The organism is Micrococcaceae bacterium Sec5.8 (assembly GCA_039636775.1).
Taxonomy (GTDB): Bacteria; Actinomycetota; Actinomycetes; order Actinomycetales; family Micrococcaceae; genus Arthrobacter.
Map to the genome: position 1 here is coordinate 2,763,271 of CP143429.1, position 230,686 is coordinate 2,993,956.

Below are 230,686 nucleotides of genomic sequence, written 5' to 3' on the forward strand. Positions count from 1 at the left end.
TCCTTGCCGGCGACCATGAGCTGGGCGCCCTGCAACAGCGGCAGCGTTGACAGGTCCTTGGCGACGGCCGTCTGGGCCTCACCGAGGACCTTTTCGCGCTCACCCTTGTCAACGGTGGTCAGCTGCTTGCTGATCAGGTCCGTGACGGCGGGGTTTTCGTAGTGGTTCTTCAGGAAGTTGCCGGGGACGAAGAACGGCGTGAGGTAGTTGTCAGCGTCGGAGTAGTCCGGGAACCAGCCGAGCTGGTACACGGGGTACGCATCAGCCGTGCGGTCCTTGGAGTAGGTGACCCATTCGGTGGACTGCAGCTCAACTTTGAACAGGCCAGACTTTTCGAGCTGCTCCTTGATCATGGCGTATTCGTCACCCGAGGACTTGCCGTAGTGGTCCGGGTTGTACTGGAGCTTGATGGTGACCGGAGCACTCACGCCGGCGTCGGCGAAGGCCTTCTTGGCTTTATCGACGCTGGGCTTGCCGCTGCCGTCACCGTACATTTCCTTGAGCGGCTGGATGGCCCCGACGAAGCCGTCCGGAACAACAGAGTAGGCCGGCAGGTAGGTCCCCTTGTAGACCTGGCTGGCGATCGCGTCGCGGTCGACGACGTCGGCCATGGCCTGCCGCACGGCGAGGGCCTTGGCGGGATCGGCATCGGCGGCCTTGGCACCGAACGGCATGGTGTCGAAGTTGAACACGATGTAGCGCAGTTCACCACCCGGTCCCTTGTAGACCTTGACCTTGGAGTCCTTTTCGAGGTCGGCGGCGTCGGTGGCCGTCAGGCTGCGGCCGGCGACGTCGATGTTGCCCTGCTGGACATCCAGCTTGAGGTTGTTCGAATCGGCGTAGTACTTGATCGTGGCGCCGCCGTTGGCCGGCTTGCCAAGCAGGCCCTGGTAGTCCGGGTTGACCTTGAGGCCCACGAGTTCGTTCTTCTTATAGCTTTCGATCGTGTAGGGACCGGCGAAGGGCTTGCCCTTGACGATCTCATCGTCCGTCAACAACTTGTCCGCCGGAAAGACTTCTTCGTCAATGATCGGACCGGCATTGGCTGCAAGGACGCCCGGGAAGACCTGGTCGTTGCCGGCCTTGAGCGTGAACACCACGGTGGAGTCGTCCTTGACCGTCACCGAATCGAGGTTGCCCAGCAGCGAGGCGGGACCGTTGTCGTCAGCGATCTTGACGACGCGGTCGATGGAGAACTTCACATCGGAGGACGTCAGGGCGTGGCCGTTGGCGAACTTCAGGCCGGGCTTGAGCTTGACCGTGTACTCGGTGGGGCTCGTGAAGGATGCCGACTCGGCGATGTCCGGCGTGGAGTCGGCGGTGCCGGGCTTCGAGTTGAGCAGGAACGGGTAGATCTGGTTCATCACCATGAAGGAGCCGGCATCGTAAGAGCCGGCCGGGTCGAGGGTGACGACCTTGTCGGTGGTGCCATACGTCACGGTGCCTCCGCCGGCGGCGCTGCCGGTGGACGTACCGCCGCCGGAAGGGCCGGTGCAGGCGGTTAGTGCGAAGGCGGATACCCCGGCGAGCGCGATGGCGCTCTGCAGGGCCTTTTTGTTCATTGCCATCTGTGGACTTTCTGTTCGATGCGTACTGGGGCGCTGCCCGGAACTGATGTTGGTCATGACGCGGGGCAGAGCACTGTCCTGATGCCTTGATTCAACCAGACCACCATCAGGTAAATCGTTACATCTTGTGAGATGAGACACAAAATTTATCCGATTGGGCCACGCCTGTCATTTTCTTCGCTGCCCAAGGGCGGGGCCGGCCGGTTCCGGCCGACAAAAAAGCCGCACACCCGAGGTGTGCGGCTCCTGGGCCCGGCCGTCCGACGGCCGTCCGTCCGCTGGCCGGCCGCCCGCTGGCAGGCCGCCCGCTAAAGGACCGCCCGCTGCAGCGACCGGGCGGCGTCGATGGTGGCCTGTCCCAGGACCCGGCTGCCCTGGTAGAGCACCACAGTTTGCCCGGGGGCCACGCCGCGCAGCGGTTCCGTCAGGGTGACAACGAGGTCGCCGTGGTCCATGTGCGCCGTTGCGGGCACAGGGTCGCCATGGGCGCGGACCTGGGCGTAGCAGTCGAATTGCCCGCCGGTGGCAATCTCCGCGATGGGCAGCCCGGCCCAGGACACTTTGATGCCCCGGATCTCGTCGATGGCCAACAGCGCCTCGGGCCCGACGACCACTTTGTTCTCCTTGGGCCGGATCTCCAGCACAAAGCGCGGCTTGCCGTCGGCGGCCGGGGTTCCCAGCTTCAGGCCGCGGCGCTGGCCGACGGTGAAGGCGTTGGCGCCCGGGTGCTCGCCGACCTTGGCGCCGGATTCATCCACGATGTCGCCGGTCGTCATGTCGATTTTCTCGGCCAGCCAGCCGGCGGTGTCGCCGTCGGGGATGAAGCAGATGTCGTGGCTGTCGGGCTTGTTGGCCACGGACAGGCCGCGGCGCTCGGCCTCGGCGCGGACCTCGGCCTTGGAGGGCGTGTCCGCGAGCGGGAACATGGAGTGCCTGAGTTGCTCGTGCGTGAGGACACCGAGCACGTAGCTCTGGTCCTTGGCCCAGTCAGCGGCCCGGTGCAGCTCCGGGTTGCCCTGGGCGTCGGTGATCACCTTGGCGTAGTGGCCGGTGCACACGGCGTCGAACCCCAAGGCGATCGCCTTCTCCAACAGCGCGGCGAACTTAATCCGCTCATTGCAGCGCATGCAGGGGTTGGGGGTACGGCCTGCAGCGTACTCGTCGATGAAGTCCTGGACGACGTCTTCCTTGAAACGCTCGGAGAAGTCCCACACGTAGTAAGGGATACCGAGCACGTCGCAGGCCCGCCAGGCATCGCGGGAATCCTCGATGGTGCAGCAGCCGCGGCTGCCGGTGCGCAGGGTGCCCGGCATCCGCGATAGGGCAAGGTGGACGCCGACGACGTCGTGCCCGGCCTCGACGGCGCGGGCTGCGGCAACGGCGGAATCGACGCCGCCGCTCATGGCTGCAAGAACTCGCATACTGGCTTTCTGTGGGGGCTGGTGAATGCCGGCGTCGGATAGCACAACGCCCTGCTGGTCCATTCTATCGCCACGCCGTTTTCTGCCCAAAAAACGTCCGGGGCGCATCGCTGCAGCCCGGGCCGTCCGTTAGCCAGGACCGGCGGACCGGCGGGCCACGGTGCCGGCGGTCTGGATGCTGGATTCGTGCCCCGCCATGCCGGCCTGGCGCGCGCGGGAGTAGGCGCCGGGCAGGGCAGCGAGCAACGCGTCGACGTCGGCCCCGGTGGAGGAATGGCCCAGGCTGAAGCGCTGGGCTCCCCGGGCCGTGTCCTCATCCAGCCCCATGGCCAGCAATACGTGGGAGGGCCGGGGCACGCCCGCGGTGCAGGCGGACCCGGTGGAAGATTCGACGCCGGCCAGATCCAGCAGAAACAGCAGCGAGTCACCTTCGCAGCCCGGAAAAGTGAAATGCACATTGCCCGGGAGCCGCCTGCTACCGGGAGCCCCGCGCAGAACGGCGTCGGGCACGGCCGTCCGGACGCCGTCGATCAGCCGGTCCCGGAGCGCCGCGATGCGGCCCGCTTCGACCCGGAGCGAGGCAGTGACGGCTTCGGCTGCCGCGGCGAAGGCCGCAATCGACGCGGTGTCGAGCGTTCCGGAGCGGACGTCGCGCTCCTGCCCTCCGCCGTGCTGGACCGGAGTCAGCTTCACGGCGCGTCCCAGCAGCAGCGCCCCGACGCCGACCGGGCCGCCGATCTTGTGCCCGGACACCGACATGGCAGCGAGGCCACTGGCACGGAAGTCCACGGGCACGGAGCCGAAGGCCTGGACGGCGTCGGAATGGACCGGAACCCCGGCCCCGTGGGCCAGCCGCACGATCTCGGCCATGGGCTGGATGCTGCCGACCTCGTTGTTGGCCCACATCACCGTGACGAGAGCGATCGACGCAGGGTCCCGCGCAAGCTCCTCGGCCAGCACGGAAAGCTCAACGATGCCGTCCGCGTCCACGGGCAGCCAGGTCACCTCGGCTCCTTCATGGCGCTCGAGCCACTCGACGGTGTCGAGCACGGCGTGGTGCTCGACGGCGGTGCACAGAATGCGGGTACGGGCCGGGTTCTCAGCGCGCCGGGCCCAGTAGAGGCCCTTAACGGCGAGGTTGTCGGCCTCCGTTCCACCCGAGGTGAAGATCACTTCCGAGGGGTGCGCGCCGGCCGCAGCCGCCAGCACCTCGCGGGCGTCCTCCACGGCACGCCGGGCGCGGCGGCCCGATCCGTGCAGCGAGGACGGGTTGCCGGTCCGGGCCAGTTCGCGGGTCAGCGCGGCCAGGGCCTCCGGTGCAAGGGTGGTGGTGGCGGCATGATCAAGGTAGACGGACACAAGGCAATTCTACCTGCGGGTCCCGGCCGGCACGGGTGTACATTCGAGCGGTGAAAGCGTCCCTGTACCTTGTCCTTGCCGCCCTGTTCTGGTCCGGGAATTTCATTGTCGGCAAGGCTGCGGTGGAATCGATGACGCCACTGGACCTGACATTCTGGCGATGGACGCTCGCCGCCGTCCCGTTGCTGCTCCTGGCCCACGTCGTGGAGAAACCGGACTGGCACGCGGTCCTGCGCCGCTGGCCGGCGCTCCTGCTGCTGAGCGCACTGGGCATGAGCGGATACACCCTGCTGCTGTACGGCGCACTCGGCCAGACCTCCGCCGTGAACGCGGCCCTGATCACGTCAGCCAATCCGGCGCTGATCGTGGTGCTGGCGATCGTCCTCCTCGGCGAGCGGACGACACGCCTGGGCTGGTCCGGCATCTGCCTCGGCCTGCTCGGCGTATTGCTGGTCCTCACGCGGGGCGAGCTGCAGCGGGTGTTCAGTTTTTCTCTCAATGGTGGCGAAGTGCTGATGATCGGCGCGGCCGTCGTCTGGGCCTTCTACACAATCATCGCCCGCCGGCTGGATGTCCCTGCCATCTCGGCGACTGCCGTCCAGGTGGCGATTGCGGCCGTAATGCTGGCCCCGTTCGCCCTCGCCGCACAGGTGCGGCTTCCGCAAACGCAGGCGGAGGCCTGGTCACTGGCCTACATCGTGGTCTTCCCGTCCCTGGGCGCCTATTTGTTGTGGAACATTGCCCTGAAGACCACCCCGCCGGGTACCGCGGGGAACTACCTGAACCTGATCGTGGTCTTCACGGCCGTCATCACCGTGGCGCTGGGAACGCCGCTCACCCTGGTCCAGGTGGCGGGCGGCATCATGGTCGTCGTGGGCGTCCTGCTGACCGGCATCAAGGCGAAGGATCACGCACGGCGGCGCGTTGCCTGATCCGGGAGTTGCCCCCGCGGGCTAGGCCAGGACGCGAACAGCATCGGGAACCACCTCGATGGTCAGCGGCAACGGGCCGAGCCGCTCACCATCGGCGTATGCCACCACGTTCGCCGCCGACAGCACCACCTTTCGCACCCGCCGGATCTGAACCGCCGGATGCCCCAGATGACCGCCGGAGAAGACCCGTGGAAAGACCTTCAGCAAGCCGGCGCGCGACAGCGGGCTGACAATGAAGAGGTCCAGACAGCCGTCGTCGAGCAGGGCGTTGGGGGTAATCCTCATGCCGCCGCCGATCGATTGACCGTTGGCGACCGAGATCAGCATTGCGCCTTGCTGCCAGCGCTCGCCGTCCGCCGTCACCGTGTAGTTGATCGGCCGGAACGAGACAAGCTCCCGGAGCAGGGCCAGGTGGTAGCGGGCTTTCCCCCGGGGCCACCGCCAGGCGTTGGCCCGTTCGTTGACTGCCGCGTCGAACCCGGCGGAGACCACTCCGGCGAACCAGCAGGACCGGCCTTCGGATGTCGCCCGTCCTGCGTCGATCAGCCGGCCGCCGGACGCCAGCGCCTCGAGCACCCTGGCGCAGGCCGCGGGTACGTCGTGGGCGGGCAGGCCGAGCGCTCTCGCCATGTCGTTTCCCGTGCCGGTCGGAACGATCCCCAGGGGAATTGCGCCGAAGGGCGCGCCCCTTCCCGCGAGCGCGTTGACGCCAAGGTGGACCATGCCGTCGCCACCTACGACGACGAGCGCGTCCACCCCCGAGACGAGCGCCTGGTCCACGGACAGCGCGAGCGCGGCATAACTGTCCGCGGAAAGGACCAGCACCTCCGCCCCGGCATCCCGGAAGCACTTGGCCGCCTCGCCGCCGGCGTGGAGCCCGCGGCTGAAGGAAGCCCGTGGGTTGACGGCGACAGCGATGACCATGCGCGAAATTATGCCAGCCGCAGGGAACCTTCCGTCCCCTTGCGCTCGTTCTTGTCCTTGCCGGTTAAACTGGCCAGGCCGGACGTCCAGGATGGGCTGGCACCATCGACGCAAAGGATTTTGCTTGACGCAGGGCAACAGCTCGCATTACCAGGTGCTCCGCATCCCCGTGACGGCGACGGATAAGGAAATCAAAGTGGCCTACCGCCGGGCCGCACGCACGGCCCACCCTGATCACGGCGGTGACCCCGCCGCGTTCCGGCGCGTCACGCTCGCGTACGAGACGCTGATCGATGCCAGAAGCCGGGCTGAGTACGACCGGTCCTACGGCGGCGGACGCGGCGCCTTCGCAGGCCCGTCCCCCGATGAGGGGGCGCACTTTGATGCTCCCGCCGCCCGGAGCCGCGCCTCAGCGAATGTCCGGCGGCCCAATACCCCCCGCAACACGGCGGCGGACGCTGCCGTGTTCGTGCCGCCGTTCGAGCAATACGCGGGGACCAACGAGGTGCCGCTGATCCCGGAAAGCCTCGCCCGGCAGCAGGTTCACGGGCTGCCGCGCAAGCGGGGAATTTTCGGAGCGGAGGCCAGGATCCAGCGGGAGATGCGGACGGTGCAGCTCATCAGCCGGCAGATCCTTCCTGCGATCCCGGCCGCGCGCCTAGTCAACGGATTGCAGTCCCCCGCGGACAACAGCCACATCGACCACGTCGTCCTCTCGGGCTACCGCATGGCCATTCTCGGTTCGATGCTGCTGCCGCCCGGTGCCTATGCGTGGAACGGCGCCGCCCTCACCCACGGCGGCCGGTCCATCGCCCCGCCCCAGCTGTCCCATGTGGTGCGCCGGATGCAGGATATCTTTCCGGAACTCAATGTGACCGGCTGGACCGTCGTCCACAGCACTGACGGCAACCTGCACGAACCGGTCATCGACCGGCACCGCCGCTCCGAAGCGCAGGAGACCGTGCAGGTGGTCAACGCCGCAGGGCTGGTACGGGGACTCAAACAGTTCCTGAGTTCAGGTCCGGCCCCCAACACCGTCATTGTTCCGGTGCTGGCCCGTCTGCTGCGCGGAATGCACTAGCGGGCTCGCTAGGATGGGTGGGTGTTCCGCATCCTCTTCCATGCCCCCGAAATCCCCGGTAATACGGGCAACGCCATCCGCCTGGCTGCCATCACCGGAGCCGAACTGCACCTGGTCGAGCCCTTGGGCTTTGATTTCTCCGACGCGAAGCTGCGCCGTGCCGGCCTGGACTACCACGACCTCGCCGTCGTGACCGTCCACCCGGACATGGACGCTGCCTGGGCTGCTCTCGCACCGGAACGCGTCTTCGCGTTCACGTCCGACGGCGAAACCTCCTACACCGATATCAGCTACCGTCCCGGGGACGTGCTGATGTTCGGCTGCGAGTCCGTCGGCCTCCCGGAAGAACTCAAGCACGACCGGCATGTTACGTCCCGCGTCAGGCTGCCGATGCTTCCCGCGCTGCGTTCCTTAAACCTCGCGAACGCAGCCTCCATCGCGGTCTACGAAGCCTGGCGACAGAACGGATTCGCCGGAGCCCGGCGGTAACCGCCGCGTCCGCCGTAACTTTTGCGGCGCCCGGCCCATCCGGCTGCCCGGCGGTCCCGAATTACTTCTGAAGCGCCTTCCAATCAGCGGGTGCACGGGAACGCGAAAGGAGCCGCAGGTGAGGACATCCTTGCTAGTGGACCGGTCCCACCACCGGCGTGCCGGAGCTGTTCCTGCCCCGTCAAGTGCCTGTCTTGACCCACGGCGGGCGGCGGGCACCCTATGCTTGAAGGTGATGGAAACTCCCAACGCCCCGAACCCCGAGGCTGCCGCTCCCCCAGGCACGCCAGCCGACGTGAACCGCCGGCTTGCCGCGCTGCTGGGGCAGGTTGCGCGCGGTGACCAGGCAGCCTTCGCCGAGTTCTACGATCTCACGTCCCGGCGCGTCTTCGGCATGGCCCGGCGGGTGTTGATCGACGTCGAACTGAGCGAGGACACCACCCAGGAGGTCTTCCTCCAGGTCTGGCAGAATGCCGCCAAGTTCAATCCCGAGGCCGGCAGCCCGCTGGCGTGGCTCATGACCATCGCGCACCGCAGGGCCGTGGACAAAGTTAGAAGCTCCCAGTCGTCGACCGACAGGGAGGCAAAGTACGGCGCCAGCAGCCAGGACATCGACCACGACTCCGTCTCCGACGAGGTGGGCAGCCGGCTCGAGGCCGAGGCCGTGGTCCGGTGCCTGCAGACGCTGACCGATACACAGCAGGAATCCGTGCGGCTCGCTTACTACGGTGGCCTCACCTACCGGGAAGTCGCGGAGAGGCTCAATGCTGCGGTTCCCACCATCAAATCCCGAATCCGTGACGGACTGATCCGTCTCAAGACCTGTCTGGGGGTGAGTTGAGATGACCGACATTAATGCGCAGAACAACGGCCGCGTGCCCGGCGGCTTTGCAGCCGACATTGCCACCGACCTTGCGTCGGGGCGGGCTGCCGACCTCTCTGAGGTGTATGCCCTGAATGCCGTGGACGACGCCGAGCGCGCGGCCATCGAGGCTCACATCGCCGTCGCCCCGCCGGCTGAACGGGACGCGTTCGATGAGCGCGTCCGGCAGACCCGGGAAACGCTGGCCACCAGCTTCACAGTGGAGGAAGAACCGCCGGCCGGCCTGCTGGACCGTATTCTGGCAGCCCTACCCGCCCAGGACGTGTCCGCCGCGCCGTATGGGCAACCGCGGCCCGGCATGCCGGCCGCTCCGCCGGTGGTGGCCCGGCCCGTCAGGGAGCCATCCGAACTTTCCGCCAGCGACGAACTCGGGGCGGCCCGGAGACGCCGCGAGGAGCGTCGCCGTCCGCAGGGAATGCGCAACTGGCTGGTGGGGGTGGCTGCTGCAGCTGCCATCGCGGTCGGTGGAGTCGGTGTCGGCGCCTATGTGGCGAACCAGAATGATCCGTTGAACCAGGTACTGCAGGCCAACGATATCCGCCGGGCCACGGTCGACGTCATCGGCGGCGGTACGGCCACCGTGTCCGTGTCAAGCTCGAAGGACGCGATCGTCGTAAAGATGAACGATGTCCCGGCGCCGCCGGCCGGCAAGGTCTACCAGATGTGGCTCATCCCCAAGGATGGCTCGGCGCCCGTCTCCCAAGGCCTGATGGACGCGGAGGCGTTGTCCAAGCCGGCTGTCGTCAAGGGCATCAGCACCGCAGCGGCGCTCGGGATCACGGTGGAACCGGCCGGTGGCTCCGAATCGCCGACCATGCCGACAGTGGCGGCTGCACCGCTGAACGCCTAGTTCCGGTAGATCGTCCAATAACGCCGCGCAGGCCTTGTCCTCCTCTGGAGTTCAAGGCCTGCGCGGCTTCTGGCGTTTGAGGCCCGGTCCGGGCGCCGGCCGGATCCGGCTAGATGATGACCGAGAGCAGCATGATGAACCCGAAGCCCACCAGGGAAATCAGGGTCTCCATCACGGACCAGGTCTTGAAAGTCTGGCCGACGGTGAGTCCGAACAGCTCTTTCACCAGCCAGAACCCGGCGTCGTTGACATGCGAGAGGAACAGCGAGCCCGCGCCGATGGCGAGGGCCAGCAGCGCGGCGTGGGTCGGCGTGAGCGAGCTTGCCAGGGGCGCTACGATTCCCGCCGCCGTCACGGTGGCCACGGTGGCGGAGCCGGTGGCAAGGCGCAGTGCGACCGCCACGATGAAGCCCAGCAGGAGCACGGACATGTTGGTGCCCTCAGCCCACTTCTTGACCGAGTTACCCACGCCGGCGCCGATCAGGGTCTGTTTGAAACCTCCGCCGGCACCTACGATCAGCATGATCCCGGCGATGGGGGCCAGGCTGGCGCCGATCTTGCTGGTGATCTTGTTGCCTGTGAACCCCACCGCATACCCAAACGTGAAGATGGCCAGCAGCACGGCCAGAGTCATGGCGACCAGGGGCTGGCCGACAAAATCGAAGAACGTCCGGATCCACGGTGCAGTGGCGGCCTCGGGCCACATGATGTCGCCGACGGCTTTGAGGAGCATGAGCACCACCGGGAAAATGATGGTCAGCAGCGTCACGAGGAAGCTCGGCGGGCGTTTGACGCCGTCCATGTCCGCTCCGTGCTGTGTGTCAATGCCGCCGGCGACAGCAGGCGCCCCCACAGGAACCCACGTGGCAGCTAACCGGGAGAACAACGGCCCGCAGATGATAACCGTGGGGACGGCGACCAGAAGGCCCAAAGCCAATGTGGTCCCGAGTTCGGCCTTGACGGCGCTGATCGCGATCAAAGGTCCCGGGTGCGGGGGCACGAGTCCGTGCAGGACGGAAAGGCCGGCCAGGGCGGGAATGGCGATCCGCATCAGCGGCATTTTGGAGCGCTGCGTGACCAGGACGATGACCGGCAGCAACAGGACGAGCCCGATTTCGAAGAACATCGGGAGGCCGATGATGACTGCGACGAGCGTGATCGCCCAGACCGTCCGTCTAGCGGCCCGTTTGCCCGTGGCCACCCCTGTGACCTCGTTCCCTGTGGCCTTGGCCAAGAGAGTGTCCACCACCCGGTTCGCGCCGCCGGAGTCCGCCAGCAGCTTGCCAAGCATGGCTCCGAGCGCTATCAGCAGCCCGACTTCCTTCAGGACTCCGCCCACCCCCTCTTCGAAGTTCTTGATGACCAGGCCCGGGTCCACGCCGGCGGCAAGGCCCACGAATGCCGACCCGAGAATGAGCGCGAGGAAAGGGTGGAGCTTGAACTTGGTGATCAGCACCACGATGAGTGCGATGCCCACGGCAGTGACCGCGAGAAGACGTGTGTCGAGGCCGGACCAGGCTTCGATGGCAGCCGGAAACTGCAGGATGGAGAGGGAGTTCACAAGGTGTTCCTAGCTGGAATGTCGGTGCTGGACGTGGCGACGGACTACGGCGTCGCGGCATCGCTGGCGGCGAGGTGCAGCCGGTCGATGATCTCCTGCGCTTCGTCCGCAGGCGCCAGGCTGACGCTGAGGTTGATGAAGTTTTCCTCCCCGGTCGGCGCTTCGAGCGCCTCGAACTGGGACTCGAGCAGGGCCGGGGGCATGAAATGCCCGTGCCGGGCCGCAAGCCGGTCCGAGATCCGCTCCTTGCTGCCATCGAGGAACACGAACACCACGCCCTCCCCGCGCAGGACGTCCCGGTAGCGCTTCTTGAGCGCCGAACAGGTGACGACGCCGGGGGTTCCGGATGCGGTGTGCTGCCGGATCCAGCCGGCGATACTCTCCAACCACGGCCAGCGGTCCTCGTCGGTCAACGGCTGCCCGGCATGCATCTTTGCCACATTGGACGCGGGATGCAGGTCATCGCCTTCGGCAAAGTCCCAGCCCAGACGGCTGGCCAACAGACCGGCGACCGTCGATTTACCCGACCCGGAGACGCCCATGATGACCAGTACGGGGTGCTGCGCAGTCTTCGCCATTAAAGCCTGCCTTCCTCAATTAAATATGATTTAAACAGAGGCCAGCTTATGGGAGAGGGCGGCAGGGGGCAACACTAGAACCCGGCGATGGTGCCGGGGCCGTTGACAGCTACGACATGAAAGGCCTCGGCGCTCCGGCCCGATGGCAGGTTGGCCCGCTCCGCGGTGCGGAGCATCAGTCCCCGAACGGTGCGGTCCATGGCCTCAAGATCAGGATGCTGGCTGACATGGACATGGATCGCGGCGAGCTTGGCCTCTACGTGGTCGGTGACATCCATGACGTGGTTGTCCCGCTCATCCGGCCCCGCGAAGAGCCACAACCACGGCAGCTTGTAGGCCTCCAGCCCGGCCTCGGCGAGCTCCGGATAAGCGAACGGATTCTCCAGCGCCGGATAGACCGCACGGGTCACGGCCTCCCCCACCGCCAAGTGGTCCGGATGGCTCTTTTGGATCCGCGCCCAGTTCCGTTCCGGGTGCATGGAAAGCACGACGTCGGGCCGCAGCATGCGGATCAGCCGCACGACGTCGCGAATCACGCTGTGTGAGGCCTCGAGGTATCCGTCGCGCTCATGCAGGTAGTGGATGTCCGTCACCCCGACGAGGGCGGCGGCGCGGCGTTGTTCCTCAATCCGGAGCCGGGCAATCTCGTCCCGCTGGCCGGGGTCGAACCCTCCCGCGTCACCGTCGGTCATGATGCAGTAGCTGACCTGCACCCCTGCAGCGGTCCAGGCGGCGATTGTGCCGGCGGCGCCGAAATCGAGGTCGTCAGGATGGGCAGCAAAACAAAGCACCCGTTCGATCCGGTGGTGGGCCGGATCGAACGGGCTTTGTGCCAGGGCGGCGGAGGAGTTCAAGAGCTCAGCCCCGGCGCTTCTTGATTTCTTCGGTGGCCTGCGGAAGAACCTGGAACAGGTCCCCCACGATGCCGAAGTCGGCGATCTCGAAAATGGGTGACTCCGCGTCCTTGTTCACGGCGACGATCACTTTGGCGGTCTGCATGCCGGCCTTTTGCTGGATGGCCCCGGATATTCCCGCAGAGATATACAGCTGCGGTGAAACGGTCTTGCCGGTTTGGCCGACCTGCGCGTCGTGGCCGATCCAGCCGGCGTCAGTTGCGGCACGGGAGGCGCCGATCGCTGCGCCCAGGGCATCGGCGAGGTCTTCGAGGGGGCCGAAATTGCCGTCGACGCCCCGGCCGCCAGCCACGATGATCCGCGCCTCCGCGAGGTCAGGGCGGCCGCTGGCGGGCTTCTCATTGCGGGCCGTGATCCTGGCTGACGCCGCAGCGGCGGTGTCCGGCACCCGGACGGTGGAGGTGACCGGGGCCGTGCCGGTAACCGCGGGTTCCGGGGTGACGCTGTTGGCCTTAACTGTCAGGACAGTGACCGGCGTCGTGGCCTTGGCAGCGGTGGTGTACGAACCTGCCAGCACGGATTTGTGCGCCGTGCCGTCCGGGTCCACTGCGACGACGTCGGTGATGACCCCGGCACCGAGTTTAATGCCGAGCCTGGCAGCGACTTCGCGGGCTTCTGCCGAGTTCTCGGTCAGGACGATGGTGGCATCGGCCGTCTGCACGGCTGCTGCCAGGTAGGAGGCCTTCGGGCCGACGAGGTAGTCATTCAGGTCCGCAGCGGAGGGCCGGTACAGGGATTGAACCCCGTAGGCGCCCAGGGCCGCTGCGACGTCGTCGTGCAGTTCACCGTTCAGCGCGACCGCCGGTTCGCCCAAAGACCGGGCAATGGTGAGCAGTTCCAGACTGGACTTCTTGAGGACCTGGCCCGGGTTGTCAATGAATACGAGTACTTTTGCCATGGTGTGCGATCCCCTTAAAGCATCTTCTGGGCGGCCAGGAAGTCAACCAGCTTGATGCCGGCGTCCCCCTCGTCGGTGATGATGGTTCCGGCGGTGCGCGCCGGGCGCGCCTCAGCGGATTCGACGGCGGTCCAGGAGCCGGATGGCCCAACTTGCGACGGGTCAACGCCGATGTCGGCGAGGCCCAGGGTGGTGATCGTTTTCTTCTTGGCCGCCATGATGCCCTTGAAATTCGGGTACCGGGGGTCATTGATCTGGTCCGTGACCGAGACGAGTGCAGGCAGCGTCGCTTCGACGGTCTCCGCGTGGGCATCGCCGTCGCGCCGGGCGGTGAGCCGGGTGCCATCGAGTTCCAGGGACGAGGCGAAGGTGACCTGCGGCAGGTCCAACCGTTCCGCCAGCTGGGCCGGCACCAGCGAAGTTTCGCCGTCGGTGGAGGCCATGCCGGTGAGGACAAGGTCCACCGGTGTTTCCGCGCCGAGGTGGCGGACGGCTGCGGCCAGCGCCAGTGAGGTGGCTGCGGCGTCGGAGCCGGCGAGCGCCTGGTCCATGAGGTGGACGCCCTCGGTGGCGCCGATCTGCAGGGACTTCTTCACGGCGTTGACCGCGCCGGCCGGGCCCATGCTCAGGGCGATGACCTTGTGGCCGGCCGCTTCCCCGCCGCGGGCCTCGATCAGCTGCAGGGCCGCCTCGAGGGCGTATTCGTCGAGTTCGGACAGGATGCTTTCGGTGCGGTCCGTTGTGTTCGCCTCGCCGGTGAGGTGCCGGTCGAACTGGGCGTCCGGGACGTGTTTGACCAGCACAATGATCTTCAATGTCTCTTCCACTGTGTTTACAGCAGCCTTCCATGCGGGTGGACAGCCAGCCGGGTGGGGTCGTGGCCGCGAAGCGCCCGGCGTGCCGGGTTGCTCCTAGCTAACCATATCGGGGAGCGCAGGCGCGGGCAGGTTGCGCAGCACGGCAAGGGCCGGGCGGCACCTGGTGGCGCTGCCCGGCCCGAGGGACGTGCCGGCTTTCTTTTGCTGGTCCTGCCGCTTTAACTACTGATCTGTTTCTGCTGCTCTGTTTTTACTGATCTGCCGCTGTGCCGAGGGTAACGTCGAGCTGCTGTTGCTTGCCTCCGCGGAGCACTGTCACCTTCACTGCAGCACCGGCAGCCTGTTCGCGGACTGCCGCAGTCAGCTGGTTCGGATCGCTGATGGTGAGGTCCTGGAACTTCGTTACGACATCGCCGACCTTGATGCCCGCCTTGTCGGCGGCAGAGCCGGCCTCTACGGTGGCCACTTCTGCACCGACGGAGAAGCCGGAAGCCGACGCGCTTGCCGACTTCTGCTTGACGCTGACGCCGAACTGCCCGTGCGTCGCCTTGCCGGTGTTGATGATCTCCTGCGCCACGCGCTTGGCGTGGTTGATCGGGATGCTGAACCCGACACCGATGTTTCCGCTGCTCGCGGAGTCGCCGCCGGCCGAAGCAATCGCCACGTTGACGCCGATGATCTCGCCCTTGGTGTTGACCAGGGCGCCACCGGAGTTGCCCGGGTTGATGGCGGCGTCGGTCTGGATCACGTTGATCGAAATGCTTCCCTGGTTGGCGGTGCTCTGACCCTGCCCGCCGTCCGGCGGGGCAAACTGGAAGCCCTGGCCGCCGCCCTGGGAGTTGTCCGCCCCATCCTTCGGCGCGGCCGAGGAAGCCACGCTGATGGTGCGGTTGAGCGTCGAGACGATACCGTCGGTCACCGTCCCGGTGAGGCCGAGGGGAGAACCGATGGCGACAGCAGTGTCGCCGACGTTCAGCTTGCCCGAGTCGCCCAGAACGGCCGGAACCAGACCCGTAGCGCCCTGGATTTTGACGACGGCGAGATCGGACAGCGGATCCGTGCCCACGATCTTCGCGTTGTAGACCTTTCCGTCACTCAGCCGGACCTCGATGGCGGCGTTGGCCGCCGTGCCGTCGAGGGTCACCACGTGGGTGTTCGTGAGCACGTTGCCGTCAGTGTCCAGGATGATGCCGGAGCCGGTGCCGCCCTCACTGCCGCTCGTGGCCTTGATGGTGACCACGCTTGGGCTGGCCTTCATGGCGGCCGCGGTGATCGCGTTCACGTCGTCCCTGTTATTGACAATGACAGGGCCTGCCTGGCTGTTGCTGCTGGTTCCCACCGATGCAGGTGACCGGTCGCCCAGCAGCTCGGAGGTCCCGGCGACCACGCCGCCACCAACGAGTCCGGCGGCCAGGATGCTGGCCACAAGAGTGGGAACGCCGAAGGCGGCTTTGCGTCTGGGAGCGTGCGCGGGATTGGACGCATAGGGGGAACCGGGCTGGTTGCCGCCGTAGCTGCCTTGGTGCTGCTGTCCGTATGCGCCTTGGCTGTGCTGGGGGTAGGTCGGCGGGGCGCCAAACTGCTGGGTCTCCGCCGGGCGGCCGTAGGACGGCTGGTGCTGCGGGTACACCGGGTGCGGGGAATTCCCGGCCCGGTCCAGCCGGAGTGTCGGGTTCTCGTGCGCTGAGTCCGGCGAGGGCACAGCCTGCGGGTGCGCCGGGGCACCCTCGTTCGGTGTGGCCGGGTCCCGGTTCTCTGGTGAGGTGCCCTGCTCTGGGTTCTCAGTCATAAGACTTCCTTTCATCCTCGTCTGCATTAACTATGGACGATCACACTGATACTAGAGCGCACGTTTGCTGGGAGGTTGCTGGAGGTTTGGCATCACCTTTGGGGGCGCCACCGCAACCGCCTCAGCGCTTTTCGCTGGTGGCATATTCCCGCCGGTAGACGGTGTATTTGGTGCACCATAGAATCAACGGGAATTGCCACAGCGACCTGCGGCTTTACATCTGCGTGGGGGCGCTGGCGCATTCTGTGACGACCGGTTCGGCCTGAACTGGTCGCAGAAGTGCTGAAGGGTTGCACATGCGGTCTACGTATAAACGTCTCCTCGCGGTTCTGGGCGTCGCCGGACTTCTGGCACTCCCTGCCGCTCCGGCCCTCGCTGAAGATCCGGTGGCTCTCGACCCCGTCACGAAGGTTGTCGATTCCGCCGGAGTGCTGGGCGGCCAGCGCGGTGACGTGGAGCAGGCCATCAAGCAGCTGGGCTCCGACCACGCCATGACCTACCACGTCGTGTACGTCAAGAAATTCGAGAACCCCACGGACCGCGTTGCCTGGGCCAATGCTGTTGCGGAAAAAGCAAGCCTCGGCGCGAATGCCATGCTGCTGACGGTAGCCACGGACACCCGGCAGTACCAGCTGAGCAAGCCATCCAACAGCAAGATCACCAACGCCCAGCGCGACACTATCGTCTCCAGCGCCATTGATCCGAACCTCCGCAACGGGGACTATGCGAAGGCCGCCATCGACAGCGCGGCAGCCATCGGTGACGCCGCCGGCGGAGGCAAGGGCACCGTGCCGTCAGAGGGCGGCGCCGGCAACGCCGTCCTCGTTGGCGTCGGAGTCGTCGCGGCCGGCGGCGCGGGCGCGTACCTGTTCCTGCGCAACCGCAGGAGGAAGGCAGCCGCGGGAACCGGCAGGGAAAATGGTCCGCAGGGCGCGGAGCTGGATCCGCTCGCGGGCCTCACCGTCGAGGAACTGCGCCGCAAGAGCGGCTCACTGCTGATCGAGGCCGACGACGCCATCAAGTCCAGTGAGCAGGAGCTCGGCTTCGCGCAGGCGCAGTACGGCGATACTGCCGTCGGGAACTTCACCAAGGCCCTGCAGGACGCCAAAGGCCACATGTCGGAATCCTTCAAACTGCAGCAACAGCTCGATGACCACATCCCGGATACCGAAGAGCAGCAACGCTCCTGGCTCGGTGAGATCATCCGCCGTTCCGAGGCGGCCCTTACCTCCCTCCGGGAGCAGAAAGCGGACTTCGATTCGCTCCGCGAGCTGGAAAAGAACGCCCCGCAGGCGTTGGCTGCGGTCCGCGCCGGAGCTGCCGAGGCGCAAGCCAGGATCGCCAGCGCCGAGCAGTCGCTCTCGGAGTTGCGCGCCAAGTACGCCGAGAGCGCTCTCGTGCAAGTGGGCGACAACATCAACCAGGCCAAGGAGCGTCTTGATTTTGTGCAAAACGCCTCGGACGCGGCCCAGGACAAGCTCAGCGCCGGCGAGGCAAGCCTGGCCGCCGTCGCCGTGCGGGCCGCGGAAGAGAGCCTGCACCAGACCAACGTGCTGATCAGTGCCATCACCAAGGTGGCCGGAAACCTGGACGAGGCGCGAAACGGACTGGAGTCCGCCGTCGTCGACACCTCCCAGGACCTGGCACAGGCCCGGGCGATTATCCAGTCCGGGGCGCACCCGGAACTCGCCGGACCGGTTGCCGCGGTGGAGGCCGCACTGGCGCGGGTCAAAGCCGAAATCCAGGCAGGAAAAATTGACCCGATCGCCACCTTGGAGCGGGTCGGGACGGCGCACCAGTCATTGGACGGGGCCCTGTCCGGGATCCGTGACCAGCAGGAGCAGGCGCGCCGCGCGCAGGCGTCCCTGCAGCAGACCATCATGTCGGCACAGGCTCAGATCAGTGCCACCTCGGACTACATCACCGCCCGCCGCGGCGGCGTGGGGACCGAGGCCAGGACCCGGCTGGCGGAATCCCAGCGGAACCTGGACTACGCATTGTCCATTTCCCGCAACGACCCTGTTACTGCCCTGCAGTACGCGCAACAGGCCCACACCCTTGCGGCCCAGGCAGCGCAGCTGGCCCAGTCCGATGTCGATCACTTCGGCGGCTACGCCAACCAGGGCTACGGCCGCGGGGGAATGTTTGGAGGCGGCGGCGGCGGGGGCCTTGGCGGTGCCATCCTCGGCGGCATCCTGATTAATTCCATCCTCAACGGCGGTGGTGGAGGCGGCTGGGGCGGCGGCGGGGACTCCGGCGGCGGCTTCGGCGGCGGAGGGGACGCCGGCGGCGGCTGGGGCGGGGACGGCGGCGGCGGCGGCGACTTCTGACCGGGAGTCCGGCCACCTACCGGGCCCGACAGGGAGGGCCCTACAGACTAGGCGCCGCGGGATACTTTCCCGGCCGGCGGATAGAAGCGGTACATTTCACTGTTCACCGAAATTCAGTGGAAACCACTGAGCAGGACGAAAGGTAACACCATGAAGCAGTCCATTTTCGGCCGCATGGCGCAGCTGGCGAAGGCCAACATCAATTCCCTGCTGGATCAGGCAGAGGACCCGCAGAAGATGCTGGACCAGATGGTCCGGGACTACACCAACAACATCGCCGAGGCGGAGTCCGCCGTCGCGCAGACCATCGGCAATCTGCGGATGCTGCAGGATGACTACAACGAGGACATCAAGAACGCCCAGGACTGGGGCAAGAAAGCCCTGGCTGCGTCCCGCAAAGCCGATGAATACCGCTCCAAAGGCGACTCCGCCGACGCTGAGAAGTTCGACAACCTGGCCAAAGTAGCGCTCCAGCGCCAGATGTCCGCGGAGAACGAGGCCAAGTCCGCTGAGCCGAGCATCGCCTCCCAGACCGAGGTCGTGGACAAGCTCAAGCATGGCCTGGACCAGATGAAGGGTAAGCTCAACGAGCTCACCAGCAAGCGCAACGAGCTGGTGGCCCGCTCCAAGACGGCTGCGGCGCAGAGCCAGGTGCACGACGCCCTGAAGAGCATCGATTTCATGGACCCGACATCCGAGGTGGGCCGCTTCGAGGAAAAAATCCGCCGCGAGGAGGCCAAGGTCCGCGGCCAGCAGGAACTTTCAGCCTCAAGCCTTGACGCCCAGTTCAACTCACTGGAGGACCTTGGCGAACAGACCGAGATCGAGGCCAGGCTTGCCGCGCTGAAGTCCGGCGGCGCCCCTGCCGCCATTGGCGCCGGTGAGGGCCGGACCGCCGGCTCCACGGTCGACGAAGCGGACTTCGACAAGCTGTAACCGCCCCCGGCGGGTGTCCGCCGCGAGCTTGATCCGCCCAGGCCGGGTCTGCCGACCGTCTTCTGACAGTCGGCAGACCCGGCTTTCGTCGCGCCAAACAGCGGGGCTGCCGGGAGGCTGCCCGGCTCCCGTGTACCGTTGGTCCATGTCTTCGGGAACTCCTTCTTCGACCCTTGTCTGGCTCCGCGACGACCTGAGGCTGGACGATAACCCGGCCCTGACCGAGGCGGCCTCCCTGGGTCAGCCGCTGACCGTGGTGTATGTCCTGGATGAGTCCTCCCCCGGCATCAGGCCCTTGGGCGGCGCCACGAAATGGTGGCTGCACCACTCCCTGGCCGCACTGTCCGCCGGGCTTGAGGCCGCAGGCTCCCGTCTGGTGCTGCGCCGCGGCGCAGCCGCGGGCGTCATCCGGGCCCTTGCCCAGGAAACCGGTGCATCAACGCTGCTCTGGAACCGCCGCTACGGGCACCCGGAACGCGAGGTAGACGCCGGCGTCAAGGCATGGGCCGCCGAGGAAGGCCTCAACGCTGCCAGCTTCCAGGCGAACCTGATGTTTGAGCCGTGGACGGTCCGGACCGGCGCCGGCGGGCCGTACAAGGTCTTCACGCCTTTCTGGCGGGCCTGCATGGAGGCTCCGGAGCCCCGCCTCCCGCTGGACGCCCCGGAGCGCCTCCCTGCCCCGGCCGTGGACGAGGCAGGAAACCTTCCGGCCAGCGACCCGCTCGGGCGCTGGGGTCTGCTCCCGCACAGTCCGGACTGGAGCGCCGGCCTCGCCCGTACGTGGCAGCCCGGTGAAGCCGGTGCCTGGCAGCGGCTTGAGGACTTCCTCGACGGCCCCGTCAAGGAGTACGGCACCGGCCGGAATATCCCCGGGGTCGAGGGCACCAGCCGGCTCTCCGCCCACCTGCGGTTCGGCGAAATCAGCCCGTTCCGGGTCTGGCACGCGCTGCGGGACCACTTTGGGCCCGCGGCGCCGGCCGACGTCGGAATCTTCCGCGCCGAACTGGGCTGGCGGGAGTTCTGCTGGCAACTGCTGTACGAGAACCCGCACCTGGCGACCCGGAATTACCGGCCCGAATTTGACCGTTTTGCCTGGCGGGCGCCGTCCGACGTTGAACTGGCCGCCTGGCAGCAAGGCAGGACCGGATATCCGCTGGTCGACGCCGGAATGCGCCAGCTCTGGCAAACCGGCTGGATGCACAATCGCGTCCGGATGGCGGCTGCAAGTTTTTTGGTCAAGAACCTGCTGGCCGACTGGCGGCTTGGCGAGGCCTGGTTCTGGGACACCCTCGTGGACGCCGACGCAGCAAGTAATCCGGCGAACTGGCAGTGGGTGGCAGGATCCGGAGCCGACGCGTCACCGTACTTCCGGATCTTCAACCCGGTCACCCAAAGCAAAAAGTTCGACGGCGGCGCCCGCTACCTGCGCGAATACCTGCCCGAGCTGTCCGGGCTGGACGAGAAGACCATCCACGAACCCTGGAAAGCCGGCCTCTTGTCCACCGATTACCCTGAGCCGATTGTCGGGCTGCCGGAATCCCGCGCCAGGGCGCTGGAGACCTACCAGCGGCTCAAGGACGGATAAGGAAACGTAAGAAAAGGAAAGGCCCGGATCGTCAGATCCAGGCCTTTCCTTTTCTTCTTCAGTTGCGGGGACAGGATTTGAACCTGTGACCTCTGGGTTATGAGCCCAGCGAGCTACCGAACTGCTCCACCCCGCGTCGCAAGATCAACACTACCGTACTTTTCGCGCCACCCGGACCAGCCCGCGCCCGGGTGGAGTCACGAACGCCAGCGGCCGCCCTGACTCCACCCGGGCGCGGTTAAACGAAAAGGTCCGGAACACTTGGAAGTGTTCCGGACCTTTTCCTCAGTTGCGGGGACAGGATTTGAACCTGTGACCTCTGGGTTATGAGCCCAGCGAGCTACCGAACTGCTCCACCCCGCGTCGCAAGATCAACTCTACCTGCCGGCGGACATGAGGCCAAATTGGAGACCCGTGATGTGCGTCTCCCTGGCTCCGGCCGGGACAGGTCGCTGTCCGGGGGCATCTGCCGCCTGAGCGCGAAAAGGCCGGGTTCGCGCTCCGAAGAAGCGCAAACCCGGCCCGGGACCGGTTCAGCTGGCCTGCGTCAGCCGCTGGGGGTCGGTGCCGGTGTGGCGGCCGGCTGGGTGGCCCCCGGGGTCGGCGTCGCCGATGGGGCGGGGACCGGCGTTGCGATCTTTGCCTCGGCGTCGATGGCCCGCTGGAGGGCCGCGGAGAGCTTCTTTTGCTGGTCACCGTAGGCCGCAAAGTCACCCTTGGCGAGGGCATCCTGGCCGGCCCGGATCGCGGCGTTTGCCTCATCCAGTGCTGCCTTCAGCTCCGCCTTGGCGTCCGTGGTGCCCGGGGCTGGCGTGGTGCCGCCCGGCGCCGTCGTGTCCGGGGTCTGCCCATTGTTGGCAGAATCGCCCGCGCTGGCTCCGGACTCGCCGCCGAACAACTGGTTCAGGGCTTCATCCAGGGTCGGGGCGAAGCCGATCTTGTCACCAAATGCCACCAGCACGCGCTGCAGCGTGGGATAGGACGTCTCCCCCGTGGACCGCAAATAGACGGGCTGGACATACACCATGCCGCCGCCCACCGGCAGGGTCAGCAGGTTGCCGTTGAGCACCGCCGACGCACCCTGGCGCAGCAGGTTCAGCGCCTGCGAGACGGTCGGGTCCGAGTTGAACTTGTTCTGGGCCTGGCCGGGGCCGGGCACATTCGCTTCCGGCGGGATCTGCAGCAGCCGCAGCTGGCCGTAGCTCTCGGCCTTCACGCCCTTCTGGTTGCCGGCGTCGGAGTCGGCGGCCAGGAAGCCGTACAGCACGTTACGGGCCGCCCCGTTGACCACCTGCGGGATAAAGGACGAGGTCAGTTGGAAGGCCGGCTTGTCCTGGTCCGGCATCTTCAGGGACATGTAGTAGGGCGGCTGCTTAACATCATCCTGAACCGTTGGATCGTTCGGGACGCTCCAGGCATCGTTGTTCGTGTAGAAATTGTCCGCCTGGGTGACGTGGTAGCGGCCCAGCAGTTCCCGCTGGACCTTGAAAAGGTCCTCCGGGTAGCGCACGTGGCTCATGAGCGCCCCGGACATCTCCGAGTACGGCTTCAGCGACGTGGGGAAAATGTTTTGCCACGCCTTCAGGACCGGATCCTGGTCGTCCCAGGCGTAGAGCGTGACTTTACCGTCGTAGGCATCCACGGTGGCTTTGACCGAGTTGCGGATGTAATTAACGGAGGTATTCGGCAAAGAGGCTGTCCGCCCGGAGGTCGTCTGGGAATCCGTGGTGGCCGCCGAGAGCTGCTCCTGCTGGGAGTAGGGGTAGTACTGGCTGGTGGTGTAGCCATCCACGATCCACTTCACCCGCCCGTCCACGACGGCCGGGTAGGCGTTGCCGTCCACCGTGAGGTACGGGGCAACTTTCTCGACGCGATCGCGGGGATTGCGGTCGTAGAGGATCTGGGACTCGGCGTTCACACCGTCGGAGAGCAGCATGTCCGAGGATTGGAACTTGATCGCGTAGAGGACTTTGTTGAAGAAGCTGCCCACATTCGGGCCGCCGTCGCCCGTGAAGGTGTACTGCGTTTCGCCGTCGCCCTCTTTGGCGGCGGGCCGGTCCTGCTCGCGGTGCTGCGCACCCTCGGGTGCACCGACGATGGAGTAGTCAGGCGAGTTCTCACCGAAGTAGACCCTCGGCTGATAGGTCGAATCATCGCCGAGCACGCCGGTGGACGGGATTCCGGACTGCAGGAAGTCGGGCTTGCCGTCCACAGTGAATTTGTTGCCCTTCGCAGCGACAATGCCGTAGCCGTGGGTGTAGACGACGTGCCGGTTCAGCCACGACTGCTGATTGGCGCTCAGCCCGTCCGGATTGAGTTCGCGGACCGCAATGACGGTGTCCTGGATCTTGCCATCCACCTCGTAGCGGTCCACGTTCAGTGCGCTTGGGAACTGGTAGTACGGCCGGTACTGCTCGAGCTGGGAGAACGCATCCGAGATCAGGTTTGGATCCAGCAGCCGGATGTTGGCTGTGGTCTGCGCGTCGGGGGCCAGTGCGCCACTGGTGGCGTTGGTGGTGGCGTTGTACCGGGTTTCCTGGATCTTATCCAGGCCGTACGCGGAGCGGGTCAGGCTGATGTTGCGCTCGATGTACTTCTTTTCCAACGTCTGCTCCGAGGGGCGGACCTGGAACTGCTGGATGACCCACGGGTAGACCCCGCCGGCCAGGATGGCGGTGATGACCAGCATGGCGGTGCCGATGACGGGCAGCCGCCACTTCCCGATCACGGCAGCGACGATGAACAGCACAGCGACGAGGGCTGCGGCGACGGCCAGGATGGATTTGGTGGGAATGACAGCGTTGACGTCCGTGTAGAGCGCCCCGGCCCAACGCCCGCCGCTGTTCTGCACGGAGGAGTACCGGTCGAGCCAGAAATTGACGCCGAGCAGGAGAAGGAACGCCGCGCCGGAGACGGCGAGGTGGATCTGCGCTGCCCGGCTTGTGAAGATGCCGCGTTCCATGATCCGGACGCTGCCATAGAGATAATGCGTCAGGACGCCGGCGATACCGGCGACGATGACGACGCTGATCAGGAATCCCGTGACAAAGCCCAGGAACGGCAGGGTCATCAGGTAGAAGCTGATGTCGAGGCCGAACTGCGGATCGGTCTGACCGAAAGGCTCCTGGTGCAGGAACAGGAGCACCTTCTGCCACTGGCTGGCCGCGGCGCTTCCGGCGAACAGCCCGAAGAGGACGGGCAGGCCGATCATGACGACGCGGCGGATCGGTTCAAGCTGCATCTGGTAGCGGTTCAGGTTATCCCGGATCTCCGAGTCCGGCGCGTACACCGGACGGGACCGGTACGCGATGCGGATGGCGAAGAAGACGGCGCCGAACATGAGCGCGAACCCGGCCAGGAAGATGGCGATGCGTGACAGGTTTTCGGTCAGGAAAACTTCAAAAAAGCCCAGCTGCTGGTACCAAAGGACGTCCGTCCAGACATTGGCGAAGAAGATGAAGCCGACGACGATTATGGCCACAACAATCAACGTCGGCGTCAGGGCGCCTCTTCGTTGTTGTGGTCTTCCGGGTGGGACGGTGCTGGCGGGACGGGACAAACGTGGTACCTCATAGCTGGTCGTCAGTTACTGGGTTTTTAGTTATGGGTGCGGCGGTCCGATTTTGCAACCTGGGTTGCTGAATCATAGCCGCCACCGGCGCTGCCCCGGCAGGGCGAATGCCGTCATAAAGTGCCACGAGTGGCAGTGGATCTTAGTTCCGCGGCCAGTCTAGTCGGTGGAACAAACCGGAAGCCCTGATGTGTCGGCCCCGGACGCCGCGAGCTCCACCGCCTTCCGCGCGTCGGTGAGGGTTTCGACCTTGACCACCTGCAGTCCGTCCGGGATGTGACCGACGACGTCATCGCAGTTGGCGGCCGGAGCCAGGAACAAGGTGGCACCGCCGGACCGTGCACCGTGCATCTTCTGGCCGATGCCGCCAATCGGTCCCACGGCACCGTCCGGGGTGATCGTCCCGGTGCCGGCGACGTGTTTGCCGCCGGTCAGGTCGCCCGGAGTGACGGTATCCACGATGCCCAGTGCGAACATCATTCCGGCGCTGGGACCGCCCACCTTGTCCAAGGAGATTTTCACGTCGAAGGGAAAATTGAACTTGTACTGCAGCATGACCCCCAGGATGAACCGGCCGGCCGGAGTCTTGGAGGGCGTGATGCTGACGGGAACGTCGCTGCCGTCGCGGTCGACGACGAGATCCACCGGGGCGCCGCTGCCGGCCGCCAGTTCGGCCTGCACGACGCTCAACGCGGTCGCCGGCTTGCCATTGATGGACACGAGCACATCGTTTTCCTGGAGCCTGCCGGCGGAGGCGGAGCCCTCCGGGATGGCCGCGATCTGCATTTTTTGCTCGAACGGGATGCTTAGTTCGGTGAGCGCTGACGCGACGGCATTCTCCTGTGAGGTGGTCATGGCGACGGCGCTTTCCTGCTGGGACTGCTCCTTCGTTACGCCGGTGGGAAAGATGAGTTCCTCGGGGTAGACGGCCTTGGCGCCGCTAAGCCAGGCAGAGAACGCCTCGAAGACTGTCACGGGCCCATTGGGACCGCCGTCGACGTAGACCGTGGTCAAGTCCAGGTTGCCCTTGGCCGGAAAGGACTCATGGCCCGTGACGCTGATGACCGGCGTGCCGTTGTCCTTGCCCAGGGTATTGAACGTGGGACCGGGCGACTCCACAACATAGGGCACAGGAAGGGACAAAGCGGTGACGCCCAGTCCCAGCGCGAGCAGCCCGGAGACGAGCATCGCCGAAGCCCGCTTGTCCTGTCTGCGGTCCTGGCCTGATCCGGCGGTGAAGGCCCGACGGCGGCGCGGCTGGCCGGCAGACTGCCCGCTGGCGGGGTGCTCACCCTGAGTTATCGTCAATGAAGGACCTCTCCGTGCCGGCGCTCCGGGAACCTGTGGACCCCCAAACAGCGCACCGCGTCCGCGGCTTGCGCTGCGGTTTCCGTCTGCCAATATTCCAGCTTCTAACACTACGCGCTCGGCTGCAGCGGTGGCTCTTTGCCGACAGCGAACGTCGCGGGGTTTCAGCAGACAGCCCGTTGGCTGCGGGGTACCGTGAACGGAAGAAGCAGCCACACCGATCGATCGGCGGGATCATGACCTCCAACCCACTCAATCCGTCCAACGGCGACGAGGAACCGAAGGATCCGTTGGCAGAAATGCTCAAGAATCTGATGGGCGGCCAGGGCATGGGGAACATCGACCCTACGGAGTTGGCCAAGGCCGCCGGTTTACCGGAGGATCCCAACCTGCTCGCCCAGATGTTCGCTCAGGTCCAGGCCATGATGAGTGCATCCTCGGACGGGCCCGTCAACTGGCAGCTGGCGCACGAGAACGCCCGGCGGGTGGCCGCGAGCAGTTCCGACCCGTCCGTCACGGCACAGCAGACACGCGAGGTCGATGAGGCGTTGCGTCTCGCCGAACTGTGGTTGGACCAAGTCACCGGCCTGCCGGCCACCGGACTTATCGGCCGTGCCTGGTCACGGGCCGAGTGGGTCGAAGAGACACTCGGCACTTGGAAGCGGCTTACCGAGCCGGTCGCCAACAGCGTCGCCAATGCCCTCTCCACCGCCATGACGGAGCAGATGCCGGAGGAAATGAAATCCATGATGGGCGGCGCATCTTCCATGCTGCAGAACATGGGCGGGGCGATTTTCGGCATGCAGCTGGGCCAGGCCATTGGCGCGCTCTCGGCCGAGGTAGTCAGCTCAACGGACATCGGCGTTCCGCTCGCCGACCTTGAAATGGCGCTGCTGCCCTCCAACGTCGCGAAATTCGGTGAAGGCCTCAGTCTCCCGGAGAACGACATCAGGTTGTTCCTGGCTGTCCGGGAGGCAGCCCACGCGCGGTTGTTCGTTCAAGTCCCCTGGTTGCGGGGGCACCTCCTCGGCGCCATCGAAGCGTATGCCCGGGGCATCCACATCGACACCTCAAAGATCGAAGAGCTTGCCCGGGAGCTGGATCCGGGCAACCCGGAGGGCATCCAGGAAGCGTTGTCGCAGGGCGTGTTTATGCCGCAGCGGACCCCCGCGCAGGATCAGGCACTGGAAAAGTTGGAGACCGCCCTTGCCCTCGTGGAAGGGTGGGTCGATGAACTCAGCTGGGCCGCCACCGAGAAGCTGCTGCCGTCGGCTGCTGCTCTGCGCGAAACGGTTCGGCGCCGCCGCGCCACCGGAGGACCGGCCGAACACGCGTTTTCATCCCTCGTTGGTTTGGAACTGCGTCCCCGCCGGCTCCGGGAAGCGGCCGCTCTATGGGCCTTACTCAAGGACGAACGTGGAATCGACGGCCGTGATGCGATCTGGCAGCACCCCGATCTGCTGCCCACCGCCGAAGATCTGGAAGATCCCAAGGGCTTCAGCGAACGCAGGAAGCTCGCGGAAGCCAGCGACACCGAGGTCGACGACGCGCTGCAGAAGCTGCTTAGCGGCGGTTTTGACGAACCCGACAATTCCGGCGCAGCCGACGACGGATCCGGGGAGCAGAACGGGCCTGCCGAGCCCGATAAGCCCGGAACCGACGACGCACCCGGTGAGGACGACAAGCCCCAGTCCTAGCCGCGGGGCACCGGAACCCCCGGCGGGAACGACGTTCCCGCCGGGGGTTCCTTCAACTGAGCGACGGCAGAGGCGGCGTCAGCTGACGGCGGCCGCGCCGTCGTCCACGTCGTCTTCCTCGCTGCCGGAGGCCAGCCCCCGGGACGTGGCAAACGAGACGCCTTCCAGGAAGGCCTTGGCCCGGCCGGTTTCGGGGTAAGCCTCAAGCAGCCGCCAGAAGGCCGCGTTGTGACTGGCGACGAGCAGGTGGGCCAGCTCGTGCAACAGCACGTAATCGATGACCCACTGCGGCATCGGCCGGAGGTTGTCTGAGAGCCGGATGGTCCCGGTCGACGGCGTCGCGGATCCCCAGCGTGAGTTCTGGTTGCCCACCCAGCGGACCGAGGACGGTACGGCCCGGCCGCCGAGGTACCGATCTGAAAGAGCCGTGGCGTGAGCGGCCAGGCCGGCATCACTGCGGGGTCTCTGCGATCCGGTCCCCCGGGTTCTGCGCTCCCCTTGGAGCCGGAGCTTCTCCAGCATCCGGTGCACCCACTCGCGCTCCTGGGCGCGGCTAAAGGAGGCCGGGATGGCGACCACGGCGGTGCCGTCCTCCCAAAATGCGGCAACGGTCCGGCGGCGGCGGGCGGAGCGCCGCACCTCCACGGGCGCACCGTCGGCTGTGGTCAGCGGTGTGGCCGCCGGCGCTGTGGGGTTGCCCGCATGACCGCCGGGCCGTGTGGATCCGCCACCGGCCATCAGAGCGTGGTGCTTTCAACCAGCACTGCCAGCACTGCCTCGCCGTACTTCTCCAATTTGGACGGGCCCACCCCGGGGAGGGTGGCGAGCTGTTCGAGGGAGTCCGGCCGCGCTTCAGCAATGGCGGTCAAGGTGGCGTCGGTGAACACGACGAACGCCGGAACATCAGCCTCCAGCGCGACGTCCTTGCGCCACTGCCGGAGCGCGTCGAAAGTTTGTTCCTCGTAGCTGGGCGGGCACTGGTTGCACCGGCCCACCTTGCGTTCGGCGCCGGAGGTGAGCATGGTTCCGCAAACCCTGCACGTGGCCGGAACGGCCGCCTTGCGCCGCGGGGCTGCGCCTTTGCCGCGGACCGCGGAGCTGGCCACCGAGTCGGGCCGCAGCCCGTCGAGGAACCGCGAGGGCTTCCGGTTGGCTCGCCCGCCCGGGGTCCGTGCACTGGACCAGGACAGGAACAGGTGTTCCCGGGCCCGGGTGATGCCGACGTACAACAAGCGGCGTTCCTCGTCCACGGATTCCGGGCTGTCGGCGAAGGAGATCGGCATGAGCCCCTCGCTCAGTCCGACGAGGAACACGGCGTTCCATTCGAGGCCCTTGGCAGCGTGCAGGGAGGCCAGGGTGACGCCCTGGACGGTCGGGGCGTGCTGGGCAAGCGAGCGTTCCTGCAGCTCGTTGACGAAGTCTGAGAGGGTGAACTGCCCTCCCCTGCTGATCACCAGTTCGTCGGCCAGTGCGACGAGCGCCGCGAGTGATTCCCAACGTTCCCGCAATGCGCCGCCGCTGTGCGGGGCGGCGTCCGTGTAACCGAGCGAGGCGACGATGTCCCGGACCAGCTGGCCCAACGGCTCGGGGCTGGCGGTTTCGGCGACGGCCCGCGTGGCAGCCCGCAATTGCAGGATGGCATCGCGGACTTCCTTCCGGGCAAAGAAGCGCTCCCCGCCGCGCAGCTGGTAGCCGATCCCGGCGGAGGCCAGGGCCTGCTCATAGGCCTCGGACTGGCCGTTGGTGCGGAACAGCACGGCAACCTGGCTGGCCGGGGTGCCGGCGTCGAGCAGCTCGCGCACCTTGACGGCCACGGTGGCGGCCTCGGCCTCGTCATCGGAGCATTCCGTGAATTGCGGCACCGGTCCGGGCGGGCGTTGCGCCACGAGTTGAAGCGGCGTGGCCCAGGCAGCGTCGGCGACGGGACCACCGCTGCGCCTGCCGGCAAGCAGCCCGTTGGCCAGCCCCACCACCTGCGGAGTGGAACGGTAGTCGCGAATCAGTTTGACCACGGTGGCCTCAGGGTAGTGGGCTTTGAAGCCGAGGAGGTGCTTGGGCGATGCGCCGGTGAAGGAGTAGATCGTCTGGCTGGCATCACCGACGACGCAGAGTTCGTCGCGGCCCCCCAGCCACAGTTCCAGCAACCGCTGCTGCAGCGGCGAAACGTCCTGGTACTCGTCGACGACGAAGTGGCGGTACTGCTCGCGGACGGTGGCGGCGACCTTGGGGTCTTCCTGCAGGATGCCCACGGTGATCAGCAGGACGTCCTCGAAGTCGATGACGTTCCGGTCAGTCTTGACGTCCTCGTAGGACTGGAACACCCGGGCGACGGCGGTCAGGTCGAAGCCGCCCGGGGCGCCGCGGCCCTGCGCCTTCTCCAAGTAGTTGGCGGGCGTCAGCATGGAAACCTTGGCCCATTCGATCTCGGAGGCAAGATCGCGGATCGAGGCGCGGTCGGTGCTGAGGCGCAACCGCCGGGCGGCCTCCGCAATCATCTGGGCCTTGTGGTCGAGCAGATTGGGCAGGACGCCGCCGACAGCCTGTGGCCAGAAGAACTGGAGCTGGCGGAGAGCGGCAGCGTGGAAGGTGCGGGCTTGGACGTTGCCGACGCCCAGGTCGCGGAGGCGGCTGCGCATTTCGGCGGCCGCCCGGGAGGTAAAGGTGACGGCCAGAAGCCGCTGCGGGCTGTAGACACCGGAGTGCACCCCGTAGGCGATGCGGTGCGTGATGGCGCGGGTCTTGCCGGTACCGGCGCCCGCCAGCACGCACATCGGCCCCTGCAGGGTACTGGCAACTTCGCGCTGTTCTGCGTCGAGTCCGCCGAGGATGCGCTCTTCGAGGGAGCGGGTGTCCGGCGCCGGCACATCGGCCGGCTGGCCGTCGTCAGACTGGCCGTCGTCAGGCTGGCCGGCCGGGGAAGCGCTGGACTGGAAAAGATCTGTGTTCACTGTTGCTGCTCAGTCGTTCGAGGGTGTGCGGTGGATGCGCCGCGGTTCAGGATGCGCGGTGCGGCTGGTGCCGGGTGGCGTCACGGGAGCCTCATACGTCGCCCACCCGGTCGTGGATGATGCCCCCGTACCAGTGTTCGATGAGGGCGCGGGCGATGGACAGCCTGCTGGAGATGACGATCTCGCCGCTGAGGACCGCCTCCTGCAATTCGCTCCGGCTGAACCAGCGCGCCCGGGTGACTTCGACGCCGTCGGGCGTGGCTGTGGAATCAGCGGTGGTGGCTGTAAATCCCAACATGAGGGAGGCTGGGAAGGGCCACGGTTGGGAACCGAGATACTGGCACGCGGTGACCTTGACGCCGACTTCCTCGCCGATTTCTCGGACCACTGCCTGTTCCAGCGTCTCCCCCGGTTCAACGAAACCGGCGAGGGTCGAATAGTTCCGGGCCTCGAGCGGCCCGCCGCCGCCGAGCAGCAACCGGTCGTCCGGGCCCACGACCGTAACAATGATGGCGGGATCGGTGCGCGGGTAATGCTCCGAACCGTCCGCGGGGCACCGGCGCACCCAGCCGCCCGCCTCCGGCACGGTGGCGCTGCCGCAGCGCGGGCAGTGGGTGTGGGTGGCATGCCAGTTGGCGATGGCGCTGGCCTCGACAAAGAGAGCGGTGTCCGTGGGGTTCAAGGCCGCGGCGACATCACGGAACCCCGCCCACTGCGCCCCTTCGGGGATGCCGGCCACATGGGCTTCAAATTCCTCGGCCCGGACCTCGAACTGCTGCGGCAGGAGGAAGAGCACCAGTTGCGTGCCTGCCGGAAGGTCCGCGCCGGGCAGGGCTGAGCCGAGGTAAATCACGTGGTCCGGGGCGTAGGCTGTGCCCTGCAGGTGCTTAGCGAGCTCGGCCGCGTCGAGCAGGACCAGGTTGCTCCCGTTGATGAGGGCCTGCCGGCCGGACAACACCATGGCCCGCGCGCTGCCGGAGCCCAGGAGTTCCGCCAGCATTCCGGGCTTGACCCGTGCGGCGGAGCCACGGTCAATCAGCGCGGACCGCACCGGAAGGACAGTGTCCTCCAAAAGGCCCGCGGCGGGGCCGGCCTGCGGTGTGGCGGGCCCGACCCCGCGGGGCCGGTTCCCGGCGGGCCCGTTCTGTGGTGCTGTGCTGTTTGATGCTGTGTCGTTTGAGGCTGTGCTGTTTGATGCTGTGCTCTTTGACGCTGTGCTCTTTGACGCTGTGCTCTTTGGTGCTTCAGACTCCGCAAGACTCATGTTCCCACCGTACTGACTCCGGCTGACAAATGACATTCTGGCCGGGCGTATGTGGGCATTGGCACGGGCACCACCTCGGGCGCCACACCAGCAGGGCAGCCGCGTCCCATGCCGGTAATTATTCCCGATCTTTCAGACTCGCCGTGGTGCATCGCCGTCTTGGGCGCCGCTCAACCTACCGTGGAACAGTGAGAAGAAGAAACCCCATCGAACTGGCAGCTGTGGCAACCGCGGCGGTCCCCGGACTAACCCCGACCGCCGTCAGCTCAGCGCCCGACGATCCGGCAGACTTCGACTCGGCTCTCCTGTTGGATTCCGAAGGAAAGCGATGGCGCGTCCGCTCGCCCCGCCACGCCGAAGCGAGCGCCAGGTTGGAAACAGAATTCCTCGTACTGCGCGCCTTCGTGCCCGGCATCCGGGCCGAGCTTCCGTTCCTGATGCCCACCGTGGCCGGAACCGTCCGGCAGGGCCCGTTGACCACCTTCGTGTACTCCCACTTGGCCGGATCCACCCGGTCCGTCGAGGAACTCGGTGCGGCGTCGCCGGCCGTGTCACGCGAAATTGGCGCGGCCATGGCCGCCATCCATGACTTGCCCCACTCTCTGGTCAGCAACGCGGACCTGCCGAGCTACACCCCCAATGAGTTCCGCCAACGGCGTCTGAACGAGTTGGATCAGGCCGCGACCACCGGCAAAATTCCGCCGCTCCTTCTCCGGCGTTGGGAACATGCCCTGGAAGATGTCTCCTTGTGGCGCTTCAATCCATGCGTCGTCCATGGGGACCTGCACGAGGACAATCTGCTGGTCGACGGCGACCGGGTGACCGCCGTTACCGGCTGGACCGATCTTCGGATCGGCGACCCGGCTGATGACATGGCGTGGCTGGTCGCATCCAACAACCAGGAGTTCGTCGACAACGTGCTGGCGCATTACACCTCGTCCCGGCGCGACGTGCCCGACGCGCACCTGCTCCGACGCGCGGCGCTCTCGGCTGAATTCGCCCTGGCCCAGTACCTGGTGAAGGGAATCGCCACAGGGGACCACAACATGATCAGCGAGGCAGAGGCGATGCTCTCCACACTGGCCGAGGACGTTGCAGAATACGGCGGGCAGCCGATCAGCATTGAACCTCTCCCTCAGCCCGTCCCCCCGTCAACGCCGGCCTCAGGCTCTGCCGCCGGCCCGCCAGCTCAGCCTGCCGGGCAGGCCTCAGGACCGGACCACCCTGTTGCGGCCGTGAGCAAGGTGGCGCTTTTGGCGCCGGACACAGTGACGGGGCTTGCCGCTGTTCCCTCCAGCGCCGCAATGCCCGCCGTCCAGGTAGCACCGATTCCGCTTGAAGCGTCGGACGAAGGCCGGTCTGACGAAGGCCGGGCAGATGGCGACGTAGCAAGGGAGGGCGGAGCCACCGGAGGTGACTCAACGGCTTCCGGCGACACCGCCGCTGACGATGTAGTGACCGACTCCCCGGGTACAGGCAGCGCCAAGGTTTCCAATGTCTCCGTGACGGCCATCCCCGACGGCGAAGCGGACCGCGAGCCAGGGGCGCCTTCTCCGGCCAATGACACCTCCACGACTTCGCTCCCGGTGGTCCCGCCGAAGTCTCGCTAGCCGGTTCCCAGGGCAGCCGCGACAATCTGTTCCAGCCGAGCCGCGGAGCCCAGATCATGCGGCCGGACCACGGCGTCGTCGGCCACGTAATAGAACGCTGCCCTCACCTGATCCAACGGGACGTCCCTTAGCCGCGCCCAGGCGAGCCGGTACACAGCCAGTTGGACGGCTTTCGTCTTCAGCTGGCCGGCGGACGGCCTCCGGCCTGTCTTCCAGTCCACCAGGTCCCAGCCGCCGTCGGCGTCACGAAACACGGCGTCGATCCGGCCGCGGACCACCACGTCACCGATCCGGGTCTCCACCGGCACCTCTACGTAGGCCGGGGCCCGGTTTGCCCACTCGGACTGGCGGAACGTCTCCACCATGCTGTCCAGACCGTACGCTGCGTCGATGTAATCATCCGAGCCTGCCGCCTCACCGAGATCCAGCATGCCGGCAGCACCGAAGTATTCCTCCACCCAGGCGTGGAAGGCGGTGCCTTTGCGGGCAGACATTCCCGGCTCGCGTGGGACGGGACGGCGCAGCCGTGCAACGACGGAACCGGCGTCGTCCTCCAGATCCACCAGGGTGGACGCAGAAATGTGGCTTGGCAGGTGCACATCCTGCCCGGCGGTCCGGCGGGATCTGCGCTCCAGCAAGGTGGCGGCCTCGTTCATCCAGCCGCCGGCGGGGCCGCGTAAAACCCGGCGCTTTTCCTGCCCTGCCTTGCCGGCACCGAAGGCGGCGGCAGCAGGGAGCAATTCCGGGTCGAGGGAGCGAAGCACCCGCGCAGCGGCGGACTCCATGGCCGCCCGTCGGCCGGGGACCAGACGCAGTCTGGCTCCCGAGCGGGGATCGGTGGGACCCTCGAGCGGATCATACGGCCATCCCGCGACGGACAGCTCCAAGGTCAGCGGGCTCTCCTGCGGCAGAGAGTCCTCGCTGACGGACAGCGGGTGGATTTCGGCGGTACCGTGCGCGACGAGCACCTCCAGTTCAGCCAGGAAGGGCGACATGTCCGCCATTCCCGCGCGGGAGCCCACCCAGGCAGCGCTGGAAACCCAGAGAACGTGTTTGGCCCGGGTGTAGGCCACGTAAGCGAGCCGCCGTTCCTCGGCCTCACCGTGAACCTGGACTGCGGACTTGAACTCTTTCTCGGCGTCGAGCCAGCCTTTCTGGTCCGGATGTTCCAGGGCCCATTGCGGGAGGTCCGCGCGGTCCCCGCGCAGTGGCCAGGGCAGAGCAGCGCTGCCGCTGCTCCACCGCGAATCCCGGCTGCTGGGGAAGGCTCCGGCGTTCAACCCGGGCACGAACACGACGTCCCACTCCAGGCCCTTGGAGGCGTGCACCGTCAGGAGCTGTACCGCTTCGTGATTCACGTCCGGCGCCGCGGCTTCCAGGCCGTTTTCCTCGGCGGCTGCGGCCTCCAGCCAGGCCAGGAAGGCGAGGACGTCGACTCGTTGCGAGGTGTGCAGGAACCCGGCAGCAGCATCCTGGAATGCGTCCAGGTTGCGGCGGGCCTGATGAATGCTGGTCCCCGGCCGTGCCGCCACTTCGATGTCCAGGAGCATGCCCCGCTCCACTTCCCCGAGCAGGGTTGTCAGGTCATCGCCCATGTAGCCGCGGAGTTGCCGAAGCTCGAAGGCCAGCCGGCCGAGCCGATCGAGCCCCTCCGTGCTGAGCTGGCGGCCGTTCGCGGAGATCCAGCCTTCCCGCGGCAACCAGTCCAGGGCTTCGACCAGGCTGGCGGCGTCGGTGAGGTCGCCCTCGATCACCGCCGCCTCCGCGCCGTCGTCGTCGGCGTCGGTTTCGGGGCGGCCGCGGCGCCGGGCGAGGAAGCTTGACCAGTCCCGCAGGGCCATCAGGTCCGCGGGGCCGATCCGCCAGCGCGCCCCGGCAAGCAGGCGCATCAGCGAATCAGAGCGGCCCGGATCTGCCAGGACCCTCAGGGTTGCAACGAGGTCAACGATCTCAGGGGTGTCCAGCAAACCGCCGAGGCCGACGATCTCATAAGGGATGCCCCGCACCTCGAATTCGCGGCGGATGCATTCCATTTGCGCCCGCCGGCGGCACAGCACCGCTATCGCGGGAGGCTCCGGCTCGGCGGCCGAGCCGCTGAAATCGGTGACCCGGAACTTCAGGACGTCAGCCGCGATGGCCGCGGCCTCGTCCTCGTCGGTGCCAAAGCGGCCCATGACTACCCGGCCCTGCACTGCGGCCGGGCTCGGCTGCAACGGCGGGACCTCGACGCTTCCGGCTATATCCCGCGCGCCGGCCGGCCCGGTGTGGGCAGCAGCCCTGCTGAGCGGCTCCGACATGACGTTGGCGGCGGAAAGAATGTTCCGGCCGTTGCGCCAGGCAGTGGTGAGGTACGACGTCGGTGCGACGGCGAAGCGAGCGGGGCGGTGCGCAACGCCGTCGTCATCCGTGCCGCCCGTTCCGGCAGTAACAACGTCTGTTCCCTCGGCACCGGCGTCATCATCGTTCCCAAGCCGCACCGGGAACTCGCGGACGAAGTGAAAGAGCTGGCCGGCAGAGGCACCGCGGAAGCCATAGATGGACTGGTTGGGATCCCCCACCGCGGTGACCGCGTGGCCGTCACCGAACAGCCGGGAGAAGAGGACGAGCTGGGCATGGGAGGTGTCCTGGAATTCGTCGAGTAACACCACCTTGTACCGCTGGCGTTCGGTTTCCGCGGCGACTGGGACCTCGTTGGCGACGCGGGCGGCGAGGGCTACGAGGTCGCCGAAGTCCAGTGCGCCCCGGGCGCGCTTGGCGTCTGCGTAGCGGCCCACCATCTCCGCGACGCTTGCCCGCGTGCGCAACAGGCCGCTCAGCTCGCCGACGGCCTGGCTGGGATTCTTTTTGGCAGTGGCGAGGTAGGGCAGCGCCTCGAACTCGGCGACCCGCTCCAGCAGCCAGCCGCGGACTGCGGCGGGATCCTGGAGGTGCTCCGCGCACTCGCCGGCCAGCTGGATGACGGCCTTGACCAGTGTCGATTTGGCGGAGCGGAAATGCTCATACTCGCCGTCGAAGGCCTCCACGACCTCGCTCGCCAGCTGGAAGGACTGGGCGCCGCCGAGCAGGACGACGTCGCGTTCGACGCCGAGCCGGAGGCCGTAGTCGGACACGATTCCACTGGCATAGGAATGGTAAGTGGAGACTTTGGGTTCGAGCGCGTCGGAACTAAGCTGCCCGGCGGGAAACATCTGATTCTGGGTGTCGGCTCCGGCGATGCGTTGCAGCGCGGCCAGCTTGGCGCGGATCCGGGTGGCAAGCTCACCGGCTGCCTTCCGGGTGAAGGTCACGCCGAGGACTTCCTCGGGACGGACCCAACCGTTGGCGACAAGCCACACCACACGGTCGGCCATCGTGGCGGTCTTGCCTGAGCCGGCGCCGGCGATGACAAGCCGGGGTTCCAGCGGCGAGGAAATGATGTGCGACTGTTCTGCGGTAGGGCTGTTCTTCTCGCCCAGTAGAGCGGACAGCTCCTCAGGTGTGAACCTGGGGGCCGGAAGGGCTGCGGGACGTGTTGTTCCGGGGCTCATTCTGTTACCTGCTTTCCCCGCAGGCACAGCGGGCAGACTTCGGGTAGGCGGCAGCCGTGGCCGCCGTGGCCTCCCTTGGACGGATCGTGGCGGGCCTCGAAGGTGCTCCCGGACATGACATGTGCTGCGCCGCCCACCATGTCCAGGGCCCAGTTTTCCGCGGGGTCCAGCGGCGGCTGGGCCTGGATGCCGGGACTCTTGGTGGTGGTGCCGAGCTGGGCGAGGACAGCCCCGCCGGGCAGGGGCGGCGGGCCGTCGTCGGGTCCGGCGAAACCCCCGGCCAGCACGGCGGCCTGGTAGGCCCCCAGCTGCGGGTGCCGATCGAGGTCGGCCTTGCCGGGCTGCCGCTTGCCGGTCTTGAGGTCCACCACGACGAGCCGGCCCTCGGCGTCGATCTCCAACCGGTCCACCTGGCCCCGCAGCACCGCTTGGCGGGCCGGCCAGGATTCACCGTCGGCGCCGGTGTCCGCGCTGGTCTTTCCGCTTGGAGCCGCTAGGTCCGGGAGCTTGACTTCGAAATCGACCTCGACGCCGACCAGCGACCGGCCTTCGCTGCGCATGACCAGCACATACTGGGCGAGTTTGCGGACCATTGTTTCGGCGCGCTGGAAGTCCAGCTTGCCTTCCCAGTTGTCTTTCATACCGAGCGCCGGCCAGCGGCGGATGAGTTCCGCGACGTATTCGCCGCCGGAGGCATCGGGGAGGTCCTGGGCGATGGCGTGGACCAGGGTACCCAAGCTCCGGGCAAAGTCGGTGGCGGCTTCTCCGCCGGCGGCCTGGACAAACCAGTCCAGCGGCGACTTCTGCACGGTTTCCACCTTTGACGGCGAGACGTAAACGGTGCCGCCGGGCGGAACCACCGGTTCGTCTGTGGACAGCGGTGCCAGGCCCCACCAGCTTCCGGGATGCGCGCCGGGCACGGGCGGTTCTGCCGCAGCCAGGGCGCCGAGTACGGTGCTGGCTTCGAGTGCCTCGGGGGTGCCGGCGTCCAGCTGGGCGTACTGGCGCAGTTCGGCGACGAGAGCACGCAGGGTGAGCGGGCGCTCCACCGGTGTGAAGCCGCGCCGGTCCTGGTTCGGGCCCAGCGGCGCCACGTAATCCAGGAACGATGACGGCTGGTCGTCCTCGGAGGACACGGCGGTACAGATCAGCACCTGCTTGGCCCGTGACACTGCGGTGGAGAAGCTGCGCAACTCGTCGTAACGGATTTCGCGCAGCCTGCTGAGCGGGTCCAGTTGCAGCGCGTACTCCACGCCGTACTCCACGGCGTCCGCAAACAGCGTGCTGCCGAGCAGCTCGCCGCGGAGCCTGGTATTGGGCCACACGCCTTCCTGCAGGCCGGGAACGATGACGACGGGCCACTCCCTGCCGGCGGCGCTGGCAGGGGTCATGAGTTCGACAGCGTCCTCCAGCTGGGCCCGTGCGGCGAGGGTGTCCATGGGAAGTTCCTGGCTGAGAAGGTACTCAAGGAACTGTTCGGGTCCGGAGCCGGGCAACTGGTCGACGTAGCGCTCGGCAGTATGAAAGAGGGCCATCATGGCGTCCAGGTCCCGGTCCGCCCGGGCACCCGAGGGTCCTCCTGCCAGCGCCGCCTCGGTCCAGCGCGAGGCCAGTCCGGTGGACTTCCAGAGCGCCCACAGCACCGTTTCGGCGTTGCCACCCGGTGCCTGGGCAGCATCCCGGCCCGACTGGATCATGCGGGCAATCCGGCGCGCGGAATGCCCTTCGATGCCGAGAGTGGCCAGGGCCCCCGGTTCCAGCAGCGCCTCGACGAGGAGCACGTCACTGGTGCGGCCGCCCCCGCCGAGGAGCTCCTCCCGGCGCAGCGACTGGCGCAGACGCCGCAGCTCTATGGCGGTTGCCCCGCCGATCCGCGAGGTCAGCAGCGCCACCGCCGCCTCCGGGCCCAGCACCGCCGGGTCCAGAGCCACGGCGTAGGCATCCAGCAGGGGCCGGACGGCGACCTCGTCACGGACGGCGGATTCGGCCACGGGGATCCGGACCGGGATGCCCTGCCCGGCAAGGTAACGCTGCAGCTGGCTGAGCTGGCCGCCGTTGCGCACGATCACGGCGATATCCCCGAGTTCGCGGCCGTCCTGCAGCTGGGCTTCCAGGATCCGTTGCGCCACGTAGCGCAACTCGTGCACCGCCGAGGGCAACAGGTGCGCTTCGACGGATCCATCGACGGTGCGCGCGGGTTGCTTCCCTCCCAGGAACTGGTCCCTTTCCTGCGACTGGTCCCTTTCCTGCGACTGGTCCCTTTCCTGCGGCTGCTCCAGCCTGCGCGCGGCCTGGCCGCCAGCGCGGCTGGAGATCCGGCTCGCGACGGCGAGCCACGCCTCCGCGACCGCGGGCGCGTGGCGGTGGGCGGTCCGGAGTGGCCGCTCGAGGACGCCGCCCCCGGCGGGGGCAAGCAACCGCGGAAGCTCCGCGACGAGGTCCGGGCGGGCGCCACGGAACCCCTGGACCACGGTATCCGGCGATGACGTGATCAGCGCCTCCTTGCCCGCGGCGATGTCCGCGAGCAGTTCAAAGACTGCCGGGTTGGCCTCCTGCATGTCATCGACCAGGATCAGCTGGAGCCTGTCGCGTTCAGCAGCGAGGAAGTCCGGCTCGTCCTGGAAGATCTGCCGGGCTGCGGTGATGATGCCGGCTGGGTCGAAGGATTCCGGCATCCGCAGGTCCAGCACATCGCGGTACTCCGCGTACAGCGCGGCGGCCGCGACCCAGTCCGGCCGGCGGCAGCGCCGTGCAAGGACCACGAGGTCCTCGGCCGTCCGTCCGGACTCGATGATCCGGTCGAAGAGCTGGCGGACTTCCTGCCGGAACCCCCGGGTCTGCAGGGCAGCGCCCAGGTCTTCCGGCCAGGGCAGCTCGAGTCCGGGCTGGGCGTGGCCTTCGAGGAGTTCCTTGATGATGAGGTCTTGTTCCGGACCCGACAACAGCTTCGGCGGGCGCGGCAACGGCAGGATCCCCTCCGCCTTGGCGCGCCGGATCACGTCGAAGGCGTACGACGCCCACGTGCGTGCCGGCGTCGTACTTAGACTGCGGTCCAGCCGCGCGGTAAAGCGGTCCCGGAGCGAGTCGGCGGCAAGCCGGTTCGGGGCGAGGATGAGCATGCGTTCGGGATCGAGCCCGTCCCGCTGTGCACGCCGGACGGCGGCCTCAACCAGCACTGTGGACTTGCCGGTTCCCGGCGCACCGGGGATAAGGACCGGGCCCGAGCCGTGCGGGACGTCGACGGCGGCGAGCTGGTCCGCGGTCAGCACGGGAACCGCGTTGTGCAGTTCGCGGGGCGGAAGGAGGCGGAGGCTGGTTGTGGGCGGGCGGGATTCGGTGTTCCTGCTCGGAACGTTCTTGTCCGGAAAGTTCTTGCCCTGAGTGTTCTTGCTCGAAGTGCTCTTGCCAGGAGTGTTCTTGCCAAGAGTGTTTTTGCTCGGAATGTTCTTGCTCGGAATACTCACACAGTCATTTCATCATCGGGGACCGACAGTTTTCGGGAGGTGCGTTCGAGCCGTTCGGCGACCGCGTCAATCCGGTCGAAATCACCGTCCGTCGGTGCCCACCGGGCGGTCATCAGATCCACGCGCCACCGCCCGTCACCGTGGTCAAGGTACCCGGCGTAGTTCCCCAGCAGCGGGGTGCCCTCCAGGATGTACCGGGTGAGGGCCTCACGTTCGTGGCCGGGCGGCGCGGCGCCGCTCGCCTTCAGGACCCGCCACCAGGAAACTGCACTGCCGTGGTGGCTCATTACGGAACCGACCTGCCGGGCACCGCCGGTACCGAGAAGTTCTGCGACGTCACCGTATGCCACTGCCGCGCCTGCGGGGACCAGCGCGACCACGTCCAGCACCGCCTCCACATACGCCAACTTCATGGCTCAAGCCTACCGGCCGGGTGGCGACACAAACTTGTCTGTGGCAGCAGGTAGCGTTGCAGCATGAGCACTTGGAATTCCCTCCCCCGCGCAGCCTTCGACCTCGAAACTACCGGCCGGAACTCCCGCGCCGCGCGGATTGTTACGGCATCCATCACCGTGGTGGACTCCGACGGCGGCATCATCCAGGAGCACGAGTGGCTCGCCGATCCGGGGGTTGAGATCCCCACCGAGGCCAGTGACATCCATGGCGTCACCACGGAACGGGCCCGCAGCGAAGGCCGCCCCGCCGCCGACGTGACGCGGGAGGTTGCCGCGGTGCTCCAGGAGCTTTTCGACACCGGCGTTCCGGTGATCGCCTTCAACGCGAGCTACGACTTCACCGTGCTCGCCGCCGAGTCGGCCCGCTACGGCGTGCCACAGCTGACGCGTTTCCCCGTCCTTGATCCATACATCATGAACAAGCAAGTGGACCGGTACCGCAAGGGCAAGCGCACCCTGACCGCTCTTTGCGAGGAATACGGGGTGGACCTGAACAATGCCCACACCTCGGCCGCCGATGCCCTGGCCACCCTGCGCATGCTCGATGCCATGGCCGGGAAGTTTCCCAAGCTCCGGATGCCGGCCACCCATTTGCACCAGTTGCAGATCGAGTGGGCCTCTGCCCAGGCAACCGACTTCCAGACGTACCTGCGCAAGACCAAGCCTGCCGCCGTGATCGAGGGCGACTGGCCGGTGCTGCCACCCGAGGATGCCAGCCGCGGAGATTTCTGAGACCTGTCTTAATACGACACGTTTCGTCGCGGGACGCCGTAAATAGACCCTCCTGGTCCCCATCTCCAGCGATTGCGATGGACGTCACATGCCTGGAGGCCGGTCGTGGCAGCAATGACGCGCGCGATTCGTTCCGCCGGACCAGGGTTAGGCGCCTCAGCTGGCGGGTGAGCCAGCGTGTACGGCGACGAAAATTCTCTGCAGGCGCTTTTTAGCCTGCGGAAATTCGAGTTGAATCGGGTCCGGGGTCAGATGCCACAATTATATTTCGCGGCTTACCTGCCCCCTGGGGTTTTCAAGCCCGGCCGGAGCGAGATGCATCGTCTCTCCGCGGCCCCTTTACCTTTCGACGAAAGTGATTCGCGTGATGAAATCCAAAGCCAAGAAGTGGCTGACTACTTTTCCTGTGGCGATTGCAGTAGCCGTCTCCCTGGCAGCCTGCGGCGGCGGATCCGGCCAGCCGTCAGCGTCACCCACCGATGCCCTCGCCGGCAGCGACCAGACCTCGCTGGACAAGTACACCACCAAGGACGTCACCGCGCTGGACAAGGTCGAGAAGTCCAAGCTGGGCCTCATCAGCGAGGGCACTCTTACCGTCGGAACGCTGTCCGACGCCCCGCCGAACATCTTCATTGATTCCTCCGGCAAGTTCACCGGCTACGACAATGAACTGTTGAGGGCCATCGCGGACAAGCTGGATCTCAAGGTCGAGTTCAAATCCACCGGCTTCGCTTCCCTGCTCTCACAGGTCCAGAACAAGCAGTTCGACCTCGGCTCCTCCTCGATCTCCACAACAGACGCACGCCGCAAGACCGTGGGATTCACCAATGGTTACGACTTCGGCTACATGGCGGTTGTTGCCAAAAAGGACGACAAAATCAAGGGGTTCAATGACCTGACAAAGGACACCCGGATCGCCGTCGTCCAGGGGACTGTGCAGGACGACTATGTCACCAACACGCTGCAGATCGAGCCTGTCCGTTTTGAGGACTACAACACCGCCTACGCCAACTTGAAAAACGGCCAGGTGGACGCCTGGGTGGCTCCTTCACAGCAGGCTACCGGCCAGGTCAAGGAAGGCGACGGAACCGTCATCGCCGAGTCCGTGGTCAACACCCAGAACTTCACCGCCTACGCCGTGAACTCGGAGAACCAGCCGCTCATCGATGCCCTTAACTCAGGCCTCGACGCTGTCATTGCCGATGGAACGTGGTCCAAGTTGACCAAGGAGTGGTACCCGGACCGCGAGACCCCGGCCACGTGGTCCCCTGGTTCCAAGGCTGTCACCGTCCCGAAGTCCTAGTCCATGGATGCAATCGATCAACTCCTGAAGACCTTCTTTGACTGGGAGGCTATGGCATCGGTCATCCCGAAAATGGTGACTGTGGGCCTGCCCAACACCCTCCTTCTGGCGGTTTCCTCGGGCGTGCTCGGGTGCATCCTGGGCATGATCCTGGCCGTCATGGGCACATCCCGGATCACCGCCCTCCGCTGGCTCTCCCGGATTTACACGGACATCTTCCGGGGCGTCCCCGCGATTGTGGTCATCCTGCTCATTGGAATCGGGCTCGGACCTCTGGTCCGGTTGACCACCGGATCCACCAACCCGTTTCCGCTCGCCATTTTCGCCTTGACGCTCATGGCAGCGGCTTACATTGGCGAGATTTTCCGCTCAGGCATTCAGAGCGTGGAAAAGGGACAAATGGAGGCATCCCGGGCACTGGGATTCAGCTACGGATCCTCGATGCGCCTTGTGGTGATTCCGCAGGGGATCCGCCGCGTGCTCCCGGCCCTGGTCAACCAGTTCATCTCGTTGATCAAGGACTCGTCCCTGGTCTACCTGTTGGGCCTGCTGGCCAGCCAGCGCGAGATCTTCCGCATCGGCAACGATGCCGCAGCCAACACCGGGAATCTCTCGCCGTTGATCGCCGCGGCCTTCATGTACCTGATTCTGACCGTTCCGCTCACCCACCTGGTCAATTACATCGATAACCGCCTGCGCACGGGCCGTCCGGAGAAAAAGCAGCCGGACGACGCCGCAGCCCTGATCGGGAAGGGAGCACAGCCATGAGTGAATTCGCCTCAGGTTCGCTGACCGGCAAGAACCTGCACCTGTCCTTCGGCTCCAACCATGTCCTCCGCGGCATCGACCTTCAGGTTGAAAAGGGCACCACCGCTTCGGTGATCGGTCCGTCCGGCTCCGGCAAGTCAACGCTCCTCCGGGTGATGAACCGCCTGATCGAACCGGATCAGGGTGACATCCTGCTGGATGGACGGTCAGTACTCCAGGACAACCCGGATGAATTGCGCCAGCGCATCGGCATGGTGTTCCAGCAGTTCAACCTGTTTCCGCACAAGACCGTGGTGGACAACGTCTCGCTGGCACTGCGCAAGCTCCGCGGCATGTCCAAGGAGCAGGCCCGCGAGGAGGCAGTTGCCCAGCTTGACCTCGTGGGGCTCAAGCACAAGGCGGATGCCCGCCCCGCGAATCTCTCCGGAGGTCAGCAGCAGCGGGTGGCGATAGCGCGGGCTCTGGCCATGAAACCCGAAGTGATGTTCTTCGACGAGGCCACCTCGGCTCTCGACCCGGAGCTCGTCAAGGGCGTGCTGGCGTTGATGGCCGACCTCGCCAAGGGCGGCATGACCATGGTCGTGGTCACGCACGAGATGGGCTTCTCCCGGAACGTCTCGGACACCGTGACATTCATGGATGCCGGTGTTGTCGTGGAGTCCGGTCCGCCGGAACAGCTCTTCACCGATCCGCGCACGGAACGGCTCCAGGGATTCCTTTCGGACGTCCTCTAGGCCGCTGGCACGCAGCCTTAACCACTTTGGGCACCCGCCGCGGCGGGTGCCCAAAGTGGTTCAACGACAACGCCGGAACGGCGACGGCTTCAAGAGCGGAGTGTTGCAGCGCCGGGTTACGCCGTTGCGGCGGCCGCAGCCCTGGCGGCGGCCGGCAGGGCGTCGAAGATCCTGTTCATCGCAGCGTCGTCGTGCGCGGCGGAGAGGAACCAGGCCTCGAAGACTGACGGCGGCAGGTACACCCCCGAGTCGAGCATGGAGTGGAAGAAGGGCGCGTAGCGGAATACTTCCTGGCCCTGGGCGTCGTCGTAGTTGTGCACGCCCCTGGCGGAGGTGCCGAACGCCATGGAGAACAGGTTCCCGGCACGCTGGATCGAATGGTCCACCCCGGCCGCGTCCAGCGCCCCTGACAGGGCGGTGGAGAGCTCCAGGGAGCGGGCATCGACGAAGGAGTAGACCTCGGCGGTGGCGTGGGTCAGGGTTGCGACGCCGGCAGCCATCGCTACGGGATTGCCGGACAGCGTCCCGGCCTGGTAGACCGGCCCCAGCGGAGCGAGGTAGTCCATGACCTCGGCGCGCCCGGCGAGGGCCGCCGTCGGCATCCCGCCGCCAATGACCTTGCCGAACGTCAGCAGGTCCGGGGTCCAGGGCTCCGCGGCATCGGCTGCGCCGCCGGTGAGTCCCCAGTAGCCCGCGTATCCCGTCCGGAAGCCGGTGAGGACTTCATCGAGGATCAGCAGGGCACCGTGCTCCCGGGTGATGCGTGACAACCCGGCGTTGAAGCCCTCGCCCGGTGTGACGACGCCCATGTTGGCCGGCGCCGCCTCGGTAATGACGGCGGCGATGTTGTCCCCGTGTTTTGCGAAGGCTGCCTCCACAGCGGCGAGATCATTGTAGGGCAGCACCAGAGTTTCAGCGGCGGTGGCGGCGGTGACCCCGGCGGAGCCCGGCAGCGCGAGGGTGGCCAGGCCGGAGCCCGCAGCGGCGAGCAGCCCGTCGAGGTGGCCGTGGTAGCAGCCGGCAAACTTGATGATGAGGTTCCGGCCGGTGAAGCCACGGGCCAGCCGGACGGCGGTCATGGTCGCCTCGGTGCCGGTGGAGACCATGCGGACGCGTTCGGCGGCCGGAACGCGTTCCTGGACAATCGCGGCGAGGTTGGCCTCGTCCGGCGTCGACGCGCCGAAGGACAGCCCGCGGTCAACGGCGGCGTGCACGGCGGAGAGTACGGCCGGATGGGCATGGCCCAGCAACGCCGGGCCCCAGGAGCAGACCAGGTCCACATACTCCGCGCCGTCGGCATCGGTCAGATAGGGGCCTGCGGCGGAGACCATGAACCGCGGGGTCCCGCCGACGGAGCCGAACGCACGGACCGGCGAGTTCACGCCGCCCGGCATGAGCTGGCGGGCGCGGTCGAAGAGTTCCTCGTTGCGAGGGTGGCTGGAAGTCATGGATCCTATTCTTTCAGTTCTGCGGAGCGCCGGCGGCCAGCAGGGCAGCCACCCGGGGGGCCACCTCCGTGCCGAACAGCTCAATGGAGCGCATCATCGCTGTGTGCGGCAGGGTGCCGTTGCTGTACTTGAGGTCGAACCGGTCTACGCCGAGGTTGCTTTTCAGCAGGGCGATCTTCGCGGCGACGGTCTCCGGGGACCCCACGTACAGGGCACCCTCCGGGGTGCACATGGCGTCAAACTCGGCCCGGTTGCCCGGGCCCCACCCGCGTTCGGCGCCGATCTGGTTGCGCTGGCCCAGCCAGTGCGGGAAGAATTCTTCCCGGGCTTCCTCGTCCGTGGCAGCAACGTGGCCCGGCGAATGAGTGGCGATCTGCTGCATCGGGTGGCCGTATTTCGCCATCGCATCGCGGTAGAGGTTGGCCAACGGCGCGAAGGACCTCGGCTGTCCGCCGATGATGGCGAAGATGATCGGATAACCGTACTCGGCGCAGCGCAGCACCGATTCGGGTGTTCCGCCGACGCCGATCCAGGCGGGCAGCAGGTGGTGTTCGAGCGGCGGGTAGGCGCTGAGGCCGCTGATGGGCGGCCGGGTCCGGCCTTCCCAGTGAATGGGCTCCTGGGCCCGGGCCTTGTCGAAGAGCTCAAGCTTCTCCTCGAACAGGACCTCGTAGTCGGCCAGGTTGAGTCCGAACAGCGGGAAGGACTCCACGAAGGAGCCCCGGCCCAGCATGATCTCGGCCCGGCCGTTGGAGATGGCGTCAACGGTGGAAAAGCGCTGGAAGACGCGGATAGGGTCATCGGAGCTCAGGACCGTCACGGCTGAGCCGAGCCGGATGTTTTTGGTCCGGGCGGCCGCGGCGGCGAGAAACACCTCGGGAGCGGAGACCGCGAAGTCGCGACGGTGGTGCTCCCCCACCCCGAAGGCATGCAGACCCACCTGATCGGCGAGTTCAGCCTGTTCCAGCAGTTGGCGCAGCACCTGGGCGTGTGGAACCGGGTGCCCGTCGGGGAAGACCCCGACGTCGCCGAAGGTGTTAAGGCCCAGCAGGACGCGATCCGGACCCGCGGGGGCGGTGGGGTTCGTTCCGGAGGCTGGATCCGGCGTCGTCATCGAGTGCATCAGGACTCCCGCAGCCAGCCGGCGAGTTCGCTGGCCCAGTATGTGAGGACCATGTTGGCTCCGGCCCGCTTGATGCCCAGCACCGATTCGGTGATCGCGGCCTGCCGGTCGATCCAGCCGTTCGCCGCAGCGGCCTCGATCATGGAGTACTCACCGGAGATCTGATAAGCGGCCACCGGTACGGGACTCATGGCAGCGACGTCGGCCAGAATATCGAGGTAGCTCATGGCCGGCTTGACCATGACCATGTCGGCGCCTTCGGCGAGGTCCAGTTCGACTTCCAGGAGCGCTTCGCGGCGGTTCGCAGCGTCCATCTGGTAGGTGCGGCGGTCGCCGGTGAGCTGCGAATCGACGGCCTCGCGGAAGGGGCCGTAGAACGCCGAGGCGTATTTCGCGGCATAGGCGACCACGGCGGTGGTGGCGTGGCCGGCGTCCTCAAGGGCCTGACGGATCACTGCTATTTGGCCGTCCATCATTCCGGACGGGCCGAGGACGTGGGCACCGGCCTCGGCCTGGGCCACGGCCATCCGGCCGTAGATTTCCAGGGTGGCGTCGTTGTCCACGTAGCCGTGGGCGTCCAGGACCCCGCAGTGCCCGTGGTCGGTGAATTCATCGAGGCAGACGTCGCTCATGATGACCAGTTCGTCGCCCACCTCGGCCCGGACGTCGCGGATCGCTTTGTTCAGGACGCCGTCGGGGTCCAGCGAGGCGGTGCCGGTGGCGTCGCGGACCGCCGGGATTCCGAAGAGCATGATGCCGCCGACGCCGAGCTCCACGGCCTCGCGGGCGGCCCGCTTGAGGCTGTCGGTGGTGTGTTGCTGCACGCCGGGCATCGAGGCGATGGGGTTCGGCTCGGTCAGGCCTTCACGGATGAAGGCGGGAAGGATCAATTCCGAGGCGGAGAGTCGGTATTCGGCCGTCAGCTGGCGCATGGCCGGGGTGGTGCGAAGCCGGCGGGGACGGTGGGTGGGAAAGCTCATGGGGTGTCCTTTGCAGGGGGCTCGTTGACTGGCTGATGATGGGGTGACGGCTGGCGTGCCAGGGACCGCACGACGGCGGCCACCAGCCCGGAAGCGGTTGGCTTCTCCGCGACGGCCGCCACTGTGAGGCCAAGGAACTCCGCTTCGGCGGCGGTGGACCGTCCGATGGCGACGAACCGGCAGCCGCCCAGCGGGGCCAGATCCTCGTGGATGCGCCGGGCGGCACTTGGGGAGGCAGCGACGACGGCATCGAGCCGGCCGGCGCTGATTTCAGCTCTCGCCTGCGCCGGGGTGAGGACGACGGCGTCATTTTCCGGGTCCGCCCCGGACGGCAGCTGTGCTGGCAGGGCGGCGGCGAGGCTGCGGCTGGCGTCCGCCGGATAGTCCACGGTGCGGTACGCCGTCACGGCCTGGACGAAGGCGCCTTGTGCCTGAAGCCCGCGGCGGAGCCGGGGGTCCGCGATATCGGCCTGCGGCAGAAGAACGCTGCCCTGGTGCGGGGGCCAGATATCGATCAGTCCGGCGCCGGACTGCTGCCTGGTGGGCGCCAGGTCGACGGCAATGCCCCGGGATTCGAGGAAACGGCGGGTGGCCGGCCCGATGGTGGCGACCAGAAGGCTGCCGGGGAGCCAACTGCTCAGCGTGCTTCCCCGGTCGGCGGCCTTGACCTCGAGCGCCTGGACCGCGGTGACGCTGCTGACCACCAACCAGTTATAGGCACCGGCGCCGAGGGCGTCAAAGGCGACATCCAGTGAGTGCTGGTCGCTGGCGAGCTCGAAGTCGATCAACGGCAACAGCAGCGGCTCGGCGCCGGCGCCGCGCAGCGCGGAGACGAGCTCGGCAGCGCGATCCGGGCTGCGGGCCACGAGGACCTTGGCGCCCGCCGGCGCCCTCATGTCCGCGCCAAGGTGGCACGGCGCCGTTCCACGGCTCCATGCCTTTCCAGGAAGGATCGGGATCCCTGGCTCAGGACGCGGCCAGGTCTGCGATGTCGGCTGCGCCGCGGGCCAGCAGGACTTCGGCGAGCTCAATGCCGAGCAGGGTTGCCCCGACCTCGGTGAGTCCGTCCGTGGATTTCTCGTCCCGGACAGTGGCCGTTCCGTCGACGGCGCAGACCACTGCTTCGAGGTGCAACAAGTTGCCCTTTCGTTGGGCGTAGGCGCCCACAGGTGCGGCGCAGCCGGCTTCCAGCCGGGCCAGCAGCGCCCGCTCTGCGGTGACTGCCAGCCGGGTATCGGGGTCATCCAGGGCGGCGAGGGCCTGTGCCAGCACGCCTTGCGATCCTTCGGTGGAGCCCGCCTTGCGCGGCGCGTCGGCGTAGCGGCATTCGATGGCGAGGGAGCCCTGCCCGGCCGCTGGCAGCATGACCTCGGTCCCAAGGAATTCGCTGACAGCGTCGAGCCGGCCGATCCGCTGCAATCCGGCGGCGGCGAGCACTACGGCGTCGAGGTCGCAGCTTTTTCCGTTGACGACGGCGTCAGTGCTGTTCCCGGGCAGGCCGGGGACCCGCCCGAGCCGGGTGTCCACGTTGCCGCGGATATCGCGGATGTCCAGGTCCGGACGGGCTGCCCTGAGCTGGGCGGCGCGCCGCGGCGAGCCGGTGCCGACAGTGGCTCCAGCGGGCAGGTCCGCGAGCTTGAGTCCGTCGCGGGCGCACACCACGTCACGGACGTCTACCCGCTTGGGGGTAGCCGCAAGTGTCAGCCCGAGTGCCGCCCCGGTAGGGAGGTCCTTGAGCGAGTGCACGGCGACGTCGCATTTATCCTGCAGCAGGGCATCGCGAAGGGCGGCGACGAAGACGCCGGTGCCGCCCATCTGGGACAAGGATCCGGTGAGGACGTCGCCGTCGGTCCGGATGTGGACCAGCTCCACCGGGAAGCCGCCGACGGCGGTCAGCTGGTCCGCGGTCTGCCGGGTCTGGGTCAGGGCCAGCTTGCTGGCCCTGGTTCCGATCCGGACGGTCATGGGGTGTCCTGGTCCCCCGCCGGAGCGGTTGCGCCGGCGGGGGCCGGCGGGTACGGGTCGTGGCCGGTGCCGACGGTGGTGTCGGCGGCGGAGATGGCCGGCTTCTGCCCGCGGAAATTCGCGCAGCAGCCGGGACGGCACACGTCGTACCAGGGTCCGAGCTTGGTCAGGTGCGGTCGGTCGGCGATGTTGTTGGCCTTCGTGCGTTCACTGATCAGGTCCACGATCCCGCCGACGAACTTGCGGTGCGTTCCGGGGGTGGGGACCCGGGTTGCGGCCAAGCCGAGCTTTCCGCAGGTTTCCAGCGCCTCGGTGTCGAGATCCCAGAGGACCTCCATGTGGTCGCTGACGAAGCCCAGCGGAACGATCACGATTCCCTTGACGCCCTTGCCGGCGAGTTCTTCGATGGCGTCGTTGATGTCGGGCTCGAGCCACGGCACGTGCGGTGCCCCGGAGCGGGACTGGTAGACCAGTGACCAGGGGGCGGTGTCGCCTGTCTCCGCCTCCACCCGGCGGATGACCTCGGTGCCCGTGGCCAGGTGCTGGGCCACGTAGGCGGAGTCTTCCTCGAACTGGCGCGGCTCGCCCTCGGAGTTTCCGGAGGCGGCCGCATCGCGGGTGGGAATGGAGTGCGTGGCGAAGAGAATGTGCACCTGCGCGTCGGGGGTCCCCGCCTCGGCCAGCTGGCGCCGGACGTCGGCGAGGCCGGCGGCGGTTCCTTCGATAAACGGTTCGACAAAGCCGGGGTGGTCAAAGTATTGGCGGACCTTGTCGACTTCGAGCCGTCCGTCCAGGCCGGTCTCCGTCAGCGCCATGCCGATGTCCTCGCGGTACTGGCGGCAGCTGGAGTAGCAGGAGTAGGCGCTGGTGGTGACCATCAGCACCTTGCGGTGCCCGGCGTCGTAGATCTCCTGCAGGGTCTGCGGGATGTACGGATCCCAGTTGCGGTTGCCCCAGAAGATCGGCAGGTCGATGCCCCGAGCCGAGAACTCGGCCTCCATCGCGGCCTTGAGCTCCCGGTTCTGGGCGTTGATCGGGCTGATGCCGCCGTTGGCGCGGTAATGGTGCGAGACCTCTTCGAGCCGTTCATCCGGGATGCCGCGGCCGCGGGTGACATTGCGCAGGAACGGAAGGACGTCATCCTGACCTTCCGGGCCGCCGAAGGAGGCCAGGAGGACGGCGTCGTAGTCCTTGGGGGCCATCCGGCCCGCCTCGGTGACGTCGTTGACGGTTGTGAGGGCGTCTTGGGGATTCAGCGGGCTCATGAGAGGACCTCGGCAATCTCGGCGGCGTTGACCCGGCGGCCGGTGTAGAACGGGACTTCTTCGCGGACGTGGTGGCGGGCTTCGGTGGCCCGCAGGTGGCGCATCAGGTCCACGAGGTTCACGAGCTCTGGGGCTTCCAGGCCGAGGATCCATTCCCAGTCACCGAGGGCGAAGGAGGACACGGTGTTGGCGATGACCTGCGGGAAGTCCCGGCCCAGCAGGCCGTGGTCCCGGAGCATTGCGCCACGTTCGGCGTCGGGGAGCAGGTACCACTCGTAAGAACGGACAAACGGGTAGACGCAGAGCCACTCTGCCGGTTCCACGCCGCGGGAGAAAGCGGGAGTGTGGCTCTTGGCGAACTCGGCCTCCCGGTGCACGCCCATGGCGGACCACGCGATATCGGTGCCGGTGAACAGTTTGCTGCGGCGAATGTCCCGGACGGCCCGCTGGAGGGCTTCGGGCTCGGAACCGTGCAGCCAGACCATGATGTCCGCGTCGGCCCGCATCCCCGAGACGTCGTAGCTGCCGCGGTGGACTACGCCGGCTTCCGCCAGGCGGGCGGTGAGCGCCTCGAATTCCCCGGCAGCCTCGCTGCTGCGGAGAACGTCGGAGGTCCGCTTGAAAACCGTCCAGAGCGTGAAGAACTGCTCGCCTGATTCTTCGCTGGCTGATGCAGTTTTAGTGACAGTTTCGGCAGAAGTGTGGCTCATGGATACCAGTCTGCCCCCTTGCTCCTGCTAAGTCGAAATCACGCACTTCTACAACCCGTAGAAGTGCCCGATTTCACATTCGACCCGGTGTGAGCCGCTGGAATTGCGCTGCCCGGCAGGTACCGTCCGGGCAGCCGGCGCCCTTCAGGTGATCAGGCGCCGGACCTGGTTCGGCGTATCAGCGACGATCGCGGCCAGGCCGTTGCCGGACAGCCATCCACCCACCACGGCCAGCGCGCCGTCCGCCGCGCAGATACGGCGAACCTCGGCGACCCGGCGCCTGTGCCCCAGCGAGGCGAAGGGCAGGGCGCCGCCCCAGCGCACCACATCCCAGTCGATGACGTCCGCATCGGTGAGCGGAACGGACAGCAGCTCGGAGGCGTCCTGCAGCGCGGCCAGGAACAGTTCTGCCTCGGAGCGGGGCTCGGGCCGGGCCGTGGCTCCGTGCCGGGCATCCCCGCGTCCATAGGAGAGCCGGACGACGTGGGTTCCGGGACCGGTCTGGTCCAGCAACCACTGCCACTTGGCGGTCGCATGGGTGAGGGCTTTAGCCTGGATCCCCAGGCTCTGCGGTGCGACCAGGACACCGGTGCCGCGCGGCCGGGCGTCGAGCCGGGGCAGATCCACCACGAGGGTGACGAGGCTGACGTCGGGTCCGGCCTCGGGGCTGAGGCCGGCAAGTTCCGGCAGGGCGCCGGACAGTAGTCCGACGGCCGCCGGACCGTCCACGGCGACAACCAGCAGCCCGGCGTCGCGCGCTGTATCTCCGGAGGTGACCCGCCAGCCTTCGGCGGTCCGCTCCACCGAGTCGGCCTTGGTGCCGTTGAGCAGCGTCACTCCCCCGCGCCGGGCCTCGGTCAGCAGGGCGGTGATGAGGGTGTGCATCCCGCCGCGCAGCCCGGCGACGGCCGATCCAGCCTTTTGCAGTGCCGGTGGTGCGGCGCCCTCTCCCCCGGCGCCCCCGGCCCGAGCACCGCGCCGTTGCGCAGCGACGGCGGCGGCGAGGGAGCCATGTTCCTTGATACCGGCGCGCAGGCCCGGTGCCACCATGTCGACGTCGAGGACGTCCGGATCCGCGGAGTGAACCCCGCCGACGACGGGGGCCACCAGCCGTTCCAGTACTCTGCGACCCATCCGGGTGCGGACCAGAGCAGACACGCTCGTGGCCTCTGCCTTGGTGCCGATATTGGCCGGCAGGAGCCTATCGAGCGATGCCCGGAGCGATCCGGAAAGGCCGAGGGTGCGGCGGACTTCCGGATCCCAGGGGTTCGCCGGAATGCCGAGAACTCCGGTGCGGGGCAGTTCGCGTGGGCCCTCGGGCAGCTGGACCCAGGCCCCGCCCGGCTGCGGTGCGACGATCTGCGAGGACAGACCCAACTCGGCGGCGAGGTCTGCGACGGCGGAGGAACGGGTCGCGAAGGACTCGGCACCGCTGTCGAGGGTCAGGCCGGCCACAACGTGGCTGCCGACGCAGCCGCCCCAGGCTTCGGAGGCCTCCAGCACCGTGGTGCGGATGCCGGCTCTGGCCAGTGCCCGGGCCGCGAGCAGGCCGGAGATGCCACCACCCACTACCACCGCGGTCTGCGGTGCGTTCTCCGCAGCGCCGCCGCGGGGTGCCTCCATGCGCCTACTCCGGGGAAATCGAGTGGATGAGTTCGACGACGCGCGTGAGCACGGCCGGATCCGTTTCCGGCGGCACGCCGTGACCCAGGTTCAGCACGTGGCCGGGCGCCGAGGCGCCCGCCGCGATCACAGCCCGGACATGGGCTTCCAGCACCTCCCAGGGTGCGGACAAGAGGGCCGGGTCGATGTTGCCCTGCAGCGGCACCGTGCCGCCCAGCCGGCGGTTGGCTTCATCGAGCGGCAGCCGGTAGTCCACCCCGACAACATCGACACCGACGTCGCGCATGGCAACAAGCAGTTCCGAGGTCCCGGTGCCGAAGTGGATCAGCGGCGCGCCGAGGTTCCGGACGTGGTCCAGGGCACGCGCGGAGGCTGGGGCGACGAAATTCCTGTAGTCGGCCAGGCCCAGAGAACCGGCCCAGGAGTCGAACAGCTGGCCGGCGGAGGCTCCCGCTTCCAGTTGCGCGCGCAGGAACATCCCTGAGGCGTCCGCTGCCCAGTTTGCCAGGGCCGTCCAGGTTTCCGGGTCGGCGTGCATCATGGTGCGCGGTCCGAGGTGGTCGCGGGAGGGCTTTCCCTCCACCATGTACGCCGCGAGCGTGAACGGTGCGCCGGCAAAGCCGATCAGCGGGGTCTTGCCCAGCTGGGCCACGGTGAGCCGGACGGCTTCGCGGATGGGCTCAAGGGATTCCCAGGTCAGCTGTGGCAGGGCGGCAACGTCGGCTGCCGTGCGGACAGGCTTCTCCAGCACGGGCCCCACGCCTGGAACGATGTCGACGCCGACCCCCGCCAACTTGAGCGGTATCACGATGTCGGAAAAGAAGATGGCAGCGTCAACGTCGTGGCGGCGCACCGGCTGGAGGGTGATCTCGGACGCCAGCTCGGGGCGCAGGCAGGAATCCAGCATCGCGACGCCCTCGCGTACCTTGAGGTACTCGGGGAGCGAACGGCCGGCCTGGCGCATGAACCACACCGGACGGCGGGAGGGCTTGCCGCCGCGGTAGGCGGTGATGAGCGGCGAATCCGCGGTGCGCCCGTCCATCAACGGGTGCCCTGCGTCGAGGCCGGAGAGATCAGGAGTTGCCGCAGCGCGAGGAGTCATGCCTTTGATTGTGCCGAAAAATGGGCCTAAAAGATAACGCCGGACACCTGCGCACCCACCTACCGGGCAGGTGGTGAGCGGAATCACAGCCGGGCGTGTCCGGTTCCACTGGGAAAATTTGTTCTACGCGGGCACGAAAAAGCTATGCTGGACCTGCTGTGGTTCTATTTTCTCTGGTGGCGACCCACGCCGACATCGACCTCGAGACCGTTGCTCAATTGAGCACCGGTGCTTCAGAGCTCGCCACATCCGCCCTTGCCGGTTCACCGGCCGTGACGGGTGCCATTGTGCTTTCCACCTGCAACCGCTTCGAGATTTACGGTGAGGCCGCACGCCCGGACGACGTCGAAGACGCCCGCGCGGCCCTCATCGGCCAGCTCAGCGGCTCCACCGGCCTCAACGAACAGCTCGTCGGCCGGTCGTTCAGCACCCACACAGGCGCAGACGTCACCCGGCATCTCTTCTCTGTCAGCTCCGGTCTTGACTCTGCGGTCGTTGGTGAGCGCGAAATCGCCGGTCAGGTGCGCCGCGCCCTCATCACTGCCCAGCACGAAGGCACCGCAAGTTCGGGCCTCGTCCGGCTGTTCCAGGCGGCGTCGAAGACCGCCAAGGACGTGGGAGCACAGACCGCCCTGGGTGCCCGGGGCTTGTCAGTGGTCTCCGTTGCCTTGGACCTCGCCACCGAGCTCTCCGAGGTTCCGGACTGGTCCACGAAGAAAGTCGTGGTGTTCGGCACCGGGGCCTACGCCGGAGCCACCATGTCGCTGCTGCGTGAGCGGGGCTGCACGGACGTGTCGGTTTACTCCTCCTCCGGCCGGGCTGCCGGTTTCGTCAGTACCCGCGGCGGGACCGCGCTCGATGGGGAAAGTCTCCCGGCCGCGGTCGCGGCCGCCGACGTCCTGATTGGCTGCAGTGGTGCCGACACCCGCGTCGAGGCCGCGGAGTTGGCCCTGGTGAGGGCGGATTCGCAGCAGCCGTTGATCGCCATCGATCTGGCTCTCACTCACGATTTTGATCCTGCCATCGGCGGGCTCGAGGGCGTGGAACTGCTGACGCTCGAATCCGTTCGGCTGGCCGCCCCGCAGGAACAGGCCGAGTCGCTGGCCCAGGCCAGCACGATTGTGGCTGGTGCGGCCAGCACGTTCGAGCAGGAGCGTGAGGCCCGTTCGGTGGACTCCGCCATCGTCGCGCTCCGCCGGCACACCATGAACGTCCTCGACGCGGAGATGGAAAAGGTCCGGGCCCGCCACGGCTGCACCGCCGCAGCGGAAGAAGTCGAATTCGCGCTCCGCCGGATGGTCAAGCAACTTCTCCACGTTCCCACGGTCCGGGCCCGCGAACTCGCAAGTAACGGCCAGCAGGAAGACTACGTTGCCGCCCTCGAGGCGCTCTACGGCATCACGGTGGAACAGCCCTCGGCGCCGGCCGCCGCGGCTGAGTGCCCGGTTGACCATCAGACGCTGGGTGGCGCGCGGGAGACCGCTTAAGCAGGCCGATTCGCTGGGTCCGAGCCACGTCCGGTCCGGGAATTGTCCAGCCTTGGCTGACGCCACAGGCATGGCTGGGACTTAGTGCACGGTTAGACACATGACGCGCCGTTGACCGCCTGCCGTCCTCGGTTCCCTGCCGGTAGTGGCACCTCTCTCAACAAGTGAAACACTTCCGCGCGTGGCCCACACACCGCTTTACTTACTGCTCTCTTGCGGTGGGATCAGGATTGTCGGTGCCCCGGTTTAGTCTGAAGGTGTGAAGAGCGGGGAAGCTTTGAGTAGGGAGTGCGTGGAGGCGGTGGGTGCCGTTGCCGGCTCTGTTGCGGCGCTTGCCGCGATCTTCGGGGCGGACCTGCCCGGTGGCGGGCCGGGTTCCGCGGACCTGCCCGGTGGCGGGCCGGGTTCCGCGGACCTGCCCGGTGGGGGGCCGGGCTCCGCGGAGCCGGGCGGGGCGGGTGGGGATCTGTTGCGGGACGTCGCGGATGCGTGTCTGGAGGGGTTGGCTGAGGTGGCGCGGTTGGAGGCCCGGGCCGCGGCGGTGAAGGTCCGGTTGACCGGTGAGTATGTCCGGGCCGCGGAGGCACTGGCCCCGCCGGCGGTCTCGCCGCAGCAGCGCACCGCGTGGGAGATGGCGGTCGTGGCGGAGGTCGCGTGTGTGTTGACGGTCAGCGAACGTGCTGCCGGGGCTTTGATCTGCGAGTCCCGGGCACTGTGCTCGGGGTTGCCGTTGACGCTGGCGGCGTTGCAGGCCGGGGAGTTGTCCTGGCAGCACGCCCGGGTCATGGTCGGGGAGAGCACCGGCCTGGACCGGGGAGCGACGGCCGGGCTGGAAGCGCATTTTTTGGATCCCGCGGCGCCGAACCCGGCCCGGGGCTGCCCGGCCGGGGAGCTTGTCCCGGGCCGGTTCCGGGCCAAAGCCCGGACCTGGCGTGAACGCCACCACCCGGTCAGTATCGAGGCCCGGCACGCGAGCTGCGTCGGGGACCGGCGGGTGGAGTTCGTCCCGGACCGGGATGGCATGGCCTGGTTCTCGGCCTACCTCCCGGCCGTGACCGCGTCCGCGGCCTGGGACCGGGCCACCACCGCCGCGCGCGCCCTTCAGGGCCCGGCCGAGACCAGGACCTTGACCCAGCTCCGCGCTGACATCACCGCGGCCTGGCTGCTGACGGGCGGGACAGATCGAACGGATGCCACGGGTGGAACGGATGGAACGGGTGGGACGGGGACAGGGGGTGTGCCGTCGCCCCGGGCGCAGGTCCTGATCACCGTCCCGGTGCTCTCACTGCTCGGTCTTACCGGGGAACCGGCGGTGTTGGACGGGTACGGGCCGGTTCCGCCCTCGGTGGCCCGCCGCCTGATCGCCGACGGGTCCGGGTCCTTTTACCGGGTCCTGACCGATCCCCGCGACGGGGCGCCGTTGGAGATCGGCCGGAGCAGTTACCGGCTCACCACCTCCCAGCGGCAGTGGCTTCGCCTCCGGGACGGCAAGTGCCCCTTTCCAGGGTGTAACAATGCTTCCCTGGACAACGAAGCGGACCACCTGTTGGCCTGGGCCGACGGCGGCACCACCGGGATCACGAACCTCGGCCAGCCCTGCCGCAAACACCACCGCCTCAAACACACCTCAGCCTGGACACCCACCGGGGCCAGCAAAAACCACCCGCCCGGATGGACCTCACCGGCAGGCCGGCACTACCCCAGCGAATCCCAGGACTGGGAACCACCACCCTGGCCAGCCATCCTCGCAGCACTGACCCAGCCCCCGGACCGGGGCTCCCCGGCGGAGAAGACCCCGGACCGGCAAGCGAACCCGGAGCCACCGAAGGCCGACCCGGGGCCGCCACTGGACAACGGCCAGGGCCGGACACCGCCACCAGACGAGGAACAGGACACGGACGCGGACTGGAACCCGCCACCAGACGAGGAACAGGACACGGACGTGGACTGGAACCCGCCACCAGACCAGGAACACGACACGGACGTGGACTGGGACCCGCCACCAGACGAGAGACAGGGCTGGGACCTGGACGCGGAGCTGGACTCGGGACTGCCGCCGGACCCCGGCCCGGACCCCGACCAGGAACTCCCCGTCGACCCTCTACCCGCAAAGTACCAACCCGCGGCCTGAAGCAGCTTTCCGGCCCTGGACCCGGAAAGCTAGCTGCCGAACGCGTCGATGCCCGTCAGCTCCGCCGAAAGCGTCCACAGCCGGGCGGCATCGGTGCGATCCACGGCGTGGGCGTCCACACCCCGGACCCTGGCCTCGGGCGAGCCCACGACGGTGGGCTCCGCGATGTCGCAGTCCTCGCAGTAGACGCCGCCCAGGCCATGGAGGGCCGGTGACGTGGCGGCCCAGACGGACGTCGCTGCGCCCTGGGCGGGGGTTTTGAAACGCGCGTCGACATTGCCCGCCTCGTCCATCCAGCCGGAGGCGATCATCTCTTCCCTGGGCAGGTGGCGCTGGAGTTCCGTCATGATTCCGCCCGGGTGAACCGCGAAGGCACGGACCCCGGAATTCCTGCCGAGCGCATCCAGCTGCACGGCAAACAGAGAATTGGCTGTCTTGGCTTGCCCGTAGGCCTGCCACTTGTCGTAGCCGCTCTCGAAGTTGACGTCGTTGAAACGGATCGGCGAGAGCTTGTGCCCGGTGGATGACAGTGCCACGACCCGGGCTCCGGACCCGGCAGCCAACGCAGGCCAGAGCAGATTGGCAAGGGCAAAGTGCCCCAGGTGGTTGGTGGCGAACTGCGACTCCCAGCCGGGGCCGACGCGCTGCTCCGGGCTGGCCATAATCGCAGCGTTGTTGATGAGGAGATCCAGGCCGCCGCTCGCGCCCAGCAGGTCCGAGGCCAGGAAGCCGGCGGCAAAAGCTTTCACGCTGTCCTGGTCGGCCAGGTCCATCGCGGCCACACTGACGTCGCCGCCGGGGGCACCCGGCGCCAGACCGGCCGCTGCCAGGACTTCGCGGGCATGATCCGGCCGCCTGGCCGGCACCACTATGGCAGCACCCGCTGACGCTAGCGCCCGGACCGTTTCCAGGCCCAGGCCGGAATAGCCGCCGGTGACGAATGCGGTCTTACCGTGCAGGTCGATTCCGGCTATAACGTCTGCCGCGGTAGAGTCCCGCCCGAAGCCGGAGCCGATCTTGTGCTGCGGAGTCATCTTCTTCTCATCGCTCATGTGGGTGGCCTTTCCAGAGGGTAAATATCGGGCGAGTGGGTCAGTAGACCGGTTTTTCCGGCTCTACGTCACGCACCCAAGCAAGGATTCCGCCGTCGAGGTGGCTGACGCGCTCGTAGCCGGCGGCACGTGCGGCCGCGAGGACTGCCGCGGACCTGGTTCCGGCCTTGCAGTGGAACACAATATCCATGTCCTGGGGCAACTCCTGCCAGGCTTCTCCGGCCAGAATCCGGCCTTGCGGAATGAGCACCGCCCCTTCGATCCGGACAATCTCGTGTTCCCCGGTTTCCCGGACGTCCACTAGCTCGAAATCCCTGAGCCCGGCGGTGCGGGAGGCCAGCATCGTTGCCAGTTGCGGCGCCGTCACCGTGTGCTCCTTGCCCGCTTCGGCGGCAGGGGTGATGCCGCAAAAGGCCTCATAATCTGTTAGCTCCGTGACGCGCACGGCCTCGGGGTCGCGGGAAACCCGGATTTCCCGCCAGGTCCCGCCGAGGGCGTCGAAGAGAGCCACCCGGCCCAGCAGTGAGCGACCGACGCCGGTAATCAGCTTGACGGCCTCGGTCACCATGAGGGAGCCGACGGCCGCGCAAAGCATCCCGAATACGCCGCCTTCACCGCAGGACGGCACGGAACCCGCGGGCGGCGCTTCCGGGTAGAGGTCCCGGTAGGTGGGGCCGTACTGTTCCCAAAACACGCTGACCTGCCCGTCGAAGCGGAAGATCGAACCCCAGATGTAGGGCTTGCCGAGGATCGCCGCGGCGTCGTTGACGAGGTAGCGGGTGGCGAAGTTGTCGGCACCGTCGAGGATGAGGTCGTAGCCGGCAAAGAGTTCCAAGGCGTTGGAGGCATCCAGCCGGACGTTGTGCAACCGGACGTCCACGAGCGGATTAAGGGCGGCGATGGCGTCCCGGGCTGATTCAGTCTTGAGTCGTCCCACGTCAGAGACGCCGTGGAGTACCTGTCGCTGAAGGTTGCTCAGGTCCACGGTGTCGTCATCGACGATGCCCAGGGTGCCCACGCCGGCGGCCGCCAGATACAGCAGGGCGGGCGAGCCGAGCCCCCCGGCACCGATGACGAGGACTTTGGCGTTTTTCAGGCGGCGTTGCCCGATCGAGCCGATCTCCGGAATGATGAGGTGCCGGGAGTAGCGTTGCACCTCATCCGGGCTCAGGGCGTCGGCCGGTTCCACCAGGGGCCCGGGCATTCCGGACGCCGGGTCCGGGGTTGCTGGGGCTGCGTCGGGGGTGAACTTGGAAGCCATACTTCAATCTATGCCCGAAGATGCCGCCAGGTCATATTACCGGCACGTAAAGTGGACGTAACTGCAAGCGAAAGAAGGCCGACAGTGGTTCATCAGGCACCGGTTGAGCGGGGTCGCGCCGGAAAGTCACCGGACGCACCGGCGCGCAGCGGGCAACGTTCGGCGCGGCTTCCCCGTGATGAACGCCGGGCCCAGCTGCTGGCGGCAGCCCAGGAGGTTTTCGTTGCCAACGGCTACCACGGCGCAGCGATGGACGAAATTGCCGAGACCGCCCATGTCAGCAAGCCCGTCCTGTACCAGCACTTCCCGTCCAAACGTGATCTGTACATGGCCCTGCTGGACAGCCAGCTGAGCAAACTGATCGGGCTGTTGCTCGGTGCCCTGAACTCCACGACGGATAACGACGAACGCGTACAGGCCGTCATGCGCGCCTACTTCCGTTTCATCGCCAGTGATGATCAGGCCCACCGCCTCGTCTTTGAGTCGGACCTTGTCAACGATGCCGACGTCAGCGCCCGGTTGGAAGCCTTTAACAAGACCTTCGCAGACGCCGTCGCCCGCGTCATCGCCGAGGACACCAAGTTACCTGAACTGGAATCCCAACTGCTGGGCCGCGGGCTTGCCGGAATGGCGCAGGTCAGTGCCCGGTATTGGCTGGAAACGGACGGCAATCTGGACCTCGATGTAGCCAGTGACCTGATCTACCGTTTAGCTTGGCGCGGAATCTCCCGCTTCCCCAAGGAAACCTAGACTACAAATAGACATAACACCCGAAGAACCTTGATTGGCTGGGAGGCCTTGCTGTGGAAGTAAAGATCGGCATTCAGAACATCGGCCGCGAAATTGTCCTGGAATCGTCCCAGGAGGCTGACGCCGTAGCCAAGGTCGTGGGCGAGGCCATAGCGAACGGTACCGAGCTGCGGCTGACAGATGAGAAGGGCCGCCAGATTATTATTCCCGCGAACGTGCTGGGTTATGTAGAAATCGGCGCCGAGGAAGTGCGCCGGGTCGGTTTCGGCGCGCTCTAGGTTTCGGCGCTCTCCGCTACGCCCTCAATCTCCGTCCGCAGCCGTCCCGGCTGCGCAGACGGAGAGCCCCCGATTCGTGAGGAGTCAGAACATGCTTTCCCTGATTGTGGTTGCCCTGGCGACCGTGGCGGCAGGCTTCGTGGTCTGGGCCAACGACAAACGGCACGCCAAGTACGGCATGTCGGTGCCCGCCGGAGTGGCGCTGGCGGTCGGGATGCTGGGCTGGATTATTTTCATGGCCGCAGGGTTTGGTTACCAGCCGGGGCTGACCTGGATCCCGTGGGTGCTGCCCATTGTCGTCGGCACGGCCGCGGCCGTCGCCACCGTGCTGTACCTGGGAAAAACCCGCACCAGCCGGGACACGGCCAGGCTGACAGCCATCCTGCGCGCTTAGCCGCCAGCCCGGCGCCGTGACCTGCGCATCGTGACCACCACCCGGACGGGTGCGTGGTCACGGGCGTTTAACCCCCTGTTATTGCGAACGGGATTCGCTCACGGGGACGGCGTGCCGGCACCCGGGGTCCGGGGTGATCCGCGGTGTCCGTGCCGGCCGGAAAGCGGCAGGTTCCCGTCCGCGGGGCCCTGCGGACACGAACTAGGCTGGGAGCATGAGCCCGGACGCCGCCCACACCATTGCGCGCCTCTACCTTTGCACCGATGCCCGCCGGGGCCGAGGCGACTTCGCTGACTTCGTGGACGCGGCATTTGCCGGTGGCGTGGATATCATTCAGCTGCGCGATAAATCGCTGCATGCGGCCGAGGAGCTGGAGTTGCTGGAGGTCCTGCACCAGGCGGCGCACCGGCACGGCCGGCTCTGGGCCGTCAACGACCGGGCGGACCTTGCTTCGTTGTCGAGGGCTCCCGTGTTCCACATCGGGCAGAAGGATCTCACCCTCCAGGCGGCACGGGACTTCCTCGGTAAGTCCACTGTGATTGGCCGGTCCACTCACAGCCCGGTCCAAGTGGACGAGGCCATTGCCGCCGCCCCCGGCCGTAAAGGGCTGGACTACTTCTGCGTCGGGCCCGTGTGGGAAACCCCCACGAAGCCAGGGAGCGCCGCCGTCGGACTCGAACTGGTCCGGTACGCGGAGCAGGCTATCCGTCGGGCCGAAATTTCCGTCGGCGGCAAAGCCACGGGAAAGGTCGCGGGTGTCGTGCCCTGGTTCGCGATCGGGGGCATCAATGCCGGCAATGTGGAGCGGGTGGTCGAAGCCGGCGCCCGCAGAATCGTGGTGGTCCGCGCCATTACCGAGGCCAACGACCCCACTGAGGCCGCCAGGACACTGCTGGCCGCCCTTGAGGCACCGGAGGGATAGGCCGGGCTGTCCGCTCAGCCGGCCAAACCGAGCTGAAGCATCCGGCGGGAGTGGTTTGCCGCGAGTTCCCGCATCAGCTCGCGGACCAGTTCCTTGGATTGCTCGCCGTCCGCACCGATCAGTCCGCCGATGAAGGCGTGCTCGAAACTGACGCGCTGCGCCTGGGTCAGCGCCTCGCCCAGGAGGCGCCTGGCCCAGAGGGCCAGCCGCGACGCCAACCGGGGGTCATCGGCGAGGGCGGAGCGCAGACGCTCCCGGAGCACGCCGGTAGCCTCCGCGTCGATCTGGATCTGCTCGACCAGGGCGCGGGTCTCGGCGTCGACGTAACGGGAAATGGCGCGGTAGAAATCGGCGGAGACAGTGTCGATCACGTACGCCTTCATGAGGGATTCGTACCAGTCCGCCGGCCGGGTGCGTTCGTGAAAGTGGTCCACGGACGGCTGGAACGGCACCATGGCGGCTTCTGCGTCCAGGCCCATGTCGTCGAGTTTGGCGCTGACAAGTTCGTAGTGCTGGAACTCGATCACGGCGATCCGGCCCAGCACCGCACGGTCATGCAGGGTGGGTGAATACCGGGCGTCAGAAGAGAGCCGTTCGAAGGCCGAGAGTTCGCCGTAGGCCATCACCCCGAGCAGGTCCCTCAGGAAGGTGTTGTAACGGGCAGGATCAGCCAGGGATGTGCTCATGATCCAAGACTAATGGCGCAATTGAAGCTAATCTGTTCTTCGTGTCCCATCATCGTCTGACCCCGAATGTCCACCAGCAGAAGAACCGACTCGCCGAGGCGCTTAACGCGCTGCGCACCACGCTGGAACTGCCGGGCCCCTTTCCCGAGGACGCTCTCCGGGAGGCCAAAGAGGCGGTCGCCGGCCACGAACTTCCCGATCTTGACCTCACCCACATCGAGTTCGTGACGATTGATCCCGCATCGTCCACCGACTTGGACCAGGCACTCTTCATTGATCGTTCCGCATCTGGGTATCGAGTTTTCTACGCCATCGCGGATGTGCCCTCCTTTGTCATCCCCGGCGGGGCGCTCGACGCCGAGACCCGCCGCCGCGGCCAGACCTTCTACACTCCGGACGGCCGGATTCCGTTGCACCCGGAGGTCATCAGCGAAGAGGCCGGCAGTCTCTTGGCCGGGCAGCTGTGTGCGGCGTTTGTCTGGGAATTCGAGTTGGACGCCGCCGCGGAAGTGTGCTCGGTGCTGGTGCGCCGCGCCGCCGTCCGCAGCCGCGCCAAGCTGAGCTACGCCGGGGTGCAGGCCGAACTCGACGCCGGAACCGCAGCACCCGTGCTTCAGCTCCTCAAGGAAGTCGGGATCAAACGGGTGGAGCTGGAACGGCTCCGCGGCGGCGCCAGCCTGAACATGCCGGAGCAGGAAATCGAACAATTGCCCGACGGCGGCTACCGGATTGTGGCTGCCCCGCCGTTGCCGGTGGAGGACTGGAACGCCCAAATCTCGCTGATGACGGGGATGGCGGCCGCGGAAATCATGCTCCAGGGGAAAGTCGGCATCTTGCGCACCATGCCCGCACCGGATGAAGCCTCCCTGGCGCATTTCCACCGCCAGACCCGCGCCCTGGGCAAACCCTGGGACGGCGAAACGAGCTACGGCGACTACCTTCGCACCCTCGACCCGACAGATCCCCAGCAACTGGCGATCGTGCATTCAGCCGGCATGCTCTTCCGCGGCGCGGGCTACACCCCCTTTGATGGGACCCTGCCCGGGGCGGAGATCCAGGCCGCCATCGGCGCCGCCTACGCCCACTCCACCGCGCCGCTGCGCCGCCTGGTGGACCGCTTTGTCCTGGTGATCTGCGAGGCCCTCAGTAACGGCACGTCCGTTCCCGCCTGGGCACGCGAAGCCCTGCCGTCCCTTCCCTCGATCATGGCAGCATCCGACCAGCTGGCAGCCCGGCTAGAACGACTCTCCCTCGACACCGTCGAGGCGGCGCTGTTGGTCAACCACGTCGGCCAAGAGTTCGACGCTGTCGTGATTTCCGGTTCCAAGCCTGCCAGGAATGGCAGGAATGGGAACGGGAAGAACGCGAATGGCAAAAACGGCAATGGAATTGTCGGCACGAAACCGGGCAACGGCAACGGTCCCTCCGGCATTGTGCAGATCGCGGAGCCCGCGGTGACAGCCCGTTGCCCTGGCGAGCTGGAACCCGGAACCCAGGTCCGGGTCCGGATTATCTCCTCCGACATCGCCACCCGCGAGGTGCGCCTTGAGCTGGTGGACTGAGCACCGGACACAGACTCCGCGCTTGGCCTTGGGGTGTCCGTCGAGGTTCCGGGCCGTGTGCGGCTAGACTGGAGAGGTAGATATGGATGCCCGGTCGTTGATTTCCTTGATTTTCGAATTCAACAAGCCCGCCCCTACGCGATCTTGAGACAGACCCGCTGGTCACCAGTGCCAGCAATTGATAGCCCGCGATCGGCTTCCACTGGAATTGCCTGCGCGCCTGAGCGTGCTCCGGAACGGCCCCCGGCCTGTCCCGTTGAGCAAGCAGCGCAGCCCAAATGAATAAGGAAACTCCCCTAGTGAGTGAATTGCACACGCACCAGCTTCTGACCGACGAATCCGGAACGGAAACGATCGAGCCCGAAGAAACCATTATCTCGGACGAGAAGCCGCACGAGATCGCGGAGAAGACGTTCGCCGACTACAACGTCCGCGCCGACATCGTTGAGGCCCTGTCCGACGCCGGCATCACCCACCCCTTCCCGATCCAGGCCATGACCCTGCCGGTCGCCCTGGCAGGCCACGACATCATCGGCCAGGCTAAGACGGGCACAGGCAAAACGCTCGGCTTCGGCATCCCGGCGCTGCAGCGCGTCGTCGGGCCCGATGACGCAGGCTATGACAGGCTCCCCGCCCCGGGCGCCCCGCAGGCCCTGGTGATTGTGCCGACCCGCGAGTTGGCTGTCCAGGTCGCCAACGACCTTCAGAACGCCGCCAGCAAGCGCAACGCCCGGATCACCACCATTTACGGCGGCCGTGCCTACGAGCCGCAGGTCGAGTCGCTGCAGAAGGGCGTTGAGGTTGTTGTTGGCACCCCGGGCCGCCTCATCGACCTCTACAAGCAAAAGCACCTCGTCCTGAAGAACGTCAAGATGGTTATCCTCGACGAAGCCGACGAGATGCTGGACCTCGGTTTCCTGCCTGACGTCGAAACCCTCATCGCGGGCACCCCCGACGTCCGCCAGACAATGCTGTTCTCCGCCACCATGCCCGGCCCGGTCGTCGCCATGGCACGGCGGTACATGACCAAGCCCACCCACATCCGTGCCGCGGACCCGGACGACGAGGGACTGACCAAGCGCGACATCCGGCAGCTGATCTACCGTGCCCACAGCATGGACAAAATCGAGGTAGTGGCCCGGATCCTGCAGGCACGAGGCCGCGGCCGCACCATCATTTTCACCAAGACCAAGCGAACCGCCGCCAAAGTGGCCGAGGAACTGGTGGACCGCGGCTTTGCCGCCGCCGCCATCCACGGCGACCTCGGCCAGGGCGCCCGCGAGCAGGCCCTCCGCGCCTTCCGCAACAACAAGGTCGATGTCCTCGTCGCCACCGACGTGGCCGCGCGCGGCATCGACGTCGATGACGTCACGCACGTCATCAACTACCAGTGCGTTGAAGACGAGAAGATTTACCTGCACCGGGTGGGGCGCACCGGACGCGCCGGCAACAAGGGCACGGCCGTGACCTTCGTGGACTGGGACGACATGCCCCGCTGGGGCCTGATCAACAAGGCCCTGGGTTTGAGCGTTCCTGAGCCGGTGGAAACGTACTCCTCCTCGCCTCACCTGTTCGAGGAGCTCGACATCCCCGCCGGCACCAAGGGCCGGCTGCCCCGCGATAAGCGGATACTGGCCGGCGTTGACGCCGAACTCCTCGAGGACCTGGGCGAGACCGGCAAGAAGAACACCGCACGCAGCGGGCAGACCAGTGGTGGTCGTGATAGCGGCCGCAGCGGCGCACGCGACGCCGGCACCTCGGGCGGTCCCCGTGGCGGCAGCCGCGACGGCGGCCGGAGCACCGGCGGCGGCCGGGACGGCAGCCGCGATTCCCGTCGAAGCGGCGGTGCCAGCGCCGGCAGCAAGGACGCGGGACGCTCGGGCGAGCGCCGCCGTCGTCCCGCCGAGGCTGACGCCACCACGGGCCCCGCAGCCGAGGCGCCGGCCAAGGCCGCAGCCAGCGCGCCCACCGAGGTGGACCGTGCCACCCGCGCACGCCGCCGGACCCGCACCCGCCGCCATAACGGCGAAGTGGTGGCCGGCGAGGCGCAGGCCGGGGCTCCGGCCAGCAGCACCGAGGCCTAAACCTTTTTATGACTGACACCGTCTGGGCGCCGGACGGCAGCAATCTGGTGGTGCACGCGGACAACGCGGTGTACCTTCCAACGCTGCCGGACGGCGCCTTCACACTCATTTACGTGGATCCGCCGTTCAACACGGGCAGGGTTCAGAAGCGCCAGGAAACTAAGATGGTGCTCAATGCCGGTGGCGCGGGCGACCGCGTCGGGTTCAAAGGCCGTTCCTACGACACCATCAAGGGCGCCCTGCACAAGTACGACGACGCGTTCAGTGACTACTGGACGTTCTTGGAACCGCGGCTGCTGGAGGCATGGCGGCTCCTGGCGGATGACGGCACCTTGTACCTGCACCTGGACTACCGTGAGGTCCACTACGCGAAGGTTATGCTGGACGCCATCTTCGGCCGCGAGTGTTTCCTGAACGAGATCATCTGGGCCTACGACTACGGTGCCCGGGCAAAATACCGCTGGCCTACCAAACACGACAACATCCTCGTCTACGTCAAGAACCCTGCGAAATACCACTTCGACAGCGCTGAAGTGGACCGGGAGCCCTACATGGCGCCGGGACTCGTCACCCCCGCCAAGCGGGAGCTCGGCAAGCTGCCCACCGACGTCTGGTGGCACACGATCGTGTCCCCCACGGGCAAGGAGAAGACCGGCTACCCGACGCAGAAGCCCGAGGGGCTGATCCGACGTGTGGTCGCGGCCTCCAGCCGCCCCGGTGACTGGTGCCTGGACTTCTTCGCCGGCTCCGGCACCCTCGGCGCCGTGGCCGCGAAGCTCGACCGCAGGTTCGTCTGCGTGGACCAGAACCAGCCGGCCATTGATGTGATGGCCAAGCGGCTCGCCCCGCACGCCAGCTTCAGCGCCTTCCCGGGCACCTGACCCCGGTTGCGCTATCACTCCGAGTGCCTATTCCGGCCCGCTGGGAACCAAAACTGATAGCGAATCGGGCGGGGTGGTGACCTGCCCGCTCAGCGCACCACGGAGGACCCGGTTCCCATCTCCTCGATTCGGGCCAGGACGTCCGGCGCGGTGAGGTTCTCCCCCAGCAGGTTCGGTTTCCCGGCGCCGTGGTAATCGGAGCAACCGGTAACCAGCAGCCCGTGCCGGTCCGCGAGTTTGCGCAAGAAGGCCCTGCCCTCCTCCGGATTGTCCCGATGGTCGATTTCCAGTCCCGCCAGCCCGGCGTCGATCATCTCCCGGTAGGTCCGTTCCCCCACGATCCGGCCGCGGGATGACGCCACCGGGTGCGCGAACACCGGAACCCCGCCGGCGTCGCGGACCAACTCCACGGCGAGCGCGGGATCCGGCGCATAGTGCTGCACCCAGTAGCGGGAGTGCGAGGTCAGGATCGAGTCAAAGGCCTCGCCGCGGTCCGCGACCACACCCGCGGCGACGAGGGCATCGGCAATGTGCGGCCTGCCGAGGGTGGCTCCCGGCGCTACGTGGTGGATGACGTCGTCCCAGCTCAGCGGATAGTCCTCGGCGAGCAGGCTGACCATCCGCTCGGCCCGGGTGAAGCGGGCATCCTTGGCCTTGGTGATTTCCTCCAGCAGCCCGGGGTGCGCCGGGTCGTGCAGGTAGCAGAGGAGGTGGACGCTGATGCCCTCCGTCGTCCGGCAGGAAATTTCCATCCCGGGAACCAGAGCAATGCCGTGCCCGCGGGCAGCGAGGGAAGCTTCGGCCCAGCCGTCAGTTGAGTCATGGTCGGTCAGCGCGACGACGTCGAGGCCCGCATCCGCGGCGGAGGCCATCACCGCCCCGGGCGCTTGGGTACCGTCGGAAACATTCGAGTGGGCATGCAGGTCTATCCTCACCCCACCAGCCTAGTAGATCGCCGCCAGGCCGGCCGGGCGCCCGGACCGCGGCCGTCAGTGCTTTGCAGGCCACCACCCTAGGTCAGCGTGCGTTTGCGGACACCGCCGACCGCACCTGGTCAAACCGGTCCACCAGGGCCTGTTTTTCGGTACTCGTGTACTGGTGATGCTCGATGCTCTCGCGCAGCTCCGCCAGTCGGGACTGCAGGGCGTGGTGCTGGGCGCCGAGGTGGTCGCACCAGTTGACCTCTTCGAACAGCGTCAAAAGGCGTAAGCCGACTTCCACGTCCTGCATGCCGTAGTGGCGGATCTGCGACACGGCGGTGCCGAGGAAATGGTCAAAGCCGGGTCGAGCGACGATGGCCCGGACCCGGCCATCCGCATCCTGGACCACGTGGTCGCAGAGCTCCCGTTCCATCAGCATGCACAGCAGGCTGGACAGGTGGCCAATGACATGCACGGCCGTCGTGGGGTCGTTGGTGCCCGGTGAAAGTGCCCGGGCTCCGACGTCCGCCAATTGCCGGAATCCAAAAACCGGATCCTGATCATTCGTCCGTTCAAAGCCCACCGTCACGACGTCGGCCAGCTGCCGGGTGAGGTCCTCAAGCTCTGCGGACGTGAACGGCTCCCGTGCGGCGCCAGCCCAGGCCGTGGCGAACGGAACACCGGCTATCAGGGAGTCCCCCGCCCACACATCGATCCGGACCACGGCGCCACGTTCCCGGGCCGCCGCGGCCAGCCCCGCTTCGTCGACCATATTCAGGAAGCCCGACGACGGGGCCAGGATCCGTTGGCCGCCCGACGCGGTGGGCTCGCCAGGAGCAGCGGGACGGCCCGGAGCGGCGGCTGCGCCCGCGGGCGGTGTCGGGTTTGTTGGAAGTACGCGCTCGATCGTGGCGGCGGTTTCAGAATGGACGTTCCGCATCATCGTCTCTACGCGGATTTCGCGGGTGAGGTGGGCTAAAAAGAGGACGAGGCCGATGACGCTGGCGATGGCCAGGAGGAACGCGACGGTGACCGCGATATCAGGTACGAATTCGGTCCCGCCCGCCGTGCCACTCCGGACACTGCGCAGGACGGTGAGAGAGTAGGCGAAAGTCCCGAGGAAAAGTGCCAGGGTCCGGTGAACGAAGCTGTCACTGGTGAAGGTGCGGAGCAGCCGGGGGGAAAACTGGCTGCTGGCCAGCTGCAGGGTAACAACGGTAAGGGAGAAGGTCAGCGACGTGACGGTGATCAGCGACCCGGAGATGGCTTCCAAAACGGACCGGGCGGCCTCCGCCCCGCCGCTGAAGAGGTAAACCTGCAGAACTTCCGGCAGGCGGTCCTCGACCACAGCGTCCAGGGCCGGCAGCCCGACACCAAACGCTACGGCCAATGCCACGGCGAAGACCGGGATCGGCCACAGACGCGAACTGAATGCGGCCCGGATGGCGTGCGCTCTCACCTGCACCGGCCGGCCCGGAGTCCAGTGGCGGCGCCAGCAGCGTTAGTGGCGACCCGCCGGTGTGCGGCCAGCTTCGGTGCCGGAGATACCGCCGGAACAACCGACGGCTTCCTGGATTCATCAGCCATGACGTCGAGTCTAACGGCGGCCGAGGGAACGGCTGCCCGGGCGTCCACGCCTGCCCTGCTTCGCTCCGCAGGGTCACCGCGTTGACGCCGCCACCCCGCCGGCCTGTTGGCCTCAGCCGCTGCGCTGGTGAGACGATGGATGCGTGAACGATGCAGATAACACCCAAGTCTCCGCTTCCCAACCCCTCGACGAGCGCGTCAACAACCGCTCACAGCGGCCCAGCTCCGATGCTTTTAAGGCATTTATGGCCAGCAACTGGGCCCCGGCCCGCGAACAGGTCCCGGACCGCGACGCCGTCGCCGGCCATGCCGCTGCCCGCCGCCGCGCCGTCTCAGAGCAGTTCAAGGGCGAACGCCTGGTCATTCCCGCCGGTCCGCTGAAGGTCCGGTCCAACGACTGCGACTACCGCTTCCGGCCGCACTCCGGCTTCGCCCATCTCACCGGCCTCGGCCTGGACCACGAGCCCGACGCCGTGCTTATCCTGGAACCCGTCGAAGCCGGCAAGGGCGATGACGGCGGCCACCACCACGCGACGCTGTATTTCCGTCCGCTGGCCGGCCGCGACACCGAACAGTTCTACGCTGACTCCCGGTCCGGCGAATTCTGGATCGGCGCCCGCCCCACCCTGGCCGAGTTCAAAGCCCGCCTCGGACTGGACACTGCCGACATCAGCGAACTCGAACTTGGCATCACCAAGAACGTCGGCGCCCCCGAAATTGGCGGGATCTCCATCCGGCTGGTGCGGAAGGTGGACGAGAACATCGACGCCCTGGTCGACACCGCCCGCTACAACACGGCCAAGGACCCCGAGAACCTGGACCTCGGCGTCCTCGATGCCTTGGATGAGAAGCTAACGGAAGCCCTCTCTGAACTGCGGCTGCTCAAGGACGAGTGGGAAGTCGAGCAGATGAAAATCGCCGTCGCCGCCACCGTGCAGGGTTTCACCGAGGTGGTGAAGTCACTTCCGCGGGCTTTGACGCACCAGCGTGGCGAGCGCGTCGTCGAAGGGGCGTTCTTCGCCCGGGCCAGGGAAGAAGGTAATGAGCTCGGCTACGACACCATCGCAGCCTCCGGCAACAATGCCACCGTGCTGCACTGGACCCGGAACACCGGGAAAGTCACTGCCGGCGAGCTTCTGCTGCTCGACGCCGGTGTTGAGGCGGATTCGCTCTACACCGCGGACATCACGCGCACCCTGCCGTCCAACGGCACTTTCTCCGAGGTCCAGCGCAAGGTCTACGAGGCCGTCCTCGATGCCGCCGACGCAGGCTTCGCTGCCGCCCAGCCCGGGACCAAGTTCCGCGACATCCACACCGCGGCCACCACGGTGCTGGCGGAACGCCTCGCTGAATGGGGCCTGCTGCCGGTCTCCGTTGAAGAGGCCATCAGCGCAGAGGGCCAGCAGCACCGCCGCTGGATGCCGCACGGCACCAGCCACCACCTTGGCCTCGACGTGCACGACTGCGCCCAGGCCAAGCGCGAGCTGTACCTGGACGGCGTCCTCACCCCGGGGATGGTCTTCACGATCGAACCCGGACTCTATTTCAAGGACGAGGACCTCGGCATTCCGGCGGAGTACCGCGGAATCGGTGTCCGCATCGAGGACGACATCCTCATGACCGCCGACGGCCCGGTCAACCTCAGCGCCGCCCTGCCCCGCAAGGCGGCCGACGTCGAGTCCTGGATGGCGGGCATTTACCAGGAAGCGGAAGGCCACACGGCGTAGTTCCAGCACGGCACAGTTCCAGCACGGCGTAGTTCCAGCTGCCCAGCCCCGCCGCTGCATTGGGTAATTGCGGCGTTGAAGCTGGCACGAAGAAGGCCTCCGCCCGGATCATCTCCGGGTGGAGGCCTTCATTGTCTGTCAGCTAGTGCTGCTCGCCGCCTTGACCGGGTTCCTGCTTGGGGGCATCGGTGACGCGGACCCCGTATTGGGGGCGGCCGTCCGGCAGGTCCGGGTAGGCGAAGCCGGCCGGTTTGGCGGGCTCCTCCGTGGTCTGTGCAGCGTCTGCAGAGCCCACCGGCTGCTGAGCGGACGTGGGCTGCTGTGCAGCGGGCTGTGGTGCTTCAGGGCGCTGACCGCCGGCGTGCCGCCCGGCCTCATGCTGCCCGGCTTCGGGAGTCCGCTGGCCATACGGGTCTGTCCAGCCCGCAGGCCGCTGGGGTTCGCTGCCCTGTTGGCCCGGCTGGTACGGCGGGTGCTGGCCCTGCTGGTAGGGCTGGTGCTGGTTGGGCTGGTGCTGGTTGTCGCGCTGGGGGTACCCGGCGGACACCGAGGCGTCCTGCTGCGTCATGGGCAGTTGGTGCAGCAGCCGCCGCGCCTCATTCGCCGCTTCAAAGGAAACCACGACGTCGTAGTTGGTCGCCACGACCTGGCTCGTGGACGTGAAGTCCCGTTTACCCCGCTGCATGGCGTAGGTGACGATGCCGAACAGCATGAAGAACGCCGCACCCATGAGCACCGACGTCAGAATCGAAAAAGCGCCGTCGGTCGTGGAGAAAAAGGACAGCATGATGCCCACGAACAGGCCGAACCACATGCCGCTCAGCGCCCCGGAGAGTGCCACCCGGGGGTAGGTCAGCCTGCCGGTGACCCGCTCGACCATCTTCAGCTCATTGCCGACTATGGAGACCATCTGTACCGGGAACTGCTGGTCCGCCAGGTAATCCACCGCCTTCTGGGCATCCAGGTAGGAGTTGTAGGACCCAACAGTGTCCCCTTTGGGAACAGTGCGGGCCGCGTCCGGGCCGTTGGGGGCGCCAGCCCTGGGAGCACCAAAAATGTTTGACATACGCCTATTCTTACCTATCCGGCTGGGCACCGGCTGTAAATTCAGCTAAAAGAGAGCGGACTCGGTAGCCTGTACAAGTGAGCACAAATCTTTCGCGGGTGTTTGTTGCGCGCCTCCTCGGACTCGACGTCTTTGACCCACTGGGCGATCGACTCGGGAGGCTGCGCGACGTCGTCGTGCTCTCGCGCGGCACCCGGGGCGCACCGCACGTCGTGGGCATCGTCGTCGAAGTCCCCGGGAAAAAGCGGGTCTTCGTGCCGATGACCCGCATCACCTCGATCGACCAGACCCAGATCATCTGCACCGGGCTGGTGAACCTGCGGCGTTTTGAACAGCGCGGCGCCGAAACCCTTGTCGTGGCCGAAATGTTCGACCGCCGGGTGACGCTCGCCGACGGCAGCGGGGACGCCACCATCGAGGACATCGCGATGGACAAGCACCGCTCCGGCGATTGGTTTGTCAGCAAGCTCTTCGTCCGCCGCGGCCATTCCCTCTCGCCGTTGAGCAGGCTGCGCCGGAATGAGACCATGATCATCGACTGGGCTGACGCGCAACAGGGCGCCCGCACCGAGCCCCAGGCCGCCACCCAGTTCGTCGCCACCCATGAGGACCTCAAACCGGCCGACTTCGCCGAGGCCCTGCAGGAAATGAGCGACAAACGCCGCTTCGAAGTCGCCAGCGAGCTCCAGGACGAACGGCTGGCCGACGTCCTGCAGGAAATGCCCGAAGGCGACCAGGTGGAAATCCTCTCCGCCCTCGACGTCAACCGTGCCGCGGACGTACTGGAGGAGATGGACCCCGACGACGCCGCCGACCTCCTCGCCGAGCTCCCCAGCGCCCAGGCCGAAGAGCTGCTCCAGCTGATGGAACCCGAGGGCGCCGAGGACGTCCGCCGGCTGCTCGAATATGATGAGGACACCGCGGGTGGCCTGATGACCCCGGTTCCGGTCATCCTGCCCCCGGAAGCCACCGTCGCCGAAGCCCTTGCCCACGTCCGACGCGAGGAGCTGTCCCCCGCCCTCGCCTCGTCGATCTTCATCGCCCGGCCCCCGCTCGAGACGCCCACGGGCCGGTTCCTGGGTGTTGTGCACATTCAGCAATTGTTACGCTTCCCGCCGCCCGAGCCGCTCGGAAACCTGGTGGACAAGACCCTGGAGCCGGTCTCGGACCTGGCCCACATCAGCGAGGTGGCCCGCACGTTGGCCACCTACAACCTCAACTCGCTCCCCGTCGTCAACAGCGACGGTCGGCTTGTGGGGGCGGTGACTGTTGACGATGTGTTGGATCATCTGCTGCCCGATGACTGGCGCGCCCATGAGGACGATGTCCCGATAAGGAAGCTTGGAGGCCGCATTGGCTGATAACAGCGCAGCACGCAACGCCCAAAGCCGGCCGGGCAGCAAACCGGACAAGGGAAGCCTCGACACTCCTTTGAGCGGCCGCCAGCGGATCCTCCCGAAATTCTCTCCGAACCCGGACGCCTTCGGCCAGACCACCGAAGGCTTCGCACGCTTCATGGGCACACCCCAGTTCCTCGTCTACATGACGGTCTTCGTGGTCATCTGGCTGGCCTGGAACACCTGGGCGCCGGAGGCCTGGCAGTTTGATTCCCTGGCCCTCGGCTTCACCCTCCTGACCCTGATGCTCTCGCTCCAGGCTTCCTACGCCGCGCCGTTGCTGCTGCTTGCCCAAAACCGGCAGGACGACCGTGACCGCGTTTCCCTTCAGCAGGACCGCCAGCGCGCGGAACGCAACCTCTCGGACACCGAGTACCTGACCCGGGAATTGGCGTCGCTGCGGATCGCACTGCGGGAAGTCGCCACCCGCGACTACGTCCGCGCCGAGCTGCGGAGCCTGCTGGAGGACATGCTCGAGGCGCAGGAGGAACTGCGCACCCACGATGCCTCCGCCGGAGTCCACGAATCTCCGCGGGACAAAGTCAAGGAAAAGCTGAAGGAACGCCGCGACAAGCAGCGCAGCCCCCGGACGCAGCAAGGTCCCCGGGTCAAATCCGACAGTAGCCCGAAGGCGGCCCGGAAGGACCGCACGGCACCCGGGCAGCCGCCGGCCACCGAGGCGGATACCGCCGGCACCGCCGCACATTCCACCTCCCCAGAGAACTGAGCCGTCCCCGCATGAACGCCCCCCCGGTGAACGCCGCCCCGGACAATGCCCGCCCTGACAATGCCCGCCCTGACATTTCAACCGACGGCACCCTGAGCACCGGTATCCCGGGCGCGGGAACGCCGCCGGCGTCACCGCTCGCGGAGGCAGTGCACGCCGCCCTCGCGACCGTGATCGATCCCGAGCTCCGCCGTCCCATCACGGAGCTCGGCATGGTGGACACCGTTGAGATTTCCGACGGCGGCGAAGTACAGGTTGCGGTACTTTTGACCATCGCAGGCTGCCCGTTGCGCGGGACCATCACCGCGGACTGCGAAACCGCGCTGTCAGCGGTGCCGGGGGTCACCGGCGTCGCGGTTGACCTGAAGGTCATGACGCAGGAACAGCGCGACGCGCTTAAGGACCGGCTCCGCGGCGCAGGCGCGCAGCGCGGAATACCGTTCAACGATCCTGGCTCACTGACCAAGGTGTACGCGGTGGCCAGCGGCAAAGGCGGCGTCGGAAAATCCTCCGTGACGGTGAACCTTGCCTGTGCACTGGCCGCGCAAGGCCTGCGCGTGGGCATCGTGGACGCAGACGTCTACGGCTTCTCCGTCCCGGCACTGATGGGTATCACCCAGGCGCCCACCCGGGTGGATGACATGATCCTGCCGCCGGTGGCCTACGGGGTCAAAGTCATTTCAATCGGCATGTTCGTCACCGGCAACCAGCCGGTCGCCTGGCGGGGACCCATGTTGCACCGGGCCCTGGAGCAGTTCCTCACCGACGTTTACTTCGGCGATCTGGACGCCCTGTTCCTGGACCTGCCGCCCGGAACAGGCGACATCGCCATTTCCGTGGCCCAATTACTGCCGCAAGCGCAGATCCTTGTGGTCACCACGCCCCAGACGGCGGCAGCGGATGTGGCGGAGCGGGCCGGAGCGATTGCCACCCAGACCGGCCAGGGCGTCGCCGGGGTCGTCGAAAATATGTCGTACCTGGAACTGCCTGACGGCAACCGGATGGAGCTGTTTGGCAGCGGCGGCGGCGCGGTGCTGGCCGAGCGGCTGACGGCGACGGTAGGTACGCACGTTCCGCTGCTGGGACAGATCCCGCTGGACATCCTGCTGCGGGAGGGCGGCGACGCCGGAGTTCCCTTGGTGCTGGGCCGGCCAGACACCCCGGCGGCCGCGGCGCTGCTGCAGATCGCCGGGAGACTCTCGACGGTCCCGCGCGGGCTGGCCGGAAAATCCCTGGGACTGCAGCCCCGCTAGGTGGCTTCCGAGTCGAAGGGCGCCGGCTCACCCGCGGGAAGGCGCTCCGCCGCCCGGACGGGCCGGCGCTCCGAGGCGGCCGCTGAGGCCGCCGCTACGGTGGCGACGGCGTCCGGTGCGCCGGCGCTGACAGGCTTGGTGTCATCCTCCAGCAGCGCTTCCTTGATAATGCGGCGGGGATCGTACTGACGGGGATCATACTTTTTCCAGTCGACGTCATCGATGTCGATGCCGACTTCATCCTTGATCTGCTCCCGCGCCCCGGAGGCCATCCGACGGACTTCCTTGACAATATTGGCAAGTTTTTGGGTGTATTCGGGCAGCCTACTGGGACCGATCACCAGAAGGCCGATGATCAGCAGAAGTAAGAACTCCGGTCCATTGATTCCAAGCACTGTAGGAAGATTACCCTCTCAATCGGAACGGGGACGATTCGGCGAAGACACACAGTGGCGTGCCGCGCCGGATCGGGCTGTCACGGGGCCAGCATCTCCACAATCCGGCCCAGGCCGCGCTCCAACCGGGCAGTGAGGTCGGGCGCGGTTCCGGGACCGGCCCCGACGCGGTCGGATCCTGCGGTGCCGCCGGCGGCGTCCTCCGGTCCGGGTCCGGCGTTCCCCGCCGTCCCCGGCGCCGCGGTTCGCGCCCGGACCAGGGCCGCGACGCCGTCGTCGGCCTGCTCCGGGGGCAGGTCCGAGATGTACGTGAAGGTGGTTCCGTCCGTTTGATAGATGGCGGCAAAGGGAGCCGCCGCATGCACCCACAAACTCCCGGGCGCCGGCACCGGGACGCCGTTCCCCGCCGTTACCGGGGCGGAGCTGAAGCCATCTGCAGGTGCCGGATGGCCGGTGAGGACATTAAGGGGTGCCGTTTGGCCGCTGTTCTGTTCAGGGGGATGGTTCGGTTTCGTGCCGCCGTGCTGTTCGAACACGGTGGCGAAGTGCTGTCCGTCGGTGAGTCGCAGTTCCAGGAGATCGCCGCCGGCCATCGCCCGGCTGCGTGCCCAGACCAGATGGTAGCCGAGTTCTCGGAGTTCAGGGCACGTCCAACCCGCCGAGCGCAGTGCAATGAGTTGTTTCCCGGTGAGGGAGCCCGAAGGGGTGAAGTCCGGTTCACCCGTGAGGCTCCATCCGGCCGGTGCGCCCGGCCCTGCCTCGACGGCGTCCGCCGGGGAATCCGGGGGGTCTCCTTGCAGGAGGGCGGAGTCCACTGCGCCGGCCGCCGCCGGGGCCGGGACCGGGGTGGCCCCCATCAGGTAGGCCGATCCCCCGAGCAGAGCCGCGGCGGCAGCCGCGCCGGCAGCCGTGAACACGGAAGCGCGAAGGGCCGGCGAAAGGACGCGCGGCGCGGCTCGTGAGGTAGTGCCCGATTGCGGTGCCCCGGCCAGCTCCCCCGGTCGTCCCGATGCTCCGGCACGGGCCAGTTCCTCGGTACGGGCCAGTAGTCGCGCGGTCAGGTCTTCGCTGGCCGCAGGAACGTCTGCCCTGCGCAGCCGCTCCAGGTATTGGCGTTCCCGGCGTTGCTGAAGCAGGCATTCACCACACGAATCAAGGTGCCGGCCGCGCCGCTTATGCAGGGCGCGCAGCAGTCGTTTCAGCAGACGCATCGCCTGGTTCAGAGGAGTCCGGCGATGCGCGGCATCTTCAGGCGCGGCTTGATTGAGGACTTGGCGGACTGTGGCGGCCGCGGGTCCCGGTGGGCAAGCTTCTCCCGCAGCATCGTCCGGCCGCGGTGGATCCGGGAGCGGACGGTTCCGAGCTTAATGCCCAGGGCTACAGCGACCTCGTCATAGGAAAGTCCTTCAAGGTCGCATAACACGACGGCGGCACGGAAGTCCGGCGGAAGCTCCTCGAGGGCGGCCTGCACATCGATATCAAGGTTGTTGAATTCGAAGCTTTGCTCCGGTCCGGGTTCGCGCCCCGGGAGGCGGGATTCGGCGTCCTCGGCCAGTGCATCGAAGCGGATGCGGCTCTTGCGCCGCGCCTGGTCCAGGAACAAGTTGGTGGTGATCCGGTGCAACCACCCATCCAGCGTGCCTGGCTTGAAGTTCTCCAATGACCGGAACACCCGGACGAAAACTTCCTGGGTGAGGTCCTCGGCGTCGAATTTGTTGCCGGTCAGGCGGTATGCAAGGCGGTACACCTTGGCGGAATGATTGGAGACCACTTCTTCCCAGGTGGGCCGCACCCATTCGGATTCCGCCTCGGGCCGGGACTCTTCAGTTGTAGGGACAGCTGCCACTATCGACATTGTCCGCTCCCCTCGTGGATGATGCTTACGCCGTGGACGGTGCTTGCGGCTGCAAGCGCCTGCACTTTGAATTCGGCGCCGATCACCACGCGGATGATTGGATAACCATCATTTCAAAAGAATCTGGGAATTTCCTGACGCCGGCAGCCCTTCCGCCGACGGCTGAAACGGCGGCATCCGGCGGCAGTTCCCAGTAACTGCCCGGGAGGGGCGGTGCACTGTGACGGCCACCGCGGGGGCGCCTGACTTCAGGGCAGTACCTGACACAGTACGCTGGAGGGAATCATCCCCCTTTGCCGCCCAGAAAGCGATATCCATGAGCGCCGATAAGTCCACGAGCTGGTCCTACGCAGAAGATCTGCCTGCCGAGGATGAGGTCATGCTGCACGCGCGCGAACGGTCCTTCGAGCTCGGCGTCAACCCGGTCGGCCCGGGCGTCGGTGCCGTCCTGACCGTCCTGGCTGCCGCGTCCAAAGCACAGACGGCAGTCGAAATCGGCACGGGCGCGGGCGTGTCGGGTGTCTGCATCCTGCGCGGCCTGGGCCCGCAGGCCGTGCTGACCACCATCGACGTCGACGTCGAGCACCTCAGGGCCGCCCGCGAGGCGTTCCAGGAGGCCGGCAGCCCGGCCAACCGGACCCGGACGATCTCCGGGCGCGCACGCGACGTCCTGCCCCGGCTGACGGACGGCGCCTACGACCTTGTCTTCATCGACGCCGACAAGCCGAACTACCCCGGCTATGTGGAGCAGGCCATCCGGTTGCTCAAGTCCGGCGGCCTGCTCATCGTCAACGACGCGCTGGACAAGGACCGCGTTGCCAATCCTGCCGCGCGGGAGGCGACCACTGTGATCCTCCGCCAGGTGGGCAGGTCCATCCGTGATGACGACCGGCTCTCGTCGGCCATGCTGCCGACCGGCGACGGGCTGCTGGTCGCCGTCAAGAAGTAGCGGAGCGGGAAGCCGGCGTCCGGCAGCTCCCCAGCAAGGGTTCCGGCCCACCCCGGAACGACGACAGCGGGCGGGGCCCGCAGCCATTCGGCCACGGACCCCGCCCGCTGTGAAAACGTTCGGTGAAGCTACTCGGTAACGCCGACGAGGCATTCCTTCAAGTTGGTCGCTTCAGCGGAGTTAAGTTCGACCACGAGCCGGCCGCCGCCTTCGAGCGGCACTCGCATGATCAAACTTCGTCCTTCTTTGGTAACTTCCATCGGGCCGTCGCCGGTGCGTGGTTTCATAGCCGCCATAAGGAATATCCCCTCCATTAGTCCAGTGACTTAGCAGCCCGGCCGGGCTGCGTCCGCTTAGTCAATCAAGCTGCCCGGCGGCCGTGATGGAGTGCCATCAGGGCCATGTACTCAGTTTGCTTCTTGTCCTTGCTTGCCACCTATTATCGCGTAACAACGCGGCTGTAGCTAATCGTTGGACTTTCCGACGCGCCGCGCCGCGCTGGGGCGGCAGGCACTAAAGGTGTCGCGCGTCACGGCGGATAGTCGCCTCCGCCGGGCAGCGGGGCCCATGCCCACAGCCACACGATCCAGACAATCTGCAGCAGCAGGAACATAATGACCACGGTGCCGCGGTACGCCCGGGACCGCGAAACGAGGGCAGCGCTGAGGGCCAGCGGAAACAGCGGGAGCAGCATCCGGAACGTGCTGGTCTGAGGGTGCAGGAAAACCAGCAGATAGCCCAGATAACAAACACACCAGAGCCGGAGTTCCGTTCCCAGCCCCCGCACCGGCCGGCTCAGCATGGTTGCCGCGAAGAGCGCCACAAAAACGAAGGGTGCCAGCACTCCCAGGACCGGTCCGAAGAGCTGGATGCCGGCGTCGAACCAGGGTTTGAACGGCACCAGGTCCTCGCCCCGCCAGACGGTTTCCGTCTTGGTGTACGCGCGGATGTCTCCAGTCACGGCCCAGGCGATCGCAGGCCAGAGCAAGGCACTGGTTCCGCTCACTGCAGTGAGCCCGCCGAGCCACCAAAGCTGGGTCCTGCTGTGCGGCACATCCCCTGTCTGCCCCGCCGCTTCGGCGCTGGCGGGTCCCAGCCGGGCGGCGTCCGCCCGCGCCGCGGCATGGTGCTTCCGCAGCCGGAAGAGAAAGAGCAGCCCGAGCATTGCCGCGAACGGCACGCCGGTAGGCCGGGACAGGCACATCAGCACAACCGCGGGCATGGCCCACAGATAGCGGCGCTGCATTACCAGCAGCAGGGCAGCGGCGAGCAGCAGCAGGTTCAGCGACTCCGCGTAGGGCACCTGGAGTACCGGCGAGATGGGAAAAGTGGAAACAAACAGTGTTCCCCAAAGCGCGGTACGGTGTCCGGCTCTGAGGCGGAACAGCCGATAGATGACCAGTGCCGCCGCCAGGCCGCTCAGCATGGCAATGAGGGTCAGCGCGAACGCCGGGGGCACGCCGGTCAGAGCGGCCGCCGCCCGGCCCAGCAGAGGAAAGAGGGCGTAGAACGCCCAGGCATTCTCCTGGACATTTCCGGCACCGTCGGTGGGAAGAACGTCCGGGTAACCGTTCTGAAGGACCTCGCCGTACCAGCGGGCATCCCAGATATTGATGAAGGACCAGTAGTCCGGCCTGGCGGGAAACCAGGGGCTCAGGCCCTGGTGCAGGGCCGCGGCCATGAAGATGCAGGCACTGATGAAACGGGCGGCGGCATAGAGTCCCGCGACCTGCACCCACCAGGGCCAGCGCGTTACCCGGATACCCGCCGGTGCCGGGGCCCTGGCGGGTGCACTGCTCACGGAGCCTGCTCCGGTTTTCGCTCACGGCGGTCCAGTTCGGCTGCAAGGTCCGCGATCTTCCTGTCTTTGACAGTGATCTGTTCCCTCAACTCGTCCAGCACCTGGTCCACCTGGTCCATCCGGTAGCCGCGCAAGCCCACAGCAAAGCGCAGCCGGTCGACGTCGGAAGCTACCGCCTCTGCGGGCAGCAGCACCGGCGGAAGGTTGGCAACCGGCTGGTCGAACCCGTCATTGAGGGTCTCGAGTGCTTCGTCGTCCCTTCCGCGGCGTCCGCGGAAGATTCTTGACGCCCTGCCGGTGCCGAGAAGGAAAGCGGCGCCAGCCAGCGCGATCGCGAGGAAAACCAGGAAGAAACTCACTCCCCCATCGTGCCAGACGACGGGGGGTCCTGAGCGTGGCGCTCAGGCGCGCTTTCCGCCCGCGTCCCCGGCGCCGTTCCCGTTGCCGTTGCCGTTGCCGTTTCCGGTCCCGTTGGGGTTCCTGTGCCGGGCGGCACCTTCAACCACCAGCTCGACGGCGAGCGCCGGGTCGTCCACCACCTGCAGCAGGTCCAGGTCCTCCTCGGACATCATTCCCTCCGACACCAGCGTCCCTTGGATCCACTCCAGCATCGGGCTCCAGAACGCCGTGCCAATCAGGACAATGGGGAAGGAAGTCACCTTCCGGGTCTGGACGAGGACCATCGCTTCAAAGAGTTCGTCGAGAGTCCCGAGTCCGCCCGGCAGCACAATGAAACCCTGGGCGTACTTCACGAACATGGTCTTGCGGGCGAAAAAGTAGCGGAAATTGATGCCCAGATCCACCCATTGGTTCATCCCCTGCTCGAAGGGCAGCTCGATGCCGAGGCCCACGGACACGCCGTTGCCCTGCACGGCCCCCTTGTTGGCCGCTTCCATCGAACCGGGCCCTCCGCCGGTGATCACCGCCAGACCGGCTTCGGCCAGTTTGCGCCCCACCTCAACAGCGAGTTCATAGTTCTGGCTGCCCGGCCGGGTCCGGGCGGAGCCGAATACGCTGACCGCCGGGCCCAGGTCGGCGAGGGCGCCGAAGCCTTCCACGAATTCGCTCTGAATCCTGAGGACCCGCCACGGGTCGGTGTGGACGAACTGGCCGGGTCCTTTGGTGTCCAGCAGGGTCCGGTCGGACATTGTGACTTTGGCGGCCTTGCGCCGCAGCTCCAACGGACCCTTGTGCCGGATCGCCGGGGCTGGCGGCGTCTCGCGGGACTCGACGGCCGCGCGCCCGGCAGCCTTGCCGCCCGCCGGTCCGGTTGCCTGCCCGGCTGGTGTTCCGGCTGAATTTCCGGCGGCGGCCGGATCGCTGTTGTGCTGCGGTTCGGTACTCATGCCCACAGGGTAGCGCGGATGCCTGCCCGCACCGCTCCGGGCGCGGCACCGGCGCGGTGACACGCAGCAAATGCCCGCGCAGCGCCAAAGAGTACCCGAGTCTGCCTCCAGGACCCTGACCGGCAGGTATCTCTTGAATCACGATCTCCAGGAACTCAGAGTGATTGCCGTCATAAGACGCCGATGTTCGCTAGATTCTTCTTATGACTACTCAAGTGCCCGGCGATGCCCTCGTCTCCCTGGATGCCGTGAACAAGCATTACGGCCAGTTGCACGTCCTCAAGGACATCAACCTGCATGTTCGCAAGGGTGAGGTCGTTGTCGTCATCGGACCTTCGGGTTCCGGCAAGTCGACGCTGTGCCGCGCCATCAACCGTCTTGAGACCATCGACGACGGCGTCATCAAGATTGACGGAAAAGAACTGCCCGAAGAGGGCAAGGAACTCGCCAAGTTGCGGGCTGACGTCGGCATGGTGTTTCAGTCGTTCAACCTTTTTGCCCACAAGACGATTCTTGAAAACGTCACCTTGGGGCCCATCAAGGTCAAAGGCATGTCCAAAGCCGAAGCGGACAAGGACGCCATGGCTCTCCTGGAGCGCGTCGGCGTCGGGCACCAGGCACCGAAACTGCCTGCCCAGCTCTCCGGCGGCCAGCAGCAGCGCGTCGCGATCGCCCGTGCTCTGGCCATGAAGCCGAAGGTGATGCTCTTCGATGAGCCCACCTCCGCCCTGGACCCGGAGATGATCAACGAAGTCCTCGACGTCATGATCCAGTTGGCCAAGGAAGGCATGACCATGATCGTGGTCACCCACGAAATGGGCTTCGCCCGGAAGGCTGCGGACCGCGTGGTCTTCATGGCCGACGGCCAGATCGTCGAGGACGCCACCCCTGAAGAGTTCTTCACCAACCCTAAGAGCAGCCGGGCAAAGGACTTCCTTTCCAAGCTGCTGACCCACTGATCCCTGACGAGATCGCATCCTGGCCGCCGCACGGCGGCCGACCAATGAAAGGAATGTCCTCATGACATTTTTGACCCGACGGAAGTCCCTTCTGGTGGCCGCGTCCGCAGCCCTGGCTCTCAGCCTCAGCGCCTGCGGCGGCAGCTCCTCCACCACCAGCCCGCCCGTGGCCGAGAAGCCCAGCTTCGCTGCCGACACCACCATGGCCAAGCTTTCCTCAGCCGGCAAGATCGTCATCGGCACCAAGTTTGACCAGCCGCTCTTCGGCCAGAAAGGCCTCGACGGCAAGCCGGTCGGCTTCGACGTCGAAATGGGCAAGTTGATCGCCGGCAAGCTTGGCATCCCCGCGGACAAGATCGAATGGAAAGAAACGGTTTCCGCAAACCGCGAGCAGTTCCTGAAGAACGGCGACGTCGACATCATCGTGGCGACGTACACGATCAATGACAAGCGCAAAACCGAAGTCGACTTCGCTGGCCCGTATTACGAGGCCGGTCAGGCGCTCATGGTGAACAAGGACAACACCTCCATCACCAAGCCGGAGGACGTCAAGGGTAAGAACGTCTGCTCCGTCACCGGGTCCACCCCGGCCGGGACGATCGTGGAGAAGTACGGAGCAGTCCTGGTTCCGGCCGCGACCTACTCCGCCTGCCTCGAGCCGCTGCGCAACAAGCAGGTTGAAGCGATCACCACCGACAACGTCATCCTCGCCGGCTTCGTGAACAAGGAACCGGACGCCTTCAAGCTGGCCTCGGACCAGACGTTCACCAAGGAGCCTTACGGCATCGGTCTGAAGAAGGACGACACCGTCTTCCGCAACTGGATCAATGACCAGCTGGAAGCCTTCGCCAAGGACGGGTCTTATAAGAAGGCCTGGGAAGCCACCGCCGGCGCCGTCATCAAGACCGCGCCCGAACTTCCCGCGATCAACCGCTACTAGCCCGGGGGGGGGGGTGGGGGGGGGCGCCCCCCCCCGGCCCCCCCCGGCAACCGCCACTCCTGTCTCCCGCTCCACTTCCCTCAAGGCAGCCTAAGGAACCTATGGACGTCATCATTGAAAACCTCCCAGCATATTGGGACGGTTTTCTCAGAACCCTCTTCCTGTCCGTGGTCTCGGGGATCATCGCACTGATTTTCGGCACCCTGCTCGCGGCAGCCCGCGTCTCGCCCATCGCGGCCCTGCGCGGCTTCAGCATGACGTACGTGGAAATTGTCCGGAACACCCCGTTGACCATCGCGTTCTTCTTCGCCGCAGTGGTCCTGCCGCGGCTGGGAGTGACGTTCCAGCAGTTCGAAATCGCCGCCATCATCGCCTTGAGCGCCTACACCTCGGCGTTCATCGCCGAGGCGGTCCGCTCCGGTGTGAACAGCGTGCCGGTGGGGCAGGCAGAGGCTGCCCGCAGCATCGGCATGAAGTTCAGCCAGGTACTGTCCCTGATCATCCTGCCGCAGGCCCTGCGGACCGTCATCCCGCCGATGATCAACATCCTGATCGCCCTGGTCAAGAACTCCTCGGTGGCTGGCGCCTTCTACGTCCTGGAACTCTTCGGCACCGGCCGCCAGCTTGCCAACGCCAACGGCGACGCTGTCCTGTGGGTCCTGGTCGGCGTCGCGATCTTCTACCTGCTGATAACCGTCCCGCTTGGCTACGTGGCCAACCTGGTTGAACGAAAGGTGGCGATCTCCCGATGAGCTCAGTCTTATACGACGTCCCCGGCCCCAAGGCCCGCCGTGTCTCCCTGATCGGCTCCATTGTCGGCGCCGTAGCGATCGCCGGCCTGGTGTGGTGGGCCATCACCGTCCTGGCCCAGCAGGGCATCTTCGAGGCGGAACGCTGGGCCGTGTTCCAGATTCCCGATGTCTGGGCGCTGATCGGGAACGGTATCCTCGCCACCCTCTCCGCGGCGGCCGTTGCCGCCGTGATCGCTTTCCCGCTGGGCCTGGCGCTCTGCCTGATGCGGATTTCCGACGTCACCTGGATCCGCATCCCCACCCGCATCGTGCTGGAATTCCTGCGCGGCATGCCCGTGGTCCTGATGATGTTCTTCGTCCTGCTGGTGTTTGCGACGGGCTCGTTCACCGCCGTCGTCGCCGGACTGGTGCTGTACAACTCGGCCATCTTCGCCGAAATCATCCGCGCCGGCATCCAGTCCCTGCCGAAGGGCCAGCGTGAGGCCGGCCTTGCCATCGGCCTCACCAGCTTCGCGTCCCGGCGCAGCATCGAACTGCCCCAAGCCATCCGGCGCATGCTGCCCTCGCTCGTGGCGCAGCTTGTGGTGCTGCTGAAGGACACCTCGCTGGGCTACATCGTCTCCTACGAGGAACTGCTGCGTAAAGTGCAGATCATGGCCGACTTCCTCGGCCCGGCCTACCTGTTTCCGGTGTTCTTTGTGGCGGCCGCAATCTACATTGCCATCAACTTCTCCGTGTCCCGCCTCGCTATCTGGATCGAGAAGCGCGGCTCCAAGAAGGCGGCCGGCGGCGTGGTCCACGTGCCCGTCGCCGGGATCCCCGACAAGTAGCCCCGGCAAGGAGCCACTACGAGATAGTCGGCGAGATAGCCGGCGCCGGGCCGGCGGCGCCGCACACCTTCGGCCGAAACACGAAAGGTCCGGAACCCTGCGTGGGGTTCCGGACCTTTTGTGCTGTTCGGTGTATTGCCATCCCTGGTGCCGGGACGTGTCCTGCGGGTTGCGGCCCGCACCCTATGGCATGAGCCAGCACCGCAATGCCCGCAGGCATTCGCGGACCGCGTCGGCGTCCACGTGTTCGTTGTCCTTGTGCGCCAGCAGTGCATCGCCTGGGCCGAAGTTCACCGCCGGGATCCCCAGTTCGCTAAAGCGTGCGACGTCGGTCCAGCCGTACTTGGGTTTCGGCACCCCGCCGACGGCGGCTACAAAGGACGCTGCGGCGGGGTGGTTGAGTCCGGGCCGAGCGCCGGCGGCGCTGTCCGTGCGGACGACGTCGAAACCCTCCAGCAACTCCCGGACGTGCTGCTCCGCCTCGTCCGGGGATTTGTCCGGGGCGAACCGGTAGTTGATTTCCACGACGCAGCGGTCCGGAATGACGTTGCCGGCGGTCCCGCCGTGAATCTTCACGGCATTCAGGCTTTCCCGGTACTCCAGGCCGTCCACATTAACGGTCCGGGGTGCGTAGGCGGCCAGCCGGGCCAGGACCGGTGCGGCGGCGTGGATGGCGTTGTTGCCCATCCATGCCCGGGCGGAGTGTGCGGCCTCGCCCACGGTGGTTGCTTCGAACCGGATGGTGCCGTTGCATCCGCCCTCCACCGTGCCGTCCGTAGGCTCGAGGAGGATGGCGAAGTCCCCGCCCAGCAGATGTCCGTGGTTGCGCACCAGCCGGCCGAGGCCGCTTTTAACAGCCTCGACTTCCTCATGGTCGTAGAAGACGAAGGTGACGTCCTTATCCGGCTGCGCGCCGCCGTCGAACAGTTCTGCGGCCAATGCCAGCTGAACGGCGACGCCGCCCTTCATGTCCGTGGCGCCCCGCCCGTACAGGATGCCCTCCCCCGGCGCACCCGAGGACCAGTAGGAGGGGACCGTCCCGAGGGAGCCGTCGGTGGTTGGCAGCGGGACAGTGTCCAGGTGCCCGGCGAGGATGACCCGCTCGGAGCGGCCGAGGTTGGTGCGGGCAATGATCGAGTCGCCGTCGCGGAGCAGCTCCAGCTGCGGGATGGAACGGAGGGCATGTTCCACGGCGTCGGCCAGCCGGTGTTCCTCCCCCGAGACGCTGAAGATATCGATGATGTCCGCGGTCAGCAGCGCCACGTCCTGGCGCAGGTTCAGGCGGGCGGGTGCAGTATTCTCAGTCACCGTTCCACTGTATATGCCCGCCGTGTCCTCCCCGCCGGCGCCCGGTTGAGGCCGGTGCGCGCCGTCGAGTCCGCCCCACTGCACGCTACTTGGGCTGCCACGGGTTTCGGCCGCCGAGCCCGCCGTCTATAGACTTGGGGCATGACTGAAACCGCTTCTTCCGCTGTGCCCGCTGACGCCCGCTCCGCTTACGGTTACGGCGTTGCCACGATCGCCACCGGCAACGGTGAAGCCACCGTCCTTGACGTCTGGTTCCCGGCGCCCGCACTCGGAACAGCGACCGGGAGCCTCCGTGACGTCGCCCACGCAGACCAGTCGCTGCTCGACATTGCCGCAACCGGCGCCGACGCGGACCGCGGCACCGAACAGAAGGTCGTCTTCGTCCAGATTCACTTGGACGAGGCTCCAGCAGACACTGCCGATGCCTACCTGCGCCTGCACCTGCTCTCCCACCGTCTGGTGCAGCCGAACACCATCAACCTGGACGGCATCTTTGCCAAGCTCCCCAATGTGGTGTGGACCAACTTCGGACCCGCCGCCGTTGAGGGCTTCGAACTGACCCGGGCCAGGCTGCGCAAGCGCGGCGCCGTCACGGTCTACGGGATCGACAAGTTCCCGCGCATGGTGGACTACGTCATTCCTTCGGGTGTGCGCATCGCGGACGCGGACCGTGTCCGGCTCGGCGCGCACCTGGCTGAGGGCACCACGGTGATGCACGAGGGCTTCGTCAACTTCAACGCCGGCACCCTGGGCAGCTCCATGGTCGAAGGGCGCATCTCCGCCGGGGTGGTTGCCGGAGACGGGTCCGACGTCGGCGGCGGCGCCTCAATCATGGGAACCCTCTCCGGCGGGGGCAAGGAAAAGATCTCCCTGGGCGAACGCGTGCTGCTCGGCGCCAACTCCGGGGTGGGCATCAGCATCGGGGACGACTCCGTTGTTGAAGCCGGCCTGTACGTCACGGCCGGTACCCGGGTCCGGGTGGCCGGCGCCAAGGATGCCGACGGTGAGGACACCAGCCGGATCGTCAAGGCCGTGGAGCTCTCCGGCGTGCCCAACCTGCTCTTCCGCCGCAACTCCTCCACCGGTGAGGTGGAGGTCCTCCCCCGCAAGGGACAGACCGTGGAACTCAACGAGGCCCTCCACGCCAACTAAGGTGGAAGGGCGCAATGTCAATCGTTAGCAGCATGTACCGGTCCGGAATGGGCCTGAGGGAGTAGTTTCGTGGCACGCAGGGGCAGCTGGCGCCGACGGATGGTGCTGCTGTTGACCCTGGCACTGGTGGTCGGCGGGGTGTACACGGCCGTGGCGTTCGTTCAGCGTTCGGAAGTGCTTGTCACTGAGCGCTGCACAGCCGAGGGCGGCGGAACGGACGATCTTGCCCCCGACCAGGCGGCAAATGCCGGCCTCATCTCCGCCGTCGCCGTCCGGCGGGGGCTCCCGGCCCGGGCCGCCAGCATCGCCCTGGCCACCGCCATGCAGGAGTCCAAGATCCGGAACATCGGCCACGGAGACCAGGCTGGCCCGGACTCCCGCGGCCTTTTCCAGCAACGACCTTCGCAGGGCTGGGGCACCTCGGCCCAGGTGATGGACCCCTACCATGCGGCCAACGCTTTCTACGATGCCCTGGTCAAGGTCCCCAACTACCAGACGCTCGACATCACAGTCGCTGCGCAGCGGGTACAGCGTTCGGCCTACCCGAATGCCTACGCCCAGCACGAGGAAATGGCCCGGTCCTTTGCCTCCTCGCTGACCGGCCAGACCCCCGCCGGCGTGGATTGTGCGCTGCGCGAGCCTGACGCCGCGGGAGATCCCGCCGCCGTGCAGGAACGGGTGACCAGCGACTTTGGTGCGGTACCCGCAGCCACGGAAGGTCGCAGCCTGGTGCTGGACGCCGACGGAACCCGGGCGTGGGCCCTCGCGCAGTGGGCGGTGGCCAACGCCAAGGCCCTCTCCATCACGGAGGTCCAGGTGGAAGGGCGGAGCTGGACGCGGCAGGAGCGCAACGGCTGGCAGTCCGCCCAGGTGCCGGCGGGACAGATCAGGATCACGGTCGCCGAAGGGCCTGCACGGTAGGCAGTTCCGCCCCGATCCCCGGCGTGGTGTATCCCGCCGGTCTCAGACCAGCAGGTCCACCACCGGCTGCACGTAGCTGCGGAACAGTTCCGGCCGGGACAGCAGCTCGCAGCTCATGATGATCTTATCGGGCTCCAGGTACCAGGCCCGCGGCTCGGCGAGGGGCAGCTCGATGATGGTCAAGCTGAAATCATTGGTGGCCCGGCCCACCTCCAGCAACCGGTCGTCGACCATGTCCTGCAGCAGCTGCACCCCACCGGCGGCTTCGCGTTCCGCCTCGAGCGCCAGGTACTCGCCGCGGCGCTCTCTCGCCCAGGACAGCGCAGCACCGAAATGCGCCTGCAGCACGCGCCGCAGGGCGGGCGAGTTGGCGAAAGCCTGGAAGCCGGGCGGCCCAAGTTCCGGCGACATCTCCGGGTGTGCCCGGAGAAGTTGCTCCCACCACGCCTCCCATTCCGTTCGAAGGGCGGCCAGCCCGCCCACCTCGCCGATGAGGTGGGAGTGGTCAGCGGGCCGGATCTTGGGCGCTGCGTGGCTCAGTGCCGGATGCCCTGCGCTGTCCAGCCCGGCGGCGTCGCGAACGTAAAGTGCAATGAGCAGAGGACCCGAAGTGTCCATGGTGATCCGCCAGCCCGGCCCGCCTGTGTGGTGCATCCAATTGCCTCCTTGGCAAGACATACGCCTTCAGTGTATTCCTGAAGATCACGCACGTTAATGGGTCCCGGCGTAGCTTCCCAGCCCGGACAGGTGGGATTCCAGCACGTCGCTGCACATCTGCGCTGTCATCCATTCAGGCTGCAGAAGGGCGTGCAGGGCGAGCCCGTCCAGCGTGGCGAGCAGCCGCTCCGCCTCCGTGACCAGACGCTGCTGGTCCATGGCCACATCGTCGGCATCGGAGGACAGGTCCAGCACGAGCCGGCCGACAATTGCGGCCACGGCACGGTGGCTCCGGTCGGCCACCGGAAGAAGGAACGGCTTGGTCCGGGCCGCACTCTTGAACGCCATCCAAACGCAGGAATCGACGGCACGTTCCTCATCCAGGGGGAGGAACTCACCCAACAGGGTTAAAACTCCGGCGTGATGCTCCGCGGTTCCCGGCTGCTCCGCCGCGAGCCGTTCATCGGCGACCGTGAGTCTGCCGACCACCCGGTCCACAACCACCCCGAACGCGTGGGCCAGGAGTTCATCGCTGCTGGCGAAGTAGTGCCGGACGGATCCAACGGCGAGTTCCGCCTCGTCCGCGACTTCGCGCAGCGACGCCCTTTCAAGTCCGTCCGCTGCGATGATCCGGAAGACCGCCTCGACCACTTCCTGGCGCCGGAGGGCGGCGTCGACAAATTTGGGCATTCATCTTTTTTAGCACGGATGTGCCCGCGGGACGCCGGGCCGCACCGGCGGCCCGCCGCCCGGAACGCAAAACGACGCCGGCCACTCACCCTGCAGGGGTGAGCAGCCGGCGTCGTACTGAACGTTCGTACCCTACACGGAGGGGTAGTTGCGCTCCGGCTCACCGATGTACAGCTGGCGGGGGCGGCCGATCTTGGTGTTGGGGTCGCTGATCATTTCCCGCCACTGGGCGATCCAGCCCGGAAGCCGTCCAATGGCAAAGAGCACGGTGAACATCTTCTCGGGGAAGCCCATGGCTTTGTAAATCAGGCCGGTGTAGAAGTCCACGTTCGGGTAGAGCTTGCGCTGGATGAAGTAGTCATCATTCAGGGCCTTCTCTTCCAGACGGAGGGCGATTTCCAGCAGTTCGTCGTTGCCGCCAAGCTTGGTGAGGATCTCATGGGCCGTGGCCTTGACGATCTTGGCGCGCGGGTCGTAGTTCTTGTACACGCGGTGCCCGAAGCCCATGAGCCGGACGCCGTCCTCCTTGTTCTTGACCTTCTCCATGTAGTCCTCGGGCTTGGTGCCGTCGGCCTGGATCTGGCGAAGCATCTTCAGCACGGCCTCATTGGCGCCGCCGTGGGCCGGTCCGAACAGGGCGTTGATACCGGCGGAGACGGAGGCGAAGAGGTTCGCGTTGGAGGAACCGACCAGCCGGACGGTGGACGTCGAGCAGTTCTGTTCGTGGTCGGCGTGCAAGATGAGAAGCAGGTCCAACGCCTTGGCGACGACCGGGTCCACCTCGTACTGCTCGGCCGGCAGGCCGAAACTCAGGCGGAGGAAGTTCTCAACCAGGTTGTGTGAGTTGTCCGGGTACAGCATGGGCTGGCCGATGCTCTTCTTCAGGGCGTACGCGGCAATGACCGGCATCTTGGCCAGCAGACGGTAGGTGGAGACCTCCACCTGTTCGGCGTTGAAGGGGTCCAGCGAATCCTGGTAGAACGTGGACAGCGCGGACACGGCCGAGGACAGGACCGGCATCGGGTGCGCGTCCCGCGGGAAACCGCTGAAGAAACCCTTCAGTTCCTCGTGCAGCAGGGTATGGTGCCGGATCCGCTGGTCGAAAGCTTCCAGCTCGGTGGCGGTGGGGAGGTTGCCGTAGATCAGCAGGAACGATACTTCCAGGAAGCTGGAGTGTTTGGCGAGCTGCTCGATCGGGTACCCGCGGTACCGCAGGATTCCGGCGTCGCCATCGATGTAGGTAATGGCCGAGGTGGTGGCCGCGGTGTTCATGAAGCCGGGGTCAAAAGCAACGGCGCCGGTCTGCTTCAGCAGCTTGGAAACGTCATAGCCTTCGTTTCCTTCTACAACCTGGATGCGCGGAAGTTCTAGCTCGCCGCCGGCATGGCGCAGGGTTGCGCTGGTGGTCTCAGTCATGGAGTCTCCTCTGAGGCGTCGAGGCCTCTGTAGAAAGCTGGTCCAACTTCTGGTGAAGCCGCCCACGGAACCTGTATTAACCACGGATTCCTACGGCTGCGCTGCCTTCTTGTGGAAAGCCACCATTGATAGTCAGTTAAAAACTACCGCCAGATTCCGGGTGGCACTAATCCGAGGCCGCCCGGACGTGCGTATATTGCGCCGGATGTGGTACGGGTCACGGGTTTGTTACCGCCCGGTAATGAGCCGGGCGGCTGCCGCGTCAATCCGTTCATCGCTGGCTGTCAGCGCCATGCGGATAAATCCCTGGCCCGCGTCCCCGTAGAACACGCCCGGTCCCACCACGATTCCGCGGTCCGCGAGCCGGCCAACGGTGTCCCAGGTGGGCTCGCCCGCTGTCGCCCACAGGTAGAGCCCGGCCCGTGATTCGTGGATAGCCAGTCCGAACCGCTCCAGTGCAGGGACGAGCCGCTCCCGGCGGCCGCGGTAGAGGTCCTTCTGCGCCTGCACGTGGGCGTCCTCGCCCAGAGCTACGCGCATGGCCTCCTGAACCGGGTAGGGGACGATCATGCCCGCGTGCTTGCGGCTGTTGACCAGGTTCGCCACGAGAACGGGGTCGCCGGCTACGAAGGCGGCACGGTATCCGGCCAGGTTGGACTGTTTGCTGAGCGAGTACACGGCCAGCAGGCCCTCGTGGGAGCCCTCCGCGACCTGCGGGTCCAGGATGCTGGGCACCGGAGCACCGCCGCGCTGAACGTCCCACTCCCCCCAGCCGAGCTCGGCGTAGCATTCATCCGAGGCTACGACGGCGCCGAGGGCGCGGGCCTGCCGGACCATTCCGCGGAGCGAATCGGCGTCCCGGACGCTGCCGGTAGGGTTCGCCGGGGAGTTAACCCACACCAGCCGGACACGGGCCCGGGTGGCGGCGTCGAGTTCTTCAAGGTTGTCCGCGGCGACGTGCTCGGCGCCGGCAAAGGTCGCACCGATGTCGTAGGTGGGGTAGGCCACCGTGGGGCGGACGACGACGTCGCCCGGCTTGAGTCCCAGCAGGAACGGGAGCCAGGCCACGAGTTCCTTGGAGCCGACGGTGGGCATGATGTCCTGCGGATCCAGCCCGGGGACGCCACGGCGGCGCTCAAACCACGCCGCGATCGCTTCCCGGAGCCCGGCCGTGCCGTGGACCGTGGGGTAGCCCGGGGCGTTCGAGGCGGCCCGCAGGGCCTCCTGGACAACGGCGGGGGTGGCGTCCACCGGGGTTCCGATCGAGAGGTTCGCCATGCCCCCGGGATGCTCCGCGGCCCGCGCCAGGTACGGGGCCAGGGCCTCCCAGGGATAGTCGGGCAGGCTGAGGCCGAAGCTGCGCTGCGCTGGTGACACCGGCGCCCGCCTTAGCTCTCTTGGTTCTGCGGCGGCAGGGCGGCGATCATTGGGTGGTCCGTGTGCGTGTTGCCGACCTTCGCGGCCCCGCCCGGGGAGCCGAGGTCATCGAAGAATTCGACGTTGGCCTTGTAGTAATCGGCCCATTCCTCCGGGGTGTCGTCCTCGTAGTAGATGGCTTCGACGGGGCAGACCGGCTCGCAGGCTCCGCAGTCAACACACTCGTCGGGGTGGATGTACAGGGAGCGTTCACCTTCGTAAATGCAATCGACGGGGCACTCTTCAATACATGCCTTGTCTTTGACATCTACACACGGCTGCGCGATTACGTACGTCACGTCCCTGGCCTCTCCACGTTGGTTCCGGCGATGGCCGGATAACTGCTCCCGGCGTGAGCGCCGGACTGCTGACTTCTGAGCCTATTATCTCCCAGCCCGTTCCCGCGAACCTAGCCGGGCGTCACACGGGCCGACCTCCTGAATCTAGCGGACTTAGGATGAACTGGTGAGTTCCTCGAATCCTTCACCGCAAGAGTTCCTGACTGCCGCCGATCCCGGCACCCGGGTGGTGGTCCGGTACCGGATCGAAGGCGGGTTCACGGACGCCCTGGGCGAGCTCGTGATGCGCACCGTCGGCTCCTGCACCATCAGGACCCGGCGGTCCGACGTCGAGGTTCCCCTGCACCTGGTGGTGGCGGCCAAACAGGTTCCACCCGCCCCAGCCCGCCGCTCCCCCACCGGACATGCCCATCCCTGACCCGCCCATCTCGACGGATCCGCCGGACATGCCCATCCCCGGCCCACCCGAGGGGACATGTTCCTCCCCTGCATCGAGCGATGGACATATTGCCTTTATATCCATCCGTCGCGGCCCCCGCTGAGCATGCCCGTTCCCAACCCGCCCGAGGGGACATGTTCCTCCCCTGCATCGAGCGATGGACATATTGCCTTTGTATCCATCCGTCGCGGACCCCGCTGAGCATGCCCATCCCCCTCGGCCGAGGATCGCGGGACATGCCCACTCCTAACCCTGGATGCTGAGCCTGCTCTTCCGGAGGGCGCCATCGAGGGACCAACGGCGGATGCCGGCCGCACGGGCCCGCGACGATCCGGCCGCTTCCCATGGCTCGGCAGGGGAAGTGTGTGCCAGCCTCGAAGTGATCCCGTCACCGGGCGGCGACGGGCGGCGGATAAGGGGCACGGCGTGGGACGCATCTGCATCGACCTGTTCACCACGCTTGACGGCGTCGCGCAGGCACCCGGCGGGCAAGACGAGGACCCTGACAACAATTTCGCATTTCGCGCCTGGCAGGCGCCTTTCTTGGACTAAGCAGTCGGCGACCAGATCAGCGCAGGGATGGCGGGGATGGACGCGCTGCTACTGGGGTGCCGGACCTACGATATCTTTGCCGCATACTGGCCGCACCAGGACCGGGGCATCGCGAAGCTGTTCAACCGCCTTCCGAGACACGTGGCCTCGCACCAGGCGCCCACCCTTGAGTGGGCCGGATCCACCCTGCTCGGTGCCGACGTCGTTGGCGCCGTACGCAACCTCCGGGACCGGCACGCGAGCATCCACGTCAACGGCAGTCTCAACTTCGTGCAGACCCTCTTCGCGGATCGGCTTTTAGACCGGCTTACCCTTTTTGGGTGTAGCCGATCCTCCTCGGCCGTGGAAAGAAGGTCTTCGCCGACGGAATGGTTCAACGAACCTCAGAGTCATCGGACCGGTGATCTCCTCGCCCAGGGGCGCCGCGCTGCAACGCTACGAGCTCACCGAAGGCACACCCGGCGTCGGCGCGACGACCACCGACGGCCAGAATGCCTGAATGCTGTTCCGGCGATCGTTGTAGCCAGCGCGGCTTTCTCGGCACTCAGGCCGGCCCTCATGCTGCCGCGGGAAGCCTGTCCAACGCATCCCGCACCATGGCGATGAACTCCTGCGGCCGGTACTTGAGCAGCGGATAGCTCACTACCAGGGTGGGCAACCCCAGCCTGGTAGTGACATTCCATCGACGCCGGTCCTCTTCGAAACTCGCCCGGTCCATATGGAAGCCGGCTCCATCGGCTTCAACCCCGAGCCGGCCGTCCACCATGAGATCCAAATGGCCCATGCCCGGGATGTTCACTTGCGACTCGACATGGAAGCCTGCCCGCCGCAGCTGGAATCGGGCGATGCACTCGATCACTGACTGGGACTGCGGGACGATGGACGCAACAATCCTCCGCTCCCGCGCGTCGTTCCGCCCTGAAAACCGCTGCCGGAGCGCCGACAGCGGCAGGCTTTTGAGGACTACAGCGGACTCGGCTATAACGAGCCCGTCCAGCTCTGGCTGACAGCGAAGGCTTTGAACCACCGTATCCAATAGCGTCGGCGGCGCCGCAGCACGGTGACAGACGTAGCCCGGATAGCTTCGGCTGTGGGTCAGTGCGACGTGCGGTTGCTCGGGCGGCTCCAGCACCCAAAGACCGGCAAACGAGGCCGCGCTGACACAAGCCGGTTCAGCCGGTAGAGATCTGATGGCCACGAGTCGGGAGTCGGCGCCGGGTGCCGCGTAGACACCACGGGCCACTCGGGTGACGGCTCCGCTGGACATGGCGGCTGTGAGCTGGAAGCTGGAAACTCCGGCGGCCGCGAAGTGCTTGGCGCGGGCCACGCCGTCGTAGTTCGCCAGCACCATCGTGATCTTTGACATGCACCTATGGTGCCGCTGCGGAACAAAAGCCGAACAGGACCGGGGCCCGCTATGTGGACAAGCGGGCAGTTCCTTGTCCCAGTGCGCGGCCTGGACGTGCCCATCGGTCAGCGTGGCGCATGCCCACTCCTGTGTGCAGCCAGTGGACATGATGCCATTATGCCCCGCCGTGGACACGACGAATGGGCATGTCCCACCGGCGCGGACACGACGAATGAGCATGTCCGCCGGCAGGAATGAAAGACGGGCATGTCCGCTGGCGCGAGGAAGAGATGGGCATGTCCCACCGGCGCGGACACGACGAATGAGCATGTCCGCCGGCAGGGATGAAAGACGGGCATGTCCGCCGGCGCGAGGAAGGGATGGGCATGTCCGCCGGCGAGCAGGGGCGGATGTGGGGGGCTACGCCGGTGCTGTCCGGTAGCGCCGGCACCAGACCAGTGTCGCCATGGTGACTGCGGCGATGCCATAGATCCACAGACTTCCGGCCAGATCGCCGATAATCAGCCGTTTGCCGGGTGCCATCGCAGACCACCAGCCGGCCAGTACGTAGCAGACCACGCCGCAGGCCGCCGTAGGGACCACGGAACGGAACGCGGCTCCGAGCCACACCTCGACGGCACCCAGCAGTACCAGCGCCGCGCCGGCACCCCAGGGGACGTCGACACCGGCGAGGAGGATGCTGTGCCGGTGCAGGGCGGTCCCTGCGAGGGCAGCAAAAAGAGCTGCCGGTACGGCGGCGGCAAGACCGCCTGCCGTTCCGGCAGCTCTCTTATTCACAAAGGGTCCTTCGCTTTAGAGCAAACGCAGGATTAGACCTTGGCGCGGGCGCGGTTGGACTTGGCGCGCTGGTTGACGTCCAGGATGAGCTTCCGGATACGGATGGAGTCCGGAGTGACCTCGACGCACTCGTCTTCGCGGGCGAATTCGAGTGACTCTTCGAGGGTCAGGTCGCGCGGGGGCGTCAGGTTCTCGAAGGTGTCGGAGGAAGCGGCACGCATGTTGGTGAGCTTCTTTTCCTTAGTGATGTTCACGTCCATGTCGTCGGCGCGGGAGTTCTCGCCGACGATCATGCCCTCATAGACCTCTGAGGTGGGGCGGACGAAGAAGGAGCCGCGCTCCTGCAGGTTGATCATGGCGAACGGCGTCACAACACCGGCACGGTCCGCGATCATCGAGCCGTTGGTGCGGTACTCGATCGGGCCGGCCCAGGGCTCGTAGCCCTCGGAGATGGAGGCCGCGATGCCGGCGCCGCGGGTATCCGTGAGGAACTTCGTGCGGAAACCGATCAGGCCACGGGCCGGAACGATGAACTCCATGCGGCACCAGCCGGTGCCGTGGTTGGCCATGTTGGTCATACGGCCCTTGCGGGCTGCCATGAGCTGGGTGACGGCGCCGAGGTACTCTTCGGGAACGTCGATGGTCATGTGTTCCATCGGCTCGTGGACCTTGCCGTCGACGGTCCTGGTAACAACCTGCGGCTTGCCCACGGTCAGCTCGAAGCCTTCGCGGCGCATCTGCTCAACCAGGATGGCCAAGGCGAGCTCGCCACGGCCCTGGACTTCCCAGGCATCGGGGCGCTCGGTGGGGAGCACCTTGATGGAGACGTTGCCGATCAGTTCCTTGTCGAGACGGTCCTTGACCTGGCGGGCGGTGACCTTCGCACCCTTGACCCGGCCGGCCAGCGGCGAGGTGTTGATACCGATGGTCATGGAGATGGCGGGATCGTCCACGGTGATCAGTGGCAGCGGCTGCGGGTTGTCGACGTCGGTCAGGGTCTCACCGATGGTGATTTCCTCGATGCCGGCGACGGCGACGATTTCACCCGGGCCGGCGGAGTCGGTCGGGACACGGTCCAGGGCCTTGGTGGCCAGCAGTTCCGTGATCTTGACGTTCTTCATTTCGCCGTTGGCACGTGCCCAGGCGACGGTCTGGCCCTTGCGCAGGGTGCCGTTGTAGATGCGCAGCAGTGCCAGCCGGCCCAGGAACGGGGAGGCGTCCAGGTTCGTCACGTGCGCCTGGAGGACACCGTTGGGGTTGTAGGTCGGTGCCGGGATGTGCTCGATGATGGCCTGGAAGAGCGGCTCGAGGTCCTCGTTTTCCGGGGCGGAGCCGTCGGCAGGCTGTTCCAGGGACGCACGGCCAACCTTCGCTGCGGCGTAAACGACCGGGACGTTGAGGATTTTGTCGAGGTCCAGGTCAGGAACTTCGTCGGCGAGGTCTGAGGCCAGGCCGAGGAGCAGGTCCATGGACTCGTGGACTACTTCTTCGATCCGCGCGTCGGGACGGTCGGTCTTGTTGACCAGGAGGATCACCGGCAGGTGCGCGGCGAGGGCCTTGCGGAGGACGAAGCGGGTCTGGGGCAGCGGGCCCTCAGAAGCATCAACGAGGAGGACGACGCCGTCAACCATCGACAGGCCGCGCTCCACCTCGCCACCAAAGTCGGCGTGGCCGGGGGTGTCGATGACGTTGATGGTGATGGTCTCGCCCTTGGAGGACGGTCCGTTGTAAGCCACCGTGGTGTTTTTGGCCAGGATGGTGATGCCCTTTTCACGCTCAAGGTCACCGGAGTCCATGACCCGGTCCTCGAGGTGGTTGTGGGCGGCAAAAGAGTTGGTCTGCTTGAGCATGGCGTCGACCAGGGTGGTCTTGCCGTGGTCAACGTGGGCCACGATCGCGACGTTGCGCAGGTCACTGCGCGATGCAGTGGCTACCGCGGTGTTGGTGGTGGTTTCAGACATGCGTTATTGCTCGATTCAGTGGTGAAGTCAGCTGTTGTATCGCGACATTTCCAACCGGAACGCACGACGGATACGCCCCTTTGGCACAGGGCACCTTCTTCCATTCTAAACGCTTGGGCATTTATTGGCCTAAATCCGTTATCCCCGCAGATCAGGCCGGTCAGTAAGGACGGGAAATTGGCACGGCGCCTGTGAGTAAAGTCACTGGATTTTATCGGCCTGATGCCCCATGATTGCTGAGACAGCAGCAGCCAGCACGGAGACATCACTTGCGAAACGCCTCGGCCCTGTTCCGCTTGGTCGCACCGATGATCGCCGTAGGCATCCTTGCTGCGGGTTGCGGGCAGACACCATCCGCCCCCACGCCCGACGCCGGCGCAAGCCAGCGTGGCGGCGTCCCCGCCGCCGTGGCGTCCCGCGCTCCCGGCGAGCCCGTGGCCTTAGGATCCAATGGAAAAGCCAAGTTTTTCCCCTTGCCTGGCCCGGCCGGCGCACCGGCGGGCCCCCTCACCCCGCCGCTCCTCCCCGCGAATCTGCCCGCGAATCTGCCCGTCAATCTCCCCGCGGGCAGCATCTACCGGAACCCCGCCAGTGGCCGCGACGAGGTGGTCGTGGCGGACATCGCCAGGACAGCCGTGCTGATCGGCGATTCCCAGTCCGAGCCCGTGACGTCCTGGCCCCGGACGGCACTGGCCAGCCTGGGTTACACGGTCCATTTCTGCGGCCTGGGCGGCACGGGCTATGTTGCAGCCAACGGCAAGACCGGCAACTACATCGACGCCCTCGAGCGCGGCGACTGGCTGCTCCCTTACGGTTCGCCGCCCCTCGTGGTACTCGAGGGCGGCGGCAATGACGCCGCCCGGGGCGCAACGGACCAGCAAATCTCGGCCAATGCCGAGCGGCTGATCGCCGGTGTCCGGGGGCGCTACCCCGAGGCGCGGCTGGCCATGGTGGGGACGCTCGCCCGCGGCGCCGCCAATGGCGGCGGACGCCGCACCCAGGTCGACGCGCTGCTCGGCACGGTGGCAGCCCGGCACTCCATTCCTTTTGTCAGCGTCGGGGACTGGCTGACCCGCTACAACCTCACCAAGTCGATGGCCGACGGCGTCCACATGAATGCCGACGGGCACGCCGCCCTGGCCGTCCTGCTGGCCCAGCGGCTGGCGGAATTTACGCTGCAGGCACCGCCCCCCGGACTCGTTGCGGCCCTGACGAGGCGCTGAGACGAGCCCCGGAGACGAGCGGCTGCCCCCGCCGGGCGCCGCAGCCTTCCACGCTCGTCAACGACACGGGAGCCGGTGTCCGCCCTGGGGCGGACACCGGCTCCCGTGTCGTTCAGCTCAACTCATCGAGCGGAGTTCAGGCAGTTCAGGCGACTTCCGGGGGCAGCATCAGGCGTGCACCGGGGATCGCGTTGAGCAGAGCCTTTGTGTAGTCCTGCCGGGGCGCGTCGAAGACGTCGTCGGTGGATCCCGTTTCCACCAGCTTGCCCTTTTCCATGACGCAGACGTGGTCCGCGATCTGCCGCACCACGGCGAGGTCGTGGGTGATGAACAGGTAGGTCAGGCCCAGCCGGGACTGCAGTTCGGCGAGCAGGTTCAGCACCTGCGCCTGGACCAGGACGTCGAGTGCAGAGACGGCCTCATCGCAGATGATCACCTCGGGGTCCAGGGCGAGGGCACGGGCGATTGCGACCCGCTGACGCTGCCCGCCGGAGAGTTCGTTCGGGTAGCGCTGCATGGTGGACTGCGGCAGGGCCACCTGGTCCAGCAGTTCACGAACCTTCTTCTCGCGGCTGGCCTTGTCCCCAATTTTGTGGGTCCGCAACGGCTCCTCGATGGTCCGGAAGATGTTGTACATCGGATCCAAAGACCCGTAAGGGTCCTGGAAGATCGGCTGTACCCGGCGGCGGAAGGCGAAGATCTCCTTGCTGTTGAGCGTGGAGGTGTCGACGCCGTCGAAGATGATCTTCCCGGACGTGGGGGTCAAGAGGTTCAGCACCATTTGCGCCACGGTGGACTTTCCGGAGCCGGACTCGCCCACGATTGCCGTCGTGGTTCCGCGCTTGACGCCGAAGGAGACGTCGTCGACGGCGGTGAAGTCCATTGACTTGCCAAAGCCCGAGCGCAGCTTAAAGACCTTGCTCAGGTTTTGGATCTGCAATACGTCCTCGGTCATGGCCGGTTCCACCACCACGGCCTCGGCGGGGGCCAGCAGGTCATCTGTCTCGACGCCCAGTTCCTTGGCGACCGTGATGCGCCGGGAAGCCAGCGACGGCGCCGAGGCAACCAGGCGCTGAGTGTAGGGGTGCTGCGGGTTCTGCAGGAGCTCCAGGGACGGCCCGGATTCCACGACCTGACCGCGGTACATCACCACCACCTTGTCCGCCCGCTCGGCGGCCAGGCCAAGGTCGTGGGTGATGAGCAGCACCGCGGTGCCAAGTTCGGTGGTCATCTTGTCCAGATGATCGAGGATCTGCCGCTGGACCGTGACGTCCAGGGCCGACGTCGGCTCATCAGCAATCAGCAGACGCGGCTGGCAGGAAAGCCCGATGGCGATCAGGGCACGCTGGCGCATGCCGCCGGAGAACTCGTGCGGGTACTGCTTGGCCCGCCGCGCAGCGTCCGGCAGGCCCGCCTGCGACAGGACGGTTGCGACGTCGTCCTGGCTGTCAGGAAGTCCGTTGGCCTTCAACGTCTCGCGGACCTGCTGCCCGATCTTCCACACGGGGTTCAGGTTCGACATGGGGTCCTGCGGGACCATGCCGATGCTGTTTCCGCGGAGTTCAATCATCCGCTTTTCACCGGCGTTGGAGATATCTTCGCCGTCGAACAGGATCTGGCCGGCCGAGACGCGGCCGTTGGTCGGCAGCAGGCCGATGGCGGCCAGGGCAGTGGTCGACTTGCCCGACCCGGACTCGCCGACAATGGCGACCGTCTCACCCGGCATGATGGTGAGGTGCGCGTTCCGCACTGCCTGGACGTCGCCGTTGCCGGTGGCAAAGGTGATCGCCAGGTCCTTGATTTCAAGCAGCGGCCGGTCCGCGGAGATGCCCGCTTCCTGGATTTCTACAGAGGCGTTCAAGGTCTCCCCTTTCATCGCTTGCGCGCTTTGGGATCGAGGGCGTCACGCAGGGCATCGCCCAGCATGATGAAGCTCAGGACGGTGATGGACAGCGCGATGGCCGGGTAAAGCAGCGGCATCGGGTTGGACCGGAGCGAAGCTTGCGCCGCCTGGATGTCGTTTCCCCAGGACATGACGCTGGGCGGCAGCCCGATGCCGAGGAAGGACAGCGTGGATTCGGCCACAATGAAGGTGCCGAGCGAAATCGTGGCGACGACGATGATCGGGGCCAGCGAGTTCGGCATGACGTGGCGCATGAGGGCGCCGAACTTCGAGACACCCAGCGACCGGGCCGCCACGACGAAGTCGGCGTTGCGGACTTCGATCACGGCGCCGCGGGTGATGCGGGCGATCTGCGGCCAGCCGAAGGTGACCAGGATCAGCACCAGGGTCCAGACCGTGCGGTTGGTGCGGAACATCGGCAGCTGCATGAGCACAATGGCACCAAGGATCAGCGGGAGGGCGAAGAAGATGTCATTGATGCGGGCCAGCACAGCGTCCACCCAGCCGCCGTAGTAACCGGCCACGGCCCCCATGATGCCGCCGATCAGCAGGACGCCGATGGTGGTGAAGAGACCCACGGTCACGGAGGACCGTGTACCGAAGATGACGCGCGCGTAGACGTCGCAGCCCTGCTGGGTGAAGCCCAGCGGGTGGCCGTCGGCCGGTCCTGCGTCCGAGTTCGCCAGCTGGCAGGCCTCCGACGTCGGATCGATTCCGGAGAACAGGCCCGGGAAGAGCGAAACGGCCACCACGACCAGGATCAGGACCGCCGAGATCAGGAACAGCGGCTGCTTGCGCAGGTTCTTCCACGCCTCGCCCCAAAGACTCAGCGGCGCTTTGTCCTCCTTGACCCGGTCGGTTGCCTGCAGCGGCGTCTCGGCGAGGTCTGCAACGAAATGCTCTTTGTGGCGCACCGCAGGAGCGGCGGCGCTGTAATTTGCGTTGTTCACATCAGGAGTCATAGCGGATCCTCGGGTCAAGCCAGGCGTACAGCAGGTCAACGAGCAGGTTGGAGAGGCAGTAGATCAACACCAGGACGGTCACGATCGAGACCACCGTCGGTCCTTCCCCTGACAGGACGGCCCGGTAGAGCCGGTTGCCGACACCCGGAATGTTGAAGATGCCTTCCGTGACAATCGCGCCGCCCATCAGGGCGCCAAGGTCGGCGCCGAGGAACGTGATGACCGGAATCAGGGAGTTGCGCAGGATATGCACCCGGACCACTTTGAACCGGGACAAGCCCTTGGCCGAGGCAGTGCGGACGTAATCGGCGCTCATGTTCTCGAGCACGCTGGTCCGGGTCAGCCGGAGGACGTAGGCGAAGGAGCCCAGTCCCAGGACGATTGCCGGCAGGATCAGGTCCTGGACAGTCGCGGCTGAGCTGACCGTGGGTTTCGCCCACGCCAGCTGGACGCCGATGAAGTACTGCAGCAGGAACCCGAGAACGAAGATCGGGATGCCGATGACGATCAGCGAGGCCACGAGAACAGTCGCGTCGAACAACTTGCCCTTGCGCAGGCCGGCGATGAGGCCAAAAATAATGCCGAAGAAGGCTTCAAAAATGAGGGCCATGACGGCCAGCCGCGCCGTCACGGGGAACACTTCGCCAAGGACCGCTGCGATGGGGCGGCCGGAGAAGTCCAGGCCGAGGTCGAAGGTAAAGATGCTCTTGAGGTAGAGCAGGTATTGGATCCAGAACGGCTGGTCCAGGTGGTACTGGGCGCGGAGCTGCGACGCCACGGCCTCGTTGACCGGCTTGTCGCCGAAGAGAGCCACGATGGGGTCGCCGGGGAGGCTGAAGACCAGGAAATAGACCAGCAGTGTCGCGCCGAGGAAGACGGGGATCAGCTGCAGGAAACGCTTGAGGATATAGGTCGCCATCAGCGCACCACACCCCCGCGAGCATGCATCCTGTCCAAAGATGCGGTGGAGTTGTTCATCAAAGAACCTTTTCACTATAGATGCGGGCCGACGCCGGGTTACTCACGGTGGGCGGCCCGCGAAAAGTTCGCCCGGAAAGCCGGGCCATCAAGAAATGCTGGAAACACGACGACGGCGGAGACCCCAGTCTGGGCAGCCCCCGCCGTCGTTGTGTTGTTACTTGCCGGTGATGTTGTAGTACAGCGGAACGCCGTCCCAGCCGTAGTCAACGTTGGAGACCTTGTCGCTCCAGCCGCCCTGGGCAACCTGGTACCACAGGGGGATGGCCGGAAGGTCCGTCAGCAGGATCTCCTGGGCCTTGTTCATGGCCTTGTTGCCTTCGGCGACCGAGGAGGCGGCGAGGCCGTCGGAGACGGACTTGTCGAACGTCGGGTTGGCGTAGTCAGCGTCGTTCGAGCCGGCACCGGTCTTGTAGATCGGTCCCAGGAAGTTGTACAGCGACGGGTAGTCAGCCTGCCAGCCGGCGCGGATGGCACCGGTCAGCGTCTTGGCGGTTGCGTCGTTGCGGGCTTCCTTGAAGGTGGCGTACGGCTTGCCTTCAACCTTGATGCCGAGGGTGTTCTTGAGCTGGTTCACGACAGCTTCGACCCATGCCTTGTGTCCGCCCTTGTCGGCGTTGTAGGCGATGGTGAAGGTCTTCTCCGCGTCCCACTTCTGGATCGCGTCTGCCTTCGCCCAGGTTTCCTTGGCCTTGGCGGCATCGAACTTCAGGTTCTCCGAACCCGGGATCGAGTCGCTGTAACCGTCCAGGACGGGGGCGGTGAATTCCTTGGCGGGCTGGCGCGCGCCGCTGAAGATCACCTTGGTGATCTCGTCGCGGTTGATGGCCATCGAGAGGGCCTGGCGGCGGAGCTTGCCGGCTTCGCCGCTCCACTCCGGCAGGTATTCCGGGATCGCGATCGTCTGGTTGCCGGCGTACGGCTTGTTGATGGTGCGCTCACCCAGGTCGGACTTGAAGTTCTTCAAGGCGCTCGTGGGGATGGTCTGCAGGATGTCCAGGTTGTTGGAGAGCAGGTCCTGGTACGCGGCGTCGTCGTTCTGGAAGATCTTGAACGTCACGCCGGCGTTCTTGGCCTTGCGCGGGCCGTTGTATTCCGGGTTCGGAACGAGCTGGATCTGCACGTTGTGCTGCCAGCCGCCGTCAGCCAGCTTGTAGGGGCCGTTGCCGACCGGCTTTTCGCCGAAACCCTTGGGGTCCGCGAGGGCGCCGGACGGGACCGGAACGAACGCCGTGTAGCCGAGGCGCAGCGGCCAGTCGGATTCGGGCTGCTTCAGTTCGACAGTGAAGGTCTGATCGTCGACGACCTTCAGGCCGGACATGGTTTCAACGGTCGAGCCTTCCGCGCTCGCTTCGTCGTAACCCTTGATGCTTTCAAAGAACGCGCCGCTGAGCTGGGCGTTCTTTGCAGCAGCGCCGAAGTTCCAGGAATCAACGAACGATTTCGCCGTGATGGCCTCGCCATTCGTAAACTTTTGGTCCTTCTTGATCTTGATCGTAAAGTTCTGGCCGTCCTTGCCCTCAATGGACTCGGCGAGTTCGTTAACGGGCTTGCCGCTGGGGTCATAGCTGACCAGGCCCGCGAAGATCATGTCGATGACCTTGCCGCCACCGACCTCGTTCGTGTCAGCCGGCATCAGCGGACGCTGGGGCTCGGAACCGTCGGCGAGGATCACCTTGCTGGTGTCGCCGCCGGTGCTGCCGCTACCGGACGTGGTGCCGCCACCGGCGCCGCATCCGGTCAGGGCGAGAGCGGCGATGGCCACCATGCCCAGTGCTTTGGAAGTGCGCGAAAAACGCATTCCGCCTCCTATGAGTTGTGGGAGTTCGAGAGGGAAGACTTATGCCTTCCCGCAGGCAGGCACAGGGGTATCCCCTGTGACGTGGCCTACATATAGAAGTAGCCTAACCCGTTGAAGTCCAAATGCTGGAACTCTGTTGCCAAACCGTGACCCGACAAAAGCGTGACCCCTACCGTCACGTGCAATGTATTTCAAGTCACACCGTACTGGCTGGTATTATTTGCCGGCGGGCCGGCTGCGTTAGCCGCGGTTAACTCTCCCCGGCCGCCAGCAATTGCGCCCGCAATTCGCGGCGTTCCCGCTGTTTTTCCGGATCCGGAAGCGGCACCGCAGCCAGCAGCCGCTGGGTGTACGGCTCCTGCGGATTGCGCAGAATCTGGTCCCGGGTGCCCTGTTCCACGATGCGTCCGCGCTGCATCACGCAGATCCGGTCCGCCAGCACGTCCACCACGGCAAGATCATGGGTGACAAAGAGGCAGGCGAAGCCGAGCTCCCTTTGCAGGTTCTGGAACAGGTCGAGCACCTTGGCCTGAACTGACACGTCCAGGGCGGAGGTTGGTTCATCGGCGACCATGAGCTTGGGCTTCAGGGCCAGGGCCCGGGCGATGCCCACACGCTGCTTCTGGCCGCCGGAAAGTTCGTGCGGGTAGCGGTTGCGGTACTCCCGCGGGAGCTCCACCTGATCCAGCAGTGCCTCGATCCGCTTCTGCAGATCCGCCCCCTTCGCCACCTTCGCCAGGAACATCGGCTCGCCGATGCTTTCACCGATGGGCAGCCGGGGGTTCAGCGAGGACGAGGGGTCCTGGAACACCATGCCTACATGGCGGCGCATCTCATGCAACTGCCGGCCGTTGCTCTTGGCGGCGGAGATGTCCTGCCCCACCACCTTCATGGTGCCGGCCGCCACCGGCAGAAGGCCGACGGCGGCACGGCCGATCGTCGTCTTGCCCGAACCGGACTCCCCCACCAGCCCGACAACCTGGCCCGGATAAATCACGAGGTTGGCGTCTTCCACGGCGCGGAAGGCAGGCACCCGGCCCTGCTTGGGGTATTCGATGGCCACCCCCGTCAGCTCCAGGACGGGAACGCCCTCCGGCGTCGCAGCCCCGGCAGCCGCAAGCGCTCGAGCGTTGTCCTGCTCGCGGCGGAGCAATTCCTCTTCCGGAATGGAAACGATTTCAGCGTGCGTGGCAGCGGCAAGGGCAGCTGTGACGTCGACGTCCGCTACGGAATCCGTACCGCCCTGGCCCAGATGGGGGACGGCCGCGAGCAGGGCCCGGGTGTATTCGTGCTGCGGGTTGTGGAAGATCTCCGCGGCAGTGCCGCTTTCGACGATCACACCGCGGCGCATGACGGCGATCCGGTCTGCGAGGTCCGCCACAACACCCATGTCGTGGGTGATCAACACGATGGCGCTGTCCAGCTTGTTCCGCAGGTTCCGCATGAGATCCAGGATTTCGGCCTGGACGGTGACATCGAGAGCCGTGGTGGGCTCGTCGGCGATGAGCAACTTCGGGTCGCACGAAAGCGACTGCGCGATCATGGCGCGCTGCCGCTGGCCGCCGGAGAGCTGGTGCGGGTAGGACCTGAACGCTTTTTCCGGGTCCGGCAGTTCCACCAGTTCGAGCATGCGCAGGGCACGCAGCTTCGCTTCCGCGGGCGAGACTTCACTGTGGAGGCGGACGGTCTCCACGATCTGGGCGCCGACCGTATACACGGGGTTCAGGGCCGTCATCGGCTCCTGAAATATCACCGCGACGTCCTTGCCGCGGACGGCCCGGATGTTGGCCTCGTTGACGCCGAGCAATTCCTTGCCGCCGAGTCTCACGCTTCCGCTCACGCGGCTGTTACTGGGCAACAGGCCCAGCAAAGCCATGGAGCTGGCGCTCTTGCCTGAGCCCGACTCGCCCACGATGGCGAGCACCTCGCCGGCGTGCACCTCATAGTTCAAGCCGATCGCGGCGGGAACCCACTTCCGGTCCACGCCAAAGTCGACGCTGAGATTGCGGACCTCAAGGACAGGCTCCCCCTTGCCGGCCGGGGGCGGAACAACCGGGTCGAGGGCAATGAAGTCAGTCATGATGGGGCTTTCCTTCCACCCGGGCCGCCGGTGCTCCGGAAATTAGTGCTGCGGCTCGGAATACTGAAATATGGGGGGCATGGGTTCTGCGCCGCACACCGGTCACGTCGAAGTCTTCAAGGCCGGAACGAATAAATGGATCGCAGCACTGTCCTGGGCTGTGGCCTGCCTCGGCGTCGTTGCCACGGCCGTGACGGCCGGTCCCGCCGCACTCGCCGGCGCTGCCCCGCTGCTGCTGATCGCGTTCCTCGGCTGGCAGCTGTTCTGGATGCCCTCCGTCGTGGTCCACGACGGAGGGGTCACGCTGGAGAACCCGTTCCGGTCGGTGCTGGTTCCGTGGGCGGCATTGGTCCAGGTCGATACCCGGTTTGCCCTCACCCTGGTCACGGCCGGGAAGAGCTACACCTCGTGGGCCGCGCCGGCGCCGGGAATCTGGGGCGGCCGCAATGCCCGCCCGGGAGACCTGCGCGGCCTTCCGGCCACCAGTTACGGCCCCGGAAAATCTGTCCGCCCGGGCGATTTGAAGTCCACCGATTCGGGGCAGGCTGCCCTGTTGGTCCGCGCCCGCTGGGAGGATCTGGCGGAAAGTGGCCAACTTGCCGTTGGCGACGCCGCCACCACAGCCGTGCAGGTAACCTACCGCTGGGTGGCGGCCGGCGCCGTCGTGCTGCTTCTGGCCGCCAGCTGCTGGACCGTCACGGCCGGGTAGCGCCGGCGCTGCGGCAGTGGGGACCTGAGCGGAACAGGGGGCCGGCATTCAGTGCTCCGTCGTTGCGCGGGGGGCCGACCCGGCGGGACTTTCCGCGGGTGGCGTCCCCGGGTCCGCGGCCTTCTTGGCGTTGAACTTTTTCTGCCGCGGGTCAAAGGCATCGCGCAGGCCGTCGCCGATGAAGTTGATGCTCAGGCAGATCAGGACGATGAACAGGCCGGGGAACCAGAACAGCCACGGCCTGGTGGCAAAAGCTTCCTGGTTTTGCGAGATGAGCAGCCCAAGGGAGGTGTCCGGCGATTTGACGCCGACGCCGAGGTAGCTCAGGGCGGTTTCCAGCAGGATGGCCGCCGACATCGTCAACGTGACGTTGACGATCAGGACGCCGACGGCGTTCGGCAGAATGTGCTTGAAGATGATCCGCGCGTTGCTGGCACCTGAAATCCGCGCCGCGTCGACGAACTCCCGCTCGCGCAAGGTCAGGAACTCACCGCGGACCAGCCGGGCCAAGCCGACCCAACTCACCAGCCCCAGGAAGACTCCGAGCACCAGGATCCCGTTGGAGTTCGCGAAGGACGCAAACATGCTGCCTTCGTCCCGGCGTCCGGCGATCTGGGCAACCACGGCGGCCAGCAGCAGGACGGGGATGATGATGATGACATCGGTGATCCGCATCAGCACCGCTTCCACCCATCCGCGAAAGTAGCCGGACAACCCGCCGATGACAGCGCCCAGGATCCCTGCGATGGAACCGATCAGGATCATGATGACGATGGACTGCTGCGCCCCGCGCATGGTCATCGCAAACAGGTCGCGGCCGATCCGGTCCTGGCCGAAGGGATGCTCCCCCCAGGCGGGAGGCACCAGACCCGCGGTCGGCGCCCCGTCGCCCACCAGCGGGGACACGTCCAGGTGGTTGTACTTCCACCAGCCGGGGACACCTGCCACACCGACGGAAGTGAACGCCAGGATGAAGATCAGCGCGAACACGGCCAGGCCCACCAGCGCGCCGGTGTGGCCGAAGAAGCGTTTCCGGACAATCTGCCCCTGGCTGAGCCCTGATGCCCCGGGCTCCGACGGCGTCTCTCCCCGGCCGTGCAGGGCCTGTTGCGCCAGGATTTCCTCCTCTTGGGTTGGCTGGCTCATGCTTTTATCCTTACGCGCGGATCGAGGGCGGAGTACGCCAGGTCCGCTATCAAGTTGAAGACCATGGCGGTGACGGCGACGCAGAGGAAGACGCCCATGACCGGGTTCGGGTCGATGTGGGTGATGCCGTCCAGAAACAGGAAGCCCATTCCCCGGACGGAGAACACACTCTCGGTAATGACGGCGCCGCCGATCAGGGCGCCGATGTCGAAGGCCACAATGGTGGCGATCGGTATCAGCGCGTTGCGGAAGGCATGGCCCATGATGACCGAGCGTTCAGACAGACCCTTGGCCCGGGCCGTGCGGATGTAATCCATATTCATGATTTCGAGCATCGACGACCGGGTGAACCGCGTGTAGCTGGCCAGCGAGACGAGGATCAGCGCCACCGTCGGCAGAATCAGGTGGGTGAAGGTGTCAATGCTGAGTATCCAGAAGTCACCCTCAATATTCGGCGTTCCGGCGCCGATGGTAGCAATCGGACGCCCCCGGACGCGGCTGTTGCTGAAGTAGGAGGGCCAGGCTTGCATAAAGCGGTCCATCACCACCAGGCCGCCCACGAGGAACGCTGTGATGCCCGCCGCCCGCATCGACTGTCCGCGGTCGTATCCGCCCATGAAGTATCCGACGGCGGTGCCGACCAGGACGGTGGCGAGAGCCAGAAGGGCGATCATCAGCGCTGTTGCCTGGTCGAGCAGCGGTTGCACAGCGAAGTAGGAGATGACGCCCAGGCCCACCACGAGCAGTGCTGCCCGCAGGGCCCTGCGGTTCCGCAGGCCGGCGACCAGCACCGTAACGGCGACGGCGATTCCGGCACCGGCGATCGCAATCACGACAGGCCCCAGGCCTGGTGTCTTGAACCACGCGGTGGCGGAAAAGTAGATCAGGATGAGCGTCACGGCGGCGAACACAGTGCCGCCCGTGAGGAGCCGCCGCCGCAGGTCCCCTCCCACGGCGACGCCGACGAGCAGCCCGGCGGCAGCGCCGACACCCAGGGCTGTGGGAAGGGGTATTTCGGGGTTCCGCAAGAAGTCGTTGAAGCCGATGGCACCGTATTCCTTCAGGAGCACCGCGACCCAGAAGATCGGCAGGGAGAAGAACAAGAAGGCCATGAAGGTAACGCCGTAGTCGAGTGCGCTGTACTGCCGGAGGGCTGTGATGATGCCCAGCGTGATGCCGATGAGGATGGCCAGGATCGTCGCTCCGGTAACGAGGGTCAGTGTCTGGACGAGGGCTATTCCCAGCGCCTCGGTGATGGGTTGCCCTGAGACGCTCTTGCCAAGGTCGCAGGTCCCGGCGAAGGGAACGAGGCACTGGGCGGCGCCGGCAAGCCATTTGAAGTATCGTGCGGGGGCGGGAGTGTCGAGGTCCAGCAGCTCCGTGCGGGCGTTCATCAGCTGCTGTTTGTTGGGGGCGTTGCTGGCCCGCAGATCGGCCAGCGGGTCACCCGAGGACGCTGTCAACAGATAGACGAGAAAGGACGCTCCCAGAAGAATCAGGGCGGCCGTGACGAGCCGCCTGACAATGTAGGTCACCATTTTGTATAAGCCTCAGGATCCAGGTCCGGGTCGGTCCGGGCCAATCGCAGAATCGCGCCGCTCCGCCGTCGTGCAGATAGCGGTGGAGCCGGCTGGGTACCGGCGGGTAGTCAGAGGGCGCCGGGGCCGTGAAACTCGGCCCCGGCGCCCCGCTAGGCGATGCGCTCGCTCAACGTCGGATTACTTCCGGGACCAGTCCCAGACATTCCACCAGACGCCGGTCTGGTTCGGCATTGACGTCACTCCGGTGATCTGGTCAGAGGATGCCTTGACATCCGGTGACTGGAACAGCGGGACGCCGTAGGCGGAACCCCAGATGTCGGCGTCGATCTTGGTCTGGAGCTCATCCTGCTTGGCCTTGTCGGTAGTGACGATCAGCTCATCCATTGCCTTGTCTGCCTCCGCATCGGAGAAGCCGTTGTAGTTCGATCCACCGCCGGTCTTGAAGATCTGGGGAGTACCCGAGACCCCGACACCGGAGTTGATCCAGCCGAAAATGGTCGCATCATAGGATCCGTCGCCGAGGCTTGAACTCCAGTCCGCTTTGCCCAGTCCGCCGTCGACGATCTTGAAGCCGGCCTTGGTGGCGGACTCACGGATCAGCGAGTACGCATCGACCCGGTTGGGATTGTCCTTGTTGTACATGATGCGGATCTCCGGGGTGGCACCGTTGAGGAGCTTCTTTGCCCCGTCGATGTCAACTTCCTGGTACAGCGAGGATCCGTTCTTCGCCGCAGAGTCAGCGTACGCAGCCTGGGCCGGTACGAAGATCTGGGAATCGAGGGGCTTCGCCTCGGGATCGATCTTCTTAATGATCTTGTCCACGATGTCCTTGCGCGGAACCGTCTTCAGGAAAGCCTCCCGGACGTTCTTCTCGGCCAGCGGACCGGAGAAGTTCAAGTCCAGGTGATCGTAGGAGAGCTGGTTGCCCAGGAGCAGGTTGACGCCGCTGAGCGCCTTAAGCTGTTCCACGGTATCCGCCGACGCCTGCGGGTTGATGATGTCCACTTCGCCGTTCTTGAGGGCCTGGACCTGCGCGGGGGCCGCACCGATGGTCCGGACCACGATCTCGTCCAGCTTTGGGGCCGGGCCCCAGTTGTAGTCCTTGTTGCGCACCAGAGTGACGGACTGCTCCGGCACCACGGACTTGATGATGTACGGACCGTTGGAGAGGTACATGCTCGGATCGCTGGGCAGTGTCTTCGACTCAAACCCGGTGCTCCAGAAATCAGCGACGGCCTTCAGGCCCTCGTTGACGGGCGCCGGTGAGGTGCTGTCGCCGCGCTTGATTCCCTTGAGCAGATCCACCAGCGCCTGTGCGTCGTTCAGGCCGGCCTGCTTCGCCACCACGTGGGCGGGGATGTCAACGCCACCGTTTCCGGGGAAGCTGTAGGCCAGTTCCCAATCAGCGAACGGCTTGGAATACTTCAGCGTCAGGCTCCGGCCATCGGCACCCAGCTCGGGGAAGTCGGTCAGATTCAGGCCCGAGGTGTCTGCGGCGGTCTTGAAGTAGGTGGTGCCGGTCTTGGCCTCCGCGTCGGCGTCATCGTAATATCCGGAGCCTGACGCCCAGGAAAGCAGCAGGTCAGCAGCGCTTACCTGCGTCCCGTCCGACCATTTGACGCCTTCGTTGACTGTGTACTTGACCGTCAGCGGATCGTCGGAGAGTTTCTCATACTTGCCGAACTTTTCGTTCCTGACGATGTTTAGTTTGTCGTCGATGTAGATGAAGCTTGAGTGGGTGGCGTAACCGACGTGCCCGTTTACGTCCGAGTTGCCATCTGCCGTCCCGGGATTGAAGCTGCTGAAACCGTTCGTTTCAGCGACGGCGACGGAGCCGCCCTCCTGGCCGCCGGCAGCTGCAGTGGTGGTGGTTGACCCGCCGCTGGTGCCCGCACAGGCGCTGAGGGCCAGGGCAGCTGCTGCTGCCACGCCCACTGCTTTGGAAATACGACCGAATCGCATTCCGCCTCCTAGTTTTCTTTGGTGTGATTTGGACCGGGACCGTAGGCGCCGGCAGACGTACACACTCCCCCGGCGGCAGTGTGGGCTGTCTCACATGGGATGAGCGTAAACCCGAAGATCAGGAGTACATAAGAAAAGTTGACCGGCCGTTATGTTCGTTACCGAGCTGCAACATTCGACAGCGGACCACCGCCTGAATTCCGCGGCGGGGACTGAGGATTCAGCTGCTCTGCACCGCTAACCCTGGCACGAGAAAAGCCCCGTCGTTCAAACCGGAGCTTCTCGAGTTAATCCTGCATTACTTGATGAATTCACCTACCTGCCACATGGTGAAGCGGGACTCCCCACGTCACCATCCCGGAACATTCACGCGCTACGGGTCCCTCCGCGTTTCGGCGGCGTTCCGAGCAGCGACGTTTCGAAACCGCCGTCGAGAAGCGCCTCAGCGTGGCGTCGGTGTTCGTCCCGCGTGGCCGGGGCCATGTTTTCAAGCTGGGAGATGACCATTCGCATGCGGGGGTTTGCTCCCAGGACCGCGCGGTGATCCTCGATGAACGTCCAGTACAAGCCATCCCACGACGGCATCCACTCACCCGTTGGAAGGTCGGACATCTTCCGCAGGTAATTGCTGCCCGACACGTAGGGTTTGGTGGTGATCTCCTCCCCCGCAGCGAACTGGCTCATCGCGTAGACGTTGGGGACCATCACCCAGTCGTACGCGTCGATGAACAGCTCCATGAACCATTCGTATACCCGGTCGGGGTGGATCCGCAGCAAGGACATAGCGTTGCCGAGCACCATCAGCCGCTCGATGTGGTGAGCATACCCGGTGGCGAGCACACGCGAGATGACCATGTCCACGGGCGCTAAACCGGTGGTGGCGTCCCACCAGCCGTCCCCCAGGGCGTTCTGGTGGTCGAGCCGGTTGGAGGTACGCATGTGGCGGCCCTCTGTTCGGTAGGTGGCTCGCATGTATTCCCGCCAGCCGATCACCTGCCGGACAAACCCCTCGACGGAAGCGAGCGGGGTGTTGTGATCTGCACCATTGAGTACCGTCCGCAAAACCTCCCGCGGGTCAAGGAGCCCGATATTCAGCGAGGCGGTCAGCAGGCTGTGGGCGATGAAGGGATGCGCAGTGGAGATCGCGTCCTCGTAGGGCCCAAACTCGTGCAGGCGTTCGCGGACGAACTCCTGCAAATGCTGACGGGCTTCGTCGCCGCTCGTCGGCCAGGCGAAGAGGTGGGGGTCACCCGGTGCGTCCGGGAACTCTGCACTGACCCATGCGATGGCGAGGTCGACCTCGTCCGGCACCTCATGCCGTTCCCCGTCTGCGTCCCCCATCAGCGCCTCGATATCGAAGGTCCCCTCACGCTGGAGGACGGGATGGCGTGCGAACCGGCCGACCACGCGGGGAGTGTGCCCACGAGGAAGCTTCTTGCGGTTTTCGGTATCGAAGGACCACTTGCCGCCCAGGGGTTCCCCGTCGTCGATAAGGATATTCAGCCGGCGGCGTTGCCACACGTAGAAATCCTGCATGCGGGAGTCATTGTGCGAAAACCAGTTGTCGATCTGCTCACGGTCTGTGAGGAAGTTCGGTGTCTCCAGCACATCTTCCCGGCGCATCTGATAGCCGCCGCCGGCGAGCGCCGCGAATAGATCCCGTTCGAGCCAGTCATCCACCACGTCATACCAGGTCACCTGCGCAGGGCCGCGCTTGCGGACGAACTCCGCGAGCTGGTCGTGGGAGCTATTGCCGGCAGCGCTTCTGAGGACTTCTACCTCGTACCCGTGCTCGCCGAGGCGTCGGGCGAAGCGGGCCATCGAGGCGCGGTGCAGGACCAGCTTGTGGGAATGGAACGCGTACTGGCGAAAGAGCAGATCATGTTCGATGAGCACGAACACGGTGTCGCCGGCCGCTTCGAGATGCTGATCGAAGAGCTGATGCGGCAGGACGAGGCGCACACGCGGGCCGGAACTCATACCCTAACGATAGAGGGGACGCCCTGGGCACCACGCCGTCACACGTTGGAGCGGAACTCCACCACGGTCCGTAGGCGAATAAGCGCGCCGTCCGCGGGCGCCACTTAGCTTCGTTGTTTCGACCATGGGTGAGCATCTGGTGTTCTGGACGAAATCGGGGACGGTGCAACAGCGTTGCGCGGCGATGTCCACAATCGACCTGAACTCTGCTGACAACACGATCTACTCAAGCACTGTGGCTGATGCCCACGCGGCATGCAACGAACGTCTGACGCTTCAGGTCGGTTCCGAGCTCGAGCATGGTGGCTTCGAGGCCCAGGCCGTCAGAAATGAACCCACTTCGGAATCCATTTGACTCCTTAGCGCTCAGTTGCATCATCTCGGCCGAGCTTAGAAGGCGGTGCTGGGCAGATCCTTCTCGCCATCGACGATCGCGGTGATGATCCGCGCTGCAACCAAATCTGGATCCAGCGCCGCTCCGAATCGCGGCGCTGACCCGGCGATCGGATGCTCGGACAGCGCGGTGCCAGTGTGGCCCGGGCGGGCGTCCACGAGTCGGATGCCCGCGCGACGATACTCGCGCGCCGCTGCGACAACGAAGGCCGCGAGCCCAGCTTTCGACGCCGAGTATGCTGCCAGACCGGCGACGGGTGTCTCAGCGACAACGCCGCTCAGAGTTACCACGAAGGGCTCCCGTCCGTCCTGTGCCGAGGCCGCGAGGTAGGGCTGGCTCTGGGTAATGAGATGGATCGCACTGGTCGTGTTTACAGCGAACAGTTCGTCCACCGTGGCAGGTTCAAGGTCTGATGCGGCGCCGAAGGCGACGACCCCGGACGCAACCACTAGCCCGTCGAGACGTCCGTGTTGCACATTCGTGGCATCCAGCACCTCCCGGATCACAGAGGGTGCGCACAGATCGTGCCCAGCAGACTTTGACGACCGGACAACGATGGCGCCCTTACTCTCCAGCTGAGCGGCGATCCGCGAGCCGAGCCCGCCGGTGGCGCCGACCACCAGAACAACCGCACCTTGAAGAGTCGTCATGGGTAGATCCTAAATCACGTGCGGCAGGTAGCCCAGCGCGAATCGGTTTGCTGGGGGTTGGACGTCTGCGGTATTCCCCATACAACGAGGCAGGCTTCAGTGGCTATCGGTTACTGGCTTCTGGCACTGCCATCCCTGGATCCATCCGGTGGGGGCCGGCAGCGGACGGTCGAACATCGAACGTGGGCCTGCCCCGGGCTGTAGCCAAACTTCGTCAAGTAGTCGATGGCTTGGAGGCATGCCCGCTGATACGAGAGGTGTGAGTCAAGGTAGCGCTGTTCAGCGTTACCGGGGTGCCGGAGAATGACTGAACTGTCGCTCGACGTTGCCGGCATGAAGATGGGAGCGCACCCCAAAATAAATAGGACGAGGCGCTCAGTAGTGATAGCGCGTCTGGAGGATCACGAGGTCGTCACCTTCGACGAGGTAGACCAGGCGATGCTCGTCGGTAATGCGCCGCGACCATCATGAAAAATCGAGGCTAGAGGTGGCTGGTGGGATACCGCTCTCCTCAACGCCATGGGTGCCGCAGCGCGTCTTTGTAGCGGTGGTGTGCTCGATGCGGCTCACGCGTAACCAGCGCATTTCGTTGCGGAGTTGGCACCAACCAATCAGATACCAGTGGCCGTTCGTTGAGGCGAAGATTACTGGTTCGACGGCCCTGGTGGTCTTATTGCCATCCTCTGCGGTGTAGCGGATGCGAACCCCTTGTTGCTCAGATATCGCTTCCTCAAGGGCCGATCTGACGGCCCGTGTTCCACGCTGATCCGTGCTGACCCAGATGCGGCGTGCTAGTTCATCGACCTTTACCCGGGTCCGAGGATCAAGTACGTCCATGATCCTCCTGACGGCGACCGAGGCAAGATCAGCGTAAGGCGCATCAGGGGCGGCTGATATCGTGTGCATATGGCCGACATTCGGGGACTCGACGCCCTTCTGACTGCACTAAACGCCGGTGAGACAATTCCTGGAAGATCGCCGCACCATGAAGCTATGCACGCGGTGAGCCAACAGTCGTTGCGCATCACCGCCGAGCTCAACGGGCGCTACCACTCCCCCGGCGAGGTGCGGGCGCTGATAAGTGAGTTGACCGGGCGCGAGGTCCCCGAGTCCTTCCAGCTCTTCCCGCCGTTTAGCGCTGACTTCGGCAAGAACATCCATTTCGGCTCGGATGTATTCGTGAACAGCGGCTGCCGGTTTCAGGACCAGGGCGGTATCGAAATCGGCGATGGGTCCCTCATCGGTCACAATGCCGTGATCACGACATTGAACCACGACATGCTGCCGAGCCGACGAGCCGACATGCACCCGGCTCGCGTAGTGATCGGCTTGGGCGTGTGGTTCGGGGCCAACGTGACGGTGTTGCCCGGCGTGACGATTGGAGATGGGGCAATAGTCGGCGCAGGTGCAGTCGTCACCAAAGACGTGCCGGCGGGGGCAGTGGTCGTAGGTGTGCCGGCGAAGCAGGTGGGCACGGTTCCGGAAGGGTAACTCCCTGGCCTGGAGAAACTCTTCTGCAGGTTCAGCCAAACCTGGCAGTGAATCCCTTAGCATCGCCCGAGGCGAAGCGCGGTGTCAGCGGTCAGGCCCCTCGTCGCCCATTAGCTCATTCCATATGGTTGTTGCACTGCACTGAAATATTAAAAACGCTAAACATTGAACCTAAATTCCACCGCATTCAGCAGTCGAACAACGTCACGGGCGCCTTTCGTGCGTCTCAGAACGGGATGTCGAGGATGACGGCTTCACTGGACGGGGCGCCTAAATGGGTCGGGCCACCACCAACGATGCCGCGACCGGCGCTCAGCCCTGCGGCGGGCCGCGTCGAGATAGTCCTTGAGCGCCGGATTAAAGACCGACTGAGGCAGATTCAGCGTCGCACGGCTCAACTGGCATCCTGCCAGCAGATCGCTGATCGCCCCCGGGATCATCCGCATCCCCTGAGTACCTTTCACGGACCGCCTGAGCCGTCCGCCCTGCTCCGTGAGCCGCATCCCCCAGGATGAGTCGACCTCAGCAAGGCCGGAACCGACCAGGATTGCTATTGCCGTCTCTACCCGTTCCCTTGAAGGGACGTCGGCCTGCAGCATGTCCCACCCCGGCAGCAGCGTACTGAGCGTCGAGGAGCGCTTCGCATCACGTAGCAAGGTCATGAGCGTCGCAGCGTCAGACATTTCCATGCGGTTCATGCCGTTTAGGCTAGCGCACTCCGAGCAACCCCTCCTCGGGAGCGATCTCCATCTCGGAAGAACGCTACGTTCCCCAACACTCTGGCCGAGGCTTCCCGGGAGGTACCGGATCTGACCTACACGTTAGAGCGGAACTCCACCACGTTCCGTCGCTGAGTAACCTCTGCTGCGCCGGGTAATTTTCGACCGCTTCTTCGCTTTCGACCTTTAGCCGACCGGCCGTCTGCTCGTCACGCTTCTTCCGTTTGAACAGCCCTGCGACGCTCCCTCCGACCGAGCCCGCCGTACCGGCAAGTGCGCCTCCGACGCCCTGGACTTGGTCAGCGCCGTCGGCTCATCCGGGATCCCTTCCCCGTCGATGTCCACGCTGCGGAAGGGATGCGTTACCGCGCCCGCCTACGTTTGCCGCGCCGCGTCAGGCGTGGGAGGCGACCACGTAGGGGCTGTCCTGCTATGCGGTGCCATTCGCAAAATCAGTGAGTTTTTTAAGAAGTTCTTCGTATTCACCGCTGAGGGCGTCGTCGACTGATCCGTCCTCAGCATAGACATATTGGTCAGTGAGGCCGCCGCTGGTTCCCATGAAAGTCATAGAAAAGCACTTCCGGGCATTGTCCACCGTCCGGGCAGACGAATCAGATTGAAGTTGCAACGCGAGATCTTCATAATTCTGGGCAATTTTGGCTTGCTTTATAAGCCTCAAAAGACCCGCAAACCTGCGCATATCGAGCATCAGAGCATCTATGTCGGTAGCCACGTCCAATTCAATCTCCATTCATACATAATCTCTCCGGAATTCTTAGCATCTGGAATATAGAGTTGGTGCGTTCCGCCTGGGTAAATTCTGCCGTCCACCTCAGTCTGCGGTGCGGTCATCCCTTCGTACACAGCAGTTCCAGGTGGGAACCTCGCCGCGTAGGCGCTATCGATCGGACTCTTAAAGCCCCCAGGCCACTCAGGCAAAACAGCCTTGTCGTTTCTCACTTGATCGACACCTGTCGGCGCGTCCTCGGACCACCAGCGACCCCACGGTGTTCCAGCTTCTCCCCCCGGTACAGAATTGTCTCCTCGCGCAGGCATCTAGAAGTGTAAGCACCGTCTGTAAAGTTTGCCGCCGGATTACCACGCATTCCTTCCAGCGTCGGGGGCAGGTCTCCGAGCTTCGCGGTTGCCGAGGGCGGGAGATCTACCTGACTGGCGGGACCTCCGATGGGCATGGCCCCTGTCCCGCCACCGAGGGCGGTGGCCCGGAAGAACCCCGTCGGAGTGTGGGGACCCGGCCCGGTGAGGTACCCGCCGGCTCCGCTGATGGCACCTTCAACCCCGTTCTCCACGGCCATGCGGACCACAGGGTTGCTGACGAGCTTGCCCGCTGCCATTCCCACACCGCCGCCGACCATGCCCAGACCGCCGGAGACCGCAGCTTGGCCCCAGTTGACTTCACCGGTCGTTGCTTTCTGGATGACGACATCGGCGCCGAAGCTCCGGCTCGGCGCCGACAACGAGTCCGGCGGGCCCAGCGCCAGTCATCCCACCGGTGCTTCCGCCGGGTGCGGGATCGGAGATCGTCGCGGCACCGAGGACAGCCCATGGGTCGCTCTGATCGGTGGGGCGGGCGGCCCGCCACCCCGACGCCATCCAGGCGTCCCCGATCCCGGTCACACCACCGGGCAGGGACAGCACCTGCCGACCAGCGATGACCGTGGTCCCCGCATCCGCGGTGCTGTCACTGGATGGGGTGATGCCGATGAGGGTGGGGACGGGGTTCGCGGTGTCCCACCACAGGAGGGCGCCGTCGGTGCCGGCGAGTTCGCCGAGGGCATCGACCCATACCGCGTGCCGGGACATGACCTCCCCGTCGGGAGTCCGCTCACACGTACCCGTCAGGTGGCCGGTGAGTCCCCACGCGTACTCGGTCCAGAACCCGTCCGCCGTGACGAGCCGGGCGGTGTCAACCCGTCACGGACGAACTCCACCCGTCATTAGGCAAATGATGCCCAAATACAGTCTGGCCTTATTTCCGTGCTCGAGATCATTCTCAGTAAGTGAACCACTAGATTTGTTCGCCACTTCTCGGGAACTCTTATCTTCGCTCAATGCGGCAACCACCCCTGTTCTTTTCCAACGGCGTTGGCCAGTTCAGTCAACGTCTCTGCGTAGCTTGGAGGGAGATCAGGTTCCAGGACAGTCACCTCCCACACCCGAGTAGAGCGACCCGCTTCAAACGCTGGGTTCGGCGACGACGAAGCCAACTAGTACGCCTTGCCACCACGCGGTCTAGCCACACCAAGCTGTGGGGCTTGGGAGTCTCGCACCAACAGGATTCGGGGGCTCGCGAGCAAAGTAACTGTTCGACGTTCTTCTGTCGCGGCTTTTATACGCTATTCAAATCGGAAACGACCGTCCCCCACGGGTACCAAACCCACCCCGACTGGCTATTATTGAAGAGCTTCTGGGCGCGGCTGATGCAATCGTAGGCATCTTGACGTGCGTCGTCCTTCCCAGGAACAAGTTCCCTGAGTAATTCCTTCGTACCCAGTCTTTTTTCCTGCATCCCGGGTTTTATAAATTCGTATGTCCACCGGTTCGTCAGTCCGAAAATGCCAACTTTTTCATACTCGACAGCCCTTAAAAAGATCTTAGGATAAGACATTTTGTTCCTTTAAGTCCCAGGCGGGCTGGTGGTCTCTTGTGTATAGCTGATATCCTGAAACGCGACGTAATTCCATGTTGTAATACGCACTAGAATCTAGGGGGTCGAGAAAGTCGGGCCGACGACTTTCGACCGGGGCTCCGATGTCTACCAAATTTTTGCCCTGCATCATTTGATAATCGATCCACTTTTTATTCGCCCAAATATGTATACCGTCTCGCACTTCGGGGGAAAAGTGCGCATCCGTAAAGTCGTAGCCTGGTGCACCTTTATAATATCCCATTCCATGCGCATCAGCGTAAGGCGTCACACGGTATTTCATGACTCTGCCCATGGCCATCGTTCCAGCGTCGGGACGGGCGGTGACTGCCCCCATCACCTTCTGCCCAATCTTATGACCGGCGGCGCCACCGATACCGCCGGTGGCCGCTCCGAACACCGTTCCCTGCGCGGTCGCCGCGAGAGCACCGGATGCGGTGTGGGGGCCCGGGCTCGTGTAGTAGCCGTAGGTACCTTCAACACCGCCGCTGATGCCCCCGGAACCTGCCCCGGTTGCGACAACGCTCTTCATCCCTGTAAGGCCGGCGCGAGATGCCAATGCTGCAGTGCCGAATCCGCCAAACCCCCCGAGGACAGCGCTGAACCCGACCTGCAACGGGTCCACCTCGCCGGTTGTGGCCTTCTGGATAATCATGTCGGCACCGGCACCGACGAGCATCATTCCTACTGGTCCTCCGACGCCGGTGGCGATCATGACTCCGCCGGCGATGACCATGGCGCCTCCGGCCAGGTACTCCCAGTTGTTGCCGAGCCAGTCCCCGGCGGCAGCCATGGCCCCACCGGCAGAGCCGTCGTAGGCCTTGAGGTCTTCGTCGGTGAGGGGTCGGAGTCCCGTGGGGTCGGTGGTGTTGAGCGGGTTATTGCCCGCGTAGGCGTAGGGGTTGCCGTCCCAGCCCGCGCCCATGACCGGGGCCAGCGGGTCCGTGGAGAGGAAGCCCCGTGTCTGGGGGTCGTAGGCGCGGGCGCCCAGCCATTCCAGGCCGGCGATGCCCACACCGCCGTGACCGGTCAGGCCGACACCCGCCGGGAATCCTCCGACCAGTCCGGCACCGGCGATTGCGCCAGTCATTACACCGGGGTTCCCTCCGGATGCGGGGTCGGAGATGATGGGGGCCCCGAGGACCGCCCACGGGTCCGCCTGATCAGTGGGGCGTGCTGCCCGCCATCCCGACGCCGTCCAGGCGTCGCCGATGCCGGTGACGCCACCTGGCAGGTACAGGATCTGCCCACCACCTGCGCCACTGGTGACGCAGGTGAGGGTGGGGATGGCGCTGGCGGTGTCCCACCAGAGCCGGGCGCCGTCGATGCCGGCGAGCTCGCCGAGGGCGTCGACCCACAACTCGTGCCGTGAGACCTCCTCCCCGTCGGGGGCGCGGTCACACGTGCCCGTGAGGTGCCCGGTCGGCCCCCACGCGTATTCGGTCCAGGACCCGTCCACGCCGATGAGACGGGTCCGCCTGCCCAGCCCGTCGTGGACGAACTCCACCCTCGACCCCTCCGGGCCGGTAATGGCGAGGAGTTGACCTGCGGCGTCGTAGTCGAACATCCGCGACCCGGCCGGGGTGGCCTCGCGGACCAGGCGCCCACCGGCGTCGAACTCCCACTCCGAGATCGCTGCACCCATTGCCGAATCCGCCTGCGGTGTGGGTCTTTCCGCGCCACCAGTTGCGGTGGTGATCGGGGTCGCTACGGCAGAGATCATCTGCCCGGCACGGTCGTATCCATAGCGGGTGACGGTTCCGGCGCGGGTCAGGGCGGTGATCCGGCCGTCGTCGTCCCGACCGATCAACGTCACGTCCGTGCTGTTTGAATCGCCAATGCCGCCGGCGCGGATGGAAGAACTGGTGCGGGTGTGTTCGGCGAAGTTCCCGTCCCGGTAGGTCCAGGCCTGGGCGAGGTCCCCGGCGGTGACGCCGGTCAGCCGCCCTGACGCATCATGGGTGAACACCGCCTCCCCGAGCAGGGGGTTGGTGACGGTGGTGAGCCGTCCGGCCGGGTCGCGGGTGTAGGTCGTGGTCGTGCCCTGGGCGTCGGTGAACGCGGTCCGGTGCCCGTCCGCGTCATACGCCCACGACAATCCCTGGTCTCCCCGGGTGCGAGAGGTCAGCTGCCCGCGCCGGTTGAACGCGAGTTCGTGCTCGACGACCAGCCCGTCGGCGTCCCTGCCCGCCCCGGTGTTCCCGGTGTGATCGGCGATGATTACCCGACGGTTCGTGGGGTCGCGGTCGATGGCGGCCACCAGGCGTCCGTCGACGCTGGTGGTGGCTTCCTGGCCGGCGTCGTCGTAGGTCCAGGTGGTGGTGTGCCCGTCCGGGTCGGTCTGGGAGAGTTGCCGGCCCGCCGGGTCATAGGTCGCGGTCGTGACCCGATCCAACGGATCCGTCACCGAATGGACCTGGTCGGTGGCCGTGTAGGTGCGCGTGGTGACCCCGCCGAGGGGGTCGGTGATCCGGGTCAGGCGTCCCCGGGCGTCGTAGTCGAACCGGGTCCGCCCGCCCACCCCGTTGATGGTGGCGACGAGTTCTCCGGCGGTGTTGTAGGTGAACCGGCGGGTCCCGTACCAGGTGTCCTGCGAAAAGGTGAGCCGCCCGCACTTGTCGTACCCGTACCGGGCGGTCCCCTGGCCGGGCGTGCGGCGCAGGACCAACCTGCCACATGCATCGTAGGTGAAGGTCTCGACCTCGCCGGTAGGCAGGGTCCTGGACGTGACGCGCTGGTCGGCGTCGTAAGCGAGCGCGGTGACCGCGCCAAGCGGGTCGGTGGTTCGCCAGGGGCGCCCGCACGCGTCGTACTCGTACCGGGTCACCGCCCCCGCAGGGGACGTGATCGAGGTGATCTTCCCCGCCACATCCCTGCCCAGGACGGTCAGTCCGCCCTCGCCGTCGAGGAGTTCCACAGGGTTCCCGGCCGGATCGTAGGTGATCAGCTCCGCCGCCCCGTCCGCGCGCGTCACCTTCGTGGGGCGTCCGTATGCGTCGAACGCGTAAGTTGCGGTGGCGAACGCGTCCGTCATCGTCGCCGTCCCCGCCGCTCGGTCCGTGGTGGCATCGGTGCGGACCCCGGTCGGATCCACGACCGCGGTCAGCGCCCCCACCCGGTCGTACTCACGCACCCAGTCGTGCCCGGCCGGGTCTGTGATCCCGACCAGCCGGGACAGGGAGTCATGGGAGAAACCCCACCGGGCGCCGTCGGGCAGCACCGCCGTGCTCACGTTGCCGAGCTCGTCCACCACCCGCTCGATGGTCCGACCGAGCGGATCGGTGGTGCGGACCAGGTCCCCCGTCGGCCCGTACTCCAGCACGGTCCGTCCCCCGTCCGGGGCGATCGACGCCGTCATCCGGCCGGCGGCGTCGTGGTCGAACGCCCACACCGCCCCGTCCGGGTCCTGACGGCGGACCAAAAGACCCGCCGTGTCGTAGACGAACCGCGTCTGCGCCCCCGACGGACTGATCGCCAGGACCGGGCGGCCCGCCCCATCCCGGACGATCCGGGCAACATCTCCGACCGCGCTGCGGGTGGCGACCAGGTCCCCGTACCCGTCGTACTCGAACCCGACCGATACCTCGACCGGGTCCGTCACCCGCACCAGGAGTCCATCCTCCCAGTCCAGCACGGTCCGCCCGCCCAGGGCGTCGTGCACCACGCAGGGATCCCGGGTGATGTCGTCGGCGTACTCGTAGGTGACCACGGAACCGGTGGCGGTGACCAGGGTGGTCAGGCGGTCGTGCTCGTCCCACCCATAGGTCAGGTCCGCGCCCTCCGGGGTCACTGTCCGGGTCCTGCGCCCGCGCTCGTCGTAGGCGTGGACGGTGACCGCGCCGTCGCGCTCGGCCAGGGAGACCAGGTTCCCATGCGCGTCGTAGGCCATCGACTGGCGCCGGTCCTCGGAGTCCAGGACACCGACGAGGCGGCCCTTCGCGTCCGCGACCCAGGAGTTGGAGCGGGTGCCGTCCTCGTCCGAAACGACCGTCACCCGGCCCGGCAGATACGCGAACCGGACCCGGCGCCCGTGCTGGGTGAGCTGCAGGGTCACCCGGCCCAGCCCGTCGTAGGTGTTCTCCGCCTCCAAAACCCCGGCGGCGGAGACCACCGCGTCGACCAGACCCGCCTCGTTCCACCGATACGACCGCGTCCCGGTCTCCGTCGTGACGCTGACGAGCTGGCCCGCGTCGTCGTACCCGTACTCCACCCGCCGACCGTCCGAGGACCGCACCACGGCAACGAGCCCGTCCGTGTACTCGATCTCCAGGAACCGCCCCCGCCCATGCGACAACCGGCCGATCAACGGCGCCGTAATGGCGTCGTCGACCGGTGCTTCCCGGTGGACGAACACAGTGCGGCCGGAGCCGGACCCGGCGCCCAGCCAAACCCCGGCGGCGCTGAACGCCCACCAGCCGCCCTGGTTGTTCCGGACCACCAGGAGTTCAGAGGAACCCGCAGGTAGGGAATCCAGGTCCATTAGGTCCGCGGTCGTCGCGGGTTCCCGGGCCAGCCAGTAATTCTCCCCCACGGCCCGGCCCCAAGCGTCCCCGGCCCGCGGGAAGTCCATGGCCCGGCCGTCGGCCAGCACCCACCGGGCGCCCTCGTCCGAGACCACCACCTGCTGGTCCAGGATCGAGGACCAGCCCGGACCGAACGCCCCCGGCCTCTCCAGGCCCGAGCCCAGCGAGTTGTACATCCGCGACAACACCAGGTTCGATGCCAGGCCCGCGAAGCCGAGATCCGTTTCGGGTTCGATGAAGTTACCGGTCGCGGTGTTCACCGGATCATTCGCGTACCCTGTTGTCGGTACCGCCCCATAGGCGGTCGGCGGGTCGATCGACAGGGCCGACCGGGACGCGCTCACCCCGGCCGCCGCCAGCGCCTCACCCAGGCCCGCGTCCGACACGGTCGAAACAGCGCCCTCGCCGCCAGCCGCGGCGAACGCCTCGGCGATCGTGACCGCCCACGCCGCGTCCTGCTCATTCGCCGCCAGAAAAGTCCGATACGCACTGAGCACACCCGAGGCCTCCAGGGACCCCCACGAGCAACTCGTCGCGAAGGACGACAGCTGGCCCGCCAACGCGCCCGGCGCCGACGCCAACCCCTCATCCAACCCGCGGGAGTTGGTGGCGAAGGCCCGCAGGTTTTCCGGTCGCGCGGAGGACGTCCCGCCCCCGTACCCGCCCCCGGGCCCCGGGGTCTGGCGGGATCCCGTGGACGCCGACGCAGGTGCGTACGACGGCGCCTTCCCCGGGTCCATGTTCGGCCGGTCCCCCTCACCGAAGACCGAATCCCAGCCCTTCTCGAACGCGTTACGGTCATTGTGCCCGCGCACCCACTCGTTGTTCGCCCGGCGCCGGTCGTCCTCCTCATGAGCGGCGTCGATCATCTGCCCCACATAGCCGGCCACCGTCCGCAGCGCCTGCGCCAGCGCTGTCGCGTCACTGGCCGCGGTGCCGGCATTGGCCTGGAAGATCTCCGAGAAACGCCCCTTGAAATCCTCGCGGGCCGCGGACACATACGAGGCCCGCGTCCCGGACTGGTTCTCCAACCGTGACGCCGCGGACTCGAAACCCCGCTGCACCGACCCTGCCACCCCGTAACTGAACCGCCCACCATGGGAGCCATCCGACTCCGGCAACAACGGCATCTCAACGAAATCGGCCACAACCAACGCCCCCCAAGGAACAAGAACAACAGCGAGAAAACAACAGGAAAAAACTATCGACCGCGCTGGCACGCACCCGCGCGGAAAAACCGAAGACCAACGACGAAAAGAGACCTGCAGCGACCAGGGCCGGCGCGAAGGAATCAGCGACCGCCAGAACAACCCAAAAAAACCCGGTCCAGGAGAACCCAGCGCCGGGGAAACCACCGTTCCGTGACGGCCGGGTGACCGCGTACCTCAGACGAGTGGCGCGATCACCCGGACCTCACAGCAGCAAGAACCTACTCAGGCGCCGCCGCCGGCGGAGAAGATGTCCTGGGAGATCTTCTGCAGCTGCGTCCGCAGCTCCTCCAGCTCCTGCTTGGCCTTGTCCAGGGCGGCCTTCGTCTCCGGCCACGTCGACCCACGGAACTGCGTAGCCAGCGGCCCGTCCCAGATATTCGGGTCCGACAGGATCTTCCCCTGCGCATCCAGCGCCGAGATTTGATCCGTGAAACCACCATTGATGATCGACTGCACCTGCCCGATAGCGGCCTTCGCCTGCTCGGTCGACAACACACGCGACATAGAAATTCCCCCTGAAGATACAACCGCTTTAGTGCCGGGCCAGAATCACCAGCAACATGACGATCATGACCCTACCAAAACCACCCATGGAATCTACGCAAGCAAGAACCCATTGCCGCCGGAACCGACGACGCCCTCACTAGGGACACTGACTGCCGACCCGGATCCGACCGCAGCGAGGCTCCGCCCCGCAGCAGAAATAGGTACTGATGCCAACGCATGACGCAGACCGGCCACGACGACAGGGTCACCAGGAAATCGTCCCACCATCGGGAGGGTCGCCATCCCAGGGGCTACTGATTCTTCACAAGACTGCCAAGGCCGAGGCAAGGGTGTCTACTAAGTATCTGAAATAATTTGATGGGATTAATTGTGCAGTGATAAATTCGCCGAGTCAGCGATTTATTTATACATTGAATCTAAATTCAACCACGTCGCCGTCGGCCATGACATATTCCTTGCCTTCGATCCGTACCTTGCCCCGGGACTTGGCCTCCGCCATGGACCCAGCATCGATGAGGTCGTCGAACGACACCACTTCGGCCTTGATGAAACCACGCTGGAAATCGGAGTGGATCACGCCGGCCGCCTGCGGGGCCGTGTCGCCCTGGTGGATGGTCCAGGCACGGGTTTCCTTGGGTCCTGCTGTCAGATAGGTCTGCAGTCCCAGAGTGTGGAAGCCCACGCGGGCCAGCTGGTCAAGGCCGGACTCGTCCTGGCCGTTCATTTCCAGCATCTCGCGGGCTTCTCCCTCGTCGAGCTCCACGAGGTCGGATTCGAGCTTGGCATCGAGGAAGATGGCGTCGGCCGGGGTCACAATGGCCCGGAGTTCTTCCTGCTTTTCCGGGCTGCCCAAAATGCCTTCATCCGCATTGAAGACGTAAATGAACGGTTTGGCGGTCAGAAGGCTGAGCTCCTTCAGGTGCTCCATCTCCAGCTTGTCGCTCTTGACCGAGGCGAAGATCGTATCACCGCGTTCCAGGACGGTCTGCGCCGCCTTGATGGCAGCGAGCTCGGCGGCTTCGCGTTTCTTGATCTTCACTTCTTTTTCGATCCGCGGAATGGCGTTTTCGATGGTCTGAAGATCGGCCAGGATCAATTCGGTGTTGATTGTTTCCATGTCCGAGCGGGGATCCACCTTGCCGTCGACGTGGATGACGTCAGGGTCATCGAACACGCGGACTACTTGGACAATGGCCTCGGCCTCACGGATGTTGGCGAGGAACTTGTTGCCCAGGCCTTCACCCTCCGAGGCACCCTTGACGATGCCGGCGATGTCGACGAAGGACACTGGCGCGGGCAGCAGTCGCTGGGACCCGAAGATCTCAGCCAGCTTGGCCAAGCGCGGGTCCGGCAGGCTGACCACGCCGACGTTCGGCTCGATCGTCGCGAACGGGTAGTTCGCTGCGAGCACCTGGTTGCGGGTCAGTGCGTTGAAAAGAGTTGATTTGCCGACGTTGGGCAGTCCGACGATGCCAATAGTTAGAGCCACGAGTACTGATTCTACCCGCTGCGGCGCAGGAGCCGGGCCCCTGGGCAGCCCGTTGCAGGGCGGCAGCCGGAAACTGTCACCGGGGCATGCCAAAGTGAAGGCATGGACGCTTTTGCACTGATTCTCTCCCTCCTCATGCTTCTTATCGGCGCAGTCGCCGGCGCCGCGGCGGTCTACCTGCTGCTGCGGCACCGCACACACGCGCTCGAGCAGGACTTCGACGCCGTATCGGGACGGCTTTCCGAGGTGAGTGCGCAGTTCGCTGCAGCCGACGCCGAACGGCGGCTGCTGACGGCGCAGAACCGTGAGCTCGGCGAGTCCCGGAACCAGGACGGCAGCGTGCTCCGGGCTTTGGCGCCGGTGGCGGAGAAGCTGTCAGCTGTGCAGCAGCAGGTGTCGCTGTTGGAACGCGACCGTCTGGAGCAGTACGGCCAGCTGGCCCAGCAACTGCAGGAGGCCCGGCTGTCTGACGAACAGCTGCTGCGCTCGACGCATGCCCTCGAGTCAGCCCTGCGCTCCAACAGCGCCCGCGGCCAGTGGGGCGAGGTGCAGTTGCGCCGGGTAGTGGAAGCGGCCGGGATGCTGCGTCACGTGGACTTCCACGAGCAGGTGCACAGCGGGCCGCAACACGGGGCCGCCACGGAGACCTCGGTCCGGCCTGACCTCGTGGTGCAGCTGCCCGGCCAGAAGCAGCTGGTGGTCGATGCGAAGGTGCCCCTTTCGTCCTATCTGGCGGCGCAGGAGCTGGGGGCTTCCACCTCCGGGCAGCAGCATGCGCAGCTCCTGGGCGGCCAGCAGGCCCACCTGCTGGCGCATGCGAAGGCCCTCAAAGCCCACGTGGATGCGCTGAGCGGCAAAAAGTACTGGGACATTCCCGGGAACTCCCCCGAGCTAGTGGTCTGTTTCCTGCCGGCCGAGTCGATCCTGGCCGCGGCGCTCTCGGCCGACCCGGCCCTGCTGGATTACGCCCTGTCCAGGAATGTGGTGCTGGCTTCGCCTTCCACTCTTCTGGCCGTTCTGAAGTCGGTCGCCTTCACCTGGCGCCAAGACGTCCTGACGGACAGCGCACGGGAACTCTTCGAACTCGCGCGTCAGCTGTATGAGCGGATGGGAACACTCGGCGAGAACGTCACCAAACTTGGATCGTCGCTGAAAACGTCCGTGGACCGCTATAACTCGATGGTGGGAACCCTGGAGGCACGGGTACTGCCCACGGCACGGAAGCTTAACGCCCTGGATGCGGCCGGGCTGGCCACCCCTCCAGCGGTCGAGGTGACACCGCGGTCTGTCGCCGCCCCGGAACTCCAGCCCGGAAGCACGGCAGGGGAAGACCGGGAGTCTGCAGCCTAGGAGGTGCGCGCGGCGCGGGCGCCGCGGCCTCCCAGGGCGCGGGTGACATCGCCTGCCTGCTTCAGGGTGGCGCGGAGTTCCTTCGGCAGAGAGAAGAGCAGATCCTCCTCGGCAGTGACGACTTCCTCGACGGATCCGTAGCCGTAGTCGGCCAACAGGCGCAGGACGTCCTTCACGAGGACCTCCGGCACCGACGCCCCTGAGGTCACACCGACGGTGGCCACGCCCTCGAACCACGATTCGTCCACTTCATTGGCAAAATCCACCCGGTAGGAGGCCTTGGCACCATATTCGAGGGCCACTTCCACCAGCCGCACGGAGTTTGATGAGTTGGCCGATCCGACCACAATGACGAGCTCCGCCTGCGGTGAAATCTTCTTGATGGCCACCTGCCGGTTGGTGGTCGCGTAGCAGATGTCATCGCTGGGCGGATCCTGCAGGGTGGGAAACCGATCCTTTAGCAGCCTGACGGTTTCCATGGTTTCATCCACGCTGAGCGTGGTTTGGGACAGCCAAATGACTTTTTCCGGGTCCCGCACAGTGACCTTGTCCACCTCGTGCGGGCCGTTAATGATCTGGATGTGTTCGGGGGCCTCCCCGGCGGTTCCTTCGACTTCCTCGTGGCCGTCATGGCCGATGAGCAAGATGTCGAAGTCGTCTTTCGCGAAGCGCACAGCCTCTTTATGCACCTTGGTCACCAGGGGGCAGGTGGCGTCAATGGTCCGCAGCCCGCGGTCCTCGGCGGACTGCACGACGGCAGGCGAGACGCCATGGGCCGAGAAGATCACCAGCGCACCCTCGGGGACCTCGTCAGTTTCGTCCACGAAGATCGCGCCCTTTTCCTCGAGGGAGCTGACCACATGCACGTTATGGACGATCTGTTTGCGCACGTACACCGGCGGGCCGTAGTGCTCAAGTGCTTTCTCCACCGCGATGACCGCGCGGTCGACGCCGGCGCAGTAGCCGCGGGGGGCTGCGAGCAGCACCCTTTTAGGGCCGTCGACGGGAGCTGCCGCCAAAACTTCCTCCGGCGTGCGCCGCCGGCGCGGAACGGTTGGCATCGGAATCGAAACAGCGGTGGAGGTCATGCCCCCAATGCTACCGGTGTTGGCTGGGCTGCTGCTGGACGCGGCGGCCGGCAACGGTGCGCAGCACGAGTCCGGCTGCCAGCAGGACGCCGCCCGCCACGGCGGCCGTCACGATCCACTGCCCGAGGCTTGAGGCTGCCGCTGAGACGAACTCGGTTTTGAAGATCTCTGCGACGTCGTTTCCGCTGCTGGTTCCCAGCACGGCGGTTGCGGCGGCGTCAGCGGACAGTTTCCAGGCCCCGGCCAGCAGGAGCGTACCCAGGCCGATGCCGGCGAGGACCGTCCCCCGCCGCCGGGCCGCCACAAACGCCAGGGCGAAGGCGATGAGTGCACCGATGGCCAGCGCAGAGCCCAGCGGTGCAAAGGCGGCCACCCGGTCGAGGACCTGCCGGTGCTCGGGCTGCCCAATGGTGATCAGCAGTTGGTCCGATGCTTCCAGCGGCAAAGTTGTAGCCTCCGCCACCTGCTTCGCCACCAGGGCGACCAGGGGTGCCAGGTCCAGGGTCAGGGTGGAGGCGGTGTCGGTCCCGGCAGGTTCGGCAGCGGGGTCAGCGACATTGAGGCGGTGGCTTTTGCGCAGCGTTTCGGTCCACGCGTCAGGGTACCCGGGCATGTCTGTCAGGGACCGGGCTGCGCTTTCCAGGACGGGCGTGACCAGGCCGTCGAGCGCTTCCGGGATCCGGTCAGCGCCGAGGGTGCCGACGGCGGCGGCGGCCAGCCGCTGCTGAAACACCGGGTCTTTGCCCAGCGGCGCGGTGAATGCCACGAAACCGTCCTCCTGGACGATGTTTCGGTCTACCCATAGTGCGGGCATTGCGATGGCCGACAGGAGAAGCCCAACAAGGACCGCTACGGCCGATACGAAAGTGCGCACAAGAGTCCTAGCAGGTAGACGGTTAGTGCCATCCTACGGTGGTCCCCGCGAATCGATAAAGACGCGGATCGATAGAGACCGGGGCGGGGAACCGGGAACGTGGCAGCCCGGCGAGCCGTAAAGTCGGGGCCGGATGGTACAGCTATGGATAGAGTTGAAAGCGACAAGTTCGAGCTGCCTGCCGGTCGCCCTCCCCTGCGCGTCATCGCCGGGGAGGGGGCCCGCCGCCAGCACCGCCCGGCAAAGGACACCACCCATATGCACACGGCCATCTCCGCCCCGGTGTCCCGCCATGTCTGAGGACGTCGCGGCGGCCACCACTCTTCCCGCAACCGCCGCGGAAACCAGCCCGGACAATCCCTGGCCGCTGCAACTGCTGTCCCAAAAACTCAAGGTGCACATCGACCGTGCACCGTCGGCATGGGTCGAGGGCCAGGTCATCGAACTGAACCGGCGGGGCACCAACGCCTACCTGACGTTGCGCGACGTCGACGCGGAGATCTCCCTTCCAGCCTCCGTCTGGACCAAGGTGCTGGACCGGCAGGAGATTCCGTTGGAACGCGGCTCCCGCGTGGTGGCGCTGCTCAAGACCGAATTCTGGCTGAAGACAGGCCGATTGAACATGTCCGTGAAGGACATCCGGCCGGTGGGCCTCGGGGACCTCCTCGCCAGAATCGAGCGGCTGCGGCACGCCCTGGCCGCGGAGGGCCTGTTCTCCGAGGCCCGCAAGAAACCCTTGCCGTTGCTGCCGCACCGGATCGGCCTCATCACCGGCCGCGACTCGGACGCCAAAAAGGATGTGCTCCGCAACGCTGCCCTGCGCTGGCCCGCCGTCGAGTTTGAAATCCGGGAGGTGGCCGTCCAGGGCAACACCGCCGTGGCACAGGTTGTTGCTGCGCTGCGCGAACTGGACGCCCACCCGGTGGTGGATGTGATCGTTATCGCCCGCGGTGGCGGAGCCCTCGAGGACTTGCTGCCGTTCAGCAGCGAGGAACTCATCCGGGCGGTGTCGGCCGCTGCCACTCCGGTGGTCAGTGCCATCGGTCACGAGGCGGACAGGCCCATCCTTGACGACGTCGCGGATCTGCGCGCCTCCACCCCGACCGACGCCGCAAAACGGATCGTTCCGGACGTCGTCGAAGAGCTGGCCCGTGTGCGCCAGGCCCGGGATCAACTCCGGCGTGGCGCCACCCGGCTGGTGGAGCGCGAGGGGGACCGCCTGGCCGCGCTGCGCTCCCGCCCCGTGCTGGCCTCCCCCGAGGTCATGGTCAGCACCCGGCACGACGACGTCGAACGGCTCAAGGGCCGGTCCCGGGCCGCGGTCACCACCGCCGTCGTCCGCGCGACCGACCAATTGGCCCATTTGAAGGCCCAGGTCCGTGCACTTTCGCCGCAGAAGACCCTTGACCGGGGGTACGCGGTGGTCCAGCTGGCCGACGGCACCGCGGCTCCCGGCACCCGCCGGGACGTGGTGCGGCGCCCGGACCAGGCCCCGCCGGGCACGCCCCTGGCGGTCCGCGTTGCCGGCGGCCGGTTTAACGCCGAATCGACCGGTGGCCTGGAACCCTCCGACAAATAATTGAGAATTCCACCCGACCGGTCTTCCCCCGGGACACAGCAAGGAGCACCACGCCATGGCAGCAGAAACCACGCCCAACGCCGACATTGAGGAACTCAACTACGAGGACGCACGCGAACAGCTCGTCGGCGTCGTCAGCAAACTCGAGGCCGGCGGGGCCAGCCTCGAAGAGTCGCTGGCACTGTGGGAACGCGGGGAGGAGCTGGCCAAGCGCTGCGAAGACTGGCTGGAGGGAGCCCGCAAGCGCTTGTCCGCGGCGCGGGGGCAGGCCACGCCGGAGGGGTGATCGGCGCCGGGCCGTCAGGAACGCTCGACCAGTTCCCGCTCCATCGCCACGTCGAGGTCCGGAACCGGCCACTCCAGCTTGAGCCCTTCCAGCGCATCGAGAAGGAGCTGCTGGACCGCGATCCGGGCGTACCACTTCTTGTTGGCCGGGACCACGTGCCATGGCGCGGCGTCGGTGCCGGTCTTCTCGAAGGCCTTCTGGTAGGCAGCCATGTAGTCGCCCCAGAATGCGCGTTCCTTGAGGTCGTTGCTGCTGTATTTCCACAATTTTGCCGGCTCGTCCAGCCGTGCGAGCAGTCGTTCTTTCTGCTCGTCCCGGCTGATGTGGAGCATGACTTTGACGATTTTGGTGCCGGCGGCCGTTTGCCTGGCCTCAAATTCGTTGATTGCCGTGTACCGGCGTTCAAGTTCTTTCGGGTCGGCCCAGCGGTGGACACGGTGAATCAGGACGTCCTCGTAGTGGGACCGGTCGAAGACGCCGACCATGCCGGCAGCCGGCACTTCCTTCTCGATTCGCCAGAGGAAGTCGTAGGACTTCTCTTCCGGGGTGGGTGCCTTGAACGATTTCATCTGGACGCCGTGCGGGTTCATGGCGCCCATGACGTGCGTGACAATCCCGCCTTTGCCGGCGGTGTCCATGGCCTGCAGGATCAGCAGAATGCGTTTGGTGCCGCCGAAACGGGATTCGGCGAAAAGCTGCTCCTGCAGCTCGGCGAGGTTGTCGTCCAGGTCGGCGAGGAGAACCTCGCCGTCGTTCTTGTCCCCCGGGTAACCCGGGGTGGAATCCGGGTCCACGGCCAACAAGTCAAAGCCCTTTCCCACCTTCAGGATCTCGGCGGGGTGCTTCTTGAATCTCACGACGTCTGCCATTGCAGGCCTCTTTCCGGTTCGGGCAGCCTCCGTGCGGTCCGCCGGACGGGTGCCCGCGCCGCGCTGCTGAGCTCAGGCTAGTTCCCCTTGTACCGGCTCAGGAAGTCCGCCATGCGGTTGATTGCTTCTTCGAGGTCCTTCACCAAAGGCAGGGTGACCATCCGGAAGTGGTCCGGGCGGACCCAGTTGAACGCCCGTCCATGGGAAACCAGGATTTTCTGTTCGCGCAGCAGGTCCAGGACAAACTTTTCGTCGTCGCGGATGCGGTACACCTCGGGGTCCAGTTTGGGGAAGAGGTACATCGCTCCTCTTGCCTGCTGGGTGCTGACCCCGGGAATGGCGTTGAGCATGTCGTAGGCCTTGTTCCGCTGCTCGAGCAGGCGTCCCCCCGGGAGGATCAGGTCGTTAATGCTTTGGTACCCGCCGAGCGCCGTCTGGATGGCGTGCTGCGCCGGAACATTTGCGCACAGGCGCATGTTCGCCAGCAGGCTGATGCCCTCGAGATAGTCTGCGGCGTCCTTCTTCGGCCCGGATATCGCCATCCACCCAGCCCGGTAGCCGCAGACACGGTAGGCCTTGGACAGCCCGCTGAATGTCAGGCACAGGACGTCGTCGCCCGTCAGGCTCGCCATGTTCACGTGCACCGCGTCCTCGTAGAGGATCTTCTCGTAAATCTCGTCGGCGAACAGAACCAGTCCGTGCTTTTCGGCCAATGCCACGATCTTCTTGAGGGTCTCTTCCGGGTACACCGCGCCGGTGGGGTTGTTCGGGTTGATCACCACGATGCCCTTGGTGCGGGGCGTGATCTTGGCTTCCAGGTCCTCGAGGTCCGGTTGCCAGCCGGATTCTTCGTCGCACAAGTAGTGCACGGGGCGCCCGCTTGCCAGGGCAACGGAGGCGGTCCACAGCGGGTAGTCGGGCGTGGGAATCAGGACCTCGTCGCCGTCGTCCAGCAGCGCCATCAGCGACATGGTGATCAGCTCGCTGACGCCGTTACCCAGATAAATGTCATCGACGTGGATGTTCTGGATTCCACGGGTCTGGTAGTACTGCGAGACGGCCGTCCGGGCCGAGAAGATGCCGCGGGAGTCGCTGTACCCCTGGGCGTGCGGCAGATGGCGGATCATGTCCACAAGAATCGCGTCCGGCGCTTCAAACCCGAAAGGGGCCGGGTTCCCGATGTTCAGTTTGAGGATGCGGTGACCCTCTGCCTCCATTTGCTGGGCGGCCTGAAGAATCGGTCCACGGATGTCGTAGAGGACATTATGAAGCTTGGTGGACTGCTTGAATTCTGCCATTCATCAAATATGCCATATGGATTATGTTCTGCCGCTGAGACCCGACTCACAGGGGTGATCCGATGTCATAGGCACAACGAACGACGGCGGCTGCCGGACTCCGGTGGAATGCCAGGAGCCGGCCGCCGCCGTCATTGGTCACAAAGAACCGGTGGGTACTGTTACTTGACGATTCCCTTGTCCTTCAGCCAGGCCGCCGCAGCGTCTTTGGGATTCTGTTTCTGGCTGCCGCTGACTGCCCGGTTGAGGTTGATCAGATCCTCGGTGGTGAGGATCTTGGAGACGGCGTTCAGGGCTTCCTTCGCCTTGTCCGTCATCTTGGCCTTGTTGTACAGCGGGAGGACCTGCTGGGCGATGAAGTTGTTCTTCGGGTCCTCCAGCACGACGAGGTCGTTGTCCGCGATGGACGGAGTGGTGGTGTAAATGTCGGCCACCTGGACCTGGTCCGAGAGGAGCGCTTTGAGCGTGACAGCACCGCCACCGTCGCTGAACGGTTCCAGCTTCTTGGGTACACAGTTGTAGTTCTTTTCCAGGCCGGGCAGGCCGTAGGCGCGCTCCGCAAAGGTCGCCGGGGCGCCCACCACGATCTCGCTGCAGACCTTGGCAAGGTCCTCGAGCGACTTCAGCTGGTACTTCTCCGCTGTGGCTTTAGTGACCACCATGGCATCTTTGTCCTCGGCCTTGGCGGCATCCAGCACAGCAAGCCCCTCGGGCAGCTTGCCCGGCAGGGCCTTGTAGATGTCCTCCGCCGAGACCTCCGTGGCGTCCTTGCTGACGTGCAGCAGCAAGTTGCCGCTGTAGTCGGGAATGATGTCCACGGAGCCGTCCTGGACTGCCTTGAAGTAGACCTCGCGGGAACCAATGTTCGGCTTGGTGCTAGCCGTGACACCGGCCCCGTTCAGGGCACCGGCATAGACTTCGGCGATGATCTGGCTTTCGGGGAAGTCTGCGGATCCGATGACGAGGGCTGAGCCGGAACCGGACGTGGAGCCGCCCGAGGCCGGCGCCGTTGAGAGCGGGTCGGACGAGCCGCCGCAGGCGGACAATGCCATGGCCAGGCCTACACCGGCGGCCAGGCCGCCGAATGCGCGCCTGCCGAGTGCTTGAGGGCGGGATTCCTTCATGACGTACCTCCTTGAACAACAGTCCCCGCGGGAATGGGGTCTGTGAGATCGACCGCAGCCTGCTGGCTCCGGTTTGGCTGGGTAGAGGCCCCCCGGGAACGGAAGAGCCTCTGGATAATGACCAGGACCAAGTCAACTGCGATCGCCAGTGCGGCGATGAGCAGGGACCCGCCCAGCATCTGGGGGAAGTCAGACAGCACGAGCCCGTCGAACAGGTACCTGCCGAGGCCGCCCAGATTGATGTACGCCACCACGGAGACCGTGGCGATCGCCTGGAGCACACCGGTCCGGAAACCGCCATACATGACGGGCAGCGCGTTGGGGAACTCGGCGCGGAAGAGCACCTGGAGTTCGGTCATGCCCATGGCCCGGGCGGCGTCGACGAGGTTCCGGTCCACGCTGGAGATGCCGGCGTAGGTGCCGGCCAGCAGCGGCGGGACGGTCAGGATCACCAGGGCCCAGATCGGCGGCATGAGCCCAATGCCGGCCAGGAGGACGAAGAGCGTCAGCAGGCCAAGGGTCGGCAGTGCCCGCAGGGCACCTGCAAGGGCCACGACGGCCACCCGGCCGCGGCCGGTGTGTCCCACGAACAGGCCGATGGGAACGGCGATGGCGGTGGCGATCAGCATGACGAGACCGGTATAGAGAAGGTGCTCGGCGATCCGCTCGGGGATTCCGGTGCTGCCGGACCAGTGCTCCGGATCGCCCAACCAGGCGAAGGTGTCGGTGACGACGTTGCTCATGCGTTGCCCCCTCCGGTCTTGGGCTGCGCAAGCCTCGCCGCGGCGGCAGCTGTTCCTTGCGAGCCGCGGCCGTCGGTATCAGCGTCGGTGCCTGCGCCGGCACCACTGGCTGTCCCCGGTCCGGTGCCGCGGGCGGCCGTGGCGCGGGTCCAGGGCGTGAGCACCCGCTCCAGGAGCACCAGTACGGCGTCCATGAGGAGGGCGAGGATGAGGATGGCGATGATGCCCACCATCACTTCGGTGACGAAGTCGCGCTGCAGGCCCGAGGTGAACAGCATTCCCAGGTTGCCGATGCCGAGCAGGGCCGCGACACTGACCAACGAGATGTTGCTGACGGACACCACCCGCAGCCCGGCGAAAAGCACCGGCAGTGAGAGCGGAAGATCAATCTGCAGGAAGCGGGCGAAAGGCTTGAATCCCATGGCAACGGCGGCTTGGCGGAGGTCTTCATCCACAGAATCAAAGGCATCGAGGGTTGCCCGCACCAGGAGGGCGACGGCGTAGATGGTCAGGGCAACCACCACGTTGGCGGGGTCGAGGATCCGGGTTCCCAGGACGGTCGGCAGGATGATGAAGAGTGCCAGGGACGGGATGGTGTAGAGCAGCGAGGACGCTGTCAGGACTATCGAGCGGAGGCCGCGGTTCTGCCGGGCGAACTGGGCCAGGGGTATGGCGATCAGCACCCCGAACACCATCGGCAGGATGGCCAGGATGAGGTGTTGGCCGGCGAGGCTGAAGACCCGCGCGCTGTTGGCCAGAAACCATTCCATCTAAACGCCCTGGCGGACGTGGCGGTCCGATGCGATGACGGCGAGGACTTCCTCGGCGGTGATAACACCCGCCACCTGGCCGTCGGCGTCCACGGCCACGCCCAGGCCCGATGGCGACGACAGGGCCGCATCGAGGGCCCGGCGGAGCGTGTCGCCCTTACGGAACAGGGATCCGCCGGGAACCGTCCCGGAGTCATCACCCGGACCGGACCAGCCGAGCGGACGCAGGGCGTCATCGACCACAAGCTGCCATTCACCGGAGACGTTGCCGCCCTGCTGGAGTTCGCCGGGGGTGATGGTCCGGGCCGGGTGCACCGTGACGCCGTCGGACGCACTGAACGCGAGGTGCCGGAAACCGCGGTCCCGGCCCACGAAGGATGCCACGAAGTCGCTGGCCGGGGCCCGCAGGATTTCTTCGGGGGTGGCGTACTGCGCCAGCCGCCCGCCGACGCCGAACACCGCCACCTTGTCCCCGAGCACCGTGGCCTCATCGATGTCATGGGTGACAAAGACGATGGTCTTGGCGAGGTCCCGCTGGAGCCGGAGGAGCTCTTGTTGGAGTTCATCACGGACCACGGGATCCACGGCACTGAAGGGTTCGTCCATGAGCAGCACAGGCGGATCCGCGGCGAGCGCCCGGGCCACCCCGACCCGCTGCTGTTGGCCGCCGGACAGCTGCGCGGGATACCGTTTCCCCAGCGCGGAGGCCAGTCCGACGACGTCGAGCAGTTCCTGCGCCCGCTTCCGCGCATCGGCTTTGGACACCCCGTTGAGCCGCGGCACCGTGGCAATGTTGTCCAGAACGGAGCGGTGCGGCATCAGTCCGGAGGATTGCATGACGTAGCCCATGGAACGCCGCAATTTCGCGGCGGGCACCGAGGTGACGTCCTGGCCGTCCACGGTGATGGCCCCGGACGTCGGCTCGACCATGCGGTTGATCATCCGCAGGGAGGTGGTCTTGCCACACCCGGAGGGGCCGACGAAAACCGTGATGGCCCCTTTGTCGATGGACATGGTGAGGTCGTCGACGGCGGCCTGGCCGCCCTGGTACTGCTTGGTGACGTTCTGGAACTCGATCATGGCTTCAGCCATTTCCGGGCTTACCTATTCTGTTGGCGGCAACATCGGACGGTCCAGCCAACTGATCATATGCATCCTGATTTTTGGCTGTAAAGCGGGTAGGACCCAGCGTAGCCAGCGCCGACGACAAAGTCAGTGACATAGTCATCGGCGCCGCGGCTGACTTAGTCATTCGTAGGAAGGACGGTTTTGGATGGGTGCTGCACGGGAATTTTTCCTTTCAGCACCCATCCGACCCCTGCGGCGATGCCCAGCATGCACCGCCGGGTCATATTGCACCCCTTTCATCGGCAGGGGCGCGCCGCCAATGCCGCCGCGTTGGGACGTCGCACGGGTCAGCGGGTCCGGCGTGTGCCGCCGCCCTTCGCGCCTTTCCGTTCAGCCTTATGGTGGCTGTCCCTTTCTGCCGCCCGCTGGCTCTTTCCGGCGGCAGAAATTTGTTGCTGCCACTGCCGGGCATGGGCGCGGCTGGCGGCAGCGTCGTGCCGGCGGGCCACGGCGGCGAGCTCACGCTGGAGCTTAAGGTAGCTGGACCATCGCCGGTCATCGAGGGATCCAGCCGAGAGGGCGGCCTGCACGGCGCAACCGGGTTCGCTGCCGTGGGCGCAGTTCGAGAACCGGCACCGCCCAAGGAGATCCTCCAGATCACCAAACATCTCCGCCATCCCCCCGTCGGCGTCGAAGAGCCCGAAGCCGCGCACCCCCGGGGTGTCCATCAGGACGGCTCCGCCGGGTAGTGCCACCAGTTCGCGTGAGGTGGTGGTGTGCTTGCCCTTGCCGTCGCCGGACCGGACTGCTCCGGTTTCCTGGACCTCGAGGCCGGCGAGGGCGTTAATGAGGGTGGATTTGCCGGCCCCCGAGGGGCCCAGCAGCACCAGGGTGCCGGCGGCCGGAACGTGCCCCAGCAGCTCGACGAGGCCGTCGCGCTGCTCCGCGGAGGTGGTGACTACCCCCACCCCCGCGGCCTGCAGGATGACCTTGCCGACGACGTCGTCCGCGGCGCCTGCCAGGTCCGCTTTCGTGATGATGACCAGCGGCGTGGCTCCCGACTCCCACGCCGCGACGAGTGTGCGTTCGAGGCGGTTGTGGGTCAGCGGCCGGTCCACGGGCACGACGATGCCGACGACATCGATGTTGGCGCCGAGTACTTGGACCTCCGATGAAGCCTCGAACGCGCGTTTGCGGCTCAGCTGCGAATGCCGCGGCAGAATCCCCGTCACGGCAGGCTCCCCGGCGGCGTTGGAACCCAGCCAGACCCAGTCTCCGGTGACGGGCACCTCCCCGGAGGCAGGGTAGGGCACATGGAGGGTGGCGTCCGGGCCGGCAACGAGGACCAGGTTGCGGTCCACACGGACCACCCGGCCCGCGCCGGTGCCGCCCGGATCAGGGTGCGCCGCGAACCGCGCGGCCACGGCGGGGGTATAGCCGTAGGCTGTGGGACCCGCGGGAAGGTTTTGAGTGCCGGGGTGGGGGGCACCCTCGGCGCCCGGATATGCAGATGTAGGAATCAACGAAAACCCTTTGATGGGCCCCGGTACACGTGCCGGGCTGCGGGTTCTCTGGAACCTCGCAGCGGGACGGCTTAGTGGGTGCTGCTGGCCGGGGCAGGAATAATGGATGCTTGAGTGGCGGTGCGCAAGGCGCACAGGACTGTTGCAGTCATCGTTTCCACCTCCCCGTTTTTCGTTGCCGGCCGTACCGTCGGTTGTGTTGCCGGTCCCAGAATAGCCGGGCTCCCCCGGCCTGGCTAGCAAACCGTCAGGAAAGTTTGCCGTTACGTGGCCGCTCCCGGTGCAGCCTTAGCGCGGCGTCGACGAGCGAAACCTTGTTCAGCCCGGCCACGTCGGCCAGCGGGATCCAGGCCGCGTGGGTGGTGCTGCCGTCCACTTCATGCCGCAACTCCCCGCCCGTGATGGTCCCCTCGTAGACCAGACGGAGGGACTGGAAATCCCGTTCACCGCCGTCGATCCGGATTTCCGCCGGCCAGTGCCCGACGTCGATCCCCAGCATCGCGCCGACCTCCGCCGTATACCCGGTCTCCTCATAAACCTCCCGGATGCAGCCGTCCACCGGGTGCTCGGCGAGGTCAAGCCCGCCGCCTGGCAGGGTCCAGCCCTCCTTCCCGCCCTGCTTCCAGTACGCCAGGAGGATGGCGCCGTCGCGGACGATGACCGCGTAGGCAGCGGGGCGGGTGTCGAAGTTCAGGCTCATGGCTCCAGCGTACTGGCCGCGGACCGGCTTGATGGCCGCCGGCTTTAGCGGCCGCCTGCCCGGGTCAGTCCTGCTCGGCCACGAGTTGGAGAACCCCGAAGACCGGGTCCTGCTCCAGAACGCGGACGTCGGTGATTCCCGCGGCCGCCAGTGCGGTGCGGAAGGCTTCCTGCAGGCGGGGAACGTTCATGCCCAGGCCGCTGCCCAGAATCACCGGCCCGTCGATGCCGAGCTGCCGGACTGTCTGCTCCGCCAGGGCTGCCAGGTCCCGCCCGGCCTGGTCCACGAGCTCCTGGCTGGCGCCGTGGCCGGCGGAGGCCGCGTCGACCACGAGCCGCGCCCGCTCAGCCCAGTACCGCCGCCCGGTCTTCGGCGAATGGAACAACGCGATCAGCTTGTTGGGGTCATCGACACCGCAGGAAGCCAGCAAGGCCGAGGTGAGTTCGTCCGGTTCCAACCCCTGGTTCATCCGGCGCAGGCTGTGGCGGACCGCTTCGCGGCCCAGCCAGTACCCGCTGCCTTCATCGCCCAGCAGGTAACCCCAGCCGCCGGCACGGGCCTCCCCGCCCAGGCTGTTCCTGCCCCACGCTGCCGATCCCGTTCCGCCGATGACAGCGACGCCGGTGCTGGCGCCACCGGCAGCCAGCAGGAGCCGCGAGTCGTGGACCACGGTGATCCGGGCGCCTGGAACGTGCGGCGCGATTAGCGCGGCCAGTGCTGCGGCGTCCTCTGCTGTGTCGATGCCTCCGGCGCCCGCGTAGACCCGCGAGATCTTTCCGCCGCCGATCCGGGCGAAGAGCTCTGCGAGGTTCCGGGCCGCGTCCTCGCGGCTGACGTTCTGGACGTTGGAGCTGCCGACGGATTCGTCGGCCACAGCGTGGCCGTCTTCGAAGCGGACGCCGCGCGTCTTGGTTCCGCCGATGTCGAGGCCGATGACCGGCCCGGCGGGGGGTGCGGGCGGGGAAACGGGGTCCGCCGCCGGAATGTCAGAATGAGTCACCGGACCAGCCTACTGAATTCCCACCAGGAGCGAGCCATGTCGCATGAACTCTTCGGCACCCGCATCATCGCCGCGCCCATGGCCGGCGGCACGTCCACTCCGGCCTTCGTCCGGGCCGTGTCGGACGCCGGCGGCCTGGGCTTCCTCGCCGCCGGCTACAAGAGCGTGGAGGCCATGGCGGCGGAAATCCGGGGCGTCCGCGCTTCCGGGGCGCGTTTTGGCGTGAACGTCTTTGTTCCCGATCCCGCCCAGCTGCCGCCGCCGGCCGCCACGGTGGCGCGGCTGGAGACCTACCGGAGGCAGCTGAGCAGGGATGCCCTGCGGCTGCAGGTGGAGGTCCCGCCGCTGCGCCTCGACGACGACGACCAGTGGCCGGGCAAGATGACGGCCCTGCTGGCTGACCCGGTGGAACTGGTCAGTTTTACCTTCGGCCTGCCAGGCGCCGATGGCGTGCGTGCGCTGCAGCGGGCTGGTTCGGCAGTGCTGGCCACGGTGACGACGGTAGCCGAGGCGCTGGCGGCCGCCGGGCAGGGAGTGGATGCGCTGGTGGTCCAGCATGACAGCGCAGGCGGCCACAGCGCGGCCTTCCTGCCGACCACAACGGGGCACGGCAGCAGTTCCGGGTCCGGCCACGGTCCGGGCCACGAGGTCAGCCGGCCGCTCTCGACGGCGGAGCTGGTCGCGGCGGTGCGGTCCGCCGTCGGGCTCCCGCTGGTGGCTGCCGGTGGAGTGATGGACCGGGCCGGGGTGGAAGAGGTGCTGGCCGCAGGCGCCCAGGCAGCCCAGCTGGGCACCGCGTTCCTGCGCACTTCCGAGAGTGGGGCCCGGCAGCTGCACAAGGATGCCCTCGCCAGTCCACGCTTCACCCGGACGGCCCTGACCCCGGCCTTCACCGGGCGCCAGGCCCGTGCGCTGGCCAACGCGTTTGTCCGGGACCATCCCGACGCGCCGGAGTCGTACCCCGCCGTGCATCACCTCACCGCCCCGCTGCGCGCAGCCGCGGCCGCTGCCGGGGACGCGGAGCGGCTGAACCTCTGGGCCGGAACGGGCTGGCAGCGGGCGCGGGCCGGATCCGTCGCGGAAGTCCTGGCGGAACTGCTGGACTGAGAGCCCGATACGCGGCGGTTTCACGTGCCCGAGCGGCCGCGGACAAACCCGGCAAGCAGGTCCGGGCCCTCGCTGAGCACCAGCTCCCGGAACAGCCGCACGGGGGGCGGTTCGGCGTCGACTCCCCCACGCCGTTCCCGCCAGGCCAGGCCGATCTCCCGGAACGCCAGGGCTGAATCCAGGGCGAGTTCCACCCACCCAAGGTCCCCGGAGTCCCCGGGCGTGTGGCGGCCGGGAGCCGAACCGCCGGGCGGAAGGATGCTCACGCCGAGTCCTGCCGAGACGAGTCCCCGGGCCGTGTGCGAATCCTGGCTTTCGAAGGCAATGCGGGGCCGGAAGCCTGCTTCCCGGAACAAGGCGTCGGTCAGCGAGCGCATGCCGTAGCCGGAGCCCATGGCTACGAACGGCTCGTGCCGGATCTGCGTAAGGCTGGCCCGGCGGTGCTTGGCGAGCGGATGCCGGTGGTGGACCACCAGCCGCAGCGGCTCCCGGTACAGGGCCGCTGCGCAGATCAAACGGCTTGGCGCCGCCACAGGTGCTGTCAGGGCCAGGTCCGCGTCCCCGGCGGCGAGTTCTGCGAGGCAGCCGTCCCGGGCACCCTGGCTGAGGTGGAAGGCCGGCTGGGGATGCCGGCGGCGGAACGCGCTGATCAGCAGCGGCAGCATGGCCTCACCGAACGTGTGCTGAAAGGACACGGAGATCCGGCCCCGCACCACCTCGGATTCGTGCCGGACCAGGTCCAGCCCGGACTGGAATTCCGCCAGGGCGGCTTCGACGTGCGGCAGGAGCGTCTTGGCCGCCGGCGTCAGGCGTACGCCGCGGCCGTCGCGAAGGAGCAGTTCCGTTCCGAGGATGCTGCTGGCTCTGGCGATTCCCCGGCTGACCGTCGATTGGGGCAGCCCCAGCACCGCGGCAGTTTCGGTGATGTGCTGGGTTCGTCCGAGCTCGGCCAGGAGGGGCAGCAGCGGCAGCAACTGGACGAGCTGCTTATGCTCCGCCTCCATGGCCCCGTCCTCCGTATCGTTCCATATTTGCCATCAATCCTATGAGAATCATGCATTGGAAGCATGTCTGATGGAAGCCTACTCTGGGGGAATGACCCGGCCCCCGCAACGCCAGCTCCGCGCCCCCGCCTGGACCGGCGCAGATCCTGCCGCCGAACACGGCACGGCCCGGAAAGCGGCTGTCTGGCCCGGGCACACCAAGGGCTCTGCTGCCTACCGGAAGATTCTCGCCGGCCTGGCGTTTGCCGGCGTCGCCACCTTCGCCCAGTTGTATGCCACCCAGGCTGTCCTGCCGATGATGGCGGCCGAACTGCAGGTGAGCGCGGCGGAGGCGGCCCTGACCATTTCGCTGGCCACCGTGGGCCTTGCCGCGACGGTGCTTCCGTGGTCCTTCCTGGCTGACCGCATCGGCCGTGTCCGGGCCATGATGTGGGGCATCTCGGCCGCGACGGCCCTGGGCTTGCTGGTGCCGCTCGCCGCGAGCTTCCCAATGCTGCTGGGCCTGCGGATGCTTGAGGGCATGGCCCTGGGCGGCATTCCGGCCATTGCCATCGCTTACCTCAACGAGGAGGTCAACAAGGCCCATGCCGCGCTGGCGGCCGGAACCTACGTCGCCGGCACTACCCTGGGCGGACTTGCAGGCCGGCTGGTGGCCGGCTTTGTGGGCGAGCTCTGGGGGTGGCGGGCCGCGACCCTGGCCGTCTCGGTTCTGGCCGCGGCAGCAGCCGTCCTGTTCCTGTTCCTGGTTCCTCCGGCCAGGGGCTTCACGGCGGCGGCGGCCAGCGGGTTCCGCGGCGCGCTCCGGACGCTGGCGGGCCACAGCCGGAACCCCCGGTTGCTGGCCCTCTATATCCAGGCGTTCCTGCTGATGGGCGGCTTCGTGGCGGTGTACAACTACCTGGGCTTCCGGCTCGCTGGGAAACCCTTCAACCTGCCGGCCACCGCGATTAGCCTGATCTTCCTGGCATACCTCTCCGGAACGGTCACCTCGCGCTGGGCCGGCGGCCTGACGGCACGGTTCGGGCGGCGGACGGTGTCGATTGCAGGAACACTGCTGATGGTGGCCGGGCTGGCGCTGACGCTGACCCACTTGCTGGTGCTCATCCTGCTGGGCCTGCTGCTGTTCACCGGCGGTTTTTTCGCGGCGCACAGCATCGGCGCCGGCTGGACCGGCGGAATCGCAACGTCCGGCAGGGCGCAGGCGGCCTCGCTCTACAATCTCGCGTACTACCTCGGTTCCAGCGTCATTGGCTGGGCCGGCGGACTGGTGTTCCAGTCGCTGGGCTGGACGGCTCTGGCCCTGAGCGTGATCGGGCTTGCGGGAACGACGGCGGTGATCACCGCCGTCGTTCATCCGCCCCGGACGGTGGCTCCCGCGGCTGCCAGTGGCGCAAGGCCCCGTTAGCGGGTGGTCTCGATGGCTTGGACGAGGTCGGCGACGATGTCGGCCGGGTCTTCCAGGCCCACCGAGACCCGCAGCAGGCCGGCGTGGGGTTTGGCGCCGGCAGCCACCGGCCGGTGGGTCAGCCCCGCCGGGTGCTGGATCAGGGTGTCGATGCCGCCGAGGGAGACCGCATGCGTGATCATGCCGACGGCCCCGGGAGTCCGCCCGGCATGTTCTGCGCTGCCCAGTTCGAAGGCGATGAGGGAGCCGGGACCGGCCATCTGGGTTCCGACCAGCCCGTGCGGATCGCATTCCGGCAGTCCCGGGTAAAAGACGCGCCGCACCAGTCCGTGCCCGGCCAGGGCGGAAGCCACCTTTTGGGCGCTGGCTTGCTGGGCGCGCACCCGGACCGGCAGAGTGGCCAAGCCGCGGTGGAGCAGGTAGGCCGGCCAGGGGGTGAGGATGCCGCCGGTGACAGCCCGGATCCGGCGCAGCCGTGTGGTCCACTCGGGGGCTGCAGCCACCACTCCGCCCATGGCGTCCCCGTGTCCGCCGAGGAACTTGGTGGCACTGTGCAGCACCATGGCGGCGCCGTGCCGGAACGGCTGCTGCAGGATTGGGCTGGCGAAGGTGTTGTCCACCAGGAGCGGCACGCCGTCCGCCGCCGCAGCAACGCCGGCAATGTCGACCAGCTCCAGGCTCGGGTTGGCCGGTGTCTCAAGAATTACCAGTCCGGTGTCGGGCCGGAGCGCAGCATGGACGCCCGCCGGCGTGGTGAACGTGACCTCGTTGCCGAGCAACCCCGCGGCCAGCAGATAATCACTTCCGCCGTAGAGCGGCCGCACCGCCACGACATGCTTCTTTCCGGTGGAAACGACGGCGAGCAGCACCGCGCTGAGCGCGGCCATACCCGTGGCGAATGCCACCGCCTCGGGGGTGTCCTCGAGGACGGCGACGCCCTCCTCGAAGCGGGCAACGGTCGGGTTCCAGAGCCGCTGGTAGACGGTGCTCTGGCCCTCCTCGTGGGAGCCGCCGGTGGCAAGGTGTTCGTAGGCGAGGCCGCCGTCGTGCACGGAGGGAAGCGGGGCCGTGGTGGAGAGATCGATGGGCACCGCGTGGACGCCCAGATCTGTGAGGCCGGTCCGGCCGGCATGGACTGCCAACGAATCCTGTGAAAGCACCGTTACTCCTTATGAATATTCACCGTTGAATACCGCAAGTATTTGGCAATAATTCGGAGTTTCGAAGGGCCGGCGAATGCATTTGCCGAAATGGCCCGTTTAGGATGAACAGAGAACAACTCTAGGAGGACCCATGGGTAGCAGTGCGAAGAATCTTCGGCCGGTCGTAGGCGGCGAACCGCTGGACGCCATCGACGAGCGCCTGCTGGCCGCCCTCGTCGACGATGCCCGGATTTCCAACAAACAGCTGGCCGAGCTGGTTGGCATCGCGCCGTCCACTGCCCTGATGCGCACCAGGGCGCTCTCCGAGCGGGGAATCATCGAGGGATTCGAGGCGAAGCTGAGCCTCTCCGCGATCGGCCGTTCGGTGCAGGCCCTGATCGCTGTCCGGCTGCGCGCCCATGACCGCGAACAGATCGACCGCTTCACGGCCCGGGTCCCGAAGCTCCCGGCCGTACTTTCAACCTTCCACACCTCGGGTTCGGTGGACTACCTGCTGCACATCGCCGTGGCCACCACCGAGGACCTCCGGGACTGGGTGCTGGACAACCTGGCCACCGACCCCGTGGTGGGCCACACCGAAACCACCCTCGTGTTCGACCACATTCAGGGCAACCTGGGCCTGTTGCCGGATTAGCCGCGGCGAAGGGCCCCGCGCAGGGTGACTCCTGCGAGAGTGACTGCCGCGATCGAACACAGCACAACGAAGCCAGCCACCGCTGCCTGCAGCCCCACGACGCCGGCGGCGAGGCCCAGCCCGATGACGGGGAACGCACTGCCGAGGTATGTGATGACGTAGACGGTGCTGATGATCTGGGCATGGCGTGAGGCCTCAACTTTCCCGGCAACATCGTTAAAGACCGTCCGGAAGGACACGCCCTGCCCCACCCCGGCCGTGATGCTTGCGAGGATCAGCAGCCACGGGCTGCTCCAGGCGGCGGCCGCTGCAATCAGCAGCACAGATACGGCGAGCATGCCCAGTCCCACCGGCACTACAAAGCGTCCCCGCACGGCGAGAAGCTGGCTCAGTGCGGAGGATCCAAGAGTGAGTCCGGCCAGCAGGCCGATGAGCGGCCGCGAGTCGGCGTGAACAATCTGGGCGAAGTAGCCAGGCGCCAGGGACAGGCAGAAGCCAAAGACGGCAAAACTGAGGAAACCCACCGAGGACGCCAGCCAGAAGGCGCCGCGCGCCTCGCGGGATACCGAAGGCCTGCGGGGCGCGAGCACGCTCAGCGGCTGCGGGCCCGCGACCGAAGTGATGGCTGGACGGGCCTTGAGCAGGTACAGCGGGATTAACAGCGCCGCCAGAACCAGCGAATGAAGGTAGTAGGGCGTTGAGGTGGGACCGGGCAGCAGCGAGAGCACTCCCCCGATCGCCGGACCCGCCGCAACGCCGCCTGCCGACGCCAGCAGCGTGAACCTTGACGCCCACTCGGGACGGCTCGGCAGCAACTCCCGCAGGGCGGCCGAACTGGCTCCGGTGGCAAGCGCCACGGCCACCCCCTGCAGGGCCCGCCCTGCGCACAGCGCGAACAGGCTGTCCGCCGTGGCAAAAACCGCACCGCCGGCGAGACCCACGAGCACCGCGAGCACCAGGGCTGCCCGGCGGCCGATATGGTCGGACCAGTGGCCGGCCAGGATCAGGGTGGCCACTAGCGCCAGGACGTAGGCGGAAAAAGCAACCGTGACATCGAGCGCGGTGATGCCGAGCTTGGCCTGCAGCAACGGATAGATCGGGGTGGCCAGGTTCGCGCCGACCAGCAGCGTAAAAATAACGACGCCGGCCATCACCAGCCGTGCCGTGGTGGAGGCATCCCAACCCCAGCGTGATGCTGCAGCGGGGCGCATGCGAAGCTCGTTGAAAACCGTCATAGCCCTGACCTTGGAAAGAAGCGGCCGGCGGGTTCCATGGAACAAGGGACCGCCAGCCCGAGATGATGTGCACCTCAAGAATGCGTCATGGCTGACCGTCCCAACTGTTTTTCATGCCAAAATTGATCAAAACAGTCAAGCGATCAACGCCAGCATGAACCGGAGTGACGATTTGAACAGCCTGGACCCCACTGATCTGAAGATCCTGCTGGAATTGATCCGGGATCCCCGGATCCAGATCGGCGACCTCAGCGAAACCCTCGGCATCGCGCGCAACACGGCTCAGTCCCGTGTGCGCCGCATGCAGCGGTCCGGCCTGCTGCACGAGGGCGGCCGCGAGATCGATCTGGAGGCGGTGGGTTACGACGTCGTCGCCTTCGTTACCATCGAGGTCACGCACCGGGAGCTGGACGGCGTGGTGGGTGCGTTGCGCCTGATCGCGCAGGTCCTGGAAGTCCACGAAATCTCCGGCCGCGGCGACGTCTGGTGCCGGGTGGTGGCCACCGACACCCACAACCTGCAGGTAGCCCTGCGCTCCATCCTCCGGATCAAGGGAGTCATCCGGACCGAAACGGTCCTTGCCCTGCATACCCACATCCAGTACCGCACCGAGCCGCTGATCAGCCGGCTGGCGCAGGGCAGCTCGCTGCCGCCCGCAGCTCCGCGGGCACAAAACACGGCATAATTACGCAGTGACTATTATCGATAACGCCGTCTATGTGGACGGCGTCCGCAGCGCCGAGCCGCAGAGCCTCGAGCAGACTTTCGACAACCTGAGCCGCAACGGCGGGATGGCGTGGATCGGCCTGTACCGGCCCACTGCCGAGGAAATGGCCGCCGTCGCGGCTGAGTTTGGGCTGCACCGGCTGGCCGTTGAGGATGCGATTTCGGCCCATCAGCGTCCCAAGCTGGAACGCTACGACGACAACCTCTTCACCGTGTTGCGGCCGGCGCGGTATCTGGACGCGACCGAGACGGTCGAGTTCGGCGAGCTGCACGTGTTCACCGGCAGGAACTTCGTGGTGACCGTCCGGCATGCCGAAACCGGCGGAGTGGCGGAGGTGCGGCGAAAGCTGGAGCAACGCCCGGAGCTGCTGGCCCACGGCCCGGAGGCGGTGCTTTACGCCTTGATGGACCAGGTGGTGGATGACTATGTACCCGTGGTGGCGGGGCTGGAGAACGACATCGACGAGATCGAGGACCAGCTGTTTGCCGGCGACTCCGCCGTCTCCCGGCGGATCTACGAGCTGGCCCGGGAGGTCATCCAGTTCCAGCGGGCCATCCATCCCCTGCCTGCCATGATGCAGCTGTTGCGGCGCGGGTTCGAAAAGTATGATGTCAAAACCGAACTCCAGCACAACCTCCGCGACGTCGAAGACCACGTGGAGCGGCTGGTCTCGCGGGCTGATTCCTTCCGGGACCTTCTGCAAAACGCCCTCACCCTTGACGGCACTCTGACGGCCAACCGGATGAACGAGGCGAGCGCAGAGCAGAACGAGCAGGTCAAGAAAATCTCGTCCTGGGCGGCCATCTTCTTCGCCCCGTCCATTGTGGCCGGAATCTACGGAATGAACTTTGACCAGATGCCCGAGCTGCACTGGACGTTCGGCTACCCCATGGCGATCGGGCTGATGGTGGCCACCGCAACCCTGATGTACGGCATCTTCAAGAAGAAGGGCTGGCTCTGACCGGCGGCCCCGGCCCGGCGGAACTGGACCTGGACTCTCAGCGGCGGTGCCGCGCCAGCCCGACGAGCCGGCTGAACGCGAGGATGAATATGGCCTCGATCAGCACCATGAGTCCGAGCAGCAGCCACTGGCGTTGGCCGATGAAGACGACGGCTCCGACCACCACCAGGACGGTCCCCAGGCACAGGGCGTAGACGGCAAAGCCGAGGGCGACTTTTGCGCTGCGGACTCCCGTCCGGAACCCGAAGCCCACGGGCTCACCACCGGGGTAGCCCTCCACCCGGTCCTGTCCTGCCGGTTTGAGCCGGTCGAACTCATCCCAGGGGTCGTGATCGTGCTCCTGTGCGGCCATAGGTCCATTATCCCGCACAGGCCTGATCGCCCTTAGGCGACGCGGACGTCGATTTGTCCGGGGACGGCACCGTCGGCACCGAACACCAGGAGGCGGTTGGCGATTTTTTCGCTGAAGAACCGGTCGTGGCTGACCACCACGACCGCTCCGGGGAAATGCACCAGTGCCCGTTCCATGACCTGGGTACTGGACATGTCCAGGTGGTTGGTCGGTTCGTCCAGCAGCAGCACCGAGGCGCCGGACAGGAGGCACTGTGCCATGGCGACACGGGCTTTCTGGCCGCCGGAGAGGTTTCCGATTTTCTGTTTGAGGTCGGCCTCGGAGAACTGGAACATCGCCAGGAACCGGTTGACCGATTTTTTCGTGGCGCTGAAGGCCAGGCTCTCAGGCAGCGCGTTGACCGCGTGGGAGACGGTGTCGGCGTCGTCGAGGTCATCAAGCATCTGGTTGTAGGAGACAAAGCCCGGCCCCTTGGCCCAGGTCACCTGCCCGGCGTCGGGTTGCTCTTCGCCGGTCAGGACCCGCAGCAGGGTGGACTTGCCGCTGCCGTTGGACCCAAGGACCACGATCCGGTTTCCCTTGCGGATCTCAAAGCTCAGGTCATCGAACAGTGTCTTATCCCCGTAGGACTTCCCCAGCCCGTCCACCCGGCAGAGGATGTCCTTGACGTGCAGCCCGCCGTAGATCTCAGTGACAATCTGATCCACCGGCCGCGGTGTGCGGGACTTTTTGATCTTGGCGAGCTGGCTTCCGAGCCCGCGGCTGGCCGCTTTCGCGGCCTCCCGGCGGTCGGCAATTCCTTCGGCTTCAAAGGCGAGCAGTTCGGACTCATGCACGAACTGCTGCTCAAGGGTTTTGAGGCGGAATTGCTTTTGGACGACGTATTCGCCGAAGTTGCCCGGGTATTCGTGCAGGTGGAAGTTCTCCACCTCGAGGATCCGCGTGACGACGGCGTCGAGGAATTTCCGGTCGTGCGAGACGATGATGGCTGCGCCTTTGAAGTCCCGGAACCAGCTTTCCAGCCATTCGACGCCGGCGACGTCCAGGAAGTTGGTGGGCTCGTCGAGGAGAAGCACGTCGGGGCCTTCGAGCAGGATCTTGGCCAGGGCGGCACGGTTGCGCCAACCGCCGGACAACTCATCAATCGCGCACCGGCGGTGTCCTTCGTCGAAGCCCAGGGTGGTGAGAACGGTGTCGATGCGGCGCGGGTAGTCCCAGCCGTCGAGCCGTTCCATGTCCTCGAACAACTCGGCCTGCCGGCTGATGAGACGGTCGAGTTCGGCGTCGGCGGGACCGGCTGCAATGGATACGTCGATGGCGGCCAGTTCGGCTTCCACCGCCTTGATCCCGGAGAACAGGGCATCGAGCACCTCGAGGATTGTGGCGTCCCCGTTAAGTTCGGAGAACTGCGAGAAATAGCCCACCTTGGTGCCCTGCTCCACTGTGACCACGCCGGTATCCGGCTGTACCTGGTCGAGGACCAGTTTGAGGATGGTGGTCTTGCCGGAGCCGTTCTTGCCGATCAGACCCACCCGGTCCCCGGCCTCGAGGCGGAAGAACGCTTCCCGCAGAATCTGGGTATTGTCGTAGCGCACGCTGACATCTTGCAGCCGGATCAGGCTCATGGGTAGTTCTCTTTCGGGGAAGGGTTCGTAAACGGCTGATGGCGCGGCGGGACGGCTGCTAACGGACGGCGAGCCGCCACAGCGAGGTGACCTCCGCCGAGCGGGCGGCGAACAAGCGGTCGGTGGGGTCGGACGCCTTGGCGTGGGTGGGCCGGGTGTCTAAACGCTCTACCACCTGCAGCCCGGCCGCCTCGATGGCGTCCAGCAGCGCGCTCCGGGACCGCAGGCCCAGGTGTTCGGCCAGGTCCGACAGGACGAGCCAGCCTTCCCCGCCCGGCTCCAAATGGCGGGGAAGTTCTTTCAGGAAACGCAACAGCATGCGGCTGCCGGGGTCGTAGACGGCATTGTCCAGGGAGGAGTGCGGTGTGGCCGGAATCCACGGCGGGTTGCACACGATCAGCGGCGCACGGCCGGGCGGGAACATATCGCCCAGGACCGCCTCGGCACGGGCCTCCACGCCGAGGTTCCGGAAGTTCTCCGCGGCGCAGGCAATCGCGCGGGGTTCATTGTCCGTCGCCAGTACGCGGCGGACGCCGCGGCGGGCGAGCACGGCTGCCAGCACCCCGGTGCCGGTTCCGACGTCGAACGCCAACGAATCGGAGGGAAGCGGTGCGGTGCCTACCAGATCCACATACTCGCTGCGGGTCGGGAAAAACGTGCCGTAGTGCGGATGGATGCGGCCCTGCAGGGCATCAACGTAGACCCCGTTCCGGCGCCACTCGTGGGCACCGATCGCCCCGACGAGCTCATGGAGCGAGACCACCGAGGGTTCGCTGATGCCCCCGTAGGCCTCTTCGGCAGCGGCCCGGATGTCCGGAGAGCGCCGAAGCGGCACCACCGGGCCCGGGTGAAGCGGAATCAACAGCAGCCCCAGGATGCGTGCCCGGTGCGAGCGGGACTGGCGGTGGCGGTAGAACTCGTCGGCCGGAGTCTCGGCGGACTTCTTTTTCCCGGAAGCCAGCCGCCGGTCCAAGGCGTTAAGGATTTGCCGCGCGTTGTGGAAGTCTCCATGCCACAGCATGGCGGTGCCCTGGGACGCCATCCGGTTCGCCTGGTCAGCCGTCAGGGAGTCGGTCACCACCTCAACGCGTGCGGGCGCGGGCCTGCCGTTGGCTGAACGCCAGCGCGCCGTCCGGACCTGGCCGGCGTCGGTCCAGCTCACGAGGGCGGGGTCATTCACTGCTGGCGCCGGCAGGGGCACGCAGGCCGGCGTCGGGGATGATTGAGGGCGGCCTGGCAGGGCGGTTGCGATAAGTATTCCCATCCCAGCGTCCGGGGGCGGATCGGAGACTGTACCTCTCAGGATACAGGGCAGCCTCTGCCCGCAGCGCTGCGCCCGGACCCTCCACGCGGCGCCCGCCCAGAACCCTGCAGGCAGGGCCGGCGCCGGCAGACCGGTCACGGGGCCATGCGGCTCCGGACGATTTCGCTGACGGCTTTCCCGTCAAAGCGTCCGGCGACCTTGGCGGTCACCGGCTTCATCACGGCGCCCAACTGGCGCATGGTCAGTGCGGTGCCATCGGCGGTGAGGGAGCCCACGACCTCGTCCACGATCGCCTCCACTTCGGCTGCGGTGAGTGCCTTCGGCAGGTAGGCCTCGATGATTTCCGCCTCGGCGATTTCCGCGGCCGCCCGGCCGGACTCCCCTGCCTCGGTGTAGATCCGGGCCGTGTCGCGGCGCTTGGCGGCTTCCTTCTGCAGAAGCGACGTCACCTGGGCATCGTCCAGCACGATCGGGGTCTTGCCGGACTTCTCGCGGGTCTCGATTTCGCCCAGGACGTTGCGCACCGTGGTGAGTGCGACCTTGTTGCGGTCCTTCATGTGGCCGACGACGTCAGCGTGCAGGCGTTCTTTCAGGGTGGTCATGATTCTCCTCGTGTCACTGGACAGAATACCGGGCGGGCCCGTCCCGGCCCGCCCGGTGTTCTGCCCAACTACTTGGCCGTGAGGACCGGATTGACCGGTGCCTTCAGCGACTCCAGCTGCACGCCGGCGGTCCGTTTGAGCCCCGGAAGGATGGTGGCCGCCCAGTCGGAGCCCGTGCAGGTCACGGAAACCTTCGGAACGATGGTGCAGTTCACGCCCCAGGAGTTGACCACTTTGGTGACGTTGGGATCTCGCCAGGAAACGGACCAGCTGGGCGCTATCCGCCGGCCGGTGGCCTCGATAGTGGCAACGTACCCGCCATTCCATGAGCTGGTGGCCTTCCAGGTCGCGCTGATGGACGCCCCGCCGGACGCAGCCGTGGGCGACGGAGTGGCGGTGGGTTTGGGACTGGTTGTGGCTGGGGGTTTGGGACTGGCGGGAGCGGTAGGCGACGGCGTGGCGGTCGCGCTAGCGGTCGGGGAAGGTGACGGTACCGGAACGGTGCCTGCCGGGCCCGGGGTGAGGATCGGCGCCAGGGCGGCGAGCTTCGCGGTTTCCTGCGTCCGCCAGTCGGCCTTCACGAGCCCGCCGGTGACGCCGGAATTGGGGTTGAAGGACCAGTAGGCGTAGCTCATCGTGTTGGTGGCGAGGTAGGAGACGATCGACGTCATCCACTGCTTGTCCGATTCGGTGGCCAGCGCGGAGCCAAATTCACCCAGCAGCACGGGGGCGATGCCCTGCTTCTGGATGTAGCCCCAGTTTTTGTCCCAGACGGACGGCAGGTTGGCCGGGTAGGCCGGGTCACTGAACCATTTCTGCGCGTACAGCGATGCCGGGTAGTCATGCGGGGAGTAAACCACGCGGTGGGGCGTGTTGAGCACGACGGGCTTGGCGCCGACGTCGGCGAGGCCGCCGCCCCACCAGGTGGCAGTTCCGTTGCCTTGGTTCTCGATGCCTTCGACGATGATCAAAAGGTTGGGGTTGGAGGCCAGCACGGCGTTACCTCCCCGGGTGGCGGCTGCCTGCCAATCGGTGGCGGCGGTGCCACGGCCCCAGGTTGCCGCGCCGGCGGGTTCGTTGTGCAGGTCGGCCCCGATAACGGTGGGGTCGGCCTTGTAGCGGGTGGCGAGCATTTTCCAGTCGGCAATCCACTTGGTCTCCGGAACGGCGGACGTGTACCACAGCGGCGACTGGTCAGCGGAGCTGGGGCGGTGGCGGTCCAGGATGATCTTCAACCCGTTGGCCTTGGCGCGGGCGATGACCGTGTCCAGAACGTCCAGCGGTCGTCTGCCCTCAAGGTTGTAGGCGCGGTTCGCCCAGTAGTTGACGCTGCCCTTGATCGAAGTCGCTGCCAGGCACTCATTGGAGAAAGGCAGGCGGACAGTGTTGAAGCCCATCGACTTGATGTTGGCCAGCGCCTCGTCGATGGTGAGTGTCCCCCAGAGACCGTGCGGGACACAGTCCGGGGTCTCGAGCCCGAACCAGGACGTGGCCTTGACGGTGTACGGGTTGTTGTTGGAATCCCTGATGACCCCACCGTCGGTGTGCAACCACCCGGTCGCAGCCGGCGCGGCCTCGACGGCCCGGTCAGCGGCGAAAGGCGCCGGGCCGGCGCAGCCCGAGACGGCCAGCAAACCGGTCAGGGTCGCGGCGGTCACAGCAACAGACGCGGCACCTCGACGCAGGCGCACCCGGGCGGTATCGAGGGGATGGTTGCTCCGCAAAGTTCCTCCGTATCCGGGACATCTGGCCCGTTCCAAGACATGCCCAGGCGGGCGCCGAGTCCACCTTGGCACAGGAACGGGACGACGGACGCCACGCCACCGCATATTTCTTTTGATTCGCGGCCCGTTCAGTTGGGGACCGCCTGCGGTGCGGGCGGCGAAAGACGGGCCAGCGGGCTCAGAGGCCGCTGCGTCCCGCCCACAGTCCGTGCAACAAGGGCACCACCGACGCGATCATCAAGACATTGCCGAACACCGTGTCGTCCGCGCGGACCACGGAACCGGCGATGAGCAGGGCGCCAAAAACCAGTACCGATGCCGTTCGCCGGGCCGTGCGGTCAAGCCGTTTCACCTGTTGCTCGAGGCGCGGATTGGCCACTGCCAGTGAACCGTCCTCCAGCCTGGTCAAGAGCCCATCCAGACGTTTTGGCAGGCTCAGGGCCAGCCCGGCGGCGTCGAGTGCCTGCTGGGCCACGTCCTGCACGATATTGCCGCGTTCGTCGCGCAGCAGCTGCGCCGCGTAGGGTTCGACCGAGTCCCACAGGTTGAACCTTGCGTCCAGCGAACTGCACACCCCCGAGGTCAATGACATCGCCCTGATGATGAGCAGGAAGTTTTCCGGCAACTGGAACGGCAGCGAACGGACGACGTCGCCGAACTCCACCGCAAAGTCCCGGAACTCCCGGGGGTCCACTTCGCGGAGCTCAGCGAAGCCCATGCCACCGAACCGGGCGAAGAGGTGCGTCATCGCCCGCTCCAGCTCGACCGTGTCCGCTGAGGGCAGCAGAACACCCACGTTCCGGATCGCGGCCACCAACCCCTTTCCGTCACGCGAGGCGGCCGCTAGGAGCAGCTTCCGCAAGCCACTGCGCGTGTTTGTAGGAACCTCGCCCATCATGCCGAAGTCGATGAAGGTCAGCTTCCAGGGGTGCGGAGCGGCGGGATCAGCTACCGGAGTGACAAAGATGTTGCCCGGGTGTGGATCGGCGTGGAAGAAGCCGGTTGTAAACATCTGGTCGAACATGACCGAAGCGAATACCGGAGCGACCTGCGCCGGATCAATCCCGGCTGCCAGCAACGCCTCCGCGTCCGTAATCTTGATCGCCGTAACATCTTCGAGGGTCAGCACTCGGCGGGTGCTGCGCTCCCATACGACTGCGGGTACGTCCACCCGGCGGTCATCGGCAAACTCGGCGGCGAACCGCTCGGAGTTTGCCCCCTCGTGCAGGTAGTCGATCTCCTCCAGGCTGGTCTGTGCAAACTCCTCCACCAGCGCGGGCATGTCGGCCCGGTTGGAAATCAGGCGGACGTGGCTGAGCCAGCCGCCAATTTTGCGCAGGGCGGCCAGGTCGACGTCGACAATGGCGTCGATGCCCGGGCGCTGAACTTTCAGCACAACACCCTCAAGTCCGGTGTCGGCCGCATCGCGGGGAAGGAGCCGTGCCCGGTGCGCCTGCCCCAGGGACGCGGCTGCGATGGGGATCTCTTCGACCGAGGCGAACAACTGTTCCAGTGGTGAGCCCAGCTCCGCCTCGGCGAGCTTGCGGATGGCGGCGAACGCCACTGGCGGCACCTCGTCCTGCAGTCCCTCCAGTTCCTTGGTGATCTCGGGCGGCAGCACGTCGAGCCTGGAGGACAGGAATTGACCCACCTTGATCATGAGGCCGCCCAGCTCCACGGCGAGTACGTGAAAACGCTGCGCGAAGCGGTGCATCCTCTTGGCCCTCGTCCGCTCGGCAATCCAGCCCATTCCAAGGCGCGGGAGGAACAGCTCGAACCACCAGGTCACCGCGAGATTCCAGGCGGCGAAGCGCAGGATGCGGCGGTAGCGGGCACGGGTGTCCCCGGCGCCGGTTACCGGATCTGCGCGGTCCCGGCGAACCGACGTCACCCCCGTCAGCCCTGGGCGAGAATTGCGTACAGCCGGCGGCGGGCGTCGTCGAGCACCGCCACGGCCTCCTGCACCTGCTCGGGAGTGCCGGTGCGGCCCACCTGCGACGCGGCCTGCGCGAGCTCGACGCCCGCCTTGGGCAGGGCCGCGAACCCGCTGCCGGACGCCGGACCCGATGCCTCCCACGGCGCCGAGGTACCGGCGCCGGCCACCTCTTCGCGGCCGGCGTCGGTCAAGGAATAGATCTTGCGGCCGTTGGATTCCTCGGCACGGATGAACCCCTCGTCGGCCAGAAGCTGCAACGTGGGATAGACGGACCCGGCGCTGGGCTTCCAGCTTCCGCCGCTGCGCTCCTCGATTTCACGAATGATCTGGTAGCCGTGCATCGGCCGTTCCGCAAGCAGTGCCAGCACGGCCGAGCGCACCTCGCCCCGCCCCGCCCGGGAACCTGTCCGCTTCTCGAACCTTGAACGCAGCTCTTCGACGGCCTGCCACATGCTGTCGACATTGTTGCCGCGGAATCCGCCTGCCGGGTATGAATTGCGCATCATGCTCTCCTCGGGACATCGTGAACGATATATAACGATAGTCAACGATACATCCGGGAATTCCTGAAACCAAGAGTCGTGCCGGTTACCCCGACGACGAGATATGCCTGCTGGTCCATTCAGTGACCGGCCGCAGCGAACGCTCCCCGGAAGGAGCCGTCGTACTGGGTCAAACGCCCGCGCCCCGAGCTTTCCAGACCCGCGACGTCAAGGCCACCGTTGCCGGTCAGGGTGATCCCGGCCAGCAACACACCCGCCAGCCCGGACAACACACTCAGACCGGCCCCGCCGGGTACGCTCCCCCGCGTCATTCAAATGCCCGACATGACATCATGGGCACTCGCTTCTCGACCGTCAGTCGCTAAACAACGGCTCTCATTTCACCATCCGATAGTCCTGCACAGATGGGGTTTCATTCCGGATTCCCTTAGTCACTACTCGTGAGAACCAGCCAATATCAAAATCGTATTCACTACCAGGTTTGAAAGACGCGGCAACCTCGTCTTGATTGTCAAAAGTCACCCTCGGAGACACATAGATACTTCCGCAGTTCGCCGTCTCAACGAAAACCCCCGCCGTCGATGCTGAACCCCTAGATCCGCCAGAACTCGTTTCCGGTTTCGCGGTGAGTATTTCGCAACGGACAGTCTCGACACCGATCGAATCCCATACGGGAAGCAGTAAAACAAAAGCACCGAACCCGAGAACTAAGACTCCCAGCACGTTCCAATACCACTTCAACGTCGGCCGCTTGGGTATACGCCGCAAATCGTCGTCCGTCTTAACCATTCCATCTCCCATTCCGATCACCAGCCACTCGCACGACGTCCACTCCCGGGCCCAGCGGAACCGTTGGCAAACCCCTGAACCGCGCCGTTTAACAAATCCTCGCGCCTAGCATCACCTGGCTGCAGTTCCGTATTGACCGCACCAACGACAGACCCACCTAACCGATTTGTTAGGTCCTCCGTCAAAATTGATCCCCAGTTATAGGGTGCGCCAGCGTGCTGACCGCTTGAGACTGGACCCGTCCCGCCAGCGACCAGACGAAGCCGACAGTACCAACACTACTGAATAAATCCAACAAAAGGACAAATTAAGGCGACCCGAACATGCCCGCAGCCACCAGGACACGCAGCGCCTTGCGTTTCGGCGACGGGCTTGCTCAGGTCGGGGGGCGGCCTTCCGGTAGCCTGTGGAGGAATACAAGGCACTGCATGGCTCAGCGGGAAGCCGGCAGGCCGATGCATTCCTCGGCATACGTGCCGGCTCGGGTGAAACTCGGTGGCCGCCTTCTGGGGGCCGCTGCGTGAGTGTCGGCATGAACGCGACGAGCTCGACTCCCACGGCGACCGATCTGACGGCCGAACAGAGCTGCTCGCGTTGTCTCGACTTCTCCTGTCATGAAACGACCCATGTGTCGCCTGGCCTGCCGCGCGAGGTCACGTGCTTGCTACCAGGTCCTCCCGGGACCGTTCGTGATGGGCAAGGCGGGGTGAATGTTCCCCGCTCCCACTCGCTGAAATCCCGTTGCACACCGGCCCCTCATCCGATCCGCGACTGTCGGCAGATCCCGTACAGAACTCGGAGTGAGCCTGGGCGAGAGTCCATCGAGCATCTTCATGACAGTTGAGAGCTGATCTCTCGGCCATGGCTCACCCGCTGTTTGCTCTGCATCGCCGGGAGTCAACAGGAATTCTACGCGGAGCTGGACGAGCAGGAAGCGGGCTTCAGTCCATCGCCGACCACCAAGTAGGAACCACTACGGCACATTTCGCATCCGGAGGATTGGGCGGGAGCTTCCGAAGAGTTCCGCAACTCGGAACCCGGGCAGGAAGGCTACACAACGTCATAACCACAAATACAAAGTGCCCCGCCGGGATATTGACCTAGACGGAGCACTTCGGACTGAGAGATAGTTGCTCGGCGGAATCAAACCGAGCCTGAGCCTTATTAGTACGCAGAGGCTTCCGGAACCCGGAAAAGACACCCGGGCCTATACATTAAATCTAAATTCCACCACGTTCCGTAGCAAACCAACCTCTGCCCGCGATTTCCCGGACGTCCTAGCGCCCTACCGTTCACACCGCTACGAACCGCGGAGACCGCATTGGGCTCGCCCGGGCAGAAGCTGATCGGTCATCGCGATTGTGCTCAGCGAGATTGCCGTTCTGTAGATTCAGACCAAGCCGAGTTTGTGGCGGTCACTGCGGTCAGGCGCCGGACGCGTCACGGGCAAAGACGGCCTCGCCACCCCGGAAAGCCCTATACACCCGAGACAGCGATGGCAGTCCCGTACTCCACCAAGTCCTCCCGTCGACCCTCCGAGAAGAGACGCCCGACTGTTCGCTGACACTCCTGCAAGCCATCCCCAAACTTTAGGGAAATTCGCGCTCAGACCGTCGAGACTCAATTCCGGGCTGCGAGTCTTGTCAGACGATGAAGAGAGACCAAGGTGGCACCCTGTGCCGTGCAAATCGCCGGACCGCCCGAATGGTCTCAAGATAGTCGTTGGTGCGCGAGATGTCAGGCTTACCATCAAGGCTTGCAAAGTAGAGGTCGGGAATTCGACCCGGTCCGTTATTCAGCGATTCGCCGAGATCACGACAGATCTCGACCTCTCGCTTCCTGGAGGGTCCTTCTTGCAGATCATGCATCACTTTACGGATCCATGACGCGGATTCGTCTTTTCCGAGCTCATCCAAATATGCGGACAGCTTGGACAAGAGCAGGATACCTTCGGCAAGCTCGGTCCTTCTCATTTCAGCTCCCATTGATCAATAATAGTGCCGTGTTCATATGACTTCGGAATAAAGACTTGCGGCGTCCCACCTTGGTACACGGTTCCGTCAAGTCCTATCTGGCGCCTCACCGTACCGGCGTACATCGTCGTCCCCGGTGGGAATTCAGCGGTATACCCCATGCTGAGTGGGCTTGTACCAGTGATCTCACGGTTCTTGTTGTACCACTCGGGAAGGATCGCTTTGTCCCTTCGCGCCTGAAGGACCGATGTGGGAGCATCTGCTGACCAAAAGCTACCAAACTCATTCCGATACCCGGCGTCTCCTGCACGCGACAGAACCGACACGTCATGTGAATAACTGGAACGATAGATTCCGTACTTGAAAGTCTGCCTATCAGCCGCTCCAAGCCATTTCGGCTTGTAGCCGGTGATCCCCCCTGTTGCTGCCCCGACCGCGGCTGCCGTCGACGTTGCCTGGATGAAGCCGCGTGGCGTGTGGGGGCCCTGCGACATGGCGTAACCGGCGCCCCCACTTACCCCGCCTTCCGCTGCGCCTCCAGCAGCTGCGGTCGCGGCACGAGCTGCCAGGCCGGCGCCCATTTTTGATGCGACAATCGCCCCAGTGCCAGCGCCCAGCCCTCCCGCGAGGGCTCCGACAGCCGAATCAACCCCCACCCGGCCCCAGTCGACGGCTCCCCTGTCGGCCTTCTGGGTTGCAACAGAGATACCACCTGATACAAGGGCGCCAGCGCCCATCATCAGGGCCAGGCCTGCTGGCCCGCCGACTCCAGTACACATCAGGGCGACACCGGCCACGATCGCGGCTCCGGCGGCAACGTATTCCCAGTTGTCCTTCCACCAGTCTCCGGCCGCGGCCATAGCGCCGCCGGTCGTGCCGTCATAGGCCCGAAGTTCGTCATCGGTCAGGGGCCTCTGACCGGTGGGGTCGGTGGTGTTCAGCGGGTTGTTGCCCGCATAGGCGTAAGGGTTGCCGTCCCAACCCGCCCCCAGGATCGGGGCGAGCGGGTCCGTGGACAGGAACCCCTTGGTCAGGGGGTCATAGGCCCTAGCTCCGAGCCATTCCAGGCCTGCGATGTCCACGCCGCCACTACCAGTCAGGCTGACACCCGCCGGCAGCAACCCGACCGGCCCGGCACCAGCACCGAGTCCGGCGGAACCTGCACCGGCCATTGCGTCGGGGTTTAGGCCGGGCGAGGGGTCGGGCATGATGGGGGTACCGAGGACCGCCCATGGGTCGGTCTGATCGGTGGGCCGGGCGGCTCGCCAGCCCGACGCCGTCCAGGCATCCCCGATCCCTGTCACACCACCGGGCAGGGACAGGAGCTGCCCACCACCACCTGCGATGCCGATACCGGCGGTGCCTCCGGAGCCATCACCAACCGTGCTGGTCGTGATGCCGGTGAGGGTGGGGACGGGGTTCGCGGTGTCCCACCACAGGAGGGCGCCGTCGATGCCGGCAAGTTCGCCGAGGGCGTCGACCCACAGCTCGTGCCGGGAGGTTTCCATGCCGTCGGGTGTGCGGTCGGCAACGCTCTTCAGCTGGCCGGTCTGGCCCCATGCGTATTCGGTCCAGGACCCGTCCGCGCCGATGAGCCGGGTCCGCCGGCCCAGCCCGTCATGGACGAACTCCACCCTCGACCCCTCCGGGCCGGTGACGGCGACAAGTTGTCCCGCGGCGTCGTACTCGTAGGCCCGGGACCCCGCCGGGGTGGCCTCGCGGACCAGGCGTCCACCGGCGTCGTACTCCCACTCCGACATCACCGACACTGCCTGTGCTGCGGGCCCTTCCGCACCACCAGCCGCGGTGGTGACCGGGGTGGTAGTCGCCGAGACCATCTGTCCGGCACCGTCGTAGCCGTACCGGGTGATGGTTCCGGCGCGGGTCAGTGCCGTGATGCGGCCGTCGTCGTCCCTACCGATCAGCGTCACATCCGTCCCACCGCCACTGCCCGAGTTGTCGGTGCGGCTGTGTTCGGCGAGGTTCCCGCCCCGGTAGGCCCATTCCTGGACGAGGTCCCCGGCGGTGGCCGAGGTGAGGCGCCCGGACGCATCATGGGTGAACACCGCGTCCCGGAGCAGGGGGTTGGTGACGGTGGTGAGCCGTCCGGCGGCGTCCCGGGTGTAGGTGGTGGTGGTGCCGTGGGCGTCGGTGAACGCGGTACGGTTCCCGTCGCCGTCGTACTTCCAGGACAGGCCCTGGCCGCCGCGGGTGCGGGAGGTCAGCCGCCCACAACGGTCAAAGCCGAGTTCGTGCTCCACGGCCAGCCCGTCAGCAGCCGCACCGGCGCCGGCGTTGCGGGTGTGGTCGGTGATGACGACGCGGCGGCGGAGCAGGTCCCGGTCAATTGAGGCCAGGAGTTTCCCGTCCACCGAGGTGGTGGCCTCCTGCCCGGCGGCGTCGTACGTCCAGGTGGTGGTGTGCCCGTCCGGGTCCGTCTGGGACAGTTGCCGCCCGGCAGGATCATACGTCGCGGTGGTCACCCGGCCGAGGGGGTCGGTCACCGCATCGACCAAGTCCGTGGCCGTGTAGGTGCGGGTGGTCACCCCGCCCAAGGGGTCGGTGATCCGGACCAGGCGCCCGCGGACGTCGTAGTCGAAGAAGGTCCGGCCGCCGACGCCGTTGATGGTCCCGGTCAGTTCCCCGGCGGTGTTGTATGTGAACCGGCGGGTCCCGTACCAGGTGTCCTGGGAGAAGCTCAGCCGCCCGGCCTTGTCGTAGCCGTACCGGGACACGCCCTGGCCGGGGGTGTTGCGGGTCAGGAGCCGCCCGCACGGGTCGTACTCGAAGGTTTCGACCTCGCCGGTGGGCAGTGTCCGGGCGGTGACCCGCTGGTCGGCGTCGTAAGCCAGTTCCGTGACCGCGCCGAGCGGGTCCGTGGTCCGCCAGGGGCGCCCGCACCCGTCGTATTCATACCTGGTGACGGCGCCGGAGGGGGAAGTGATCGAGGTGATCTTCCCGGCCACGTCCCGGCCGAGGACCGTCAGGCCGCCTTCACCGTCGAGGAGTTCCACCGGGTTCCCGGCCGCGTCATAGGTGACCAGTTCCGCGGAGCCGTCCATCCCCTGGACCCGCGTGGGGCGCCCGTACTCGTCAAAGCTGTACGTTGAGGACGCGAACGCGTCCGTCAGGGTCGCCGTGCCCGCCAAACGGTCGGTCGTGGCGTCCGCGCGGACACCGGTCGGGTCGACGACGGCGGTCAGGGCACCGACCTTGTCGTACTCCCGCACCCAGTCGTGGCCGGCGGGGTCCGTGATCCCGACGAGCCGGGACAGCGTGTCGTGGGCGAAGCCCCAGCGGGCACCGTCCGGCAGCACCGCGGCCGTGACGTTGCCCAGCTCATCGAAGACCCGCTCGATGGCCCGGCCCAACGGATCGATTGTCCGGACCAGTTCACCATTGACGGCGTAATCGAGTTCGGTCCGGCCCCCGTCCGGGGCGATGGACGCCGTCGTCCGCCCTGCCGAGTCGTGTTCAAAGGCCCGGACGGCGCCGTCCGGGTCCACCCGCCGCACCAGCAGGCCCGCAGCGTCGTAGGTGAAGCGGGTCTCGGCGCCGGAGGGGCTGAGCGCCGCGACGGGGCGGCCCGCCTGGTCTCGGATGATCCTCGCGACGTCCCCGGCTGCGTTCCGGGTCGAGACCAGGTCCCCGAACCCGTCGTATTCAAAGCCGACCGCAACGCCGGCCGGGTCTATCACCCGGGCCAGCTGACCGTTCCGCCACTGGAGCTCAGTGCGCCCGCCCAGCGGGTCCAGGATGACCGAGGGGTCCCGCGACACCTCATCGGCATACTCATACGAGATGACCGAGCCTGTTTCGGTCACCAGGGTGGTGATGCGGTCCTGCTCATCCCAGCCGTACGTGAGGTCCGCGCCTTCCGGGGTGACTGTCCGGGTCTTCCGGCCCCGCGCGTCGTAGGCATGCACCGTCACGGCCCCGTCGCGTTCCGTGAAGGACACCAGGTTCCCGTGGCCGTCATACGCCATCGACTGGCGCTGATCATGGGAATCGAGCACACCCACCAGGCGGCCCTTCGCGTCGGCGATCCAGGAGTTCGACCGGGAACCGTCTTCATCCGAGACCACCGTGACGCGGCCCGGCAAATACGCGAACCTGGTCCGGCGCCCGTGCTGGGTCACCTGCAGCACAACCCTGCCGTGCTCGTCATAGGTGTTCTCCGCCTCAACAACACCCGCGGACGAGACCACCGCCTCGATCAGGCCCTGCTCATTCCACCGGTACGCCCGCGCCCCCAGCTCCGTCGCCACACCCGTCAGCCGGCCTGCGTCGTCATAGCCGTACTCCACCCGGCGCCCGTCCGAGGCCCGCACCACGGCAACGAGCCCGTCCACGTACTCCACGTCAAGGAACCGGCCCTGCACATGCGCCAACCGGGTCACCTGTCCCACACTGCCGCCGTCGGCGGGCTTTTCCCGGACCACGGACACCGTCCGGCCCGGCCCCGACCCGGACCCGAGCCACACGCCCGCGAGGCTGTAGGTCCACCAGCCGCCCTCATTGTCCCGGACCACAAGCAGCTCGACCGTACCCTCCGGCACGGAGCTTGACTCCCTGAGGTCAGCTGCGGTCGCAGGCTCTGCGGTGAGCCAGTAGTTCTCGCCCACCGCCCGCGCCCAGCCGGACCCCTCACGAGGAAAATCGACGGCCCGGCCGTCGGCCATCACCCAGCGGCACCCCTCATCCGAGACCGCAAGGTGCTGGTCCAGGACCGAGGCCCACCCCGGGCCAAACACCCCGGGCACGTCCAGTCCCGAGGCCAAAGAGTTGTACATCCGCGACAAAACCACGTCGGAAGCGACACCGGCAAACCGCAGATCCTCTTCCGGTTCAATGAAGTTTCCGGTGGCGGTGTTCACGGGGTCGTTTGCGTACCCGCTGGTGGGCATCGCACCGGCCGCCATCGGCGGAGCCACGACCAGCGTGGACCGGCTGGCGCTGACTCCTGCTGCTGCAAGCGCTTCATTCACGGCCGCGTCCGAGACGGTCGAGACACTGCCCTCGCCCCCGGCGGCCGCAAACGCATCCGCGACAGTGACCGCCCACTTCGCGTCGTTCTCGTTGGCCCGTAGATACTCCCGGTAGGCGCTGACCACGCCCGAGGCTTCGATCCGCCCCCAGTAGCAATCGGACGCGAAATCGGAGAGATGTCCTTCCAGCGCACCTGGGGCTGAGGCCAACCCCTCATCCAAGCCCCGGGAGTTTACCGCGAAAGACCGCAGGCTTTCCGGGCGCGCCGAGGACGTCCCGCCCCCGTACCCCCCGCCGGGCGGCGGTGTTTCCCGGCTCCCGACGGTGGGAGCTGCCGGTTCGAACGTCGGAGCTTTGCCCGGCGCCGCGTTCGGCCGGTCTCCCTCACCGAAGACCGAGTCCCAGCCCTTCTCGAACGCGTTACGGTCATTGTGCTCCCGGACCCACTCGTTATTCTTCGCACGCCGGGTGTCCTCTTCATGCCCGGCCTCGACCATCTGTCCCACGTATCCGGCTACGGTCCGCAGCGCGGTCGCCAACGCTTCCGCGTCCTTGCCCGCGGTGGCAGCGTTGGAGGCAAAAACCTCAGAGAAATGCCCCTTGAAGTCCTCCTTCGCGGAGGAGACGAACGTCGCCCGCGAACCTGCCTGCTCCTCGAGCTTTGATGCCGCCAGCTCAAACGCAGACTTCACCGACCCGGCCACGGCGTAACTGAATCGCCCTCCATCAGAACCGTCTGACGCCGGCAACAGCGGCACCTCAACGAACTCGGTCACAACCAAAGCCCCCCACTGAACAAGAATTGGAACAAGAAGAACAACCACCAACGCCGCAGAACCCAACACCTGCCTGGAAACAACTGCGCCAGGCGCAGGACCAGTCCAACGAGGGATTCAATGCAGGACGATACAACCCAAAAAGCCGGACCGGAGAAATCCAGGACCGGCCGGAAAGACCAAAACCGTGTAGTGGCCAGGTAACCGCCCACTCATCAGAGCGCCGCGGCTACCCGGCCTTTACACCATCGACTGCAGGCTTAGGCGCCGCCGCCGGCGGAGAAAATGTCCTGCGAGATCTTCTGCAGCTGGGTCCGCAGCTCCTCGAGTTCCTGGCGGGCCTTGTCCAGCGCCGCCTTCGTCTCCGGCCACGTGGACCCGCGGAACTGCGTAGCCAGCGGACCGTCCCAGATATTCGGATCCGACAGGATCTTGCCCTGCGCATCCAGCGCCGAGATCTGATCCGTGAAACCACCATTGATGATCGACTGCACCTGCCCGATGGCAGCCTTCGCTTGCTCGGTTGACAACACACGCGACATAGAAATTCCTCCCAAAAGAAACCGCTTCCCCGCCGGACACATGATCGTCGGCGAGCGAACGATGCTGACGCTACCAACAGATGCTAATAAATCCAACAAAAAGAAGAACCAGGATGGCTCGGCATGTCGGCGAAGGCCACACGCCCGCAACCCGGAGGCCAAGATTAGTCCATTCGCGAGCGCAACCCAGTATCATGCTGAAGGCACCGTGAACAGAAGAGGGACGATTATGCCCAGACTGACCCATACCCACCAGCGCACCCTGGCGCGCAGCAGCACCCCGGGCCGCGCCATAAGCGCAGTCATCGTCTCCTTGGGGCTGGTGGCGTCGACGTCGTGCACTCCAACTCCCGAAGCTGCGCCGGTATCCAACCCTGTCAAGCTCCTGCAGAACGTGCGGGTAGGCCTTTCCGCTGCCGCAGGAGTCGAGACTGTAGAGGGGACCACCATCTCTGTCTCCGCAGCGGGCGGTTCCTCCGCAGAGGACGCGAAGTACGACACCGCCCAGGTGGTGGGTGAACTCCCGGTGCGTGTGAGCCTGCAATACCGGGCGGGGTCAAAGTCCGGCTCAGATCTCGCCGAACTGCAGGGCCACACCGGGCCGGTCGAAATCAATGTGACGCTGGAAAACCTCACGGTCAAGCCGCGGGTCATTGAGTACGACGCTGCGGGCCAGACACGTTCCGACACGGCCCTCGTCGGCGCCCCGCTGACCATCGCAGCCTCGACGAAGCTCGACGGCGTACGGGCAGACCACGTCACGGCAGGCTCTGCGGATGGCGCCACGGGCACCAACGGTGTCCTAAGCAGCACCGAGGATGGCGCAGCCGTGGTGCAATGGGCGACCATTCTGGCCCCGCCGCGTTCGGGCGCAAGCACCACCCTGCGCCTCGTGGCCGACGTCGAAAACTTCAAGGTCCCCGCGTTCGACGTAGCAATCCAGCCGGGCCTCAACACGGACCTCAGCGCAGATGGAGTCCTCAACGGCGCCTTTTCGTCCGGCACCGGCTCGGTACTGGAGCTGCAGCGCCGAACCATCACGCTGGTCTCGGACATCAACACTGTGCTGACCCAGGCCGGATCCACTATTACCGACGTCCGGCGGAACCTGCAGGTGACCTCGCAGACAGTGGGCGCGAAAACGGCGGGCGAGCTGCGGGACAATTCCCAGGCGCTGGCCGCGACCATGTCAGGGCTCAAGGACCAGCTGAAGACTCTCGGCGCTGATTTGGAGTCCGCAACGACCACAACGCAGTCAGCTACCGCGGCGCAGTTGAAGCAGACCGTTTCCGCTGTGGACGCGATGCTGGGAGACACGTCGGCCGTGCCCGCGACGGCCCCCATCAACGGCGAGGGCTGCTCCGCCGAAGTCCCCAAGTCCGAGAAGGCCGCCACGGTGTACTCGAGCGTCGTGACCATGGCCTCACAGCTGGACGCCTACGCGAAGGTCAGCGCGGGCTGCCGGGACATTGTTGCGGGCGCCATCAAGGCCACCATGGGGCCCGAGGACCCCACCGCGGTGGAATGCGCAGAGCAGGGCTCCATGACGTGCTCGCTCTACGGATCAGCCATGAGCGTCACTGGAGCGCTGCTGGGGCTGGTGGAGACGGGTGATGAGCTCGTGGCGGACCTGCAGCCGCAGGTCGTCGAAGGAGCAATCAAAAACCAAGAGGCCTCAACCCTCGAACTGGAGCGGGTCCGCGCCGGCTTTGCCGTAATCCTCGACGGCGCCGATACCCCCGAGGACTACGAGACAGCGCTGGCGAAGGTGGACAAGGCGATGAAGTCCGTTCGGGCCTCCGTTGCCGCAACCCGGGATGCAGCCACCGCAGCCCGCGACAGCATCAAAGGGCTGCGGCAACAACTGATCGACATCGACGAGACTGCGCAAAGCGCCCGGAGCGAGCTGGGTGACGGCTCGCTGCTGAAGGGCTCGATGATGCAACAAAACCAGCGGCTCGCGGACGAACTCTGCAAGATGGCGGACGCCGGTCTCCCTGCCCCAGGCCGGCTATCGGCCGAGGACGTGGCGCGGCTGCGCGCCTACCTGACGTCCGCTCCCTGCGGGCCCACCCCTGAGAATGAAAACCCGGCCCGGGCAGTGAAGCTTCCGACCGGGTTTAAGGATCCGTTGGACGTCCGGCTGAAATCCCAGTCGGAGGCATGGGACACGGCCCTCGCGGCCACTGACACGGCTGACCAGGACCAGGCGATCGGCAAGGCGTTCACTACCCTGGAGGCGAGTATCGGCGACATCGACGCGAAACTGGATGCAGTCGACGACGCTGCGAAGGCCCTTGACCGGGCGGCTACAGGCAATGCTGCCGGCACAAAGCGCGGGCTCGAAACCCTGGCGGCTGCGCTGGGTAAAGCCATTGAATCCTCCGGCCAGGTGGGCGCAACACTGGCGAAGTTGAAGGTGCAGCAGGACGGGCTCGGCGACAAGATCAAGGAGTCCCTCCGCGACGTCTCGGCTGATACTGCGGCCGAGGTCTACAAAACCGTGGGCGAGCAAGTCCGCCAGGTGGCCGAGATCGGTGACGCGGGTTCAGACTCCGTGATCACCGCTTTCAACCGCTCCATCTCCGGCTTGAAGTCCACCTCCGACGAGGTGGTAGGTGACGCCGGGGGCACAGTGGACAAGCAGCGGGGCGAATTGTTGGAGCAGAGCGGCGCCCTGGCCGCCTCCCTGGCCAAGACCACGCAGTCCTCGCTCGCCAGCATCGCTTCGAGCACGTCCGGTTCAACGCGGGACGTCGAGGGCGCGAACGCGCTCCTGTCCTCCAGCCTCAACAAGGTGATGCTTGACCTGGGCGACCGCTCGGTGAACGGATCCGGTCTGCTCGGCTCCATGGCTACCAACGCCGCCAAAGCCGATACAGCCGACTACCAGCTGGCGCTGGCCTCCCAGAACGCAGAAGGTTACGCCAACATCAGGTCCCGCGATGTTGCCGGGTTGCTGCTGCGTCAGGCGCAGTTCAAGGCCTCACTCACCGCGATCGATGAACTGCCGCCGTTCCACCTCGAGGTGCCGGCCGGCGCGACATCCCAGACCCTGTACACGCTGAAGATCGGCGGCACCGAATGAGCTCCCGCAGCCGGCTGATTGCCCTTATCATTGCGGGCGTCGCGGCCGTCGTCGTGGTTGCGATCGTCCTGACAGTGACGCTGAACCGCCCAAAGGAGGCTTCCCGGCCCGATCCTGTTGCCGCGACGGTTCCCGTAGCGCTGAAGGCCGACGGCTTGCCGAAGGACTTCTCGATCGGAGTTGTCCTTACTTTGGGCCGGTCCGGCGAGCCGGGTTCGGAACACAACCGCTCGGCACAAGGCGCGATTGTTGCCGCGCAGCGCTTTGCCCGGGGCGGTTCCACACTCAGCTTGTCAGCCCAGAATGACCGGGGCACGGAGGATGGCGCAAGCGCCGCCGTACGGGCCCTCGCCGAGCAGGGAGCGTCCGGCGTCATCGTGACAAGCACGGGGCCGCAGGCCCTGGCCGCGGCAAAAACTGCCGAAGAGCTCGGGCTCCCGGCCATCCTGCCCTACGTTGAACCGTCGGACCCCGCGCCGACCACCTGGACCACGCGCCCCTCGGGAGCGTCCGTCGAAACTGCCCTACGAACTGCCCTGACCGGCAAGAACAGGGTGCTGCTCGTAGAAGACGGCGGCCAGATCCCCGCATCAGTTGCCATCTCGCAAACACTGAGCCTTAGCGGCTTCGAAGAAGTGACGGCCCTGGCCCAGGAGGCCGCCATCAGAACCGGCGACCAGCTGCGCCCGGCGGCCGAAGACGCCCCGGCCGGCGCCGAGTCGACCAGGGTTGCCGAGCCCGCTGACGCCGTGGTCGTCTCGGCCGCCACGCCGCAGAGGCTGGCCCGGCTGGTCCAGGCCCTGCAGTCCCGCGACGTATCCGTGCCCCTCATTCTTCCGGAGGGCGCCACAACTCCGGCCTTCGCCTCCTCGCTCGCCGAGCTCGACGGCACCGCGTCCGGCCAACTGGTCAGCGTTGCCCCCGCCGGCGGCGATGCCACTGCGCTGCAAAAAGATGCCCAGGGGCGGGGTATGTCCGCCTTCCTCTCCGCAGTGCGCCTGGTGTCCGGCGACCCCGCAATTAAGAACCTAAGCGACGACGCCCCCTTCTCCGCCGACGCCTGGGCTGCGGACGCACGCAGCCACGACGCCGTCGTCGCCCTGGTGCGCGCGGGCGCTGCGGCTGGGAGCGGTGATCCGTCCAAGGTGGGCGCAGCCCTCCGCACGCTATCGTTCGGCCCCGGTGACGGCCTTGCCGGGCCGGAGCTGGACTTCTCTCGCGCTGCCGCGCTGAGCGCAGAGACCATCCCGGTGTACGCTACCGCGCAGGACCTGGGCCTCCGCCCGCCGGACGAGGCAGCTCCCCGCCTCGTCTGGGTACCGGCGCCGGCAAGCCCTTGATCGTCCTGTCCCGTCCTGCCGCTGTGCGGGCGGGGCGCCATGTCCCCACGGAAGGAACGCCCTGATGCGCGTGCTGATCGACTTGGATGAGCGTCGCTTTGAGTGCGAGGTAGCCCACGCCGCGCCGTCCACTACGCTCTCAGACTTGGTGGAGGCCGCCGGCGGCCCGCGGCTGGCGCCCGATGAGGCAGTGTTCCTGAACGAAGCCGAGGTGCGGGGCTCCACCCCAGTTTCTGAGCTGATCGTCCTGGAAGGCAGCCGCATCTCGCGAACGCCGTGGCCAATCCCAGAGCGTGTGCGGGACTGGAGCGTGACGCTCGCCGGCGGCCAGCGAACCGGCGGTGTCATTGCCGTTCCGCCAGGGCGCGACATGCTCATCGGCCGGTCTCCGCATGCCGACCTGAGCCTTCCCACCGAGAGCGCGTCGTGGGACCACTGCCGCCTTCGCCGGGAGGAGGACGGGCTGCGGGTCCTGGACGGGGGGTCCACGAATGGCACTCTCGTCAACGGCGAGCCGGTGAATGAGGACGGCACCCTTGTCACCGAGACCGCCACGATCACCGCCGGCGGCACCGTGCTCCTCCTGCGCCGGGCTCTGGACGAGACTTCCGCCCCGACGCCGGGAAGCCTGCATAACCTCACGCCGGCGGCGACAGCCCCCTTCAACCGCCCTCCCCGTCCCGGGCAAGCCCCGCTAGGCGACCCTTTGTTGCCACCGAGCCGCAGCGAAGTGCCTCCGGCCGGCAAGTTCAACGTCATCACGGTACTGGCGCCTCTCGTCATGGCGGCGGCGATGGTGGTGATACTGCGGGATTTGCGCTTCGCAATGTTCGCCATGCTTAGCCCTGTGATGGCCGTAGGTATGTGGTTCGAACAAAAGCGACGATACGCCCGGGGCCTGAAAGAGGAGGAAGAGCGCTTCACCAGGGCGCTCGAGGAATTCGAGCAGCAGGTCCGCACGGCCGCTGCGGCGGAGACTGGGCGGCGCCATCGGCTGATCCCCGATCCCGCCACCGTCGTCCGGCGCGCGTCCCTGCCCACCACGTCCCTGTGGCAGCGCCGCGCAGACTCTGAGGACTTCCTCGCTCTCCATGCGGGCACAGGCGACGTGCCGTGGCATCCCGAGATGGATCGCAATGCCGGCACGCGCCTCGATGAGAAGGTGAAAGACTCCCTCGCGGCGGCACGCCTGCAGTCGGCGCCCGTGCTGGTTGACCTGACAGACGCCGGGGTGGTGGGCATGGTGGGCCCTCGGGAAGGTGTACTGGCACTCGCGCGCTCCCTCCTGGCCCAGGCTGCGGTGCACGTTGGTCCAGCTGATCTGACAATCGGCGTCTTCTGCGACGCCGGGCGCGCCGACGAGTGGGAGTGGGCCTCGTGGCTGCCGCACACCCGCCAAGCCGGCAGCAGCACAGGCGAGCGGTGGATGTCCGCGCACCGCGAGACGAGTCTGGCCATGCTGCGCACGCTCAAGGACAGTGTCCAGGAGCTGCCCACGCCGGCGATGTTGGTAGTCCTGGACTCCGAGGTGCTCACGGAGGGCAGGGATTCCCCGGCGCGCGCGCTTCTCGGCGTGGGCCGCTCCGTGCCAGGGGCCCACATCAACCCGCAGCAGCGTCACTCCCGGGTTGCGGGCATTGTCATCGCCACCTCAGAAGAGCAACTGCCGGCCTCCTGCACCACGATCATCCGGGTGGGGGCGGACGCTGCGGCCACTGTGGACCAGCCGGAGACCCTGACCCGGGTTGAGGACGTCATCCTGGCGGGCCTCGACCAGGAGGAGGCCCTTCGTTGCGCGATGAACCTGGCTCACTTTGATGATCCGGAGTTGAGCGTACCTGGTGCCTCGCTGCCCTCGCTGGTCCGGCTCCCCGGGCTGCTCGGCTACGAGCGCCCGGACGCCGCGACGGTCCGCCGCCTGTGGCAGGCCCCTACGGGAGTTTCCACACCGATAGGCGCCGGGGAAAATGGGCCCCTGACCCTTGACTTGGTCAAGGATGGCCCCCACGGCCTGGTCGGCGGCACGACCGGATCCGGCAAGTCCGAATTCCTGCGCTCGCTCGTGGCCGGCCTCGCGGCACGCAACGATCCGACGCGCCTGAACTTCATCCTGGTCGACTTCAAAGGCGGTGCGGCTTTCAAGGCCTGTGAGCGCCTCCCGCACACCATCGGCACAATCTCCAACCTGGACGAACAACTCGCCGACCGGGCCCTCCGCGCGTTGGAGGCGGAGATGGAGCGGCGCCAGCGTGTGTTTGCCGGGGCCGGCGAGGGCGTGGACAACCTGAACGCTTATCTGGCGACAAACCCGGCCGAGCCCATGCCCCGGCTGCTGCTGGTGATTGACGAGTTTGCCATGCTGGCCAAGGACTTCCCGGATGTGCTGAAAGCATTGGTCAGCGTGGGTGCCGTGGGCCGCACCCTGGGTGTGCACATGATCCTGGCCACCCAGCGCCCGGCCGGCGTCGTCAGCGACGACATCCTCGCGAACACGAACCTTCGGGTTGCCCTGCGCGTGCAGAGCCGCGACGACTCCAACAACGTCATCGGCGTGCCCGCCGCCTCGGCGATCGGGCGGGCCCAGATGGGCCGCGCCTTCGTGAAGCTGGGCCAGGACGACATCACCCCAGTACAGACCGCCCTTGTCACCGGACAGGCACAGCTTGAAGGCGGCGCCACGGTAGAGGTGCGTGGGATCCGCCAGTTCGGCGTCCCCGTGCCGGCGGCGGCGGCGCCACGGTCTACGGACGCGGACGACAACGACTTGGATCTTCTCATCGACGCGGTGATCGAAGCCAACACCGAAGCCGGGTACGCCCGGCCCCGGCAGGTCTGGCCGGAAGCCCTCGGCGAGCGTGTGGAGCTGGCAGGTTTCCTCCCTCAGCCGGACGGCGGCGGCCCTGCTGCGCCTTCCGGCGCTCCCGCCGACCCCGAAGCCTGGAACCTGCCGATCGTAGGCGCCGTGCGGGACTCGTCTGTCCTGGTGTCCATCGTGGACGAGCCGGATCTGCAGCGCCAGTCGGCGGCGGGATGGGACATGTCCGTGGGAAACCTGATGCTCCTGGGCGTAGCCGGCTCCGGCACGAGCACCACGCTGGCCTCGATCGCGTTGACGCTTGCCAGAGACGTTGATCCGGCGGAGCTCGATCTGATGATTCTCGATATGGGCTCCCGTGAGCTTGAACCACTCGAATCCCTGCCACACACCGTGGCCTATGTTGGAACGGGTGCCGGCGCCAAGGAGCAGCAGGCCCGCTTCCTGCGGCACTTGCACACCGAACTGGAGCGCCGCCGCGCCGAACCCGGCCAGCACCGCCGCACGGTGGTGCTGCTGGACGGCCTGGCCTCGCTGCGGGATGAGTTCCAGGATTTCGAAGGGCAACAACTGCTGGCCTTGCTGTACAGCGCCTACGCGGACGGCCCCGCGCTGGGACTTTCGTTCGCTGTCTCCACCACACGCGCCAAGGCGGTGCCCTCGGCCATGAACGAGGTGACGCTGCAGAAGTGGCTCTTCCGGCTGGCGGACACCTACGACTACTCCTCGCTCGGTGTCCGCGGCAAGGAGATCCCTGCGCCGCTTCCCGGCCGTTGTGTGGACCCCCGCACCTCCCTCCAGATGCATGTAGCCACGCCCGGCGTCGGGATGGCCGCCGCGGTGGGCCGTGTCCGGCAGCGCTGGGCGCACGTACCGGCGAAGACTGCGGCCATCAGGCGCCTGCCCGGCAAAGTCACGCTGCCGGAGTTGGGCGTCGGCGCCAGGCTGGAGGGCGAGCCTTGGCTTATACCGGTGGGGTTGTGTGAGTCGGACCTCTCCCCTGCGTTCCTGGAGATTTACGAGGGTGAGCACGCACTGATCGCCGGGCCAGCCCGATCGGGCAAGTCCACACTGCTCCTGGCCCTGGCCGCAGCGGTGCGTGGCGCGGCCACGTCCCGGGGACCGGCGCAGGTGTGGGGCATCTGCGATCGTCGTTCGTCGTTGGCCGCCGCCGACCTGGACCGCGTGGCCGTCGGCGCGGATGAGGTGCCCGCTTTGCTGGCTGCCTTGCGCCTCGAGCGCGGGACGGTGTTCCTGCTGATTGACGACGCAGAGCGCTTCGAAGACGCCGATCAATCCATCTCGGGGGTGGTGGCGTCCGGCCGGCCGGGGCTGTGTGTCATCGCTGCCGGACGGGCCGCGGATCTCCGCGGCCTGTACAGTCACTGGACCAAGACGCTCCGCAAATCCCGCCTGGGCGTGCTTCTGCAGCCGGATGTAGATTACGACGGCGAACTGCTGGGGGCTGTTCTTCCCCGCAAATCGCCCGTGGCGCTGACTGTTGGGCGAGGCTATATCGGGGTAGGCGGACAAATGGCACTCATCCAGTCAATGAGCCCCGAGGGTTAACCCCGGCGGGGGGCGCCCACACGGAAGTCGTGGCCGGGCTGACTTGAAGAATCAGATGGACGAAGCTGGAGGACACGGGATGCAAATCGCACAGACGGGACAGGCGCTGGGAGCGTCGTACCGCTTCGGCGAACGGGTGGGCTCCGGTGCCGTGGGCGATGTTTGGACCGTCACCTCGGCCGACGGTCAAACGTTTGCGGCCAAGGTCCTGCGGCCGGAGCATGCAGATGATCCTTCGCTCGTGGAACGGTTCGTCCGTGAGCGCTCCGTGCTGCTCGGGCTCCGGGACCCCCACATCGTGACGGTGCGCGACATGGTGGTGGAAGGCCCGCGGCTGGCTATCGTCATGGACTATATCGCTGGCGGATCCCTGCGTGACGCGGTGAAGGAAACCGGCCCGCTGCGTCCCCTGGATGCGCTCACCGTCACCGCCGAAGTGTTCGACGCATTGGCTTTCGCCCATGCCCGGGGTGTGACGCACCGGGACATAAAGCCGGACAACGTGCTCCTCACCCGGCCGTGGCCCGAGTGCGGCGTGGGCGACGTTCGGGTCTCTGACTTCGGCATCTCCAACGTGGTGGGCGAACGGATCCGTCAGACCACCGGCCTCATCGGCACCCCGCTGTACATGCCTCCCGAGCTCATCAGTCGGGGCCTGTCCGGACCGCCAGGGGATGTGTACTCAACCGGCGTCATGCTCTATGAGCTCCTCGCCGGGCGCACTCCTTTTGCCGGGCCGGGAACGGATTTCAGCGTCGCTTACCGCCACGTTTCCGCGCGCCCGCCGAGAATCCCCGTCGACGATGCGGTGTGGGACGTACTTGATGGGCTGTTGTCCAAAGACCCCGCGCAGCGCCCGACCGCGGCCGAAGCTGCGTCGACACTCCGGCGTCTCGCGCCACGTCTTGCCGGCAGCGCTGCCATCGCCCGGGGGGAAGCCCCCGCTGACTTCGCCGCCGTCGACCGCCCCGCGACTGTGGTCCGGGGCGCTTTCTCGGAGGAGGAACTCGCAGCCTTGGCGGCGCCTCCTCCCGCCGGAGACGGCGGGGAGGCTCCGGAACTCGGGGAAGCGGGCAGCGCGACGATCGCCCGTCCAATCCCGCGTCGCGTGGTGCGGCCGCTGGCGGAAGTCCGGCCCGAGGAAACCTCTGCCGTCCCTTTCTGGCGCACGCGCAAAGCCCTGCTGCTCGCCGGCACCGCTGGCCTTTTGCTCGTAGCGATGGTTGTCGGGTTCGCTGTCCTGGCACCGGGAAACCAGCAGAACGCGCCTGCGGCCGCCGGCGAACGGCTGTCCGCGCAGTTGCAGGACACCGCCCTTCCGACGGGCTTGACGATTTCGCGTGCGGCCTCCTACGAGCCCTCTTCCGGTCAGATCCGGTTGACCATCGCTTATGCGGCACAGAAGGCCCCGTTGTCCGGTGATTTCCTGGAGGTAATCCCCGGACTGGCCGGTGGGGACGCGTGCCCGGCGGCCTCATGGGACGGGTCGTCAGTGAGCCGGAACCAGCCCTCGATCACCGGTCTCGACGTAGAGTGCGGCTGGAAGGTGTCAGGACTGGAGATCCCGGCAGGAGGTTCCGTCCAGGTGACCGCGACCGTGCCGGTATCACCCGCAGATCAGAAAGCGCTCGACGCGTGGCTGCGTGCCGGGTCCGGGACGACGACCACCGCGACGCAGGACCCGGCCGTCAAGAGCACCGAATATCCAGTGCAGCGGCTGAAAGGCGTGGAGGTGCGCACTCCGACACGCGTGGTGACGCCCAGCCCGCTGAAGATCACCCTGGTTCCGGTCTGGGCCGGTGGCGCCGACGAGCTGAACCCGATGTACGTGAGTCCGACGTCCGGCAAGCCCTCGCAGATGCTTGTGGCGGTAAGCGGCGGCGAAAAGGGGGTGCGGTTCTCCGATGGCTGCGGCGGGGCGCTGGCGGTCGACAGCGCGGGGCTCACCGTAACGGCCCTGCAGATCACGCCTCAGTGCACCGTGCGTGCCAGCGTCGGTAACTTCACCGAGTTGCAGTCCCAGAGCTTTGGCATTACTTCACGCGAAAATTCGCAGGACTGAGAATTCGGGCACAACGGTGAGGTGGTGACGGTGGCGGGGCGAGTCCGCAGGGCACGGCGCTGCGAACCACGAAGCCTTACCGGCTAGCCTGCGGACACATCGATCAACACCTTGCCGACGATGCTCTCTTCCACCGCCGCGTGGGCCGCAGCCGTCCCGGCCAGGTCAAAGCGATGCAGCGGCAGGCCTGCGGCCTCTCCCACCGGAAGAGCGCCATCGGCGATGGCCGCATTGATGTCCTCGGCAGCGGCGTGCACCGCCGCCATACCAACGGTATAAAGCAACACGAACTGGTAGCGGACGTTGAGGCTGAAATGCCGGCGCACATCCAGGCTCACCAGATCGCCGCCGTTGTTGGCGTAAACCGCCACGGAGCCGCGGTTGCGGATCACTGCCAGGTCGAGCTCGGCGTTCTGCGCGGGTGCCACCTCCACGATCTGGTCGACGCCCCCGGGAGCTATCCGGCGGATCTCAGCCACTGCGCTGGTTTCCCGATAATTGATGACGTGATCGGCGCCGGCGGCCCTGACCAGCGCAGCCTTCGCCGGTCCGCTCACGGTGGTGATCACAACCGCGCCGGCCCACTTAGCGAGCTGAATCGCCGCATGGCCCACGGCGCCGGCCCCACCAGCGACGAGAACCACCTTGCCGTCCAAGGCCCCCGGGTGCAGCCGCCGCGGCCCATCCTCGGCGACCGTCAGGGCGCGGTGGGCGGTGATCGCAGGAACGCCCAGGCTTGCGCCGAGGTCGAACCCGGCGTTCTCCGGCAGCGGAAAGATCCGCTCGGCCGGCACGACGGCGAACTCCTGGGCTGTCCCGCCGTCGGCCCGCTGGTAAGCTGCCAAGGCCAACCAGACCCTGTCACCGACGTGGAGGTGCTTGACACCGGGCCCGACGGCGTCCACCACTCCGGCGCCGTCCTGGTTCGGCACGACCTCCGGGAAGGGCAACGCCTCACCCGGTTTGGCGCCGCGGCGCGACTTCCAGTCGGTGGGGTTCACAGCGGAGACCACCATCCGTACACGCGCCTCCCCGCGCCCCGGATCGCGGACCTCACGGTCGATGAGCTCAAGAACAGACGGATCGCCGGTGGCGCGGTACACGATTGCTTTCATACTCAGAACCAACGCCGGCCCGGACCGAAAATTCCCGCCGGTGCCGGACCAGCCACGGTCCACGATCGTTCCGGGCCTTGGCACCCGCCATATCCGGTGCCTATCCCGGCAGGTCACCACCACGGTTAGCCCGGCGAGGCCAGGGTTCCTCCGGGAGCTGCAAGACAAGGGCCAGTGCCATGAACGGCATCGAGTCTCTGAAGTGGAACGCCGCCTCCTACGCCGGGACCGGCTCCCAGCTACCGGGTTCGCCCGCGAGTCGGCGAACGATGCCGTACCCGCCGGAGGCCTTCAGGACCGGGAGCTGGTCCAGGGCTGCCTTGGTGGCATCCAGCGAGCCGCGGACGGCGACGTCGTGCGGCGGGGCAGGAACGTGACGCCGTGCCAGACATAGGCTCCGGGTGCTCCGTGAGTCAGCCTCGAACATCTCCTGTGGCATGAGACGGCCGGGCCGGGCCACGGGTACTCCGTCCGCAAGTGCAGGGCAGAGTAGTCATGGGGAGCATGGCTTCCCGCTCCGTGACGGGGGAGCCCCGGTGAATTGTTGCACGCTGGATTTAATGGTCTGCAGCGCGGCCAGGTCGTCGCCGGTGGGTTCGGTCCGGCCGATGGTCAGGGACTGGATCATGTGGCCGAGTTCCACCCGGGTGATGACGTGCCTCTCCGCGTCGACTGTGAGGGTTCCGGTGAATTCCGGCTTCTCCAGGTTCGTCAGCGGCACCCGCCAGGCCCCGTCCGTTTCCTCGACCGGTTCCCCGGCGTTGATCTGCCAGTCATCGCCGAGCCGTCCCAGGAAAGCGGACCAGCGGGGAAGTACCAGCGACCAGGGCGGCCTCATCGGAAGGTTCTCCATCGCAGGGCCGTCCTCCGCCGAGCCGTCCGTCTGGATCATTCTGGAGCCGCCGGGCGCATGCAGGAACGCTGGGCCCCCGTCCATCCGGACATCCCAGTAGCCGCCGTCAAAGAAAAGGACGGTCCCCCGCTCCCCTTCCCGGTCAGGGTACGCGGGGAAGTCGGTGGCGAAGCGTGCCGCAAGGAACGCCGGCTCGGCCGCTTCGAAGAGGCCAAGAAGCTGGTGGTGGTTCGGGATCATCGTCACTCCGGTTACTTGACCTTGCAGGAGAGGCTCGTCTGGCAGGTGGCCCGGTGGACGCCTCACTCCGGCGCATCCCGAGCCAGCCGTTATGCAGGAGCCGTGTGCGTCGTACAGGACCGTGGGGAGAGACCACAGCTGTTCAGGAGGGCCCGATCAATGCCGATCGCGACGAGTCCCGACCGGAAATTGCCAAGGGTTCCGGGCATCCTCCGGACGTTTGACGGACCGGGTGACGGCGACAAGGGGAGCCCTTTCCCCGCTCCACGGCAGCATGTATCCAGACCCCGTCGTCCGCCCCGCCACTCAGCCTTTCGACCGGAGCCGCTGGCCAGGCCTGTATTAGCCGGGGAGAGCTACTGCCCAAGACCTAGACACAGCAAGAGACTGGCCAGCGATGATCGCCTGGCCAGTCTCTTGTGCCGACCGCTACAGCGGCTGGATGTTCTCCGCCTGGGGACCCTTAGGACCCTGGGTGATGTCGAACTGGACCTTCTGGTTCTCGTCCAGGGACTTGTATCCGCTGGAGGCGATTGCCGAATAGTGTGCGAACACGTCAGCGCTTCCGTCCTCGGGGGCGATGAAACCAAAGCCCTTTTCGGCGTTGAACCACTTGACAGTACCTGTTGCCATGTTGCTATTCCTTCACGGGTCGCTGGTCGGTTCCGCTTATCGGATTGCCATCCCAGCCACTCACAGTCACGAGCCTACGTGTCAGCCCCGACGGGGGGCAACAAGTGACCGACCCTGTAACGCTTCAAAGGCTAAGCCGCCCTGACAATATTCAGCAGACCGGCGGGGGGTGTGGTCCAGTGCCGCGTGGGTCACCCCGGGCCTCACTGCCGCTGGTGCGCTGGAAGCCCGCTCGTCAACGGGATCTTTTCCGCCCACCCCTCTCCCTATGCCCACCCGGCTTCGAGAGATGAATCGATCCGGGCTCTGCCCCCGGCACCAGTGACACCGCACGGAAAGTCCGGCCGGATGTCATGGGCGTGCTGCTGACAAAAGTCAGACCAGCACATGGCTCTCACGGTCGCTCCGAGGGCGAACGAAGCTGCCTTCGGGATCCAATGCGCCGTTGGGGTGACCGGGATGGCGCACACCATTTACACACCGAAGCGTGCTCCGGGAGTCACCCCTCGGAGCAAAGTATTACTAAAGTGTTTATTCCATGTCTGGGGAGGCCGTAAATCCCACAATCTGTGGAGCTAAGGAGATTCGAACTCCTGACCTCTTCGATGCGAACGAAGCGCTCTACCAACTGAGCTATAGCCCCGAAGCAACGCCGGTCCCGAAGGAACGGCGTTGCCGGTGTCCCTAGGCTACAAACTATCTGCGCTCTTTGCCAGCCAGCCGCGGAAAGTCTCACCGGCGTGGCGTTCCTCCGGCACCAGGTTCAGCCCCGCGCGCAGGTATTTTCCCATCGCGCCGGGCAGCGGCATCCTCACTAAGCGGCCATGGGAGCCGGTGGCGGCCTTCCATTCCAGCGCAAGCTCCCCCATGTCCTGGATCTCGGGGCCGCCGATGGTTCTCTCCCTGTGCCGCGGTCCCGACGCCGGCTTCAGGGCCTCTGCCAGCAGCTCCCCGGCGACGTCCGAGGGTGCGATCGGCTGGAACCGGGCACCTTTGACCACGGGGATGACCCGCATCCTCGAACCGGCGGCAAACATTGTCGCGAGCAGGGAATGAAACTGTGTCGCCCGGAGAACGACGGTTTCCAGCCCCGACCGTTGAAAGACGAGTTCCTTGGCTGCCTTTGAGGTGTAGTAGCGGAAGCGGCTCCGGTCGCAGTTGACGATCGAGAGCACGACGGCCCTGGCCACACCGGCGTCCTGGGCTGCAGCCAGCAGCCGTGCGCCGCCGTCGGCGAAGTTGACTTGGGCCCGTCCGGAACGCGCCTCCAGACAGTCGATCACGACGTCGGCCCCTGCCAGTGCCGCCGCCAGCCCCTCGCCGGTGCGGACATCCGCCGGGAAGTACTCGGCCCCGGCTGCCCGGGCCACCGATCCGACGTGCGGTGGATTCCTGCAAAGCGCCGCGACCGAGTGGCCTTGCGCCACCGCCAGCCGCACAACTTCCCGTCCCACCTGGCCGGTTCCGCCGGCAACACAAATCCGAGTCATGCCCTGAGGCTACCGCGTCCGCGGTTCCTAGTGGCCGGGGCGCGTGAATTTCGATCCGCGGGCACAAAGAAGCCCCGGTCTGCCACTGCGGGCGGGCCGGGGCTCGAACAAACCAGCCTTAGGCCCTGCGGCGCTGCAAGACATCGTCCAGGTTGCTCAGGGCGCTCTGGGCCTTACCCACGGGTTTGGGGTCGGCATCCCTGGCGCGACTAGCAGCCTGTGCCTGCGGGTGGCCCTGCTTCAGAGAGGGCTTTCCGACCGCTTTGGGGGCTTCTGGCAGGTCAAGCGGCACGGGTGCGGCCCGTTCGGCTTTGGGTGCCTCCACGTAGGTGGGCTTGGGGACCTCCACCGGGTCCCAACTGGCTCCTTGCCCCACACGGGCATCGGCGGCGCGGACCGAGGCGTCGGCGGAGGCCGCGGCTTCCGCCAGTGCAGCCTGACGAAGCTCAGGGGCGGTCAACGCAATCGGCGCTGGCTTCTGATCCGCCGCGCCGGCCTGGGCGTCGAACAGCGGGTTATCGGCCCGTTCGCGGAGCTCTTCGGGCGCGTGCAGCGGAAAGTGTGACGGAGCGGACCGGTCAGGGTGCGTCGGCGCGGACATGGCCGCGCGGAAGGCTGCGTCCACCTTGCGGCGCCGGTCCCGGACCGCAAGCCAGCGGAGAGTAAACACGGCGGCAGCGGCACCGAGCAAAGTGGTAACCGGCAGCCAGAATGAACCGAGACCGAAGAGTCCCAGGACCGCAGATACGAATCCGGTGAGCAGCAGCAGCAGCCCTGCCGCCGCCAAGACCAGCCGTCCGTAGCGGATTTTGAATGCCGGGGCGGGCGCTTGAGTCCAGGGGCCGCCGTCGGACGTGATGTTCCCGGAACCGGATCCGGTCCGGTGTGTGCTGGTCATAGTTCTCTCCTGCTGGGCCGCCATCTTCATGACGTACCCGGCTTGCGGGCTTGCTGTTTCAAGATTGCTGGCGTCCGGTGCGTGCTCACCAGCGGGCTGAACCAGGTGGCGTCCGTTCCGGAGCAAGTACGGAGCTACCCACACAATCCAGAGCGCAACAGCAATGACAAGGATCACAGAGCTGCTAAGGGGAAAGTCCACATCAAAACCGTATGAGCAATGCCCGGTGCAGCCCGGCATTGTCCCCGGTGTGTCGCGGGGCAACTGGCAATTGACCGAATGAGTCGCACAACGGCGGTTCCGGAGGGGCCGGCCGGCTACGCGGGGCGGCCCCGCTGCCACCGTTCCAGCAGGCCTCCGGGCACTTCTTCGGAGGTCAACGCGAAGCTTCTGTGGTCAGCCCATTCGCCGTTTATGTGAAGGAACCGCGGCCGGTAGCCTTCGTCGCGGAACCCGAGTTTCTCAACCACCCGGAGGCTCGGCGCGTTTTGCGGACGGATGTTGATTTCCATCCGGTGCAGTCCCAGTGTCTGGAAGCAATAGTCGGTCACCAAAGCAACGGCGGTGGGGGCAATGCCGTGTCCGGCACGGTCCTTATCCACCCAGTAGCCCAGGGTAGCCATCATGGCCGAGCCCCACACGATGGAGGAAACCGTCAACTGCCCCACGATCACAGGGTCCCGGAAGCCGGGCGTCCTGGCTGTGATGAGAAACGGCAACGACGTTCCTTGGGCAGCCTGAATCTTCAGGGACCGCACCATTTGCCGGTAATCGGGAAGGCCGCCCCCGGGGACAGGGTTGGACGCTTCCCATGGGGCCAGCCACTCGCTGTTGCGCGAGCGTACCTCGGACCATTCCCTGCGGTCCCGGTAGCGGATAGGCCGCAACACCAGGTCGCCGGTTTCAAGCGTTACCGGCCACTGGAAGCTCCCCGCCACGTGCGCTACTTGGTCAGGGTGGGCGCCAGGCTCGCCGCGAAGCCGGGGAGCCATTCCCGCAGGCCGGGTCCCAGGTCCTCGCTGTCGATGGCCAGCTGGACGCACGCCTTCAGGTAGCTGAGCTTATCGCCGGTGTCGTAGCGGCGGCCGCGGAAGATCACGCCGTAAACGCCGTACCCTTCACCTTCACCGGAGGCCAGTTCCTGCAGCGCGTCGGTGAGCTGAATTTCGCCGCCCCGCCCGGGCTTGGTGTGTTCCAGGACTTCGAAGGCGGCCGGGTGGAGGACGTACCGGCCAATTATCGCGAGGTTGGACGGGGCATCTTTGACGTCAGGCTTCTCGACCAGGTGCTTGATCTGGACGTAGTCCTCGCCGGCAATCGTTTGAACATCCGCACAGCCGTATGCGCTGATTTCAGACGGCTCAACCTCGATCAGCGCTACCACCGATCCGCCGGTCTTGGCCTGGACCTCGATCATGGTGCTGAGGAGTTCGTCCCGGGCATCGATCAGGTCATCGCCCAGGAGGACGGCGAACGGCTCGTAACCGACGTGCTGCTTTGCACGGAGGACGGCGTGGCCGAGACCCATCGGATCGCCCTGGCGCACATAGTGGATGTCGCCGAGGTTGCTGGCGGCCTGAATCGACTCAAGCTTGGCGGTGTCGCCCTTGGCCTCCAAGGTGGCTTCCAGGGTGGGGACGCGGTCAAAATGGTCCTCCAGGGCGCGCTTGTTGCGGCCGGTGATCATCAGGATGTCGCTCAGCCCAACGTTGACGGCTTCTTCGACGACGTACTGAATGGCGGGCTTGTCGACGACAGGCAGCATTTCCTTGGGCATGGCCTTGGTGGCCGGAAGGAACCTGGTGCCGAGGCCGGCTGCGGGGATGACGGCCTTGCGGACGGGAGCGTTGGGTGTAGTCACTGGACTAATCTAACGGAGGGACCAAGCATTAGGTAATCATTGGAGCCGGCGCGGGCCGCAGCCTCAGGGGCCGGATCCGCCGAACGGACAGGACGTCATGGCATCGAAAGAAGAGATCCGGGCAAGCCACCGGGCCCGGCGCACTGCCCTGGCGCCGGCCGAGGTAGAGGCCGCCGGCATGGGCATCGCCCGGCACGGTCTCTCCTGGGCTGCGAGCCTGACCGGCGGCAGCCCCGGCACCTTCGCCGTTTACCTGGGCGTGGGCACAGAGCCGCCAACCTTCCCCCTGCTGGGGGTGCTGCATGCGGCGGGGCACCGGCTGCTGCTTCCGGTCTGCGAGCCCGGCCTGACCCTGAGCTGGGTGCACTGGACGCCGGCGTCCGAGTACGTCCGGAGCCGCTACGCACCAATCCTGGAACCTGCGGGGGATCGCCTCGACACCACCGCACTGCGGCACGCGGATGGCATTTTCCTGCCTGCCACCGCTCTTGACTTCTCCGGCAACCGGATCGGCCAGGGTGGCGGCTACTACGACAAGTTCCTGGCGGCGCTGGGCACCCTCCTGGCCACCCGGGCTCCGGCGCCCGACGGCGGTCTGTTGGCGCCGCTGCCCACCGCAGCCGTCGTCTATGACAGCGAGGTGCTGTCCGCCGGGAGCATCCCTGCGGAGTCGTTCGACCGGAAAGTGGCCGCTGCTCTCACCCCGTCAGGGCTACTGGAACTCCTGGACCCGGCATCCGGGGACGCACGGCCGGGATGCTAGAATTGGCACTCAGGCCCTGCGACTGCTAAGGGACGGATCTGGCTGGAGACATATCGGCCGGGACCGTTGGCTCAGCGGCACGGGACCTGCTCGTTTGTTCCAGAGGAGGATTCCCAGTGCCCACCTATGCGTACGCCTGCAAGGACTGCAGCCACGCCTTCGAGATCGTGCAGTCGTTCACCGACAGCTCCCTCACGTCCTGCCCGGAATGCCACGGGACCCTGCGCAAGAAGTTCAACAGCGTGGGTGTGGTCTTCAAGGGGTCTGGTTTTTACCGGACAGACTCCCGCGAAGCTAAAGGCAGCACTGTTGCACCGGCTCCCGCCCCGGCGGCAACGCCTGCGCCCGCCGCCGTTTCTTCTTCCGCCAGCTAACGGCCGCCGCCTTGGGGTCTCCTCGGCGGCATTGTCCACATAGCCGCGGCAGGGTCTGACCCACGACCGGTCCCCTGCGTAGTGTCGGCCTATGCCCACTCGCGACCTTCCCTTGCCGGTCGGCGGATTTCGTTCCGTACGGTCCCCCGCATCCCCGGTGCGCCCGGCATCGGGCCCCTACTGGTTCCAGAGGGGCGGGCCCTCCGCCAGCCACCGACCCGGCGGGCTAAGCCCGGGACGGCTTCAGCAGGGCCGCAGACCAAAAAGGCAGCCGGCCCGCCGGCAGATGGTCCGGTGGCTCGGACGCAACCGGCGGTTGGCGGTGGCGTTGCTGCTGTGCCTCGCAGCAGCTCTCACGGTGCAACAGCTGACCCCGGCTCCCGCTGACAGTGTCTCCGCGGTCGCCGCGGCCAGGGATCTCCCGGCAGGCGAAACCCTCAGTCCGGACGACCTGACACTCCTGAGCGTCCCCCACGCCCTGGTTCCGGCCGGAAGCAGCTATGGCAGCACCGACGCCCTGCAGGGCCAGCAGTTGGCCGTCGCCCTGCGCCAGGGTCAGTTGCTCTCCGATTCCCAGCTCCTTGGCCCCGGACTGCTGGCCGGAAGCCGGCCGGGATCAGCGGCCGTGCCGCTCCGGATGGCGGATCCGGCCTCGATCCAGCTGCTCTCCCCCGGGCAACTCGTCAATGTGGTCATGACGAGCGGCGACGCCTTCGATCAGCCCGCTTCGTCCCAAGTATTGGCCGCAGCCGTTCCGGTGCTGTGGACTTCCGGGCGCGGCAGCGACGCCGGCCCCTGGGCGGGCGCGGGAGATATCGACGGTCTCCTGGTGGTCGCCGCGGACGCCGAGCAGGCCCGTCGTCTCGCCGGCGCGTCCACGCAGGGCAAGCTGTTTTTCGTCCTAGTCCCGGCAGATTCGGGCTAGCAACCCCGGACGCCGGAGAGGCGGCCCCGCGGGTGCCCCCCGGAACCGCCCCGTCTCTTGAGGTGCGTCAGCCCCAGTGCGGAGGCTTCTGCTCCTGTAGCCAGGAATCGTGGTCGTAGCCACCGGTGTCGTCGCCCCAGCGGCGCGGATCGTCCTCAGCAGCCTTGTTCGGCAGCACATCGTCCGGGACCGACGCAGACAAGGACTTGGGCGCCGGGTCATCCAGGCTTCCGTCCGTGGCGTCGCTGTTGGCATGGCCCGCTTCGTTGCCGTCCTGGACGTTGACGTCACCGTCACTGTTGGCGTGGCCGTCTCCGCCACCTTCCTGGGCATTGACGTCACCGGCGCCTGGAGCGGGGTGCGCGCCGCCGGTATCCCGGGGGGCGTCGTCGGCATCCACGGCGTCGGCATCCATGGCGTCGGCATCCATTGCATCGGCCTCCCTGTCGCCCTGACCTTCATCCTCCCGGGGTGCACTGCCCGGGCTTCCGGCCGGGGACTCATCCTCGCTGGCCGGTGCTTCGTTGACATCCAGGTTCTCCACGTCGTCGTCAAAGAACCCCGGCGACGCCTGGTTTCGGTGAGCTCCGACCGGCTTTTCCAGACCCAGATATCCACCGATGCGGTCCGCGCAGGCCGATGGATCGGTAAACACCTCAATAGTCCACAGCGGCATGTACCGCCACCCGAGCCGTTCCAGGAGCTGCGGACGGAGCCTGCTGCGTTCGCGGACAGTCAGCCGGCGGTACTGCTCGGTGCCGTCGGACTCGATCGCCACGGGACGGGGAATTTCAGCATCGTCCTGGCCGAGGGTGCTCAGCGGGTCCGCCGCTGCCACCATATTCAGGACGCCGTCGTACTGGTGCCAGACCCGGGCTCCCCGGGCGCGCAGACGGTCGCCGAGATCTGCCACAAGCGGGTCCGCGCCCAAAGCCTGCTCGCTGGCCGCCGCCCGTGAGGCCGGGCTTCCAAGATCGGAGTTGCCCGCAATTTCACGGTCTATCAATTGGTAGAAGTCGACGGCGCCGTGACTGAGGCGGGTCACATCCAGGTCCTCGGGCCGGAAACAGCTGAGCACGTGCAGCGAGCGTCGCGCCCTCGTCATGGCCAGGGCGAACCGGGCCCGTCCGCCGTCGGCAGACAGGGGTCCGAGGCTGTGAAGTGCGCGGCCGTGCGGTGTACGTCCATAGCCGGGCGAGAAAATGATGTGATCGCGGACCAGGCCTTGTGCACGTTCCAGATCCACTACACGGAAGGATTCTTCCCCGGCCGTGAAGAAGCTGGCCAGCGACGGGTAGTTGGGCAACTGCAACCGAATGGACTCGCCGATGCGGGCCGCGTGCCGAAGGCTCCCGGTAACAACAGCCAAGGAGGTCAGGGGCCGCAGTCTGGCGTGTTCGAAGACCAGTTCCACAGCGCGGTTCACTTCGGCCACGACGGATTCAACACCATCCTGGTCAGCGCTGGGCAGGCCCGTGCCATCCGGAAGATATTCCACTGTGAGCGCACGGTCCAGGCCCGTCGCCGATTGCCCCTCCGGCAGCCGGCTCAGCTCGCCACCGTAAAAGCTGTTGCTTAGTTGCCGCACGAGATCTTCGTCAACCGCGCGGTAGACGTGGCGCAGCTTGCAGACAGGCAGCACCGCCGACAGCGCACTGAACGCGCTTTCCACATCTTGATGGGAGCTTTCGCCGGCTGCGAGCCGTTCCACCCCGACGGAGAACGTCCGCGGGCTGGCGATGCGGTCATCGCCGAACGCAACGATTTGTTTGCCGCGGGCGATGGCAGGCAGGACGGCTTGCAGGGACGTCGCTTCGGCGTCCAGGATGACAACAGCATCAAAGCGCTGCTCCACTGGCAGAACCGAGGAAAGCAGGTAGGGGCTGACGGACCACACCGGGATCAGCACGGGGAGCAGGTCCGGCGCCTGGGCTGTCAATGACGAAAGGGTCACCCGGCCGTCCTTGAGCAGGCTGCGCAACAGTTCCGCCTGCCGCGGGTGCTCCGCGATGGCCGCGCGCCAACGTTCTGCCAGCTGCCAGCGCAGCCGGGCGGCACCGCTGGCGATGTGGGCATTGTCCGCAAGACGGTACTCCGCTTCGAGCTGACGCAGGGCGTCGCCGTCGGACATGGCCAGGTAATCGTCGCCGCTGATCATGGCTTCCAACGCCGACTGCCACCAGGCGAGCTCAAGTTCGGCGGCCACCGATTCCGCCGGCACCTCCCGTTTGGCAAGGTCGTCCAGCAGTTCGCCGAGGCCGTGCTCGCGCATGTTCTCGACCAGGAGCGTCCGTTCGGGCAGGGTCTCCAGAATGGCGGTATCGGCCACCAGCCGGCCCAGGCGTTCCATCAGCTCGTCGTAAGGCGTGCCGTGCAACTCGCCGCCGGCCGGCGTATGCCGGACGGCCTGACCCAGCTCGGCCAGTTCCGCGTCCAGCTCACGGTACAGCGAGATGATCTCCCCGAGACCTGCCGGGACTGCCGGATGACGCTGCGTCGTGGCGTAGCCGGCCCACGTGGCCCGCTGCTCTTGGACGAGGACCAGGGAGCTGTGCAGATCGGCGATGTGGACGCCCGGGCGGACGTACTCCTTTGCCACCCGGCGCAGGCGTGAGCGCTGCATGGAGGGCATTTCAATGTTCCGTTCGCGCCGCCAGGAGGAGGCCGCGGTGGCGGAAATAAGGTCAAGGACCGGCCGGTCGAAGATGTCCGGGGTGAATTTATCCAGGCTTCCGCGGACGGCAACCAGCAGTTCGACCTGGTCGCCCCACTCGGCAAAGGAACTTCCCAGGCGGATCTCGGCGTGATCGGCGACGCCGCTCATCATCTCGCGCAGTTCCGGCAGCTTCCGGGCCACGGAGCTGGCCACCTGCTGTGCTTCCTCGGTTTCCTTGCGGGTCAGAAGGCGGGCGCCGTGCCAGGGGCTCGCTGTTGAAGCACGGTTGAAGCTCCCCAATTCAGCCGCCCGGTGCAGCCGCCCCGCCAGTTCCTCGCGGTCCCGGATATTGTCCAGCACGCTGCGCTTGAGCCGGACGGTGGTAGCAGGTGCCGGCTGGATGGCGGTAAGCCTGGCCAGCGACTGCATCGCCTCGTAGGGTGAGCAGCCCCAGCGTTCACGGACGTTGTGGAGCGAGGAGACATGATCCTGGAGGGCATGTCGGTGCTCGGTCAGGGTGGTGTGGAGGTTGCTGAGTTGGGGCTGAAGGGACTTCTCGTTGCGCATAATGCCCCGGACCAGCTGGTCCTTGAACTGAAGGGGCGTGGCGTTGCCGGCAAGCGGGAGCAGGATCGAGTCCAGGCCCAGGAAATCCAGGTGCGCGGCGATTTCGGCCAGGCTGGCGCGCCGGTCCCCCACAACCAGGACCGTTTTTCCCTGGTCGACAAGGGCCCCGATGGTGTTGATCGCGGTCTGGGTCTGGCCCGTACCCGGCGCGGCGCTGACCACCAGCGAGTCTCCGGCCCGGACGGCGTCGACCACGTACTGCTGGTGGTTGTCGGCGTCGAGCAACAGCAGCTCATCGGCGGGATCGCGCTCGTCGGTGCTGGGGAACCGCCCGGCTTCGGGCTCGGGCACCTCCGCGGCGCCGCCTGTGGCGGCGCGCCCCAGGGCCTTGATGAGGGGATGGTCCGCATTAATCCAGGGGTCGTCCAGGGTGCCGGACAGGTCGGCGAAGGTGGACACCAGGAGATTGTGCTCCACCTCGGCGCCGTGGATGGGCTGGATGAGCGTGCCGAGCCGGTCCAGGACCGGTTGCGGGTCCAACCGGGCGGTGCTGTACGCCATACGGGTGACGGCGTTGACGTCGAAGCCGATCCCGTGAATGGACTTCAGGTGCCGGACCAGGGCCGGGTTGATTTTGGCCTGCTCCGTCAGCTGGAGTTCGTAGTCGTCCTCGCCCGGGCGAACCGTGAGCGAGATTGCAGCCAGCATCACCGGAGCGGAGACGCGCTGGGGCTTACCCCCGACGGCGGACGTCCACACCACTGTGCCGGCCGAGAAGTACCCGGCGTCGATGCCGCGGTCATTGCCCAGCTCGAAGATCTTGGACCGCAGGTTGCGTGAGGCCTTCGCAGCGATAACGTACTGCTGATGGTCGCGAATCAAGGTGGAGAGGCGGGTCCGCCGCCCGGCCATCAGCTGGGCCAGCCCGGAGGGATGGGCATGGGTCAGGTCGATGGAACCCTCGGGGGTCTTGGTGAACCGCAACATGGTATCTGCCCCGGTGACGGGCTTGAGCCCCGACAGCCATTTCCTGAGCTCTTCGGAGCCCTCGGGGTGGCCTTGACCAACTGACACTACTGCCTTCTTTTCTGTGCTTGCGTTTACTGTGCTCGTCACGTTATTCGTGCTCGCGCGGGACGTCATGGACCATACCGGCATGCTTCCGAGGGTAGCCGGAATCCGGTGCCCGCGAGAGGACGCAACACTCGCGGGCTACAAATTCCGTTCCTTAGCCCGCGAACGGACTATTCCCACTCAATGGTTCCCGGCGGCTTGCTGGTAACGTCCAGCACAACGCGGTTCACGCCGTCCACCTCGTTGGTGATGCGGTTGGAGATCCTGGCCAGCAGATCGTAGGGCAGCCGCGACCAGTCGGCCGTCATGGCGTCCTCGGAGGAGACGGGCCGCAGCACGATCGGGTGTCCGTAGGTGCGGCCATCGCCCTGGACACCGACGCTGCGGACGTCTGCCAGCAGCACCACCGGCATCTGCCAGACCTCATTGTCGAGCCCGGCAGCGGTCAGCTCCGCACGCGCGATCGCGTCTGCTTTCCGAAGCAGGTCAAGGCGTTCCTTGGTGACTTCGCCGACAATCCGGATGCCGAGGCCCGGCCCGGGGAACGGCTGGCGTCCGACGATCTCCTGCGGCAAGCCCAGCTGGGCGCCCACGGCGCGGACCTCATCCTTGAACAGGGCACGCAGCGGTTCGACGAGCTCGAACTGCAGGTCCTCGGGGAGACCGCCCACGTTGTGATGGCTCTTGATGTTGGCGGCACCTTCACCACCGCCGGATTCAACGACGTCAGGGTAGAGGGTGCCTTGTACGAGGAATTTGATTTTCTCGCCGTGCGCGGCCGCTTCCGCGATGATGGCCTGCTCGGCTTCCTCAAAGGCGCGAATGAACTCGCGGCCAATGATTTTGCGTTTGGTCTCCGGGTCGCTGACGCCGGCCAGTGCTGACTGGAAGCGCTCCTGCTCGTTGGCGACGTAAAGCTTGACGCCCGTGGCGGCCACGAAGTCGCGCTCAACCTGTTCGGCTTCACCTTCCCGCAGCAGTCCGTGGTCAACGAATACGCAGGTCAGCTGGTCGCCGACGGCGCGCTGAACCAGGGCGGCAGCGACGGCGGAGTCGACACCGCCGGACAAGCCACAAATCACCCGGGCGTTGCCGATCTGTTCCCGGATCCTGTCGACCTGTTCCTCGAGGATATTGCCGGTGGTCCAGTTCGGTTCCAGCTTGGCACCCTTGAACAGGAAGTTCTCCAGGACCTGCTGGCCGTACGCAGAGTGCTTCACCTCGGGGTGCCACTGCACGCCGTAGAGGCTCTTCTCCTCGTTGGCGAAGGCGGCGACGTCGGCGCCGGCGGTCGTAGCAAGGACCTCGAAGCCTTCGGGAGCCTCGTGGACGGAGTCCCCGTGACTCATCCACGTGCTCTGGTGCTGGGGCATGCCCGTCAGGATGGAGCGGCCTTCGCCGACGGTGGTGGTCTCGGTCGCCCCGTATTCGCGAAGCCCGGTTTGGGCCACCTTGCCGCCGAGGGCATTGGCCATGGCCTGGAAGCCGTAGCAGATGCCAAAAACCGGCACTCCGGCTTCGAACAGGTCCGCGCCTACAGCCGGGGCGCCTTCGGCGTAGACGCTGGCGGGGCCACCCGACAAGATGATGGCGGCGGGGTTCTTGGCGAGCAGCTGCTCGGTGCTGTAGGTATGCGGAACCACTTCCGAATACACGTTCGCTTCCCGGACGCGGCGGGCGATCAGCTGCGCGTACTGGGCGCCGTAGTCAACAACCAGCACGGGCTTGTGGGACGTCTGGGATGCAGTGGGAGTAGTCACCGTACCAGCCTACTTTGCAGCAGCGTCCGCCCGCACATTGAGAAGCCGGTCCGGGCGGGGAAAGGCCACCGGGTAAGCGATCTCACAGGTGATGTTGTTGCCTCCCGGCTTTGTGCCGGTGAAATGCTCAGTAGCGTTGCGGCGCCTGCGGGTTTGCGGCCAGCTCGGCTTCCACCTCGGCGTGGAACTTCTTCTCCACGAAGAATGACAGGAAGGGCACCACACCGCCAAGAGCCAGAATAATCATCTTCGCGAACGGCCAGCGCATCAGGGACCACAGGCGGAAGTTGGACATCAGGTACACCACGTACATCCAGCCGTGCACGATCAAAACCGTGATGGACAGATTCACGCCGCCCACGACGCCTGGCGGTTCGGCGTCGGCGAAGCCGAATCCGAACGCCTCGCCGGTGACGGCGTTGGTGCCCCCCGCGAAGAGGTACTGGCCGAAGACGTACCGGGCGATCAGTTCTGCGCAAAGCAGGAGCAGCATGCTGCCGGTCAGGTAGGCGAGGACCTTATAGAACTTCAGTGCCGAACGGATCTGGGCCTCGGTTCCGCCAAACCGGCGCTTTTTACCGCGCCCGCCTCCCGGGACGTTGGACTGCTGCGGCTGGACGGCCGGCTGGGGCTCGATCATGATTGCACTTTCGGTTCGGTGGGGTGCTGGTCGGTGGGGTGCGGTTCAGAGGGATCCGGTTCGGACAGATACAGCTCGGCAGCTTCCTGGTCCTCGTCGAGGGCGTCCTCCAGACTTCGGCGGTAGTCATCCTTGACCAGCCGCCACCAGATGAACAGCGCGAAGCCGGCGAAGACCACCCACTCCGCAGCGTAGAAGAGGTTCAGCCAGTTGACCTTTTCGGCGGGAGGCTGCGGCCCGATATTCAGGGGTTTGAAGGCCCCGGCGGAGGCACTGGCGCTGACGTCGTTGCCGTCGGCGGTCTCGGAGCTCGCTGCGACAAAGCCCGGATAGCTGCTGACCTCCCAGATGTTGATGAGTTCGGCGACGGACACGGCGCTTGCCTTTCCGGGACCGGCGTCGGTTCCGGGCACGGGAGCCTCGGACGGCAGCAGCCGTCCGGTCAGTTCGACGCTGCCCGACGGCGGTGCGGACGCGTCCGCGGGGTCAGCAACCCAGCCGCGCGCGACTGGAATCCAGGTCTGCTGCGTGGCACCGGCGCCGGTCAGGGCCGGGGCGTCCGCCACAGCCAGGGCGGCAACTACCCAGTAGCCCTTGGCGCCGTCGTGCAAGCGCCCCGGAACCAGGATTTGTTTCTGCGGGTCGTAGCTGCCGGTGAGCGTGACCACCTGGTCCGCCACTGAACCTGGGAAGAAGCCGCCTGGCTGCACAACCGTGGTCAGGGGTTTGGGTTCTTCCGTCGCGGTGGAGACTGTCACTTCGGATTGCGTTGAGCGGCCGAACTGCCACTGGCTGAGCAGCACAAACACCCCTGAGACGACGATCGCGAACACCAGTCCTGCGATCCAGCGGGGTTTGAGGGCAGTTTTCAGCACCTCTTAACCGTACTTCGTCCGCGTGTAGAACAACGAAACGTGCCGGGACCGGGGCAGCAGGGTCCCTACGTGGCGACGGAGTCGACACGAAAGGGCCTGCCCCAAAAGTGGGGCAGCAGGGTCCCTACGTGGCGACGGAGTCGACACGAAAGGGCCTGCCCCAATTTCAGTGGTCGAAGAACACCAGGCTGGAATTAATCAGTTCCGCAATCACTTCGGGGTCGTAGGCCCGCCGAAGGGACTCGCGGAACGACTCCTTAGACAACGACCGCGCAAGGGTGGCCAGTACTTCCAGGTGTTCGGAGAAGGAGCTTGCCGGGGTGGCAATCAGCAGCACCACCGTCGCAGGCCCGTCGGTGGCGCCGAAGTCGAGCGCCTTGCCGTATTTGGTGATGCCGACAGCGATCGTTGTCCGGGAGACGAACTCGCTGCGCGCGTGCGGCAGCCCGATCCCGCCCGGCAGGCCGGTGGCCAGCTGGTGTTCGCGGGCATTGACGTGTTTGAGGAACCCGGGCAGGTCGGAGACGCGTCCGGCCGCGTGCATCCGCTCAGCCAACTGGGCGGCCGCGTCGAGCTTGTCGGTGGCGTCCATTTCGAGGATCACCATTTCAGGGGTGGTGAGCTCGGCGTCATACCGGTCCAGTGGTTCCGCCAAGAGATATCCCTTCGAAGTGGCGTCAGTGCGCCTGCAGTCCCGGCTGGGGCTGCAGGCGGGCGCCGCGGTCAGCGCAACGGAACGATGTCCTCAACGCCCAGCCTTGCTGCGTCGGCGGATTCGTCGTCCGGCTGCTCCTGGCTGAGCCTTTCGGCGTCGACCCGGGCCAGGTAATGCTTGATCTCGCTTTCGCGCTGCGCATCGCTCCAGCCGAGGACATCTCCCATCAGTTTAGCGACTACCGGCGCGGCGGACACACCGCGGTCCCACGCCTCGATCGAGATCCGGGTCCGGCGGGTCAGCACGTCCTGCACGTGGCGGGCACCTTCGTGGGTTGCGGCGTAAACGGCCTCAGCTGCGAGGTAGTCGTCCGCGCCCGGCAGTGGCTCGCCCAGTTCCGGGTTCTCGGTGATGATCGCCAGTACCTCCGGGGCCATGGAACCGTACCGGTTGAGCAGGTGCTCGATCCGCGCCACGTGGACGCCGGTTTCCTCGGCCATCCGGTTGCGTTTGTTCCAGGCGGCCTTGAAGCCGCTGGCACCCAGCAGAGGAATGGATTCGGTGCAGCTGGGGGGAACGCGCTCGTCCATGCTGCGCGTTGCCTCGTCGACGGCGTCCTTGGCCATGACCCGGTATGTGGTCCATTTGCCGCCGGCCACCACCACGAGGCCGGGAACCGGATGCGCCACGACGTGTTCGCGGGATAGCTTGGCCGTGGAGTCATTTTCGCCGGCCAGCAGCGGCCGGAGGCCGGCGTAGACGCCTTCGACGTCCTCGCGGGTCAGCGGGCGCTTCAAAACCTTGTTCACATGTTCGAGAATGTAGTCGATGTCCTTGCTGGATGCAGCCGGGTGGGCCTTGTCCAGATGCCAGTCGGTATCGGTGGTCCCGATGATCCAGTGCCGGCCCCAGGGTATGACAAACAGCACGGACTTCTCGGTCCGCAGGATCAGCCCGACGGTCGACTGGAACCGGTCGCGGGGCACCACGAGGTGGATGCCCTTGGAGGCGCGGACCTTAAGCTGGCCGCGGTCGGTCACCATGGCCTGGGTTTCATCCGTCCAGACACCCGTGGCGTTGATGACCTGCTTGGCTTTGATGTTGAAGGAGGAGCCGTCTTCATGGTTGACCACCTTCGCGCCGACGACGCGCTCGCCTTCCCGGAGGAAGTCGACCACGGACATCTGGTTGACGGCGTGGGCGCCGTAGTAGGCTGCGGTGCGGATGAGGTTGGCGCAGTATTTCGCGTCATCGACCTGACCGTCGTAGTACCGGATGGAACCGACAAAAGCGTCGTCCTTCAGGCTCGGCGCGGCCCGCAACGTCCCGCGGCGGCTCAGGTGCTTGTGGAACGGCACCCCCCGCTGCTGCCCGCCGGAGATGGACATGGCGTCGTACAGGGCAATGCCGGCACCCACGTAGGGCCGTTCGAAGAAGGGCTTGGTCAGTGGATACAGGAAGGGTACCGGCCGGGCCAGGTGCGGGGCGAGCGCTGAGAGGATCAACCCGCGTTCGTGCAGCGCTTCTTTGACCAGGGCGAAATCGAGCATTTCCAGGTAGCGCAGACCACCGTGGATCAGTTTGGAGGAACGGGACGAGGTGCCCGCGGCCCAGTCATTGGCTTCAACGATGCCGACGGTCAGGCCGCGGGTGATGGCGTCAAGGGCGGCCCCCGTGCCCACGATGCCCCCGCCGACGATCAGGATGTCGAGTTCCTTGCCCGGTTCCGTGGTGCCCCTGAGTACCGCCAGTGACGCTTCGCGTTCTGCGGGCCCCAGGGCACCTCCGGTCTTGGGTGAACCGCCGGGAAAACTGTTCATGTCACGCCTCCATCGGGATCAAAGCTCGTAGGGCACCAGACTACTTCGATCTTCCCGCGAAGGGCAGGGGGCTCTCAGTTCCCGGCGTAGGGCGAGACGACGACGTCGACGCGCTGGAATTCCTTGAGGTCCGAATAGCCGGTGGTGGCCATGGAACGGCGCAGCGCACCGATCAGGTTCGACGTTCCGCTCGTGTGGTGGCCCGGCCCGAAGAGGACCTCCTCCAGCGGTCCCACCGTGCCGACGTTGACCCTGTCGCCGCGGGGAAGTTCAAGGTGGTGCGCTTCCTGGCCCCAGTGCCAGCCCTTGCCCGGGGCTTCCTCGGCGCGGGCCAGGGCGCTGCCGAGCATGACGGCGTCGGCGCCCATGGCGATGGCCTTGACCATGTCGCCGGAGGACCCCATGCCGCCGTCGGCGATCACATGGACGTAACGTCCGCCGGATTCATCCATGTAGTCGCGGCGGGCGGCGGCGACGTCGGAGATGGCGGACGCCATGGGCGAGTGGATGCCGAGGGCGCGCCGGGTGGTGCTGGTGGCGCCTCCGCCGAAACCGACCAGGACACCGGCGGCGCCGGTGCGCATCAGGTGCAGGGCCGGGGTGTAGCCGGCAGCCCCGCCGACAATCACGGGGACGTCGAGTTCGTAGATGAACTGTTTAAGGTTCAGCGGCTCGTGGTCTTTCGAGACGTGCTCGGCCGAGACCGTGGTGCCACGGATCACGAAGATGTCAACGCCGGCCGCCACGACGGTCTTGTAGTGCTCCTGGGTCCGTTGCGGGGTCAGGGAGCCCGCAACGGTGACGCCCGCGGCGCGGATCTCCGCGAGGCGGGACGTAATGAGTTCCGGCTGGATCGGGGCCTGGTACAGCTCCTGCATACGCCGGGTAACAGCGGGGCTGTTGGTCTCATCCTGGAGCGCACCGATCTGGTCCAGGACGGCCTGCGGGTCCTCGTACCGGGTCCAGAGGCCCTCAAGGTCCAGAACGCCGAGTCCGCCGAGCCGGCCCAGGGCGATGACGGTCTCCGGCGACATAGCCGAATCCATGGGTGCGGCAATAACGGGCATATCGAACTTGTAGGCGTCGATCTGCCAGGAAACAGAGACGTCCTTGGGGTCACGTGTACGTCGGTTGGGGACGATCGCAATGTCATCCAGGGAGTAGGCACGACGCCCACGTTTGCCACGGCCAATCTCAATCTCGTAAGTCACTGCTCTAGGTTATCCCAGCGGACGCGCACCGGGACGATGCCGGGCGCCGGGGTGATGCCGCGGCGGTCCCCCGCGAAAATACGCCGGAACCAGCCGGTACTCTGGCGGCATGGGTACACGCTGGGTCTTCGATGGCCATATCGCCGGGATTGGCACGGAATCCGGTCTGCGGGCGGTGGTGGGGCTGTGGCGGCATTCCCCGTTCGGGACCTTTGCTGACGCCATGGTGGAGCTGCCTTCCGGGCACCGGATCCTGTGTGCCCCGACCGCCGAGATCGGCGGTTTCATCGCTGACGTCTATACCTTTGACGAGACCCAGGTGGTGGACGTTGCGGCGTCCCAGGACGGGCACCGGCTCACCGTGGATGCGGGCCCGCTCCGGATCCGGGCGGCCGTCGGCGTCCGTACCCGGCTGGGCAGCCTCCTCCGGCTGGTTCCCCGGCCCGTGGCAGTGCATCCGCAATGGCTGCGGGCCATCAGCCCGCTGGCGGCCCGGCTCAGCCCCGGCGCGCGCACCGCGGGCGCCGCGAAGGGCGGGCGGCAGGAGTACTACGGCGTGACGGATCTACATCGGATCGACTCGGCGAGCGTCACCTGGAACGGCGCCGACGCCGGCGCCCTCACCGCGATCCGGCCCGCCGTCTCCTTTGGTTTCAGCAGCGTTCCGGCGGAGCCCAGCTTGGCGCGGGTGCGGACCACCGTGGTTCAGTCGGACGCCGGCCCGTCGGAGCTCTCATGATGGTCCCGGACACCGGCGTGGTTCATCGCGAAGTGGCCTTCGGCGTCGCCCAGCGCGGATCCTGGGTTTTCTCCGCCTGGTGGCACCCCGCGGTGCTGGCCGTCTCCGGGGCAGTCCTCAGCCCGGCTTCTCAACGCCCTTCGGCGTCGTCCACGGCGAGCTGGGATTCGAACATCCGGAAGTACCGGCCGCGCAGGGCCACGAGCTCCTTGTGGGTGCCCTGCTCCACCACCCGCCCGTCCTCCAGCATGTAGACGATGTCCGCCTTCTCGATCGTCGCGAGGCGGTGGCTGATGGCGATGATCGTGCTGCTGCGGTCAGCGAAGAGCCTGGTGAAGATCCGGTGCTCGGCCAGGGCGTCGATCGCCGACGTCGGCTCGTCCATGACCATGAACGGGGCGTTGCGGTAAAAGTTCCGGGCCATCGCGAGCCGCTGCCACTGGCCGCCGGACAGGCCGCTGCCCTTGCGCCCGCGGGGATCCTCCATCCAGTTGCTGACGTGGTTGTCCAGGCCGTTGGGCAGCTTGGTGATGAACTCGAGGGCCTCGGCGTCGGACGCGGCCCGGCGGATCCGGTCGTCGTCGCGCGGAGTGTCAACGTCGCCGAAGAAGATGTTCTCCGCCGCGGTGGCGAACTCGTACTTCAGGAACTCCTGGCTGAGCACCGCCAGGTGGCGGTGCCAGGACTTCACGTCGACGGCGGCGAGGTCCACGCCGTCGAGCAGCACCTGCCCGGAGTCCGGGCGGTAGAGCCCTGCGAGGATGCGGATGAGGGTGGACTTTCCGGCGCCGTTCTCCCCCACGATAGCGATGTGCTGGCCCTCGCGGATGGTCAGCGTGATGCCCTTAATGACTTCGAGTTCGCTGCCGGTGTAGGTGAAGCGGATCTCGCGCAGTTCTACGACCGCCGGCGCCTGCAGCAGCGGCGGCGCGTGCTCGGAGCGCACCGGCAGCGCCATGAACAGCTCATAGTCCTTGAGGTTGGCGAGGTCCTCATCGATGGAGCTCAGGGAGGAGACCAGGCTGTTGGCGGTGGACAGGGCGCGGCTGACAATCTGCTGGACGTAGAGGAACTGGCCCACCGGCTGGGCCCGGGCGATGATCTGCCCGACCACCCAGATCAGCGAGACCACCTCCGCGCCGTACTGCAGGGCGTCCGCGGCGAGCTGCTTGGGAATGTAGCGCTTCTGGAAATCCAGGCGGCGGCGCTCATCCGCGTCACGAAGCCGGGAACGCAGCCCCATCAGGTATCCGACGATCCCGTAGAGGCGCATCTCCGCAATGTGCTGGGGCCGCAGGAGGTTAGTCTCGATCATCCGCCGCTGCCGGCGCGAATCGATCTGGGTGTTCCAGTGCGCGATCTGCTCGCGGGACAGCTTGAACTGCAGGTAGACGCTGGGCACGATCGCGACGAGGACGATCACGGCGATCCACCAGCTGACCAGCAGCAGGGCGCCGATGGCGAGCAGGACCGAGACCAGCTGGGTGAAGATGGCCGCGATCCGGTCCAGGACCCGGGCGTAGGAATCGGAGAAGCGCTTGGCCCGGTCGTACAGGTCCACCGTTTCCTTGTCGTCGTACCGCCAGAACTCCAGGGCCAGAAAGCGCTCGTACATGAGGTCGCCCACGATCGCGCCGACTTTGAAACTCATGAGCTGCTGGATGTACCGGTCCACACTGCTGAAGGCGCCCCAGAACAGCCCCAGCGCGGCCGTGATAACGACGTAAACAACAGCCTGCTGCCCCGCCGCGGCGTTACCCGCGTAGGCGGCCGCGAGGGCCGTGGTGGTCAGGGCGGCGAAATACGTGGTGACCAGCGGCAACAGTGCCGAAATCAGCGAGCCGACAACTTTCATCACGACGGCGGCGGGCGAGGCCCGGAAGCTAACGCGCAGCACCTGGGCCACGGCCCGGGCGTAGGGCCGCAGCGCCAGTTTGCGTTTGGGCTCACGCGCAGGCAGGAGTTCGGACATGACTCCAGCCTAGGACACGCCGCCGCCCCGCTAACCCGCAGGAAAGTCCGCTGTGAGCCGTCACGACGGACCCTGCTGCGGGCTGGTTGCGCGGGCCGGCCGGGTCAGCGGGAACCGTAGTTCGGCGCCTCGACCGTCATCTGGATGTCGTGCGGATGGGACTCCTTGAGCCCGGCCGCCGTGATCCGGACGAATTTGCCGCGCGCCTTGAGCTCCGGCACGGTCGGGGCACCGGTGTAGAACATGGTCTGGCGGAGGCCGCCCACCAGCTGGTGCGCCACCGAGGCCAGCGGGCCGCGGTAGGCCACGCGGCCTTCGATGCCTTCCGGGATGAGTTTGTCGTCGCCGGAGACGTCGGCTTGGAAGTAACGGTCCTTGGAGTAGGAGGTGTTCTTGCCACGGGTCTGCATGGCTCCCAGCGACCCCATGCCGCGGTACAGCTTGAACTGCTTGCCGTTCACGAAGATCAGGTCACCCGGCGACTCGTCACAGCCGGCCAGGAGGGACCCGAGCATGACGGTGTCGGCTCCGGCGACCAGGGCCTTGCCGATGTCGCCGGAGTATTGCAGCCCGCCGTCGGCGATCAACGGGACACCGGCCGGGATGGAGGCCTTGGCCGACTCGTAGATGGCGGTGATCTGCGGGACGCCGACTCCGGCGACCACGCGGGTGGTGCAGATGGACCCCGGGCCGACGCCGACTTTGATACCGTCGGCACCGGCGTCAATGAGCGCCTGGGCACCTTCGCGGGTGGCGGCCTGACCACCGATGATGTCCACGTGCGCGGCCACCGGATCGGACTTGAGCCGGCGGATCATATCCAGCACACCCTGGGAGTGGCCGTTGGCGGTGTCCACGAAAAGGGCGTCGACGCCGGCGTCAACAAGTGCCATGGCGCGCTCCCAGCCGTCACCGAAGAAGCCAATGGCGGCGCCAACGCGCAGCCGGCCCTCGTCGTCCTTGGTGGCCAGCGGGTACTGCTCCGCCTTGGTGAAGTCCTTGGTGGTGATCAGGCCCTTGAGCCGGCCCTGCTCGTCAACGAGCGGAAGTTTCTCAATTTTATTGGTCGCGAGCTTGTGCGAGGCCTCCTCGCGGCTGATGCCGACGTGGCCGGTGACCAGCGGCATCTTGGTCATGACGTCGCTGACCAGCCGGAGCGGGAAGTCCGCCTCCGGCACGAAGCGGGTGTCGCGGTTGGTGACGATGCCCAGCAGCCGCATGCCCTCGTCCACCACAGGCAGACCGGAGACCCGGTAGTGCGAGCAGATCTCGTCCAGCTCGGCGAGCGTGGCTTCAGGGCCGATGGTCAGCGGGTTCGTGATCATGCCGGACTCGCTGCGCTTGACCCGGTCCACCTGGTCGGCCTGGTTTTCGATCGAGAGGTTGCGGTGCACCACGCCGAGGCCGCCCTGGCGGGCCATCGCGATGGCCATCCGTGACTCGGTCACGGTATCCATCGCCGCGGAGAGCAGCGGAGTGTTCACCGTGATGCGCTTGGAGATCCGCGAGGACGTATCGGCCTCGGACGGGATCACGTTCGTGTGGCCCGGCAGCAGCAGGACGTCGTCGTACGTCAGGCCAATAAAGCCGAAGGGATCGTGTTCGGGCTGGGTCATGAGTGCGCCTCTTACCTTGGTTACGGGATTCACGGGTAGGGGTTGCAACAGATGACCAGCCCGTCATTACGGGCGTGGCCTGTGCAGAAGTGTTGAATAAATACTAGAACCTCGGCGGCGATCCCCATATTCCGGGCCGGAAGTGTGAGCAACGGCACCCGGCGGCGCGTTAGGTCCAGCCAGTGGCTGCGAGCAGCCGCTCCTCGAACATGGGGATCATGCTCTCCACGTAGGTCTTGGTCAGGTGGTTGTCATCCTTATAGACGTAAACGTTGCCGACGACGGCAGGGCAGACCCCGTCGGCGCAGATGAAATCACTCAGGTCCATCAGATGGAGTCCGGGCACCCGCCCCCGGTAAGCGTCCAGGGGCGAGGATCCGGCCAGCGATTCCTGCAGCGGCACCCGGCACTTCGGGGCATCCGGGCCGTTTTTCTGCACGCATTCGGGCATGTTCATGGTGAAGCGCGGATTGTCGCGGATGCCCACCACGTCCATGCCGGCGTCCGTGAAAGGCAGGATGCCTTCCAGGTACTGCGGCACCTCGGTCTCGAACGGCGCATCTTTGAGTGTCAGGGAGGCCACCGTGAAGACAGCGTCGGGTTTGTGGTCCAGGACGTACTGGGCGCTGGCTTGATTGAAGGCGTTGCATTCGGCGTTCCGGTCCGGGGACTCGGCGCCGAAGCGGCAGCCGCCTTTCAGGAGCGCGACGACTTCCCAGCCGCGGCTGCGGGCAATGGGGCCGAGTGCCGCCATGTACTGCTGCGCGTGCGAGTCACCGAGCACCACGATCCGTTTTGATACGGCGTCCGGGCGGCTGTTTTGCAGACACCCTGCCAGCAGCGGATCGCCGGGGACGTTGTCGTCCGTGCACGGCCCGTCGAAGTCGGCCCAATCGCTCTTCATGGCCACCGGAGCCGGAATGATCCTCGCGTCCGGCGTCGGCCTGCCCGCATTTCCCGGCGCCAGGGCGGCCGCGCCGGGGGTCAATTCCCGGGGCTGCGACGCGGCGGTGGCCTCGTCGGCCATCATCCGGCTCTGCCACACTGACACCGGACCGGCCAGCAGCGCCCCGCACACCGCGACGACGACGGCGGCGCGCCAGCTGCGCCGCTGCGGCCAGTGCCATTCGCGCAGTGGCGTCTCCACGAACCTGGTGGTTAGCGCGGCCAGCACCAGCGAGGCGGCCACGATCAGAAGGCCCTGGACCAGGTTCGGCGCGGCGATGCCCGTTCCGGCCAGGGCCAGCACCAGCAGCGGCCAGTGCCAGAGGTACAGGGCGTAGGAGTTGTCGCCGAGGGCCACCAGGGGCCGCCAGGTCAGGAGACGGTCCACGCCGAATCGGCTGCCGCTCCGTCCCGCCACGATGATGGCGGCTGCGGCAAGGGTCGGCCACAGCGCGATGAAACCGGGGAAGGAACGGTCCACGGTGAGCAGGAGTCCACAGGAAAGCATCGCCGCCAGGCCGGCCCAGCCGAGAACAACCCGCAGCATTTTGCCGGGTTTCAGGTGCGGCACAGCCAACGCCAGCAGCGAACCGAGAGCGAACTCCCACAGCCTGGTCCGGGTGTCGAAGTAGGCGTAGGACTGGTTGGAGCTGGTCTGCTCAATGGAGAACATCAACGATCCTGCGAAAACCGCGCCGAAGACTACCGCCAGGAGCGCAGCGTAACTGACCCGGCCGCCCCAGGAGGTCCGGCGCAGACAGCGCAGCAGCAAGGCCGTTCCGGCAAACGCGAGCGGCCACAGCACGAACACCTGGCCCTGGATGGACAGGGACCAGAAGTGCTGCAACGGGCTGGCGCCGGAATGATCCTGGGCATAGTAGTCAACGGCGGAGTCGGCGAGGAGCCAGTTCTGCCGGTACAACAGGGAGGCCCAGACCTGGTCCAGGACGTCCGCCCAGCGGCTCTCCGGCAGGATCACCCGGGTACCGGCAAGGACGCCCAGGATCACGACGACGATGGCGGGCAGCAGCCGCTTGAGCAGATGAAGCCAGTGGGTCCCCAGGCGCAGAGGTTTGCCGGCCTCGACTTTGCGTACGAAACTGAGAGTCATCAGGAACGCCGAAATCAGCAGGAAGATATCCACGCCGCCGGAAACCCGTCCCAGCCACACATGGTAGGCGACCACCATCAGGACCGCGAGGGCGCGGAGGCCCTGGACCTCGGGACGGTAGCCGGGCTGTGCGCGCGCCGGGTCCGTCGGCGCCGGAGAGCCGGGATCCGCAGCCAGTGGGGCTACGGTTCGGTCGTTGGACACAAGAAGACCCTTCCGGCCGGTTTCCAAAGCACCAATGTTACCGACCCGTAATTTCGCTGGCCAATCCCTGAGGGCTGCGGGACGCCCTCTCCGGGCGCCCGGGGGCTACCCTGTAACGAGCCAGAGGAGGCCCATTGTGATCGCACAGCTGCGTATCTGTGTTCCGGACGACCTGTCCGCCGCTGTGGTGGACTGCTGCACCGGCGAGCTCGGCGTCGCGGAAGTTTCCCGCCAACATGGTGCCTCCGTCCTCCCGCCCGGTGACATCATCGATGTGCTCCTGGCCCGGGAGTCAGTGGAGCAGCTCGTGGAGAAGCTTCAGGCCCTCGATGTCCAGGAGCGGGGTTCGATCGCAGTCACCATGCCGGAGCTGGTGCTCTCCGACCGGGCAGACAAGGCTACAGCCGATGCCCCCGGGGAAGGAGCGGATGCGGTTATCTGGGACGAGGTTTCCCGGCAGACCGGCGAAGACTCACGGCTCACGTGGAGCTTCCTGGCCTTCTTGATTCTTGCGACCCAGCTGGCTGCCATCGGGATCGTCACGGATTCGACCATCGCCATTGTGGGGGCCATGGCAGTAGGACCGGAGTTCGGCCCTCTGGCTGCCTTGGCCGTGGCCCTTGTCCGGCGCCAGTGGCCGCTTGGCCGCAGTGCGGCCGTGGCGCTTGGTGTCGGCTTTCCGGTGGCGATGCTGGCGGCTGCGCTCACGGCGTGGCTGTCCGTGCCGCTGGGGCTCTTTCCGCGCGATGTGCTCGACCGCGGATCCGCCGTCGAGTTCATTTACCATCCCGGCCCCTATTCGCTCATCGTCGCGGTGCTCGCGGGCACCGCGGGGATGCTGTCGGTGATCAGCCGGCGGTCTGCGGCGCTGGTCGGTGTGTTCATCTCCGTGACGACGGTCCCGGCCGCGGGGTTCGTGGCGGTGTCGTTAGTTCTCGGCGAATACCAGAAAGCTGCCGGCTCCGCCCTGCAGCTGGGGCTGAACCTGGTGGGAATCGTGGCGTCCGCCGTCGCGGTGCTGATCTTTTACCGGCTGGTCACCAAGCGCCTTCCCCGGGGCGCCGCCGCCCGGTTGCGGCGCAAGGCCCTCCGCTCCGGAAGCTGAGCGGGCCGGCCGCACCGCGGCGGGCGGCCGGCTCAGGAGCAGAACGACGGCGGCCTAGTCCCAGTCCGTGCCTGCCAGGAGCCGCTCCCGGAACATCGGCGCCATGCTGGCGGTGTAGGTCCGGCTCATGTGGTTGTCGTCCAGATAGACGAACATGTTTCCGACCGCTCCCGGGCAGTCGGTCGGCTCGCAGATCAGGTCCGTCATGTCGATGGTGGCCACGCCCGGAGCCGCTTCCCCCAGCAGCTCAAAGGGACTTGCTGCCGCGAAGAGACTCTCCCGGCTGGGTCTGCACTCCCGTGCGTCCACGCCTTTGGTCACGACGCAGTCCGCCATGTTGAAACCGAAGCGGGGGTTGTCCCGCACGAGAACCACGTCGATTCCCAGGTTCTTCCAGGCTTGAAGGCTCGACTTCAGGCCGGGGATGAGTCGCTCGCCGGGCGAGGAGGGCGCCGCAGCCGTGCCGACCACCACAATGGCGTCCGGCGGGTTTCTTTCGACCTCGGCGGTGACCTTGGTGTTGAAGCTGTCGCATTCAGCATTCTGGTGCTGGTCGGTCGTGCTCGGCTTGCAGCCTCCCATCAGCATCGCGTAGAGCCGCCAGCCCTTCTCCGTGCTGACCGGCGTCATGGCCGGCAACCACTGCTCGGCGTGGGAATCACCCACAACGAGGATGGTTCTCGCCCCGGGATCGGTTTGGCCATTTTCAAAGCACGCGTCCCTAAGCCCTGAGTCCTGCGGCTCCAGCGTGCCTTTGCAAGGGTGCGGAAGGCTCGCCCAGTCCTTTCCGAGGTTTTCCGGGGCTGGAAGCAGGACGGCGTCAGCCTCTGCCTGATTCACAAATCCCGGCAGCAGGGCCGGGGCACCAGGATTGTTTTGTGCGGCCTTGGCGAGCACCGCCTGGTTCTCGAAGTAGAGGTTGATTTGGACTCCGGCGAGGGGCACGGCTGCGACGGTCAGGGCTGCTGTGATCGCAATGACGGCGCGCCGCCGCTTGAGTTCCGGCCATCTCCACTGCCGCCAGGGCTTCTCGATGAAGCGGGTGGTGAGGTAGGCCAGAGCCAACGAGAGAGCAATGACAACGGCACCCGTCAGCGGCCCCGCGGAGTCGCGGCCGGTCCAGGCCAGCGAGATCACCAGGACGGGCCAGTGCCACAGGTACAGCGCGTAGGACATGTCCCCCAGCCGGACCAGTGGCCCGGTGCTGAGGAAGCGGTCAACTCCGAACTTGCTGCCGGTCTGTCCGGCGACGATCACGCAGGCAGCGGCGAGGGTGGGCCAGAGCGCGATGCTTCCCGGAAAGGATGCCTGGACATCGAGGACGAAGCCGCAGCTAAGCATCGCCGCCAGGCCGAGCCAGCCGAGCCAGACCCGCCAGCTCCGGGGTATCCGGAGCGACGGAAGGGCCAAAGCCACCAAGGACCCCAGCGCAAACTCCCAAAGCCGCGCAGGGGTGTCAAAATACGCTTCTGTCTGGTTGGCGGCGGTGAAGGCCATTGATCGGGTCAGCGAAATGACAAACACGAGCGCGAAAATGTAGCAGAGCAGGGCACGGTATTTGAGTCTGAAGTGCCTCGCGGTCAGCGCCGCTCCCACGAAAATAAGCGGCCACAGGATGAAGACCTGTCCCTGGATCGACAGCGACCAGAAATGCTGGAAGGGGCTGGCCAGGCCATGGTTCGAGGCGTTGTAGTCGGTGGCCTGGGCCTGCAGGAGCCAGTTTTCGGAATAGAACAGCGAGGCCCAGCCCTGGCCGATGACGTCCAGCCAGCGGGTCCGGGGCAGGAAAAGGACGCTGGCGGCGACCACGGCGGCCACCACGACGGCAGCAGCAGGGATGAGGCGCCGGAACAGATGCAGCCAGTGTTTGAGCAACGCCGTCGGCCGGCCGTCGTAGTAGCGTCCAACGAACTGCAGGGTCATCAGGAAGGCCGAGACAAGCAGGAACACGTCCACACCGCCGGAGACGCGGCCGAACCAGATGTGGTATGTCATCACCATGAGCACAGCCAGCGACCGCAGGCCCTGGATCTCAGGCTTGAAACCAGGCGCCCGGCCCGGCCGGGATGGGGAAGCTCGTGGCACGGGTGTGCGAAGCCTTGTTTGCTCCGTCATCTTCACCTCTCGCCAGGGAACGTAATGGAAGACCGTTCCCCCGGAAAGCCTGGAGCGACCACTTTACGCAAAGCTCAAGGTGTATGACCAATCGCCGCGGCGCACCCGGCCCCGATTCATCCACGAGCGGCTGTGCGGTTCCTGCGTCAACCGGGCACAGAAAAGGGACGCCCCGGCGCAGCGGCCGGAACGTCCCTGATCATGGGTGTTAGTGCTGGTGTCCCGCGTGCTGGTCTTCCTCGGCCGGCTTCTCAACCACGAGGGTTTCCGTGGTGAGCACCAGTGCCGCGATGGAAGCTGCGTTGCGCAGGGCCGCACGGGTGACCTTGACGGGGTCGATGACGCCGGCCGCGATCAGGTCTTCGTATTCGCCGGTCTTGGCGTTGAAGCCCTGGTTGTTGGCGGATTCGGCCACCTTGGCGACGACGACGTATCCGTCGAAACCGGCGTTCTGGGCGATCCAGCGCAGCGGCTGGGTCAGGGCCCGGCGGACGATGCCGACAGCGGCAGCCGCGTCGCCTTCGAGGGCCTTGACGGCGGGGTCCTCGTCCAGCGCCTTGAGGGCGTGGATCAGAGCGGCGCCGCCGCCGGCGACGATGCCTTCTTCCAGGGCAGCGCGGGTCGAGGACACGGCGTCTTCGATGCGGTGCTTCTTTTCCTTCAGCTCAACTTCGGTGGCAGCGCCGACCTTGATCACGCCGATGCCGCCGGCCAGCTTGGCCAGGCGTTCCTGCAGCTTTTCCTTGTCCCAGTCGGAGTCGGTGCGGGTCAGCTCGGCGCGCAGCTGGGAAACCCTGGCTGCAACATCCTCGGCTGAACCGGCGCCGTCAACGATGGTGGTGCTGTCCTTGGTCACCGTGATGCGCCGGGCGGTACCCAGCACCTCCAGGCCGACCGTGTCCAGGCTCAGGCCCAGTTCCGGCGAGACAACCTGCGCGCCCGTGAGGGTGGCGATGTCCTGGAGCATGGCCTTGCGGCGGTCCCCGAAGCCGGGAGCCTTGACGGCGACAACGTTCAGGGTGCCGCGGATGCGGTTGACGATCAGCGTGGAGAGTGCCTCGCCGTCGACGTCCTCGGCGATGATGAAGAGCGGCTTGGAGCTCTGCAGCGCCTTTTCCAGCAGCGGCAGGAAGTCCTGGACAGAGGAGATCTTGCCCTGGTTGATCAGGATCAAGGCGTCTTCGAGGACTGCTTCCTGGCGTTCCGCGTCGGTGACGAAGTACGGGGACAGGTAGCCCTTGTCGAACTGCATGCCCTCGGTGAGGACCAGTTCGGTCTGCGTGGTGGAGGATTCCTCGATGGTGATCACACCATCCTTGCCGACCTTGCCGAATGCCTCGGCGAGGAGCTCGCCGATCTCATCGCTCTGCGCGGAGATCGCAGCGACGTTGGCGACCTGGTCGCCTTCGACCGGGCGGGCGTTCTCCAGCAGGCGCGCGGCGATGGCCTCGACCGAGACCTCGATGCCGCGCTTGATCTGGCCCGGCGCTGCGCCGGCCGCGACGTTGCGGAGGCCTTCCTTGACCAGGGCCTGGGCCAGCACGGTGGCGGTGGTGGTGCCGTCGCCGGCGACGTCGTTGGTCTTGGTGGCGACCTCCTTGGCGAGCTGTGCGCCAAGGTTCTCGTAGGGGTCATCCAGTTCGACTTCACGGGCGATGGTGACGCCATCGTTGGTGATCGTGGGGGCGCCCCACTTCTTGTCCAGCACGACGTTGCGGCCGCGCGGGCCGAGGGTCACCTTGACCGTGTTGGCGAGCTTATCGATGCCGGCTTCAAGCGACCGGCGGGCAGCGTCGTTAAACGCAAGCTGCTTTGCCATGGTTTTGTCCTTTCAAAGACAGAACCCCGCGCAACTGACCCGTCAAAGAAGGATCGGCGGCGCGGGGTCCAAGAGAGTTACTTTACGACGATCGCCAGAACGTCGCGGGCGGAGAGCACGAGGTACTCAGTGCCGCCGGTCTTGACTTCAGTTCCGCCGTACTTGGAGTAGATCACGACGTCGCCAACGGTGACGTCGATCGGAACGCGGTTGCCGTTGTCGTCAAAGCGGCCGGGGCCTACTGCAACAACTTCGCCTTCCTGGGGCTTTTCCTGCGCGGAGTCCGGGATGACCAGGCCGGAAGCCGTAGTCTGCTCGGCTTCGAGCGGGCGGACAACAATACGATCCTCAAGAGGCTTAATAGAGACCGACAATGACCTCTCCTTTTCGTCAGCAAATTCGTGGACTTTAAAGCTGTGGTGCCAAGGCGTACAGACCGTCGTCGCGGTGCCGGCAGCAGCCTGGCTGATAAAGCTTCAGGTGTTAGCACCCTCCTAGGGAGAGTGCTAATGATGACTCTATGTAAGGAGTTAGCACTCGGTCAAGGCGAGTGCCAGAATTACGTTCGCGGTGAACGCCGGGCCCGCGCCAGCCTACTGTTCGCCGAGGTCCGCGAAGTCCACGTCCTCGCCGTCCGGGCCGCCGGCTCCGGCGTCGTTCCGGTGCCGGTAGAGCAGCAGTCCGGCGCCTGCGGCCAGGGCACCACCGGCGATCAGGAAAGCGATGCCGCCGGTGCGGGCCGCGGCGTAGGTGTCCCGGATGGCCCTGGCTTCGTCGGTGGCGTCCGAAACATCGGCGCCGCCGACGGAATAGACGGTGGCGTTGAAGGAGTCCAGCAAGAAGATGATGACCAAAAGCGCCGCGCAGACCACCGTGATGCCAAGTCCTGCGATGAGGGCCGGCCGGGCGTAACGGGCGGCCGCCCGGCGGGCGGGGCGGCCGCCGCCGGCGCCCTGCCCGCCAGCACTCTCTTCCGGGCTTGCCGCGTCCGGGCTCTCCGCCGGGCCGCTGTCATCCATGCCATTAAGCCTATCCCGCGCATGGCCGCAATCACCCTCTGAACTAGGCTTGATCCCATGGCTGACGCACCGCAGGACCAGATTGCCCCGCTTCTCAACCCCGAAGGCTGGGAGCTGTTGGCATCGCTGGGCCCGTACCGGGAGGACGAGGCGTTCCGTCTCAACGCCTCCCTCCGGAAGGCCGGCCACTCCCCCGGACTCGTCTCGGCCGTTCTCACCCAGTCCCGGCTGCGGACCAAGGCCGAAGCGAAGTTTGGCGAGTTCGCCCGCCAGATGATCTTTACCCAGGCGGGCCTGGAGCAGGCCACCCGGCTGCCGGTGGCGGCACGGCACGCCCAGCGTTTCGCCGGGGCCGGCGTGCAGCATGTGGCCGACCTCGGCTGCGGGCTCGGCGGCGACGCCATGGCGTTCGCGTCGCTGGACATTACCGTCACGGCCGTGGAGAAAGACGAGACGACGGCGGCGTGCGCCACCGTGAACCTGATCCCCTTCCGGAACGCCACTGTGGTCCACTCGGACGCGATGACGGTTGCCCTCGACGGGATCGACGGTGTCTGGCTCGACCCGGCGCGCCGGACCACCTCCACGTCGGGTACGAAGCGACTGTGGGACCCGGAGGACTTCTCCCCTCCCCTGTCCTTCGTCGAGTCATTGGCCGGGTCGGGCCTGGCCGTAGGCGTGAAAATGGGCCCGGGCATGCCGCACGGCTCGGTGCCGGCGGACTGCGAGGCCCAGTGGGTCTCGGTAGGCGGGGATGTCACCGAAGTGGCGCTGTGGTTCAACGCGGTCCGGCGCCCCGGAATCCGTCGGGCAGCCTTGGTCCTGGGCCCGCAGGGTGCCGCGGAGATCAGCAGCACCGAGGACTTCGGCGCCGGCCCGGTGGCCCCGGTGGGTCCGGTCGAGGGATACCTCTACGAGCCCGACGGCGCCGTCATCCGTGCCGGGCTGGTGGCCGATATTGCCCTCCGGCTCGACGGGCACCTCGTGGACGAGCACATTGCCTACATCTGCGCCCCGGAACTGCGGGACACCCCCTTCGCCCGGGCGTACAAAGTCCTGGACGTCATGCCCTACAACGTCAAAGCCCTCAAGTCCTGGGTCAAGGACCAGGGCATCGGCGTGCTGGACATCAAAAAGCGCGGCACCTCTGTCACTCCGGAGGAGCTGCGCAAACAACTCCTGCCCGGCGGCAAAAACAAAGCTAAAAAAACGGCCACCCTGGTCCTCACCCGGATCGGTGACGAGCGGGTGGCCGTTTCGGTCGAACCGGTCTAGCGTCGGAGCCGCGGCCTGCTACTGGGCCCGCATGAAGTCCTCGGCTGCCTGGATCTGCGCTGCTGTGGGCCGGGTTCCGGTGTAGAGCACAAACTGCTCCAGCGCCTGGATGGTGGCCACTTCCGCGCCGGTGATGACGGTCTTGCCGGCCGCGCGGGCGGCCCTGATCAGCGGCGTCTCAGCGGGCAGCGCGACGACGTCGAAGACCACCTTCGCGGCGTCCACCGCCTTCTGCGGGAAGGACAGGGAATCGGCGTCGGGGCCCCCCGCCATACCAATGGGTGTCACGTTGATGATCATGTCGGCCGCCCCCGCTGCGGTCGTGTCGATGCCGGCGCGGAAAGCGAACCCGTACTGTCCGGCGAGCGCCCGTCCGGCGTCCTGGTTGCGCGCCATCACGGTGACGTCTTTGAAGCCGGCGTCCCGCAGCGCGGCCACGGTCGCCTTGGCCATGCCACCGGAGCCCTGGACCAGCACCGAATAGTCCGTCGGTACGGCGTTGCGCTGCAGCAGCTGCTCAATGGCCGTGTAGTCGGTGTTGTACGCGGTGAGGGTACCGCCGTCGTTCACGATGGTGTTGACCGAATCGATGGCTTTAGCGGACGGGTCCATCACATCCACCAGCGCTATGACGTCTTCCTTGTACGGCATGGACACGGCACATCCGCGGATCCCCAGACCCCGCACGCCGGCGATCGCCTGCGCGAGGTCCGTGGGGGCGAAGGCCTTGTAGATCCAGTTCAGGCCGAGCTGTTCGTACAGGTGGTTGTGGAAACGCGTCCCGTTGTTACTCGGCCGGGCCGAGAGCGAGATGCACAGGGTCATGTCTTTATTCAGGATGGGCACCCCTCCATTAAACGACAAGCCGCCCCGGCGTGGTCTGCTCCGCCGACCAGCGCAGGCTTGGGAGAACTTATGTGAACACTTTCACGTCTTCACCGCCCGCTGGCCACCGGCTCGATGCCGGCCCTGCACTAGACTTGAGCCACCGTTGCCTCGCCAACTGTCCGGCACATCCGCCCAAGACGAAAGCCGGCCGGGGCGAAGAAACGGACGGCACAACTGTGAAGGGACCACATGAAGATTGAGTTCGCTTCATCCAGGCAATCAACTCTTGGTGTGGAATGGGAACTGGCCCTCGTCGACGCGGACACCGGGGAGCTGGCGTCGGTAGCCAAAGAGGTCCTCCGCGGGGTCGCGGCGAAACACCCCGAGCTCAATGAAGACGATGAGCACCCGCACATCAAGCAGGAGCTGCTGCTCAATACGGTGGAGCTGGTGACCGGCATCTGCACCACGGTGGCAGAAGCGAAAGCGGACCTGGGCAGTTCACTCGCCGCCGTCCGTGAGATCACTGATCCGATGGGCGTCGAGACTTTCTGCGCCGGGAGCCACCCGTTCAGCCCGCCGCAGCTCCAGCCGGTGACGGACAAGGCCCGTTACGCCAAACTGATCGACCGCACGCAGTGGTGGGGCCGCCAGATGGTGATCTACGGCGTCCACGTGCATGTAGGCCTGGACAGCCGGGACAAGGTCCTTCCCGTCCTGGACGGCCTGGTCAACTATTTCCCGCACTTCCAGGCCCTGTCCGCGTCCAGTCCGTTCTGGGGCGGCGAGGACACCGGCTACGCTTCCCAGCGCGCCCTGATGTTCCAGCAGTTGCCCACCGCGGGCCTGCCGTTCCAGTTCTCCAGCTGGGAGGACTTCGAGTCCTACGCCCAGGACATGTTTACCACCGGGGTTATCGACTCACTCTCCGAAATCCGCTGGGACATCCGTCCGGTTCCGCATTTCGGCACCATCGAGATGCGCATTTGCGACGGCCTGGCCACCCTTGAGGAAGTCGGGGCGATCGCGGCACTCACCCAGTGCCTTGTCGATGAGTTCTCCACCACGCTGGATAATGGCGGCACCATCCCCACGATGCCGCCCTGGCATGTGCAGGAGAACAAGTGGCGTGCGGCCCGCTATGGCCTGGAAGCCATCATCATCCTCGACGCCGACGGCAACGAACAACTCGTGACCGAGCACATCCGGGAGACGGTGGCGCGCCTGGAACCGGTCGCCGTGAAACTGGACTGCGTTGCCGAGCTTGCCGACGTCCTGAAGATCATCGAGCGCGGCGCCGGTTGCCAGCGGCAACGGCGCGTGGCGGCGGAGCACGGCGGCGACCTCCGCGCGGTGGTGCTGGATCTGGTCCAGCAGATGCGCAAGGGACCCGAGGCCTAAACCGGTGCGGGCCCCGGCGGCCCGCCTCAGGCCGAGACGGTGGTGACAGGCATCGAAGAATCCGGTGCGAACCCGATCCCGCTCGGTTCCACCCCGGCCATCACCAGCTGGGCGCCCAGCGCGGCGACCATGGCACCGTTGTCTGTGCACAAGGCCAGCGGCGGCACCGTCAGGCGGATGCCCGCAGCGCTGCAGCGCTGTTCGGTAAGCTGGCGCAGCCGCGAATTGGCCGCCACCCCACCGCCCAGCAGCAGCTCGGTGATGCCGTGCTCCCGGCAGGCCAGCACCGCCTTGGACGTGATGATATCCACCACGGCCTCCTGGAACGCCGCCGCGACGTCCGCGACCGGCACCGCGTCCCCGCGCGCCTCGAATTGCTCTACGCAGCGGGCGACGGCGGTTTTGAGTCCGCTGAAGGACCAGTCGTAGCGGTGCGGACCGGGTTCTTCCGCGGTGCCCATGTACTTGGGCTGGCTCAAGCCGCGCGGGAAGCGGATCGCCTTCGGGTTGCCGGTGCGGGCCAGCTTGTCGATGGCCGGTCCCCCCGGGTAGCCAAGGCCCAGAAGACGCGCCACCTTGTCATAGGCTTCACCTGCTGCGTCGTCGATCGTGGAACCGAGCAGCTCAACGTCGCCGGTGATGTTGCGGATCCGCAGGATCTCCGTGTGCCCGCCGGAGACCAGCAGGGCCCCCAGGTTCTCCGGCAACGTGTTCTGCGGGGACCCGGCGAAAGCTTGCGGGCCGCCGTCGTCCGTCCGGAGCAGACCGACGCCGACATGCGCGACGAGGTGGTTAATGGCGTACAGCGGTTTGCCGGTGGCGACGGCGAGCGCCTTGGCCGCACAGACACCCACCATCAGGGCTCCCGCGAGCCCCGGACCGGACGTGACTGCGATCGCGTCGATGTCCTGCAGCGTCACCCCGGCCTCGGCCAGCGCCTCGCGAAGCGTTGGAACGAAAGCGTCCAGGTGGGCGCGGGAGGCGATTTCAGGAATCACCCCGCCGAACCGGACGTGCTCGGCCATGGACGAGGACACGGTGTTCGTCAGCAGCTGCGTGCCGCGGACAATCCCGACGCCGGTCTCATCGCAGGAGGACTCGATCCCCAGGACCAGTGGCCCGGCATGCTGGGTGCTGTTCATCGGCTGTCTGCTTCCCTGGGCGTGGTGTCGGGTTGGCGGCCGTCCAAACCGGCGGTGCCGAGCCGGAGCCGCATGATCAGTGCATCGACGCCGTCCCGGTAGTAACGCGGCCGGACGTGGATTTGTTCGAATCCGTAACGGAGGTAAAGCTGTTGCGCGCGGGGGTTGTCGGCCCGGACCTCCAAGAGGACGTCCTGCGCCCCACGCTGCCGGCTTTCCCGGATGAGTTCGGTGAGGAGCGCCGAACCGATGCCCTTGCCTTCCTGCTCGGGAACGACGGCGATGGTCTGGACGTCCGCGATCGGCTCGATGCACATCAGCCCGGCATAGCCGACAATCCGTCCGGCAGCTTCGGCTACGAGGTAGCGTCTGGTCTCGGCCTGCGCCAGCTCAGCGACGAACATGTGCAGCGGCCAGGCATCCACGGGGAACAGTGCCCGCTCCAGCTCATGGACTGCGGGGACGTCCGCGGCAGTCATGTCCCGCAGGGTCACATCCGCGGGTAATGCAGGTCCTGCATGCTTGCGCATGTTCTGTCCGGTGTTCTCTCCTGCGCTCTGTCCTGCGTTCTCGGTGTTCACAGCGCCCTCTTCCGCGGTCCGGGGACCTGGGCGTCGGACTCTCGCAGGTAGAGCGGGGTGGAATCGAGCAGTGTCTCCCCTGCCGCCAGCCGGGCCAGGGCGAACTGGCCCAGGGAAAGGGCTTCCGGCTGGCGGGCGCTGAATTCCGGCACGGCCGTGACAACGTCGGCATAGAGGCCGGCTCCGGCGCCGTAGACCGGGAGGCACGGGAGCTCCGCCGCGGCACCGACGTGCGGGCCCTCCAGCAGCCGGGGCAACTGGCCGGGGCTAAGGCCGTACCGGGCCCAGTAAACCTCTTTGCGCCGGGCATCCGTGGCGACGAGGAATTCCTCGGCCGCGTCGGTGGATTCCGCCACCTCCAGGGCGATGGCGTCCAGGCTCATGAGGCCGTACAGCGGTTTGCCCCAGACGAACGAGAGCGTCCGGGCCGTAACGATCCCCGACCGCAGCCCGGTGAAGGGGCCCGGTCCCACCCCGGTGACGATCGCGTCGACGTCGGCGCCGGTGAGCCCGGCCTCGTCGAGGAGAGCCTCAATGCCCGGGGCCAGGACTTCGGCGTGGCTTCTGGTGTCTGCGGTGGCAAAGCATCCCACGACGGATTCCGGGGTGTCGTCGGAGACGAGCGCGGCGCTGGCCACGGCTGAGGTGTCGATGGCGAGGATCAGCATCAGGTCACTTCCGGAGTCTGGGGCGAGGTCAGGCTGGGGGTTTCCCGCGCCGGGGGCAGGACGGGCGGAGATGCCGCGGGCAGAACCGGCGGATGCTCCCAGCGGGGACCGAAGCCGCGGATCACGACGGTGCGGGGTTCGTCGTCGTCCCCGGTGTCGAAGTCCAGGGTGCCTGGCTCCGCTGCGTTGCTGGCCGGGGCGCTGGCACTGCCGCCCATGCTGCGGACCAGATCAATTTCGAGCCGGTTCTCGCTGAGATGCTCCACCCGGCCACGGCCCCACTCCACTACGGTCACGGCGCTGTCGAGGGTGTTTTCCAAGTCGATATCGTCGATTTCCGAGGCGGATCCCAGCCGGTACGCGTCGACGTGCACCAGGTCCGGGCCGCCGGGGCGGGGACCGTCGGGCAGGTTCGGGTGGATGCGGACCAGCACGAAGGTCGGTGAGATGATACCGGCCCGCACCCCAAGGCCCTCCCCCAGACCCTGGGTGAAGGTGGTCTTTCCCGCGCCCAGTTCACCGGTAAGCACCAGCAGGTCACCGGCCCGGAGCTGGGTGCCGAGCACGGCTGCCAGGGCATGGGTTTCCGCCGCGGTCCCGACCTCAAGGGTCCGCTCCCAGGCCGCGGCGCTCACTCGGCGGACCCGTCGCGGGCAGGATCTTCGTTGACGTAGCGGCGCGGCACCCGGGGGCTGATCCGGGTGACAATCTCGTAATTATTGGTGCCCGCCGCGCGGGCCCAGTCCTCTGCGGTGGGCCCGCCGTCGCCGCCGTCGCCGAACAGGACGGCCTCGGCGCCCAGGACGCTGGATCCGCCGGCGGAGACGCTGAGCGGACCCAGGTCGATGACCATCTGGTCCATCGCAATACGGCCCACCACAGGATAATTCACGCCCTGGACGCGGACCGGTCCGCCGGTGGCGATCCGGGGGACCCCGTCGGCGTAACCCAGCGGGATCAAGCCAAGGGTGCTGGTGCCGCGGGTGCGGTAGTTCAGACCGTAGGAGACGCCCTGGCCGGCAGGCACATCCTTGCAGTGCGAGACGACGGTCCGGACCGTCATGGCCGGACGCAGGCCCAGCTCATCCGAAGTCTGCCCCTCGAACGGCGACAGTCCGTAGAGCCCAAGCCCCACCCGGACCAGGTCAAAGTGGGTGTCGGGCCGGGAGAAAGTGGCTGGAGTGTTGGCGAGGTGCCGCACCTCGGGATCAACGCCGGCGTCCCGGGCGATGGCAAGCGCGGCACGGAAGGCTGCCAGCTGTTCGTCGGTTTCCGGGCGCTCGGGTTCGTCCGCGACGGCCAGGTGGGAGAACACGCCCACCACCCGCAGCAGGCCTTGGTCCTGGTATTCCATGGCTTCGCCGACAAGGCCGTCCCAGGCGTCCAGGGTGGCTCCGTTGCGGCCCAGCCCGGTGTCCACTTTCAGGTGCACACGGGCCGGCCGCTCCTGCTCACGGGCGGCCGCCACGATGCGCTCCAGCTCCCAGCCCGAGCAGCCGATGTCGATCCCGGCAGCGACGGCCGCTGCGAAGTTGCTCTCCGGGGTGTGCAGCCAGGCCAGGAGCGGGGCGTCGATTCCGGCGGCGCGCAGGGCCAGGGCCTCGGAAATGTGGGCGGTGCCCAGCCATCGGGCGCCGGCGCTGAGGGCTGCCCGGGCCACCGGCACGGCACCGTGGCCGTAGGCGTCGGCCTTGACCACTGCCATGACCTGGGCCGGTGATGCCACGGCGGCAAGGCGGCGGACGTTGTGCCGGATTGCTTCAAGGTCGATTACTGCCGAGCGTTCCTCGGCATAGGCCGGCTGTGCCTCCGGACCGGGCTGGGCGCCGCCTGTTGCTGCTGGGTAAGTCACTTAACGATTCTAGGGGTGGCTGCGCATGCGGCTTAATTCAGGGCCCGGCCGCTCGTTCCCCCAGCACCACCGGACATGCCCATCGCTCGGAAACCAGCACCGGATATGCCCATCGCTCGAAAACCAGCACCGGACATGTCCATCGCTGGTGCCTGCCACTGGACATAAGGGCATTATGCCCATCCGCCGGCCCGGAAGGTGGGCATGTCCGCCGGAAGGTGGGCATGTCCGCCAGGAGGGTGGGCATGTCCGCCAGGAGGGTGGGCATGTCCACCGGGAGGACGCCGCCGGGAACCGTGCTACGCGTCGGAAAGGTGCGCGATGGTCGCCGTCGCCCGCCGTTGCGCCTCCTGCGGCACGTCCCGGATGATGTCCTCGAGAAAGCGGTAACGCCGCAGCCACTGGCTGCTCTGCCGCTCCTTCCGGGCGTTGGCTCGCTGCCACCAGTCGGCGATGTCCCCCCACCCGGGTGCTGCCAATGAGCCGCCGACTTCCTGCACGGCCAGGGCGGCGCAGAGATTGGCGAAACGGAGCCTGTCACCGAGCGGCCAGCCGGCCAGGCAGCCCACAATGAAAGCAGCGCCGAAACAGTCACCCGCCCCGGTCGGATCGAAGGCGGACACCGGCAAGGACGGCACCCACTCCTCCTCACCCGTGTCGGAGTCCACGGCCATGGCCCCCTGCGGGCCCAGGGTTACGACGGCGACCGGGACCCGGTCCGCCAACGCGTAGAGGGCCGCCCACGGGTTGTCGTGGCCGGTGAAATTCATCGCCTCGTGCTGGTTGGGCATGAAGGCATGGAAGTACTGCAGGTTATCGAGCCGGGAGGAGGCCCAGGCGCCGGTGGGGTCCCAGCCGACGTCGCCGAACAGCTGAACTCCCGCACGGTGCGCGTCGAGCGCCCACGGCTCCAGCTCCTCGCCGAGCTCCGCGACGGCGGCGAGCGCCGGCGGCGGACAGCCGACCAGTTCGCTGGAGCTCACCGGGGCCGGGTGGCCGTGGGTCACCATGGACCGGTCGTGCTCCACGCTGAGGGACACTGTGACCGGCGAATGCCAGCCCGCCACGCGCCGGGACAGGGACAGGTCCACGTGCTCCTGCCCGGCCAGGATCTTCCAGTTGTAATCGCCGTACCCGTCGTCGCCGAACGCGGCTGCCAGACCGGTCCGCAGCCCCAGCCGTGAGGCGGCGATGGCCTGGTTGGCCACACCGCCGGGGCAGCTGCCCATCCCCTCGCTCCAGATTTCGGTTCCGGCGACGGGCCCGTGCGGCAGGCCGGTAAAGATGATGTCCTGGAAAACAGTCCCGGTCAACAGCAGATCGAGGCCCTCCGCCGCCGGGTCGCGGACGGAGCAAAGCGGGTCAAAACGCCGCGCCGGAATCGCGTCCATGTACCGCACACTACGCCGTCCCGGGAGCGCTGGATAGGCGTTCCCCGGCCGCTAAACCGCCCCTCGCGCATAGACTGTCGGCATGCGGCTGATGATTGCCGGGGGCGGTGGATTCCGGGTACCGCTGGTCTACCGGGCGCTCTGCGCGGGCCCCTTCGCCGGGTTGGTCCGGGAACTGGTGCTGTACGACGTCGATTCCGGCCGGCTCGCCGCCATCAGCGCAGTCCTGGCCGCCTTCCCGGATGACCGCGCGCGTCCGGCAGCCGCTCCCGTGGTGCGGCCCACCACGTCACTGGCCGAGGCGTTGCGCGGCACCGATGCGGTGTTCGCGGCGATCCGGCCCGGCGGGACGGCCGGGCGCACCGTTGACGAGCGGGTGGCCCTGGACCTCGGGCTGCTGGGCCAGGAGACGACCGGAGCGGGCGGCATCTCCTACGCGCTGCGGTCCATCCCTCGCATGCTGGACCTTGCGGCCCAGATGCAGCGCCACTGTCCGGAGGCGTGGCTACTGAACTTCACCAACCCTGCCGGCATGGTCACCGAGGCGCTGGTTCCGATGCTTGGGCCCAGGGTAGTTGGCATCTGCGATTCGGCCAGCGGGCTGGTGCACCGGGCAGCGCGGGCGGCTGGAGTTCCGCTGGGGGAGGGAACGCTCGACGGCGTCGGGTACTACGGGTTGAACCATCTCGGCTGGCTGTACCGGCTGGAGTCCGGCGGGGCCGACGCGCTGCCGGGGCTGCTGGCTGACGCCGGCGCTTTGGCCGGCTTCGAGGAAGGGCGGCTGTTCGGGCAATCCTTCCTCGCGTCCCTCGGCTGCCTCCCCAACGAATACCTCTACTACTACTACGAGACCGGGCGCGCTTTGGCCAGCATCCGGTCCTCCGCCATGACCCGCGGTGAGTCCATCGACCGGCAGCAGTCCGGGCTTTATCCACGTCTCGCCGTGGCGGGCCCGGACGCCTACCGGTTGTGGGATGCCGCGCGCCGGTCCCGTGAAGAGGGCTATCTCGCCGAGGCCCGGACCGGCGGCGAACGCCGGGATGAAACGGATTTGACCGGCGGCGGCTATGAACGGGTCGCCCTCGCCGTGTTGCGCGCCCTCGCCGGCGGCGGGCCCGCCGAGCTGATTTTAAACACCTCCAACAGCACCAGCGGCTCCCCCGGCGGCGTACCTGCGATTCCCGGGCTGCCGGTGGACGCCGTCGTCGAGGTTCCCGGCAAGGTGACGGCCGACGGCGTCGTCCCCATACCGCAGGGACGCCCGCCGGCGGTGCAGTTGGCCCTCCTGCGGCAGATCAAGGACGTCGAACGGTCCGTCGTCGCGGCCACCCGCCGGGGCGACGGGTCAACGGGGCCGGAACGCCGGGACGCTGCCCTGGCGGCGTTCGCGGGGCATCCACTGGTCGGCTCCGCGGCCCTCGCCGGAAAACTTCTGGCCGGGTATGAAGAGGCGTTTCCGGAATTGCGGGAGCTTTGGCGCCCGGAGGGGTGAACCGCCTGTTACAGCTTTCTGTACATCACGTGGAGGCCCACGTACCCCAGGACCGGGTGGAGGAACGCGTCCGGGATGGTGGCCAGCACCTCGAAGCCCATGGACCGCCAGGCAGCCACGGCACGGACATTGCTTTCCACGACAGCGTTGAACTGCATGGCGCGGAACCCGGCCGCCCGCGCCGCGTCCAGCGAATAAGCGCACAGGGCACGGGCCAGCCCTCTGCCGCCGTGCGCCGGGTGGACCATGTATCCGGCGTTGGCGACGTGGCTTCCGCCGCCGCCCTGGTTCGCGTGCAGCTCACCGGTGCCCAGGACGACGCCGTCGAGCGTCCCCCGGCCCACCGCGACGAAGGTCTGGCCGGGGGACTGCTTGAACCAGCGCTCGCGGGCCTGGGTCTCGGAGGTGAGCCGGTCCCAGGTGAAGGTCTCCCCGGCCCGAATGACCGGCTCCAGGATCTCCCAGACCGCGGTCCAGTCCTCCGCGGTGGCCTGCCTGATGTCCCAGCCGGTGGCGGCGGAACCGGGTGCGTCGCGTGTGCTCACAGCCGCCACGTTAGCAGCACCCCCCCCGGCCCGGCGGCCGGAGCTGCCTGCCGCCGGCGAACCCGAGGGACGTTCAGGAGTAGTGTTTTATCGAAACGCAGATCCGGCAAAGTAAACCGGCACGTTAACACGTCACGATACAAAACGGCCTGCCGGCACCGGTGGGCCGGCAGGATTTGGCCAGGAAAGGGGGGAAGGAGAATGTCGCTGATCCGCCGCGTTGCATTCCTCTCGCTGCATACCTCTCCGATGGAGCAGCCCGGCTCCGGTGATGCCGGAGGCATGAACGTATACATCCGCGCACTCGCCGCGGCCCTTGCCGAAACCGGCGTCGAGGTGGAAATCTTCACCCGGTCCACAGCTGCCGGGCAGGCCGCCGTCGAGCACCCCTCCCCCGGCGTCTGCGTCCACAACGTCGCGGCCGGCCCCGCCCGGAAGCTGCCCAAGGAGGAACTGCCCGAACTGTTGCACAGCATGGTGGCCGAAATCGACCGGATCCGGCAACTGCAGCCGCGCGGCCGTTACGACGTCATCCACTCCCACTACTGGGTTTCCGGAGTGGCCGGGCTCGAGCTCGCGGGCCTGTGGGGCCTGCCACTGGTGCATACCATGCACACCATGGCCAAGGTGAAGAACCTGCTGCTGGTCTCCGGAGAACAGCCGGAACCGCGGCGGCGCGAAGACGGCGAGCAGCGGATCGTCGACGGCGCCACCCGGCTGATCGCCAACACGGGCACCGAGGCCGCGGAACTGGTCTCGCATTACAACGCGGACAACGACCACATCGATGTGGCCCCGCCCGGCGTGGACCTGGACGTCTTCACACCGGCGTTCCGCACCCGGGACCGGGCCGCCCACGGAGTGCCGCCGGGCCGCTTCCACCTGCTGTTTGCGGGGCGGATCCAGCGGCTGAAAGGTCCGCAGGTCCTGATCAAGGCCGCGGCCCTGCTGCGCTCCCGACGCCCGGACATCGATCTTCAACTGACCATTGTCGGGGCGGTCAGCGGGTCCAAGGACTTCGACCTGAAGTCCCTGATCACGGCCGCCGGGATGGACGACGTCGTCACCCACCACCCGCCGGTCAGCGCCCCGAAACTGGCGGGCTGGTACCGGTCCGCGGACCTCGTGGTGATGCCTTCCTACAGCGAATCCTTCGGTCTCGTGGCCCTGGAAGCCCAGGCCTGCGGAACGCCGGTGGTCGCCACCAAGGTGGGCGGGCTGTCCCGCGCCATTTTTGACGGCCGGACCGGGTTGCTGGTCGAGGGCCACCGGGCCGCCGACTGGGCTGACGCCCTGGAAGCCCTGTACGACGACCCGGCGACCCGTGCGGACATGGGCCGTGCCGCGTCATTGCACGCGCAGGAATTTGGCTGGCAACGCACCGCCGCCATCACGCTGGAGAGCTACCACACCGCGTTGAGCCAGTACTTTGGAAACCTGACCATTCCGGCAGGCCACCTGCCGCCCGCCGGAACCATGGGCCGGTAACAGCGGTCCGAAACCACTGGCCGGCACACCCACCGACGCCACGAGCCGAAGGACAACGATGTCTGACACCACGAGTTCCGGAACTGCCGCACGGAGTGATCTGGAGATTGCGCAGCAAGCCACCATGGTGCCGATCGGGGAGATTGCCGAGGCGGCCGGGATCAACGCCGGCGCGCTGGACTTCCACGGCCGGTACAAGGCGAAAATTGACCCGGCCAGGCTCACGGGCCGGGAAGCAGGTGGCGTGGGCCATACTCCGGGCAAGGTGGTGCTGGTGACCGCGATGTCGCCCACTCCCGCGGGGGAAGGCAAATCCACCACCACGGTGGGGCTCGCGGACTCGCTGGCCCGCGCCGGTCACAAGGTGATGATCGCCCTGCGCGAGCCCTCGCTCGGACCGATCCTGGGCATGAAGGGCGGCGCCACGGGCGGCGGGTACTCCCAGGTGCTGCCGATGGACGAGATCAACCTGCACTTCACCGGCGATTTCCACGCCATCACCTCGGCGAACAACGCCCTCATGGCGCTGGTGGACAACCACATTTACCAGGGCAACGAACTGAACATCGACCCGCGCAGAATGACCTTCAAGCGCGTGCTGGATATGAACGACCGCGCCCTGCGTGAGGTGGTGATCGGCCTCGGCGGGCCCACCCAGGGCATTCCACGGCAGGACGGCTTCGACATCACCGTGGCTTCGGAGATCATGGCGGTCTTCTGCCTCGCCACGGACCTGGCGGACCTTCGGGAGCGGCTGGGCCGCATTACCTTCGGCTACACCTACGACCGGCGGCCGGTCACGGTGGCGGAGCTGGGGGTGCAGGGAGCCCTGACCCTGCTGCTCAAAGACGCCATCAAACCGAACCTGGTGCAGACCATCGCCGGCACCCCGGCTCTGGTCCACGGCGGCCCGTTTGCCAATATCGCGCACGGCTGCAACTCCTTGATCGCCACGCAGACCGCGCGCAGCCTCGCGGACATCGTCGTCACGGAGGCGGGTTTCGGCGCGGACCTCGGCGCGGAGAAGTACATGGACATCAAGTCGCGCGTCGCCGACGTCGCCCCGTCCGCCGTCGTGATCGTCGCGACTATCCGCGCCCTGAAGATGCACGGCGGCGTCGCCAAGGACCAGCTCAAGGTGCCGGACCTGGACGCGCTGGCTGCCGGCGTCATCAATCTTCAGCGCCATGTGCGGAATGTGGAAAAGTTCGGCATCGCGCCGGTGGTGGCGATCAACCAATTTGCCACCGATACGGATGAGGAGCTGGCGTGGCTGCTGCAGTGGTGCGCCGCGGAGGGCGTCCAGGCTGCTGTGGCCGACGTCTGGGGCCGGGGCGGAGGCGGCGACGGCGGCGACGAGCTCGCGGCCAAGGTCGCAGCGGCCATTGCTGCGCCGCACTCTTTCCGGCACCTCTACCCGCTGGACATGTCGGTAGAGGACAAGATCCGGATAATCGTCCAGGAAATCTACGGCGCCGACGGCGTGGAGTTCTCCGTTCCGGCACTCAAGCGGCTCGCGGAGATCGAGAAGAACGGCTGGTCCGGGTTCCCGGTCTGCATGGCCAAGACCCAATACTCTTTCAGCGACGACGCCACCAGGCTGGGCGCGCCGAAGGGGTTCACCATCCACGTCCGTGACCTCATTCCCAAGACCGGAGCCGGGTTCATCGTGGCCCTCACCGGGGCGGTCATGACCATGCCGGGACTGCCGAAGGTGCCGGCGGCGATGCGCATGGACGTTGACGCCGCCGGCAACCCGGTCGGTCTCTTCTGACCCGGTTGCGCTATCACTTTTGGCTGCCATTTCCGGTGAATAACCACCAGGAGTGATAGCGCAACGGGCCCCCTGTGGATAGCCGGAGCGGGGATCCTGCGTTCGGATAAGAATGGCGGGCATGCGCCCACCAGCTAACTTGCCGACTCACCTCGCCGCCGCTCCGTTCACCGTTTATGAGGCGCGGGCTGCCGCCCTGGGCAGTGCCCGGCTCCGCGCCTCCGATCTCGCGGGGGCCGGTCGGCTGCTCTATCTGCCGGCCGGCTGGGAGTTCGAACTCCGCGGGCTGGCCCGCGCCCTGTCAGCCGCGACCCCGGGCGGCTGGGTATCGCACCTCACGGCCGCCAGGTTGCTGGGGCTGTGGCTCCCGGCCCGCTACCGCGACTGCCGGGACCTGCATCTGAGCAAGCCCAAGGCGCTGCCACCCGTCCGACGGGAAGGCGTGGTCGGGCACACCGTCCTGGTGTTTGAGGATGAACTTATGGTCTGGGACGGAACCCGCATCTCAACGCCCGCCCGGACATGGCTGGATCTCGCCCGCATCCTGCCCCTGCCGGACCTCGTGGCGGTCGGCGACCAATTGGTGCGCCGGCCCCGCACGGGACTGGAGGGCCGATCCGAGCCGTGGGCGGCACTTCCCCAGCTGACGGCGATGCTCACCCGGCACCCGAAACTCAAGGGCATTGTCAGGGCGCGGCAGGCAGTGGAGCTCATCCGGCCGGGCTCCGACTCCGCGCCGGAGACGTTCCTGCGCCTGGCGTTGAGCGCTGCCGGTCTGCCGGAACCGGAGCTGCAGCTCCGGATCGTGCCGGGCGACCCCTTTTCCCCCGCTGCTGATCTCGGCTACCGGAGGCATAAGGTCGCCATCCAGTACGACGGCGGCCACCACCGAACGCGCGAACAACAGTCCCGCGACAATCGCCGCGACGAATCCTTCAACGCGGCCGGGTGGCGTTATTTCAAGTTCAACGCCGACGATCTGGCAGAGGACTTCCGCGGCGCTTGCCGACGGGTCCGGTTCGCCCTCCACAACCGTTAAACGCCGGTTGCCCTATCACTTGAGGCGGTCAAACCGAGGGTTTGAGCACCGGAAGTGATAGGGCAACCGGAGGAAGGGGAGGGCTTGTTAGCGCTCCAGGTCGCCGCGGATGAAAGCCTCAACCTTTTCGCGGGCGAGGTCATCGTTGAACTGCTCCGGCGGGGACTTCATGAAGTAGCTCGACGCGGAGAGCAGCGGGCCGCCGATACCGCGGTCCAGGCCGATCTTGGCGGCGCGGATGGCGTCGATGATCACACCGGCGGAGTTGGGCGAGTCCCAGACCTCCAGCTTGTATTCCAGCGACACCGGGGCGTCGCCGAAGTTGCGGCCCTCGAGGCGCACGAAGGCCCATTTGCGGTCGTCGAGCCACTGGACGTAGTCCGACGGGCCGATGTGGACGTCGCGCGGCGCGAGGTCGGCTTCCACGTTGGACGTGACGGCCTGCGTCTTGGAGATCTTCTTGGATTCGAGGCGGTCGCGCTCCAGCATGTTCTTAAAGTCCATGTTGCCGCCGACGTTCAGCTGGTAGGTGCGGTCCAGGGTGACGCCGCGGTCCTCGAACAGCTTGGCCATGACGCGGTGCGTGATGGTGGCACCGATCTGGCTCTTGATGTCATCGCCCACGATCGGGACACCGGCGGCGGTGAACTTGTCCGCCCAGGCTTTGGTGCCGGCGATGAAGACCGGCAGGGCGTTGACGAAGCCAACGCCGGCGTCGATCGCGCACTGGGCGTAGAACTCGGCGGCTTCCTGCGACCCGACGGGCAGGTAGCACACCATCACGTCGACATTGGCGTCCTTGAGGGCCTGGACGACGTCGACCGGCTCCTCCGTGGACTGCTCAATCGTCTCGAGGTAGTACTTGCCGAGTCCGTCGAGGGTGGGGCCGCGCTGGACGGTGACACCGGTCGGCGGGACGTCGGCGATCTTGATGGTGTTGTTTTCGCTGGCCAGGATGGCCTCGGACAGATCCAGGCCCACCTTCTTGCCGTCAACGTCGAACGCGGCAACGAACTGAACGTCATTGACGTGGTACTTGCCGAACTCCACGTGCATCAGCCCCGGGATCGTTGCGGCGGGGTCGGCATTGCGGTAGTACTCAACGCCCTGGACCAGCGAGGTGGCGCAGTTACCTACGCCGACGATTGCAACACGAATCGGATGTGAAGACACGGAACTCCTTTGAGAACAACTTCATGTGCCCGGCGCGGAAGCACTCTTGATGCACGACGGCGGCAGCGGGCACGGCGCCATACGGCACCCTTAGCATTGTAGTCAACGGCGCGGCGGCCCAAGTTGTTCCCGGCCGCCGCACCGTTTGTATGACTGCAGGCTGCCCGGAGGCGACGCTGGCTACTTCTGGGCCCACAGATTGATGTCGGACTCGACGGCGAACTCGTCGATCGCCGTCAGCTCCGCGGGGGTGAAGTCCAGGTTCTCAACAGCCGACAGGGTGTCTTCGAGCTGCCGGACGCTGGACGCGCCGACGAGCGCGGACGTCACGGAGGAGCCCTTGCCCTGTTCGCGCAGGATCCAGGCGATCGCCATCTGCGCGAGGGTCTGGCCGCGGCCCTCGGCGATCTTCTGCAGGCCACGCACCCGGTCCAGCTTGTCGTCTGTGATGGTGCCCTCATCCAGGGATTTCGCTTGAGCGGCGCGGGAATCGGCGGGAATCCCGTTCAAGTAGCGGTCGGTGAGCATGCCCTGGGCGAGCGGCGAAAACGCGATCGACCCGGCCCCTGCCTGCTCCAGCGCCTCGTACAGGTTGGGGCTGCCGTTTTCGGTCCAGCGGTTCAGCATGGAGTAGCTCGGCTGGTGGATCAGCAGCGGGGTGCCGAGTTCCTTGAGGATCCGGGCGGCCTCGAGGGTCTGCTCCGGCGTGTACGAGGAGATGCCCGCGTACAAGGCTTTCCCGGAGCGGACGGCCTGGTCCAGGGCGCCCATGGTCTCTTCCATCGGCGTCTCCGGATCGGGCCGGTGGCTGTAGAAAATATCGACGTAGTCCAGGCCCATGCGGTCCAGGGACTGGTCCAGGCTCGCGAGCAGGTATTTTCGGGATCCCCACTCACCGAACGGGCCCGGCCACATGTTGTAGCCGGCTTTGGTGGAGATGATCAGCTCGTCCCGGTAGGGCGCGAAGTCGTCCCTGAGGTGGCGGCCGAAGTTGGTTTCGGCCGAACCGGCGGCCGGGCCGTAGTTGTTGGCGAGGTCAAAGTGGTTGACGCCAAGGTCGAAGGCCCGGCGCAGGATGGCGCGCTGGATTTCGAAGGGCTTGTCGTCGCCGAAGTTATGCCACAGG

General features: G+C 66.5%; 186 protein-coding genes, 3 tRNA genes and 2 pseudogenes (2 of these 191 running past the window's edge). 64 read left to right on the top strand and 127 right to left on the bottom strand.

The window, feature by feature from the left end; all coding sequences use genetic code 11:
- The 3 genes from VUN84_12685 to VUN84_12695 form a co-directional block, all read right to left on the bottom strand.
- A protein-coding gene (locus VUN84_12685; GenBank protein XAS63158.1) for an ABC transporter substrate-binding protein crosses the window boundary here: on the bottom strand, positions 1-1,568 show its 5' portion. The gene continues 67 nt to the left of window position 1, outside the view; 1,568 of the gene's 1,635 nt are visible here — the first part of the coding sequence; it begins with the start codon at positions 1,566-1,568; the stop codon falls past the left edge of the window.
- A 308-nt stretch (positions 1,569-1,876) separates the two neighbouring features.
- On the bottom strand, positions 1,877-2,989 hold the full coding sequence (gene mnmA, locus VUN84_12690) for a tRNA 2-thiouridine(34) synthase MnmA (protein XAS63159.1): 1,113 nt from the start codon (positions 2,987-2,989) through the stop codon (positions 1,877-1,879).
- Between the two features lie 129 nt (positions 2,990-3,118).
- Complete coding sequence (locus tag VUN84_12695; GenBank protein XAS63160.1) at positions 3,119-4,348, bottom strand: cysteine desulfurase family protein; 1,230 nt, start codon at positions 4,346-4,348, stop codon at positions 3,119-3,121.
- A gap of 50 nt (positions 4,349-4,398) precedes the next feature.
- Between VUN84_12695 and VUN84_12700 the strand changes: the two genes are divergently transcribed.
- Positions 4,399-5,280: a DMT family transporter gene (locus VUN84_12700; protein ID XAS63161.1), complete on the top strand. Its 882-nt coding sequence runs from the start codon at positions 4,399-4,401 to the stop codon at positions 5,278-5,280.
- Between the two features lie 21 nt (positions 5,281-5,301).
- Here VUN84_12700 and VUN84_12705 read toward each other — a convergent pair whose 3' ends face one another.
- Positions 5,302-6,204: a YegS/Rv2252/BmrU family lipid kinase gene (locus VUN84_12705; protein XAS63162.1), complete on the bottom strand. Its 903-nt coding sequence runs from the start codon at positions 6,202-6,204 to the stop codon at positions 5,302-5,304.
- 124 nt (positions 6,205-6,328) lie between these two features.
- On the opposite strand from VUN84_12705, the gene VUN84_12710 reads away from it, so the two are divergent.
- From VUN84_12710 to VUN84_12725, 4 genes are all read left to right on the top strand, one after another.
- On the top strand, positions 6,329-7,285 hold the full coding sequence (locus VUN84_12710; GenBank protein ID XAS63163.1) for a DnaJ domain-containing protein: 957 nt from the start codon (positions 6,329-6,331) through the stop codon (positions 7,283-7,285).
- A 21-nt stretch (positions 7,286-7,306) separates the two neighbouring features.
- Positions 7,307-7,774 (top strand): tRNA (cytidine(34)-2'-O)-methyltransferase, encoded by a 468-nt coding sequence (locus VUN84_12715; protein XAS63164.1) that lies wholly within the window; start codon positions 7,307-7,309, stop codon positions 7,772-7,774.
- 235 nt (positions 7,775-8,009) lie between these two features.
- Positions 8,010-8,615 (top strand): ECF RNA polymerase sigma factor SigK, encoded by a 606-nt coding sequence (gene sigK / locus VUN84_12720; GenBank protein ID XAS63165.1) that lies wholly within the window; start codon positions 8,010-8,012, stop codon positions 8,613-8,615.
- A 1-nt stretch (position 8,616) separates the two neighbouring features.
- A complete protein-coding gene (locus tag VUN84_12725; GenBank protein XAS63166.1) occupies positions 8,617-9,507 on the top strand; it encodes an anti-sigma factor in 891 nt (296 codons plus the stop codon).
- Positions 9,508-9,616: 109 nt separating this feature from the next.
- On the opposite strand, the gene VUN84_12730 is transcribed toward VUN84_12725, so the two are convergent.
- The 6 genes from VUN84_12730 to VUN84_12755 all read right to left on the bottom strand — a co-directional run bounded on the left by VUN84_12730 (position 9,617) and on the right by VUN84_12755 (position 16,065).
- A complete protein-coding gene (locus VUN84_12730) occupies positions 9,617-11,068 on the bottom strand; it encodes a gluconate:H+ symporter (GenBank protein XAS63167.1) in 1,452 nt (483 codons plus the stop codon).
- A 44-nt stretch (positions 11,069-11,112) separates the two neighbouring features.
- Positions 11,113-11,646: a gluconokinase gene (locus tag VUN84_12735; protein ID XAS63168.1), complete on the bottom strand. Its 534-nt coding sequence runs from the start codon at positions 11,644-11,646 to the stop codon at positions 11,113-11,115.
- Positions 11,647-11,720: 74 nt separating this feature from the next.
- A complete protein-coding gene (locus VUN84_12740; protein ID XAS63169.1) occupies positions 11,721-12,500 on the bottom strand; it encodes a PIG-L deacetylase family protein in 780 nt (259 codons plus the stop codon).
- Positions 12,501-12,504: 4 nt separating this feature from the next.
- Positions 12,505-13,458, bottom strand: a complete 954-nt coding sequence (locus VUN84_12745; protein ID XAS63170.1) for an electron transfer flavoprotein subunit alpha/FixB family protein — start codon at positions 13,456-13,458, stop codon at positions 12,505-12,507.
- A 14-nt stretch (positions 13,459-13,472) separates the two neighbouring features.
- A complete protein-coding gene (locus VUN84_12750; GenBank protein ID XAS65852.1) occupies positions 13,473-14,273 on the bottom strand; it encodes an electron transfer flavoprotein subunit beta/FixA family protein in 801 nt (266 codons plus the stop codon).
- A 253-nt stretch (positions 14,274-14,526) separates the two neighbouring features.
- On the bottom strand, positions 14,527-16,065 hold the full coding sequence (locus VUN84_12755) for a trypsin-like peptidase domain-containing protein (GenBank protein ID XAS63171.1): 1,539 nt from the start codon (positions 16,063-16,065) through the stop codon (positions 14,527-14,529).
- 296 nt (positions 16,066-16,361) lie between these two features.
- Here VUN84_12755 and VUN84_12760 point away from each other — a divergent pair, with 296 nt between their 5' ends.
- From VUN84_12760 to VUN84_12770, 3 genes are all read left to right on the top strand, one after another.
- A complete protein-coding gene (locus VUN84_12760; GenBank protein ID XAS63172.1) occupies positions 16,362-18,395 on the top strand; it encodes a TPM domain-containing protein in 2,034 nt (677 codons plus the stop codon).
- 150 nt (positions 18,396-18,545) lie between these two features.
- The gene (locus VUN84_12765) at positions 18,546-19,331 is read left to right on the top strand and encodes a PspA/IM30 family protein (GenBank protein ID XAS63173.1); all 786 of its coding nucleotides are present in this window, start codon (positions 18,546-18,548) and stop codon (positions 19,329-19,331) included.
- Between the two features lie 145 nt (positions 19,332-19,476).
- Entirely contained in the window at positions 19,477-20,916 is a 1,440-nt protein-coding gene (locus tag VUN84_12770) for a deoxyribodipyrimidine photo-lyase (GenBank protein XAS63174.1), read from the top strand.
- A gap of 62 nt (positions 20,917-20,978) precedes the next feature.
- On the opposite strand, the gene VUN84_12775 is transcribed toward VUN84_12770, so the two are convergent.
- From VUN84_12775 to VUN84_12790, 4 genes are all read right to left on the bottom strand, one after another.
- Positions 20,979-21,052: transfer RNA gene (locus tag VUN84_12775), tRNA-Met, on the bottom strand.
- Positions 21,053-21,205: 153 nt separating this feature from the next.
- Positions 21,206-21,279: transfer RNA gene (locus VUN84_12780), tRNA-Met, on the bottom strand.
- Positions 21,280-21,463: 184 nt separating this feature from the next.
- On the bottom strand, positions 21,464-24,475 hold the full coding sequence (locus VUN84_12785) for a UPF0182 family protein (protein XAS63175.1): 3,012 nt from the start codon (positions 24,473-24,475) through the stop codon (positions 21,464-21,466).
- A gap of 171 nt (positions 24,476-24,646) precedes the next feature.
- A complete protein-coding gene (locus VUN84_12790; GenBank protein XAS63176.1) occupies positions 24,647-25,795 on the bottom strand; it encodes a S16 family serine protease in 1,149 nt (382 codons plus the stop codon).
- Positions 25,796-26,031: 236 nt separating this feature from the next.
- On the opposite strand from VUN84_12790, the gene VUN84_12795 reads away from it, so the two are divergent.
- Positions 26,032-27,492 carry a zinc-dependent metalloprotease gene (locus tag VUN84_12795; protein XAS63177.1) on the top strand — a complete coding sequence of 487 codons (1,461 nt, stop codon included), beginning with the start codon at positions 26,032-26,034 and terminating at the stop codon, positions 27,490-27,492.
- A gap of 78 nt (positions 27,493-27,570) precedes the next feature.
- Here the strand turns inward: VUN84_12795 and VUN84_12800 are convergent, their stop codons facing one another.
- The 3 genes from VUN84_12800 to nudC all read right to left on the bottom strand — a co-directional run bounded on the left by VUN84_12800 (position 27,571) and on the right by nudC (position 31,512).
- Positions 27,571-28,230 (bottom strand): YgjP-like metallopeptidase domain-containing protein, encoded by a 660-nt coding sequence (locus VUN84_12800; GenBank protein ID XAS63178.1) that lies wholly within the window; start codon positions 28,228-28,230, stop codon positions 27,571-27,573.
- Entirely contained in the window at positions 28,230-30,356 is a 2,127-nt protein-coding gene (locus VUN84_12805; GenBank protein ID XAS65853.1) for an ATP-dependent DNA helicase UvrD2, read from the bottom strand. Before VUN84_12805 ends, VUN84_12800 begins: the two co-directional genes overlap by 1 nt.
- 175 nt (positions 30,357-30,531) lie before the next feature.
- Positions 30,532-31,512 (bottom strand): NAD(+) diphosphatase, encoded by a 981-nt coding sequence (gene nudC / locus VUN84_12810; protein ID XAS65854.1) that lies wholly within the window; start codon positions 31,510-31,512, stop codon positions 30,532-30,534.
- A 380-nt stretch (positions 31,513-31,892) separates the two neighbouring features.
- Between nudC and VUN84_12815 the strand changes: the two genes are divergently transcribed.
- The gene (locus VUN84_12815) at positions 31,893-33,314 is read left to right on the top strand and encodes a phosphotransferase (protein ID XAS63179.1); all 1,422 of its coding nucleotides are present in this window, start codon (positions 31,893-31,895) and stop codon (positions 33,312-33,314) included.
- Here the strand turns inward: VUN84_12815 and VUN84_12820 are convergent.
- The 3 genes from VUN84_12820 to VUN84_12830 all read right to left on the bottom strand — a co-directional run bounded on the left by VUN84_12820 (position 33,311) and on the right by VUN84_12830 (position 40,718).
- Entirely contained in the window at positions 33,311-36,841 is a 3,531-nt protein-coding gene (locus VUN84_12820; protein XAS63180.1) for an ATP-dependent DNA helicase, read from the bottom strand. The two genes, VUN84_12815 and VUN84_12820, sit on opposite strands and share 4 nt — an antisense overlap.
- The gene (locus tag VUN84_12825; GenBank protein XAS65855.1) at positions 36,838-40,128 is read right to left on the bottom strand and encodes an ATP-dependent DNA helicase; all 3,291 of its coding nucleotides are present in this window, start codon (positions 40,126-40,128) and stop codon (positions 36,838-36,840) included. Before VUN84_12825 ends, VUN84_12820 begins: the two co-directional genes overlap by 4 nt.
- 173 nt (positions 40,129-40,301) lie before the next feature.
- Positions 40,302-40,718, bottom strand: coding sequence for an MGMT family protein (locus VUN84_12830; protein ID XAS63181.1), 417 nt, complete (start codon positions 40,716-40,718; stop codon positions 40,302-40,304).
- 63 nt (positions 40,719-40,781) lie between these two features.
- Here VUN84_12830 and VUN84_12835 point away from each other — a divergent pair, with 63 nt between their 5' ends.
- The 4 genes from VUN84_12835 (at position 40,782) to VUN84_12850 (ending at position 44,297) form a co-directional block, all read left to right on the top strand.
- On the top strand, positions 40,782-41,492 hold the full coding sequence (locus VUN84_12835) for a 3'-5' exonuclease (protein XAS63182.1): 711 nt from the start codon (positions 40,782-40,784) through the stop codon (positions 41,490-41,492).
- 367 nt (positions 41,493-41,859) lie between these two features.
- Positions 41,860-42,795, top strand: a complete 936-nt coding sequence (locus VUN84_12840) for an ABC transporter substrate-binding protein (protein ID XAS65856.1) — start codon at positions 41,860-41,862, stop codon at positions 42,793-42,795.
- A gap of 3 nt (positions 42,796-42,798) precedes the next feature.
- Positions 42,799-43,563, top strand: a complete 765-nt coding sequence (locus tag VUN84_12845) for an amino acid ABC transporter permease (GenBank protein ID XAS63183.1) — start codon at positions 42,799-42,801, stop codon at positions 43,561-43,563.
- Positions 43,560-44,297 (top strand): amino acid ABC transporter ATP-binding protein, encoded by a 738-nt coding sequence (locus VUN84_12850; GenBank protein XAS63184.1) that lies wholly within the window; start codon positions 43,560-43,562, stop codon positions 44,295-44,297. Before VUN84_12845 ends, VUN84_12850 begins: the two co-directional genes overlap by 4 nt.
- 116 nt (positions 44,298-44,413) lie before the next feature.
- Here VUN84_12850 and hemL read toward each other — a convergent pair whose 3' ends face one another.
- From hemL to hemE, 9 genes are all read right to left on the bottom strand, one after another.
- Positions 44,414-45,745, bottom strand: coding sequence for a glutamate-1-semialdehyde 2,1-aminomutase (hemL, locus tag VUN84_12855; protein ID XAS63185.1), 1,332 nt, complete (start codon positions 45,743-45,745; stop codon positions 44,414-44,416).
- A gap of 13 nt (positions 45,746-45,758) precedes the next feature.
- The gene (locus tag VUN84_12860; GenBank protein XAS63186.1) at positions 45,759-46,868 is read right to left on the bottom strand and encodes an LLM class flavin-dependent oxidoreductase; all 1,110 of its coding nucleotides are present in this window, start codon (positions 46,866-46,868) and stop codon (positions 45,759-45,761) included.
- Positions 46,868-47,848 (bottom strand): porphobilinogen synthase, encoded by a 981-nt coding sequence (hemB, locus tag VUN84_12865; protein XAS63187.1) that lies wholly within the window; start codon positions 47,846-47,848, stop codon positions 46,868-46,870. The genes VUN84_12860 and hemB overlap by 1 nt, the downstream gene beginning before the upstream one ends.
- Positions 47,845-48,744 carry a uroporphyrinogen-III synthase gene (locus tag VUN84_12870; GenBank protein ID XAS63188.1) on the bottom strand — a complete coding sequence of 300 codons (900 nt, stop codon included), beginning with the start codon at positions 48,742-48,744 and terminating at the stop codon, positions 47,845-47,847. The genes hemB and VUN84_12870 overlap by 4 nt, the downstream gene beginning before the upstream one ends.
- Positions 48,745-48,814: 70 nt before the next feature.
- A complete protein-coding gene (gene hemC, locus VUN84_12875; protein ID XAS63189.1) occupies positions 48,815-49,813 on the bottom strand; it encodes a hydroxymethylbilane synthase in 999 nt (332 codons plus the stop codon).
- Positions 49,810-51,078 (bottom strand): ferrochelatase, encoded by a 1,269-nt coding sequence (locus VUN84_12880; GenBank protein XAS63190.1) that lies wholly within the window; start codon positions 51,076-51,078, stop codon positions 49,810-49,812. The genes hemC and VUN84_12880 overlap by 4 nt, the downstream gene beginning before the upstream one ends.
- Positions 51,075-51,788, bottom strand: coding sequence for a hydrogen peroxide-dependent heme synthase (gene hemQ, locus VUN84_12885; protein XAS63191.1), 714 nt, complete (start codon positions 51,786-51,788; stop codon positions 51,075-51,077). The genes VUN84_12880 and hemQ overlap by 4 nt, the downstream gene beginning before the upstream one ends.
- Positions 51,789-51,932: 144 nt before the next feature.
- The gene (gene hemG, locus VUN84_12890; protein XAS63192.1) at positions 51,933-53,411 is read right to left on the bottom strand and encodes a protoporphyrinogen oxidase; all 1,479 of its coding nucleotides are present in this window, start codon (positions 53,409-53,411) and stop codon (positions 51,933-51,935) included.
- A 4-nt stretch (positions 53,412-53,415) separates the two neighbouring features.
- Positions 53,416-54,513 carry a uroporphyrinogen decarboxylase gene (gene hemE, locus VUN84_12895; protein XAS63193.1) on the bottom strand — a complete coding sequence of 366 codons (1,098 nt, stop codon included), beginning with the start codon at positions 54,511-54,513 and terminating at the stop codon, positions 53,416-53,418.
- Between the two features lie 158 nt (positions 54,514-54,671).
- On the opposite strand from hemE, the gene VUN84_12900 reads away from it, so the two are divergent.
- Together VUN84_12900 and VUN84_12905 are read left to right on the top strand one after the other, a co-directional pair.
- Positions 54,672-56,000: a glutamyl-tRNA reductase gene (locus VUN84_12900; protein ID XAS63194.1), complete on the top strand. Its 1,329-nt coding sequence runs from the start codon at positions 54,672-54,674 to the stop codon at positions 55,998-56,000.
- A gap of 415 nt (positions 56,001-56,415) precedes the next feature.
- Positions 56,416-58,131, top strand: coding sequence for a DUF222 domain-containing protein (locus VUN84_12905; protein XAS65857.1), 1,716 nt, complete (start codon positions 56,416-56,418; stop codon positions 58,129-58,131).
- Between the two features lie 29 nt (positions 58,132-58,160).
- Here the strand turns inward: VUN84_12905 and VUN84_12910 are convergent, their stop codons facing one another.
- Complete coding sequence (locus VUN84_12910; GenBank protein ID XAS63195.1) at positions 58,161-59,183, bottom strand: SDR family NAD(P)-dependent oxidoreductase; 1,023 nt, start codon at positions 59,181-59,183, stop codon at positions 58,161-58,163.
- Positions 59,184-59,223: 40 nt separating this feature from the next.
- Complete coding sequence (gene moeB / locus VUN84_12915) at positions 59,224-60,387, bottom strand: molybdopterin-synthase adenylyltransferase MoeB (GenBank protein XAS65858.1); 1,164 nt, start codon at positions 60,385-60,387, stop codon at positions 59,224-59,226.
- A gap of 141 nt (positions 60,388-60,528) precedes the next feature.
- Here moeB and VUN84_12920 point away from each other — a divergent pair, with 141 nt between their 5' ends.
- The 4 genes from VUN84_12920 to VUN84_12935 all read left to right on the top strand — a co-directional run bounded on the left by VUN84_12920 (position 60,529) and on the right by VUN84_12935 (position 62,788).
- Positions 60,529-61,194, top strand: coding sequence for a TetR/AcrR family transcriptional regulator (locus VUN84_12920; GenBank protein ID XAS63196.1), 666 nt, complete (start codon positions 60,529-60,531; stop codon positions 61,192-61,194).
- Between the two features lie 53 nt (positions 61,195-61,247).
- Positions 61,248-61,472 carry a DUF3107 domain-containing protein gene (locus tag VUN84_12925; GenBank protein XAS63197.1) on the top strand — a complete coding sequence of 75 codons (225 nt, stop codon included), beginning with the start codon at positions 61,248-61,250 and terminating at the stop codon, positions 61,470-61,472.
- Positions 61,473-61,563: 91 nt separating this feature from the next.
- Entirely contained in the window at positions 61,564-61,866 is a 303-nt protein-coding gene (locus tag VUN84_12930) for a hypothetical protein (GenBank protein ID XAS63198.1), read from the top strand.
- Between the two features lie 214 nt (positions 61,867-62,080).
- Positions 62,081-62,788, top strand: coding sequence for a thiamine phosphate synthase (locus VUN84_12935; protein ID XAS63199.1), 708 nt, complete (start codon positions 62,081-62,083; stop codon positions 62,786-62,788).
- Between the two features lie 14 nt (positions 62,789-62,802).
- Here the strand turns inward: VUN84_12935 and VUN84_12940 are convergent, their stop codons facing one another.
- Positions 62,803-63,474 (bottom strand): ferritin-like fold-containing protein, encoded by a 672-nt coding sequence (locus VUN84_12940; GenBank protein XAS63200.1) that lies wholly within the window; start codon positions 63,472-63,474, stop codon positions 62,803-62,805.
- A 41-nt stretch (positions 63,475-63,515) separates the two neighbouring features.
- Between VUN84_12940 and VUN84_12945 the strand changes: the two genes are divergently transcribed.
- The 3 genes from VUN84_12945 (at position 63,516) to VUN84_12955 (ending at position 68,001) form a co-directional block, all read left to right on the top strand.
- Positions 63,516-65,036, top strand: a complete 1,521-nt coding sequence (locus tag VUN84_12945; protein XAS63201.1) for an RNB domain-containing ribonuclease — start codon at positions 63,516-63,518, stop codon at positions 65,034-65,036.
- Between the two features lie 299 nt (positions 65,037-65,335).
- Entirely contained in the window at positions 65,336-67,120 is a 1,785-nt protein-coding gene (locus tag VUN84_12950) for a DEAD/DEAH box helicase (protein ID XAS63202.1), read from the top strand.
- A gap of 8 nt (positions 67,121-67,128) precedes the next feature.
- On the top strand, positions 67,129-68,001 hold the full coding sequence (locus VUN84_12955) for a site-specific DNA-methyltransferase (protein XAS63203.1): 873 nt from the start codon (positions 67,129-67,131) through the stop codon (positions 67,999-68,001).
- Positions 68,002-68,090: 89 nt separating this feature from the next.
- Here VUN84_12955 and VUN84_12960 read toward each other — a convergent pair whose 3' ends face one another.
- Together VUN84_12960 and VUN84_12965 are read right to left on the bottom strand one after the other, a co-directional pair.
- Complete coding sequence (locus VUN84_12960) at positions 68,091-68,936, bottom strand: PHP domain-containing protein (protein XAS63204.1); 846 nt, start codon at positions 68,934-68,936, stop codon at positions 68,091-68,093.
- Between the two features lie 82 nt (positions 68,937-69,018).
- Positions 69,019-70,386, bottom strand: coding sequence for a DUF2254 domain-containing protein (locus tag VUN84_12965; protein ID XAS63205.1), 1,368 nt, complete (start codon positions 70,384-70,386; stop codon positions 69,019-69,021).
- A 265-nt stretch (positions 70,387-70,651) separates the two neighbouring features.
- On the opposite strand from VUN84_12965, the gene VUN84_12970 reads away from it, so the two are divergent.
- On the top strand, positions 70,652-72,235 hold the full coding sequence (locus VUN84_12970) for an aminopeptidase P family protein (GenBank protein XAS63206.1): 1,584 nt from the start codon (positions 70,652-70,654) through the stop codon (positions 72,233-72,235).
- Positions 72,236-72,377: 142 nt separating this feature from the next.
- Here VUN84_12970 and VUN84_12975 read toward each other — a convergent pair whose 3' ends face one another.
- On the bottom strand, positions 72,378-73,301 hold the full coding sequence (locus VUN84_12975) for a general stress protein (GenBank protein XAS63207.1): 924 nt from the start codon (positions 73,299-73,301) through the stop codon (positions 72,378-72,380).
- A gap of 77 nt (positions 73,302-73,378) precedes the next feature.
- Between VUN84_12975 and VUN84_12980 the strand changes: the two genes are divergently transcribed.
- The 3 genes from VUN84_12980 to VUN84_12990 are packed head-to-tail and all read left to right on the top strand — an operon-like array spanning position 73,379 to position 76,678.
- Complete coding sequence (locus VUN84_12980; GenBank protein XAS63208.1) at positions 73,379-74,662, top strand: CBS domain-containing protein; 1,284 nt, start codon at positions 73,379-73,381, stop codon at positions 74,660-74,662.
- The gene (locus tag VUN84_12985) at positions 74,643-75,425 is read left to right on the top strand and encodes a DUF1003 domain-containing protein (GenBank protein XAS63209.1); all 783 of its coding nucleotides are present in this window, start codon (positions 74,643-74,645) and stop codon (positions 75,423-75,425) included. The genes VUN84_12980 and VUN84_12985 overlap by 20 nt, the downstream gene beginning before the upstream one ends.
- Before the next feature lie 11 nt (positions 75,426-75,436).
- The gene (locus VUN84_12990) at positions 75,437-76,678 is read left to right on the top strand and encodes an Mrp/NBP35 family ATP-binding protein (protein XAS63210.1); all 1,242 of its coding nucleotides are present in this window, start codon (positions 75,437-75,439) and stop codon (positions 76,676-76,678) included.
- Here the strand turns inward: VUN84_12990 and VUN84_12995 are convergent.
- The 3 genes from VUN84_12995 to sigE all read right to left on the bottom strand — a co-directional run bounded on the left by VUN84_12995 (position 76,675) and on the right by sigE (position 78,928).
- The gene (locus VUN84_12995) at positions 76,675-77,073 is read right to left on the bottom strand and encodes a Sec-independent protein translocase TatB (GenBank protein ID XAS63211.1); all 399 of its coding nucleotides are present in this window, start codon (positions 77,071-77,073) and stop codon (positions 76,675-76,677) included. The genes VUN84_12990 and VUN84_12995 overlap by 4 nt on opposite strands.
- 80 nt (positions 77,074-77,153) lie before the next feature.
- Positions 77,154-78,284, bottom strand: a complete 1,131-nt coding sequence (locus VUN84_13000) for a hypothetical protein (GenBank protein ID XAS63212.1) — start codon at positions 78,282-78,284, stop codon at positions 77,154-77,156.
- 8 nt (positions 78,285-78,292) lie between these two features.
- The gene (sigE, locus tag VUN84_13005) at positions 78,293-78,928 is read right to left on the bottom strand and encodes an RNA polymerase sigma factor SigE (GenBank protein XAS63213.1); all 636 of its coding nucleotides are present in this window, start codon (positions 78,926-78,928) and stop codon (positions 78,293-78,295) included.
- Between the two features lie 14 nt (positions 78,929-78,942).
- On the opposite strand from sigE, the gene VUN84_13010 reads away from it, so the two are divergent.
- Both VUN84_13010 and VUN84_13015 read left to right on the top strand, forming a co-directional pair.
- The gene (locus VUN84_13010; protein XAS63214.1) at positions 78,943-79,125 is read left to right on the top strand and encodes a hypothetical protein; all 183 of its coding nucleotides are present in this window, start codon (positions 78,943-78,945) and stop codon (positions 79,123-79,125) included.
- 119 nt (positions 79,126-79,244) lie between these two features.
- The gene (locus VUN84_13015) at positions 79,245-79,877 is read left to right on the top strand and encodes an O-methyltransferase (protein ID XAS63215.1); all 633 of its coding nucleotides are present in this window, start codon (positions 79,245-79,247) and stop codon (positions 79,875-79,877) included.
- A 128-nt stretch (positions 79,878-80,005) separates the two neighbouring features.
- Here VUN84_13015 and VUN84_13020 read toward each other — a convergent pair whose 3' ends face one another.
- From VUN84_13020 to VUN84_13035, 4 genes are all read right to left on the bottom strand, one after another.
- Positions 80,006-80,173, bottom strand: coding sequence for a DUF3117 domain-containing protein (locus tag VUN84_13020; GenBank protein ID XAS63216.1), 168 nt, complete (start codon positions 80,171-80,173; stop codon positions 80,006-80,008).
- Positions 80,174-80,406: 233 nt separating this feature from the next.
- Positions 80,407-81,678: a hypothetical protein gene (locus tag VUN84_13025; GenBank protein ID XAS63217.1), complete on the bottom strand. Its 1,272-nt coding sequence runs from the start codon at positions 81,676-81,678 to the stop codon at positions 80,407-80,409.
- Entirely contained in the window at positions 81,675-82,037 is a 363-nt protein-coding gene (locus VUN84_13030) for a DivIVA domain-containing protein (GenBank protein ID XAS63218.1), read from the bottom strand. The genes VUN84_13025 and VUN84_13030 overlap by 4 nt, the downstream gene beginning before the upstream one ends.
- A gap of 42 nt (positions 82,038-82,079) precedes the next feature.
- Positions 82,080-83,024, bottom strand: a complete 945-nt coding sequence (locus VUN84_13035; protein ID XAS63219.1) for a TIGR00730 family Rossman fold protein — start codon at positions 83,022-83,024, stop codon at positions 82,080-82,082.
- Between the two features lie 203 nt (positions 83,025-83,227).
- Between VUN84_13035 and VUN84_13040 the strand changes: the two genes are divergently transcribed.
- From VUN84_13040 to VUN84_13055, 4 genes are all read left to right on the top strand, one after another.
- Positions 83,228-83,983, top strand: a complete 756-nt coding sequence (locus tag VUN84_13040) for an amino acid ABC transporter ATP-binding protein (protein XAS63220.1) — start codon at positions 83,228-83,230, stop codon at positions 83,981-83,983.
- A 61-nt stretch (positions 83,984-84,044) separates the two neighbouring features.
- Positions 84,045-84,923, top strand: coding sequence for a glutamate ABC transporter substrate-binding protein (locus VUN84_13045; protein XAS63221.1), 879 nt, complete (start codon positions 84,045-84,047; stop codon positions 84,921-84,923).
- A 101-nt stretch (positions 84,924-85,024) separates the two neighbouring features.
- Positions 85,025-85,675: an amino acid ABC transporter permease gene (locus VUN84_13050; protein ID XAS63222.1), complete on the top strand. Its 651-nt coding sequence runs from the start codon at positions 85,025-85,027 to the stop codon at positions 85,673-85,675.
- Complete coding sequence (locus VUN84_13055; GenBank protein ID XAS63223.1) at positions 85,672-86,505, top strand: amino acid ABC transporter permease; 834 nt, start codon at positions 85,672-85,674, stop codon at positions 86,503-86,505. The genes VUN84_13050 and VUN84_13055 overlap by 4 nt, the downstream gene beginning before the upstream one ends.
- A 183-nt stretch (positions 86,506-86,688) precedes the next feature.
- Here the strand turns inward: VUN84_13055 and dapE are convergent, their stop codons facing one another.
- Positions 86,689-87,813 carry a succinyl-diaminopimelate desuccinylase gene (gene dapE, locus VUN84_13060; GenBank protein XAS63224.1) on the bottom strand — a complete coding sequence of 375 codons (1,125 nt, stop codon included), beginning with the start codon at positions 87,811-87,813 and terminating at the stop codon, positions 86,689-86,691.
- A 141-nt stretch (positions 87,814-87,954) separates the two neighbouring features.
- Between dapE and dapD the strand changes: the two genes are divergently transcribed.
- Both dapD and VUN84_13070 read left to right on the top strand, forming a co-directional pair.
- Positions 87,955-88,965, top strand: coding sequence for a 2,3,4,5-tetrahydropyridine-2,6-dicarboxylate N-succinyltransferase (gene dapD / locus VUN84_13065; GenBank protein ID XAS63225.1), 1,011 nt, complete (start codon positions 87,955-87,957; stop codon positions 88,963-88,965).
- 99 nt (positions 88,966-89,064) lie between these two features.
- A complete protein-coding gene (locus VUN84_13070) occupies positions 89,065-89,886 on the top strand; it encodes a hypothetical protein (protein ID XAS65859.1) in 822 nt (273 codons plus the stop codon).
- A gap of 42 nt (positions 89,887-89,928) precedes the next feature.
- On the opposite strand, the gene VUN84_13075 is transcribed toward VUN84_13070, so the two are convergent.
- The 5 genes from VUN84_13075 to fdxA form a co-directional block, all read right to left on the bottom strand.
- Positions 89,929-90,540 (bottom strand): hypothetical protein, encoded by a 612-nt coding sequence (locus VUN84_13075; protein XAS63226.1) that lies wholly within the window; start codon positions 90,538-90,540, stop codon positions 89,929-89,931.
- A gap of 57 nt (positions 90,541-90,597) precedes the next feature.
- Positions 90,598-91,233 (bottom strand): TetR family transcriptional regulator C-terminal domain-containing protein, encoded by a 636-nt coding sequence (locus VUN84_13080; protein ID XAS63227.1) that lies wholly within the window; start codon positions 91,231-91,233, stop codon positions 90,598-90,600.
- Positions 91,234-91,365: 132 nt separating this feature from the next.
- Positions 91,366-92,649, bottom strand: coding sequence for a citrate synthase (locus tag VUN84_13085; protein XAS63228.1), 1,284 nt, complete (start codon positions 92,647-92,649; stop codon positions 91,366-91,368).
- A 228-nt stretch (positions 92,650-92,877) separates the two neighbouring features.
- On the bottom strand, positions 92,878-94,026 hold the full coding sequence (gene dapC, locus VUN84_13090; protein ID XAS63229.1) for a succinyldiaminopimelate transaminase: 1,149 nt from the start codon (positions 94,024-94,026) through the stop codon (positions 92,878-92,880).
- Positions 94,027-94,037: 11 nt separating this feature from the next.
- Positions 94,038-94,364 (bottom strand): ferredoxin, encoded by a 327-nt coding sequence (fdxA, locus tag VUN84_13095; GenBank protein ID XAS63230.1) that lies wholly within the window; start codon positions 94,362-94,364, stop codon positions 94,038-94,040.
- Between the two features lie 166 nt (positions 94,365-94,530).
- Between fdxA and VUN84_13100 the strand changes: the two genes are divergently transcribed.
- Positions 94,531-94,782 (top strand): hypothetical protein, encoded by a 252-nt coding sequence (locus VUN84_13100; GenBank protein XAS63231.1) that lies wholly within the window; start codon positions 94,531-94,533, stop codon positions 94,780-94,782.
- 1,129 nt (positions 94,783-95,911) lie between these two features.
- Here the strand turns inward: VUN84_13100 and VUN84_13105 are convergent.
- From VUN84_13105 to typA, 3 genes are all read right to left on the bottom strand, one after another.
- Positions 95,912-96,721, bottom strand: coding sequence for a type IV toxin-antitoxin system AbiEi family antitoxin domain-containing protein (locus VUN84_13105; protein XAS63232.1), 810 nt, complete (start codon positions 96,719-96,721; stop codon positions 95,912-95,914).
- Between the two features lie 402 nt (positions 96,722-97,123).
- Positions 97,124-97,501 carry a hypothetical protein gene (locus VUN84_13110; GenBank protein XAS63233.1) on the bottom strand — a complete coding sequence of 126 codons (378 nt, stop codon included), beginning with the start codon at positions 97,499-97,501 and terminating at the stop codon, positions 97,124-97,126.
- A 32-nt stretch (positions 97,502-97,533) separates the two neighbouring features.
- Positions 97,534-99,462 carry a translational GTPase TypA gene (gene typA, locus VUN84_13115; protein ID XAS63234.1) on the bottom strand — a complete coding sequence of 643 codons (1,929 nt, stop codon included), beginning with the start codon at positions 99,460-99,462 and terminating at the stop codon, positions 97,534-97,536.
- 269 nt (positions 99,463-99,731) lie between these two features.
- Between typA and VUN84_13120 the strand changes: the two genes are divergently transcribed.
- Entirely contained in the window at positions 99,732-100,685 is a 954-nt protein-coding gene (locus tag VUN84_13120; GenBank protein XAS63235.1) for an SGNH/GDSL hydrolase family protein, read from the top strand.
- A gap of 145 nt (positions 100,686-100,830) precedes the next feature.
- Here the strand turns inward: VUN84_13120 and VUN84_13125 are convergent, their stop codons facing one another.
- From VUN84_13125 to VUN84_13145, 5 genes are all read right to left on the bottom strand, one after another.
- Positions 100,831-102,561, bottom strand: coding sequence for an ABC transporter ATP-binding protein (locus VUN84_13125; protein XAS63236.1), 1,731 nt, complete (start codon positions 102,559-102,561; stop codon positions 100,831-100,833).
- Positions 102,558-103,550, bottom strand: coding sequence for an ABC transporter permease (locus tag VUN84_13130; protein ID XAS63237.1), 993 nt, complete (start codon positions 103,548-103,550; stop codon positions 102,558-102,560). The genes VUN84_13125 and VUN84_13130 overlap by 4 nt, the downstream gene beginning before the upstream one ends.
- Positions 103,540-104,469 (bottom strand): ABC transporter permease, encoded by a 930-nt coding sequence (locus VUN84_13135; GenBank protein ID XAS63238.1) that lies wholly within the window; start codon positions 104,467-104,469, stop codon positions 103,540-103,542. Before VUN84_13135 ends, VUN84_13130 begins: the two co-directional genes overlap by 11 nt.
- A 216-nt stretch (positions 104,470-104,685) precedes the next feature.
- Positions 104,686-106,329: an ABC transporter substrate-binding protein gene (locus VUN84_13140; GenBank protein XAS63239.1), complete on the bottom strand. Its 1,644-nt coding sequence runs from the start codon at positions 106,327-106,329 to the stop codon at positions 104,686-104,688.
- A 250-nt stretch (positions 106,330-106,579) separates the two neighbouring features.
- Positions 106,580-108,409 carry an ABC transporter ATP-binding protein gene (locus VUN84_13145; GenBank protein XAS63240.1) on the bottom strand — a complete coding sequence of 610 codons (1,830 nt, stop codon included), beginning with the start codon at positions 108,407-108,409 and terminating at the stop codon, positions 106,580-106,582.
- A gap of 79 nt (positions 108,410-108,488) precedes the next feature.
- On the opposite strand from VUN84_13145, the gene VUN84_13150 reads away from it, so the two are divergent.
- Positions 108,489-109,118, top strand: coding sequence for a PH domain-containing protein (locus VUN84_13150; protein XAS63241.1), 630 nt, complete (start codon positions 108,489-108,491; stop codon positions 109,116-109,118).
- Positions 109,119-109,166: 48 nt separating this feature from the next.
- On the opposite strand, the gene VUN84_13155 is transcribed toward VUN84_13150, so the two are convergent.
- From VUN84_13155 to VUN84_13170, 4 genes are all read right to left on the bottom strand, one after another.
- A complete protein-coding gene (locus VUN84_13155) occupies positions 109,167-110,264 on the bottom strand; it encodes an ABC transporter permease (protein XAS63242.1) in 1,098 nt (365 codons plus the stop codon).
- Positions 110,261-111,802, bottom strand: a complete 1,542-nt coding sequence (locus tag VUN84_13160) for an ABC transporter permease (GenBank protein ID XAS63243.1) — start codon at positions 111,800-111,802, stop codon at positions 110,261-110,263. The genes VUN84_13155 and VUN84_13160 overlap by 4 nt, the downstream gene beginning before the upstream one ends.
- A 180-nt stretch (positions 111,803-111,982) precedes the next feature.
- Positions 111,983-113,734, bottom strand: coding sequence for an ABC transporter family substrate-binding protein (locus tag VUN84_13165; GenBank protein XAS63244.1), 1,752 nt, complete (start codon positions 113,732-113,734; stop codon positions 111,983-111,985).
- 399 nt (positions 113,735-114,133) lie between these two features.
- Complete coding sequence (locus VUN84_13170; GenBank protein ID XAS63245.1) at positions 114,134-115,747, bottom strand: cryptochrome/photolyase family protein; 1,614 nt, start codon at positions 115,745-115,747, stop codon at positions 114,134-114,136.
- A 124-nt stretch (positions 115,748-115,871) separates the two neighbouring features.
- Here VUN84_13170 and VUN84_13175 point away from each other — a divergent pair, with 124 nt between their 5' ends.
- The gene (locus tag VUN84_13175; protein XAS63246.1) at positions 115,872-116,102 is read left to right on the top strand and encodes a hypothetical protein; all 231 of its coding nucleotides are present in this window, start codon (positions 115,872-115,874) and stop codon (positions 116,100-116,102) included.
- Between the two features lie 35 nt (positions 116,103-116,137).
- Here the strand turns inward: VUN84_13175 and VUN84_13180 are convergent, their stop codons facing one another.
- The 4 genes and pseudogenes from VUN84_13180 to VUN84_13195 form a co-directional block, all read right to left on the bottom strand.
- A complete protein-coding gene (locus VUN84_13180; GenBank protein XAS63247.1) occupies positions 116,138-116,791 on the bottom strand; it encodes an SDR family NAD(P)-dependent oxidoreductase in 654 nt (217 codons plus the stop codon).
- A 103-nt stretch (positions 116,792-116,894) separates the two neighbouring features.
- Positions 116,895-117,078, bottom strand: a pseudogene (locus VUN84_13185) (acetamidase/formamidase family protein).
- 88 nt (positions 117,079-117,166) lie between these two features.
- A pseudogene (locus VUN84_13190) lies at positions 117,167-117,256 on the bottom strand (type II toxin-antitoxin system YoeB family toxin).
- Positions 117,257-117,628: a WYL domain-containing protein gene (locus VUN84_13195; GenBank protein ID XAS63248.1), complete on the bottom strand. Its 372-nt coding sequence runs from the start codon at positions 117,626-117,628 to the stop codon at positions 117,257-117,259.
- 156 nt (positions 117,629-117,784) lie between these two features.
- On the opposite strand from VUN84_13195, the gene VUN84_13200 reads away from it, so the two are divergent.
- Positions 117,785-118,282, top strand: coding sequence for a DapH/DapD/GlmU-related protein (locus VUN84_13200; GenBank protein ID XAS63249.1), 498 nt, complete (start codon positions 117,785-117,787; stop codon positions 118,280-118,282).
- Positions 118,283-118,536: 254 nt separating this feature from the next.
- Here VUN84_13200 and VUN84_13205 read toward each other — a convergent pair whose 3' ends face one another.
- From VUN84_13205 to ychF, 6 genes are all read right to left on the bottom strand, one after another.
- Positions 118,537-118,980: a hypothetical protein gene (locus VUN84_13205; protein ID XAS63250.1), complete on the bottom strand. Its 444-nt coding sequence runs from the start codon at positions 118,978-118,980 to the stop codon at positions 118,537-118,539.
- 451 nt (positions 118,981-119,431) lie between these two features.
- Positions 119,432-119,752 carry a hypothetical protein gene (locus tag VUN84_13210; protein XAS63251.1) on the bottom strand — a complete coding sequence of 107 codons (321 nt, stop codon included), beginning with the start codon at positions 119,750-119,752 and terminating at the stop codon, positions 119,432-119,434.
- A gap of 665 nt (positions 119,753-120,417) precedes the next feature.
- Positions 120,418-120,825 carry a hypothetical protein gene (locus VUN84_13215; protein ID XAS63252.1) on the bottom strand — a complete coding sequence of 136 codons (408 nt, stop codon included), beginning with the start codon at positions 120,823-120,825 and terminating at the stop codon, positions 120,418-120,420.
- A 791-nt stretch (positions 120,826-121,616) separates the two neighbouring features.
- Positions 121,617-127,340, bottom strand: coding sequence for a DUF6531 domain-containing protein (locus VUN84_13220; GenBank protein XAS63253.1), 5,724 nt, complete (start codon positions 127,338-127,340; stop codon positions 121,617-121,619).
- Between the two features lie 285 nt (positions 127,341-127,625).
- Positions 127,626-127,907: a pyrophosphorylase gene (locus tag VUN84_13225; GenBank protein ID XAS63254.1), complete on the bottom strand. Its 282-nt coding sequence runs from the start codon at positions 127,905-127,907 to the stop codon at positions 127,626-127,628.
- A 406-nt stretch (positions 127,908-128,313) separates the two neighbouring features.
- Positions 128,314-129,399, bottom strand: a complete 1,086-nt coding sequence (ychF, locus tag VUN84_13230; GenBank protein ID XAS63255.1) for a redox-regulated ATPase YchF — start codon at positions 129,397-129,399, stop codon at positions 128,314-128,316.
- A 102-nt stretch (positions 129,400-129,501) separates the two neighbouring features.
- Between ychF and VUN84_13235 the strand changes: the two genes are divergently transcribed.
- Positions 129,502-130,749 carry a DNA recombination protein RmuC gene (locus VUN84_13235; protein XAS63256.1) on the top strand — a complete coding sequence of 416 codons (1,248 nt, stop codon included), beginning with the start codon at positions 129,502-129,504 and terminating at the stop codon, positions 130,747-130,749.
- On the opposite strand, the gene VUN84_13240 is transcribed toward VUN84_13235, so the two are convergent.
- Positions 130,746-131,837: a 4-hydroxy-3-methylbut-2-enyl diphosphate reductase gene (locus VUN84_13240; protein XAS63257.1), complete on the bottom strand. Its 1,092-nt coding sequence runs from the start codon at positions 131,835-131,837 to the stop codon at positions 130,746-130,748. The genes VUN84_13235 and VUN84_13240 overlap by 4 nt on opposite strands.
- Positions 131,838-131,847: 10 nt before the next feature.
- Positions 131,848-132,603: a hypothetical protein gene (locus VUN84_13245; protein ID XAS63258.1), complete on the bottom strand. Its 756-nt coding sequence runs from the start codon at positions 132,601-132,603 to the stop codon at positions 131,848-131,850.
- 252 nt (positions 132,604-132,855) lie between these two features.
- Between VUN84_13245 and VUN84_13250 the strand changes: the two genes are divergently transcribed.
- The 3 genes from VUN84_13250 to VUN84_13260 are packed head-to-tail and all read left to right on the top strand — an operon-like array spanning position 132,856 to position 134,576.
- Positions 132,856-133,011, top strand: a complete 156-nt coding sequence (locus tag VUN84_13250) for a hypothetical protein (protein ID XAS63259.1) — start codon at positions 132,856-132,858, stop codon at positions 133,009-133,011.
- The gene (xseA, locus tag VUN84_13255) at positions 133,004-134,290 is read left to right on the top strand and encodes an exodeoxyribonuclease VII large subunit (GenBank protein ID XAS63260.1); all 1,287 of its coding nucleotides are present in this window, start codon (positions 133,004-133,006) and stop codon (positions 134,288-134,290) included. The genes VUN84_13250 and xseA overlap by 8 nt, the downstream gene beginning before the upstream one ends.
- 55 nt (positions 134,291-134,345) lie before the next feature.
- The gene (locus VUN84_13260) at positions 134,346-134,576 is read left to right on the top strand and encodes an exodeoxyribonuclease VII small subunit (protein XAS63261.1); all 231 of its coding nucleotides are present in this window, start codon (positions 134,346-134,348) and stop codon (positions 134,574-134,576) included.
- Between the two features lie 14 nt (positions 134,577-134,590).
- Here VUN84_13260 and VUN84_13265 read toward each other — a convergent pair whose 3' ends face one another.
- The 9 genes from VUN84_13265 to VUN84_13305 form a co-directional block, all read right to left on the bottom strand.
- Positions 134,591-135,445, bottom strand: coding sequence for a polyphosphate kinase 2 family protein (locus tag VUN84_13265; protein XAS63262.1), 855 nt, complete (start codon positions 135,443-135,445; stop codon positions 134,591-134,593).
- Positions 135,446-135,522: 77 nt separating this feature from the next.
- Positions 135,523-136,743, bottom strand: a complete 1,221-nt coding sequence (locus VUN84_13270) for a pyridoxal phosphate-dependent aminotransferase (GenBank protein XAS63263.1) — start codon at positions 136,741-136,743, stop codon at positions 135,523-135,525.
- A gap of 161 nt (positions 136,744-136,904) precedes the next feature.
- Complete coding sequence (locus VUN84_13275) at positions 136,905-137,867, bottom strand: ABC transporter substrate-binding protein (protein ID XAS63264.1); 963 nt, start codon at positions 137,865-137,867, stop codon at positions 136,905-136,907.
- Entirely contained in the window at positions 137,864-138,610 is a 747-nt protein-coding gene (locus VUN84_13280; protein XAS63265.1) for an ABC transporter permease, read from the bottom strand. The genes VUN84_13275 and VUN84_13280 overlap by 4 nt, the downstream gene beginning before the upstream one ends.
- A complete protein-coding gene (locus VUN84_13285; GenBank protein XAS63266.1) occupies positions 138,607-139,380 on the bottom strand; it encodes an ABC transporter permease in 774 nt (257 codons plus the stop codon). The genes VUN84_13280 and VUN84_13285 overlap by 4 nt, the downstream gene beginning before the upstream one ends.
- Entirely contained in the window at positions 139,381-140,472 is a 1,092-nt protein-coding gene (locus tag VUN84_13290) for an ABC transporter ATP-binding protein (GenBank protein XAS63267.1), read from the bottom strand.
- A 323-nt stretch (positions 140,473-140,795) separates the two neighbouring features.
- Entirely contained in the window at positions 140,796-141,872 is a 1,077-nt protein-coding gene (gene rsgA / locus VUN84_13295) for a ribosome small subunit-dependent GTPase A (GenBank protein XAS65860.1), read from the bottom strand.
- Positions 141,873-142,218: 346 nt separating this feature from the next.
- Positions 142,219-142,671 carry an NUDIX hydrolase gene (locus tag VUN84_13300; GenBank protein XAS63268.1) on the bottom strand — a complete coding sequence of 151 codons (453 nt, stop codon included), beginning with the start codon at positions 142,669-142,671 and terminating at the stop codon, positions 142,219-142,221.
- 64 nt (positions 142,672-142,735) lie between these two features.
- Entirely contained in the window at positions 142,736-143,656 is a 921-nt protein-coding gene (locus VUN84_13305; protein ID XAS65861.1) for a BadF/BadG/BcrA/BcrD ATPase family protein, read from the bottom strand.
- Positions 143,657-143,707: 51 nt separating this feature from the next.
- On the opposite strand from VUN84_13305, the gene VUN84_13310 reads away from it, so the two are divergent.
- The gene (locus VUN84_13310; GenBank protein ID XAS63269.1) at positions 143,708-144,778 is read left to right on the top strand and encodes a nitronate monooxygenase; all 1,071 of its coding nucleotides are present in this window, start codon (positions 143,708-143,710) and stop codon (positions 144,776-144,778) included.
- 20 nt (positions 144,779-144,798) lie between these two features.
- On the opposite strand, the gene VUN84_13315 is transcribed toward VUN84_13310, so the two are convergent.
- Positions 144,799-145,782, bottom strand: coding sequence for a LysR family transcriptional regulator (locus VUN84_13315; protein XAS63270.1), 984 nt, complete (start codon positions 145,780-145,782; stop codon positions 144,799-144,801).
- Between the two features lie 91 nt (positions 145,783-145,873).
- Between VUN84_13315 and VUN84_13320 the strand changes: the two genes are divergently transcribed.
- Entirely contained in the window at positions 145,874-147,187 is a 1,314-nt protein-coding gene (locus VUN84_13320; protein ID XAS63271.1) for an MFS transporter, read from the top strand.
- On the opposite strand, the gene VUN84_13325 is transcribed toward VUN84_13320, so the two are convergent.
- A complete protein-coding gene (locus VUN84_13325) occupies positions 147,184-148,347 on the bottom strand; it encodes a PLP-dependent aspartate aminotransferase family protein (protein ID XAS63272.1) in 1,164 nt (387 codons plus the stop codon). The two genes, VUN84_13320 and VUN84_13325, sit on opposite strands and share 4 nt — an antisense overlap.
- Positions 148,348-148,480: 133 nt before the next feature.
- On the opposite strand from VUN84_13325, the gene VUN84_13330 reads away from it, so the two are divergent.
- The gene (locus VUN84_13330; GenBank protein XAS63273.1) at positions 148,481-148,984 is read left to right on the top strand and encodes an Lrp/AsnC family transcriptional regulator; all 504 of its coding nucleotides are present in this window, start codon (positions 148,481-148,483) and stop codon (positions 148,982-148,984) included.
- Here the strand turns inward: VUN84_13330 and VUN84_13335 are convergent.
- The gene (locus VUN84_13335; GenBank protein ID XAS63274.1) at positions 148,981-150,219 is read right to left on the bottom strand and encodes an MFS transporter; all 1,239 of its coding nucleotides are present in this window, start codon (positions 150,217-150,219) and stop codon (positions 148,981-148,983) included. The genes VUN84_13330 and VUN84_13335 overlap by 4 nt on opposite strands.
- A gap of 154 nt (positions 150,220-150,373) precedes the next feature.
- Here VUN84_13335 and VUN84_13340 point away from each other — a divergent pair, with 154 nt between their 5' ends.
- The gene (locus tag VUN84_13340) at positions 150,374-150,904 is read left to right on the top strand and encodes an Lrp/AsnC family transcriptional regulator (GenBank protein XAS63275.1); all 531 of its coding nucleotides are present in this window, start codon (positions 150,374-150,376) and stop codon (positions 150,902-150,904) included.
- A gap of 7 nt (positions 150,905-150,911) precedes the next feature.
- Positions 150,912-151,907: a magnesium/cobalt transporter CorA gene (gene corA, locus VUN84_13345; protein ID XAS63276.1), complete on the top strand. Its 996-nt coding sequence runs from the start codon at positions 150,912-150,914 to the stop codon at positions 151,905-151,907.
- 37 nt (positions 151,908-151,944) lie between these two features.
- Here the strand turns inward: corA and VUN84_13350 are convergent, their stop codons facing one another.
- The 11 genes from VUN84_13350 to VUN84_13400 all read right to left on the bottom strand — a co-directional run bounded on the left by VUN84_13350 (position 151,945) and on the right by VUN84_13400 (position 168,982).
- Complete coding sequence (locus VUN84_13350) at positions 151,945-152,259, bottom strand: hypothetical protein (GenBank protein XAS63277.1); 315 nt, start codon at positions 152,257-152,259, stop codon at positions 151,945-151,947.
- A gap of 32 nt (positions 152,260-152,291) precedes the next feature.
- On the bottom strand, positions 152,292-153,884 hold the full coding sequence (locus VUN84_13355) for an ABC-F family ATP-binding cassette domain-containing protein (GenBank protein XAS63278.1): 1,593 nt from the start codon (positions 153,882-153,884) through the stop codon (positions 152,292-152,294).
- A 58-nt stretch (positions 153,885-153,942) separates the two neighbouring features.
- Positions 153,943-155,046, bottom strand: a complete 1,104-nt coding sequence (locus VUN84_13360) for a class I SAM-dependent methyltransferase (protein ID XAS63279.1) — start codon at positions 155,044-155,046, stop codon at positions 153,943-153,945.
- A gap of 236 nt (positions 155,047-155,282) precedes the next feature.
- Positions 155,283-155,750: a GatB/YqeY domain-containing protein gene (locus tag VUN84_13365; GenBank protein XAS63280.1), complete on the bottom strand. Its 468-nt coding sequence runs from the start codon at positions 155,748-155,750 to the stop codon at positions 155,283-155,285.
- Positions 155,751-155,818: 68 nt separating this feature from the next.
- On the bottom strand, positions 155,819-157,474 hold the full coding sequence (locus VUN84_13370; protein XAS63281.1) for a cellulase family glycosylhydrolase: 1,656 nt from the start codon (positions 157,472-157,474) through the stop codon (positions 155,819-155,821).
- A 178-nt stretch (positions 157,475-157,652) separates the two neighbouring features.
- The gene (locus VUN84_13375) at positions 157,653-159,365 is read right to left on the bottom strand and encodes an AarF/UbiB family protein (GenBank protein XAS63282.1); all 1,713 of its coding nucleotides are present in this window, start codon (positions 159,363-159,365) and stop codon (positions 157,653-157,655) included.
- A gap of 5 nt (positions 159,366-159,370) precedes the next feature.
- On the bottom strand, positions 159,371-159,913 hold the full coding sequence (locus VUN84_13380; protein ID XAS65862.1) for a PadR family transcriptional regulator: 543 nt from the start codon (positions 159,911-159,913) through the stop codon (positions 159,371-159,373).
- 119 nt (positions 159,914-160,032) lie between these two features.
- Positions 160,033-160,224 (bottom strand): hypothetical protein, encoded by a 192-nt coding sequence (locus tag VUN84_13385; GenBank protein XAS63283.1) that lies wholly within the window; start codon positions 160,222-160,224, stop codon positions 160,033-160,035.
- Positions 160,225-162,345: 2,121 nt separating this feature from the next.
- The gene (locus VUN84_13390) at positions 162,346-162,687 is read right to left on the bottom strand and encodes a hypothetical protein (GenBank protein XAS63284.1); all 342 of its coding nucleotides are present in this window, start codon (positions 162,685-162,687) and stop codon (positions 162,346-162,348) included.
- A complete protein-coding gene (locus VUN84_13395) occupies positions 162,672-168,440 on the bottom strand; it encodes a DUF6531 domain-containing protein (protein XAS63285.1) in 5,769 nt (1,922 codons plus the stop codon). Before VUN84_13395 ends, VUN84_13390 begins: the two co-directional genes overlap by 16 nt.
- A gap of 260 nt (positions 168,441-168,700) precedes the next feature.
- The gene (locus VUN84_13400; protein ID XAS63286.1) at positions 168,701-168,982 is read right to left on the bottom strand and encodes a pyrophosphorylase; all 282 of its coding nucleotides are present in this window, start codon (positions 168,980-168,982) and stop codon (positions 168,701-168,703) included.
- A 229-nt stretch (positions 168,983-169,211) separates the two neighbouring features.
- Here VUN84_13400 and VUN84_13405 point away from each other — a divergent pair, with 229 nt between their 5' ends.
- From VUN84_13405 to VUN84_13420, 4 genes are all read left to right on the top strand, one after another.
- The gene (locus VUN84_13405) at positions 169,212-172,070 is read left to right on the top strand and encodes a hypothetical protein (protein ID XAS63287.1); all 2,859 of its coding nucleotides are present in this window, start codon (positions 169,212-169,214) and stop codon (positions 172,068-172,070) included.
- Complete coding sequence (locus VUN84_13410; protein ID XAS63288.1) at positions 172,067-173,410, top strand: hypothetical protein; 1,344 nt, start codon at positions 172,067-172,069, stop codon at positions 173,408-173,410. Before VUN84_13405 ends, VUN84_13410 begins: the two co-directional genes overlap by 4 nt.
- 64 nt (positions 173,411-173,474) lie before the next feature.
- Positions 173,475-177,794: an FtsK/SpoIIIE domain-containing protein gene (locus tag VUN84_13415; protein ID XAS63289.1), complete on the top strand. Its 4,320-nt coding sequence runs from the start codon at positions 173,475-173,477 to the stop codon at positions 177,792-177,794.
- A 79-nt stretch (positions 177,795-177,873) separates the two neighbouring features.
- Positions 177,874-179,856, top strand: coding sequence for a serine/threonine-protein kinase (locus tag VUN84_13420; GenBank protein XAS63290.1), 1,983 nt, complete (start codon positions 177,874-177,876; stop codon positions 179,854-179,856).
- 83 nt (positions 179,857-179,939) lie between these two features.
- Here VUN84_13420 and VUN84_13425 read toward each other — a convergent pair whose 3' ends face one another.
- From VUN84_13425 to galU, 8 genes are all read right to left on the bottom strand, one after another.
- A complete protein-coding gene (locus VUN84_13425; protein XAS63291.1) occupies positions 179,940-180,971 on the bottom strand; it encodes an NADPH:quinone reductase in 1,032 nt (343 codons plus the stop codon).
- A 493-nt stretch (positions 180,972-181,464) separates the two neighbouring features.
- Positions 181,465-182,070 carry a hypothetical protein gene (locus VUN84_13430; GenBank protein XAS63292.1) on the bottom strand — a complete coding sequence of 202 codons (606 nt, stop codon included), beginning with the start codon at positions 182,068-182,070 and terminating at the stop codon, positions 181,465-181,467.
- 423 nt (positions 182,071-182,493) lie between these two features.
- A complete protein-coding gene (locus VUN84_13435) occupies positions 182,494-182,697 on the bottom strand; it encodes a cold-shock protein (GenBank protein XAS63293.1) in 204 nt (67 codons plus the stop codon).
- A gap of 570 nt (positions 182,698-183,267) precedes the next feature.
- Positions 183,268-183,340, bottom strand: a tRNA-Ala gene (locus VUN84_13440).
- Between the two features lie 46 nt (positions 183,341-183,386).
- A complete protein-coding gene (locus tag VUN84_13445; GenBank protein ID XAS63294.1) occupies positions 183,387-184,187 on the bottom strand; it encodes an NAD(P)H-binding protein in 801 nt (266 codons plus the stop codon).
- 118 nt (positions 184,188-184,305) lie between these two features.
- The gene (locus tag VUN84_13450) at positions 184,306-185,085 is read right to left on the bottom strand and encodes a hypothetical protein (GenBank protein XAS63295.1); all 780 of its coding nucleotides are present in this window, start codon (positions 185,083-185,085) and stop codon (positions 184,306-184,308) included.
- Positions 185,086-185,402: 317 nt separating this feature from the next.
- Positions 185,403-186,023, bottom strand: coding sequence for a GNAT family protein (locus VUN84_13455; protein ID XAS63296.1), 621 nt, complete (start codon positions 186,021-186,023; stop codon positions 185,403-185,405).
- Between the two features lie 5 nt (positions 186,024-186,028).
- Positions 186,029-186,946, bottom strand: a complete 918-nt coding sequence (gene galU / locus VUN84_13460) for a UTP--glucose-1-phosphate uridylyltransferase GalU (GenBank protein ID XAS63297.1) — start codon at positions 186,944-186,946, stop codon at positions 186,029-186,031.
- Between the two features lie 97 nt (positions 186,947-187,043).
- On the opposite strand from galU, the gene VUN84_13465 reads away from it, so the two are divergent.
- From VUN84_13465 to VUN84_13475, 3 genes are all read left to right on the top strand, one after another.
- Complete coding sequence (locus VUN84_13465; GenBank protein ID XAS63298.1) at positions 187,044-187,709, top strand: 5-formyltetrahydrofolate cyclo-ligase; 666 nt, start codon at positions 187,044-187,046, stop codon at positions 187,707-187,709.
- Between the two features lie 116 nt (positions 187,710-187,825).
- Positions 187,826-188,083, top strand: a complete 258-nt coding sequence (locus tag VUN84_13470; GenBank protein XAS63299.1) for an FmdB family zinc ribbon protein — start codon at positions 187,826-187,828, stop codon at positions 188,081-188,083.
- Positions 188,084-188,369: 286 nt separating this feature from the next.
- Positions 188,370-189,008, top strand: coding sequence for an RcpC/CpaB family pilus assembly protein (locus tag VUN84_13475; GenBank protein ID XAS63300.1), 639 nt, complete (start codon positions 188,370-188,372; stop codon positions 189,006-189,008).
- A gap of 67 nt (positions 189,009-189,075) precedes the next feature.
- Here VUN84_13475 and VUN84_13480 read toward each other — a convergent pair whose 3' ends face one another.
- The 7 genes from VUN84_13480 to VUN84_13510 all read right to left on the bottom strand — a co-directional run bounded on the left by VUN84_13480 (position 189,076) and on the right by VUN84_13510 (position 200,266).
- Positions 189,076-193,305: an AAA family ATPase gene (locus VUN84_13480; GenBank protein XAS63301.1), complete on the bottom strand. Its 4,230-nt coding sequence runs from the start codon at positions 193,303-193,305 to the stop codon at positions 189,076-189,078.
- Positions 193,306-193,475: 170 nt separating this feature from the next.
- On the bottom strand, positions 193,476-195,065 hold the full coding sequence (guaA, locus tag VUN84_13485; protein XAS63302.1) for a glutamine-hydrolyzing GMP synthase: 1,590 nt from the start codon (positions 195,063-195,065) through the stop codon (positions 193,476-193,478).
- Between the two features lie 127 nt (positions 195,066-195,192).
- Positions 195,193-195,705 carry a DUF3817 domain-containing protein gene (locus VUN84_13490; GenBank protein ID XAS63303.1) on the bottom strand — a complete coding sequence of 171 codons (513 nt, stop codon included), beginning with the start codon at positions 195,703-195,705 and terminating at the stop codon, positions 195,193-195,195.
- Entirely contained in the window at positions 195,702-196,580 is an 879-nt protein-coding gene (locus VUN84_13495) for an SURF1 family protein (protein XAS63304.1), read from the bottom strand. The genes VUN84_13490 and VUN84_13495 overlap by 4 nt, the downstream gene beginning before the upstream one ends.
- Before the next feature lie 166 nt (positions 196,581-196,746).
- On the bottom strand, positions 196,747-197,235 hold the full coding sequence (locus tag VUN84_13500) for a PTS sugar transporter subunit IIA (protein XAS63305.1): 489 nt from the start codon (positions 197,233-197,235) through the stop codon (positions 196,747-196,749).
- Between the two features lie 68 nt (positions 197,236-197,303).
- A complete protein-coding gene (locus VUN84_13505; GenBank protein XAS63306.1) occupies positions 197,304-199,055 on the bottom strand; it encodes a glycerol-3-phosphate dehydrogenase/oxidase in 1,752 nt (583 codons plus the stop codon).
- Positions 199,056-199,129: 74 nt separating this feature from the next.
- Entirely contained in the window at positions 199,130-200,266 is a 1,137-nt protein-coding gene (locus VUN84_13510; GenBank protein XAS63307.1) for a GuaB3 family IMP dehydrogenase-related protein, read from the bottom strand.
- A gap of 109 nt (positions 200,267-200,375) precedes the next feature.
- Here VUN84_13510 and VUN84_13515 point away from each other — a divergent pair, with 109 nt between their 5' ends.
- On the top strand, positions 200,376-201,005 hold the full coding sequence (locus VUN84_13515; GenBank protein XAS63308.1) for a hypothetical protein: 630 nt from the start codon (positions 200,376-200,378) through the stop codon (positions 201,003-201,005).
- Between the two features lie 130 nt (positions 201,006-201,135).
- Here VUN84_13515 and VUN84_13520 read toward each other — a convergent pair whose 3' ends face one another.
- From VUN84_13520 to VUN84_13530, 3 genes are all read right to left on the bottom strand, one after another.
- A complete protein-coding gene (locus VUN84_13520; protein XAS63309.1) occupies positions 201,136-202,977 on the bottom strand; it encodes an ABC transporter ATP-binding protein in 1,842 nt (613 codons plus the stop codon).
- 104 nt (positions 202,978-203,081) lie between these two features.
- Positions 203,082-204,593 (bottom strand): IMP dehydrogenase, encoded by a 1,512-nt coding sequence (gene guaB / locus VUN84_13525; GenBank protein ID XAS63310.1) that lies wholly within the window; start codon positions 204,591-204,593, stop codon positions 203,082-203,084.
- Between the two features lie 169 nt (positions 204,594-204,762).
- Positions 204,763-206,826 (bottom strand): acyltransferase family protein, encoded by a 2,064-nt coding sequence (locus VUN84_13530; GenBank protein ID XAS65863.1) that lies wholly within the window; start codon positions 206,824-206,826, stop codon positions 204,763-204,765.
- Positions 206,827-206,989: 163 nt separating this feature from the next.
- Between VUN84_13530 and VUN84_13535 the strand changes: the two genes are divergently transcribed.
- Positions 206,990-207,958 (top strand): DUF389 domain-containing protein, encoded by a 969-nt coding sequence (locus VUN84_13535; protein ID XAS63311.1) that lies wholly within the window; start codon positions 206,990-206,992, stop codon positions 207,956-207,958.
- A 54-nt stretch (positions 207,959-208,012) separates the two neighbouring features.
- Here VUN84_13535 and VUN84_13540 read toward each other — a convergent pair whose 3' ends face one another.
- The 4 genes from VUN84_13540 to VUN84_13555 all read right to left on the bottom strand — a co-directional run bounded on the left by VUN84_13540 (position 208,013) and on the right by VUN84_13555 (position 212,911).
- Positions 208,013-210,073, bottom strand: coding sequence for an acyltransferase family protein (locus VUN84_13540; GenBank protein ID XAS63312.1), 2,061 nt, complete (start codon positions 210,071-210,073; stop codon positions 208,013-208,015).
- Positions 210,074-210,281: 208 nt separating this feature from the next.
- Positions 210,282-211,892, bottom strand: a complete 1,611-nt coding sequence (gene groL, locus VUN84_13545; GenBank protein ID XAS63313.1) for a chaperonin GroEL — start codon at positions 211,890-211,892, stop codon at positions 210,282-210,284.
- A 77-nt stretch (positions 211,893-211,969) separates the two neighbouring features.
- The gene (gene groES / locus VUN84_13550) at positions 211,970-212,266 is read right to left on the bottom strand and encodes a co-chaperone GroES (GenBank protein XAS63314.1); all 297 of its coding nucleotides are present in this window, start codon (positions 212,264-212,266) and stop codon (positions 211,970-211,972) included.
- A gap of 219 nt (positions 212,267-212,485) precedes the next feature.
- Positions 212,486-212,911 carry an LPXTG cell wall anchor domain-containing protein gene (locus VUN84_13555; protein XAS63315.1) on the bottom strand — a complete coding sequence of 142 codons (426 nt, stop codon included), beginning with the start codon at positions 212,909-212,911 and terminating at the stop codon, positions 212,486-212,488.
- Positions 212,912-212,968: 57 nt separating this feature from the next.
- Between VUN84_13555 and VUN84_13560 the strand changes: the two genes are divergently transcribed.
- The gene (locus VUN84_13560; GenBank protein ID XAS63316.1) at positions 212,969-214,186 is read left to right on the top strand and encodes a class I SAM-dependent methyltransferase; all 1,218 of its coding nucleotides are present in this window, start codon (positions 212,969-212,971) and stop codon (positions 214,184-214,186) included.
- A gap of 18 nt (positions 214,187-214,204) precedes the next feature.
- On the opposite strand, the gene VUN84_13565 is transcribed toward VUN84_13560, so the two are convergent.
- A complete protein-coding gene (locus tag VUN84_13565; protein ID XAS63317.1) occupies positions 214,205-215,032 on the bottom strand; it encodes a shikimate 5-dehydrogenase in 828 nt (275 codons plus the stop codon).
- A 231-nt stretch (positions 215,033-215,263) separates the two neighbouring features.
- Between VUN84_13565 and VUN84_13570 the strand changes: the two genes are divergently transcribed.
- Entirely contained in the window at positions 215,264-216,415 is a 1,152-nt protein-coding gene (locus VUN84_13570) for a glutamate--cysteine ligase (GenBank protein XAS63318.1), read from the top strand.
- A 26-nt stretch (positions 216,416-216,441) separates the two neighbouring features.
- On the opposite strand, the gene tsaD is transcribed toward VUN84_13570, so the two are convergent.
- From tsaD to VUN84_13600, 6 genes are all read right to left on the bottom strand, one after another.
- The gene (gene tsaD, locus VUN84_13575; protein ID XAS63319.1) at positions 216,442-217,557 is read right to left on the bottom strand and encodes a tRNA (adenosine(37)-N6)-threonylcarbamoyltransferase complex transferase subunit TsaD; all 1,116 of its coding nucleotides are present in this window, start codon (positions 217,555-217,557) and stop codon (positions 216,442-216,444) included.
- A complete protein-coding gene (gene rimI, locus VUN84_13580) occupies positions 217,554-218,087 on the bottom strand; it encodes a ribosomal protein S18-alanine N-acetyltransferase (protein ID XAS65864.1) in 534 nt (177 codons plus the stop codon). Before rimI ends, tsaD begins: the two co-directional genes overlap by 4 nt.
- Before the next feature lie 47 nt (positions 218,088-218,134).
- The gene (gene tsaB, locus VUN84_13585) at positions 218,135-218,806 is read right to left on the bottom strand and encodes a tRNA (adenosine(37)-N6)-threonylcarbamoyltransferase complex dimerization subunit type 1 TsaB (GenBank protein XAS63320.1); all 672 of its coding nucleotides are present in this window, start codon (positions 218,804-218,806) and stop codon (positions 218,135-218,137) included.
- A complete protein-coding gene (gene tsaE / locus VUN84_13590; protein ID XAS63321.1) occupies positions 218,806-219,441 on the bottom strand; it encodes a tRNA (adenosine(37)-N6)-threonylcarbamoyltransferase complex ATPase subunit type 1 TsaE in 636 nt (211 codons plus the stop codon). The genes tsaB and tsaE overlap by 1 nt, the downstream gene beginning before the upstream one ends.
- The gene (gene alr / locus VUN84_13595) at positions 219,438-220,658 is read right to left on the bottom strand and encodes an alanine racemase (protein ID XAS63322.1); all 1,221 of its coding nucleotides are present in this window, start codon (positions 220,656-220,658) and stop codon (positions 219,438-219,440) included. The genes tsaE and alr overlap by 4 nt, the downstream gene beginning before the upstream one ends.
- Positions 220,659-220,957: 299 nt before the next feature.
- Positions 220,958-222,049: a PfkB family carbohydrate kinase gene (locus VUN84_13600; protein ID XAS63323.1), complete on the bottom strand. Its 1,092-nt coding sequence runs from the start codon at positions 222,047-222,049 to the stop codon at positions 220,958-220,960.
- 82 nt (positions 222,050-222,131) lie between these two features.
- Between VUN84_13600 and VUN84_13605 the strand changes: the two genes are divergently transcribed.
- A complete protein-coding gene (locus tag VUN84_13605) occupies positions 222,132-223,541 on the top strand; it encodes a 6-phospho-beta-glucosidase (GenBank protein ID XAS63324.1) in 1,410 nt (469 codons plus the stop codon).
- A gap of 8 nt (positions 223,542-223,549) precedes the next feature.
- Here VUN84_13605 and VUN84_13610 read toward each other — a convergent pair whose 3' ends face one another.
- Complete coding sequence (locus VUN84_13610) at positions 223,550-224,086, bottom strand: GNAT family N-acetyltransferase (GenBank protein XAS63325.1); 537 nt, start codon at positions 224,084-224,086, stop codon at positions 223,550-223,552.
- 201 nt (positions 224,087-224,287) lie between these two features.
- Here VUN84_13610 and mshA point away from each other — a divergent pair, with 201 nt between their 5' ends.
- The 3 genes from mshA (at position 224,288) to VUN84_13625 (ending at position 228,387) form a co-directional block, all read left to right on the top strand.
- Positions 224,288-225,574 (top strand): D-inositol-3-phosphate glycosyltransferase, encoded by a 1,287-nt coding sequence (gene mshA / locus VUN84_13615; protein ID XAS63326.1) that lies wholly within the window; start codon positions 224,288-224,290, stop codon positions 225,572-225,574.
- A 58-nt stretch (positions 225,575-225,632) separates the two neighbouring features.
- Entirely contained in the window at positions 225,633-227,348 is a 1,716-nt protein-coding gene (locus VUN84_13620; GenBank protein ID XAS63327.1) for a formate--tetrahydrofolate ligase, read from the top strand.
- Positions 227,349-227,469: 121 nt separating this feature from the next.
- A complete protein-coding gene (locus tag VUN84_13625; GenBank protein ID XAS63328.1) occupies positions 227,470-228,387 on the top strand; it encodes a DUF559 domain-containing protein in 918 nt (305 codons plus the stop codon).
- Between the two features lie 87 nt (positions 228,388-228,474).
- On the opposite strand, the gene VUN84_13630 is transcribed toward VUN84_13625, so the two are convergent.
- Together VUN84_13630 and mgrA are read right to left on the bottom strand one after the other, a co-directional pair.
- Positions 228,475-229,560, bottom strand: a complete 1,086-nt coding sequence (locus VUN84_13630) for an inositol-3-phosphate synthase (protein ID XAS63329.1) — start codon at positions 229,558-229,560, stop codon at positions 228,475-228,477.
- A gap of 180 nt (positions 229,561-229,740) precedes the next feature.
- A protein-coding gene (gene mgrA, locus VUN84_13635) for an L-glyceraldehyde 3-phosphate reductase (protein ID XAS63330.1) crosses the window boundary here: on the bottom strand, positions 229,741-230,686 show its 3' portion. It continues 92 nt past the right edge of the window; only the last 946 of its 1,038 coding nucleotides appear in the window; its start codon lies beyond the right edge, outside the window; the stop codon is at positions 229,741-229,743.

What these genes read in the sequence shown, in the direction of transcription:
- VUN84_13140 (XAS63239.1), bottom strand. Translation starts at nt 106,329, where the DNA reads ATGCGTTTTTCGCGCACTTCCAAAGCACTGGGCATGGTGGCCATCGCC.
- hemQ (XAS63191.1), bottom strand. Translation starts at nt 51,788, where the DNA reads ATGAGCCACACTTCTGCCGAAACTGTCACTAAAACTGCATCAGCCAGC.
- VUN84_13020 (XAS63216.1), bottom strand. Translation starts at nt 80,173, where the DNA reads ATGGCGGCTATGAAACCACGCACCGGCGACGGCCCGATGGAAGTTACC.
- sigK (XAS63165.1), top strand. Translation starts at nt 8,010, where the DNA reads ATGGAAACTCCCAACGCCCCGAACCCCGAGGCTGCCGCTCCCCCAGGC.
- VUN84_13000 (XAS63212.1), bottom strand. Translation starts at nt 78,284, where the DNA reads ATGCGTCTGCTGAAACGACTGCTGCGCGCCCTGCATAAGCGGCGCGGC.
- moeB (XAS65858.1), bottom strand. Translation starts at nt 60,387, where the DNA reads ATGCCCGGGCCCCTGGTGGAACCGGCCGACGCCCTGAGCCCGGATGAG.
- VUN84_12880 (XAS63190.1), bottom strand. Translation starts at nt 51,078, where the DNA reads ATGAGCCCGCTGAATCCCCAAGACGCCCTCACAACCGTCAACGACGTC.
- VUN84_13540 (XAS63312.1), bottom strand. Translation starts at nt 210,073, where the DNA reads ATGACGGAGCAAACAAGGCTTCGCACACCCGTGCCACGAGCTTCCCCA.
- dapD (XAS63225.1), top strand. Translation starts at nt 87,955, where the DNA reads ATGACTGAAACCGCTTCTTCCGCTGTGCCCGCTGACGCCCGCTCCGCT.
- VUN84_13555 (XAS63315.1), bottom strand. Translation starts at nt 212,911, where the DNA reads ATGGATGACAGCGGCCCGGCGGAGAGCCCGGACGCGGCAAGCCCGGAA.
- VUN84_13225 (XAS63254.1), bottom strand. Translation starts at nt 127,907, where the DNA reads ATGTCGCGTGTGTTGTCGACCGAGCAGGCGAAGGCCGCTATCGGGCAG.
- VUN84_13235 (XAS63256.1), top strand. Translation starts at nt 129,502, where the DNA reads ATGGACGCTTTTGCACTGATTCTCTCCCTCCTCATGCTTCTTATCGGC.
- VUN84_13350 (XAS63277.1), bottom strand. Translation starts at nt 152,259, where the DNA reads ATGGCCGCACAGGAGCACGATCACGACCCCTGGGATGAGTTCGACCGG.
- VUN84_13290 (XAS63267.1), bottom strand. Translation starts at nt 140,472, where the DNA reads ATGGCTGAAGCCATGATCGAGTTCCAGAACGTCACCAAGCAGTACCAG.
- VUN84_13195 (XAS63248.1), bottom strand. Translation starts at nt 117,628, where the DNA reads ATGGACGTACTTGATCCTCGGACCCGGGTAAAGGTCGATGAACTAGCA.
- VUN84_13405 (XAS63287.1), top strand. Translation starts at nt 169,212, where the DNA reads ATGCCCAGACTGACCCATACCCACCAGCGCACCCTGGCGCGCAGCAGC.
- VUN84_13435 (XAS63293.1), bottom strand. Translation starts at nt 182,697, where the DNA reads ATGGCAACAGGTACTGTCAAGTGGTTCAACGCCGAAAAGGGCTTTGGT.
- VUN84_13410 (XAS63288.1), top strand. Translation starts at nt 172,067, where the DNA reads ATGAGCTCCCGCAGCCGGCTGATTGCCCTTATCATTGCGGGCGTCGCG.
- VUN84_13390 (XAS63284.1), bottom strand. Translation starts at nt 162,687, where the DNA reads ATGGGAGCTGAAATGAGAAGGACCGAGCTTGCCGAAGGTATCCTGCTC.
- VUN84_12765 (XAS63173.1), top strand. Translation starts at nt 18,546, where the DNA reads ATGAAGCAGTCCATTTTCGGCCGCATGGCGCAGCTGGCGAAGGCCAAC.
- VUN84_12955 (XAS63203.1), top strand. Translation starts at nt 67,129, where the DNA reads ATGACTGACACCGTCTGGGCGCCGGACGGCAGCAATCTGGTGGTGCAC.
- VUN84_13150 (XAS63241.1), top strand. Translation starts at nt 108,489, where the DNA reads ATGGGTTCTGCGCCGCACACCGGTCACGTCGAAGTCTTCAAGGCCGGA.
- VUN84_12990 (XAS63210.1), top strand. Translation starts at nt 75,437, where the DNA reads ATGAACGCCCCCCCGGTGAACGCCGCCCCGGACAATGCCCGCCCTGAC.
- VUN84_12745 (XAS63170.1), bottom strand. Translation starts at nt 13,458, where the DNA reads ATGGCAAAAGTACTCGTATTCATTGACAACCCGGGCCAGGTCCTCAAG.
- hemG (XAS63192.1), bottom strand. Translation starts at nt 53,411, where the DNA reads ATGGAGGCACCCCGCGGCGGCGCTGCGGAGAACGCACCGCAGACCGCG.
- VUN84_12755 (XAS63171.1), bottom strand. Translation starts at nt 16,065, where the DNA reads ATGACTGAGAACCCAGAGCAGGGCACCTCACCAGAGAACCGGGACCCG.
- VUN84_13170 (XAS63245.1), bottom strand. Translation starts at nt 115,747, where the DNA reads ATGAGTTCCGGCCCGCGTGTGCGCCTCGTCCTGCCGCATCAGCTCTTC.
- guaB (XAS63310.1), bottom strand. Translation starts at nt 204,593, where the DNA reads ATGACCCAGCCCGAACACGATCCCTTCGGCTTTATTGGCCTGACGTAC.
- VUN84_13145 (XAS63240.1), bottom strand. Translation starts at nt 108,409, where the DNA reads ATGACTGACTTCATTGCCCTCGACCCGGTTGTTCCGCCCCCGGCCGGC.
- VUN84_13280 (XAS63265.1), bottom strand. Translation starts at nt 138,610, where the DNA reads ATGAGCAACGTCGTCACCGACACCTTCGCCTGGTTGGGCGATCCGGAG.
- VUN84_12940 (XAS63200.1), bottom strand. Translation starts at nt 63,474, where the DNA reads ATGAGCACATCCCTGGCTGATCCTGCCCGTTACAACACCTTCCTGAGG.
- VUN84_13155 (XAS63242.1), bottom strand. Translation starts at nt 110,264, where the DNA reads ATGAGCCAGCCAACCCAAGAGGAGGAAATCCTGGCGCAACAGGCCCTG.
- VUN84_13250 (XAS63259.1), top strand. Translation starts at nt 132,856, where the DNA reads ATGGATAGAGTTGAAAGCGACAAGTTCGAGCTGCCTGCCGGTCGCCCT.
- VUN84_13135 (XAS63238.1), bottom strand. Translation starts at nt 104,469, where the DNA reads ATGGCGACCTATATCCTCAAGCGTTTCCTGCAGCTGATCCCCGTCTTC.
- hemL (XAS63185.1), bottom strand. Translation starts at nt 45,745, where the DNA reads ATGACTTCCAGCCACCCTCGCAACGAGGAACTCTTCGACCGCGCCCGC.
- VUN84_13620 (XAS63327.1), top strand. Translation starts at nt 225,633, where the DNA reads ATGTCTGACACCACGAGTTCCGGAACTGCCGCACGGAGTGATCTGGAG.
- VUN84_13310 (XAS63269.1), top strand. Translation starts at nt 143,708, where the DNA reads ATGTCGCATGAACTCTTCGGCACCCGCATCATCGCCGCGCCCATGGCC.
- VUN84_13415 (XAS63289.1), top strand. Translation starts at nt 173,475, where the DNA reads ATGCGCGTGCTGATCGACTTGGATGAGCGTCGCTTTGAGTGCGAGGTA.
- VUN84_13520 (XAS63309.1), bottom strand. Translation starts at nt 202,977, where the DNA reads ATGTCCGAACTCCTGCCTGCGCGTGAGCCCAAACGCAAACTGGCGCTG.
- VUN84_12800 (XAS63178.1), bottom strand. Translation starts at nt 28,230, where the DNA reads ATGGCCGGTGGCGGATCCACACGGCCCGGCGGTCATGCGGGCAACCCC.
- VUN84_12910 (XAS63195.1), bottom strand. Translation starts at nt 59,183, where the DNA reads ATGAGCGATGAGAAGAAGATGACTCCGCAGCACAAGATCGGCTCCGGC.
- VUN84_12835 (XAS63182.1), top strand. Translation starts at nt 40,782, where the DNA reads ATGAGCACTTGGAATTCCCTCCCCCGCGCAGCCTTCGACCTCGAAACT.
- VUN84_13300 (XAS63268.1), bottom strand. Translation starts at nt 142,671, where the DNA reads ATGAGCCTGAACTTCGACACCCGCCCCGCTGCCTACGCGGTCATCGTC.
- VUN84_12975 (XAS63207.1), bottom strand. Translation starts at nt 73,301, where the DNA reads ATGTCAAACATTTTTGGTGCTCCCAGGGCTGGCGCCCCCAACGGCCCG.
- VUN84_13365 (XAS63280.1), bottom strand. Translation starts at nt 155,750, where the DNA reads ATGACCACCCTGAAAGAACGCCTGCACGCTGACGTCGTCGGCCACATG.
- VUN84_13490 (XAS63303.1), bottom strand. Translation starts at nt 195,705, where the DNA reads ATGATCGAGCCCCAGCCGGCCGTCCAGCCGCAGCAGTCCAACGTCCCG.
- VUN84_13015 (XAS63215.1), top strand. Translation starts at nt 79,245, where the DNA reads ATGAGCGCCGATAAGTCCACGAGCTGGTCCTACGCAGAAGATCTGCCT.
- VUN84_13175 (XAS63246.1), top strand. Translation starts at nt 115,872, where the DNA reads ATGGGTGAGCATCTGGTGTTCTGGACGAAATCGGGGACGGTGCAACAG.
- VUN84_13085 (XAS63228.1), bottom strand. Translation starts at nt 92,649, where the DNA reads ATGACTGAGACCACCAGCGCAACCCTGCGCCATGCCGGCGGCGAGCTA.
- VUN84_13515 (XAS63308.1), top strand. Translation starts at nt 200,376, where the DNA reads ATGGGTACACGCTGGGTCTTCGATGGCCATATCGCCGGGATTGGCACG.
- VUN84_13240 (XAS63257.1), bottom strand. Translation starts at nt 131,837, where the DNA reads ATGACCTCCACCGCTGTTTCGATTCCGATGCCAACCGTTCCGCGCCGG.
- hemC (XAS63189.1), bottom strand. Translation starts at nt 49,813, where the DNA reads ATGACCGTCCGGATCGGAACCAGGGCCAGCAAGCTGGCCCTGACCCAG.
- VUN84_12850 (XAS63184.1), top strand. Translation starts at nt 43,560, where the DNA reads ATGAGTGAATTCGCCTCAGGTTCGCTGACCGGCAAGAACCTGCACCTG.
- VUN84_12770 (XAS63174.1), top strand. Translation starts at nt 19,477, where the DNA reads ATGTCTTCGGGAACTCCTTCTTCGACCCTTGTCTGGCTCCGCGACGAC.
- VUN84_13180 (XAS63247.1), bottom strand. Translation starts at nt 116,791, where the DNA reads ATGACGACTCTTCAAGGTGCGGTTGTTCTGGTGGTCGGCGCCACCGGC.
- VUN84_13465 (XAS63298.1), top strand. Translation starts at nt 187,044, where the DNA reads ATGGCATCGAAAGAAGAGATCCGGGCAAGCCACCGGGCCCGGCGCACT.
- VUN84_13050 (XAS63222.1), top strand. Translation starts at nt 85,025, where the DNA reads ATGGACGTCATCATTGAAAACCTCCCAGCATATTGGGACGGTTTTCTC.
- VUN84_12860 (XAS63186.1), bottom strand. Translation starts at nt 46,868, where the DNA reads ATGCACTCGATGACGACGCCGGATCCAGCCTCCGGAACGAACCCCACC.
- VUN84_13035 (XAS63219.1), bottom strand. Translation starts at nt 83,024, where the DNA reads ATGAGTACCGAACCGCAGCACAACAGCGATCCGGCCGCCGCCGGAAAT.
- VUN84_12870 (XAS63188.1), bottom strand. Translation starts at nt 48,744, where the DNA reads ATGAGGGCGCCGGCGGGCGCCAAGGTCCTCGTGGCCCGCAGCCCGGAT.
- VUN84_13070 (XAS65859.1), top strand. Translation starts at nt 89,065, where the DNA reads ATGGTGCTGCTGTTGACCCTGGCACTGGTGGTCGGCGGGGTGTACACG.
- VUN84_13335 (XAS63274.1), bottom strand. Translation starts at nt 150,219, where the DNA reads ATGACGGTTTTCAACGAGCTTCGCATGCGCCCCGCTGCAGCATCACGC.
- VUN84_12935 (XAS63199.1), top strand. Translation starts at nt 62,081, where the DNA reads ATGAGCCCGGACGCCGCCCACACCATTGCGCGCCTCTACCTTTGCACC.
- VUN84_13560 (XAS63316.1), top strand. Translation starts at nt 212,969, where the DNA reads ATGGCTGACGCACCGCAGGACCAGATTGCCCCGCTTCTCAACCCCGAA.
- VUN84_13215 (XAS63252.1), bottom strand. Translation starts at nt 120,825, where the DNA reads ATGTCCCGGCACGCGGTATGGGTCGATGCCCTCGGCGAACTCGCCGGC.
- VUN84_13600 (XAS63323.1), bottom strand. Translation starts at nt 222,049, where the DNA reads ATGGACGCGATTCCGGCGCGGCGTTTTGACCCGCTTTGCTCCGTCCGC.
- VUN84_13505 (XAS63306.1), bottom strand. Translation starts at nt 199,055, where the DNA reads ATGAACAGTTTTCCCGGCGGTTCACCCAAGACCGGAGGTGCCCTGGGG.
- VUN84_13160 (XAS63243.1), bottom strand. Translation starts at nt 111,802, where the DNA reads ATGGTGACCTACATTGTCAGGCGGCTCGTCACGGCCGCCCTGATTCTT.
- groL (XAS63313.1), bottom strand. Translation starts at nt 211,892, where the DNA reads ATGGCAAAGCAGCTTGCGTTTAACGACGCTGCCCGCCGGTCGCTTGAA.
- VUN84_13330 (XAS63273.1), top strand. Translation starts at nt 148,481, where the DNA reads ATGGGTAGCAGTGCGAAGAATCTTCGGCCGGTCGTAGGCGGCGAACCG.
- xseA (XAS63260.1), top strand. Translation starts at nt 133,004, where the DNA reads ATGTCTGAGGACGTCGCGGCGGCCACCACTCTTCCCGCAACCGCCGCG.
- VUN84_12735 (XAS63168.1), bottom strand. Translation starts at nt 11,646, where the DNA reads ATGGCGAAGACTGCGCAGCACCCCGTACTGGTCATCATGGGCGTCTCC.
- typA (XAS63234.1), bottom strand. Translation starts at nt 99,462, where the DNA reads ATGTCTGAAACCACCACCAACACCGCGGTAGCCACTGCATCGCGCAGT.
- VUN84_13570 (XAS63318.1), top strand. Translation starts at nt 215,264, where the DNA reads ATGAAGATTGAGTTCGCTTCATCCAGGCAATCAACTCTTGGTGTGGAA.
- VUN84_13445 (XAS63294.1), bottom strand. Translation starts at nt 184,187, where the DNA reads ATGACTCGGATTTGTGTTGCCGGCGGAACCGGCCAGGTGGGACGGGAA.
- mshA (XAS63326.1), top strand. Translation starts at nt 224,288, where the DNA reads ATGTCGCTGATCCGCCGCGTTGCATTCCTCTCGCTGCATACCTCTCCG.
- VUN84_13355 (XAS63278.1), bottom strand. Translation starts at nt 153,884, where the DNA reads ATGAGCCTGATCCGGCTGCAAGATGTCAGCGTGCGCTACGACAATACC.
- VUN84_12830 (XAS63181.1), bottom strand. Translation starts at nt 40,718, where the DNA reads ATGAAGTTGGCGTATGTGGAGGCGGTGCTGGACGTGGTCGCGCTGGTC.
- VUN84_13075 (XAS63226.1), bottom strand. Translation starts at nt 90,540, where the DNA reads ATGCACCACACAGGCGGGCCGGGCTGGCGGATCACCATGGACACTTCG.
- VUN84_13200 (XAS63249.1), top strand. Translation starts at nt 117,785, where the DNA reads ATGCACGCGGTGAGCCAACAGTCGTTGCGCATCACCGCCGAGCTCAAC.
- VUN84_13275 (XAS63264.1), bottom strand. Translation starts at nt 137,867, where the DNA reads ATGAAGGAATCCCGCCCTCAAGCACTCGGCAGGCGCGCATTCGGCGGC.
- VUN84_13265 (XAS63262.1), bottom strand. Translation starts at nt 135,445, where the DNA reads ATGGCAGACGTCGTGAGATTCAAGAAGCACCCCGCCGAGATCCTGAAG.
- VUN84_13285 (XAS63266.1), bottom strand. Translation starts at nt 139,380, where the DNA reads ATGGAATGGTTTCTGGCCAACAGCGCGCGGGTCTTCAGCCTCGCCGGC.
- VUN84_13045 (XAS63221.1), top strand. Translation starts at nt 84,045, where the DNA reads ATGACATTTTTGACCCGACGGAAGTCCCTTCTGGTGGCCGCGTCCGCA.
- VUN84_12820 (XAS63180.1), bottom strand. Translation starts at nt 36,841, where the DNA reads ATGAGCCCCGGAACAACACGTCCCGCAGCCCTTCCGGCCCCCAGGTTC.
- VUN84_13205 (XAS63250.1), bottom strand. Translation starts at nt 118,980, where the DNA reads ATGAACCGCATGGAAATGTCTGACGCTGCGACGCTCATGACCTTGCTA.
- VUN84_13625 (XAS63328.1), top strand. Translation starts at nt 227,470, where the DNA reads ATGCGCCCACCAGCTAACTTGCCGACTCACCTCGCCGCCGCTCCGTTC.
- tsaB (XAS63320.1), bottom strand. Translation starts at nt 218,806, where the DNA reads ATGCTGATCCTCGCCATCGACACCTCAGCCGTGGCCAGCGCCGCGCTC.
- VUN84_13605 (XAS63324.1), top strand. Translation starts at nt 222,132, where the DNA reads ATGCGGCTGATGATTGCCGGGGGCGGTGGATTCCGGGTACCGCTGGTC.
- VUN84_13420 (XAS63290.1), top strand. Translation starts at nt 177,874, where the DNA reads ATGCAAATCGCACAGACGGGACAGGCGCTGGGAGCGTCGTACCGCTTC.
- hemE (XAS63193.1), bottom strand. Translation starts at nt 54,513, where the DNA reads ATGACTCCTCGCGCTGCGGCAACTCCTGATCTCTCCGGCCTCGACGCA.
- VUN84_12705 (XAS63162.1), bottom strand. Translation starts at nt 6,204, where the DNA reads ATGGTCATCGCTGTCGCCGTCAACCCACGGGCTTCCTTCAGCCGCGGG.
- VUN84_12840 (XAS65856.1), top strand. Translation starts at nt 41,860, where the DNA reads ATGAAATCCAAAGCCAAGAAGTGGCTGACTACTTTTCCTGTGGCGATT.
- sigE (XAS63213.1), bottom strand. Translation starts at nt 78,928, where the DNA reads ATGTCGATAGTGGCAGCTGTCCCTACAACTGAAGAGTCCCGGCCCGAG.
- mnmA (XAS63159.1), bottom strand. Translation starts at nt 2,989, where the DNA reads ATGCGAGTTCTTGCAGCCATGAGCGGCGGCGTCGATTCCGCCGTTGCC.
- VUN84_13080 (XAS63227.1), bottom strand. Translation starts at nt 91,233, where the DNA reads ATGCCCAAATTTGTCGACGCCGCCCTCCGGCGCCAGGAAGTGGTCGAG.
- VUN84_13210 (XAS63251.1), bottom strand. Translation starts at nt 119,752, where the DNA reads ATGGAGATTGAATTGGACGTGGCTACCGACATAGATGCTCTGATGCTC.
- VUN84_13400 (XAS63286.1), bottom strand. Translation starts at nt 168,982, where the DNA reads ATGTCGCGTGTGTTGTCAACCGAGCAAGCGAAGGCTGCCATCGGGCAG.
- VUN84_13125 (XAS63236.1), bottom strand. Translation starts at nt 102,561, where the DNA reads ATGAAAGGGGAGACCTTGAACGCCTCTGTAGAAATCCAGGAAGCGGGC.
- VUN84_13105 (XAS63232.1), bottom strand. Translation starts at nt 96,721, where the DNA reads ATGTCAAAGATCACGATGGTGCTGGCGAACTACGACGGCGTGGCCCGC.
- rimI (XAS65864.1), bottom strand. Translation starts at nt 218,087, where the DNA reads ATGCGCAAGCATGCAGGACCTGCATTACCCGCGGATGTGACCCTGCGG.
- VUN84_13340 (XAS63275.1), top strand. Translation starts at nt 150,374, where the DNA reads ATGAACCGGAGTGACGATTTGAACAGCCTGGACCCCACTGATCTGAAG.
- hemB (XAS63187.1), bottom strand. Translation starts at nt 47,848, where the DNA reads ATGAGCTTTCCCACCCACCGTCCCCGCCGGCTTCGCACCACCCCGGCC.
- VUN84_13270 (XAS63263.1), bottom strand. Translation starts at nt 136,743, where the DNA reads ATGGCAGAATTCAAGCAGTCCACCAAGCTTCATAATGTCCTCTACGAC.
- VUN84_12845 (XAS63183.1), top strand. Translation starts at nt 42,799, where the DNA reads ATGGATGCAATCGATCAACTCCTGAAGACCTTCTTTGACTGGGAGGCT.
- VUN84_13385 (XAS63283.1), bottom strand. Translation starts at nt 160,224, where the DNA reads ATGACGCGGGGGAGCGTACCCGGCGGGGCCGGTCTGAGTGTGTTGTCC.
- VUN84_13315 (XAS63270.1), bottom strand. Translation starts at nt 145,782, where the DNA reads ATGGAGGCGGAGCATAAGCAGCTCGTCCAGTTGCTGCCGCTGCTGCCC.
- VUN84_13380 (XAS65862.1), bottom strand. Translation starts at nt 159,913, where the DNA reads ATGCGCAATTCATACCCGGCAGGCGGATTCCGCGGCAACAATGTCGAC.
- VUN84_13450 (XAS63295.1), bottom strand. Translation starts at nt 185,085, where the DNA reads ATGACCAGCACACACCGGACCGGATCCGGTTCCGGGAACATCACGTCC.
- VUN84_12725 (XAS63166.1), top strand. Translation starts at nt 8,617, where the DNA reads ATGACCGACATTAATGCGCAGAACAACGGCCGCGTGCCCGGCGGCTTT.
- VUN84_13055 (XAS63223.1), top strand. Translation starts at nt 85,672, where the DNA reads ATGAGCTCAGTCTTATACGACGTCCCCGGCCCCAAGGCCCGCCGTGTC.
- VUN84_13130 (XAS63237.1), bottom strand. Translation starts at nt 103,550, where the DNA reads ATGACTCCTGATGTGAACAACGCAAATTACAGCGCCGCCGCTCCTGCG.
- VUN84_13260 (XAS63261.1), top strand. Translation starts at nt 134,346, where the DNA reads ATGGCAGCAGAAACCACGCCCAACGCCGACATTGAGGAACTCAACTAC.
- tsaD (XAS63319.1), bottom strand. Translation starts at nt 217,557, where the DNA reads ATGAACAGCACCCAGCATGCCGGGCCACTGGTCCTGGGGATCGAGTCC.
- VUN84_12760 (XAS63172.1), top strand. Translation starts at nt 16,362, where the DNA reads ATGCGGTCTACGTATAAACGTCTCCTCGCGGTTCTGGGCGTCGCCGGA.
- VUN84_13040 (XAS63220.1), top strand. Translation starts at nt 83,228, where the DNA reads ATGACTACTCAAGTGCCCGGCGATGCCCTCGTCTCCCTGGATGCCGTG.
- VUN84_13475 (XAS63300.1), top strand. Translation starts at nt 188,370, where the DNA reads ATGGTCCGGTGGCTCGGACGCAACCGGCGGTTGGCGGTGGCGTTGCTG.
- VUN84_13425 (XAS63291.1), bottom strand. Translation starts at nt 180,971, where the DNA reads ATGAAAGCAATCGTGTACCGCGCCACCGGCGATCCGTCTGTTCTTGAG.
- VUN84_12795 (XAS63177.1), top strand. Translation starts at nt 26,032, where the DNA reads ATGACCTCCAACCCACTCAATCCGTCCAACGGCGACGAGGAACCGAAG.
- VUN84_12930 (XAS63198.1), top strand. Translation starts at nt 61,564, where the DNA reads ATGCTTTCCCTGATTGTGGTTGCCCTGGCGACCGTGGCGGCAGGCTTC.
- VUN84_13320 (XAS63271.1), top strand. Translation starts at nt 145,874, where the DNA reads ATGACCCGGCCCCCGCAACGCCAGCTCCGCGCCCCCGCCTGGACCGGC.